This is a genomic window from Streptomyces sp. NPDC052236, from assembly GCF_044548015.1.
Lineage (GTDB): Bacteria > Actinomycetota > Actinomycetes > Streptomycetales > Streptomycetaceae > Streptomyces.
In genome coordinates this window covers 1-182,169 of the sequence record NZ_JBIUBL010000021.1, presented here as the reverse complement: position 1 = coordinate 182,169, position 182,169 = coordinate 1, and the positions used below count along the sequence as shown (strand labels likewise).

At 68.7% G+C, this 182,169-nt stretch carries 178 protein-coding genes and 21 pseudogenes; 104 read left to right on the top strand and 95 right to left on the bottom strand.

Annotated elements, in window-relative coordinates; translation table 11 throughout:
- The coding region (locus ACIHCQ_RS30305) for an IS200/IS605 family accessory protein TnpB-related protein (protein ID WP_399669218.1) at positions 1-1,074 on the top strand (1,074 nt) is incomplete at its 5' end.
- Positions 1,075-1,815: 741 nt separating this feature from the next.
- Here the strand turns inward: ACIHCQ_RS30305 and ACIHCQ_RS30300 are convergent.
- From ACIHCQ_RS30300 to ACIHCQ_RS30285, 4 genes and pseudogenes are all read right to left on the bottom strand, one after another.
- Positions 1,816-2,004, bottom strand: a complete 189-nt coding sequence (locus ACIHCQ_RS30300) for a hypothetical protein (RefSeq protein ID WP_399669215.1) — start codon at positions 2,002-2,004, stop codon at positions 1,816-1,818.
- A gap of 43 nt (positions 2,005-2,047) precedes the next feature.
- Positions 2,048-2,164: pseudogene (locus tag ACIHCQ_RS30295) on the bottom strand (SpoIIE family protein phosphatase); the annotation flags it as partial.
- 157 nt (positions 2,165-2,321) lie between these two features.
- Entirely contained in the window at positions 2,322-3,635 is a 1,314-nt protein-coding gene (locus ACIHCQ_RS30290) for an MFS transporter (RefSeq protein ID WP_399669212.1), read from the bottom strand.
- Positions 3,632-4,237 (bottom strand): helix-turn-helix domain-containing protein, encoded by a 606-nt coding sequence (locus ACIHCQ_RS30285; protein ID WP_280678954.1) that lies wholly within the window; start codon positions 4,235-4,237, stop codon positions 3,632-3,634. Before ACIHCQ_RS30285 ends, ACIHCQ_RS30290 begins: the two co-directional genes overlap by 4 nt.
- Positions 4,238-4,504: 267 nt before the next feature.
- Between ACIHCQ_RS30285 and ACIHCQ_RS30280 the strand changes: the two genes are divergently transcribed.
- The 5 genes from ACIHCQ_RS30280 (at position 4,505) to ACIHCQ_RS30260 (ending at position 7,182) form a co-directional block, all read left to right on the top strand.
- Positions 4,505-5,512 carry a recombinase family protein gene (locus tag ACIHCQ_RS30280; protein ID WP_399669208.1) on the top strand — a complete coding sequence of 336 codons (1,008 nt, stop codon included), beginning with the start codon at positions 4,505-4,507 and terminating at the stop codon, positions 5,510-5,512.
- A 373-nt stretch (positions 5,513-5,885) separates the two neighbouring features.
- Positions 5,886-6,053, top strand: coding sequence for a hypothetical protein (locus tag ACIHCQ_RS30275; RefSeq protein ID WP_399669205.1), 168 nt, complete (start codon positions 5,886-5,888; stop codon positions 6,051-6,053).
- Between the two features lie 5 nt (positions 6,054-6,058).
- Positions 6,059-6,346 (top strand): hypothetical protein, encoded by a 288-nt coding sequence (locus ACIHCQ_RS30270; protein WP_399669202.1) that lies wholly within the window; start codon positions 6,059-6,061, stop codon positions 6,344-6,346.
- Between the two features lie 210 nt (positions 6,347-6,556).
- Positions 6,557-6,820, top strand: coding sequence for a hypothetical protein (locus ACIHCQ_RS30265; RefSeq protein ID WP_399669199.1), 264 nt, complete (start codon positions 6,557-6,559; stop codon positions 6,818-6,820).
- Positions 6,817-7,182, top strand: coding sequence for a hypothetical protein (locus tag ACIHCQ_RS30260; protein WP_214353924.1), 366 nt, complete (start codon positions 6,817-6,819; stop codon positions 7,180-7,182). The genes ACIHCQ_RS30265 and ACIHCQ_RS30260 overlap by 4 nt, the downstream gene beginning before the upstream one ends.
- 1,958 nt (positions 7,183-9,140) lie before the next feature.
- Here ACIHCQ_RS30260 and ACIHCQ_RS30255 read toward each other — a convergent pair.
- Positions 9,141-9,434: a hypothetical protein gene (locus tag ACIHCQ_RS30255; RefSeq protein WP_399669195.1), complete on the bottom strand. Its 294-nt coding sequence runs from the start codon at positions 9,432-9,434 to the stop codon at positions 9,141-9,143.
- A gap of 73 nt (positions 9,435-9,507) precedes the next feature.
- On the opposite strand from ACIHCQ_RS30255, the gene ACIHCQ_RS30250 reads away from it, so the two are divergent.
- Together ACIHCQ_RS30250 and ACIHCQ_RS30245 are read left to right on the top strand one after the other, a co-directional pair.
- Complete coding sequence (locus ACIHCQ_RS30250) at positions 9,508-9,954, top strand: hypothetical protein (protein WP_399669192.1); 447 nt, start codon at positions 9,508-9,510, stop codon at positions 9,952-9,954.
- A 66-nt stretch (positions 9,955-10,020) separates the two neighbouring features.
- A complete protein-coding gene (locus tag ACIHCQ_RS30245; protein WP_399669189.1) occupies positions 10,021-10,233 on the top strand; it encodes a hypothetical protein in 213 nt (70 codons plus the stop codon).
- 13 nt (positions 10,234-10,246) lie between these two features.
- On the opposite strand, the gene ACIHCQ_RS30240 is transcribed toward ACIHCQ_RS30245, so the two are convergent.
- Positions 10,247-11,182: a DMT family transporter gene (locus ACIHCQ_RS30240; RefSeq protein WP_399669187.1), complete on the bottom strand. Its 936-nt coding sequence runs from the start codon at positions 11,180-11,182 to the stop codon at positions 10,247-10,249.
- 70 nt (positions 11,183-11,252) lie between these two features.
- On the opposite strand from ACIHCQ_RS30240, the gene ACIHCQ_RS30235 reads away from it, so the two are divergent.
- Together ACIHCQ_RS30235 and ACIHCQ_RS30230 are read left to right on the top strand one after the other, a co-directional pair.
- The gene (locus ACIHCQ_RS30235) at positions 11,253-11,861 is read left to right on the top strand and encodes a TetR/AcrR family transcriptional regulator (RefSeq protein ID WP_399669184.1); all 609 of its coding nucleotides are present in this window, start codon (positions 11,253-11,255) and stop codon (positions 11,859-11,861) included.
- Positions 11,862-11,865: 4 nt separating this feature from the next.
- Complete coding sequence (locus ACIHCQ_RS30230) at positions 11,866-12,753, top strand: hypothetical protein (RefSeq protein ID WP_399669181.1); 888 nt, start codon at positions 11,866-11,868, stop codon at positions 12,751-12,753.
- 118 nt (positions 12,754-12,871) lie between these two features.
- Here the strand turns inward: ACIHCQ_RS30230 and ACIHCQ_RS30225 are convergent, their stop codons facing one another.
- The 3 genes and pseudogenes from ACIHCQ_RS30225 to ACIHCQ_RS30215 form a co-directional block, all read right to left on the bottom strand.
- Positions 12,872-13,735: a hypothetical protein gene (locus tag ACIHCQ_RS30225; RefSeq protein ID WP_399669179.1), complete on the bottom strand. Its 864-nt coding sequence runs from the start codon at positions 13,733-13,735 to the stop codon at positions 12,872-12,874.
- Between the two features lie 570 nt (positions 13,736-14,305).
- Positions 14,306-14,862 (bottom strand): annotated as a pseudogene (tpg, locus tag ACIHCQ_RS30220) (telomere-protecting terminal protein Tpg).
- A pseudogene (locus ACIHCQ_RS30215) lies at positions 14,859-15,961 on the bottom strand (IS630 family transposase). Before ACIHCQ_RS30215 ends, tpg begins: the two co-directional pseudogenes overlap by 4 nt.
- Positions 15,962-16,028: 67 nt before the next feature.
- On the opposite strand from ACIHCQ_RS30215, the gene ACIHCQ_RS30210 reads away from it, so the two are divergent.
- Positions 16,029-16,337, top strand: a complete 309-nt coding sequence (locus tag ACIHCQ_RS30210; protein ID WP_399669176.1) for an immunity 53 family protein — start codon at positions 16,029-16,031, stop codon at positions 16,335-16,337.
- Positions 16,338-16,382: 45 nt separating this feature from the next.
- Positions 16,383-16,691: pseudogene (locus ACIHCQ_RS30205) on the top strand (ATP-binding protein); the annotation flags it as partial.
- 28 nt (positions 16,692-16,719) lie between these two features.
- On the opposite strand, the gene ACIHCQ_RS30200 reads toward ACIHCQ_RS30205, so the two are convergent.
- The 5 genes and pseudogenes from ACIHCQ_RS30200 to ACIHCQ_RS30180 all read right to left on the bottom strand — a co-directional run bounded on the left by ACIHCQ_RS30200 (position 16,720) and on the right by ACIHCQ_RS30180 (position 22,319).
- Positions 16,720-17,589, bottom strand: a complete 870-nt coding sequence (locus ACIHCQ_RS30200) for a phosphotransferase enzyme family protein (protein WP_399669174.1) — start codon at positions 17,587-17,589, stop codon at positions 16,720-16,722.
- 779 nt (positions 17,590-18,368) lie between these two features.
- The gene (locus tag ACIHCQ_RS30195; protein ID WP_399669171.1) at positions 18,369-21,017 is read right to left on the bottom strand and encodes a tyrosinase family protein; all 2,649 of its coding nucleotides are present in this window, start codon (positions 21,015-21,017) and stop codon (positions 18,369-18,371) included.
- Positions 21,014-21,361, bottom strand: coding sequence for a hypothetical protein (locus ACIHCQ_RS30190; RefSeq protein WP_399669169.1), 348 nt, complete (start codon positions 21,359-21,361; stop codon positions 21,014-21,016). The genes ACIHCQ_RS30195 and ACIHCQ_RS30190 overlap by 4 nt, the downstream gene beginning before the upstream one ends.
- Before the next feature lie 387 nt (positions 21,362-21,748).
- Positions 21,749-21,853, bottom strand: a pseudogene (locus ACIHCQ_RS30185) (ATP/GTP-binding protein); the annotation flags it as partial.
- Positions 21,854-21,914: 61 nt separating this feature from the next.
- Positions 21,915-22,319, bottom strand: coding sequence for a tyrosine-type recombinase/integrase (locus tag ACIHCQ_RS30180; protein WP_399669167.1), 405 nt, complete (start codon positions 22,317-22,319; stop codon positions 21,915-21,917).
- Positions 22,320-23,111: 792 nt separating this feature from the next.
- Between ACIHCQ_RS30180 and ACIHCQ_RS30175 the strand changes: the two genes are divergently transcribed.
- From ACIHCQ_RS30175 to ACIHCQ_RS30165, 3 genes are all read left to right on the top strand, one after another.
- On the top strand, positions 23,112-24,368 hold the full coding sequence (locus ACIHCQ_RS30175) for an LAETG motif-containing sortase-dependent surface protein (protein WP_399669165.1): 1,257 nt from the start codon (positions 23,112-23,114) through the stop codon (positions 24,366-24,368).
- Positions 24,369-25,482: 1,114 nt separating this feature from the next.
- On the top strand, positions 25,483-25,686 hold the full coding sequence (locus ACIHCQ_RS30170) for a hypothetical protein (protein ID WP_399669163.1): 204 nt from the start codon (positions 25,483-25,485) through the stop codon (positions 25,684-25,686).
- A 638-nt stretch (positions 25,687-26,324) separates the two neighbouring features.
- Entirely contained in the window at positions 26,325-27,242 is a 918-nt protein-coding gene (locus tag ACIHCQ_RS30165; protein WP_399669160.1) for an IS5 family transposase, read from the top strand.
- Here ACIHCQ_RS30165 and ACIHCQ_RS30160 read toward each other — a convergent pair.
- Complete coding sequence (locus ACIHCQ_RS30160; RefSeq protein ID WP_399669158.1) at positions 27,199-27,753, bottom strand: hypothetical protein; 555 nt, start codon at positions 27,751-27,753, stop codon at positions 27,199-27,201. The genes ACIHCQ_RS30165 and ACIHCQ_RS30160 overlap by 44 nt on opposite strands.
- Before the next feature lie 799 nt (positions 27,754-28,552).
- Between ACIHCQ_RS30160 and ACIHCQ_RS30155 the strand changes: the two genes are divergently transcribed.
- A complete protein-coding gene (locus tag ACIHCQ_RS30155; RefSeq protein ID WP_243627090.1) occupies positions 28,553-28,768 on the top strand; it encodes a DUF6243 family protein in 216 nt (71 codons plus the stop codon).
- A gap of 528 nt (positions 28,769-29,296) precedes the next feature.
- Here the strand turns inward: ACIHCQ_RS30155 and ACIHCQ_RS30150 are convergent.
- The 4 genes and pseudogenes from ACIHCQ_RS30150 to ACIHCQ_RS30135 form a co-directional block, all read right to left on the bottom strand.
- Positions 29,297-29,602: pseudogene (locus tag ACIHCQ_RS30150) on the bottom strand (GFA family protein); the annotation flags it as partial.
- Between the two features lie 593 nt (positions 29,603-30,195).
- Positions 30,196-30,633, bottom strand: coding sequence for a GFA family protein (locus tag ACIHCQ_RS30145; protein ID WP_399669154.1), 438 nt, complete (start codon positions 30,631-30,633; stop codon positions 30,196-30,198).
- Between the two features lie 64 nt (positions 30,634-30,697).
- Positions 30,698-31,462 carry a cation transporter gene (locus tag ACIHCQ_RS30140; protein ID WP_399669150.1) on the bottom strand — a complete coding sequence of 255 codons (765 nt, stop codon included), beginning with the start codon at positions 31,460-31,462 and terminating at the stop codon, positions 30,698-30,700.
- Positions 31,462-31,797 carry an ArsR/SmtB family transcription factor gene (locus ACIHCQ_RS30135; RefSeq protein ID WP_399669148.1) on the bottom strand — a complete coding sequence of 112 codons (336 nt, stop codon included), beginning with the start codon at positions 31,795-31,797 and terminating at the stop codon, positions 31,462-31,464. Before ACIHCQ_RS30135 ends, ACIHCQ_RS30140 begins: the two co-directional genes overlap by 1 nt.
- Positions 31,798-31,903: 106 nt before the next feature.
- On the opposite strand from ACIHCQ_RS30135, the gene ACIHCQ_RS30130 reads away from it, so the two are divergent.
- Positions 31,904-32,566: a methyltransferase domain-containing protein gene (locus ACIHCQ_RS30130; RefSeq protein WP_399669145.1), complete on the top strand. Its 663-nt coding sequence runs from the start codon at positions 31,904-31,906 to the stop codon at positions 32,564-32,566.
- A 114-nt stretch (positions 32,567-32,680) separates the two neighbouring features.
- On the opposite strand, the gene ACIHCQ_RS30125 is transcribed toward ACIHCQ_RS30130, so the two are convergent.
- Complete coding sequence (locus ACIHCQ_RS30125) at positions 32,681-33,280, bottom strand: TetR/AcrR family transcriptional regulator (protein ID WP_399669142.1); 600 nt, start codon at positions 33,278-33,280, stop codon at positions 32,681-32,683.
- Between the two features lie 87 nt (positions 33,281-33,367).
- Between ACIHCQ_RS30125 and ACIHCQ_RS30120 the strand changes: the two genes are divergently transcribed.
- Complete coding sequence (locus ACIHCQ_RS30120) at positions 33,368-34,537, top strand: cytochrome P450 (protein WP_399669139.1); 1,170 nt, start codon at positions 33,368-33,370, stop codon at positions 34,535-34,537.
- Between the two features lie 93 nt (positions 34,538-34,630).
- Here the strand turns inward: ACIHCQ_RS30120 and ACIHCQ_RS30115 are convergent, their stop codons facing one another.
- Both ACIHCQ_RS30115 and ACIHCQ_RS30110 read right to left on the bottom strand, forming a co-directional pair.
- On the bottom strand, positions 34,631-35,929 hold the full coding sequence (locus ACIHCQ_RS30115) for an MFS transporter (RefSeq protein ID WP_399669136.1): 1,299 nt from the start codon (positions 35,927-35,929) through the stop codon (positions 34,631-34,633).
- A complete protein-coding gene (locus ACIHCQ_RS30110) occupies positions 35,926-37,305 on the bottom strand; it encodes a rhodanese-like domain-containing protein (RefSeq protein ID WP_399669133.1) in 1,380 nt (459 codons plus the stop codon). The genes ACIHCQ_RS30115 and ACIHCQ_RS30110 overlap by 4 nt, the downstream gene beginning before the upstream one ends.
- Positions 37,306-37,392: 87 nt before the next feature.
- On the opposite strand from ACIHCQ_RS30110, the gene ACIHCQ_RS30105 reads away from it, so the two are divergent.
- The 6 genes from ACIHCQ_RS30105 (at position 37,393) to ACIHCQ_RS30080 (ending at position 42,739) form a co-directional block, all read left to right on the top strand.
- Positions 37,393-38,070, top strand: a complete 678-nt coding sequence (locus ACIHCQ_RS30105; RefSeq protein ID WP_399669130.1) for an ArsR/SmtB family transcription factor — start codon at positions 37,393-37,395, stop codon at positions 38,068-38,070.
- Positions 38,067-39,248 (top strand): cysteine desulfurase family protein, encoded by a 1,182-nt coding sequence (locus ACIHCQ_RS30100; protein WP_399669127.1) that lies wholly within the window; start codon positions 38,067-38,069, stop codon positions 39,246-39,248. Before ACIHCQ_RS30105 ends, ACIHCQ_RS30100 begins: the two co-directional genes overlap by 4 nt.
- 52 nt (positions 39,249-39,300) lie before the next feature.
- On the top strand, positions 39,301-40,485 hold the full coding sequence (locus ACIHCQ_RS30095) for a trans-sulfuration enzyme family protein (RefSeq protein WP_399669124.1): 1,185 nt from the start codon (positions 39,301-39,303) through the stop codon (positions 40,483-40,485).
- A gap of 83 nt (positions 40,486-40,568) precedes the next feature.
- The gene (locus tag ACIHCQ_RS30090) at positions 40,569-41,135 is read left to right on the top strand and encodes a carboxymuconolactone decarboxylase family protein (protein WP_399669121.1); all 567 of its coding nucleotides are present in this window, start codon (positions 40,569-40,571) and stop codon (positions 41,133-41,135) included.
- 36 nt (positions 41,136-41,171) lie between these two features.
- Positions 41,172-42,434 (top strand): MFS transporter, encoded by a 1,263-nt coding sequence (locus tag ACIHCQ_RS30085; RefSeq protein WP_399669118.1) that lies wholly within the window; start codon positions 41,172-41,174, stop codon positions 42,432-42,434.
- Complete coding sequence (locus ACIHCQ_RS30080) at positions 42,431-42,739, top strand: sulfurtransferase TusA family protein (protein ID WP_399669115.1); 309 nt, start codon at positions 42,431-42,433, stop codon at positions 42,737-42,739. The genes ACIHCQ_RS30085 and ACIHCQ_RS30080 overlap by 4 nt, the downstream gene beginning before the upstream one ends.
- Positions 42,740-42,748: 9 nt before the next feature.
- Here the strand turns inward: ACIHCQ_RS30080 and ACIHCQ_RS30075 are convergent, their stop codons facing one another.
- Genes ACIHCQ_RS30075 through ACIHCQ_RS30055 form a run of 5 tightly spaced genes read right to left on the bottom strand, consistent with a single transcriptional unit; the run spans position 42,749 to position 48,807 of the window.
- Positions 42,749-42,934 (bottom strand): hypothetical protein, encoded by a 186-nt coding sequence (locus ACIHCQ_RS30075; protein ID WP_399669112.1) that lies wholly within the window; start codon positions 42,932-42,934, stop codon positions 42,749-42,751.
- A 50-nt stretch (positions 42,935-42,984) separates the two neighbouring features.
- Positions 42,985-43,392, bottom strand: coding sequence for a hypothetical protein (locus ACIHCQ_RS30070; RefSeq protein WP_399669109.1), 408 nt, complete (start codon positions 43,390-43,392; stop codon positions 42,985-42,987).
- Positions 43,389-45,530, bottom strand: coding sequence for an integrase (locus ACIHCQ_RS30065; protein WP_399669106.1), 2,142 nt, complete (start codon positions 45,528-45,530; stop codon positions 43,389-43,391). Before ACIHCQ_RS30065 ends, ACIHCQ_RS30070 begins: the two co-directional genes overlap by 4 nt.
- The gene (locus tag ACIHCQ_RS30060; protein ID WP_399669103.1) at positions 45,527-47,260 is read right to left on the bottom strand and encodes a hypothetical protein; all 1,734 of its coding nucleotides are present in this window, start codon (positions 47,258-47,260) and stop codon (positions 45,527-45,529) included. Before ACIHCQ_RS30060 ends, ACIHCQ_RS30065 begins: the two co-directional genes overlap by 4 nt.
- Positions 47,257-48,807 (bottom strand): integrase, encoded by a 1,551-nt coding sequence (locus ACIHCQ_RS30055; protein WP_399669100.1) that lies wholly within the window; start codon positions 48,805-48,807, stop codon positions 47,257-47,259. Before ACIHCQ_RS30055 ends, ACIHCQ_RS30060 begins: the two co-directional genes overlap by 4 nt.
- 495 nt (positions 48,808-49,302) lie before the next feature.
- Here ACIHCQ_RS30055 and ACIHCQ_RS30050 point away from each other — a divergent pair, with 495 nt between their 5' ends.
- Genes ACIHCQ_RS30050 through ACIHCQ_RS30035 form a run of 4 tightly spaced genes read left to right on the top strand, consistent with a single transcriptional unit; the run spans position 49,303 to position 51,956 of the window.
- Entirely contained in the window at positions 49,303-49,800 is a 498-nt protein-coding gene (locus tag ACIHCQ_RS30050) for a hypothetical protein (protein WP_399669097.1), read from the top strand.
- A gap of 21 nt (positions 49,801-49,821) precedes the next feature.
- Entirely contained in the window at positions 49,822-50,166 is a 345-nt protein-coding gene (locus ACIHCQ_RS30045; protein WP_399669095.1) for a hypothetical protein, read from the top strand.
- Entirely contained in the window at positions 50,163-50,972 is an 810-nt protein-coding gene (locus ACIHCQ_RS30040) for a replication-relaxation family protein (protein WP_399669092.1), read from the top strand. Before ACIHCQ_RS30045 ends, ACIHCQ_RS30040 begins: the two co-directional genes overlap by 4 nt.
- Positions 50,973-51,005: 33 nt before the next feature.
- On the top strand, positions 51,006-51,956 hold the full coding sequence (locus tag ACIHCQ_RS30035) for a hypothetical protein (RefSeq protein ID WP_399669089.1): 951 nt from the start codon (positions 51,006-51,008) through the stop codon (positions 51,954-51,956).
- Positions 51,957-52,092: 136 nt separating this feature from the next.
- On the opposite strand, the gene ACIHCQ_RS30030 is transcribed toward ACIHCQ_RS30035, so the two are convergent.
- A complete protein-coding gene (locus ACIHCQ_RS30030; protein ID WP_399669248.1) occupies positions 52,093-52,431 on the bottom strand; it encodes a rodlin in 339 nt (112 codons plus the stop codon).
- Between the two features lie 201 nt (positions 52,432-52,632).
- Positions 52,633-53,535, bottom strand: coding sequence for a dual specificity protein phosphatase family protein (locus ACIHCQ_RS30025; RefSeq protein ID WP_399669086.1), 903 nt, complete (start codon positions 53,533-53,535; stop codon positions 52,633-52,635).
- A gap of 189 nt (positions 53,536-53,724) precedes the next feature.
- Between ACIHCQ_RS30025 and ACIHCQ_RS30020 the strand changes: the two genes are divergently transcribed.
- The 7 genes from ACIHCQ_RS30020 to ACIHCQ_RS29990 all read left to right on the top strand — a co-directional run bounded on the left by ACIHCQ_RS30020 (position 53,725) and on the right by ACIHCQ_RS29990 (position 61,927).
- Positions 53,725-53,949, top strand: a complete 225-nt coding sequence (locus ACIHCQ_RS30020) for a hypothetical protein (protein WP_399669084.1) — start codon at positions 53,725-53,727, stop codon at positions 53,947-53,949.
- An 875-nt stretch (positions 53,950-54,824) separates the two neighbouring features.
- Complete coding sequence (locus ACIHCQ_RS30015; RefSeq protein ID WP_399669081.1) at positions 54,825-56,630, top strand: prolyl oligopeptidase family serine peptidase; 1,806 nt, start codon at positions 54,825-54,827, stop codon at positions 56,628-56,630.
- Positions 56,627-56,773 carry a hypothetical protein gene (locus ACIHCQ_RS30010; protein ID WP_399669078.1) on the top strand — a complete coding sequence of 49 codons (147 nt, stop codon included), beginning with the start codon at positions 56,627-56,629 and terminating at the stop codon, positions 56,771-56,773. The genes ACIHCQ_RS30015 and ACIHCQ_RS30010 overlap by 4 nt, the downstream gene beginning before the upstream one ends.
- 109 nt (positions 56,774-56,882) lie before the next feature.
- Positions 56,883-58,826: a RiPP maturation radical SAM C-methyltransferase gene (locus ACIHCQ_RS30005; RefSeq protein WP_399669075.1), complete on the top strand. Its 1,944-nt coding sequence runs from the start codon at positions 56,883-56,885 to the stop codon at positions 58,824-58,826.
- Between the two features lie 28 nt (positions 58,827-58,854).
- Complete coding sequence (locus tag ACIHCQ_RS30000; protein ID WP_399669072.1) at positions 58,855-59,475, top strand: DUF5825 family protein; 621 nt, start codon at positions 58,855-58,857, stop codon at positions 59,473-59,475.
- A gap of 9 nt (positions 59,476-59,484) precedes the next feature.
- Entirely contained in the window at positions 59,485-60,684 is a 1,200-nt protein-coding gene (locus ACIHCQ_RS29995) for a cytochrome P450 (protein ID WP_399669069.1), read from the top strand.
- Positions 60,677-61,927: an MFS transporter gene (locus ACIHCQ_RS29990; RefSeq protein ID WP_399669066.1), complete on the top strand. Its 1,251-nt coding sequence runs from the start codon at positions 60,677-60,679 to the stop codon at positions 61,925-61,927. The genes ACIHCQ_RS29995 and ACIHCQ_RS29990 overlap by 8 nt, the downstream gene beginning before the upstream one ends.
- Before the next feature lie 490 nt (positions 61,928-62,417).
- On the opposite strand, the gene ACIHCQ_RS29985 is transcribed toward ACIHCQ_RS29990, so the two are convergent.
- Both ACIHCQ_RS29985 and ACIHCQ_RS29980 read right to left on the bottom strand, forming a co-directional pair.
- A complete protein-coding gene (locus ACIHCQ_RS29985) occupies positions 62,418-62,639 on the bottom strand; it encodes a hypothetical protein (RefSeq protein WP_399669245.1) in 222 nt (73 codons plus the stop codon).
- Positions 62,640-62,658: 19 nt separating this feature from the next.
- Positions 62,659-63,780: an amidohydrolase family protein gene (locus ACIHCQ_RS29980; RefSeq protein ID WP_399669063.1), complete on the bottom strand. Its 1,122-nt coding sequence runs from the start codon at positions 63,778-63,780 to the stop codon at positions 62,659-62,661.
- Positions 63,781-64,139: 359 nt separating this feature from the next.
- On the opposite strand from ACIHCQ_RS29980, the pseudogene ACIHCQ_RS29975 reads away from it, so the two are divergent.
- Together ACIHCQ_RS29975 and ACIHCQ_RS29970 are read left to right on the top strand one after the other, a co-directional pair.
- Positions 64,140-65,782, top strand: a pseudogene (locus ACIHCQ_RS29975) (IS200/IS605 family accessory protein TnpB-related protein).
- A complete protein-coding gene (locus tag ACIHCQ_RS29970; protein WP_399669060.1) occupies positions 65,775-66,017 on the top strand; it encodes a hypothetical protein in 243 nt (80 codons plus the stop codon). Before ACIHCQ_RS29975 ends, ACIHCQ_RS29970 begins: the two are co-directional and overlap by 8 nt.
- Here the strand turns inward: ACIHCQ_RS29970 and ACIHCQ_RS29965 are convergent.
- Positions 65,989-66,192: an Lrp/AsnC ligand binding domain-containing protein gene (locus tag ACIHCQ_RS29965; protein WP_399669056.1), complete on the bottom strand. Its 204-nt coding sequence runs from the start codon at positions 66,190-66,192 to the stop codon at positions 65,989-65,991. The two genes, ACIHCQ_RS29970 and ACIHCQ_RS29965, sit on opposite strands and share 29 nt — an antisense overlap.
- Here ACIHCQ_RS29965 and ACIHCQ_RS29960 point away from each other — a divergent pair.
- The 3 genes from ACIHCQ_RS29960 (at position 66,184) to ACIHCQ_RS29950 (ending at position 70,261) form a co-directional block, all read left to right on the top strand.
- On the top strand, positions 66,184-66,567 hold the full coding sequence (locus ACIHCQ_RS29960; RefSeq protein WP_399669053.1) for a hypothetical protein: 384 nt from the start codon (positions 66,184-66,186) through the stop codon (positions 66,565-66,567). The two genes, ACIHCQ_RS29965 and ACIHCQ_RS29960, sit on opposite strands and share 9 nt — an antisense overlap.
- A 75-nt stretch (positions 66,568-66,642) precedes the next feature.
- A complete protein-coding gene (locus tag ACIHCQ_RS29955; RefSeq protein WP_399669050.1) occupies positions 66,643-68,019 on the top strand; it encodes a hypothetical protein in 1,377 nt (458 codons plus the stop codon).
- A 1,036-nt stretch (positions 68,020-69,055) separates the two neighbouring features.
- Complete coding sequence (locus tag ACIHCQ_RS29950; RefSeq protein ID WP_399669046.1) at positions 69,056-70,261, top strand: methyltransferase domain-containing protein; 1,206 nt, start codon at positions 69,056-69,058, stop codon at positions 70,259-70,261.
- Positions 70,262-70,824: 563 nt separating this feature from the next.
- Here ACIHCQ_RS29950 and ACIHCQ_RS29945 read toward each other — a convergent pair.
- Both ACIHCQ_RS29945 and ACIHCQ_RS29940 read right to left on the bottom strand, forming a co-directional pair.
- A complete protein-coding gene (locus tag ACIHCQ_RS29945) occupies positions 70,825-71,652 on the bottom strand; it encodes a hypothetical protein (protein WP_399669043.1) in 828 nt (275 codons plus the stop codon).
- A 179-nt stretch (positions 71,653-71,831) separates the two neighbouring features.
- Positions 71,832-72,170, bottom strand: a complete 339-nt coding sequence (locus ACIHCQ_RS29940; protein ID WP_399669040.1) for a hypothetical protein — start codon at positions 72,168-72,170, stop codon at positions 71,832-71,834.
- Between the two features lie 14 nt (positions 72,171-72,184).
- Here ACIHCQ_RS29940 and ACIHCQ_RS29935 point away from each other — a divergent pair, with 14 nt between their 5' ends.
- From ACIHCQ_RS29935 to ACIHCQ_RS29875, 13 genes are all read left to right on the top strand, one after another.
- Entirely contained in the window at positions 72,185-72,787 is a 603-nt protein-coding gene (locus ACIHCQ_RS29935; protein ID WP_399669037.1) for an amino acid--tRNA ligase-related protein, read from the top strand.
- A 32-nt stretch (positions 72,788-72,819) separates the two neighbouring features.
- A complete protein-coding gene (locus ACIHCQ_RS29930) occupies positions 72,820-73,689 on the top strand; it encodes a TauD/TfdA dioxygenase family protein (RefSeq protein WP_399669034.1) in 870 nt (289 codons plus the stop codon).
- Positions 73,690-73,819: 130 nt separating this feature from the next.
- On the top strand, positions 73,820-74,878 hold the full coding sequence (locus ACIHCQ_RS29925) for a hypothetical protein (RefSeq protein ID WP_399669031.1): 1,059 nt from the start codon (positions 73,820-73,822) through the stop codon (positions 74,876-74,878).
- A 542-nt stretch (positions 74,879-75,420) separates the two neighbouring features.
- Complete coding sequence (locus tag ACIHCQ_RS29920) at positions 75,421-77,286, top strand: ABC transporter ATP-binding protein (RefSeq protein ID WP_399669243.1); 1,866 nt, start codon at positions 75,421-75,423, stop codon at positions 77,284-77,286.
- Between the two features lie 101 nt (positions 77,287-77,387).
- Positions 77,388-78,458: an NUDIX hydrolase gene (locus ACIHCQ_RS29915; RefSeq protein WP_399669028.1), complete on the top strand. Its 1,071-nt coding sequence runs from the start codon at positions 77,388-77,390 to the stop codon at positions 78,456-78,458.
- Positions 78,389-78,838, top strand: a complete 450-nt coding sequence (locus ACIHCQ_RS29910) for a hypothetical protein (RefSeq protein ID WP_399669025.1) — start codon at positions 78,389-78,391, stop codon at positions 78,836-78,838. Before ACIHCQ_RS29915 ends, ACIHCQ_RS29910 begins: the two co-directional genes overlap by 70 nt.
- Positions 78,822-80,213 carry an MFS transporter gene (locus ACIHCQ_RS29905; protein ID WP_399669022.1) on the top strand — a complete coding sequence of 464 codons (1,392 nt, stop codon included), beginning with the start codon at positions 78,822-78,824 and terminating at the stop codon, positions 80,211-80,213. The genes ACIHCQ_RS29910 and ACIHCQ_RS29905 overlap by 17 nt, the downstream gene beginning before the upstream one ends.
- Positions 80,210-81,556: a protein-L-isoaspartate O-methyltransferase gene (locus ACIHCQ_RS29900; protein ID WP_399669019.1), complete on the top strand. Its 1,347-nt coding sequence runs from the start codon at positions 80,210-80,212 to the stop codon at positions 81,554-81,556. Before ACIHCQ_RS29905 ends, ACIHCQ_RS29900 begins: the two co-directional genes overlap by 4 nt.
- A complete protein-coding gene (locus tag ACIHCQ_RS29895) occupies positions 81,553-82,407 on the top strand; it encodes a class I SAM-dependent methyltransferase (RefSeq protein WP_399669016.1) in 855 nt (284 codons plus the stop codon). Before ACIHCQ_RS29900 ends, ACIHCQ_RS29895 begins: the two co-directional genes overlap by 4 nt.
- Complete coding sequence (locus tag ACIHCQ_RS29890) at positions 82,404-82,550, top strand: hypothetical protein (protein WP_399669013.1); 147 nt, start codon at positions 82,404-82,406, stop codon at positions 82,548-82,550. The genes ACIHCQ_RS29895 and ACIHCQ_RS29890 overlap by 4 nt, the downstream gene beginning before the upstream one ends.
- A gap of 1,600 nt (positions 82,551-84,150) precedes the next feature.
- Positions 84,151-84,807 (top strand): TVP38/TMEM64 family protein, encoded by a 657-nt coding sequence (locus ACIHCQ_RS29885; protein WP_399669010.1) that lies wholly within the window; start codon positions 84,151-84,153, stop codon positions 84,805-84,807.
- A gap of 676 nt (positions 84,808-85,483) precedes the next feature.
- Entirely contained in the window at positions 85,484-86,005 is a 522-nt protein-coding gene (locus ACIHCQ_RS29880; protein ID WP_399669007.1) for a DUF4396 domain-containing protein, read from the top strand.
- A gap of 540 nt (positions 86,006-86,545) precedes the next feature.
- Positions 86,546-87,430 (top strand): DUF5134 domain-containing protein, encoded by an 885-nt coding sequence (locus tag ACIHCQ_RS29875; RefSeq protein WP_399669004.1) that lies wholly within the window; start codon positions 86,546-86,548, stop codon positions 87,428-87,430.
- Between the two features lie 2,381 nt (positions 87,431-89,811).
- Here the strand turns inward: ACIHCQ_RS29875 and ACIHCQ_RS29870 are convergent.
- Positions 89,812-91,074: an Ig-like domain-containing protein gene (locus ACIHCQ_RS29870; protein ID WP_399669000.1), complete on the bottom strand. Its 1,263-nt coding sequence runs from the start codon at positions 91,072-91,074 to the stop codon at positions 89,812-89,814.
- A 217-nt stretch (positions 91,075-91,291) separates the two neighbouring features.
- On the opposite strand from ACIHCQ_RS29870, the gene ACIHCQ_RS29865 reads away from it, so the two are divergent.
- Positions 91,292-91,594 carry a metal-sensitive transcriptional regulator gene (locus tag ACIHCQ_RS29865; protein WP_399668997.1) on the top strand — a complete coding sequence of 101 codons (303 nt, stop codon included), beginning with the start codon at positions 91,292-91,294 and terminating at the stop codon, positions 91,592-91,594.
- A gap of 369 nt (positions 91,595-91,963) precedes the next feature.
- On the opposite strand, the pseudogene ACIHCQ_RS29860 reads toward ACIHCQ_RS29865, so the two are convergent.
- The 7 genes and pseudogenes from ACIHCQ_RS29860 to ACIHCQ_RS29830 form a co-directional block, all read right to left on the bottom strand.
- Positions 91,964-92,331, bottom strand: a pseudogene (locus tag ACIHCQ_RS29860) (PP2C family protein-serine/threonine phosphatase); the annotation flags it as partial.
- A 213-nt stretch (positions 92,332-92,544) separates the two neighbouring features.
- Positions 92,545-93,768, bottom strand: coding sequence for a DUF1015 domain-containing protein (locus ACIHCQ_RS29855; RefSeq protein ID WP_399668994.1), 1,224 nt, complete (start codon positions 93,766-93,768; stop codon positions 92,545-92,547).
- A gap of 89 nt (positions 93,769-93,857) precedes the next feature.
- Positions 93,858-95,156, bottom strand: coding sequence for an MDR family MFS transporter (locus tag ACIHCQ_RS29850; RefSeq protein WP_399668991.1), 1,299 nt, complete (start codon positions 95,154-95,156; stop codon positions 93,858-93,860).
- Positions 95,153-96,301, bottom strand: coding sequence for a PLP-dependent cysteine synthase family protein (locus ACIHCQ_RS29845; RefSeq protein WP_399668988.1), 1,149 nt, complete (start codon positions 96,299-96,301; stop codon positions 95,153-95,155). The genes ACIHCQ_RS29850 and ACIHCQ_RS29845 overlap by 4 nt, the downstream gene beginning before the upstream one ends.
- Before the next feature lie 130 nt (positions 96,302-96,431).
- Positions 96,432-96,872, bottom strand: coding sequence for a hypothetical protein (locus ACIHCQ_RS29840; RefSeq protein WP_399668985.1), 441 nt, complete (start codon positions 96,870-96,872; stop codon positions 96,432-96,434).
- Positions 96,873-97,097: 225 nt separating this feature from the next.
- Positions 97,098-97,550 (bottom strand): hypothetical protein, encoded by a 453-nt coding sequence (locus ACIHCQ_RS29835; protein WP_399668982.1) that lies wholly within the window; start codon positions 97,548-97,550, stop codon positions 97,098-97,100.
- A 242-nt stretch (positions 97,551-97,792) separates the two neighbouring features.
- The gene (locus ACIHCQ_RS29830) at positions 97,793-99,247 is read right to left on the bottom strand and encodes an MFS transporter (RefSeq protein WP_399668978.1); all 1,455 of its coding nucleotides are present in this window, start codon (positions 99,245-99,247) and stop codon (positions 97,793-97,795) included.
- A 158-nt stretch (positions 99,248-99,405) separates the two neighbouring features.
- Between ACIHCQ_RS29830 and ACIHCQ_RS29825 the strand changes: the two genes are divergently transcribed.
- The gene (locus ACIHCQ_RS29825) at positions 99,406-100,200 is read left to right on the top strand and encodes an AraC family transcriptional regulator (protein ID WP_399668975.1); all 795 of its coding nucleotides are present in this window, start codon (positions 99,406-99,408) and stop codon (positions 100,198-100,200) included.
- Positions 100,201-100,286: 86 nt separating this feature from the next.
- Here ACIHCQ_RS29825 and ACIHCQ_RS29820 read toward each other — a convergent pair whose 3' ends face one another.
- A complete protein-coding gene (locus ACIHCQ_RS29820) occupies positions 100,287-100,703 on the bottom strand; it encodes a hypothetical protein (RefSeq protein ID WP_399668972.1) in 417 nt (138 codons plus the stop codon).
- Positions 100,651-101,106, bottom strand: coding sequence for a hypothetical protein (locus ACIHCQ_RS29815; RefSeq protein WP_399668969.1), 456 nt, complete (start codon positions 101,104-101,106; stop codon positions 100,651-100,653). Before ACIHCQ_RS29815 ends, ACIHCQ_RS29820 begins: the two co-directional genes overlap by 53 nt.
- Before the next feature lie 325 nt (positions 101,107-101,431).
- Between ACIHCQ_RS29815 and ACIHCQ_RS29810 the strand changes: the two genes are divergently transcribed.
- The 6 genes from ACIHCQ_RS29810 to ACIHCQ_RS29785 all read left to right on the top strand — a co-directional run bounded on the left by ACIHCQ_RS29810 (position 101,432) and on the right by ACIHCQ_RS29785 (position 106,686).
- Entirely contained in the window at positions 101,432-101,869 is a 438-nt protein-coding gene (locus ACIHCQ_RS29810; protein WP_399668966.1) for a copper-binding protein, read from the top strand.
- A 562-nt stretch (positions 101,870-102,431) separates the two neighbouring features.
- Positions 102,432-102,878: a hypothetical protein gene (locus tag ACIHCQ_RS29805; protein WP_399668963.1), complete on the top strand. Its 447-nt coding sequence runs from the start codon at positions 102,432-102,434 to the stop codon at positions 102,876-102,878.
- Positions 102,879-102,958: 80 nt separating this feature from the next.
- Positions 102,959-104,578 (top strand): multicopper oxidase family protein, encoded by a 1,620-nt coding sequence (locus tag ACIHCQ_RS29800; protein WP_399669240.1) that lies wholly within the window; start codon positions 102,959-102,961, stop codon positions 104,576-104,578.
- 239 nt (positions 104,579-104,817) lie between these two features.
- A complete protein-coding gene (locus ACIHCQ_RS29795; RefSeq protein ID WP_399668960.1) occupies positions 104,818-105,507 on the top strand; it encodes a DUF305 domain-containing protein in 690 nt (229 codons plus the stop codon).
- Between the two features lie 250 nt (positions 105,508-105,757).
- Positions 105,758-106,144: a class F sortase gene (locus ACIHCQ_RS29790; RefSeq protein ID WP_399668957.1), complete on the top strand. Its 387-nt coding sequence runs from the start codon at positions 105,758-105,760 to the stop codon at positions 106,142-106,144.
- 134 nt (positions 106,145-106,278) lie between these two features.
- A complete protein-coding gene (locus ACIHCQ_RS29785; RefSeq protein ID WP_399668954.1) occupies positions 106,279-106,686 on the top strand; it encodes a four-helix bundle copper-binding protein in 408 nt (135 codons plus the stop codon).
- A gap of 215 nt (positions 106,687-106,901) precedes the next feature.
- Here the strand turns inward: ACIHCQ_RS29785 and ACIHCQ_RS29780 are convergent, their stop codons facing one another.
- Together ACIHCQ_RS29780 and ACIHCQ_RS29775 are read right to left on the bottom strand one after the other, a co-directional pair.
- Positions 106,902-107,669, bottom strand: a complete 768-nt coding sequence (locus tag ACIHCQ_RS29780) for a hypothetical protein (RefSeq protein ID WP_399668951.1) — start codon at positions 107,667-107,669, stop codon at positions 106,902-106,904.
- A 288-nt stretch (positions 107,670-107,957) separates the two neighbouring features.
- Entirely contained in the window at positions 107,958-108,383 is a 426-nt protein-coding gene (locus ACIHCQ_RS29775) for a hypothetical protein (protein WP_399668948.1), read from the bottom strand.
- A gap of 529 nt (positions 108,384-108,912) precedes the next feature.
- Between ACIHCQ_RS29775 and ACIHCQ_RS29770 the strand changes: the two genes are divergently transcribed.
- On the top strand, positions 108,913-109,551 hold the full coding sequence (locus ACIHCQ_RS29770) for a VOC family protein (RefSeq protein WP_399668945.1): 639 nt from the start codon (positions 108,913-108,915) through the stop codon (positions 109,549-109,551).
- Between the two features lie 215 nt (positions 109,552-109,766).
- Here the strand turns inward: ACIHCQ_RS29770 and ACIHCQ_RS29765 are convergent, their stop codons facing one another.
- The 4 genes from ACIHCQ_RS29765 to ACIHCQ_RS29750 all read right to left on the bottom strand — a co-directional run bounded on the left by ACIHCQ_RS29765 (position 109,767) and on the right by ACIHCQ_RS29750 (position 113,122).
- A complete protein-coding gene (locus ACIHCQ_RS29765) occupies positions 109,767-110,636 on the bottom strand; it encodes a F510_1955 family glycosylhydrolase (protein ID WP_399668942.1) in 870 nt (289 codons plus the stop codon).
- Between the two features lie 34 nt (positions 110,637-110,670).
- Positions 110,671-111,696: an NlpC/P60 family protein gene (locus ACIHCQ_RS29760; RefSeq protein WP_399668939.1), complete on the bottom strand. Its 1,026-nt coding sequence runs from the start codon at positions 111,694-111,696 to the stop codon at positions 110,671-110,673.
- A 149-nt stretch (positions 111,697-111,845) separates the two neighbouring features.
- Positions 111,846-112,757, bottom strand: coding sequence for a M56 family metallopeptidase (locus tag ACIHCQ_RS29755; protein ID WP_399668935.1), 912 nt, complete (start codon positions 112,755-112,757; stop codon positions 111,846-111,848).
- A complete protein-coding gene (locus ACIHCQ_RS29750; RefSeq protein WP_399668932.1) occupies positions 112,754-113,122 on the bottom strand; it encodes a BlaI/MecI/CopY family transcriptional regulator in 369 nt (122 codons plus the stop codon). Before ACIHCQ_RS29750 ends, ACIHCQ_RS29755 begins: the two co-directional genes overlap by 4 nt.
- 179 nt (positions 113,123-113,301) lie before the next feature.
- Between ACIHCQ_RS29750 and ACIHCQ_RS29745 the strand changes: the two genes are divergently transcribed.
- Entirely contained in the window at positions 113,302-113,712 is a 411-nt protein-coding gene (locus ACIHCQ_RS29745; protein WP_399668929.1) for a DUF6153 family protein, read from the top strand.
- A 93-nt stretch (positions 113,713-113,805) separates the two neighbouring features.
- Positions 113,806-114,435 carry a DUF305 domain-containing protein gene (locus ACIHCQ_RS29740; protein WP_399668926.1) on the top strand — a complete coding sequence of 210 codons (630 nt, stop codon included), beginning with the start codon at positions 113,806-113,808 and terminating at the stop codon, positions 114,433-114,435.
- Between the two features lie 137 nt (positions 114,436-114,572).
- On the opposite strand, the gene ACIHCQ_RS29735 is transcribed toward ACIHCQ_RS29740, so the two are convergent.
- Entirely contained in the window at positions 114,573-115,151 is a 579-nt protein-coding gene (locus ACIHCQ_RS29735; RefSeq protein WP_399668923.1) for a TetR/AcrR family transcriptional regulator, read from the bottom strand.
- A 114-nt stretch (positions 115,152-115,265) separates the two neighbouring features.
- Between ACIHCQ_RS29735 and ACIHCQ_RS29730 the strand changes: the two genes are divergently transcribed.
- Entirely contained in the window at positions 115,266-115,556 is a 291-nt protein-coding gene (locus tag ACIHCQ_RS29730) for a hypothetical protein (RefSeq protein ID WP_399668920.1), read from the top strand.
- Positions 115,556-116,089, top strand: a complete 534-nt coding sequence (locus ACIHCQ_RS29725; RefSeq protein WP_399668917.1) for a hypothetical protein — start codon at positions 115,556-115,558, stop codon at positions 116,087-116,089. Before ACIHCQ_RS29730 ends, ACIHCQ_RS29725 begins: the two co-directional genes overlap by 1 nt.
- A gap of 264 nt (positions 116,090-116,353) precedes the next feature.
- Here ACIHCQ_RS29725 and ACIHCQ_RS29720 read toward each other — a convergent pair whose 3' ends face one another.
- Together ACIHCQ_RS29720 and ACIHCQ_RS29715 are read right to left on the bottom strand one after the other, a co-directional pair.
- Positions 116,354-116,647, bottom strand: coding sequence for a hypothetical protein (locus tag ACIHCQ_RS29720; protein ID WP_399668914.1), 294 nt, complete (start codon positions 116,645-116,647; stop codon positions 116,354-116,356).
- Between the two features lie 144 nt (positions 116,648-116,791).
- Positions 116,792-118,078: an aminotransferase class V-fold PLP-dependent enzyme gene (locus tag ACIHCQ_RS29715; RefSeq protein WP_399668911.1), complete on the bottom strand. Its 1,287-nt coding sequence runs from the start codon at positions 118,076-118,078 to the stop codon at positions 116,792-116,794.
- A 554-nt stretch (positions 118,079-118,632) separates the two neighbouring features.
- On the opposite strand from ACIHCQ_RS29715, the gene ACIHCQ_RS29710 reads away from it, so the two are divergent.
- A complete protein-coding gene (locus ACIHCQ_RS29710; RefSeq protein ID WP_399668908.1) occupies positions 118,633-118,947 on the top strand; it encodes a hypothetical protein in 315 nt (104 codons plus the stop codon).
- A gap of 227 nt (positions 118,948-119,174) precedes the next feature.
- Positions 119,175-119,603 (top strand): hypothetical protein, encoded by a 429-nt coding sequence (locus ACIHCQ_RS29705; RefSeq protein ID WP_399668905.1) that lies wholly within the window; start codon positions 119,175-119,177, stop codon positions 119,601-119,603.
- Between the two features lie 80 nt (positions 119,604-119,683).
- Here ACIHCQ_RS29705 and ACIHCQ_RS29700 read toward each other — a convergent pair whose 3' ends face one another.
- From ACIHCQ_RS29700 to ACIHCQ_RS29685, 4 genes are read right to left on the bottom strand one after another with little or no spacing between them, the layout of a single operon-like run.
- The gene (locus tag ACIHCQ_RS29700; RefSeq protein ID WP_399668902.1) at positions 119,684-120,097 is read right to left on the bottom strand and encodes a hypothetical protein; all 414 of its coding nucleotides are present in this window, start codon (positions 120,095-120,097) and stop codon (positions 119,684-119,686) included.
- Positions 120,097-122,250, bottom strand: a complete 2,154-nt coding sequence (locus tag ACIHCQ_RS29695) for an integrase (RefSeq protein WP_399668899.1) — start codon at positions 122,248-122,250, stop codon at positions 120,097-120,099. Before ACIHCQ_RS29695 ends, ACIHCQ_RS29700 begins: the two co-directional genes overlap by 1 nt.
- Positions 122,247-124,103, bottom strand: a complete 1,857-nt coding sequence (locus ACIHCQ_RS29690; protein WP_399668896.1) for a hypothetical protein — start codon at positions 124,101-124,103, stop codon at positions 122,247-122,249. The genes ACIHCQ_RS29695 and ACIHCQ_RS29690 overlap by 4 nt, the downstream gene beginning before the upstream one ends.
- A complete protein-coding gene (locus tag ACIHCQ_RS29685) occupies positions 124,100-125,710 on the bottom strand; it encodes a site-specific integrase (RefSeq protein ID WP_399668893.1) in 1,611 nt (536 codons plus the stop codon). The genes ACIHCQ_RS29690 and ACIHCQ_RS29685 overlap by 4 nt, the downstream gene beginning before the upstream one ends.
- 63 nt (positions 125,711-125,773) lie before the next feature.
- Here ACIHCQ_RS29685 and ACIHCQ_RS29680 point away from each other — a divergent pair, with 63 nt between their 5' ends.
- On the top strand, positions 125,774-126,724 hold the full coding sequence (locus ACIHCQ_RS29680; protein WP_399668890.1) for an NUDIX domain-containing protein: 951 nt from the start codon (positions 125,774-125,776) through the stop codon (positions 126,722-126,724).
- A 71-nt stretch (positions 126,725-126,795) separates the two neighbouring features.
- Here the strand turns inward: ACIHCQ_RS29680 and ACIHCQ_RS29675 are convergent, their stop codons facing one another.
- Positions 126,796-127,020 carry a hypothetical protein gene (locus ACIHCQ_RS29675; RefSeq protein WP_399668887.1) on the bottom strand — a complete coding sequence of 75 codons (225 nt, stop codon included), beginning with the start codon at positions 127,018-127,020 and terminating at the stop codon, positions 126,796-126,798.
- Positions 127,021-127,301: 281 nt separating this feature from the next.
- Positions 127,302-127,913: a TetR/AcrR family transcriptional regulator gene (locus tag ACIHCQ_RS29670; protein WP_399668884.1), complete on the bottom strand. Its 612-nt coding sequence runs from the start codon at positions 127,911-127,913 to the stop codon at positions 127,302-127,304.
- Between the two features lie 144 nt (positions 127,914-128,057).
- On the opposite strand from ACIHCQ_RS29670, the gene ACIHCQ_RS29665 reads away from it, so the two are divergent.
- Positions 128,058-128,792 carry an SDR family NAD(P)-dependent oxidoreductase gene (locus ACIHCQ_RS29665; RefSeq protein ID WP_399668881.1) on the top strand — a complete coding sequence of 245 codons (735 nt, stop codon included), beginning with the start codon at positions 128,058-128,060 and terminating at the stop codon, positions 128,790-128,792.
- A gap of 33 nt (positions 128,793-128,825) precedes the next feature.
- On the top strand, positions 128,826-129,449 hold the full coding sequence (locus tag ACIHCQ_RS29660) for an NADPH-dependent F420 reductase (protein WP_399668878.1): 624 nt from the start codon (positions 128,826-128,828) through the stop codon (positions 129,447-129,449).
- Between the two features lie 220 nt (positions 129,450-129,669).
- Here the strand turns inward: ACIHCQ_RS29660 and ACIHCQ_RS29655 are convergent.
- From ACIHCQ_RS29655 to ACIHCQ_RS29635, 5 genes and pseudogenes are all read right to left on the bottom strand, one after another.
- Positions 129,670-130,062, bottom strand: a pseudogene (locus ACIHCQ_RS29655) (transposase); the annotation flags it as partial.
- A 33-nt stretch (positions 130,063-130,095) separates the two neighbouring features.
- Positions 130,096-131,226: pseudogene (locus tag ACIHCQ_RS29650) on the bottom strand (IS30 family transposase).
- A 207-nt stretch (positions 131,227-131,433) separates the two neighbouring features.
- The gene (locus tag ACIHCQ_RS29645; RefSeq protein ID WP_399669237.1) at positions 131,434-132,093 is read right to left on the bottom strand and encodes an NADPH-dependent F420 reductase; all 660 of its coding nucleotides are present in this window, start codon (positions 132,091-132,093) and stop codon (positions 131,434-131,436) included.
- 81 nt (positions 132,094-132,174) lie between these two features.
- Positions 132,175-133,113 (bottom strand): SDR family oxidoreductase, encoded by a 939-nt coding sequence (locus ACIHCQ_RS29640; protein ID WP_399668875.1) that lies wholly within the window; start codon positions 133,111-133,113, stop codon positions 132,175-132,177.
- 56 nt (positions 133,114-133,169) lie between these two features.
- Complete coding sequence (locus ACIHCQ_RS29635; protein ID WP_399668872.1) at positions 133,170-133,790, bottom strand: NADPH-dependent F420 reductase; 621 nt, start codon at positions 133,788-133,790, stop codon at positions 133,170-133,172.
- Positions 133,791-134,074: 284 nt separating this feature from the next.
- Between ACIHCQ_RS29635 and ACIHCQ_RS29630 the strand changes: the two genes are divergently transcribed.
- Positions 134,075-134,986 (top strand): LysR family transcriptional regulator, encoded by a 912-nt coding sequence (locus ACIHCQ_RS29630; RefSeq protein WP_399668869.1) that lies wholly within the window; start codon positions 134,075-134,077, stop codon positions 134,984-134,986.
- Here the strand turns inward: ACIHCQ_RS29630 and ACIHCQ_RS29625 are convergent.
- A complete protein-coding gene (locus ACIHCQ_RS29625) occupies positions 134,919-135,602 on the bottom strand; it encodes a hypothetical protein (protein WP_399668865.1) in 684 nt (227 codons plus the stop codon). The two genes, ACIHCQ_RS29630 and ACIHCQ_RS29625, sit on opposite strands and share 68 nt — an antisense overlap.
- Before the next feature lie 285 nt (positions 135,603-135,887).
- Between ACIHCQ_RS29625 and ACIHCQ_RS29620 the strand changes: the two genes are divergently transcribed.
- The 5 genes and pseudogenes from ACIHCQ_RS29620 to ACIHCQ_RS29600 all read left to right on the top strand — a co-directional run bounded on the left by ACIHCQ_RS29620 (position 135,888) and on the right by ACIHCQ_RS29600 (position 139,028).
- The gene (locus ACIHCQ_RS29620) at positions 135,888-136,292 is read left to right on the top strand and encodes a hypothetical protein (RefSeq protein ID WP_399668862.1); all 405 of its coding nucleotides are present in this window, start codon (positions 135,888-135,890) and stop codon (positions 136,290-136,292) included.
- A 90-nt stretch (positions 136,293-136,382) separates the two neighbouring features.
- The gene (locus ACIHCQ_RS29615) at positions 136,383-137,735 is read left to right on the top strand and encodes a transposase (RefSeq protein WP_399668859.1); all 1,353 of its coding nucleotides are present in this window, start codon (positions 136,383-136,385) and stop codon (positions 137,733-137,735) included.
- Between the two features lie 102 nt (positions 137,736-137,837).
- Positions 137,838-137,927 (top strand): annotated as a pseudogene (locus tag ACIHCQ_RS29610) (IS5/IS1182 family transposase); the annotation flags it as partial.
- Positions 137,928-137,980: 53 nt separating this feature from the next.
- Entirely contained in the window at positions 137,981-138,454 is a 474-nt protein-coding gene (locus tag ACIHCQ_RS29605) for a nuclear transport factor 2 family protein (protein WP_399668856.1), read from the top strand.
- A 25-nt stretch (positions 138,455-138,479) separates the two neighbouring features.
- Complete coding sequence (locus tag ACIHCQ_RS29600) at positions 138,480-139,028, top strand: TetR/AcrR family transcriptional regulator (RefSeq protein WP_399668853.1); 549 nt, start codon at positions 138,480-138,482, stop codon at positions 139,026-139,028.
- Positions 139,029-139,211: 183 nt separating this feature from the next.
- On the opposite strand, the gene ACIHCQ_RS29595 is transcribed toward ACIHCQ_RS29600, so the two are convergent.
- From ACIHCQ_RS29595 to ACIHCQ_RS29580, 4 genes and pseudogenes are all read right to left on the bottom strand, one after another.
- Positions 139,212-139,451, bottom strand: a complete 240-nt coding sequence (locus tag ACIHCQ_RS29595) for a hypothetical protein (RefSeq protein WP_399668850.1) — start codon at positions 139,449-139,451, stop codon at positions 139,212-139,214.
- A 319-nt stretch (positions 139,452-139,770) separates the two neighbouring features.
- Positions 139,771-140,031: a hypothetical protein gene (locus ACIHCQ_RS29590; protein WP_399668847.1), complete on the bottom strand. Its 261-nt coding sequence runs from the start codon at positions 140,029-140,031 to the stop codon at positions 139,771-139,773.
- Positions 140,028-140,405, bottom strand: a complete 378-nt coding sequence (locus ACIHCQ_RS29585) for a DUF6247 family protein (RefSeq protein ID WP_399668844.1) — start codon at positions 140,403-140,405, stop codon at positions 140,028-140,030. The genes ACIHCQ_RS29590 and ACIHCQ_RS29585 overlap by 4 nt, the downstream gene beginning before the upstream one ends.
- Before the next feature lie 995 nt (positions 140,406-141,400).
- Positions 141,401-141,751, bottom strand: a pseudogene (locus ACIHCQ_RS29580) (nucleotide disphospho-sugar-binding domain-containing protein); the annotation flags it as partial.
- Between the two features lie 248 nt (positions 141,752-141,999).
- Here ACIHCQ_RS29580 and ACIHCQ_RS29575 point away from each other — a divergent pair.
- The 4 genes from ACIHCQ_RS29575 (at position 142,000) to ACIHCQ_RS29560 (ending at position 144,728) form a co-directional block, all read left to right on the top strand.
- On the top strand, positions 142,000-143,073 hold the full coding sequence (locus ACIHCQ_RS29575; RefSeq protein ID WP_399668840.1) for a mechanosensitive ion channel family protein: 1,074 nt from the start codon (positions 142,000-142,002) through the stop codon (positions 143,071-143,073).
- A gap of 63 nt (positions 143,074-143,136) precedes the next feature.
- On the top strand, positions 143,137-143,286 hold the full coding sequence (locus tag ACIHCQ_RS29570) for a hypothetical protein (RefSeq protein ID WP_399668837.1): 150 nt from the start codon (positions 143,137-143,139) through the stop codon (positions 143,284-143,286).
- Positions 143,287-143,410: 124 nt separating this feature from the next.
- The gene (locus ACIHCQ_RS29565; protein WP_399669234.1) at positions 143,411-143,902 is read left to right on the top strand and encodes a DUF6233 domain-containing protein; all 492 of its coding nucleotides are present in this window, start codon (positions 143,411-143,413) and stop codon (positions 143,900-143,902) included.
- Positions 143,903-144,026: 124 nt separating this feature from the next.
- On the top strand, positions 144,027-144,728 hold the full coding sequence (locus ACIHCQ_RS29560; RefSeq protein WP_399668834.1) for a twin-arginine translocation signal domain-containing protein: 702 nt from the start codon (positions 144,027-144,029) through the stop codon (positions 144,726-144,728).
- Between the two features lie 125 nt (positions 144,729-144,853).
- Here ACIHCQ_RS29560 and ACIHCQ_RS29555 read toward each other — a convergent pair whose 3' ends face one another.
- Together ACIHCQ_RS29555 and ACIHCQ_RS29550 are read right to left on the bottom strand one after the other, a co-directional pair.
- A complete protein-coding gene (locus tag ACIHCQ_RS29555) occupies positions 144,854-145,213 on the bottom strand; it encodes a DUF6233 domain-containing protein (RefSeq protein ID WP_399668831.1) in 360 nt (119 codons plus the stop codon).
- 87 nt (positions 145,214-145,300) lie between these two features.
- Positions 145,301-145,555, bottom strand: coding sequence for a hypothetical protein (locus ACIHCQ_RS29550; RefSeq protein WP_399668828.1), 255 nt, complete (start codon positions 145,553-145,555; stop codon positions 145,301-145,303).
- Between the two features lie 1,212 nt (positions 145,556-146,767).
- On the opposite strand from ACIHCQ_RS29550, the gene ACIHCQ_RS29545 reads away from it, so the two are divergent.
- From ACIHCQ_RS29545 to ACIHCQ_RS29535, 3 genes are all read left to right on the top strand, one after another.
- Entirely contained in the window at positions 146,768-148,522 is a 1,755-nt protein-coding gene (locus ACIHCQ_RS29545) for an ankyrin repeat domain-containing protein (RefSeq protein WP_399668825.1), read from the top strand.
- A gap of 174 nt (positions 148,523-148,696) precedes the next feature.
- Entirely contained in the window at positions 148,697-148,828 is a 132-nt protein-coding gene (locus ACIHCQ_RS29540) for a hypothetical protein (protein ID WP_399668822.1), read from the top strand.
- A gap of 111 nt (positions 148,829-148,939) precedes the next feature.
- Positions 148,940-149,227, top strand: coding sequence for a transposase (locus ACIHCQ_RS29535; RefSeq protein WP_399669231.1), 288 nt, complete (start codon positions 148,940-148,942; stop codon positions 149,225-149,227).
- Positions 149,228-149,342: 115 nt separating this feature from the next.
- Here the strand turns inward: ACIHCQ_RS29535 and ACIHCQ_RS29530 are convergent, their stop codons facing one another.
- The gene (locus tag ACIHCQ_RS29530; RefSeq protein ID WP_399669227.1) at positions 149,343-149,657 is read right to left on the bottom strand and encodes an AbfB domain-containing protein; all 315 of its coding nucleotides are present in this window, start codon (positions 149,655-149,657) and stop codon (positions 149,343-149,345) included.
- Positions 149,658-150,354: 697 nt separating this feature from the next.
- On the opposite strand from ACIHCQ_RS29530, the gene ACIHCQ_RS29525 reads away from it, so the two are divergent.
- Both ACIHCQ_RS29525 and ACIHCQ_RS29520 read left to right on the top strand, forming a co-directional pair.
- Positions 150,355-150,903 (top strand): SMI1/KNR4 family protein, encoded by a 549-nt coding sequence (locus tag ACIHCQ_RS29525; protein WP_399668819.1) that lies wholly within the window; start codon positions 150,355-150,357, stop codon positions 150,901-150,903.
- A 287-nt stretch (positions 150,904-151,190) separates the two neighbouring features.
- Positions 151,191-151,637 carry a hypothetical protein gene (locus ACIHCQ_RS29520; RefSeq protein ID WP_399668817.1) on the top strand — a complete coding sequence of 149 codons (447 nt, stop codon included), beginning with the start codon at positions 151,191-151,193 and terminating at the stop codon, positions 151,635-151,637.
- Between the two features lie 334 nt (positions 151,638-151,971).
- Here the strand turns inward: ACIHCQ_RS29520 and ACIHCQ_RS29515 are convergent, their stop codons facing one another.
- The 4 genes from ACIHCQ_RS29515 to ACIHCQ_RS29500 form a co-directional block, all read right to left on the bottom strand.
- Positions 151,972-152,340, bottom strand: a complete 369-nt coding sequence (locus ACIHCQ_RS29515; RefSeq protein ID WP_399668814.1) for a hypothetical protein — start codon at positions 152,338-152,340, stop codon at positions 151,972-151,974.
- A 283-nt stretch (positions 152,341-152,623) separates the two neighbouring features.
- Positions 152,624-153,181, bottom strand: a complete 558-nt coding sequence (locus ACIHCQ_RS29510; RefSeq protein ID WP_399668811.1) for a dihydrofolate reductase family protein — start codon at positions 153,179-153,181, stop codon at positions 152,624-152,626.
- Positions 153,182-153,254: 73 nt separating this feature from the next.
- Positions 153,255-153,677, bottom strand: a complete 423-nt coding sequence (locus ACIHCQ_RS29505; protein ID WP_399668808.1) for a DciA family protein — start codon at positions 153,675-153,677, stop codon at positions 153,255-153,257.
- A gap of 51 nt (positions 153,678-153,728) precedes the next feature.
- Positions 153,729-154,043 carry a DnaJ C-terminal domain-containing protein gene (locus ACIHCQ_RS29500; protein WP_399668804.1) on the bottom strand — a complete coding sequence of 105 codons (315 nt, stop codon included), beginning with the start codon at positions 154,041-154,043 and terminating at the stop codon, positions 153,729-153,731.
- Positions 154,044-154,231: 188 nt separating this feature from the next.
- Between ACIHCQ_RS29500 and ACIHCQ_RS29495 the strand changes: the two are divergent.
- The 3 genes and pseudogenes from ACIHCQ_RS29495 to ACIHCQ_RS29485 form a co-directional block, all read left to right on the top strand.
- Positions 154,232-155,072 (top strand): annotated as a pseudogene (locus ACIHCQ_RS29495) (IS5 family transposase).
- A gap of 44 nt (positions 155,073-155,116) precedes the next feature.
- Entirely contained in the window at positions 155,117-155,941 is an 825-nt protein-coding gene (locus tag ACIHCQ_RS29490; RefSeq protein WP_399668801.1) for a glutamate racemase, read from the top strand.
- A 149-nt stretch (positions 155,942-156,090) separates the two neighbouring features.
- A pseudogene (locus ACIHCQ_RS29485) lies at positions 156,091-156,501 on the top strand (transposase); the annotation flags it as partial.
- A gap of 247 nt (positions 156,502-156,748) precedes the next feature.
- On the opposite strand, the pseudogene ACIHCQ_RS29480 reads toward ACIHCQ_RS29485, so the two are convergent.
- A pseudogene (locus tag ACIHCQ_RS29480) lies at positions 156,749-157,572 on the bottom strand (aminoglycoside adenylyltransferase family protein).
- 36 nt (positions 157,573-157,608) lie between these two features.
- Positions 157,609-158,094: a transposase gene (locus tag ACIHCQ_RS29475; protein WP_399668798.1), complete on the bottom strand. Its 486-nt coding sequence runs from the start codon at positions 158,092-158,094 to the stop codon at positions 157,609-157,611.
- Positions 158,095-158,522: 428 nt separating this feature from the next.
- Here ACIHCQ_RS29475 and ACIHCQ_RS29470 point away from each other — a divergent pair, with 428 nt between their 5' ends.
- On the top strand, positions 158,523-159,896 hold the full coding sequence (locus ACIHCQ_RS29470) for a cellulase family glycosylhydrolase (RefSeq protein ID WP_399668795.1): 1,374 nt from the start codon (positions 158,523-158,525) through the stop codon (positions 159,894-159,896).
- Positions 159,897-160,043: 147 nt separating this feature from the next.
- On the opposite strand, the gene ACIHCQ_RS29465 is transcribed toward ACIHCQ_RS29470, so the two are convergent.
- Entirely contained in the window at positions 160,044-160,517 is a 474-nt protein-coding gene (locus ACIHCQ_RS29465; protein WP_399668792.1) for a hypothetical protein, read from the bottom strand.
- An 11-nt stretch (positions 160,518-160,528) separates the two neighbouring features.
- Positions 160,529-160,906: a hypothetical protein gene (locus ACIHCQ_RS29460; protein ID WP_399668789.1), complete on the bottom strand. Its 378-nt coding sequence runs from the start codon at positions 160,904-160,906 to the stop codon at positions 160,529-160,531.
- Between the two features lie 134 nt (positions 160,907-161,040).
- Between ACIHCQ_RS29460 and ACIHCQ_RS29455 the strand changes: the two genes are divergently transcribed.
- Positions 161,041-161,169, top strand: coding sequence for a hypothetical protein (locus ACIHCQ_RS29455; RefSeq protein ID WP_399668787.1), 129 nt, complete (start codon positions 161,041-161,043; stop codon positions 161,167-161,169).
- A gap of 38 nt (positions 161,170-161,207) precedes the next feature.
- Here the strand turns inward: ACIHCQ_RS29455 and ACIHCQ_RS29450 are convergent, their stop codons facing one another.
- Positions 161,208-162,047 carry a transposase family protein gene (locus ACIHCQ_RS29450; protein ID WP_399668784.1) on the bottom strand — a complete coding sequence of 280 codons (840 nt, stop codon included), beginning with the start codon at positions 162,045-162,047 and terminating at the stop codon, positions 161,208-161,210.
- Between the two features lie 170 nt (positions 162,048-162,217).
- A complete protein-coding gene (locus tag ACIHCQ_RS29445) occupies positions 162,218-162,781 on the bottom strand; it encodes a dihydrofolate reductase family protein (RefSeq protein ID WP_399668780.1) in 564 nt (187 codons plus the stop codon).
- A gap of 223 nt (positions 162,782-163,004) precedes the next feature.
- Between ACIHCQ_RS29445 and ACIHCQ_RS29440 the strand changes: the two genes are divergently transcribed.
- A complete protein-coding gene (locus ACIHCQ_RS29440; protein WP_399668778.1) occupies positions 163,005-163,856 on the top strand; it encodes an NAD(P)H-binding protein in 852 nt (283 codons plus the stop codon).
- 282 nt (positions 163,857-164,138) lie between these two features.
- Here the strand turns inward: ACIHCQ_RS29440 and ACIHCQ_RS29435 are convergent, their stop codons facing one another.
- Positions 164,139-164,426 (bottom strand): hypothetical protein, encoded by a 288-nt coding sequence (locus tag ACIHCQ_RS29435; protein WP_399668775.1) that lies wholly within the window; start codon positions 164,424-164,426, stop codon positions 164,139-164,141.
- Here ACIHCQ_RS29435 and ACIHCQ_RS29430 point away from each other — a divergent pair.
- Positions 164,425-164,499, top strand: a pseudogene (locus ACIHCQ_RS29430) (serine/threonine protein kinase); the annotation flags it as partial. The gene ACIHCQ_RS29435 and the pseudogene ACIHCQ_RS29430 overlap by 2 nt on opposite strands.
- Before the next feature lie 67 nt (positions 164,500-164,566).
- On the opposite strand, the gene ACIHCQ_RS29425 reads toward ACIHCQ_RS29430, so the two are convergent.
- From ACIHCQ_RS29425 to ACIHCQ_RS29415, 3 genes are all read right to left on the bottom strand, one after another.
- Positions 164,567-165,478, bottom strand: a complete 912-nt coding sequence (locus ACIHCQ_RS29425; RefSeq protein WP_399668772.1) for an ADP-ribosylglycohydrolase family protein — start codon at positions 165,476-165,478, stop codon at positions 164,567-164,569.
- Positions 165,479-165,665: 187 nt separating this feature from the next.
- Positions 165,666-165,923 carry a DUF6192 family protein gene (locus ACIHCQ_RS29420; RefSeq protein ID WP_399668770.1) on the bottom strand — a complete coding sequence of 86 codons (258 nt, stop codon included), beginning with the start codon at positions 165,921-165,923 and terminating at the stop codon, positions 165,666-165,668.
- A 243-nt stretch (positions 165,924-166,166) separates the two neighbouring features.
- On the bottom strand, positions 166,167-166,301 hold the full coding sequence (locus ACIHCQ_RS29415; protein WP_399668768.1) for a hypothetical protein: 135 nt from the start codon (positions 166,299-166,301) through the stop codon (positions 166,167-166,169).
- A 738-nt stretch (positions 166,302-167,039) separates the two neighbouring features.
- On the opposite strand from ACIHCQ_RS29415, the gene ACIHCQ_RS29410 reads away from it, so the two are divergent.
- Positions 167,040-167,291, top strand: coding sequence for a hypothetical protein (locus tag ACIHCQ_RS29410; RefSeq protein WP_399668765.1), 252 nt, complete (start codon positions 167,040-167,042; stop codon positions 167,289-167,291).
- Positions 167,292-167,461: 170 nt separating this feature from the next.
- Positions 167,462-168,656 (top strand): annotated as a pseudogene (locus tag ACIHCQ_RS29405) (winged helix DNA-binding domain-containing protein).
- Positions 168,657-169,027: 371 nt separating this feature from the next.
- On the opposite strand, the gene ACIHCQ_RS29400 reads toward ACIHCQ_RS29405, so the two are convergent.
- Complete coding sequence (locus ACIHCQ_RS29400) at positions 169,028-169,960, bottom strand: LysR family transcriptional regulator (RefSeq protein WP_399668762.1); 933 nt, start codon at positions 169,958-169,960, stop codon at positions 169,028-169,030.
- 138 nt (positions 169,961-170,098) lie between these two features.
- Here ACIHCQ_RS29400 and ACIHCQ_RS29395 point away from each other — a divergent pair, with 138 nt between their 5' ends.
- Together ACIHCQ_RS29395 and ACIHCQ_RS29390 are read left to right on the top strand one after the other, a co-directional pair.
- Entirely contained in the window at positions 170,099-171,349 is a 1,251-nt protein-coding gene (locus ACIHCQ_RS29395; RefSeq protein ID WP_399668759.1) for an MFS transporter, read from the top strand.
- A 278-nt stretch (positions 171,350-171,627) separates the two neighbouring features.
- Positions 171,628-172,068: pseudogene (locus ACIHCQ_RS29390) on the top strand (cysteine hydrolase family protein); the annotation flags it as partial.
- Between the two features lie 105 nt (positions 172,069-172,173).
- On the opposite strand, the gene ACIHCQ_RS29385 reads toward ACIHCQ_RS29390, so the two are convergent.
- The 3 genes from ACIHCQ_RS29385 to ACIHCQ_RS29375 all read right to left on the bottom strand — a co-directional run bounded on the left by ACIHCQ_RS29385 (position 172,174) and on the right by ACIHCQ_RS29375 (position 175,142).
- Entirely contained in the window at positions 172,174-173,445 is a 1,272-nt protein-coding gene (locus ACIHCQ_RS29385; RefSeq protein WP_399668756.1) for an MFS transporter, read from the bottom strand.
- A gap of 386 nt (positions 173,446-173,831) precedes the next feature.
- Entirely contained in the window at positions 173,832-174,119 is a 288-nt protein-coding gene (locus ACIHCQ_RS29380) for a hypothetical protein (RefSeq protein WP_383974678.1), read from the bottom strand.
- Between the two features lie 201 nt (positions 174,120-174,320).
- The gene (locus tag ACIHCQ_RS29375) at positions 174,321-175,142 is read right to left on the bottom strand and encodes a hypothetical protein (RefSeq protein ID WP_399668752.1); all 822 of its coding nucleotides are present in this window, start codon (positions 175,140-175,142) and stop codon (positions 174,321-174,323) included.
- 136 nt (positions 175,143-175,278) lie between these two features.
- Here ACIHCQ_RS29375 and ACIHCQ_RS29370 point away from each other — a divergent pair, with 136 nt between their 5' ends.
- Positions 175,279-175,560 (top strand): hypothetical protein, encoded by a 282-nt coding sequence (locus ACIHCQ_RS29370; protein ID WP_399668749.1) that lies wholly within the window; start codon positions 175,279-175,281, stop codon positions 175,558-175,560.
- Positions 175,561-175,948: 388 nt separating this feature from the next.
- On the opposite strand, the gene ACIHCQ_RS29365 is transcribed toward ACIHCQ_RS29370, so the two are convergent.
- A complete protein-coding gene (locus tag ACIHCQ_RS29365) occupies positions 175,949-176,083 on the bottom strand; it encodes a hypothetical protein (protein WP_399668746.1) in 135 nt (44 codons plus the stop codon).
- A 195-nt stretch (positions 176,084-176,278) separates the two neighbouring features.
- On the opposite strand from ACIHCQ_RS29365, the gene ACIHCQ_RS29360 reads away from it, so the two are divergent.
- The 3 genes and pseudogenes from ACIHCQ_RS29360 (at position 176,279) to ACIHCQ_RS29350 (ending at position 177,696) form a co-directional block, all read left to right on the top strand.
- Positions 176,279-176,842 carry a hypothetical protein gene (locus ACIHCQ_RS29360; protein ID WP_399668743.1) on the top strand — a complete coding sequence of 188 codons (564 nt, stop codon included), beginning with the start codon at positions 176,279-176,281 and terminating at the stop codon, positions 176,840-176,842.
- Between the two features lie 401 nt (positions 176,843-177,243).
- A pseudogene (locus ACIHCQ_RS29355) lies at positions 177,244-177,348 on the top strand (NUDIX hydrolase); the annotation flags it as partial.
- Positions 177,346-177,696, top strand: coding sequence for a GIY-YIG nuclease family protein (locus ACIHCQ_RS29350; protein ID WP_399669224.1), 351 nt, complete (start codon positions 177,346-177,348; stop codon positions 177,694-177,696). The pseudogene ACIHCQ_RS29355 and the gene ACIHCQ_RS29350, both read left to right, overlap by 3 nt.
- On the opposite strand, the gene ACIHCQ_RS29345 is transcribed toward ACIHCQ_RS29350, so the two are convergent.
- Complete coding sequence (locus tag ACIHCQ_RS29345) at positions 177,684-177,890, bottom strand: hypothetical protein (RefSeq protein ID WP_399668740.1); 207 nt, start codon at positions 177,888-177,890, stop codon at positions 177,684-177,686. The two genes, ACIHCQ_RS29350 and ACIHCQ_RS29345, sit on opposite strands and share 13 nt — an antisense overlap.
- Positions 177,891-177,979: 89 nt before the next feature.
- Positions 177,980-178,264, bottom strand: a complete 285-nt coding sequence (locus tag ACIHCQ_RS29340) for a hypothetical protein (protein WP_399668737.1) — start codon at positions 178,262-178,264, stop codon at positions 177,980-177,982.
- Between the two features lie 391 nt (positions 178,265-178,655).
- Between ACIHCQ_RS29340 and ACIHCQ_RS29335 the strand changes: the two genes are divergently transcribed.
- Together ACIHCQ_RS29335 and ACIHCQ_RS29330 are read left to right on the top strand one after the other, a co-directional pair.
- Positions 178,656-179,447, top strand: a complete 792-nt coding sequence (locus ACIHCQ_RS29335) for a nucleotidyltransferase domain-containing protein (RefSeq protein WP_399669221.1) — start codon at positions 178,656-178,658, stop codon at positions 179,445-179,447.
- 269 nt (positions 179,448-179,716) lie between these two features.
- Positions 179,717-180,490 (top strand): alpha/beta fold hydrolase, encoded by a 774-nt coding sequence (locus ACIHCQ_RS29330; protein WP_399668734.1) that lies wholly within the window; start codon positions 179,717-179,719, stop codon positions 180,488-180,490.
- A gap of 46 nt (positions 180,491-180,536) precedes the next feature.
- Here the strand turns inward: ACIHCQ_RS29330 and ACIHCQ_RS29325 are convergent, their stop codons facing one another.
- Complete coding sequence (locus tag ACIHCQ_RS29325) at positions 180,537-181,100, bottom strand: transposase (RefSeq protein WP_399668731.1); 564 nt, start codon at positions 181,098-181,100, stop codon at positions 180,537-180,539.
- Between the two features lie 66 nt (positions 181,101-181,166).
- Between ACIHCQ_RS29325 and ACIHCQ_RS29320 the strand changes: the two are divergent.
- A pseudogene (locus tag ACIHCQ_RS29320) lies at positions 181,167-181,997 on the top strand (transposase); the annotation flags it as partial.
- A 20-nt stretch (positions 181,998-182,017) separates the two neighbouring features.
- Here ACIHCQ_RS29320 and ACIHCQ_RS29315 read toward each other — a convergent pair.
- A pseudogene (locus tag ACIHCQ_RS29315) lies at positions 182,018-182,169 on the bottom strand (IS110 family transposase); the annotation flags it as partial.

The following is a 182,169-nucleotide window of genomic DNA, read 5'->3' as shown; positions in this document are numbered from 1 at the left end:
CTGAGCGAGCAGGAATGGCGCAAGCGGTGGCAAGCAGAGCGGATGTTCCTGGCGGCCGATGGGGAGTCCGGCAAACGGTTCGGCAACGAGACCATTCGTGTCACCGACACCGGACAGGTTTCGATCAAGCTTCCGGCCCCGCTGGCCCATCTGGCCAACGCCCCGCACGGCCGGTACGTCCTGGAGGTGACCGTGCGCTTCCGGCACCGGGGTGCGGAGTGGGCCGACCGGATCACCGCCAACCGGGCGGTGGCCTACCGCCTCCACCACGACACGGCACCCGGCCGTTGGTATGTGACCGCGTCCTGGCAACGCGCGACCGCCCCCGTCCTCCCGCTTCAGGCGGCGCTGGTGCGGGGTGTGGTGGGGGTGGACATGAACGACGATCACCTCGCCGCGTGGCGTCTGGACGTGCACGGCAACCCGGTCGGCGAGCCGCAGCGCTTCTTCTACGACCTGACCGGCAGCACGCAGCACCGCGACGCACAGATCCGCCACGCGCTCAGCAGGCTGCTGCACTACACCCAACGTTGCGGGGCCGGCGCGATCGCCATCGAGGACCTCGACTTCACCGACGGCAAAAGCCGGGAGAAGCACGGCCGCAACAAACGCTTCCGCCGCTTGCTCTCCCGCTTCCCGACCGCGAAGCTCAGGGCCCGGCTGGTCTCGATGGCCGCCGAGCAGGACATCGCGGTCGTCGCGGTCGACCCGGCCTACACCAGCCGCTGGGGTGCCCAGCACTGGCAGAAACCCCTGACCACCCCACGACGTGAGATGTCCCGGCACGATGCGGCGAGCATCGCGGTCGGGCGACGCGCCCTCGGACACCCGATCCGGCGACGGACGACACCGCCCCACCCCGACCAGAGCGATCGTGGTGGGCATCGGACCGTCCAGGCCCGACCGGGCACCCGAAGGCGTGAGGAAACCCGCCCCCATCTGCCCGGACCGCGCACCAGATGCGCCCCGCCGGCCGTGGAGCGAAAGCGGGAGACCAGCCTGCCCAACACCGTTCGGGGCAGCGCCACCGAGCAGCAGTCCTGGCACCAGGACTCACTCCCGCTCAGTGTCTAGGAACGGTTGATCGAGTGAGGCGAGGAGTAGCCCCGGTCGTTCTCAAGAATCTCGTCAGCCCCTCCTCCGCGGCCAGGGCTGCGATGGCGCGGCGGGCGGGCGGCCTCTGGGGCCCCTCCGGGTTCGCGGCGGGGCGCGCCGCCCCAGGTCCACCAGCACGTCGTGCTGGCGGCCTTCGACTCCGCGGAACAGACGCGCCAGTGGCCCCCCATACCGGGCCCATGGATGAGGCATGCGCCGGGTCGTACAGGCCAGGCAGCACCAGCCGGTCCTTGCTGCGGGCGTCGGTGACGTCGACCAGCTGCCGCCAAAAGGCCGACTCCGACGGCCGAATAAACCACCCTCAACGAGGGGAGCAGTGACCCGCACTCGTTGGTTAGTCGCTAGTTCAGAGAATCCGAGTCGCTGATCACCTGGGCCGCGATCACCCTTATGACCAGGCGAATCACCCGCCGAAGTTCCCGCAGAAGCGGACAGTCGGCCTCCCGCGAGGCACAACGCGACTGATCATTCTGGCGGTGGCGGTCAGCAACCCCACCAAGAGATCCTTGGGCCCTCAAGCCGACCCAATTGTCGCACCACCACGACGGCTCCATCAGCGCAACGGGCAAACCGAGGCCCGCCCGTCAGCCGTCGACCTCGCTCTCGGATGACACGAAAGGGGGGCAGTCGTTCTGCCATGAGACTCGTCACTTCAAGCCAGGAGGGCGAGGTGGTCCGCCGCGCCGCCGCACCACTCGATCATGAAGAGGGTCGCATCGTCGCTGGTGCGGCCGGCCACCCTGAAGCGGGAGCGGGCCGGCGCACCTCGGCCCGTAGTCCTTCTTCGGTGTTCTCGATGCGGTTGATGCAGCGGATGAGCCGTTCCTCGCCGAACGGTTCTCCTTCCTCGTCGCGTTCCTCGATCACGCCCTCGGTGTAGCACAGCACTCGGTCGCCGCGTTGGAGCGTGTATGCGCTGATCTGGGGGCGCTCACCGCCGAAGCCGCACCGGGAGAGTGGTCGGGCTGTCCAGGCGCCGCAGGACCCGGCGGTTGCGGATCAGCAGCGGTGGGGGATGGCCCGCGTTGACCCATTGCAGCTGTCCGGTTGTGACGTCGAGGTAAGGCGCCGATCAGCTTGTGGGCCGCGGCCTTGGTCAGGCGCTTCGCGGCGGTGACGGTCCGCTCCCTGGGAGCCCGCGACTTGATGGCCGACGGAAATTCTGGCGCTCGGTTCCGAGAGGGAATTGCCCGGTGCGATCGTGATCAATGACGAGGTAGGGCCGGCTCGCCATCAGAATCCAGCGAAAGTTTGGAATTACTCGTTACCTGGCGGGACGTCGGCAGGTCCCGGCATCGCCGGATCGGGGAGAAGAGCAGGATCAGCGCGGCGAGCGGGACCCCCGCTGTCGTGATGGCCATGGCAGTGCGGAGGCCGAGTGCGGTTCCGAGCACGCCGCCGAGCAGTGCTCCGATGGGGATCGTTCCGTAGCTGAGAAATGCTGTGCTTGCGGTGAGGCGACCGAGGAGATCCGGCGGGCAGTAGCGTTGCTGGAAGCTCGCCTTGATGATGTTGCCAGCGACGACGCCCGCGGAGACGCTGAAGCCACCTGTCACAAAGAGCAGGATCCCGGCTCCGCCGACGGTCAGCGGGATCAGCAGACCGAGCACGGGAAGGCCCAGCTCGAACAGCAGTGTCGCGCGGGCCGTGCCGATCCGGTGAGCAACCCTGCGTGCGGCGAATGCCCCAGCTACGCCTCCGGCACTGGTCGCCGCGATGAGTACGCCGACCGTCCCCGGGGTCAGGCCGACGCTCTGGACCAGAAAGACCACCTGAATTGACTGGTATCCCATAAGAGCCAGGTTGGAGGCGGCCCCGAAGAGTGTGAACGTGCGAAACCAGGGGTCGACGGCGATCAGCCGCAGGCCTTCGCGGACTTCACTGATCAGTGAAGTGGGGCGATGTTCGGTTCTGGTGATGCGTGGCTCGCGATGCCGAATGCCTGCAAGGCACAGGAGGGAGACGAGGAATGTCGCGGCGTTGGCGAACATCCCGTTCACCGCACCTGCCAACTGTGCGATCAGGCCGCCGGAGCCGAGCCCGGCAATCTGCGCGGCGGATGCGCTGCCGTGCAGTTTGGCGTTGCCTTCGGGCTGGTCATCGGGTTCCAGAATGCTGGGGAGATAGGCGCTGTAGGCGGTCTGGAAGAACACCGCTGCCGTGCCTGTCAGCAGGGCGACGGCCAGCAGTAGTCCGATACTCAGCCGGCCGGACCATGCGGTGACCGGGACGCTGGCGAAGAGTACGAGGGAGACCGCGGCGGCGGCCAGCATGATCGGTCTGCGCCGCAGCCGGTCCACCCAGACACCGACCGGGAGACCGATGATCAGCCAAGGGGCCCATGCGGCGGCGCTCAGCAGGCCGACCTCGAACGTGCTGGCGTGCAGGGTGGAGACAGCGACCAGCGGCATCGCTACCCCGGTGACGGACGCGCCGAACTTGCCGGCGGTCTCGCCGCACCACAGCATGCGGAAATCGCGGTGGCGACGCAGGAGGCCACCGCGTATGCCGTAGCTCATGCGGAGCCACGTTCCTTGCGGGGGAAGGACTGGAGCTGCACGACGACGGGGAGCGCGTCCGGGGCGGGCTCGGCATCCGGAGCAGGGGTATGGCGGGCGATGACAGCCATCAGCTCCGCGTTGAGCGCCTCCAGCTGCTTCGGGGTCATCCGCAGGTCACTCCAGTCCGAGACGGTGCCGGCGCTCCGCCACCTGTCGTCCCAGTCCTCGCTGATGTAGTTCACGACCCGGCTGAAGTACTGCTGCAGCAGTTCGTGCAAATAGACCGACAGCGCGCCCCGGGTGTCGGGATCGTCGCGGAAATCGGCAGTGTTCAGCTCATTCGAGACGTCGACCCTTCTCCACCAGCGCTCGCGTTTCGTGCCCCGTCCGGTTTCCTCCACGATGAAGCCGTGCTCGGCGAGGTGGCGCAAGTGCCAACTGATGGTGCCGGTGTTCTCGCCGAGGCGTTCGGCGAGCCTGGTGGCGGTAGCAGGGCCGTCCAGACTGAGCAGTTCAAAGATGTTCATCCGCAGCGGATGGGCCAGCCCCCGCAGGCTGCGCGCATCGAGGCGCCGGGTGGGCTTGGCGGGCTGTGATGTGCGTTCGGGCTCGTCGGACATGCCAACAGCGTTGGTTGCAGAGTCTTCTCTGCATAGGAGTCTCTGCAGAGAAGACTCTGCCAGTGCGTGGCCTCGCTGTCGGCTCGGTGGGTGAGACGGGGCAACCGAGCAGCCCTGTGGCCACACGGGTGACGGACGGTGTTTCTCATAAATGTTCATCTGTGAGAGTTCTGCGAGAGCCCCCGGCAGGATCACGTTTCCGCAGGTCGCCGTACGCAAAAGTCCTTCCCCGCATGTTGTGCGAGGCACTTCTGAGAGAATCCCGGGATGGATCTCACGCCCGATCAGGCCGCATTGGCGGTAGAACGTCACGACTGCCCGAACTGTGACGCGCCCGCTGGCAGCGCCTGTCGCACCCGGGGTGGGAAGACCGCCGCGAAGTACCACATCCCCCGCTTCGTCCTCGTCCCCGCGCTCCGCGAAGAACTCGAAGTGCTCGTCCCCGCCGACCGGCACCCGGGCCGCGTATGGAAGCAGGGCCCGGCGCTCGCCGTGGTGCCTGCGCCCCGCACCGAGCGCCCGGTGCGGATCGGGTACGCCAGGACGTCGACCGCCCGGCAGGAGCTGGCGAGCCAGCTCGAAGCCCTCCATCGGGCGGAGTGCCACAAGGTCTTCAAGGAGCAGATCAGCACCCGGGTGAAGGTGCGGCCCGAGCTGGAGAAGGCGCTCGCGCTAGCCCACCAGTTCAAGGAGGCCGCCCCGGAGACGCCCGTCATCCTCACAGTGCACGAACTCAAGCGCCTCGCGCGCAACGCGGCCGAGCTGATGACGCTGTCCGCCGAGCTCCAGGCCGGGGACATCCAGCTCGAACTCCTCACCGGACCGCTCACCGGGATCTACGACCCCAACGGCATGGGCACCATGTTCTTCGCCGTCCTCGCCGTCGCCGGGCAGATCGAGCGCAACTACATCCGGGAGAAGACCCTCGAAGGCCAGGTCATCGCCGCCTCCAAGGGCAACCACGGCGGCCGCCCGAAGGTCATCGACGACGACATGCTCACCTTCGCCGTCGCGCTGAAGGACAAGGGCATCCCCGTCCCCGACATCGCGAAGAAGCTCACCATCAAGGTCGGGAAAAACGCGGGCAAGTCGCCCTCGGTTGCCTCGCTCTACCGGGCGCTCGCGGAAGCCGAGGCCACCGCGGTGGACGACGGCCTGCCGATGCGGCCCAAGCCCGTCCGCATCCGCCAACCAGGGGAACCGCTCACCGCCGAGGAGATCGAGCTGCGCGAACGGCTCCAGGCCCAGCCCCACCCGAACACCGAGCTGCCGTAGGCCCACCCGCGACCTGCATCAAGACCGTGATCACCGGCTAAGCGTTAACCGCTGTACCGATGTTCCCCGAGGCCGAATCCGGGGGTTCGCGGCGGCTCGAATCCAATCAGATCCGATGGTGATTGCTGACAGGGTTTGACGACAGATGGGTTCCGATCCTCCGTACGGAAGGAGCCCTCGGTGGCGAACGTGGTCTACAAGCGAGTCTCAACCGACCAGCAGTCGACCGCCCGGCAGAACCTCGTCCTGGACGAGGCCGAAGTCGAGGACCCCGTCGTCTTCGAGGAAGACCCGGGCACCTCCAGCCGCCTCCACCCCCCTCCAGCGCCCGAAGTTCCGCGAACTCCTCACGTACGCGCGGCCAGGCGACACCGTGCACATCTCCGAGATGTTCCGCCTCGTACGCGGCACCGGACACATCCTCGACGTGCTCGACGTCCTCCACCGCGACCAGGTGGCGCTGCGCATCCACGACGGCGCGTTCTCCGCGATGGACCTCACCGCCGCCACCCGCGCACCGGCGAACTGCTGTCCACCGTGAAGTTCATGGTGCAGACCCTCGCCGCCGTCGGCGAACTCCAGCGCGACCTCCAGCGCGAACTGACCTACGACGGACTGCGCGCCGCCGAGGCCAAGGGCAGCAAGGGCGGACGCCGCCCCGCCGTGGCGGCCGCGAAGACCGACGCCGTACGCACCGCGTACCTGGAAGGCCGCTCCATCGCCGCCCTCGCACGCGACCACGGCCTCGATGACGAGGTGTCGGAGTTCCGGAAGTTCCGGATCTCGATCCGCGAAATGTGCAGGCCCATTCGTTCCCTTGCCGATCGGGGGTGATGTTCCGATTCATCATCCCAGGACCCTCCATGCACGACGGGCCTTTTCGTCGGACTGTCCGCGCCCCGGTGATCATCTCGATGACGATGGTCCTGCTCCAGGGCTGGAGCGCGATGCCATGCTGCGGGGCGTCCGGGTCGGCGGCGCGGCAAAGTAACCGACCCATCGTTTGCTAGGTGCTGGTACCAGCACCTAGCTATGGTGGTGGATATGGGAAAGCAGACGAATATCCGACTGGACGACGCTGTCAAGGCGGCCGCCGAGGACCGGGCCAAGCGCCGCGGTCTGAGCTTGCAGGGGTACGTGGCCGATTTGATCGAGGCCGATGTGAACCAGTCACGCGCCGCTTTCATGGCCGGCGCCGCGGCGTTCCTGGCCGCGTACACGGACGGGTTCGAGGCGGAGGTCGGCGAGGACCGCTACCCCGGTCTCCCGGAGGGGCTGGCGGAGACCGCGCCGAGGGACGCCGCGTGAATCTCCGAATCGACCTCGCCTGGATCTTGGCAGTGGCGCAGCAGATCCCGGGAGACCCCCAGGTCGTTGACTACGGCGTGCCGGTTGCAGCAGAAGCACGACATCGGGCGGAGGTCCTCGACCATGAGGTCTACCCCGAGCCCCATCACAAGGCCGCGGCGCTGCTGTGCGAGCTGGCGCGGAACCCCAGCCTGGAGGTGAGGAACCTGCTGTTCGCAGCCACGGTGACCGCGGCCTACCTGTCCGCGTGCGGCCTCCCGGTCAGCCCCGGTCTGGACACCGTTCTCCCCTTGGCCCGCGCGGCCCGGGACGGACTCCCCGTACGTGAAGTCGCCGCTCAGATCAAGACCTGGACAAGCTGATCCACTGGCCAGGGACACCTGCTGGCTGCGGTGCGGCGTAGGCCTGCCGGTCAAGAACGATCACCGGGCTTGCCGCAGAGGGGCGGACGCCGGTGTCTGTGGGCCTCATCTTCCTCGGCCCGTCCTCGGGCCGTGGAGGGGAGGATGTGCCTCTCGCCCGGCAATCCAGTCCAGCATGCCCTCTTCCCGTGGTGCCGGATCAGGATTCCGGATCATCGGCGGGCGTCGGCCGGCTCTCCGAAGGGGTGAGGCGTTCCAGCAGCCCCAACGGAGCGAGCAGCGCGATGCGAAGCCATCCCGTGACTGAGCTTGTCGCAGCCAGATCGTCGGCATGACCCGCAAGCATCGGTTATCTCGGGTGACTCCGAGGCGTCAGGCATGTAAGGCAAGTACCCGTCCGACAACGTGCCTGACGGATATCTGCTGGTTCTTCAGGCAAGTTGGGCACGTGCGTGATGTCCCGATTCCCGGCCTTGTTTCGGCCGAAACAAGGCCGGGAGGCGCACCGCGTGCCCGGCGGCCGGGGACGTGCCGCAGTGACCACTTCGTTAGCCGCTACGCGCTGGGTTGGTGGTTCTGCCTGCCGCCCACGATCGTGGCCCAGGTCTGTACCGGTGGGCTCTGCATGAACGCCTGATCACGCGGTCTCCGGTCGCTACACGGCAGGTTGTCGGGTATCGCGGCGAGCTGGTGACCGTGCCCGTCGCTCGTGCCAAGAACAGCCGGCCGAGCAATGTGCACTGGCTGACGCCGCGCACTTGGCGACTGTGGTCGGATGTCGGTCTGCGTGGGTTCGGCCGGGACGGAGCCCCGGCTCCCGGGTGGGCGGGGCGTCTGGAGGACCGGAACACCTCGTTCGTCGACCTCCTCACCTCTTCCGGACTGCGGCGCCAGGAGGCGGCAGCGTTGCTGACGATCGAGATGCCCGCGCGGCGTCTGCCCGGGAGCAGGTACTGCCACGGCACGGTGGCCTCGGAGAGTTCTCGGGGGAAGCGCTCTCGGTCCTTCTACACCTCGGTTCGGGTGGCCGAGCAGGTACAGGACTACGTGGTCTCTTCCCGGGCGTGGGCGGTGCGCCAGGCCCAGAAGCGCGGGCTGTACGACCGGTTCCCCATGAAGCTGGTCACGGAGGTGACGCAGGGGCTGAAGCCCCGGGTCCGTTGGCGAGGCCCTCACGGTCGTGGGGAGCGGGCGCTGGACCTGCTGACCTGGCAGGAGCGTCTCACGTTGTTCACGGAGGGGCCGGAGGGTCCGGAGCCGTTGTGGCTGTGGCTGAACGAGCGGGGGCTGCCCTTCTGCCCGCACTCGTGGAACGGGGTTTTCCGTCCGGCGAATCAGCGCTGCCGACAGGCGTTGACGACGACGGGGCACTCTGTCACCTCTGCTACAACCGCCATCGCCGGCCACGGCGGCTCTGCGGTCGGTGCGGGCAGCTCAAGCGCATCGCTCGCAACGCGCGTGACGGGCAGCCGGACCTCTGCGACGGCTGCTACCAGAGCCCCGAGGCGACCTGCTCAATCTGCAGCCGGGTCCGCCCCTGCACCAGCCGCGATCAACAGGGCCAGCCGATCTGCGCCACCTGCTACCAACGACACCGCACCGGCGAGCCGTGCGCCCGCTGCGGCCGGACCAAGCCGGTCAACACCCGATGGCCGATCGGGCCGGTTTGCATGACCTGCTACACCGCCGTGCTCCGCTCACCGGCCGACTGCCCTCGCTGCGGCATGGTCCAGCCGCTGATCGCGCGGGGCGACGATGGCGACGAGGTCTGCGGACCCTGCGTCGGTTTCGCCGCCGACTACACCTGCAAGCAGTGCGGTCGAGCCGGCAACCCCCACAGCCGCGGCCGATGCGCTCACTGCGTCCTCGCCGAACGGGTCAACGCCCTGATGGCCGGGCCCGACGGCACGGTCACCCCACAGCTGAAACCGCTCGCGACCGCGCTGACGGATGCTCCCTCACCGTTCCCCGCCATCCAGTGGATCAAGGAAAGCCCGAACACCAAGCTCCTCGCCCGGCTCGTGGCCGAAGGCCACGAGCTCACCCACGACCTGCTGGATGAGCTCCCGCCCAGCCGGAACCAGCGCTACATCCGCCAACTCATGGTCCACACCGGCATCTTGGACGAGCGCAACGAAGACCTCGAACGCATCCCCGGCAGGCTGGAACACGAACTCGCGGACAAGCCGGCCGCGCACGCCAACCTCGCCCGCCCGTTCCTGCACTGGTTCCTGCTCCGACGCGCCCGCCACCCGCCACCATCCCGCCTCGGCCGACCGCGACCTGCGGCGCCGCGTCAGCGTCGCCCTGGACTTTCTGGCCTGGATGGACCAACGCGGCCTGACTCTCGCCGACCTCGCCCAGGAACACATCGACGACTGGATCGTCGGAGCCACCAGCCAACGGCGCTACCTGATCCGCTACTTCCTGAAATGGACCACGAGCCGTCGGCTCACCCACGAACTCACCGTCCCCTCCATCCCGAGCCAGGAGCCCCAGAACCCGCTCGACGAGGACGATCGATGGCCGCTCCTACAGCGCTGTCTGACCGACGATGCCCTGCCTACGGATGTCCGGGCTGCCAGCGAGATCACCCTGCTGTTCGGCCCGTCCACCGAACGCCTCTGCCATCTGACGCCTGAACAGCCTACGTTGGGCGACGAACACGCCCACCTGATGCTGGGCCGCCACCCCGTCCTGCTGCCGCCACGGCTCGCCGGACTCCTTCGACATCTCGCCGAACAGCCCCAGCTGCGGCCGCAGCTCTCGTGAGTCCACCCAGGGCCTCGGTGGCTCTTCCCGGGCATGGTCCCGGGCAAGCCGATCTCGACGCACGGCATGACCCAGAAGCTGGGCCGCCATGGCATCCCGGTCCGCACCGCCCGCAACGCGGCGCTGGCCGCCCTCGCTGCTGATCTCCCCAGCCCGATCCTCGCCGACGTGACCGGGATGCACCGCCATACCGCGCTCCGCTGGGTCGCCTACGCCCGACGCGACTGGGCCGAGTACCTGGCGGCCCGAGCCGCAGACGAGGACACTCCTCCTCTCTGATGAGGCAGGGGCATCAGGCGCCGTACTTGGCTGGTTTCGCCGTCTCGGCCGTGTCTGCATTCCGGGCACACAGCGTGGTGGATGAGGTGTCTCCGCGATAGACGATGACGACTGCTGCGAGGCCGATGGCCAGGCCGAGGGCGGTCTGCGGACCGAACGGTTCACCGAACATGAGGGCTCCCCAGACTGCCGTGACCGGCGCCATGAGGAACATGAGCGTATTGACCTTGGTGATTCCAGAGCGCCTCAGGATGAGCCAGTACAGCCCGTACCCGCCGAAGGTGGACAAGGCCACCAGCCAGCTGATCGCGGCCCAGAACGAGAGCTCAGCTGGCGGCTTCGCGGCTCCGACGCTTACGGCAAGTGCCGTGAAGATGACCGCGCTGGTGGTGCAGTGGACGGTCATCGACACCGCGGGCGCGACCCGCGCGCGGGAGCGGCTTTCGAGGAACGTGGCCGCTACCAGCGAAAACATGCCGAGGAAGGGTACGAGATAGGCCCACCAGGCCACGCCGGTGCGGGCTGCGGCATCGGCCGTGGTGACGATTGCGACTCCGCTTACCCCCAGGCACAGGCCGAGCCACTGCCTGCGCGAGACGTACTGACGCAACAACGGTCCGGCAAGTGCTCCGGCGACGAGAGGTTGGACGCCGTCGATCAGGGCTGTGGTGCCGCTGGAAACCCCGAGTTGGATCGCGTAGTAGACGGTGAGCAGATAGCCGCTCTGCGACAGCACGCCGATCATGGCCTGCCTGGCCACATCCCGCACCGCGAGGCCCCGCCACGACGTTCTGGCGGCGGTCACAGCAACGACGATCAGGATGACGGTCAGCGGCAGGAACCGCCACATCAGTATCGTGACCGCGGACGCGCTGCCCGCACCGAGCTTGGCCCCGATGAACCCGGAACTCCAGCACAGCACAAAGGCGATCGAGAGCAGGAAGTTCACGCCTCACCCTCCACTAAACAGATCGGTATACCCATTGGGATTCACTATACAGATCGGTATACTTTTGAGCATGGGTGCTACGGAGAAGCTGCGACGGATCTCGATGACGCCTGCCGCACTGCGCGTCCTGGAGGCCGCCGCGAGGCTGTTCTACGAACGCGGCATCCATGCTGTCGGCGTGGACCTGATCGCCGCCGAGGCCGGGGTGACCAAGAAGACCCTCTACGACCGGTTCGGCTCCAAGGAGCAGATCGTTGTGGAGTACCTCGCGGACCGTGACGAGCGCTGGCGGACCTTCCTCGCCCAGCACCTCGGCGCCACACATCCAGCGCCGCTGGCACGCGTCCTGGCCGTCTTCGACGCCTCACGCGCATGGTCGGCGGAGAACAGTTCCAAGGGGTGCAGCATGGTCAACGCCCATGCCGAGATCAGCGATCCGTCCCACCCGGCCTACCCGATCATCACCGGGCAAAAGGAGTGGATGCTCGACCTGTTCACCCACCTCGCAGGGGACATCTCCCCAGACGGGGCCGGACACCTGGGCCGGACACTCATGCTGCTGCACGAAGGAGCGCTCGTCGCCCACGGCCTGAACGTCTTCCCAGACCCCATCGCCCATGCCCGCGAACAGGCGCAAGCTCTCCTTGCGACCACCGGGGACACCGCAGTGAAGCGGTGAGGCGATGCCCAATGGTTTGCTTCTGAGAGCCGGAAAGAGGGGAAATAGTGCATGGTCGGAATATGCCCCCTCCGCCAGTACTCTCGCCCTGCGCTCGGGCTGCTGCCCCGACCCGGTCGTCGGCGACAGTGGGGGAGCGTGGCATCTGATCCGCACGCGCCAGTTCAAGACCGCCGTCGACGAAGACGGCAACCACCTCTCCGTCGGCGTCGAGCGGGATGTTCCCTGGGTCGCCGTCGCCCCCGTCGTCGCAGCCATCCGCGTCCTGGAGCGCATCGTCCCCGAAGGCGAGCTGCTCTTCGCCAGCGACTACCACCGGGGCGCCGTCCGCCATCGCGGCAAGGCCATGGGCAGCGACGGGATCTGCGAACGCATCACCGACTTCATCACCTGGGCCAACCAGGAAGCCGCCCGCCACGGCCTCACCCACGAGCTCATCCCCCCAGACCCGGGCGGGCCGGTCACCGCGATGCGCTTCCGCCGGTCGTTGGCCTGGTACATCGCCCGGCAGCCCGGCGGCCTCGTCGCCCTCGCCATCCAGTACGGCCACCTGCGGTTGGACAGCGAGCTCTACCAACGATGGCGCGATCGGGCGGCGGTGCGCTCCGACGGCAAGGGCGCACGCGACTTCGATCCGATCCTGAGAGCCGTCCGGGCGTTCTACGCCGATCTGCAAGCCTGGGCCGCCGCAGAGCCCGAGCAGTGGGCGGTCTGGGTCGCTCCTTGTCCCGTCTCCGACGTGGACGTCCGGGGCTACGGAATCCGGAAAGGGCGAGTCAAGGAGCGTATGGATGATCGCACCAGGCGGCGTCAGCCCCTGCTGGCCACCCTCACCCACCAGCCGCCCCGCCAGGCCAGGACGTCCGGATCTCAATCGCTCCCAAGGTCGTAAGCATGGGAGCGTTGCGCCCATGCTCCTGCACCGCGGTGGGCGGCAACTCGCCCACCCTCCCAGCTACGCAGCTGGGCCGGCGGTTGCAGACGCAGCCGCCGGCCCGTAACACCGCTCGTTAGTACTGAGGGCAGATGCCCGTTTTGGCCCCAGGCTCGGGCTGCTCAGGGAAGTTCTTCGCCTTGTAGGACCAGTAGAGGCCGCCGTATTCCCCGTCGCACAGCTTTGAGGCTTCGTCCGTCTTCAGGGACACCGTCTGCGACGCACCGGCTGCCAGGTCCCCCAGCGTGCACTCCAAGTCACCCCAGTTCCCAACGGCCTTGCACCGCTTGTCGTCGGTCACCTTCGCGGTATCGCGGCCCACGGAGCTGAGCTGGATGCTCACAGCGTTCGCGGTTGCGTCGCCCTTGTTCGTCACCGTCAGCGCGGACGGACCACCGTAGTAGCCGACCCTGCTGACGGTGCCATGCAGACGCGGTCCTGCGGCGAGAGGTGTGCTGAGCGTGATGGTCCGCCTCATCTCACCGGACGCATGGATCTCGTGCCAGCCACCGGGGCTCCCAGCCTGCGACCCGTCCGCGCTGACGTACGCGACCAGAGTGTAGGTACCGGGCCCCGGATAGAACTCCTGGCTCCCCCCGATGCTGCCGTTGGCTACCGCCTTCCCGTCCTTGCGCAATTCCCAGCTTCCGGAGGCGCGACACTGGTTGTACTGCCATAGGCCCCACCCCCAGAAGCAGTCCGCAGCGCCAGTAACGTTCATGAACGTCCCGTCCGTATGAGCACAGAGGCTGACGTTGGCCTTCTTGCCCGGATGTCCCTCCATCCAGAACGTGTCGGTGCTGGTGCACGTCTTCTCCGGTTCGGCCGCCGCACGCCCCGCCGCAGCGGCCGAACCGCCCGTCCCTCCCACCACGCCCATCGCGAGGATTAAGCCCGCCACCGCTGCCATAGCCGCCTTTACCCGTGTCATCTTCTTCACTGGTCTTCCGCCCTCTCCCTAGGTGGTCCACCAGGCCAACAGCCTGATCTCGTTGTGCCATCAACCGGGTTCGGACACGTCAGGCTGTTTGGGCATCGGAAGGAAACCCGCCGCCACCCACCCCGCCGACCACAACCAGAACGGCGCACATGCCCACTCGCACGTGAATCGCTCTCATTCATGGAACATGCGCCGCGTACCCGGACGGCCACACTCTTTCGCAGTTCTGGGGACTGGTTCGCGATGCACACCTCAAACCACCCGAAGAGGTGCAGTGACCCATGCCTTCCCGCCACCAACCGCCACCTTGAATACCGGGCGCCACAACCAGCAGTGAGACGCCGCTGGTCGGCGGCATCACGGCGACTCTCTCTGACCAGCGGGGCGGAACCCGGGCCCGCCGCTGACATCCGCCTGGCCTGATAGCGGCTCACACTCACAGGTGATGGCGCCACGCCCGTGGCTCCTTCCCGCCAACTCAGACGCTCAGCCTCGCCAACTCACGCGCTAACCCGCCATATGAATCGCTCAGTCACAGCGGGACATCGTCACCTGTTCGGGGCGCATCTGCTACAGGTCGAACTCGATGTGCTCGACGTTCGTGAAGCGCACCTTCTCCAGGTCGGCGGCGCGGTGTCCGCCGTCCTGGAAGTACACGTCCTTCAGCGCTTCGGCGGCGATCTCCTGGAGCCGCTGGTCGCTGGCGCCCTGATCCCGGGCGTCGAAGAGACGGGCGGCGTACCGCGGGGGCAGCGCCACGGTGAGGTGGCGGATCCGGTCCTGGTCGGTGGTGCCGATCGGGGCGGTGTAGCCGAGCCGGGCGCGGGTGTCGATGACGATGCCGCCGGTGGTGGCCGCCGTCTTCATGGCCTTCTCCTTGATCTGCGGCTGCCAGCGGGCCTTCACCTCGCGCTCTATGCGGGCGGCGAGGTCCGGGCGGGGCTTTTTAATCTGGTTCTTCACGTACCGCTCCACGGTGCGCTGCGAGACTCGCAGCATCTGGGCGACGGCTTGGTTCCCTTGAGTTGCTTGACCAGGTATCGCATCTGCGCCCCGGCCGACTTGGGGATCGGGCGGGTGAACGTCTTCTGAACCGCCTTGTCCAGGCCGTCCCCGAACATGCTCATCGCGGTCTACTCCAGCGCATACCCTTCTCGCTACGGATTCGGGCGCGTTCTCGTCGCTGGACTGTGAGGACGTCGGGGTGCCGGGTATTGGCGTTGCGCCAGCGTAGGTATGCGTGCAGTGCACGGGTCTGGGCGGTGTGGTTGGGGTGGTGGGAGTTCGCCAGGGTGAACTGCCACAGATGCCCGAAGTGGGCCTCGATCGGGTTCGCCCAAGAGGCGTTGGTCGGCGTGAAGCACAGCTCCACCCGGTGCTTCTTCGCCCAGGCCCGGATCTTGGTGCCCTTGTAAGTAGACAGGTCCATGATCACGTAGATGGGGGCACCGTCGGGACGGGCGGCGCGGATCGACTTCAGCGCGGCCAGGGATTGCGCTGCGCCCTTGTGGCGGCGGTTGACGCCCCACAGGGTGTCGTCACCGATCGAGTAGCAGCCGTGGAAGTAGGTGACGCCGTGGGTGCGGTGGTAAGTGGCCGGGATCCGCTGAGGTCGGTTCTGCGGCGCCCAGCAGGATCCTGCGGTGGGGCGGATGCCGAGCGGCCCGAACTCGTCGAACCCGAAAACGCGGTCGGGTAAATGCTCCAGGACATGGTCGATGCGGTCCAGCTTGGCATCTCGCTGCGGGTCGGTGGACTCCTTCCAGGTCTTGGTGCGCTGGAAGGTGACGCCGCGTCGTGACAGGAGGCAGCGCAGGGCCTCGCGGCTGATGTGGATCACCCGGCCGTGAACTTTGCGCAGAGAGGCGGAGAGTTTGCGGATCGACCAGCGGGTGAAGGGCTGGCCGAGTTTGATTGGACGGGTGGTGGCCGTCGCGACGACGAAGCCTTCGTCGTCAGCGCTGAGCAGGCGGGGACGGCCTCCCGCCCACTTGGGGTCCAAGCAGGCCAGGCCTATCTCGTTGAAGCGGTGGATGAGATCGCGCACGGTGTCCTCGCCGGTCGCCACGAGCTGGGCGATGACCGGAACACGGTTTCCGCCGGCCGACGCCAGCAGCATCATCGCGCGGCGGTAGCGCACCGAGTTGGTGCTGCCCCGGCGCACGATCTGCTGCAGCCGTTGCCCTCCTGGTCGGTCAGTCTGCGTACTCGTACCGGTTCCGCCATCGCTGTCCCCTGCTGGTTGGACCAGCCACGCCCGACCTGGCGCGCGACTCGCTTAGCATCTCCTGCCATGAGCGATTCGAAGCCCCTTCTTGACTGGCTGCAGAACTGGTACGCGCAGCAGTGCGACGGCGACTGGGAACACGAGTGGGGCGTAAAGATTGCCACGCTCGATAATCCTGGTTGGACCGTCGAGATCGATCTGGAGGAGACGGACCTGGAAGAACGCGATTACCCCCGCCAGGACGTCAACCGCAGCACGCAGGACTGGGTCTGGGCCTGGACTGCTGAGAAGACCTTCCACGCCGCGTGCGGCCCCGGAAACCTCGCCGAGGCCCTCACGCTGTTTCGTACCTGGGCGACCACGACCGCTCCCTGAGCCGGTGCAGAGCCGGAGACACAAACCCGGTGAACCTATGCGGTCAGAGCACTAGGCAAGACCATCGCCCGCTATGGACGCGTCGACCTTTTGGAAATCGACGAACTCGGCTACCTCGAGCTGGACCGCCACGGCGCCGAGGTGCTCTTCCAAGTTCTCACGGAGCGTGAGGAAAAGAACAGCATTGCCATCGCCTCCAACGAGGCGTTCACCGGCTGGAGCCGCACCTTCACCGACCCGCGGCTCTGCGCGGCCATCGTGGACCGCCTCACGTTCAACGCCACGCTTATCGAGACCGGGACCGAGTCCTACCGCCGGGCGCGGACCCGGGCCAGGGCAGAAGCCACGACCTGAGAGGCCTGCTCGGCTGGTCGGCCGTGGCTCAGAGGGCGAGTGTGGCCCGGAGCTGGTTGAGCCCCTCCACGGCCCAGTGGCGTCCATTGGGCAGTTGGTCGCCCCGGCGCCAGCGCCAGGTCGTAATCATTGCCAAGATGAGGAGCCGAGACTGCTCGACCAGGTCCTGGTTCGCCCCTGGATAATGCTCACAGGCTTCATTGGCCGACCGCAGCAAGTGCCCCTCAGCGCTCGGGACGAGGCTATGGGCGAGATCAAACTCGACTGGGCCCCGGCAGCAGGTCCCGAGGTCGACGAAGAGCAGCCCACTCCGCGTGCTCAGCACGTTCCCCAGATGCGGCTCGCCATGCAGCAGCTGTTCACGGGAACCGCCTTCGCTAACCGCCGTGCTCAAGCGGTCGAGTGCATCGGCGAGGAGCTCGCGGTCGTCGCTGCCGAGATCTGGGGTCTGCTCCCTGTCGGCGACACACGTCTGCGCTCCCGCGACGCGGTCCATGAAGTGCGGAGCGGCCACATCAATGCGGCGAAGTCCGCCATGGAGCCGGAAGAGTGCCTGCGCATACCCGGCCGCCGCAGGGTCCGAGGGGGCAGTCGGCTCGTAGCAGGTCCACAGCGTGATGACGAAACCATCCTGCTCGTAGACGCGTGGCTCCACCCGAGGCTCAAGCGCACCCACCGGAGCATCGGCCTCGGAGAGGCGGCGGCCGATCTCCAGCTCGAACTGAGCGCCGTCGCGATGCGCCGGCGGTGAGACTCGAGCGATGACATCGCATGGGATCAGCCGCACCACGATGCGGTCGGAGTTGTTAATGACCACCGCATCGTCGACCTGAAGGCCCAGCGCAGTAGCAGCCGCCCTCCCGGCCTCAACTGCGCGACGGACTTCCGATGCCTCCAAACCGTCCTCCCTCAATCTTGAGTACACGTCTAGCGACGACAACGACGTGCCCAATGTCTACGCGAAGATCACTTGATACACCGCCAACCCACCAAGAAACCAATGGGTCATCCGGCAGCCTCCCGATGAGCTGGAGCTGCGTCGCGTCCAAACTCGTGAGGCGTCCGGGCTGCGAGTAGTTGAGCACGTCATCGGCCATAGCCGGGCATGCTACGCGGCCGGGCTGACGCTCAGCCCGCGGCCGGATCGGATGGTCCCGGTGCAAGCCAATTCCCGGGGCCACTTCAAGACGTCCGCGCCGCAAAGGATCTCCACCAACTGGGGCCGCTGGAAGCCAACATGCCGGGGCCGCTGAACGACGTCACAGCCACCTCGGGCACGCCCGAGACCGAAGACACAAACGGCGGCGGCTGAGCAGTCATACCTGCCAGCACACTGTGCCGCTCACCCGTGTGCACAGGAATAGGCATTCACACGTCAGCCAACCACCGGGTGTACGCCGAACTCGCAGAATATTACAGCCACTTGGTCGCTCGATGACAGCCACGAATCCCTGCCACCGGCCCCGCAAAGAGCAGTACAGCGCCCCTCACGAGGGTTCATACCTTGCTGCCACCCAACCCGCCGACACCACACCACACACTCACACGCGAGAGGCGTACGGGGCAGAAAAATGGGGGGCGAGACGCGCGGCCCGCCGGAACCCTGCGGCGGAGCTACGGCCCCGGGCTGAACGGCCGCGCGGTGCACCGCGGTCCAGCCGGTACTTCGGTGTTCGCTCAGCGGTCCACGAGATCGTCGCTGCCGACCACAGGCGCTGGCGGGTTGTCCCCGCCCACCAGAGTGGCCAGGCTGAGGTGCTGCTCCCTGGTGAACTGTGTTCGGCCGAAGGTATGGCCACGGGCCTTGACCCGGGCCCGCCAGACACCCGCCATGGCCGTGGTGAGTTCGCCCGTGAAGGCGCCCGGCAGCTCCTCGTCGAGCGGCAAGGTCACCAGGACACCGTCGGGTCGCCGCACTTCGGCCACCACTTCGGCCCGGCCTTCGACGGGACGCCCGAACTCCGTCAGCACCGCATCGAGCCGGACCGTACTTCCCGGCTCCATGCTCGACTGGGTGATCCGGGTATGGAAGCGCAGATTGCTCTGGCAGTTGACGGTGATGCTGTAGCGCGGACCGTGGGCCATCAGCCCCTCAAGGTCCGTACGGCGTGCCGGATCCTCCTCCGCCATCGTCCTGAGCTTGGCGGTCTCCTCACGGAGGATGTCCTCGTCGACCCTCAGTCGCACATGCCAGTTCCCGCCGTGGGCGCCCGCCCCGGCGGCGAGCGGCAGCCCGAAGCGACAGTAGGTCATGTCGGTGCCGTGTGTGACGGTCGCGCCGAGTGCAACCAGTTCGGACTCGGTAAGCAGCTGTCCCGTCGGCGTCTCCAGCGTCAGGTTCACCGTGGCCACGTCCTCCAGCAGGATGACCGTCGCCTCGATGTCCGCCTCGGTGAGCTGGAAGGGGAGTCGGACCTCCTCCGAGGGGGCGATGCCCCCCGACGCCTCAGTCACGACGTCGTCGTCGGCCACCAGGGCGAGGGCCTGCTGGACGTACGTGGACAGCCGGAAGCGGCTGTCGGTGTCGGTGCCGAGCGCGTCGGTGAGCAGCAGCTGGCCCTCGGTGCCGCTGGTCAGCCGGGTCAGCGGGGGGGTGCTGACCGGGTGCGCGGCGCCAAGGCAGATGGCGAACATCCGCCAGGGCCTGGTCAGCCCGGCCTCGTGCATGAACTTCGGCTGGTTCTCCAGGCCGTCGGTGAGCAGGACCATCGCCCAGTTGGTGAAGGTGCGGCCATCCGGCTGCCAGGCCGCCATGAGTGTCAGATCGGCGGTTTCCACTCCGTCACCGAGGGAGGTGTTGCCACCCGGCTCCAGGGCCCCGATCGCCGCGAGTACGTCCTCACGCTGGCTCAGGCCGTGTCCGAAGGGAGCCAGTTTCACCACGGAGTGCCCGTCCTGGTCGAAAGTCACCAGCCCGGCCCCGCTGTTGTCGCGGATGAGCTCGACGCCCCGCGCGGCGGCCTCGCGCAGGAGCTGTGCGGCGGGGAGACCGCCGACCACGAGCCGGCTCATACTGGCGGACGTATCCAAGGCGAGCACGACGCCGTTGGTCTGCCGCCGGGCTGTGTTGCCGGAGAGGACGAAGTCGAAGACCTCCCCGGTCTCCACACAGCGGATCTGTACGGTGCCGCCGGCCGCCGTGCCCGGCGTCGCCTCTCCGGTGAAGGCGAGCCAGAACAGCACCAGATCGAAGGGCGCGCTGTCCACGGTCGGCGTGTGGGTCACCGCCCCGCCCAGGGAGGTAAGCCCGTACGGCGCTGCCAGTCCGCTACCCGGCACGACCTCCAGGTGCACGGTCGCACCGGCCCGGATCCGGAAGCCGGCCGCCCGCCAGACGGTCTGCCCCACCTCGACATTGCGGAAATGCACCATGGGGGACACCTGCTCGACCATCGGCGGATCGGTGTCGTAGATGAAACCGAGGGTGCGCCGGTAGTCGAGGGACCGTGCGGGTGTCGCGTCCGTCGTCACAAGATGCTGCATGGTGTCGCCGAGGTTGTGCCCGACGGGCCCGCCGCTCGCCGGAGCGTACGCAACCGTCGGGTGCTGGTGCTGCCAGCGGGCCCACAGGCGGTCGATATTGCAGTGGTGCAGGAAGAAGACGGGGTCGTTGGGCGAGGTGCCGGGCCCCATGTCCCCGCCGACCCAGATGTGCACGCGGTTGTGGAGCTGGGAGCCGCGTTCGGGGGCGATCGCCCTCCATCCTTCCAGTCGGTTGCGGAAGCTGTCCTCGCTGCCCAGTGACCAGGGGGGCTCGTCGTATGTGTCCCAGTTGAAGATCATGTCCTCCACCTGGGCCGCCGTCGGAAACGCGGGGTTGTCCTCGGGACGGGTTCCCCTGCCCAGCTCGCGGACGATGCCCGGCCGGGGTACGAGCCCACCTGTCTCCAGATCCTCGATCAGAGCGGTCCACCAGGCGAACGGTCCCGTGGTCACCTCGCCGTTGGGGCCGTCGCCGTCGCCGCCCACGTACACCGGACCGGCGGCCGGGTCGGTATTCCACAGGTCGGCCGACATGGGATCCGCCGCGTCGACCATCCAGTCCCAGTAGGGCAGGGTGACATTCTTCTTCTTCGTCTGGAGCAGCAGCTCGAGCTCCCGGCAGAAGTAGCGGTGCCAGGGCAGGAACGCCGGTCCGCGGTGCGCCGCATTGCGGTGATTGGGGTTAGCGGTCTCCCCCGACCTCGGGGTCGCCGTCATCATCGCGTGGTGGTGGTGCTGGATGAAGTCGTCGTAGCTGCCGTCGGCCTTGATTGCGTTGAGCGCGTCCTGGAAGTCGGCGAGCTCCTGCGGAGTCAGGCGGTAGATGCTCTTGCGGATGTTCACCGGACGCCTCCCCCGCGGTGCGGCTGGTGGCCGCCAGTGTGGCCTCTCCCACCGGGCGGGTGGTGACCGCCGCCGTGGCCCCCGCCGCCGGGCCGTCCCCCGCGCAGGGTCCACGTCCGCCCCTCCCGCTCCAGCAGCGAGTCCACCAGCTCTTCGATCGTGCGGAATCCGGTGAACATGTTTGCCAGCTGGCTGTGGTATTCGCCGTCGATGAAGGCGACGTCGACGGGCATGTCGTCCAGCCGGAGCTCGACGTCGCCGTTCTCCTCCGTGATCCGGATGTCCACCCCCCGGCTCACGTACTGGCGGCTCTCCGCCCGCCCTTCAGCACTATTCGAGGACACTGAGGGACCCTCCTTTGTCGGCCGCACGGCCGTTAACGGGGAGATGCTCGACGCTTGTCACCTTGTGTGACCATAGGTTACTCTGCGCCAGGATGCACGGTCGCGCCGTCCGGATTCGCCCGCACGCACGAGGAAGGCGGAGGGACGCGGGTACTCAAGTACTCGACCCGGCTGAGTGGGTCGGTAGGACTCGTGGCGGTGCGTCGGCCGGGACATCCCGCCGCAGCCTGCGGTTCGTCGTCCTCGTGCTCGCCCTGCGCGCAACCCACCCCCGAAGTGGTTCGAGGGGTGGGACGATGCGCCCACCTCTCCTCAGCCCAACACGCTGAACTTGACAGAGAAGTCGTCGCTGACCGCACCGCGCAGGGCGCCCAGAGAGAGGACCTACGAGGCGGGCCAGGTGCCGGCCAGCGTGGACTTTCCGGCGCCGGACGCGCCGATGAGGACGACCAGGCAGCTTTCCGGCAGCTCCCGGTAGGTCAGCGAGGTCATGCGGAGACGGCCGTGGTGTCGGGCACGTCATCGCCCAGGGCCGGCACCAGCAGCGACAGACTCATGAGTGCTCCCGCAGGGCCTGGACCCGTTCGACAGCCTGGCGGGTCTCGGGGTCATCGACGTGCCGGTAGCGCTCCATCGACAGCGGCGAGGCATGCCCCAGCAGGCGCTGGACGACATCGCGGTCCACGCCGCTGCGCAGCCAAGTGGTCGCGGCGGAATGGCGCAGCATGTGAGAGCGGAAGGGCCGGCTGGCGGCGCGGGCCAGGCGGTCGAAGAGGTCCTTGCTATTGGGGTAGGACATCGCGCGTCCGACCGGCGGGCGGAAGAGGTTGACGAACACCATGTCGCTGTCGGCTGCCCGGCCCGCGACGCCGAGTTCGTACTGGTAGTCGGTGTAGAGGGCGACAAGGTCGGCGGTGGACGTGGAGGTGGGGTCCGTCAGTGCCGCAGCCCAGCGCACGGGAGGAGGCGAGCAGGTGCACATCGTGGCGGCGCAGCCCGAGCGCTTCGCCGATCCACAGCCCGGTACACGCCAGCAGAGCGATCAGGAATCGGTCCCGGGCCCGCAGGGCGTAAGCGATCATGATAGTGATCTGCTCCGGGCTGAGGTCCTGGTAGCCCGGATCGGTGAACGCGAACCGGAAGGCGGCTGTGTCCACGGTCCGGAACTGGCCCGCCTCCCCTGGGTCATAGCCCGGCGGTAGATGGAATACCTGCTTGGGCTGCGACAACATCGCCACCGTCTGGGGCGTAACCCAGCCGTGGGCGGCGCCGAATCGCAGGAAGCCGCTCACCACGGTCATCACCGCGTTCGCCGTGCCCCGCGAGCGGTACCGCGCCTCCAGCGGCACCCGCAGGCCCCGCGCCGGGAGGGGCTCGATGCGCCCACGCCTGGTGAACGCGGACATCAACTGTTCTCGCCCTGCCGACGCTGGATTTCGCGGTCCCACGCCACTTCCCGGTCATGACCGAACTGGACGGAACGGCGAATTCCGAATAGCTCGCGAAATCACGCCACGGCAGGCCGAAAGGTACCCATGATATAGATCACAGGGAAAGATAAACCGCGCGGTGCAACTATGCCGGAATGACCTTTTGATCCACCGCCCGACATATGTACCGCACCTTCATACGGGCAAAACCGACTTTCCCCGGCTCTTATTCCAGCCTTACTCTTCGGGCGAAGTCGCGCACCGCAAGGTCCGCCTGCGGCGACTCGATTCCGTTCTTCCGAATCCGGAAAAGGTCATCTGTGAACTTACGCCGCATTCTTGCCACGGCTGCCGCAGCCGCCGTAACAACCCCTCTCGTACTGCTCTCCGCCACTCCGGCATTCGCCGACGCCAAGCCGACAGCCCAGGCACAGCAGAGCAAGCCCACCATCCCCCAGCTCGAGAAGGCCGCCGCCGAGGCGCAGAAGGCGTACGACGACGCCGTCCTGGCCGAGAAGGCCGCCAAGAAGATCCTGGACGAGGCCCTCTCCGATACCGCGCCGACCGCCATCGCAGCGGCGGCAGCCAACAAGGAGGCGGCCGCGGCCGCCGCGGCCAAGACCGCCGCCGACCAGGCCGTCACCGCAGCCAAGGCCGCACTCGCCGCGCTCCCGGCGACCGCCGCCGAGGAGGAAAAGGCGGCCGCGCAGAAGGCCGTCACCGAAACCGAGGCCGCCGCCAAAACCGCGGGCGAGACGAAGATCGCCGCCGACGCCAAGGCCACAGCGGCCAACAAGGCAGCCGACGACGCGCGGGCCGCCGCCTCCAAGCAATACGGCTTGGCGCAGCAGGCCACGAAGGACGCACTCGCGGCGAAGACCGCCGCAGACAAGGCGCTCGCCGACGCGAAGGAGGAGCCGGGCGGAGGAGACTGCGTCCCCGAAGCGAAGCTCACCACCGTCGTCACCGGGCTTCCGGCCAAGGTCGTCGCCGGCGCCTGGGTCAAGTTCCAGCTGCGGGTGACCAACGGCACCGACACGACCATGGACGAAGTCGCGCCGTATGCCAGCCTCCACGCGACCGACAAGAGCGGCCTCAAGGTCATCGACGACCTCCTGAAGCTGCAGTGGTCCTCCGCCACCTCCACCACGTGGAAGGACGCCGGCAAGGATAACTACCTCGGGGATATCACCCCTTTGAAGGCCGGTGCCCACAGCGACATCAAGCTGCGCCTCAAGGTCGACGCCTCGGCCCCGGCCGGCGACGGTGTCGCCTTCGTCGCCGCTGACTACTTCAACGACGACGACACCTGTGGCGGGTCTCCGGACCTCGCCATGTACGAGTTCCAGATCCAGGCCGCCGGCAGCGACCCGGGCAAGACCCCGGAGCCCGAGCCGACCACCGCGGCGCCGACGCCGCAGGGCGGCACCTCGGAGCTGCCGGTGAACGGCACCCTCGCCAACACCGGTTCGTCCTCCGCCATGCCGCAGCTCGCCCTCGCGGCCGGTGCGGCTGTGGTGCTCGGTGCGGGTGCGGTGTTTGTCGTACGCCGCCGCAAGGCCGAATCCGCGGCCTGACGCACAGTCGGCCCGGCCAACGGCCGACCTCGTTGACCCGTTGAGTTGACCCGTTGAAGGGCCCGCATCCAAGAGCACTGGATGCGGGCCCCCTCGACGAGCGTGATGAGCCGCTGGTCGTCCGGCAAGTTGCCACGTCACCGTCCTCCAGGCCACCTCGTCCGCCGGGAGTCCGTCGCGCAGGTGCAGGCTGTAGAGCGCCATGGCGATGAGGTCGCGGATCGCGACGCTGTCCCAGCAGTGCTGCGGGGTAGAAAGCGAAGTCACCCAATGATGTGCGGGCACTGTCGGCGAGTTCGAAGGTTGCTGCCGCCTCGTTGGGTGCCTACCGGCGACGGGCACGGTCGCCCCGTGGACGCGTCGCGACGGGCGCCTGCTTGTCTACAGTGGACTCCCCGCGGCACCGGGCGGGCAGCAGCGAGTCCGCGTCCTTATGGCCGGGATGTGAACCCTCATGCGGGTCCAGTCAGCATGGCTGCCGTTGAGGCTAAGGGATCCCGTACGCCGCCGGGCGGGGTGTGCGGGGCATTTGCACGCCTTTGGCCTGCTCAGGCGCGTGTCGGTGTACGTGGCGCGGGCGGGACAACGTCTGGTGCTGGCCGGTGGGTCTTCACCAGTGACTTTACCCATGCTGGGGTTTTCTCGGAGGACTCGCCCCATGTGCCCAGGCTGCGCTCGTGGCGGGGCTCCAGTACATCGCCGGTCTCGTCCGCGTGGACCGTCTCGGCCGTGATGGTTCCGTCGCCGTGTCGCCGCACACGGCGCAGATGAGAGGGCCCCGCCGGGTGATGGACGCTGGCTGCCCTGCGGGCTTTGCGGGGGCACCGTCTCAGTGGTGCCATCCGCGCGGGTCACGGTGGTCGCCGAGGCGGGCCCACAGCCCGCCCAGCTCCCGAACGACTTAGGAGGCGGGCGAGCTCGCCAGGGACGACTTACGCTTCGCTCGGCGGCGGCGCGGCGCTCAGGAGGGAAACCGCTACGCCCAGGACGACACAACTGCGCACCTACACAGTCCGAGAAGGCTTGCTCGACGAGTGGGTGGAGCGGTGGCGATCGGACATCGTGCCGCTGCGGCTGGAGTCGGGCTTCACAATCGACGGTGCCTGGGTCGATCGTGAACGGGAACCAGTTCATCTGGCTCATCTCCTACGACGGTCCCGAGACGTTTGCCGAGCGCAACGCGCTGTACTGGGCTTCACCACAGCGCGCGGCGATGGGCCTCGATCCGGACGATTACCTGGTGCGCACCGAGGACCGTACGGTCGAAGGACGTCGCAGCTACGAACTCCGCCCCGGTACGAAGTCGCCGCCGTTGTGAACGCCCGGGCCGGCCCAGCCCCCCATCAAGGGTGGACGCTAGCAGCGCACCGTCCGCCCGCTCAGACCAACGCCTGGCCCGCGGCGCCGCCATAGGTATGGCGCACTCCGCAGGCAGACGCACCATGGACTCGTTCCTTACCCGGATGCCGGGTTGGATGCCCGATTGGGCCATGGACCTGCTGCCCGACTGGTTCCGGGACTGGTTCGGCTCGTAGAACCAGCCGGCGGGTCCCGGGCGGGCAGGCCTTCGGGTCGGCTTGCCCCGGGCTCAGGGCACGAGTGGAAGCACGTTCGAGCTTGGAGACCAGCCGTGACTGGCGCCCATCCAGGGAGAAGACCTCGGGCGGTGGATCCAGCGCAGCCTCGGGGACGGGACAAGCTCGCTACGGGTCAACAGTGAGCTGGAGCAGGCCCTCGGGATCGAGCCCGCCGGTGTGAGGACGAGAACCCCCAGCCGCGCCGTACGTAGGCGACGAATGGACGCTCAGCCTTAGTAGCTGTTGTCGTACCGATCTTGGGGTTTGTCGATCGAACGGGAGTCCCGATTGGGTGGTCGTGGGGTGCTCGGCGCATACGAGTAGGGCCTCCTGAACAGCTCGTTGGTGTCGAATCACCGAGCAACATCAGGAGGCCCTGGTGCCGCAGTGTTCCGTGTCGATGGGCGGGCAGTCCAGTTCAGTCACGCTGGAGTGTGACTGTCTGGCTCACCGGTTCGGAAACGCCGCCGACAACGGGGTGCGGCTGCCGCGTTATCCGACGGACATGACGGACGCGGAGTGGGCGGCCGTCCGGCCGCTGCTGCCGGTGCCAGGCTGGTTGCGCGGCCGGGGCGGGCAGCCGGAGGCGTACTGCCACCGGGCGATACTCGATGCGATCCGCTACCTGGTCGACAATGGCATCAAGTGGCGGGCGATGCCCGGGGACTTCCCGCCGTGGGACCGGGTTTACGCGGTCTTCCGCCGATGGTGTGACCACGGCCTGGCCAAGGAGTTCCACGACCGGCTGCGCGCCAAGGTCCGCGAGGGGCTGGGGCGGGATGCGGAGCCGTCGGCCGGGGTGATCGACTCGCAGTCGGTCAAGGCGGACGCCGTCGTCGGTTCCGACAGCCGCGGCTTCGACGGCGGCAAGCTGGTCAACGGGCGCAAGCGGCACGTCGTGGTCGACACCCTCGGTCTGCTGCTGGGCGTGATGGTCACCGCCGCGGATGTCGGCGACCGCACCGCCGCCCACGTGCTGCTGCGGCAAGTCGCCGACGCGCACCACCAGTTGGAGCTGGTCTGGGCCGACGGCGGCTACACCGGCAGCCTCGTCGAGTACTGCCTCACCGTGCTCGCCCTGGTCCTGGCGATCGTCAGACGCAGTGACGACATGCGCGGCTTCGTGGTCCTGCCCAAGCGGTGGATCGTCGAGCGCCTCTTCGCCCACCTGATGCGCACCCGCCGCCTGGCACGCGACTTCGAACGCCGCACCACCAGCGCCGAAGCGATGATCTACTGGTCGATGACCCTGCTCATGACCCGCCGCCTGGCCCGGTCACGCCCGCAGCGAGCGTGAACCGGCCCGGCGCGGGCTCGGCCAGCCAGCCCCGCGCTACCAGGCGTTTCGCCTTCGACCGCAGTGCCTCCACTCGCGCCGGCACCGCGTCCAGGCCAAACAAGACGGCCATCTCCTGGCAGGTCAGCGGCCCTTGATGGAGCCGGGCCCGGTCCGCGAGCGCGTGCACAACGCGCTGGTAATCCACCGACAGCACCGACCAGGCCAGCTCCTCACGCCACACCGGCACCTGCGACTTCGACTTCGACTTCGCCGCGGTCGGCGCTGACGATGTCTCCTCGGCCTGTCCCATGGCCGGCGCTGTCCCATCGGCCTGGGCGTGGCCTTGCCCGGGCTCGTCCGCGGGGGCCAGCACCTCGCCGACCCGCGAGCGGGCGATGGTCCACTCCCGCCATTCCCGCTCGGCCACGGCCAACTCGGCCTGGATGCGGTCGGCCTCCTCCCGCAACTCGTCCACGCGACGGCGGGCGGCGACCTCGCGCTGTTCCAGCAGCCCCACGACCGACGGCATCCACGACCTCCACCGGAGCGACGACACGACACGCCACCACTCCCACGGGAATGCCCGCCCCATGCCCGACCAGCGGAAACGCAGTCCTCAAGTCCGGAAAGACAACAGCTTCTAACCAGTGCTTGAAGCTGGTGCGCTGGTAGCCGTCGCGGCTCTCAGCGGCCAGAGGCAAGCTGGTCACCGCCTCGGAGAGGGGCACGGTCTCGGCGGCGTGTGCTGGTGCCGTCATGGTCAGGGGCAGGACGGTGAGCGCGGCGGCTGTCGCGGCGCGCAGAAGAGTCTTGATCACGAGGCGAGTTGTAGCGGTCCGGGATCGCCCAGCCCGGACGACGACCGGGCCGCTCACCCAGGCGGGTGGGCAAGTTCACCGCAGAAACGATCAAGCGTTGCAGCTTGGCAGCAGCCTGCTAAAGGTTGTCCCGTAACGGCGGGGCGCAAGTGAGATGATCTCTCATGCCGTCAGTGTGCTCGCGACCACTGACAACGCCCGCGGCGGCCCAGTAACGCCCATCTGGACCTGCCCCGGGGCGGGCGGCGACCACCGGCGGGTGCTGGCAGTGCTGAGATTCCCGGAAGGAAACGCTGACCCCGGGCGCTCGCCGAAGGCCCGGCCGACGCCGGGGCGGCGAAAAGGTTGGTGTGCGGGGCCGACGGAACCGGGTAACGTCTTGGTCATGTTCTTCCAGACGCCGATTTACGAGTGAGAGCGTGATGGGCCTCTGCTGACGTCCTTCGACGTCGCCGCCCGTCCCCCACCGATAAATCCGTAGATCACTTCACATCATTACCGGGAGAACCCGTGACCGTGAGCAAGAACATCAACAACCCCGTGGGCATGGGCGGCGGCCAGCGCAAGAAGCTGTCCCGCGCCGAACGGCAGAACAACGGTCCGCACCGCAACCTCGACCGCCAGGGTGCAGCCGACCAGAAGGCAGAACTGGTGCGCAAGATGCGCGAGAAGGCAGGCGCAGCTGAGGGCGCCGGGCAGGCGGGCGACGACACCGCACAGAGCTGACGCACCGCCGCCGCAGGGCGGCACCTCACGGGGCAGGGCCCGGACCGCGACGCGCGGTCCGGGCCCTGCTGCCGTATCGGGGCTCTGCTGCCGTACCGGGCGCGGCCGGTCCCGCTCAGCTCTCGGCCCACCACCCGCGGCTCAGCCGACCACCCGGGGCAGCCGCAGATTCAGCAGCCCCGTCACCCCCACCACCCAGCGGTCCACCAGGCAATCCCCCGGGCGGCCATCGTCTTGGGTCGCAGGCCGAGAGCATCGGGTCCGAAGTGATCCTCCAGCTCATGCCGTAGAAACTCACCGATCTCCGTCTGGTCGGCGCCGACACGGAGCTGCTGGAGCAAGGGGGCGAGCATGCAGTCGTACTCGTCCTGCACGTCGTCGGCGACGCCTATCGGATCCCACTCATTGAGCAGATGCCTCAGGTCGTTCTCGACGGATGGGGTCCATGGCTGGACGCCTCAGAGTGCCACCAGGAAACAGGCGTCGGACACTCGCCCCGATCTTGATCCAAACGAAACGGCCTAGGTCCTACGGGAGGCCCGGGTCGGGGGCGAGCGTGATGGCCATCCACGGCACGGCCTGCTCGCGATAGGAGTGCCCGACGGGCTCGATGCCACGCTGGTCGTCGAGGCTGAAGCCGGTCAGCATGATCATCTCCGAGTCGTCTGCGACAGAGATGAGGTGCGTTCCGCAGCGCGCGCAAAATCCGCGGCGAAGGGTGGGCCACGACGAGTACCACCTCGGCTCCCCACCCCGTCCGGTCCAGGAGAAGCCATCCCTGCGGAAGCCGACCCAGAGCACGGCCGACCCGCCAGAGATGCGCGTTTCGTGGGGGCACGAGCAGAGTTCCCTGTCAAGTCCATGTGTTCACCTCTTATGCCTCCTCTGCATGGTGGCGTGCGTGGCGTCTGCCGAAGGAGCACGACGGCCACCCAACGGTTCGGACGAGCAGTGCTGTCAGGTCGACTGTGCCGGTTCACCGGCGCGATGTAGGCCGCTTCGATGAAATTGACGAACCTGTGCGTGTTCTCCCGTCGGGGAGCATGCTCGCGATGCAGAGGAGTACGTGGCGGGCGGCTCTCAGGTCTTCGCTGAGGTCCCGCTGCTCCACTCACCCAGACTCTTCGGAGCGGGCCGCAATTCTCAAAGTCCTGCGGGGTGGTTGCTCGCATTCTTCTCGGCAGGTGTCGACGGCCCATTTCCCTCTTGGAAGTAGCCCAGCGCATTTCTGAAGTCGCTCTGATTGAGCATCGCTCGCACCGGCTTGGGATGCGGCATGGCTTTCGCAGGGTTCTCCGTCACCCTGGTCGAGCAGGCCCTGCTGTGGGCTCCACCCCGGGAGTTCGCGCCCTGCTGGCGGGTGAGGACGGGATGCTGGCCGGGAGCATCGAGGGTGCGGGAGAAGTCGCCGCTCAGCGGACAGGCAGTCAACCGGCCGCACTCTGCTCGGTCGCCGGCACCGAGGGCAGCCAGCGCACCGCGTTGTCCTTGAAGGACGCGTGGATGGGCACAAGGTCTGCGCCGCTCGTGTCGTCGAGGGCGGTGACGTTGATGCCGATCTCCGGGATGTCGCTGTCGATCGCCGCGACACGACTGCCACAGGTCGAGCAGAAGCCGCGCTTCGCCGCGCCTTCAAAGGTCTCGTACCAGGTCGGCTCGCTCTCGCCGGTCCAGGTAACCGTCTCGAATCCCACCCACCACATCACGGGAGTACCACCGAGTTTCTGGCAGTGCCCACAGGCACAGGTGTGAGGGAAGACGGCTGGCCCCCGGGCGGTGAAGCGGATGCGGCCGCAGAGGCAGCCGCCGGTACGTCCCCCGGCTTCTTCGGCTCCCTGGGCATGGGCGGCGGAAGTGGCGTTCATCAGGTGATCTCCTGGGATCGGTAGGTTAGTTGAGCCCACCAATGTGCCATCCCCTGCGTGATCGTCAGGACACCGTCGGCGGCCTGCGGAGGCGTCGCGGGCCGGGCGAGCTCCGGCTCAGGGCGGCCGAGGGCACGGATGGCGTGCAGCCACACGCGTCCGTCTCGGTGTCGGCGGCAGGTACCGCTGCGGCGGTGGGCGCGCAGCAGCCCTTGCCCTGCCAGGCGTTGCGGCCTTCCTTGACGGCGATGGCGGCGATGACGAGGGCGGCGATGGGGTCCGCCCAGGACCAGCCGAGGGTGGCGTTGAGGACCAGGCCGACGAGGAGGACCGCGGAGAGGTAGGTGCACAGGAGGGTCTGCTTGGAGTCCGCCACCGCGGAGGCAGAGCCGAGTTCGCGCCCGGCGCGGCGCTGGGCGGCGGAGAGGAACGGCATGATCGACAGCGACAGAGCGGCGATGACGATGCCGGGGATGGAGCGGTCGGCCTCGCCGCTGCCGGCCAGGGCCCGGACGGCGTCGAAGGTGACGTAAGCGGCAAGGGCGAAGAAGGAGCTGGCGATGATCCGCAGGGTGGTCTTCTCCCGGCGCTCGCGCACGGCGTGGTCGCGGGCGGAGAACTGCCAGGCGACTGCCGCGGCGGAGGACACCTCGATCACGGAGTCCAGGCCGAAGCCGATCAGTGCGGTGGAGGAAGCGATGGTGCCGGCGGTGATCGCGACGATTGCTTCGATGACGTTGTAGGTGATGGTGGCGGCGACCAGCAGCCGTATACGCCGGGCGAGGACGTCGCGGCGGGCCGGAGAGGGCCCGAGAGATATCGCGGTCATCAGCAGCAACCCTCCGTGGCGGCGTCCGAGCAGGTCTTGTCCTCCTCGACCGCGACCACTGCGGCGAGCAGGTGGTCCAGCGCGTGGCCGAGGCGTTCGTCGGCGAGTTCGTAGCGGGTGCGGCGTCCGTCGGGAACGGTGACGACCAGACCGCAGTCGCGCAGACAGGCCAGGTGATTCGACAGGCGGGTCCGGGAGACGCCGAGCGCGTCGGCGAGGTCTGCGGGATAGGCCGGCGCCTTGCGCAGGGCGAGCAGGATCCGGCAGCGAATCGGGTCGGCGAGCGCGCGGCCGAAGCGGGCCAGCACGTCGATGTCGGAGGCAACGGTCAGCACCCCTCGACAGTACAGATAATCCTGAATTCAGGAAAGTGTGGATTGTTTCGAGGCGGGCAACAGACCGTGCGCTCGTCGCGGACGGGACCGAGAGGGGACACAGAACGTGACCGATGGGCAGGCCCTGGCCGAAGCGCAGCAGATGCACTGGCAGCGCACCTACACCGCCCACCCCGACATGTACGGCGGGGAGCCGTCCGCGCCGGCGGTTCACGCCGCCGAGGTTTTCCGTGCTGCCTGGGCGCGGGACGTTCTGGAGTTGGGCGCCGGCCATGGTCGGGACGCGCTGTACTTCGCGGCCGAGGGCTTCACCGTGCAGGCTGCAGACTTCTCAGCGACTGGCCTGGAGCAGCTGCGCCGGGCCGCACTCGCCCGGGGGCTCGAGGACCGGGTGACCACGGTCGCACACGATGCCCGTGAGCCGCTGCCCCTGGCGGATGCGTCGGTCGATGCGGTGTTCGCGCACATGCTGCTGTGCATGGCCCTGTCCACGAAAGAGACCCGCGCGGTCGTCGAGGAGATCCGCCGGGTCCTGCGGCCTGGCGGTGTCTTGGTCTACACCGTCCGGCACACCGGCGACGCCCACTACGGCACCGGTGTCGCTCATGGGGACGGCATCTTCGAGCACGGTGGCTTCGCCGTGCACTTCTTCGACCGCGGCCTCGTCGACGCCCTCGCCGACGGCTGGGACTTTCAGGAGGTCCACGCCTTCGAGGAGGGTGAGTTGCCTCGGTGCTTGTGGCGGGTCACCCAGAGCCTGCCCCGGTAGCGGCGGCCGGGACAGGGCGCTCGTTCAACGGGCGGCGATGACGGTGATGAGTGCACACGTGCGAGGAGGACGAGCTGTCTTCACATCCGCCGTGTCGGGCTATTCCCGCGGGGGTTACTTCTCGGCCTGCTGAGCGGCTTCGATGATGCCCTGTACGGCCCGATCGATCCGAGCGGCAGCCAGGTGCGGGTCGGGCTGTCCAGCGTCCAGCCAACCGATGACGGCGTCGGTCGTGAATGCAGGGATCACTTGCGCTGCCCAGTTCAGCCAGGGCCCTGCCGGGATGCGCTGGGCGAGGTTGCGCTGGGCGATCTCGGCTGAGGCGGTGGTGATGGTGTCAATGAGGTCGCGGAACTCCGGTTCCCGGGCTGCGTGGTGGAACAGCAGCCGGAAGCCTTCGGGGTCGGCCGAGGCGGCTCGCAGGAGGGCGGGGATCGACTCGTCATCGAAGTTGTCGCTGCCCACCGCCCCGGCGAGCCGTGTGCAGGCGCGATCCAGGGTGGCGCGGTAGAGGTCCGCTTTGGATGCGAAGTGCCGGTAGAGCATCACACGGGTGAGGCCGGCCTCGCCGGCGACGTCGTCGAGGCTAGTGGCAGTGAATCCGGCCCGGGCGAATGCCCGGGTCGCTGCGTCAAGGATCTGCTCCCGCCGCTCGTCCCGGCGCATTCGCCTGACCGGACCGGAGCCACCGGGAGCCGTCTGCTCTGCCGCCATCAGCCACCCTCCATCTTGTTTACGCCTCAGTGTACAAGTAGCTTTGTATAAAGTCGCGTATACAAGTGGCTCAATGTGGGAGGCGCCATGACCGTACAGCTGCCCTTCGACCAGACCGGCCCGTTGCAAGTACCACCGACGCTCCGCGCTTTGCAGGATGAAGGCACCGTTCACCGGATTCGCACCCGGGTCGGCGACGACGCCTGGCTGGTGACCGGGTACGAGGAGGTACGGCGCCTGCTCGCCGACGACAGGCTCGGCCGGTCCCACCCCGACCCGGACAACGCAGCGCGCTCCGGGGAATCAGCCCTCTTCGGAGGCCCGCTGGGCAACTACGACACGGAGAAGACCGACCATGCGCGGATGCGGTCACTGCTTCAGCCGCACTTCACTCCGGGCCGCATGCGAGCGTTCCGCGGGCGAGTGGAGGCGCTGACCGCCCGCCTCCTGGACGATCTGAAGCAGCAGGGACCCCCGGCCGACCTCAACGCCACGCTCGCTCTCCCCCTGCCGATCCTGGTGATCTGCGAGCTGCTGGGCGTGCCCTACGAAGAGCGCACTCAGTTCCGCGCGTGGACGCAGGCCGCCGCCGACGTACTCGACAGGGCCCGATCGGAGCAAGGGCTCGGGAACCTCTTCGCCTACGGACAGAAACTGGTGGCCCGCAAGCGTCGCGAGCCCGGCGACGATGTGATCTCCCGGCTCTGCGCGAACGACGGAGTCGGAGACGACGAGATCGCCATGCTGTCGATGGCGCTGCTGTTCGCGGGACACGAGACCACGGTCGTTCAGATCGGCATGGGTGCGCTGCTTCTGCTGACCAGTGCGGACCAATGGCGGCTGCTGCTGGGCGACCCCGGCCTGATCCCCGGAGCGGTCGAGGAGATCATGCGCGTCCCGGGCAAGGGCGGGGGAGGCATCCCACGCTACGCCCATACCGACATCGAGATCGGCGGCGTCACCATCCGGGCCGGGGATCTGGTCATGCTGGACAACGGTGCCGCCAACCACGACGAGGCCGTCTTCGCCGACCCCAACCGCTTCGATGTCACCCGGCGGGCTACCGCACACCTCACCTTCGGGCACGGCGTGCGCTACTGCATCGGCGCACCCCTGGCCCGCATGGAACTCCAGGTGGCCTTTGGCCAGCTGGTTTCCCGTTTTCCCGACATGCGGCTTGCCGTGCCGGTCGAGGACCTGCGGGTCCGTAGTGACGTGCTGACCGGCGGCCTCATCGAGTTGCCGGTTACCTGGTGACTGGACAGCAGCGGCTCACCGCCTTGAAGCCCCGGGCGGATGTGAAAGCCCGCACACTCTGCGCCGGAGTGAGGTGTGGGCACCGCTCCCTGCTCACGTGTCCGGACTGGTGGCTGGGGATTTGCTGGGGTGTTCGGTGATCCAGCGGGCGGCGAGCAGGCCGGAGGCGGCGGTGAGAACGGCTGCGGCGATGACGGTGGCGTTGAGGCCGAGGGCGTCGGCGAGGATGCCGGCGACGAGGGCGCCGACGGCGTAGCCGATGTCGCGCCAGAAGCGGTAGGTGCCGAGGGCGTTGGCGCGCCAGGCGGGGTGGGCGTGGTCGGAGATGGACGCGATGAGGGCCGGGTAGACCATGGCCGTGCCGAGACCGAGGAAGACCGCGGAGATGATGCCCGCGAGCAGGGGCCGGTCGAGTAGCACGAGAGCGAGGACGAAGCCGACGGACTGGACGAGCATGCCGTAGACGATGAGGGGTTTGCGGCCGATGCGGTCGGCGAGGTGACCGGTGGGGATCTGCCCGAGCCCCCACAGGATCGGGTACAGGCCCTTGATGAGGCCGACGGCGGCAAGTCCCAGGCCGTGGTGAGTGAACAGCAGAGGGAAGACGCCCCAGGTAAGACCGTCGTTGAGGTTGTTGATCAGTCCGGCCTGACTGGCACCGCGCAGGGAGCGATTGCGCCACGAGGTGCGGGTGAACGTGGCCTTCAGGCCGGTGTCCTCGCCGGTGGGCAGCGGCTTGGTGTGGTTGGCCAGTTCGAGGGCGACGTGGGCGGCGGTGTCGCGGACGACCAGGGCCAGGGCAAGGCCCGCGACGACGAAGACGACGCCGATGAGTTCGGGGACCGGGCGCAGGCCGTAGGAGGTGGCGAGGTAGCCGGTGACCAGGGCGGTGACGCCGACCGCGGTGTAGCCGGCCGCCTCGTTCAGCCCGGTGGCCAGGCCGCGGCGGGCGGGGCCGACGAGGTCGATCTTCATGTTGACGGTCATCGACCACGTCAGGCCCTGGTTCAGGCCCAGCAGCACGTTGGCAGCGACGATCCAGCCCCAGGACGGCGCATAGGCCAGGGCGAAGGGGACAGGAATGCCGAGGACCCAGCCCGCCACGAGCAGTTGCTTGCGGCGGAACCGGGCCGTCAGGGCGCCGGCGGCGAGGTTGGTGAACGCCTTGGTGAGGCCGAAGGCGATGATGAAGGAGAAGACGGCCAGGTCGCTGGTCAGGCCGAAGGTCTCGGAGCCGATGAGCGGGACGGTGGTGCGTTCCAGGCCGACCAGGCCGCCGACGCAGATGTTGACGATGACCAGCAGGGTGAACTGAAGGCGGTTCTCGCGCAGGCCGAGCCGTACGGGCCGACCGTGGGCATCGGTCGTCGGGGTGGGGTGTGTGGTGCTCACGAGGTGGTGTCCCCGGTTCCCTGGATGAGCTGCTGGCCGTGGGCCTGGGCGTACTCGGCGGCTCCGCCGTCGAGCACGGCGATGTCGGTGTGGCCGACGCGTTCCAGGACGCTGGCCGCGGTCATGCCGCGCTCGCCGTGGGCGCAGGCCACGACCGCGCCCTCGGGGGCGTCGATGGCGGCTGCGGCGAGGGAGCCGAGTTCGATGTTCAGGGCGCCGGGGACGTGCCCGGCGGTGAACTCCGCGTCCTGGCGCACATCGACGTAGGGGCGGCCCTCGGCGTGGTCGGGGGTGAGGAAGGCGGTGGTGGTCTGCGGGTTGCCGTCGGCGAGCCAGGCCGCCATGCCGCCCGCGAGCCGTCCGGCCAGACGCTCGTAGCCGATCTTGTACGACTGCCACACGATCTCGGCGAGGTCCTGTCCGTCGCCGGTGACGAAGACGACCGGGTCGGTGTCCGGCAGGAGCCAGCCGAGCCAGGTGGCGAACTGGCCGCGCAGCGGGATGGAGAGGGAGCCGGGGATGTGGCCTGCCGCGTAGTCGGCCGCCGGGCGGACGTCGACGACCTGGGCGCCGTCGGCGAGCAGCGCCTTGACCTGTCCGGCGTCGAGCGCGGGCAGCAGCGGGGCGGCACTCAGGACGGCGGGGCCGCGCCGGTTGGCTTCGCCGAGGCGGTCGAAGTAGTCGGGGTAGCTGCCCAGGCCGGCCACCAGCTGCTTGACGAAGGCGTCCTCGTCCGCGGCGGCGAGCAGGGGGTTGGTCTGCTTCTGGCCGCCGATGGTGGAGGTGCGCTCGTTTCCGCGTACGGCGGAGCAGAAGGAGCCGGCGCCGTGGGTGGGCCAGATGGCGGTGACGTCAGGCAGGGTGATCAGGCGCTGGAGCGAGCGGTACTGGGCGCGGGCGAGTTCCTCGGTGCGGTCCGGGCCGAGCAGATCGGTACGGGCGGCGGAGTTCACGATCATCGAGCCGCCGGTGAACACCCCGAGTTCCCGGCCGCCGTCGTGCAGGAGGAAGGAGAGGTGCTCGTCGGTGTGGCCGGGGGTGGCCAGTGCCCGCAGCGTCAGGCCGCCGAGATCGACCTCGTCGCCGTCTGCGAGGCCCCGGTGGCCGAAGGCCCGCCGCCCGGCGACGGAGGCGAGGATTTCCGCGCCGTCGTCGTGGACGAGCTGGACAGCGCCGGAGAGGAAGTCGGCGTGCAGGTGGGTGTCGGCGGCGAACGCGACGGTGAGACCGCGCCGGGCGCCCGCTGCCTTCAGGGCCCGCAGATCGCGGCTGGCGTCCACCGCGAGCGCGCGGCCGTCGCCGAGATCGACGAGGTAGGCGCTGTTGCCCAGCCCCTGGTCGACCAGGGGTATGAGGTGGTCGTCGGCGAAGCCCATCCTGTGTCCTTCCAACGGAACAACCTGGCGGCAGCCATTGCTGCCGAGCCTTCGGTTACAATAATCCATAGATTATTGGAGGAAGCAATGCGGGATGCCACCACAAGCGGCGCCAAGGCCGCCCTCTACGACGCCTTCGCGACCAGCGGCAAGGCGCTGGCCAGCGGAAAGCGCCTGGAACTGCTGGACCTGCTCGCCCAGGGCGAGCGCACCGTCGACGCGCTCGCCAAGGCAGCCGGGCTGAACCTGACCACTGCGTCCGCGCACCTGCAGACCCTCAAGCAGGCCGGATTCGTCGCGACCCGCCGCGAGGGGGTGCGCATCCATTACCGGCTCGCCGGCGACGACGTGGCCCAGCTGTTCGCGCTGCTGCGCAAGGTCGCCGAAGCCCACCAGGCCGCCGTCCCCGCCGCCCGCGACGCCTACCTCGGCGAGGACACCACCGGCGAGATGAGCCACGAGGAACTGCGCGCCCGTGCCGCGGCCGGTGACGTCGTGATCCTGGACGTGCGGCCGGTGGAGGAGTACCAGGCCGGACACATCCCCGGCTCCCTCTCCATCCCCGTTCAGGAGCTGGCCGACCGGATCAACGAACTGCCCCAGGACACCGAGATCGTCGTCTACTGCCGCGGCGAGTACTGCGTCCTGGCCTACGACGCCGTACGGCTGCTGACCGACCGCGGACGCCGCGCGATCCGCCTCAACGACGGCATGCTCGAGTGGCGCCTGTCGGAGCTGCCCGTCGACGCCTCGGACCTGACGTGACCGCTCCGGGCGGCAACCTCCCCCTGCATCCGGGACTGGCCGGCGGGCCGGTCTACCTGGACTACAACGCCACCACTCCGGTCGACCCACGCGTCACCGAGGCCATGTTGCCGTACCTGACGGACTTCTTCGGCAACCCCTCCAGCAGCCACCCCTTCTCCCAGGAGCCGCGGCGGGCGCTCGCCGCGGCCCGCGCCCAGGTCGCCGGTTTGATCACCGCCGGGCCCGGCGAGATCGTGTTCACCGGCTCCGGATCCGAGGCTGACCTGCTCGCTCTGCGCGGCGCGGTCCTGGCCTCCGATCGCCCGCACCCGCATGTGATCACCCAGGCCACCGAGCATCCGGCCGTCCTGGAGACGTGCCGTGCCCTCGAGCGGCTGCACGGCGCCCGGGTGACCGTGCTGCCGGTCGACGGCGACGGACACGTCGAGCCCGCCGCCCTGGCCGCTGCCTTCACCGAGGACACGGTGCTGGTGTCGGTGATGGCGGCGAACAACGAGACCGGCGCCCTCCAGCCGATCACGGAACTCGCCGCCCTCACCCACGAACGCGGCGCGCTGTTCCACTGCGACGCCGCCCAGGCCGTAGGCAAGATTCCCCTCGATATCGGCGAGCTGGGCGTGGACCTGCTCACGGTCGTGGGGCACAAGATGTACGCGCCGAAGGGCGCAGCCGCCCTGTACGTGCGCGATGGGGTACGGCTGGAGCCGGTCGTCTACGGCGGCGGGCAAGAGCACGGCCTGCGCGCGGGCACGGAGAACGTCGCCCTGGCCGTCGCGCTCGGCACCGCCGCACAGATCGCGGCCGGCGAGCTCGCCGACGACGGCCCGGCCCGCATCGCGGCCCTGCGCGACGACCTCCACCAGCGGCTCACCGGCAGCCTTGCCGGCCGTGTGCACCTCAACGGCCCGGAGAAGAACCGCCTGCCGAACACCCTGAACGTCAGCATCGACGGTGTCCTCGGGCATCAGCTCCTCGCCGCCGCCGGTCAGATCGCGGCCTCGACCGGCTCGGCCTGCCACAGCGGCACCCACACCCCTTCCCCCGTGCTCACCGCCATGGGCCTCAAGCGGGACCGCGCGCTCAGCGCGCTGCGACTGTCCCTGGGCCGCTGGACCACGGCCGAGGACATCGAGACGGCGGCAGCGGCCCTCACCCAGGCGGCAGCCGCGCAGTGACCAGGCCGACCGGCCCGACGCAAGAGATATCCGACGAGCAGCCAGGAGAGGCATGACCGAGAACACCGCGCACGGACTGTCCACCCGCAGTGTCCACGCCGGCGAACGCCGCGACGCCGAAGGCGCCATCCACACCCCGCTCTACAACCACTCCACCTTCGCGTTCGACACCACCGCCGACCTCCTCGACGTCGTCGAGGGCCGCAAGAGCGGCAACCTGTACACCCGCTACGGCCTCAACCCCACCATCCGCTCCACCGAGGCCAAGCTCGCCGACCTCGAAGGCGGCGAGCAGGCCCTGGCGTTCTCCTCCGGCATGGCCGCCGAGGCCGCCACGTTCCTCGCGCACTGCCGGACCGGCGACCACATCGTCTGCATCGGCGAGGTCTACGGCGGCACCTTCGAGCTCCTCGGCGACAACCTGCCGCAGGTCGGCATCACCACCACGTTCCTGCGCGCCGACGAGGTCGACCGGCTGCCCGAGGTGCTGACCGGCCGGACCCGGATCGTGTTCTTCGAGACCCCGGCCAACCCCACCCTGACCGTCTTCGACATCTCCGCCATCGCCGCCCAGGCCCGCACGGTCGACGCGCTGACGGTGGTCGACAACACCTTCGCCACCCCCGTCAACCAAAACCCCCTCGCCCACGGCGCGGACCTGGTCGTGCACTCCGCGACCAAGTACCTCGGCGGGCACTCCGACCTCACCGCCGGCGTCCTGACCGGCCCCGCCGAACACCTCGCCCCGGTGGCAGGGTGGCGCAAGAACCTCGGCCAGGTCATCGCCCCCGAGACTGCCTTCCTCCTCGCCCGCTCCCTGCGCTCCCTGCCCGTCCGGGTTCGCGCGCAGAACGACACCGCGCAGGCCGTCGCCGCCTTCCTCGCCACGCACTCGCGCGTGGCCCGCGTCCACTACCCGGGGCTTGCAACCGGCGAGCAGAAGCGCATCGTGGACGCGCAGATGCGCGGCGGGGGCGGCATGCTCAGCGCCGTCCTGGACGCGGACGCCGAGCAGACCGCCGCGGTGGTGGACCGGCTGCGCCTGTTCGCCATCGCGCCCAGCCTCGGCGGCGTCGAGTCCCTGGTCACCCAGCCCATCACCACCACCCACCACGGCCTGGACCCGGCCGAGCGTGCCCAGCGCGGCATCGCCGACAGCATGGTCCGCCTGTCCGTCGGCCTCGAAGACGCCGACGACCTGATCGCCGACCTCACCCAGGCCCTCGACAGCGATTGACAGCCCTCTTCCTTCCGCCCACCGGCCCTGTACGAGGGCCCGGTGGGCGTCCCGTACGACCTCTGCACGAAAGGCGTCCATCCGTGACCGGCTTCCCCCTCCACGACGAGGCCACCGCACCCGCCGAGGCCCTCCCGCACCTCGCCGCGGCCCGCGAACGCATGGGTTTCCTCACCACCCTCAACGCCGTCATGGCCGAATCCCCGCAACTCCTGGCCGGCTACACCGCCCTGGCCCAGCAGTTCGCCGCTTCCTCCCTGCCGAAGCCCGCGCAGCAGGTCGTCCTGCTCACCGCGAGCGTTGCCAACGCCTGCCCGCACTGCGTTGCCGCGCACTCCACCCTCGCCCTGCACGCCGGTCTTACCCCGGACGACGTCAACGCCCTACGCGACGCCACCACGTTGAAGGACCCTTCACTGGAAGCCGTACGCCGCCTCACGCAGGGCATCGTCGACAAGCGCGGCTGGGCCGACGAGCAGAACATCGCCGGCTTCCTCGCCGCCGGACACACCCACCGCCAGATCCTGGACGTTGTCCTGGGCGTCGGCATGAAGACCCTGTCCAACTACACCAACCACCTCACCCACACACCCGTCGACCCGGCGTGGCACGACCAGCAGTGGACGCCGCCAGCAGCCACAACCCCCTGACGCACCCACTGCCAACCGCCGCACGCAGGAAGAGACATGACCAGCACCGCACCCGCCGTCCCCGCCTCCATACCCGACGCCGCTCAGGCGCAGACCCGGATCCTGCGTGTCCTGGTCGCCTCCCAGATCCTCAGCGGTGCAGGTCTCGCCGCCGGCGTCACCGTCGGCGCGCTCCTCGCCCAGGACATGCTCGGCTCCACGAGTCTGGCCGGACTACCCAGTGCCCTGTTCACCGGCGGCTCCGCCCTCGCCGCCATCACCGTCGGCCGCATCTCCCAGGCCCGCAGCCGACGCCCCGGGCTCGCCACCGGCTACCTCACCGGCGCGATCGGCTCGGCCGGCGTCATCACCGCCGCCGTCCTGGACAACCCCGTCCTGCTGTTCATCGCCCTGTTCGTCTACGGCGCCGGCACCGCCACCAACCTCCAGGCCCGTTACGCCGGAGCCGACCTCGCCGCACCCGGCCACCGGGCCCGCGCGGTCTCCACCGTCCTGGTCGCCACCACCCTCGGCGGCGTCGCCGGACCCAACCTCGCCGCCCCCGCCGGCACCCTCGCCGAACACCTCGGCATCCCCCACCTCGCCGGACTCTTCGTCATCTCCGGCGCCGCCTACGCGCTGGCCGCACTCGTCCTCGCCCTCTGGCTGCGCCCCGACCCGCTGCTCCTGGCCCGTGACATCGCCCAGGTCAAGGAAGCCGACGCCGCAGCCAACCCGGCCGCCGCCGATGACGCCGACACCAGCGAGGGCCGCGGAGGCGTGGTCCTGGGCGCGCTGGTCATGATCCTCACCCAGCTCGTCATGGTCGCGATCATGACGATGACGCCGGTCCACATGCACGACCACGGCCACTCCACCGCCGCCTCCGGCCTCGTCATCGGCATCCACATCGGCGCCATGTACCTGCCCTCCCCGCTCACCGGCTGGCTCGTCGACCGCTACGGCCGCATGAAGATCGCCGCCGCCTCCGGCATCACCCTCCTGGCCGCCGGCATCCTCGCCGCCGCAGCCCCCGGCGACTCCGTCGCCCTCCTCGCGCTCGCCCTGGCGCTGCTGGGCCTGGGCTGGAACTTCGGCCTCGTCTCCGGCACCGCGATCATCACCGACACCGTCCCGCTCGCCACCCGCGCCAAGACCCAAGGGCTGGTCGACGTCTCTATCGCCATCGCCGGCGCCACCGGCGGCATGGCCTCCGGCATCATGGTCGCTGCCACCAGCTACCCCGCCCTCGCCCTCACCGGCGGAGCCCTCTCCCTCGCCCTCCTGCCCGCCGTCGCCGCCACCGCCTACCGCCGATGAACCCCACGAACCACGAAACCCCCGCGCCCGACATCACCGTCGACGGCACCGGCCTGCTCTGCGTCACCCTCCTGCTGCGCCTGCGTAAAGAGATCGACGGCGCCAAGCCGGGCACCGTCGTCCACGTCATCGCCACCGACCCAGCCGCACCACTCGACCTGCCCGCCTGGTGCCACATGACCGGCCACCACTACCTCGGCCCCGTCCCCGGCGACGAACGGCCTGTGTACGCCCTGCGGATCGCCTCCGATGCCCGTCCCACCCGAGCCAGCGCTCCCTGGCATACGGACGACCGCGAAGGTTGACCGCCGGCCTCACCTCTGCAGCTTGGCCGTGCGCTCGGGATGGGCGCTGCCCACAGAATGCATGGCGGTCTTCTCCGTGATTCCGAACAGGGGCATCAACTTCAGCGGATCGCCGGTCTCGAACGCCTCGTTCAGGATTCGGTCCTGCCGCAGGCCGTCCCCCTGGCGGCGCGGGCCAGCCGTTCGCGAGTTCATCCACCAAACCCGCAAGGAACTCGGCGTCGCCGCGTGACGGCCTGCTCTCCTTAATCGCCAGATGGGCGGAGCGGGATGACGTTGTCGGGAACAGGCTGGTCTTGGCTATCGGGTTGCCGGAGGATGAGGACGGCTGCCGCGAGGGCCATCTGCTCCGCTCGGTGCCGGGACTTGGCCTCGGCAGCCTGGGCGTCCTTGAGAGCTCCCTTCAGGCGGACCACCTCCTTGCGAAGCCGCTTTTCGACTTCCGGCGTCTGGTGCGTTTCCGTACGCACCCGCGCGTAGAACTCCTCCTTCAGGTCGGCGTGGCGCTTTTGCAGGGCCATGCGGTGAACACCGGCCTCTGCGGCGAGCTCGACCACGGTGAGGCTGCCGTTGGAGCAGGTGGGCTGGCCGGCCAGAAGGCGGTCCATGGCCGCGCGGATGCGGGAACGTTCGTCCTCGTGCTGCTGGTTCATGCGATGGCCTCCTCGGCGGTCTGGGCGGTGGCGTCGTGGGCGTCGGCGAGAGCGCGGAAGCGGTCGGCGGTCAGGCGAAGCCGGTCGCCCAAGGGCTGGGGCATCAGGGCTGCCCTCGCATCGAGCCGATCAGCGTGCTCTCGCGCGGCCTGCGCGTGACTGTCGGTGCGGACCGCGTTGCCGCAGCCGAGCTGGCAGGCGAACTGGTTGGGTGCCGTCGCCCCGGGATCCGGGTCGCACAGGGCGGTGTCGCGCTTGAAGGCGCAGAGGAGGAACGCGTCCGGGTTGTCGAAGAGCACGAGGCCATCGCGCCCGAGAAACTTGGCGGCGGCCTTCGGGGTGGTCAGGGCGCCTTCGAAACCGGGGACCGAGGCTGCTCCGATGAGAGCCCGCCGCGTGGCGGGACCGGAGATCTTCTCGCCGGCCGCCGCGGCGTCGCGCAGCCGCGCTGCGGTCTGCGCGGCGGCGAGAGCGGTCTCGACGTCGAGCTCCCCGTGGAACCCCCGACGACCGCGGTCGCCGTAGCCGGTGGAGGTGCGGGCGTCCAGAGCGGTGCGCATGTGTCCGTACTGGATGGCGAGGGCGACCAGACCGCCGGGACGGCGGGCGATGTGCCAAGCGAGGGTTCTGCGCAGACGACTCAGTCCCAGGTTGCCGTGCGGGTCCTCCGGCACCATCTGGGCAGGCAGACCCTGGGCGGTGGCCTCCTGGTTGATCCATGACACGAGATTCTCGACGCGGCGGTCCAGGGTGCCCCGCTTCAGCGCACCGTGGTGCTTGCGCTGGGATACGACATCGTGGTGGGTGGAGCTGAACAGGAGCTCGACCTCGGGGACGATGCGTTCCAGGACACGGATGGCGTTGACGACCGGGGTGATCGCGACCCAGGGGACGGCGCGCTCCTCACCGGCGGAGATGTGGTGGCCGTCGGAGTCGCGGACGTTCTTGTACTGGTGGGCTCGGATCAGATGCCGCGGCATGGAGCCGTCGGGGTTCGGTTCCGGGTCCGGGCAGCAGCCCGACCTCAACGACCGGGCCTCCTGGGGGCGCATCCCTGTCAAATACAAGATCACGATGGCGGCGGCCGTGGCCAGGTGCCGCATCAGGATCGGTGTTTCCTCATAGTCCATGAACTCGCGCCAGGGACGCCCCTCGATCCGGCCCGTCACCGGCACCTGCATGGGGCTGGGGCCGGGCCGCCGGGCGACGAGCTCACGGAGCCCGCGCCGAGTGGCGAAGTCGTGGACCTGGTTCCAGCTGGCTCCCGTGGCCGCGGCGACGTAGTGGTGGGCCAGGGTGATGCCGTGCTTTCGGCTCACGGTGGCGGGCAGAAGGGCCCCGGAATCGACCAGCGGCTGCAGATAGTTCTTGACGGCCGCCAGACCCCCTCGGGTGCTCGGGGTGGCCTTCACGCGGGCGTGCATGCGGCGGCGCTCGGCCCAGGCGGCCAGGATGTCGTCGGAGAAGTCCTCGACCAGGCGGATCGACCAGGTCAGCAAGGGGCCGATCACGGTCGGGTCCAGTGGTTCGGTCTTGTTCTCCCCGCCCGCCTCTCCCGTCTCGGCCGGCAGGTAGTCGTCGATGCCCTCGCTCTCCCAGGGCGGCTGCGTAACACCGCAGGGGCTGGCCGACAGCTGATCGAAGGCCCACAGGTCCGAGAGCCAGCGCAGAACCGTCTGGGCATGAACGCGCGTGCAGCCGCTGGTGCACTTGGCGGCGTACGCCTTCCAGTGCTCCACGGTGCAGTCACTGACTTGGGATACGCCATGCCGGTCGAGCCAGCGCGCGAACTTCATCCACTGCAGGATGTTGTCGCGCATGCTTGTTGCGCCGTCGCGTGACCGGTTCTGAAAGCCCCGCTCCTGTACGTAGGTGGGGCGCAACTCGCCGTTGATCAGGACCCAGATGAGGCGCCGGAACTCACTCCGTAGCGCGGCCGGGCACCTCCTCAGGTTGATCTTGTGGATACTCTCCCCGGGGTTATCGATCAGCGGTCCCATCGACCAGACGTCGTCGCTGTACTGGGAGTTGGGGTGGGTGTTGCCGGCGCTGATCCACCGGTCCAGGACCACCGGGCTCTCCGGCGTCGGCAGGGGGAGGATGTAGGGATCGGCCTCAAGGGTCGGAGCTGTCGTCATGAGGCGAGGTCCCCCTTGAGTAGATGGTCGACGATCATTCGGTCGCGGTCGGTGATGCGAGTGAGAGCGGCGTCCCAGGTCCTCTCGTTGACCTTTGTCCGCAGGTCATCGAGACGCTGGAGATGTTCGTCCCATCGCTTACGCCAGAGCTTCTCGGGCCAGCTGGAGCGGAGCGACATCAACTGGCGGCGCAGGAGGGCGAGGCGCGGGTGATGTCCGGTGTGGACCCGGGAATTCTCACAGGACAGGCAGAGCAGGAAGTCGGCCCCGCAGCCGCCGCTTGGGTCCGGCCAGGGGCTGGTCTCCTCGTCCGCGCAGTCCGCGGTCGCGGTCTCCTGATGGTCCGCGTCGGCCGCGTCCGAGAGCCGCCCCTTGAAGGTGTAGTCGCGGGCCTGTTCGAGGGCTTCCTCGGCGCCGGCCGCGATCACGTCCACGGCGGCTTGCTGGACGTTCTCGTCGGGCAGGACGTAGACGCTCTCGTTGGTGCCGCGTTTGTGCTGCAGCGGCTTGCCCGTCGTGATGACGGTGGTCCTGCGGGCGCGCTGGAAGGGCGAGCCGATCTTGTGGGATCGCGCCCATACTCGTGCGTCGGCCTTGGACACCCCGAAGCACAGCGGGCCGACGTTCCGGGGCCGGTCCAGATTGGAGTCCACGTCCGTACGGCGCCGGTTGCGGGCGACCATCAGTAGGTCGTGGCCCGGTGACAGAGCGGCGGCCAGGGTTCGCCCCGGCTGTGTGGCCTCCAGCGCCTGGGTGATGAGCCTGCCCGGCGAGTCCGCGCCGGAGTCGGTGTAGTTCTCCGTATCGAACCAGCGCCCTTCGCCCGAGCGGCGCTTCTCCACCAAGACCTCGTAGGTGACCGTGGCCGTCTCTCCCGCAGATGGAGTCGTGACGGGCACGTGCAGGCGGTCGTAGACCGAAAGGTTCCAGCCGTAGCGGTCCGTCATCATCACGGCCAGCGCGGTCAGTTCCGCCCGAGTCAGGAACAGCCGGCTCGTTGTCTTCCCGCGGTTCTTTCCGCGCAGCAGCCTTTCAGCCTGGGCATAGACCTTCCCGTCCTTGTCCGGGTACCCGGACAGTTCCCCCGTGGCGGCGATGTGCTCGAGGGCCGCCCCGATCCGCCAGTCCCGGCTGTCCGGGTCCAGTGCACCTGCCCGGTAGCGGGCGAGCAGCGCGGTGTTCTCCCGGATCCGCAGCAGCGCGGCCCGGAACTGCCGTTCGGCGACCAGCAGCACCTGGTCGCGCTCCGACGGCCGGTAGGACTGCTTGGACGGCTTGCCCTTCTTCGGAACGGGGCGGGCCAGTTCCTCGGCGACCAGGCCCTGTGCCAGCCGCGGCTCGCGCTTCAGCAGCGTACGCATCTTCCCCAGGGCCTCACGCCCGCCGGGGGTGCCCTTGTGGTTGTTGCGCCAGAGCCGGAGCGTGGCAGAGGTGAGGCCCCCCAGGTCCTCGGCCGGCTGGCCCTGGTCCTCTAGGAAGCGGGCGAAAACCTCGATGGATCGCCAATATGACTCACCGCTCGCGTGGCTGTTCCACCCCATGGACTGCTCGGCGAACGCTCGCGCAAGAGAGCAGCGCATCGGCTGCGGCACGGAGATCGCGGCGAAGTCGAAGACGCGCTCGAAGCCTTCCTTGTTCACCACGGTGACCTGCAGTCCGTCGGCGGCTAGACGCTCCGTCGCCTGGAAGTCCGGCGGCGGCAGGACGGCCTTGCGCCCCCGCCCGCTCACGATGCCGCCGCGACGGGCAGGGCGTCGACCAGGACCTCGATGTCCTGGATCCCGGAGGTTTCCCGGGCCAGCTGGGCGAACAGGCCGTTCAGATCCTTCGTCTGGTCCGTCTCACCGTTCTCGTCCTCGGTGTCGAAGGCGAGGATCGACTCCAGCTGCAGATGCATGACCGGGCTGAGGTAGTGCTCCTTCGTCGTCTCGACGTCCTTGTGCCCCAACAGGGTCTTCACCAGCCACCACGGGTCGCCGTAGAGCTGGGCAAAGTCGCGCCGGTCCGCTGCGGTCAGCCCGTACTTCTTGTCCATCAACTCGTTGAGCAGGATCAACATGTAGAGCGCCATCGAGTGCCGCATGGAATGGGGTGTCGCGTACGGGACCTTCCCGCGGATCTCCGAGACCCGCAGCAGCCGGGGCGTCTCGCGTTCTTCCGGGGTCAACAGAGCGTGTTCGCACCGTTGGTTGGCCTGCCGGAACACGGTGTTCCAGCGGTCCGGCAGCATGGGCAGGCCCTGCTCGGTCAGCCACAGCCACGCCGGCTCCGGGCCCTGTGGTCCCTCGACGAACAGCCACTGCCGCTCGCGCCAGTCGAGCAGGCTCAGATCATGTCGGCCTTGGACGCCGTCGCGGTCGACCCAGTGGACCATCGTGGTCCGGCCCGTCGTGACCTTCGTGATCAGCCGCATCAGCGGCAACTTTCCGTAGCGACCCTGGGCTTGGGCCCGCTCGACCGCCCAGGCCCGCTCCGACTCCGCGTAGGCGCTGACCTGGCGCAAGGAATCGACCGACGCATAGAAGGTCCGGTCTCGCTTCGAACGGGACAGCGCCCGGGCCATCTGCCCGTGGCAGTAGCGGCCCGAGCGCAGCGGGCGGGACGGCACTTCGAACGTCAGCATGGCGCCGGATTCCTGCCGCCGCAGTCCCGAACTGAGCGTGAACCCGACGAACGAGGTGTTCCGAAGCTCGGTCCTCCCGTCCCAGCCCGGCACCGGTGTCCCGTCGGGACCGAGTCCGCGAAGGCCCACGTCCTGCCACAGACCCCAGGTTCGCGGTGTCAGCCACGACACCCGCGAGCTGCGGGCGTGCGCGGCCCGGTCCGTCCGGCGCTGGCTGTCCACCGGCAACGGCGTGACCTTCGCCCACCGGTAGAGGCGTGTGAAAGCCGGCGCCTCCCGATCCCACTTCGCCCCACTGATTCGCCTCGGGTTGAGTGGTGAGTCACACCGAAATTCTCTGTACGCGCGCAAGTCGGCCTGCGTCGCCTGCCGCCACGGAATCCCGCGTCGCCACAACCAAGTCAGCAACAGCCGGATGTCCAGCGCGTAATTCCGCCGGGTTTCCCGCTCCAGATAACGGAATTCCGAGGAGAGAGCGAATTCCAGGAGCTCGGGATCCACCACGAAATCCGGCCGTACGAAAACCGGATCGCCCGGCCGAAGCCCCACCGCGTCCAACGCGGCCGGCAGGTCCCGGACCCCCAGCACCCCCTCCTCCGGCAGCGGCCCCCACCGCTCCGGATCCGGCACGAACACCAGCCACCACTCGTCCATCTGCCACCCCTGTGAGCCCCTTGAACTCACTCAATCATCAGGGAAGCACAGGTGCGGATCATCAGGAGCTCCGGTCACCTCGTACGCGATGTCGCCGCACTGGCAGCGGCCCGTCCGCTTGTCGAGCGCGGTCATCGGATCGGTCACAGCGATTCTCCCCTTTCCAGAACACGGCTGAGGCCTCAGTGTGCGGTCGGCCACGGCATCCGTGCGGGTGTTCGGGGCTCCCTTAACCGTGGGCGGCAGCATGTTCACTCCCCACGGTGAATGGCCCAGCAGAGGGACCGGCTGTACGGTGCATCCGCTCCGCAGCCGCATGTCTTCTCGATCTTGCGAAGAAACTTCCGGCCGAGTGTCACACCGATCGGCATCCCGACACCTGTAGCAGACGAAGGACCCGTTCGCTCTTGGAGGTGCCACCGTGCTCCCGCCGTCCCACCCGTTCGACCCCTCTGGCGACCGGACGCCGCCCAGCTCGCCCTCAGGTGGTGAGCGATGACCACGACCGACCTCATCGACGACGCACTCGACCTCGTGGAGAACCTCCCCGCGCACGCCGGACGACTGGCGGACTCGGCCCTGAGCAACGCCTGGTGGGCCGCCCTGGTCATCTTCGGCGGCGGCGCCACAGTTGCCGTCGGCCGCTGGCTGCTGTCGCGAGGCCCGATGGCAGACCGGACAGCGCTGGAAGCGCTGCCGACCACCGGCTTCGACCCCAAGCCGGAGGAGGTCGTGCGTTTCGGCCACCAGATCGCCCGCGCGCACAAAAGCGTCTCGCGCCGGCTGGTCTCCTCCTTCCGAGGCAGCGCCGTCCGCGTCCGCTTCACCTGCACCGGCGGCGCGCTGTCCATGAGGGGCGAGGGCCCCGCGCGGGCGATGTCGGTACTGCGCCACCAGAGCTACGCCCAGGTCGAGATGCGCCCCGTTGAAGCCGGCGGCCGTGCTGCTCGCGAGCGCCCCCAGATCCGCCTCGGCTCCCATCCCACGTCCTGACACCCCCAGAACAGGAAGATCATGACTACCGCACCCGAACGGACCACCGAGGCACCGGTCGACCTCGTCAACCCCGAAGCCGACGTTCAGAACAAGGCTGCCCGCCAGATCCACTACGCCCGTGCCGGGCTGGCGCTGGCCCTCCCCGACCACCTCGCCCTCTGCGAAGTGCCGCTCACCCCTGACCCGCTCGAGGCACTCGCCAACGCGGTCGCCGTGCCCTCGGTGTCATGGACGCGGGGCTTGGCAGTACTCGCGGCCTTTGCCCCGGGGCCGGCGGATCCGTCCGGACCGTTGCCAAGCGGGCGGCCCGCCCCCACTACCTGCTCAAGCAGCTTGCCGAACTCCACAAGGCCGGCCTGGTGAGCCGGGTCCGAGCGCTGGGCGGCTCCGCCGGGCCGAACCGGGTTCGCACCCAGCCGTTCCTGTGGTTCCTGACCCAGGCTGGAGCCGAGTCCGTCGAGGAGGCCGGCGAACTTCCCATCCGCCCTTACCGGGTGACGCCCGAGTCGGTGGCCGGCGCCCGGCAGGCGCACACGCTCGCAGTCAACGACGTCGGTGTCGCTTTCGTCGAGCACGCTCGCCGACTCGGTCACGAGTGCGGCCCGCTCGACTGGACCCCCGAGGTCGCCAACCGTATCCGCGACGGCCAGCGCCGCTTCGAAGACGACCACGTCATCAGCGACTCCGTTCTCAACTACGTCCACGTCGAGAACGGCCGGCGCACCATGCTGAGCTTCTTCATCGAGCTCGACAGGGCCACGATGACCTCCGCCCGGCTGGCCGCGAAGCTCGACGCGTACGGCCGACTGTACGAGTACGTTCCGCAGAGCTCGGACCGGGCGCGCCGGCTGCCGAACGCGACCAGGCCGGCCTGGATGAATCACTACCCGATCTTCCCCCGGGTCCTGGTTGTCCTGGACGCGGCGGCCCCGAGAGAAGGGGAGCCCGACCGGCGGCCGCACCGGCTCGCGGCGCGGACCGAGGACCTCTACACGCGCACCGCGGCGGACGTCCGCCTCAGCCGGCTCAGGGAGGACATCGCGATCGGCGTCACCACCCTGCGGCAGCTCCAGCAACACGGGCCCTGCGCACCGATCTTCACCCCGCTGCTCCGCGGCACACCGTCCGCCCGGCCAGCACTCACCGACTTCTACCTCTCCACGAAGTGACCGGCCGCCCGCGGCCCTGCAGGAAGCAGCGACATGACCAGTACCTCGATCGAGGCTCCGCCCGACGGCGGCAGCATGATCCGGCACACCGAGATCCTGCACCGCAGCGTCAAGCTGCGGCAGCGCCGAATCGAGATGCTGCCGCTCCGCGGGCCGGGCGCGCCGTTCACCGAGGCCCACGCCCGCAACCCCTCCGACTTCCTGCCACCTTCAGAGCTCGCAGACCTCATCTCCTCCATGTCCGTGATCGGCCTCCTGGAACCGGTCCTGGCCGAGGAGATCCTCATCGACGGCAAGGCCCCGACCATCCGCCTGGTCACCGGGGAGCGGCGACTGCGCGCCATGCGCCGGGGTGCCACGCACCGCCCGGACAACCCGCACTTCCAGGCCCTGCCCGCCGTGGTCTGCCCGGGCCCGCTGTCCGACGAGGAGCGCCACATGTGGCGCTTCGTCGAGAACTTCGCCCGCGAACCCCTGCGTCCGGGCGAGCAGGCCGCCGCCCTGCTGTACCAGCGGTGCGCCATCCTCGTCGGCAAGCTGCTGAAGTCCGGGAAGCCGGTGCCCCAAGAGGTCTACGCCATCCCCGACCCGGCGGAGCGCTTCCAGGCCCTGGAGAAGATCCGCGGCACCGACACCTCGTGCGCCGCTCCCTGGAGCGAGGTGCTGGAACGGCTCGGTCTCCAGCTCAACGAACGCAAGGCCGGCGAGCTGGTGCGCGCCTTCCGGGCACTGCCGCGTGAGCTCACCGAGGAGATGGACGAGGCAGCCGTACGGCTCCACACCCGGATCCGCTTCGCCGAGCTCCGCAACGGACGGGCGGAGGCGGCGCAGGGAATCTGGGCCGCGCTGAAGACCTCCAAGCGGCTTCACCTCCTGCCGACCGCCGTGAGTGTGGGCCTGGAGGAGGAAGAACTCGGGCCGGACGACGTCATCACGAGCCGACGCGGGCCGGGGCACTTCGAGCCCAGGACGCCTCGGACATGAGTATGAGTCGGGCCCGGCACCCCGAGGGGGGATGCTGTTGGCGAAAGCGCGGCGGCGACGCCAACGTCCGACACGTCAGCGCGAAGCCCCGCCCTCCAGCGCGATCGGGGAGCGGGGCTTCGAGGTGTGTTCGAGGTCAGTGGTGGTCCACACCGTTGCCGGACAGGACGGGAATCTGGTCCACGATTTGCTGGAGCGGCTCTTCGTCCTTGGACTGGGAGGAGTTTTCGGTGCACAGCAGGTTCTGCGGAGCCGACAGGATCGGGATGTCCTGGACGGCGATGTTCAAGAGGCCGACGAGGGAACCGACGTTGGCCTTGATAGGAAGACCGGTACAGGGCTTGCTCTGCGCGTCGTGCTCGGCACGGGTGTCGTTGAGACTCGTTGTGCCGCCGTGCTCGCCGACGGCCATCGCCTGAGGAGCCATGCCCAGGAAGCAGACTGCGAGCACGGTTACGACGATCATTTTCTTCACCATGATCTGTTTAACGCCCTTCCGGGGCCTCCGTCACGGTGGTGGCGCGCTGTCCTTGACCATGGTGACCTTCGGTTCCAGGGCCACAACCAGGTCTTGGAACCGAAGGTCACGCGACGTAGCGAATTAACCAACAGCATCCCCGAGGGGGTGCCGGGCCCGACTCATACCGTAGGCGGCAGCTCGCCTGAACTCGGCGGTTCAGCCCAGGACGGGCCGGGGCTGGGGCCGGTGCGGCGTGACTCCGGCCAGCTCGTACACCGCGTCGTGCATCTGCCAGTGCGCGAGGAGCGTCCAGTGCGCGCCCAGGGCCCGATAGATCCCGACGAGGGCATCGTGCGGGTGCGTGCCGAGGAACGCGCTGTAGGCGGCGGCCACGACGGGGGTGCGCGAGCGGCCCGCGACGCAGTGCAGAAAGACGCGCTTGCCCGCCTGTCGCAGCCGGAAAATCTCTCGGGCAGCCTGGTGGAGCACGTAGTGGAGGTTGGCGTTCGCGCCCTCCTTGTCGACCAGCCAGACCCGGACGTGCTCGACGTCGGTGCCGGAGAAGATCGGGGCCTGTCCGACCCGGCACAGGGACACCACCGCGTCGATGGGGATTTCCCCCTCGCACTCGGTCACGGGCAGATTCCCGAGGTAGAGCCCGTCGTCTTCCGGGTGCTGCACCGTGTAGCTCTTCCCGGCGTACCCGGGGATCTTCACGCGGGCGGCCGAGGGCCAACCGTCGGCGTCGTCAAGGCCCTTGCGGGCCGTCAGGACGGCCAGGCGTACGAGGTCGGGCCCGGTCAGGTGGGGCCAGCCGTTCACAGCCTGCTGCCAGGCGAGCGGGATGGCAGAGACGCCCCAGCGCGCGCCGAGAAGAGCGCCTGCGATCGCGGCGACAACGACGGGCGGCTGCGTGGAGCGAACGAATAGCGCACAGTCAGAACACTGCCTCTTCACCAGTACCACATGGTCCGCGTGCCGCCGGCCCGCGGGCGTCGCCTCTCTCCGGCCGGGCACGGGCACCGGCGGTGGAGCGGGCGCTGGGACCGTGGCGGGGGTCGACCTCGATCCGTACGCCGCCGCGCTGACCGCGTACCGGCTCCTGGCGAGCTCCGCCACCGTCCTTCGTATTCCTCTGGATTGCGTCCCGGCGTCGTGGCCGGTCAACGTGGCCGCGGCCGATTCCTTGCTGGACGGGGACGAGCCCCTGCTGCGGGCCTGCAGCTAACACGTCTGCGTGGCCAACCCTCCGTACATCACCCCGAAGGACCCCGTCGCCCGCGACCGCGTCCGTGCCGCGTACCGCAGGTGGCTGCCGGCAAGTACTCCTTGGCGCTGCCGTTCACCGCCCTGATGCTCGACCGCTTGGCCGCCCCGGGCGGGTTCGTGGCGCAGCTGACCGCCAACTCATTCATGAAGAGGGAGTTCGGCCGACGGTACGTCGTCGACTTCCTGCCTCGCGTAGGCGCGCATTGCGCGTTTCCCTTTCTCATTGACGATGACCTCTGTCCGGCCCAAGGGGCAGCACAGTGAGGTGAACGTCTTGCCCCGTCGCTTTGAAGCTGTCGGATTCTCATCGCGGCGTTTGCTTCGTTCGTAGGGTTTGATCTCACTTCGCTGGTCTCGTTCTCATTGCAACTGTCACGGTCGCTTTCGGCATGCAGGTGAGTGTGCGGGGAGCGGCGATAGACCTGGATCTGGTCGAGGTCGAGCGGGCTGACGGTGCGCGCTCGACGGCGGCGACCCTCAACCTTTCGGCGCCCTCGGCGCGGGCGGCGAGTTCGTCGGCGGCCACGAGGACGGCGGTGATCGCGCGCGGGGTCAGGCCGCGTGGCAGGTGTGGAAGCACTGGGGTTGAAGGTGCATTGCTCGACAGCAGCGGAGGATCCGGCCATGCGGTGGCAAACTCAGCCGCGTATCCGTTTTCGCATCCGGAATCGCGCCTGGGCCTACCGCAGGCCGCAAGCCCGGTCACAGGGAGGGTTGGCGCCACCACCTGATGCCCGGAGCGGAATGAGGGCAGTGTGGCGCGGCGGCCCCTTAAGGAGCGCCATCTCGGCCATTTGTCCGTGGGCTACTTGATTACTTAACGAGGCCACCCTAATTTGATGTGGCGCTCAGCCGTTTCTGCTTCCTTTCTCATGTAAGCGCATCGATTGCATGACATGGGGTGGCATGGTATTGTATGCGCCCTTTCGACAAGCACGTCTTGAAGAGCACGACCCGAGATCCGTAAGAGCAGTATTCCGCCCTGTTCTGTCAACAGCGCACGCTCTCCCGGCTGATCGGTCGCCGTCACGCTCCCTTTCCAGTGTCTGCGCCATAGCGGAATCCGTCTTTCCGCCGGTCTGCGGCCATCGCCGCACCCTGCGAATTCTGAATCCTGTGTCCCGACCGGAGGAAAGCTTGTGTCGAACGCCGTTCAGGCCCCTGGGTTTGCCACGTTGCACCCTGGCCGCGCGGTCGAGACACAGCTCGTCGATGGTCGGCTGCAGGCGGTCGCCTGGGACATCGCCGCGGACCGGCGGCGGGTCCTGACAACCCGTCCGGGCGGCGTGGACATGAGCGAGATCGAACCGGACGGCGGCCACATCTGGTGGTTCGACTCCGACGGCACGGGTGAGGGCATCTGGCGCCGCCAGCCGTTCGCAGGCGGCCCCGCGTTCCCGGCGCTCAGGGGCGTGCCGCGCGGCCGGGCCTACGGCATTGCCTTCGATCGCACGGGCTCGCTGGCCGCGGTCGGCGTGGGCGTCGACGGCACCTCGCGCTGCTACGTGGGAGCACCCGCCGGCCCGGCCCGCCTGGTGGGCGCCGTCCCCGGCTACCTGAGCCTGGTTGACATGACCCCGGACGGTCGGTTGCTAGCGCTGGCCGGGGAGCCCGGCGGTGCCGATGCGGTCGTCGTGTGGCCGTCCGACGGCGCCGCCGCCGTCCGGCTGCCTGGCAGGCCGGAGGCGCGGCTTTGGCCCATGGAGTTCCGCCCGGACCTCGACGGCGAGGCTGACCTCCTCCTGGTCGTTGAACTCGCCAACGAATACATCGTGGCGACTTGGCGGCCGTCCGAGGGCTCTCATCCCCGCCTCGTCCCCGGGCTGTCGTTCGCATCGGAGATCTCCGCCCGGTGGCATGGAGCCGACCGGGGCGTCCTCGTCCAGCACGAGCACGCTGGACGCAGCCGCCTCGTCGTGGCGGACCTGGACCGCTCCCGGGTTACGGACGTACCCATGCCCGGCGGCTCCCTCCACGACCTGTCGCTGGCGCCGGACGGCACCCTGCACTGTGTGTGGAGCCAAGAGTCGATGCCGCCCCGCACCCTGGTCCTCAGGCCGGGCGCGCCCGGCACCGGGGCGGGCTCGGAGCTCGATCCTCTGGACGGCGCGCACCGCACCGAGCGGTGGACGCCGCGGTCGTACGGGCGCATCCACAGCTTTGTCACCACACCCCCCGGTACCGGCCCCTGGCCCACGCTGTTCCTGGTGCACGGCGGCCCTGCGGCCCACGACCGTGACAGCTATGACCCGCGGATCGATCTCCTCATCCGTGCTGGCTACGCGGTGGTCCGTACCAACTACCGGGGCTCCACCGGTTATGGGACGCGGTGGCAGCACGACTGGGGCCACCGGGTTGGCCTGGCGCAGATTGAGGACCTGGCCGCGGTGCGCGCCGCGCTCGTCGCCGAGGGCGTGGCGGTCGCGGACCGCACTGGTCTGTGCGGCTTCTCCTGGGGCGGCTATCTGGCCCTGCTCGCCCTCGGCGCGCAGCCGGAGCTGTGGTCGCTGGGAATGGCGGCGTATCCGATTGCCGACTATGTGGCGGCTCACCACGCCACGACCCCCGCCCTGCGTGCCGTCGACCGGGAGCTCTTCGGTGGCGGCCCGGCCGAGGCCCCCGAGCGGTACCGCGCCGCCTGCCCCATGACGTACGTGGCGCGGGTACGGGCCCCGGTGCTGCTCATCGCATCGCCCACCGACGACCGCTGTCCTCCCGCCCAGGTGGACCGGTACGCGAAGGAACTCCGGAGCCTCGCAGTGCCACACGATGTGGTCTGGGTCGACGGCGGCCACCGGAGCCGCCGGAGCGCTGACCACGCCCTGGTGCTCGCCACCATGCTGCGATTCACCGAGAGCGCATGGCAGGTGCCCACCCCCGACCATCCGGCTGCGTCCCGCAGTTGGATGACCGACGAGTCCCGGGAAGGAGGTGAAGAACGATGAAGCGACGCAGCGTTCAGAACGACCCGATCAGCACCCCGGAGCGCGACCGTGGCGCGGTGGTGACCGCGTTCACGATCGACGTCACGAAGGCCGCCCCGGTCAAGCCGTCCCAGGCTCAGCCGAAGGCCACCGAGAAGAAGTGAGCACCGCTGCTCCGGGGCGTACCGCCCCCGGAGCAGCACCGGGCACCGGAAGGCGAGCCGCCCCGGTGCCCGCTGCTGTCCGGCAGCTCCACGACGGAAGTGACCACTCATGCGTATCGTTCTGGTGCAAATGCCGTGGGGCGCGCTCGACGTGCCGTCGCTGGCGCTCGGCATCCTGCACACCGCTGCCGCCGAGCGCGGCCATGACGTCGAGGTGCGCTACGCCAACCTGGACTTCGCAGACTGGGCGGCGGAGCGGGCCGGATTCGACCTCGACGCCTACAGCTACTTCTCCGAGAAGTCGTATTTCCAGGGCACGGGCGACTGGGCGTTCGCCGGGGCCCTGTACGGCGACGACCCGGCGGACGACGGGACGGGCCCCGAAGCGGCGGAGTTCGCCGACTACTTCCGGTTCCTCGCGGCCAACGGCGCCAGCGAAGAGCGGCGGGCGCTGGCCAGGGCCGCCCGTGCGATCGCCCCAGAGTTCATCACCCGCCTGGTCGGTGAACTCGCCACCGACCCGCCCGACCTCATCGGCTTCACCACCACCTTCCAGCAGAACACCGCGAGCCTCGCCGCCGCGCGGCTCCTCAAGGAGACCTGTCCCGGCGTCCGGGTCGTCTTCGGCGGGGCCAACTGCGACGGCCCTCAGGGCGCCGCCCTGCACCGCAACTTCCCGTTCCTCGACTTCGTCGTACGCGGCGAGGGTGAGGCAGCGTTTCCCGCGCTGCTCGACGCCCTTGACGCTGCTGCCTCCAAAAGCGCGCCGCCGGACCTGTCCGGCATCCCCGGGCTGTGCGTGCGCGACGCGTCAGGCGCCTCGGTGGCCAACGCCATGGCGACCCGTCCGCTGCCGCCCGCTGCCATCCGCACCCCACGCTTCGACGGTTTCTTCGACCGGCTCGACGCCTCAACGGCGGCCCACTGGATCGACCCCAAGCTGGTACTCGAAGGCTCCCGGGGTTGCTGGTGGGGCGAGAAGCACCACTGCACCTTCTGCGGGCTCAACGGCTCCTCCATGGAGTTCCGCAGCAAGCGCCCCGATGACTTCCTCGCCGAAGTGCTCACCCTCACCGAGCGCCACCAGCTCCTGGACATCTACGTCGTCGACAACATCCTCGACATGAGCTACTTCAACACCGTACTGAAGACGCTCGCCGGCCTCCCTGTCGACCTACGGCTGCACTTCGAGGTCAAGGCCAACCTCCGCCGTGAGCAGTTCCAGCTCCTCGCCGACTCCGGCGCGGTGCAGGTCCAGCCCGGCATCGAGAGCCTGAGCACCCGGGTACTGCGCATCATGGACAAAGGCGTGACCGGCTGCCAGAACGTCCGCGCGCTGCGCGACGCACAGAGCGCCGGGGTCTCGGTGTCCTGGAACTACCTCTACGGCTTTCCCGGCGAGGAGCCCGAGGACTACGAGTCGGTCATCCGGCAGATGCCCCTGCTGCACCACCTCGACCCGCCCGCCGCGGCCGGCCGGATCGTCATCGAGCGGTTCAGCCCCTACTTCGACCGGCCGGAGATGGGCTTCGACATCACCCGGCCCGCGTTCCAGTACCGCGAGACCTACCGGCTGCCCGAGGGCGAACTCGCGGACCTCGCCTATGTCTTCACCGCCCCGCTGCGCGGCATCGGCACCGATCTCGGCGACGCCCTCACGGAGGCGGTCGGCACCTGGCGCGAACGGTACCCGGACAGCCGGCTCACCTACCAGGACACCGGTGACCGCATCGTGCTCGTCAACACCAGGCCGGCCTACGACTGGCGGGTGATCGAGCTGACCGACCCGGTGGAGCTGGCGCTTTTCCGGCTCCTGGACAGGCCCCGCTCGGCCGCCGCGCTCGCCGCGCGGATCCCCGGCGGCGCGGCGGCCGTCACCCCCCTGATCCGGCGCTGGTCGGACCTGGGCCTGCTCTTTCACGACCACGGCAGCTGCCTCCATGCCGCCGTCGAGTCCGACAACCAGCTGCTGATGCGGGTGGAGCACCGGCACGGACCCGCCGAGGAGGACTTCGACACACCGGAGGCTCACGATGCCGTCACAGCCGTCTGACAGAACCGCCCCGGCTACGGCCCCCGGCGTGGCCGCCGAGATGTGGCTCGACTACGACCCGGTCGCCCGACGGCTGCCCGGCATGCACCTGGGCACCCGGACCCTGGGCGCCCCGGCGGTCGCTGCCGTCACCGAACTCCACACCGCGGGCGTACGGTGCATCCGGCTGCCGGAGGCCGTCCGTCTCTGCGCCGACGCGCCCGCTCACTCGGCTCACGCCCTGATGCTGATCAGGGAGGCCACCGGTCGGGGACTCGCCGTGCTGTGGGACGCAGTCTGCGACGACGGCTGCGTCACGCGACGTCTCTACCACCACCTGTATCCGCCCGAGCACGTCATCGGCGCACCAGAGGGCATCGTGGCCGACTGGCGCGCCACGTACTTCCCGAGCAAGTGCATCTTCCGGCGCGGCCCCGGATTCGTGGAGGTGCGGGACCGCCGGTTGGGGACTCTGGAGCTGATCACCGTCGACGAAGCGGACCATCTCGATCGGCTGGAGGCGCTCACCGAGGACATCGACGCCGGGGAGCTGCCCGACGCCGTACGGCGGGACTTCGCCGGGGCCGGCCTGATCGCCGAGCACGCCGGGCGTGCGTGGTGGTTGCCGATGCGGGTGCGCCGCTGGCCCTTCCCGGCCTTCACTGTTTAGGAGATGCTCATGACGACCGCGGTCGACGACGCCGGCGCGCGCATATCAGCGTTCATCCGGGACCCCTACCCCACCCTCGCCAGGGTCCGCGCCGCCTCCGCGGTCTCCGCACTGGAGTACGAGAATGGCCTCCCAGTGTGGATCTTGACGCGATACCACGATGTCACCGCCGCTCTGAAGGATCCGCGATTCGGACAGGATGTACGCCGTACCCAGGCGATCGCCGACCGGCGGGCGCAAGGCGTCACCCTCGGCTCCGACGTGGTGCACATGCTCAACAGCGACCCGCCCGACCACACCCGGCTGCGCCGGCTCGTCCAGGGCGTCTTCACCCGCCGACGGGTCGAGACGATGCGCCCGATGGTACGACGTATCGCGGGCGGCCTCCTGGACGGATTGCGCGAGAGGGAGCGGTTCGATGCCGTGATGGACTTCGCGTTTCCGCTGCCCATCATGATCATCTGTGAGCTGCTCGGCTTCCCTCCAGAGGACCTGCACTCCTACCGCACCTGGTCAACGGGGATCCTCACCCACGGCGGCGACACCTCCTTCGAGGAGGCCAAGACGGAGATGAACGACTACCTCCGGGACCTGATGGCGGCCCGCAGAGCCGCGCCGAAGGACGACATCCTCACCGACCTGGTGCGCGCCTGCAACGGAGGTGAGCTCACCGAGCAGGAGGTCTTCTCCATGGTCTTCCTGCTGCTGATCGGCGGGCACGAGACCACCGTCAACCTACTCGGCACCGCGACCCTCGCCCTGCTGCACCACCCTGACCAGCTCGCCTGGTTGCGCGCCCACCCGGAGGCGATGCCCATGGCCGTGGACGAGTTCCTGCGCTACGAGTCGCCGGTGAGCATGGCCACCCTGCGGTTCACCAAGGAACCGGTGACCGTCGACGACGTGGAGATCCCTGCGGACGAGTTGGTTCTGGTGTCCCTCGGCGCGGCCAACCGCGACCCGGACCGCTTCATCGACCCCGACCGGCTGATCCTGGAGCGGAACGACCCCGGCCATCTGGCCTTCGGCCAGGGGCTGCACCGATGCCTGGGCTCGTTCCTCGGCAAGCTGGAGAGCGAGGTCGCCCTCACCGGACTGCTCGACCGTTTCCCGCACATCGAGCTCGCTGCGGACGAGGCGACCCTGCCCTGGCGGAACACCATCATGCTGCGGGGCCTGGAGTCGCTGCCAGTGTCGGTGCATGGTTGACCCCGCCAGGACCCTTCGGCCGCCTGCCCGCTTCCGCCCCCGGATCAGCCTGCTCCCCCTGCGCTTCCGCGGCTACCGGCTGCTGATCATTGGACAGGGCACCTCGGAGTTCGGCAACGCCTTCCAGCTCGTCGCGCTCCCGCTGCTCGTCTACTCCTTCGCGGGCGGTGCCCGTGCGCTCAGCCTGGTGGTCGCCGCGTACGGGGCGTGCCGGCTGGCCGCCACCCCGCTCGGCGGGATACTCGCCGACCGCTTCGGCGCCTGGCGGGTGATGATGGCCGCCGACATCGGCCGACTGCTCGCCACCGGGGCGCTGGCCGCAGTCGCCGCCTGCCGGGTCGAGAGCTTCTTCCTGATCGGTGTCCTCACCGGCCTGGTCGGCCTGGGCGCAGGGCTGTTCCTGCCGGCTGCCTGGGCCATCACACCGAGCCTGCTGCCCCAGGAGGAGCTGCACGCGGGCAACTCCCTCAACCACACGGTCAACTTCGCCGCCGGCCTGATCGGCCCGGGCATCGCCGGCGCCGTGGTCGCCTGGCTGAATCCGGCCATGGCGCTCACCGCCGACGCACTGACCTTCGCCGCCTCGGCGGTGACCCTGCTGATGATCGGCCAGGGCCCACTGGCAGCCCCGGCGAAGGACATCGCCGAACGCGCCTCCGTGCCCAGGAACTTCACCGGTCTGCTCCGCGAGTCCCGGCTGCTGCGCATCGTGCTCACCGTCACCGTGGCCGCGAACCTCACCATGGGCGGCATGACACGAGTGGCCCTGCCGTCCCTGGCCACCCACGACCTCGGCACCGGCGCGATCGGCCTCGGCGGCCTGCTCGCCGCGTTCACCGGCGGCGCGCTGCTGGGCGGGCTGATCTCCATGAGTCTCGGCGACCTGCGCTCCCGCGGCCGCCCCGCCGTGTTCTGCGGCCTTCTGACGGGTGCGGCGGTCGGCCTGGTGCCGTTCACCGGGCTGTGGGGCGCGGTGCTGATGCTGTGTGTCGCAGGCGGCGCCAGCACAGTGCTCAATGTCCTGATCATCACCGGGATCCAGAAGAACACCCCGCCCGCGCTGCTCGCCCGGGTCATGGCGGCGGTCACCTTCTGCGGCCTCGCCGTCTTCCCACTGTCGGTGATCGGGGTGGGCGCCGCGGTTAACGCCTTCGGCAGCCGGATGGTCTTCGTCGCCACCGGCCTCTCCCTGCTCGGAGCCTTCGGATACGCGCTGACTCGGCGGGAACTGCGGGCGATGTAGTGCGGTGCTGGACGGCGGAGAGGCTGGCTGCGGGGCGCAGGTACGGCTCATCGCCCCATAACCGCGGCCTGTGCGCAGCCGGAAGCCGTTGCCCCACTCGATGGTCAGCAGGCCCGTCTTCCGCCGGGCCGCGAGGTGCCTACGGTCAAGATCATGAGATGGAGGGCAGCGCCCCCGCACACCCACCAGATCGGACTGCAGAAAGGGCAACCGCGCCCGTGGACCGGGCTCGGTTACGCGGTCTGTTCGAAGACTTCCCCAGTCTTGCGATGTTCCTGGCCGAGCTGGAGGCGGGCGCCGAAACGGCCTCACGGGACAAGATCGTGAGACAGAATGCCGTGGCCTCTGAATGAGACAACCGAGAGAAGCGCAGGTCGCCGCAGCGGAATGGGACATTCTGAGTGCGAACCTACACCTCGGTTCGACGCCCGCTGGATCATCGACACTTCCGGGGTCTGCATCCCTGGGCACGGAACGCCTACCTGCATCCTCATTCACCGCGCCCGGCCGCCGGTGGGTGACACGGTGACGGTGATCCGGGGCAATCGGGGCGAGCCCAAGGTTCCTGATGACCCTGCGCGTGGGCTGGTGCGGAGCGCGATCGGGTTGGTTCGGGCGCCGCCGTCGCCTCGGCGAGCGCGGGTCGACCACCAGTCAGTTCGGGTACGTACTTGTAGATCGTGTTCCTGCTGACGCCGAGGAGCTTCGCGATCGAGGAGACGGTTGTCCCGTCACGTCTTGCAGATCTGGGGGGCCGTCTCCTTCAGGTCCAGCAGGTTGAAATAGTTCTGCCCGAGGGCGATATCGCGGAACGCCTGGTCGCTGAGGACCTTGTTGATCCGGCTGGTGACCTCGAGCTCCTCCTTGTAGACCTTGAAGTCCTTGTTGCGGGAGGCGACGAAGTCGGTGCCGGGGATCGCCCTTGTCGGGTAGGCGTCGAGGAAGGCGGCGTATTGCATGCGCACGCCGGGCTGTGCGAAGTACGCATCCTCCAGGACACGCCAACTGAGGTCGAGCGTGAGCTTGGGGTACCGGTCCAGGAACCCCTTCATGATCTGAATGTGCCGATCGGGCCGCAGCGTCGTGAGTTCCTTCGACAGGCCCATGTGTGCCCAGACGACCTTGTTATCCGGGTAGCGCCTGAGGACTTCCTCCATCAGGTTCAGGTACTGGGTGGGGCGTTGGTTGTTGCCGAGGTCTGCGTGGATGGTGAGCGGGATGCCGCGCGTCCGCAACTCCCGCATGAAGGGCGACCACTGCTGGATGTCGTCGATCTCTGCGGGCTCGTGGTGGTTGGGCAAAATGGCTTGCTTGATGAGATTGACCTCGCCCATCCACCGGAACATGCCGGGGAATTCCGTATCCAGCAAACGGATGCCCTCGGGGATGGTTTCCGGATGGGCCAGGTCCGGGAACGTCATCGACAGAGCTAGGCCGACGTCCTTCGGCTGGGACTCCACCACGTTCTCAGCGTTGACGAAGTCGTTCTTCATGCTCGGTAGGACCGGAGTGCCCGGGCAGTCCAGGTAGTAGGTGCAGGAGGAGTCCACCGGAAGCATCTGTCCGATGCCGAAGACGCTCGCGTGACGGACGCCGCTCTCTTTCAGATAGCCGACCATTTCCTTGAACGGGATGGCCTCACCGCCAAAGGGGCGGAAGTGCAGATGGCCGTCAACCACCGAGGTGTACGGCTCTTTCCTGCGGTCAAAGCACTGTTCTTCCGCGGCAGCCGAACCGGCCGACGGCCACAGCATGACGGCCACCGCTGTCCACGCCGTGCCGGCAACGACCAGCTTTCTTCCCACCTGATGCACGTGTGGAACTCCCTCGCCCGTGGCCCGCGTGCGGACCATGACCCAAAACGATCAAGATGAAGGGATTATGTGACAACTCCGTGATCAAGCCAATCAACGTGCCCAGCCGGTCGTCACACATAGCTCCGATGGCCTATAGTCCGCCGCCGATCGGGAAGGCCGACCGGAGGGTTGTGGACTGCTGCCGAAGTAATGAGCGGTAGTGACTTCTGGTGGGCGTGAGTGAGTGCTGGGTCGGGTTTGGGTCGGCTGTACGGGCCGGTCTTCTTCTGTGTGCGGTGTGCTCCGGGCCCCGTCACGGGAGGGGAACGAGGGTTCTTGGGTCGAATGGGTGACCTTTGCGGGTGGTGCTCGTTGACTGCGGTGACGGGGTTCTTTGGCCGGACGGGGGTGAACGGGTGGGCGTGCTGCGCGAGTTGGCGGTGTCGTTCGTTGTCCCCGGCCCTGGTGGGGTGTCGGTCCGGGACCGGCTGCGGGTGTCGCGGGTGGATGCGGCGGTGCTGGTGGAGGTCGGCGTCTTCCTCGGCTCGCTGGCCTGTGGTGATCTCGCGGAACGGTCCCGGCAGGGCCTGGCGCATGACGCCTCCGGGTGGGCGGTGCGTAAGCGGGAGCTGACGGGCACGTCCTCGGCGCGCTGGGCGGGCAGTATCACCAAGGCCACCCGTGATCAGTGGGCGCTGGCGAGGCGCGGGCAGGGCGCCCACAGGGTGTGGCTGCGGGGGCAGATCGCGTCGATCGAGGCCAGGCTGGTCCGGCCGCTGGGGGCCAGGGCCAATAAGCGCGAAGGGCTCGTGCGCGGGTACGGCAGCCGGGCGGAGTGGCATGCCAAGTCCCGTCGCCTGCACGCTTTGAAGGACCGGTTGGCGGTGGTGGAGGCGGACTGGGCGGCGGGCCGGGTGCGGGTGGTGCGCGGCGGTAAACGCCTGGTCCACGCCCGTCACCACCTTCAGGCGGCCGGGCTGAGTGAGCAGGAGTGGCGCAAGCAGTGGGTAGCAGAGCGGATGTTTCTGGCGGCCGATGGGGAGTCCGGTAGACGGTTCGGCAACGAGACCATCCGCGTCACCGATACCGGACAGGTTTCGATCAAGCTTCCGGCTGCGCTGGCTCATCTGGCCAACGCCCCGCACGGCCGGTACGTGCTGGAGGCGACCGTGCGCTTCCGGCACCGGGGTGCGGAGTGGGCCGACCGGATCACCGCCAACCGGGCGGTGGCCTACCGCATCCACCACGACACAGCACGCGGCCGCTGGTATGTCACCGCCTCCTGGCAGCGCGCGACCGCCCCCGTCCTCCCGCTGGACGCGGCGCTGGTGCGGGGTGTGGTGGGGGTGGACATGAACGACGACCACCTGGCCGCCTGGCCGCCTGGCGCCTGGACGTGCACGGCAACCCGGTCGGCGAGCCGCAGCGCTTCTTCTACGACCTGACCGGCAGCACGCAGCACCGCGACGCACAGATCCGCCACGCACTGAGCAGGCTGCTGCACCACACCCAACGTTGCGGGGCCGCGGCGATCGCCATCGAGGACCTCGACTTCACCGACGGCACCAGCCGGGAGAAGCACGGACGCAACAAACGCTTCCGCCGCCTGCTCTCCCGCTTCCCCACCGCGAAACTCAGGGCCCGGCTGGTGTCGATGGCCGCCGAACAGGACATCGCCATCGTCGCGGTCGACCCCGCCTACACCAGCAAGTGGGGTGCCCAGCACTGGCAGAAACCGCTGACCACCCCACGACGTGAGATGTCCCGGCACGATGCGGCGAGCATCGCGGTCGGGCGACGCGCCCTTGGACACCCGATCCGGCGACGGACGACACCGCCCCACCCCGACCGGAGCGATCGTGGTGGGCATCGGACCGTCCAGGCCCGACCGGAGGCCCCAGGGCGTGAGGAAACCCGCCCCCACCTGCCCGGACCGCGCACCAGATGCGCCCCGCCGGCCGTGGAGCGAAAGCGGGGGACCAGCCTGCCCAACACCGTTCGGGGCAGCGCCACCGAGCAGCAGTCCTGGCACCAGGACTCACTCCCGCTCAGTGTCTAGGAACGGTGGATGCTGCGATGCCGTCGCGCATCTCCCCGCCCCACAGCCCGACGCCGAGATCCAGCTGGAGTTCCTCACCGGCCCGCTCCAGGGCAAGCACGACCCGGTCATCGCCAAGGCCCACGACCGCGTCGACGCAGGTGGCTGGGGGCGGGTGCTGGTCACATCCCCCACTGATCGGCCCGCCGTCGCGGGACGGCGGGTCGTCAGGCTGTCCTCACCACCTTCATCGTGAAGTGCGAGGTGACGTTCTTGATCCGCGGGATGGTCATGACACGCCGACTGAGGAAGGTCTCGTAGGCGGCCAGGTCGGCGACGGCGACGCGTACGAAGTAGTCCGGGCTGCCGAACAGCCTTCTCAGCTCGATGACTTCCTCGGCCTCGGCCAAGGTCTGTTCGAAGTGCTCCACCGTATCCGCGTCCTGAGCGAGGTGCCGCCCGAGTCGTTGAAGTCGTCCGTCCGCCATCTGCGCAACGAGTTCGTGCGCCACTGCGAGTTGCTTCGTTCCACGCCGGAGACCGAGCGGCACAAGGATCTGTGGACCCTCGCCGTCTTCGGATACGCCGGCAATCTTCGGTTCACCGACATCCGCCAGCCGTGGCTGCGGGAGGCGGCCAAGTCGTGGGCGTTCGATGCACTGCCACAACGCCGGGGCAGGGGTGTCGCCGGCGGCATGCAGTCGTCGATCGAGGGCATCGTTCAACTCTCCGAGAGCCTGCACCTGCCCCTAGAAGTTGTCGTCATGTCACGCCCGTATCAGGAGCGAGGCGAGGGTGGCTGCTGACCCCGCCCTCAAGTCGAGCCGCCGGTCGGACGCTCCCTCGGCGGCATGTCAGTGGCTACTTCTACGCTTCCAGCCATGAACGTGGACGATCTTTCGTGGCAGGCGAGCAACAATCGCGGTCTTTCTCCGAAAAGGGTGACTCTCCTGCTGGAGCACGGTCACCTGGACCTGGTGATCCAGGCGGCGGCGGAACGCGGCGAGTGGTTCTGTGCGAAGGGCGCGGTGGAGGAGTTGTGCCGGGCGGGGGAGTTCGGACGGGCGCTGGAGGTGATAGGCCCGTTCGTCACGATCGGGTGGCGGACCGCTCTGTGGGCGAAGGCCGACATCCTGCTTTGGGCGGGCCGGACGGAGGAGGCCCTGGATCTGGTCCGTCCGGATCAAGCAGGCCGCGCGTCGACGGCCGAATGCCGCGACTTCGCCGAGTTGCTCGCCAGGGCAGAGCGCGTCGACGAGGCCATCGACCTGCTCGTCCCGCACATCGACGGATCGTGGATCCTGTCGGTGCTGGTGGAGATCTCCGAAGGCCAGGACCGTGACGAGCGGGTGCTGGGGCTGATCGCCCCGCACGCCGACAGCGCGCGCCAGGCCCGCGGCGAGGGCCACTGGGACTACTCCCTCTCCGATGCGCAGGAATTGCAGGCCCGGGTGCTGGAGCGCGCGGGCCGCGCCGATGAGGCGATACGGGTCCTCGGCCAGGACATAGCCGGGCGCTGCTACCTCACACAGAACACCCTCACCGCCTACGCCGAGCTGCTGGCACGTCACGGCCGGCTCGACGAGCTGCGTGAACTGGCTACCGGCCAGGACGCACACACCGTCCTGGACCTCTACGCCGGAGCCCTGCGCCGCCACGGCCGGACCGAAGAGGCCGAGGTCGTGATGCGGACTGCCATCGCCGCCGACGACTGGGTCGGGTACCGCGCCTGGCTCTCCTCGGCCTTGCTGCGGGACGGCCGACTGGACGACGCGATCGCCGTTGCCGAACCCGGCTTCGGCTGGTACGACTGCTCCAACCTCCTGGCACCACTCGTCTACCCGCTTCTCGACCGCCCCGAGGAACTGCTCCACCTGGTCGAGCACCCCAGCGTCGTGCCCCACCACGGACACGAGGAGTTCCGGCACTGGTGGCGGGCCTGCGCCCTCGCCGGCCTCGGCCGCGTCGACGAGGCGATCACCGTGGCCGAAGCCGATCCGCGCCCCTGGACCCACCCCCGTATCGTCAAGGCCGACCTCCTCAGCACCGCCGGCCACCTCGACGCTGCCGCCGCTGAACTGCGAGCCCTGGGGACGATCAAGGCACGTGAGGAGCTGTGCGAGATCCTGGTCCGGCAAGGGCAGGCGGCCGAGGCAATCGCCGTCCACCCCACGGTGGCCGAGCAGCGGGCTGCCGAACCGAAGCCCGAGCCTGTCCCCATGGGCGAAAACGGGTACTCCTTGGAGCCACCCTTTTAGGGAGGCCCGGTGGGTCCGCCTGCACCACACCTGTTGTAGACGCTACATTCCATATCCAAGCCACTGAGCTGCATGAACTCTGTCGAGGACCGCCTCACGCGCAGGGACCCCCAGAGAACGCGTGAACCAGCGCGCGCAGATCGCGACCGCGCCGCGCACCGCCGTGACCACCCGCTACGGAGCACTCGGCCGCCAGGCCGCCCCGGCCACGGACAAGGCGGACTCCCCGAAGAAGGAGCCGGTCCGGGTCCGGCCCAACGCTGCCGCCGACCAGGATGTGCGGTTGGTCTTCCCCGATCAGGCACAGGGCAACAGCCCCTGCGGTCCCGCATCGATGACAAGCGGTCCAACTACCCCGTCGCTGGGGACAGAGGACGCCGGCTCGGCTGAACCCGGCGACAAAGTATGGGCGGAGTGTCACACCGGAGCCTGTCTCAACACCTGTAGGCGACCGAGCGGGAGGAGTTGCCGAACAATGCCTGTTCCCACCGTTCGGCTGGCAGATCCGCGCCCCGGCGCTGGACAGCATCGTCAGCTGACCGGCCAACGGTGCTGGTGGAGCGTGGGGTGCTGGCGTGGGGGCTGCGGGTGGCGGGCTGGAAGTAGTTGCTGGGGTCACCACGCACATCTCAGTAGACCTGAGGGTGGCCGCTGCGGTGAGATGGACGGCGAAGCGGGAGGGAGTTGTGATCACCGGCGCGGTGCCGGTTGCCGGCCGCGGGGTGCCTGGGGTGAGACGCGCCAGGGCTGGCTGAGAACAGACAGCGGGATCCCGCAAGTGCCGCCCCTGCCTGCAGTACAGTCAGTCACTGATGCAGTCTGTTGAGTCAACTCCCCTATGAGTACCGTGAGTCCGGACGTCACAGGCTCACGGTGAAGGGCACGGAGGCGAAATGCGCGTGGACTGGATCGTGGCGAGCGACGGGGGCCAGGGCAGCGGGGATGGTGACAAGCTTCCCGGACAGCCGTGGCAGCCCCCACAGGAACCGCCCTCCCCCGACGGTGGCACGCCCCCCGGGGACGGAACACACAAGAAATGACCCTGACCGGCCGCCAGGCCCGGTCCGGCTGGAAGGATCTCGTCCGCTCCCTCCTGGACTCCGGCGCTATGGCGCCGGAGTGGGCGGAGAGTTTTGAGGCGGTCGACCGGGCCCGGTTCCTGCCCCGGATGATGTGGCCGTACGACATGACGACGAGGACAAGCACCCGCAGCGACCGTGAGGTCGAGCCCGCCGCGTGGTACTGGTACGCCGACACGAACGTGCCGATCACCACGCAGTGGGATGATGGCCGGCATACCGGCACGGCCCCCGGCAGCGTGCCGACGTCGTCGGCCTCCGCGCCGTCGGTGGTCTCAGCCATGCTGCGTGACCTCGACGTGCGCGACGGCAAGGCACTGGAGATCGGGACAGGCACCGGGTGGAACGCCGGGCTTCTCGCCCGCCGCCTCGGCGGGCAGCAGGTCACCACCGTGGAAGTGGACGCGATGGTGGCGCGCTCCGCGAAAGCTGCTCTCCACGACGCCGGCCTGGATCCGGCCGTGGTGGTGGCCGACGGGCTGCTGGGCCATCCGCAGGGTGCGCCCTACGACAGGATCATCGCCACCATGGGCCTGCGTGCCGTCCCCTACGCGTGGGTGCGCCAGACGGTCCCCGGAGGGGTCATCGTGGCGCCCTGGGGCACTCACTACTCCCACACCGACGCTGTGGCCCGTCTGGTCGTTGGCGAGGACGGGAGCAGCGCGTCGGGCCGCTTCACCCGGCCCGTGGAGTTCATGAAGGCCCGCGCTCATCCCCACCGGCTGGCCAGGGCGCCGCACAGCGAGTACGTCCCCGGCGGCGACGTCGCCGCAGCGGCCGAGTCCACATCGAGCACCACGCTCAGCGCCCGCGGTCTCGGGATCGAGGACCGCTTGCCCCATCCGTTCCCGTTCGCGGCCGGCCTACTCCTCGGCCAGGACTGTGTCAGCGCGAGTGACCGCCGGGGCGACAGCTGCAGCGTCTGGCTCTACGGGATCACGGATCGCTCCTGGGCCGCCACCGTCCTGCGCGACGGCCAGCCGGCCTCCACCGTCTACCAGGGCGGCCCGCGCCGCCTGTGGGACCAGACCGAGACAGCCCACCGCTGGTGGACCGATACTGGCGAACCTCAAGTCCACCGATTCGGCCTGACTGTAACCTCCGAAGGTGAGCAGGCGTGGCTCGACACACCGCGACAACCGGTCACCACCGACAGCATGTGACTCCTGATTGATACGACACGTATCCGTCGGCAACGTCCACCTGAGCAGGGCGCTCCTACGGGCGCAACGGGCCTGTTGCGGCGGCAGGAGCGGACCAGCGGAGTGCGCCGGCAGGCTGGGACTTGCGAGTGAGCCGCGGCCGCCGGGCACGGCACCGACGCCCCGCTTCGGCCCGGCCGCCATCGAGGCCGCCGCCCGGCAGAGTGCCAATACCGCCGCCGCACACCGCAAGATCCTGGACTTCACCGCCATCGAGTGGTCGCCGAAAAGGAGTTCCAGGCCGTGGCCCTGTCCCGTCTCGCCGCCCAGCACGACGAGATCACCGCCCTCCTGAGGGACCTGGAAGCTGCCACGTGCAGCAACATCCGCGCACTTCCGACCCGATAACCCCGACTGGCCAGGTTCCGGTGTTCCGCATTCCGGAGGGGGCCGTCGGCGGGCCCGTGACCGTCGAGGCCGTCGGCGTGGACGGCTCCCGTGTCGCCGTCGAAGGCCGGCTCGGCTGAATCCGGCGACAAAGTGCGGGTGGAGTGTCACACGGGCGCCTGTCTCGACACCTGTAGTCACCCGCCGGGAATGCGGACCTCGCCGACGTCGACCGGCTCCGTCGGGAAGCGGCGGATGGCGCTCAGATTGGGATGGGCGTAGCGGAGCGGCTCCTCGACGGCGGCGGGCAGCAGTTCCGGCTTCTCCTGCAGCTCGGACAGCTGGTCAGGATGGTCAAGGAGCGTCACCACGGCGTTGCTGATCTGGTGCTGGACGTTCTCGCTGCCAGCCCCCAGGATCAGGAACGCCAAGGAGACAAGCTCGTCCGCCGTGAGTCGATCCTCTTCGTCACGGGCCGCGATGAGACCCGACAGGATGTCGTCTCCGGGGTTTGCTCGACGACTGGCTACGAGGTCGACGAGGTGCCGGTGGATGTTGCCGATCGATTGGATCAACTCCTCCCCACTGGCGGGCGCGAGCAGGCCGGAGATCCACTCCGAGAACTGCCCCTGCTCCTCGGCCGGTACGACGAACAGGTCTCCGATGACCTTCAAAGGGAGAGGCTTGGCGAACTCGGCAACCAGGTCGGCCTGCCCGTCGGCGTCCAGGCGTTCGAGGAGCTGGCGCACGAAGGTGTCCACCGCGCTCTGGATGTGATTCCGCATGCCGTTGACATGCCGCGGGGTGAACCCCTGTGCGACCAAGCGGCGCAGCCGCAGATGGTCGCCCGCGTCCATGTTGAGGAGGTTGGCATCCAGGGCCGGAGGAAGCGAGAAGCCCTTGAACCCGGAGCCAGAGTGCTGCTTGTCGACCGAGAAGCGGGGATCCGCCAGGCCGCGCCGCACGTCGCGTTCGTGTGTGACGAGCCACACGGGCGACCCGTCGGGGAGGGCGATCCGGTGCACGGACCCCTTCTTCCTCCAACTGCGCGTACACGGAGTGCGGGGCCGCCTGGAAGTCGGGCCCGAAGGGCTGGGGAAGGGGCGTGTTGGACTCGTGGGTCATGCGTTTCCTCGCGAACTGGGTCTGCGCCGTCGTTTCTGGCAGGTCGAGCGGTTGCCTCGTCGGAGGCCGCCGCCGTCGGTCAGGCCCGGGAGAGGCGGCGCCGCACCTTGCGGAAGGCAAGCCCGAACACCGGCAGGGTGAGACCGATGAAGAAGAAGATGGCAATGCCGGACAGCGCGGGAGAAAGCCTCTCCTCCAACCTGAGTGACGACGGGCTGCCTGCGGCGTAGGCGAGGAGGTCACCCCGACGATGCGCAAGGCCGACCTCGGCACGGGACGCCGTCTCCCGGTCGACCTCAACGGGGGGCGGTTCCTGCGGGCGATGATCGGCCCGGCCCTGCGGGTGAACATGGAGCACCACCGGCGGGTCTTCAAGATCGGTCCGTGCTTCCGGCCCGAGAAGCCGGACGAGTTGCACGCGCCCGAGTCCAGATGCTCGACCTCTACGCAGCCGACGAGGACTTCGAGTTCCTGTCCGCGCTCGCCGAGAAGCTGATCGTTCCACACATCCGCTACACCCCCCAGCGAGTCTCCGTCGCCGGCCACATCCGCGACCAGTTCGGCATCGACCTGCGCCGCGAGCCCCTCGGTGATCTACCCGTGCGGATGGCCGCCCACCTGAACCTGGGTGCCGATCTGCCGTTCAAGACGGTGCTCGGGCGTTTCGTGGAGCGCGAGCTGGAGACGCGGAGTACGGATGCCGCGCTGTTCCTGACCGAGTACCCAGTCGGCGGGGACGAGCCGTGCGCCCGCCTCGCTCCGGGAACGGTCGCCGTCCTCAACCGCTTCGAGCTCCCGGTCGACGGCATCGAGGTCGTTCACGGCTACGAGGACGAGCCCGACCGAGCCGCGTTCGTCGAACGGGCCCGCGCGGTGGACCTGTACGACGACGAGCCGGCCCTGGCGTGGAAGGCGATCGACGCCGGGCGTGTGCCTGCCGGCAGCGTCGGGCTCGGCATCGGCATCGAGCGGCTGTGCATGGCCGCCTCCGGCATCAAGGACATCACCGTCTTCCAGCAGTCGCCCCAGTTCTGACCGCCGACACCACCGTCCGGAATGGAGTCGCGATGTCCTTGTCGCTGCGCCCGCTCGACGACAGCGGCTTCGGCCGTCGTCGACTGCAATCTCGCGACCGACGCCGAGGACCTCAAGCCGCAGCTGGCGCGAGCCCTGCACCATCACCGGCTGCTGATCGTGCCCCGGCAGCACCTGACCCACGCCGAACTCCTCACCGTCGCCTCCTGCTTCGGAACGGTGGACACGAGCGTCGACCGCCGCTACGCCGTCGGCGGCTTTCCCGGCCTGACCGCATCAGCAACATCGTCGAGGGCGGCGAGCACGTCGGCATCTACGACGGGGACAACGAGGAGGAGTGGCACGCCGACAACAGCTTCAAGCCGGAGCTGACCGCCACGACGCTGCTGTACTCGGTCATCACCCCCGAGGAGGGAGGAGAGACCCGCTTCGCCGACGCGAACCGCGCCTACGCCGACCTTCACCCGGCGGTGCGGCAGCGGATCGACGGGATGCGGGCAGTGCACTCCATCGAGCAGCTGGGCGCACTGCGGAGCCAGGCCAGCGGCGGGCAGTCGTCGGCCGCGGCCGGAAGCCTCGCCGGCCACCCGGAGGTCGAGCACCCGCTCGTCCTGACCCACCCGGTCACCGGCGCCCGCTCGCTGCTGCTCGGCTCCATGGTGATCCGCTGCATCACCGGACTCTCCGAGACGGTCAGCCGCGCCCTGCTCGACGATCTGCTGGAGCACACGACCAGCGCGCCGTACATCTACAGCCACCGCTGGAGTCAGGGTGATCTCGTCGTGTGGGACAACCTCGCCACCCTTCACACTGCCTCCCCGTGCGACAGCTCCCGCCACTCCCGCCTGCTGTACCGCGCCGCTGTTCGACAACCCGCAACGTCGAGTGGCTCCGCCGGATGACCGGCGGCGAGAACACGAGGTCTGCGCCCTTAGCCAGCCCTAGGGTTTGCCCATGACCGTGAAGGCCGTGAAGGTGCCCCAGAAGGAATCCGCCCTCAGCCTCGAGCGCATCATCTAGATCGGAGGCCAAGTGCACGGAGTATGCCCGGAGTTCGACGCTGGCGCCTTTGTGCGGGACGTGATGTCCGACCTGCCCAGGCTGGAGCTGAAAGATCGTATTACTCGCACCAGCGAGGCACTGCACACCCACCTTCCGGTCACTGGCGCCGAAGCCCTCGACGTACTGCTGCGCTCGCTGCCGCCGACTCCCGAAGCCGCCGGCGTGACAAACGATTTCGGGTGGCATACCTACTGGCCGCACTCCGACTTTGTCGCCCGCTACCTGCGCACCGGCGAGTACCTGGACCAAGCCCTCGAAGCCCTCGCGCGCTTCACTCGGTACTTCTCGGCAGAGGTCGCCGTGCGGGACTTCCTGGGCGACTTCCCCGACGAGACGATGAAGGCCGTCGACGCCTGGTCTCGCGACGAGGACCACCGGACCCGAAGGCTCGCGAGTGAAGCCACCCGCCCCCTCCTGCCCTGCGCGCCCCGCATCTCCCTGCCCTCCGATGTAGCGCTGCCTGTTCTCGAACGACTCTACGCCGACTCCAGCACCTACGTCCGGACCTCTGTCGCCAACCACCTCCACGACCTCGCCGACACGCAGCCCGACCTCGTCCTGGCCACCCTCCAACGGTGGAAGAACACCCACAGCGTCACCGACAAGCACTTCGCGTTCATCGCCCGGACGGCCCTGCGGAGCAAACTCAAAAAGGGCTGGCCGGACGCCTATGCCTTCCTCGGCTACCCGCATGACGCACCGGTCGAGCTGACACGCCTCGTCCTGGAGCGCACCGAGCTTGTCGACGGCGACGTGCTCAGCTTCTCCGCAGCTCTCACCACCACCGTGGCCGTCCCGGTGCATGTGATGTTCGTGATTTCTTCCACGACGCGCACCGGCAAGCCGCGCGAGAAGTTCTACTTCCTCAACCGCAACACCGTGGAGCCCGGCCGGCCGCTCCTTCTGGCCAAGCCGCACAAGCTGCGGTCGACGGCCACCACGAAGATCACTCCCGGCCCGTACACCCTCGCGATCCAGGTCAACGGCCGCCGCTTTCCCGCCGTGCCATTCACGGTCTTCGGGGCATGATCCGCGACCGGCCTGCTACCTGATCTGACCGCTCTCCACCAGGGCCGTGCCTCATCCTCGCCACGGCCCGGTCAGCTACGCCCCACACCGAGACCCCAGCCAGCACGGCAATCCCCCGAAGGAGTGACCCGACCGCGTCGAACTAATTTCAATGCCCGCCGCCGCACACTGCCCGCCCAATCGGCCCGATCAGAACGTGTGTTCACCAAATGAGCCGTGACGAAGCCCGATCCGACGCGTTATTAGAGCACTAGTGCCACTTCACCGCCCAGATGGAGGAACGTCATGAATCCCGCACCCACTCCCGTGCATCAGCCCTCTGGAATCGAACGACGGCCTACCGCCGCGACGGTGCGCCGTGTTGACGACACCCGCTGCTCATCACGTCTGGATACGGGGTGGGCGGCATGAGTGAGTCGACTGATGAAACCGCCGAGACTGTCCCGGGGCCGCGCCCCACCCCCCTTCCGCCCACCCCGCCCGCTGAGTCACCGGAAGCTGTGACAGCCGCCGGTGCGGAGCAGACCACCCCCGCCCCGGAGATGCGGTACGTGGACCTGACCGGCAGCCGTGAAGCGGCCGGCCGCTCCATTCGGATGCGTGACATGGCGCGGCGCCTGCCCCAGCTGGTCCGGCGGTCGCTGGCACTCGCCTGGCGCGTCGACCGTCGGGCCACCACCGGCCTCCTGCTGTGCCAGACGGTCGCCGGCGTGATGCAGGCCCTGGGCCTCATCGCGATCAGCGGCACTCTCACCGCACTGCTGACCAGCGGCGACGTCTACCACCGGCTCCTGCAGGCATGGCCGTCCGTAGCTCTGCTGGCCACCGCGACCGGGGTGCGGGCACTGTTGGGGATCACCGTCAGCTGGCTCTCCTCCCGGCTGAGCCCGCTCATGTCGCGCGAGGCCGAGCAGATGCTGCTCACCGGCTGCGCCGAGGTGGAGCTCTCCGCCTACGACGACCCCGACTTCAACCGCGACCGCGAGGCCGCCGACCGCGGAGCACAGGTCACCGGCGACCTCATCGACGAGGGCCAGGACCTGATCGCCTCGGCTGCCTCCTTCCTCGCCGGGGCCATCGTGCTCGCCAGTGTGAGCTGGGTGCTCCTTCCCCTCCTGGTCGCGGCCAGCCTGCCGCAGGCCCTCGCCCAGGTCAGCGCCGCCCGGGTCCGTTACCTGGCGAACCTCCGCAGCAACGGTGACAACCGCATGCTGTCGGTGCTGCGTTGGCACATCTACACCCGCGAGGCAGCCGACCAGATCCGCGCCGGCACCATGGCCGGCTTCCTGTCCGGCCGGTACCGGCAGACGGTCGCCAGGATCAACCGCGAGGACCGGACCGCGGCCGACACGGGCGCCCGCATGTCGCTGGTCGGCTCGCTGTGCGGCGGCCTCGGATCGGCTGTCGTGTGGGCGGCGGTGGTGTGGCTGCTGGCCACCGGCCGCATCAGCGTCGGGCACGCCGGGACGGCCGTCTTCGCTCTGCAGACAGTGGGCCAGTCGGTGCGCGGGCTGGTCGCCGTCGGGGCCCGTGCCGTGCGTACGGGCCTCTACATGGACGACTGGACAAGGTTCCTCGACTTGGCCGGCGGATACACCATGCGCCGCGGCGAGCACCGGCCGGCGCCGCCGGACGAGATCAAGATCATGTCGGTCTCGCACCGCTACGCCGGGAAGGACCAGGACGCGCTGTCGGACGTCTCGCTCACTCTGCGCCGGGGCGAGGTCACCGCACTGGTCGGCTTCAACGGCTCGGGGAAGTCAACGCTGTCGAAGTTGGTCAGCGGTCTGTACTTGCCCACGGGCGGGCAGGTGCTGTGGGACGGCGTCCCCACCGTCGATGCCGATCCGCAGGCGCTGTGGCGGCAGGTGGCCCTGGTACCGCAGGACTACGCGCATTGGCCGCTGACGGTGCGCGAGAACGTGACCCAGGGACAGCCCACGGCCCGCGGTGACGTGGCGGTGCGTGAAGCGTGCGAGGCCGCCGACGCCGACGAGGTCGTCGACAAACTCGGCGCCGGCCTGGACACCCTCCTGGCCCGCGAGTGGCTGAACGGGGAGGAGCTGAGCGGCGGCCAGTGGCAGCGCATCGCGCTCGCCAGGGCGTTCTTCCGCGAGGCCGGGCTCCTGGTCCTCGATGAACCGACGGCGAACCTTGATCCTCGCGCCGAGTACAGGATTTTCCAGCGGCTGCGGGACCTGGCCCAGGACCGGGTGGTGTTGCTGGTGACACACCGCATCACCAACGTCGCCGTCGCCGACCGGATCGTGGTCCTCGACGAGGGCAGAGTCGTGCAAGAGGGCACCTACAAGGACCTCGCCGAACAAGAGGGCGGCCTGTTCCAGCAGTTGCTGTCCTACCAGGTCACCTCGGAGCCGGACGACGAAAGGCACGGGACCCGCGCATGAGGGGCCCCGACACGACTTCAGAAGCTCCGCTCGTGCCCGCGGCCACCACGTACTCCGTCGACCCATCCACCAGTCCTTCCATGCTTCCCCGAGGTGTTGACGTGCCGGTCACTCGCTCCCACATCCGCGCGACCGCCGAAAGCTATCTGGCTCGGCATCCGCATGAGCGAGAGTCCCTGACCGGGCTGTTGGCCGTCCTGGACGGCCCTGACGACCCGTCCAGCCGCACGACTCTTCCCGGCCACGTCACCTGCAGCGCGGTCGTCATCGACCGAGGCCGACGGGTCCTGCACATCGGCCACAAGGCCACGGGGCTGCTGCTCACGCCCGGCGGCCACGTCGAGGCGGACCGGAGCCTCCTGGCCGCGACCCTGCGGGAAGTGTCCGACGAAACGGGCATCCGGCCCGGGGACCTGTGTCTGACCCCGCAGTTCCTGGGCGCGCCGGTCGACATCGACGTTCACGGTATCGACGCCAATCCGGCCAAGGGCGAGCCGAGCCATCAGCACTTCGATTTCCGCTTCGCCTTCTACGTCAGCGCCGAGCAGCTTCCGCCGCTGCGGCTGCAGGACGAAGAGGTCTCGGGTGCCCAATGGCTTGCATTCACCGACGTCAGGTCACCGACGCTGCGGGCCAAGCTGCTGGACGCCGAGGCTTCTGGGCTCGATGGGCGGCCGGAACCCGTGAACGCGTCGGCTCTGGTCCACGACGGCAGTGGCCGCTACCTGCTTCATCTGAGGGATCTGCGTGAGGGCATTTGGGAGCCCGGGGTGTTCGCCCTCCCTGGTGGCGGCCGCGAGAGGGGTGACCAGTGTCTGGAGGGGACCTTGCGGCGGGAGCTCGCCGAGGAGGCCCCCGGCCTTGAACCTGTCGGCCTGACGCCGTACGCGGTGGAGGAGGCGACGAGCGTCGACGGCCTCGCGGTGCCGATCCAGGTCTACACGGGCCGCTGGAACGGGCACCCCGACACGGTGGACTGCAAGAAGGTGTCCTCCTGCAATGGTTCATCCCCGACGCGAAGCAGCCCCCGAGCTCCCCTTTCGGAGCGTGGGCGAGGGACACCGCCCGGGCACGGCTGGACGAACTCCCCGCCACGGCATCCATGCTCAAAGCACTCCCCACGACCCTCGCCACGGAGATCGTCCACGGCGACCTGTCCTCCCTCAACGTGATGCTGAAAGGCGAGAAGGTCGCCGCGGTCATCGGCTTCCGGCCGCCGGCGCACCGCAGCCCGATGTGGGAGCTGGGGCGCATCGTGCTCGATCCGCGCACGGTCCTGACCGCCCCGGACTGGCCCACGGGCCTGGCCACGGCCGTCGCCGCCTACCGGGAGGCCAACCCGGCCATGCCGGTCAAGGACCTCCTGACGGTGCCACGGGTGGCGGCCGGCTACCGGGCCTGCTCGGTGTATCCGCTCTCCGAACCGCTCGACGACCCGCCTGCGGTCACCCCTCAGCTGGAGGCGTACGGGCGGGCCCGCCACGAGGCCCTGGGTGTGCTGTGCGCTCGCCTGGACGAGGCGGAGGAGGTGCTCCGTGACCTCTTGCGCTGACTCCCCCGGACAGCCCGAGACGTCTCTGTGGCGGCACCGCAACTTCCGGACGTTCCTGATCGGCCAGAGCGCCAGCGTGACCGGCAGTTCGATCAGCTCGATGGTGATCCCGGTGATCGCCGTCCTGGAGCTGCATGCCACCACTGCGCAGGTGGCCTGGCTGTCGTTCCTGGGGCTGCTGCCACCCGCGTTGCTCGCCCTGCATGCCGGGGCGCTCGCCGACCGCCACTCCAAGCAACGCCAGATGATCACCGGGGATCTGGTCAGTGCGGCAGCGCTGGCCACGGTGCCGGTGGCGGCTGCCCTCGACGCACTGACTCTGTCTCAGCTCATGGCCGTCGCCGTGGTGCAGGGCGCTGCGGGCGTGGTGCATGACGCGGCGGCCATCAGTATTCTGCCCAGCCTGGTCGACCGGTCCCTGATCCAGCGGAGCAACAGCCGGGTCGGCGCGCTGTTTGCTCTCTCCGCGACCGGCGGCAGCAATCTCGGCGCCGCGCTGACCGCCTTGGTCGGACCGGCCAGGGCCCTTCTCGGAGACGTCTTCTCCTACCTGATCAGTGCCTGGTGCACTACGCGCATCCACACGCCCAAGACCGACCGGGCACGGGCCGAGGACCGCCGGTTGTGGGAGGAGATCGGCGATGGCCTGCGGTACGTACGTGGCGACGACCGGCTGCGCACACTGACGCTGGTCAACGCGACGACGTCCTTCGCCCTTGCGCTGCTCAATACGTTGTGGGCGTTGTACTTGTTGCGAACCCTCGCGATGAGCACCACGGCCTTCGGCGTCGTGCTGGGGCTCGGCGCCCTGGGCGCGGCCGCCGGGGCACTCCTCGCCCCAGTCCTTGCGCGACGGTTCGGGCCCGGGCCGATGATGCTTGCCGCGCTCGCGATCACGCCGGTGACCCAGATTCCCTTGCTGCTCGCCTCTTCCGGCCTTGGCTGGGAGATCGTGATCGGTGGTGCACTGATCGTGCAGCTGGCGTGTGCCGGTGCGGCCGGCACCACCCAGCGGTCGATCCGTCAGATCATCACCGCGTCGCGCATGCAGGCGCGGATGCAGGCGGTGAGCACCTGGCTGACCGCGGGTGCCCGTCCGGTCGGCGCGCTGCTCGCCGGCGCACTGGGGACGTGGGCCGGCGTCCGGGCCGCCCTGATCATCGGTGCCTGTCTGCTCATCGTGCCGCTCCTGGTCCTGGCCCTCTCTCCGCTGCGCGGCCTGCGGCAGATGCCCGACGCTCCGCCCGATCTGGAAGAACCCGCGCCTGCCGAAGAACCCCCGCGAGCCGGTCCCCCGCCACAGGTACGTGCTCCTGGAGCGGCACCCGCCACAGACATCCACCGTGAGGGCTCGTTGGACGGAGGCGCAACATGACCGAGCTGAACACCGGGGACACAACACGAAGGCCCGTTGCCCCGGCCTCCCCCGCTCCAGCGAAGGCCACCACCACAGCGCCGTCCCACACCAGGACCGCAAAGGTCACCCGGTCCGGGGACGGGGCCGGCGCCCGGGGTGATCGCGGTGCTGCCGCGGTCCGGGCAGCGATGGTCGCCCGCCTGGAGGAGGCCGGCGATCTGGGGGCCGGCCCGGTACGCGAGGCCCTGCTTGCCCTGCCGCGCGAGGTCCTGATGCCGCAGGCGTATGTCCGGCGCAGCGCGCCGGATGAGAAGCCGCCGCGGTGGGACCTGCTGGACTGGCTCCGGCTGGATGACCGGGAGGAGTTGCTGCGCGTCCTGCACAGCGGGGACAGCGTGTCGGTCCAGCATGCGGGTGAGCCGCTCCTTGGCCGGGGCCCCGGCCCTCGGTGCGGGGGTTCCATGACTGCGATGTCGAGCACGATGGGCATGACCGCGGGCTTGTTGGACTTGCTGGAACTGCGGCGGGGTCAGCGGGTTCTGGATGTCGGGACCGGCGCGGCGGTCACCGCCGGCGTGATGTGTTTCGTCTGCGGGGACGGCGGGGTCGTCACGCTCGATGTCGACCGGCATGTCGGCGCGGCCGCGCGAGTACGGCTGGGCGAACTCGGGTATTGGCCCGCGGTGGTGACCGGGGACGGGGTGGGCGGCTGGCCGGACGGGGCGCCGTTCGACCGGATCTTCGTGTCCTTCGCCGTGCCCCGCGTCCCGCCGGCCCTGGTGGCCCAGCTCGCGCCGGGCGGTCGCGCCCTGATGACGTTGGGCACCTCTTCGCCGTCCTGGCCGGGCCTCGCTGTGATCACCAAGACCGCCACGGGAGAAGTGGTTGCGGAGCTACACGCGGTGGAGTTCGGGCATCGCGGCGGTGTGGGATTCGACAGGCTGTTCCTGCCCGCCGACTTCCGCGAACGGGTCGCCACCGACGGAGGGCGCCTGACCCAGCGCAGCCACCTTGTGCCCCCGGCGGACACCGAGCGCGGCATGTGGCTGGCCTTGGACCACCTCTACCCGGGCCTCGTACGCCACTTCGGCGCGGACGACCTGACGATCGGCGCACCGGGGTGCGGGTCCTGGATGCGGGCACGTCCGGTCGGGCACCGCCGCTGGGAAGTCACCGTCGACGGGCCGCGCGACATCTGGGCGGAGATCCACGACGTCGCAGAGCGATGGCGTGCGGCTGGCTCCCCTCGTACCTACCGCCTGCAGATCGACGCCGGCGGCGCCCAGCGGGTGACCACCAGCTGCACGACCCTCACCTGGCCTCTTCCCGACCTCCCTCGCACCTCTGGAGACGCACAGTGACCACCTGTCCCGGCGGACCAGCCGCCGACTACGCCGCCTCCGGGGAGGCGCTCTTCGGTACGACGGCTGCCGAGTACGCCCGCTACCGACCGGGAGTGCCGTACGCTGCCGTTCGCCTGCTTGCCGCGACCCTGCACGGCGTGCCGGCCCCGGTGCTGCTGGACCTGGGGACCGGGACGGCTCAGGTACCTTGCGCACTGCTTTCCGTCGTGCCGCGGCTGGCGCACGTCGATCTGGTGGACGTCAATCAGGGGATGCTCGCCCGGGCGATGGCAGAGTTGAAGGCCCTCGGATCGTGCACAGCTTCCGCGTACGCCGGTGAAGCCCACACCTTCACCCAGCGGGCGCCCGGCCGGTGCCCTGATCTGATCACCTGCTGCCGGGCATTCCACTGGATGGACCGCGCCGCCGTTTTGGAGATGGCGGACCGGGTGGCCGCGCCGCACGCCACCGTGGCGATCATGGGCGACGGAAGCCTCTGGACCCACGACGCCGAGTGGACCGGCGCGCTGCGCGAGCTGATCCAGACCTGCCTCGGGCCGGGCCGCCGTGCCGGCACACGCGGAACCTACGCCACGCCCGGCCGTTCCTACGAAGACGACCTGGCCACCTCGCCGTTCAGCGAGTTGCGCGAGCACCGCTTCCCCGTGGCCCGCGCGTGGACACCCGAGACGGTCGTCGGCTACCTCCGCAGCACCTCCTTCGCCCAGCCCGATCTCTTCGCGGACCAGCACGAGGCGTTCGAGGCCGAAGCCCGCCAGCTGCTCGACGTGCACGCCAAGGACGGGGTGCTGCGGGAGGAATCGGTTTTCACCGTGCTGCTGGCCCGCCGGCCCGGGAGCTCATCGTGAGCGGGCAGCAGCGCCACCGGGAGCCAATCGACGTCCACCTGATCCTGCGCCGCGACGGAGAGGCGGGCGCGGAGGTCCTGCTGTCCCGCCGGGCCGGTGACGTCTACGTCTCGGGCCTGTGGCACCTTCCCAGTGTTCACTAGGCAAGCCGCGTGTCGCGTTTGAGCTTGTCGAGTTTCGCCTCGCGAGCGTACCCCGTCCCTACGTCTGACGGCGGGAGGTCGATGTTCCGCCATGGATACCTCTGACGATGTGCTCATGTTGGGCGACGTCCTGCTCGGGATGTGGTCAGCGCGTGACCGCCTCCAGAAGGCCGGACTGACGGCGGATAGGGGCGACCCAATCGGCGGCTTGGCACAGTCGCTCACCGCCGCGGCCCTCTGGCCGCATGGCTCAGTGCCTGCGGCGTACGGACGAGCCAGAGCCGTTCGCACTGGATTCGACGAATCGTGTCGGTTCGGTCCGGCCATAGGCGGGTGGGACGGGTCTACAAGCGCTCTGGGGGTTGATCCGGCAATTCCGTGGACCTCCGTCGTTCAACGCGTGCCGACTCTGTTGTCGTTCGCTCAACAGCGCCGCAGCGAGAGGTGGGCATGGGACACCACGGCGGGGACTCCGCTGTTCACCGGCTCGGAAGAGCCGCTGGAGGACCGGTACTGCGGGTTGGCCCGGGTACGAGTCAAAGCGCGATTCGCGCCTCAAGCCCCGGACGAAGGAGCCTTGGAGGCGATCCGCTATACGGACGTCCGCGACCAGCCGACTCCCCTGAACGATCTTTACGTCCTGGTTCTGTTCGCCCGTGTGGACGGGGAGTTCGGCGATCTCCGGGATGCAAATTTCGTGTGGTCGACAGCCGTCTTCACTGACGAGTGCTTGGCCCGCATGGGGCGTGAGGCTGATTCAGACATGCTTCGGTGGCGTCAGATCCACTCCCAGTGGGATCGCTTGCCTCGCGGTGCACACGACGTCACTGGGCTGCTCCGTGCTGTCCGGGTTCCAGGATGGTGAGCTGTCTGCAGCGCCCCGATTGTCAGTGACGGCTGCGACGATGCCGAACGAACGCAGCTGAGGATGAGAGAGGGCACCTCTGGCCGGGAAAGCAGCACAATGCCGACGAGCCAACCGGGGCGAAGGCACCGACGGCCAGTCGTCCAGGACAAACTGGACGCCCTGGCCACAGTGACCGCGAACCTCTACCACGAGAACATCGAGCTGAAGAAGAAAGCAAACCGGCGACAGCAGAATCGCCTCGCCGTCCTGACCGGCGGCGCCGATCCGGATAACTGATCCAGGTCACCTCAGCCAATCGCCCTGAGCCCCACTTGCTCCCGGCGTGCGGAGGGCGATGCCTCAGCTATCGCTCACGGAGTCGTTCGCGTATCGGTCCTGCTGAGTCGTCGGCGTCGCTTCGGGGCTCTGCGCTCCGCCAGGTGCCCCAGTCGGCATTCCAGGCGCCATAGCCGCCCTCGGAATACATACCGCTATGGGGGCTGTGCGCAGCGTCAGTGTGGCCTATGCTCCGCGCAGGTGGGTCGCGTTCCGTCGCCGGGTAGGCCCCGGGGGCTTGTGAGCCGCCATCGTCTCGCGGGCGGGAGTACGCCGCAGTCGGCTTCCCGCCTTTGCTGATCACGGAAGTGCTGGGCACCCCGATCGATGGTGATGGGGCGGTGCGACGCGGCTGTGGTCCCGCCGCGCGAGCCGCTTTCGATCGAGTCTGGAATTCCCTGCCGGTACACTCCCCAAGTGCGCATACCACCGCTTGCCCGGCTCGCCCTTCTCCTCGCGCTGCTGGCGGCTGCGGCAGGTTCCCTGCTCTTGTGGAGTCCGCAGCGACTCCTCTCTCAGGAATTCACCTCTGGGTCCCGGGAGCTCTGGGCCGCGCCTGTATTCGTCGCTGTTTTCGCGTTCGGCACCCTCGCCTTCTTCCCGAAGCCGGTGCTCAACGCGGCAGCTGGAGCACTTTTCGGGATCATCCAGGGTCTGTCGCTGGCGGTCGCTGGGACCACCCTGGGCGCGGTGTTGGCGTTCAGTCTCGGCCGCGGCCTCGGTCGGGACGCGCTGCAGCCGCTGCTGAAGAAGATTCTCGCCGCTCTCGACCGTCGGCTTACCGATCAGGGCTTTCGGAGCGTGCTGCTGCTCCGCCTCGTGCCCGGCATTCCTTTCCAGGCGGTCAACTTTGCCGCGGCCTTCTCCGGAGTGCGCCTGGGGCCGTTCACGGCCGCAACGACCCTCGGCGTGCTGCCCGGCACCGCCGCGTACGTGATCGCCGGAGCCTCGGCCTCCTCCCCCACCTCTCCCGCTTTCCTGATCTCGACCACTGTCATGGCCGCCATCACGGTGCTCACCTTCGTCTCCCTACGACGAAGCCGGCGCGCGTTCGTAACAGCAAGTCCTGGCTGATCCGACTGACCGTCGCCGGTCCGCCTTGCTACGAGACGGCTGACCTCAGCCTGGCACGGGCGGGTTCGTAGGCGCGGGGCCAGGGCCATGTCCGTGCTCTCGGTCCGTCCGGGACGATCCCAGGATGTCGTCTGCAGACCGCAGGAGGCGGCCGAGGTTGCGGTACCTCTCGGCCACGTGTGCGGCGACGGCTCTGACTGTGTCGCCCACATCCCCGACCGGGGCGGGGCCGGCGCAGCAGGAGCAGCGCACCGTGCCGGAAGCGAACGGCGCAGCAACTCCTGCCCGGACCGTCGGCAACGTATCTATGCGCCAACTTGCGGATGCCGTCTTCACGGTCAGTGACCCCCCATTCCGCAGCCGAGGGTTGCGAGGGACTCTTCGGCAGCCAGCACAGCCCAAGCAGTGAGCTGAACGACCTCGTCACCCCCGACTCGTCGTGCGCCATAGCGCATGGCCGTCATGGAGAGATCCGCCTCCGGACTGGACCGCGTCCTGAATCCGCACGGCATCGAGGTAGGGACAAGCTGAAGACGTCCGGCAAGGCATTCGGCGCCGCCTTCCGCCACACCCCTCTGATTCTCTGCGCCACCCTTGATGTATACCCCCACGGGGTATACCGTTCCTGTTGAGCAAAGAGAACGGGCCACACCGGATGGGAATGGGGATGATGGTCATGGACCACACCGCACACCACACCAGCACCGCTCATGACCACGCAGCGCACCAGGCGGTCGGCGGTCACGGTGGGCACATGCGCGGCGGCGCGTCCTGGGGGACGGCGGCGAAGGCGACGCTGCACTGCCTGACCGGATGCGCGATCGGTGAGATCCTCGGCATGGTCATCGGCACGGCCCTGCTGTGGGGCAACGTCGAGACGATGGTCCTGGCGATCACGCTGGCTTTCGTCTTCGGCTACTCCTTCACGCTGTTCGCGGTCCGCCGGGCGGGCCTGGACTTCAAGTCCGCAGTGAAGGTGGCGCTGGCCGCGGACACCGTTTCCATCGCCGTGATGGAACTCGTCGACAACGGCATCATCGCGCTCACCCCTGGGGCGATGGACGCTCACCTGTCCGACGCGCTGTTCTGGACCGCGCTGCTGGGCGGCTTCGGCGTCGCCTTCCTGATCACGACCCCGGTCAATAAGTGGATGATCGGCCGCGGCAAGGGCCACGCCGTCGTCCACGCCTACCACTGACCTCTCAACGCCCGAAGTGCGCCCGGATGCACCGTGAAGGTGCGCCCGGGCGCGTTTGCGCTGGACATGCTCGCCAGGAGTGTGCGCCGGCATCTGTACCGCCATCTCGGCGGTGCTCTCCGGCTGCACCGGCTGGAAGGTACCTCTGAGAGACAGAGGCGGGCCGCGCGTGGTCAGAGGCTTCGCGTCGTCCTACGGCCGGGCCCGGGCGCACAGGCCGGGTTCGATCTCGGCCAGGATGTCTCGCTTGACAAGTCGCTTGAGTTTCGAGGGCACGCCCTCGATGTTCTTCGGCGGGAGCCGAGGTCCAGGGTCTCGCACAGGTCGCCGTCCGAAGGGGTCGCCCGGCGTCGGCGAAGAGGGTAACGAGCCCGGCCCGGCCTTTTGTCGGCTCCTCCGCTGTCCCGTGAACAGTCGCCAGTTCCGCAACGTACTAAGTACGTCAGTAGCTGACGGCCCGCAAGACACCGGAGGTTGCTGTGTTACGAGTCGGCGTTCGGCCGTGTCGGCTCGCCAGTTGGCCGATGCGGAAGGGTGACGATGGGTAGTTTGTCTTTGAGCTGGTCCGTGGCGTTGATCGCCGCTTTGGTGGCCGCCGTCAGCGCGGTTCGGGTGGTCACCACCAGCGGCGAGTCCAGGTTCGCGGCAGGGGGCGATCTGCTGATGGGCGTGTGCATGGCGGCCATGGCGCTGCCTGCGACAGCGGCCTGGTATGCCGGGTACGGCATGTGGTGGGCGGTGGCGTTCGCCCTCCTTGGCCTGGGAGGCGTGGTGATGGCCGTACGCCGCACGCTCGGCTCCGGCTGGCGCCATGGCCGTCACTGGACGCACCTCATCATCGGCAGCGCCGGCATGGTGATCATGACGCTGGCCATGACGAGCACGTCCTCGGGACCGGTACTCGCCCTGGGGAGTCACTCCATGGCAGGCATGCCGGGGATGGAGCACACGGCAGGCATGGAGCACACCGGGATGGGGTCGATGCCTGGGATGGAAGGGATGGAGGGAATGGACATGCCGGGCATGGCTACCGCCGCTGGCACGTCGGCCGCTTCCGCCGCCGATTCCGTGTGGCGCCTCGTTTTCGCGGTGCTCGCCGGGTACTTCCTGCTCTCGATCGGCGCATCCATGTGGACGCGCGTCCGTGGCACCGACCGGACTGCATCCGCGGGCCGCGAAGGCGGCCGACGCCGCTCCTGGGCCCGCTGGCTGCTCGCCATGCCGGACACGGTGGTCGTCTTCCTCGCATCCCTGACCATCTCCGTGTGGGACAAGACCCGGACCGCCCGCGGGCGTGGCACGGTCGGGGGCGTCGGCGGCCACGGCCGGCGTCGTCGGCTGGGTGCTGCGCCGGACGCGGCTCTTGCGGCGCACATCGGCATGGGCGGAACCATGTCCGCGATGCTGCTGATGATGGTCGCTTGACGCGGAACGGGCCGTGCAGTCGACGTCTGTCGGGGAAACGCCCGCCCCGGCGGACGTTGTCGCGCAGGAGAGACGGTGGGCACTGCCCACCGCACCGACGCGCGGAAGCTGACGACCCCGTCGTTGAAGGCGCGACCGATTCCTGAGGTCCTGAGGTGTGCCACCGCCGGGCGGCGGTGCCGACGAAGCAGCCTGTGGAGTAGCCGCCTTGCTGTCACTGCGACGGGGTGGCCGGCTCTTCTGCGCGACCGTGATCTCCTTGACCACGGCATTCGCTTCCGTCGGAGGGGAGGATTCGGAAGTCGGGGAAGAGGGGGAAGACGCGGATGGCGAGGCGGACTTTCCGGCGGGGGCCGGCGTCGCTCGCCTCCGACTGGGTGGTAGCCGGCGGCCAGGAGCCCCGCCACAGCGAGCAGTGCCGCCCCGAGGCGGGCAGGCCTGCCCGGGTGCGAGGTTCTCGGGGTAGACCGGGCGCTGCCCCACGGATGGGGATGTGGGCGACGAAACTCCTGGCAGCGTGTGGTGTCCGGCCTTCGGGTGGTCAAGCAGGACTTCTGGGGAGGGGCTGGGAGCGGCGGGATGCGCAAGTGCTCCGGCGGGCAGCATGGGTAGGTATATGTGCTGTATTTAGTGGGACTCCGGCGCGTGACGGCCGCGCGGGGTGAAGTCGTAGGTGGCCAGCCGCCGCCCGTCCGGTGTGCCGGTCTCTCCTTGGGACGGCCAGCTGAGCCGCACGTAGTACGGCCCGGCCCCGCCGTCACCGGCGACGGTGACGAGGCGGACGCGCGCGCATCCGGCGGCGTAGGCTTCTTCGACGAATCGCGATCAGGGCCGTGCCGATTCCGGCGCAACGGGCCTGCTCGACCACCGCGACATGCGCCAGGACCGCAGTGGTGCCCGAAGGGCCGGGGACCGGCCGGTTCCAGCCGCGTACGTATGAAGTGCGGGGCCAGCCGGGGGCGCAGGGCCAGGCTTCCCAGACCGCGCAGCAGGAGTTTACGGCCGTGGACGCGCGGGATATGCCGGCGGTGGCCCGCCGGGTCGGTCACTCCGACGAGGAAGCCGACCGGCTCTCCGTGGCCTTTCGGCTATGTAGCCACGTGCGTGGGCGCCGGTCAGGTAGGTCCAGGAGTACGCGGTAAGGAACCCCGGGGCCGAGACGGGCGAAGAAGCTGTCAGGGAAGTGCTGCGGTGCTGCTCGACGAGGAAGGGGATGTGCGCGGGATCCATGAACCTGATCCAGGTGTCGCCATCCGCCAGGGGGCGGTCGGTCCTGCGGGCAGGGGCAAGTGGAAACGGCAGCACAAGGGCCGGAAGAAAACTGTGCAGGGCTCGGTTGCGCGCCGGTGCGGAGTTCGGCACCCACGATCAGCAAGCTACTACACTACTTAGTAATATAGTGATGTGCGCGCCTTCGGCTCGGGCAAGGACTCTGACCGGCAGGGTCGCGGGAAGGTCCCGCCGGCAATCTGGATCCGGGTGGCGAGCGCACCGGTGCACCGCGCCTTCCCGGCCGGTGCACCATCGTGGAGGCGACGACTCCACGCCTGGCGCGGAGCGGCGTCGGCGGGCGCTGTCGCGCCGGCTGTCGGCTCCCGCCGTGACCGAAGTCCTTGGCGCAGCGTGGCGTCGCCGTGGAATCTAACCTAAGGTACTTAGTAGTTATGAGCTCTGGAGGTTATGATGCCTGGGTTTCTGTACCCGCTGTTTCTCCTGGCGTGCCCCCTGAGCATGGGCTTGATGATGTGGTTCATGATGAGCCGTCGGCCGAAGAGCAACGCATCCTCCAGGGTGCCCGCCTCCCCGGCCGACGTGGAGGCATTGCGTGAGGAGATCAGGCTCCTGTGGGCCCGGCAGGAAGATCGCACCGTCGGGATCTCCAAAGACTGAAACCTGACTGCTTCACCGCGCCGGACACCTGGCGCACCCCGAGGGCTGCGCGGCGACGGAGTCGACGATGCCACGGCCCTGGCGCAGCACTGCTGAGCCTGAGGAGATGCCGGGCACGCACTCCATGTCTTCGGACGAGCCGGATTCCGCCCGCGGACATCGCGGCCTTTTCACCGGAGTGCGTGACCGCGTACCACTCGTTCTCCTTGGCCGTCTCCCCGGCCTTCACGTCGCCCTTGTACCGGCGCAGCGGCCGGCCGACGAGGGTGGGCTGCTTCATCCATCCGAACGGTGCCTGGACGGAGTCCTGCGCCATGACAGCATCCATGTCTTTGCTCAGTCGCCGGAACACATCGACATGGACAGGGACGCCTGGTCCCTCTCATAGCGGTATCGCATGACACAGCCTTGCCTGCCGGCACGCGACCGGTGGGCAAGGCTGTGTTGGTTCTCCCTCGATCCCGGACTACCGACTGACGGGCGCGAGGGCGTCAGGCCAGCGCGCTGCCCTTCTTCCAGGTCGCCCAGTCGACGTTCCAGTTGCCGTAGCCGTTGTTCACGGCCACGGTGTCCGTGGACTTGACGACGGTGATGGGATCGCCGTAGTTCACCCGGTCGTAGAACCACTTGGCGTCGTCCGTGCTCATGCCGATGCAGCCGTGGCTGGAGTTGACCTTGCCGAACTTGCCCTCGTTCCACGGGGCGGCGTGGGCGTAGGTGCCCGAGGGGGTGAGCTGGACGTCCCACTTGACGGCCCCGAGGTCGTACGCCTCGGGGCCGAAGATGCCGACCGAGGCGGAGTTCATTCGAATCGTCGGGACTTTGCTCAGCACCACCATGGTGCCGTTCCAGGTCTCGAAGGTCTTCTTCCCGGTGGAGACCGGAAGTGTCTTGAGGACCTTGCCGTTCTCGGCCACGGTGACCGTCTTCTTGACCACGTCCACCGTGCTGACGACCGACTTGCCGATGGTGAAGTCGACCTCGCGGTTCTGTGTGCCGACCAGGTCGCCGTTCTTCACGCCGGCCAGGTCCATTGCCAGCTTCACCTTGGTGCCGGGCTTCCAGTACTCCTTGGGCCGGTAGTCGATCCGGTCCTTGCCGTCCCGGTCCTTCATCCAGCTCCACGCGCCCTCGACAGCCGGGGAGGAGGTCACCTTCAGCTTGAGCTCCACCGCCGCCTTGTCGTGGATGGCCTTGTTGAAGACGATCGACACCGGAAGGGCGACGCCGACGGTGGTGCCCTTGTTGACGTTGTAGGTGCCGACGAAGATCTCGTCCTTGCTCAGCGTCGTGAAGCTGCTTGTGCTGGTCGCCGCCTCGGCGCCGTCGGAGGCGGCGAGTTCGGCCTTGAGCGTGTAGGTGGTGCCATACCCGGTGGGCTGGGACGAGGTCCAGGAAGCACCGTCGGCGGACAGTGTGCCGTCGAGCACCTTGCCGTCCCCGGCGGTGACCGTGACCGACGCCAGTTTCCCCTCGTCCGGCTTCACCGTAATCGGCTCACCGGGTATGACGTCCTTGCCGTCCGTGGCGGGAGAGACCGTGACGGCAGCCGACCCGTTCTCCCCGGGAGCCGCTCCGGCGTCCGCCCCCGACCCTGAATCCTGGGCGGGTGGTTTCTCCGAGGCCCCGGATGCGGTCTGGCTACAGGCGGTCAGAGTGACGATTCCGGCCACGGCAAGCGCGGCGACCCCCAGCCGCCTGCGCCGGTGCCGTCGCTCTGCGGGCTTCAGGTGCCCGCGTCGGCTGTCTTGCACAGTCGTCCTCCATCCACGGTGTAACTAAGTATTTTAGTAGACGTGTGCCGGATGTGTTTGGTTCCCGCGGCCCCGCCTCGCGATCGGATCGGTTTCTAGTGGCCTCATGCGGCCGTACGGCCGTGATTGCCAGTGCCGAGGAGATGTTCACTACGAAGTGAATACGTAGACGCACGATGTCCTGGTACCCCCGTACGCCGCCCAGGCCTGCCCCCTCATGTTCTGCCCTCCCCTTCTCGCCGCCCCTTCATACCGCCGCAACGCCGATGTGCTCACGCGGCTGCGCCGCATCGAGGACCAGGTGCGCGGTCTTCAGCGCATGGTCGAGGAAGACACCTACTGCATCGACGTCCTCACCCAGGTCTCGGCCACCACCCGTGCCCTGCAGTCTTTTGCCCTGCAGTTGCTCGACGAGCACATGGCGACCTGCGTGAGTGACGCCGTCGAAATGGGTGGCGAGGAGAAGGAGCTGAAGCTCAAGGAGGCGTCCGACGCCATCGGTCGGCTGGTGCGCTCCTGACAGCGGTCAGCCCGCGCCCCTGGCCGGCAGGCCGGTGACCTCCTGGCGAACGAGCCGTGCGCGGCGGTGGAGCGGGCGCGCCGGGCACCGCTGACGGAGCTGCTGATTATTCACCGGTTCTGGCACTGGTCTTGTGGACTCGTGACGCCCCGTAAATCAGAGGGCGTGGAGGACGCGAATGCGGAGCAGGTCAAAGTTGGCTCGGCCGAACATCTGCCGTTTCAGCATCTTGATCTTGTTGACTCCGGTAAGAGCGTCCATCGCGTAGGCGCGCGAGGCACGGCGGTCTCGATGCCAGCGCGAGGCACCGGTGGGATTCCGTCACCGTTGCTTCGAGTGCTGCGCAGCCTACGGAGCCGTCGGTATTGCTCACTCCAGGACGGCGAGGTGGTCCGCGGCGCCGCCGCACCACTCGATGATGAAGAGGGTCGCATCGTCGCTGGCCGCTTCAGGGTGTAGGAGAGCCGGCGCACCTCGGCCCGTACTCCTTCTTCGGTGTTCTCGATGCGGTTGATGCAGCGGATGAGCCGTTCCTCGCCGAACGGTTCTCCTTCCTCGTCGCGTTCCTCGATCACGCCGTCGGTGTAGCACAGCACTCGGTCGCCGCGTTGGAGCGTGTATGCGCTGATCTGAGGGCGCTCACCGCCGAAGCCCACCGGGAGAGTGGTCGGGCTGTCCAGGCGCCGCAGGACCCGGCGGTTGCGGATCAGCAGCGGCGGGGGATGGCCCGCATTGACACCTGGCGGCAGTGGGCCGCCGGTGCTTGCGGACGCCGTCCTGATGCTGGTCGTTTTGTTTTTCCTCGGCTCCGTCTGTACTGCGCTGCTGTCCGGTTCGCAGTCGCCTCGTACGGTGGAGCCGTCTTCGTCACCACCACCGCCGCGCTCGCCGTGCGGGAGGCGAACGTGGATGGGGACATCGGGCTGACGTCCCCATCCACTCGCCCGGATTTAAGGGTTCTCCAGGACCCGCAGCGCCAGTCCGGCGGCCGGTTTCGGGCCGAACGAGGTCGACTTGCGGGGCAGCAGTACTCCTGCGGCGGCAAGCCTTCGTACGGTGTATTCGGTGACGGCGGGCAGCAGGACCGCCGTGCCGGCACCGGGCGTGGACGCCGCAGTCAGCGCTCGGTCGACCCCGTGGACATGGCGTACAGCGCCGGGCAGGTCAGGCACCGACCAGGCTCGTGCGAGGAGCAGGTGGTCGGCGATGGCCGCGGGTTGCTCCTGCCACTCTGGCGGTCGTCCTGCCAGCGCTTGGGACAGCGCTCCCGGGTCGGGATCGGTGACGCTCCACGCCCGCCCGGACCCGGCGAGTACCAATTCGTCGGGTCCGGGCGGTCGTGGCCCTCCGGGCAGCGGCCGCACGCGGGCCACGTCGGAGGCTGCGGCGGCGGCCTTGTTCGCTTCAAGGCCGGGTATGACGCGGTGGATCGCGCTCAGTTGCAGTGGATGCGCGGTCGAGTCGATGAGCAGAGCCAGGCTGCGGTCCCAGGGGCCGGGTCCGCATTGTTCCGCCCTGAGCCAGTGGCAGGCCGCGTGACGGTGGTGGCCGTCGGCGATGAGCGCCTGAGTGCCGGTCAGCGCTGTGGTTAGTTCCGCCTGTTCGGTTGGGTTGGTGCAGGCCCAGAGGGTGTGGGTGATCCCGTCGAGACGCGTGAGTGCCACCGGGGGGCGGCCGGTGATGTGCTCGACGAGCTGGGTTGCCGCACCGTCTCCGCTGCGGTGAGTAAGGAGCAGCGGTTCGAGCTGGGCGCGCAGTCCCGCCATATGGGCGGCGCGTTGGGCGACCACGTGAGTCCGTACGGCTTCGTGGGGGTGCACCACAGCGATGGTGTGATGGAGTAGCGGCAATTCGCCGATCAGGCCGCGCTGTAGGACCTCGGGGCCGCGGCGCTGCTCGTATACGTAGAGAGCGGGATCGGCGTCCCGGCGCAGTATCCCGCGCCGCAACCACCGTTCCAGTTGTCCTGCGGCGGCGTATGGGTCGTGCGCGTACAGCAGTTGGGAGATGTGGTGGGGCAGGCCGTGCTGGGCCTGTGCGTGGGCGGGGTCCATGTCGTCGTGCGGTGGGCCGATCACGGTGGACAGGTCGCCGATCCGGGCGGGGTCGTAGCGCACAGCGCGAAAGGGATGCAGCCGCAGGGAAGTCGTGGCCTTGTGGGCAGGGGTGGGCATCGTCGCTCCTGGAGTGTGGGCGCGGCGGGGCGGAGGGGCGGGCGGTGCGTCGTCGTACCGCCCGCCCCTCTGTTACGGGGCCGTTTGTGTCAGGCCGTTGCGAGTTCGGCGTGTGTGTCGTGCGCCGGTGGTGCGAGTCGGCCGGTGCGGTGCAGCCCGTGCAGGGCGGCGGCGCAGGCGAGGCCGAGCGCGAGCAGTGCGATCCATGGCAGCGCGGACATTCCGGCGTCCCGGGCCGCGTCGAGTGCGGCCCCGGTGAGCAGGTTGCCGAGGGTGATGCCGATGCCGCAGATGGTGTTGTAGAGCCCGTAGTGCGTGGCGACGAGGCGGTTGCCGGAGAGGCGGACGATGGTGTCCATCTCGAAGGGGTACGCGATCATCGTCCCGACAGCGAGCAGCAGCGCGGAGAGCGCCGGAGGCACGGCGGCCAGCAGCCACAGCCCCATGCCGTCGTCCGGCACTGGGATCGCGGTGGCTACCAGCAGCGGCACGAACGCCACGCCCATGGTCAGCAACCCCCACATCAGCGCGCGGCCCGGTTCCATCCGGGACTTGCACCAGGCGGTCACCCGGGTCTGGCCGAGGATCGTGCTCAGCCCGGAGACGGCGAACAGCATGGCCACCGCCGCCGTGCCGAACGTTCCTTCCCCGCCCAGCCGCCGTACTTCCAGCGGCAGCGCGAGATAGACCTGGAACGACATGACGTACGAGCCGATCATGGCCACGGAGAAGAGCAGGAACGGCCGGTTGGCCAGGATTCCGCGCCACTGGGACAGCACGCCCTCCTGGTCCTGCTTGGGCGTCGCGTCGTCGCCCCGGCGGGCGGGCAGGGCCCGGATCTGGACGATGCTCAGCACGGCGAAGATCCCGGCCGCGACGAGGCAGGTGACGCGGAAGCTGACACCGGTCAGCAGCATGCCCACCAGCGGGCCGAGCAGAATCCCGGCCTGGTAGAAGACGTTGAACAGCGCGAACGCCTCGACCCGGCGCTCACCCGCGTCCGCCGCCAGATAGGCCCGTACGGCAGGGTTGAACAGCGCCCCGGCCAGGCCTGTCGCCGCCGAGGCGGCCAGCAGGGCCGGTACGGACTCCACAAGACCGAGCGTTGCGAAGCCGGCGATGCGCAGCACAAGACCGGCGATGATCAGCGGCTTGTAGCCGAACCGGTCGGCCAGGGTGCCGCCGAGCAGGAACATGCCCTGCTGGCTGAAATTGCGTACGCCGAGAATCAGTCCGACCAGCCAGCCGGCCAGGCCGAGCGGGCCGGCCAGATGCGTCGCCAGGTAGGGCATCAGCATGTAGAAGCCGAGGTTGATGGTGAACTGATTCACCATCAACAACTGGACGCTGCGCTCGTATGTACGTACCTGGGTGTAGATCCCCTTCATCGGGCCTCCTCCTCGGAGTCGGCCCCGGACCCGGCGGCGAGGTCCGCCACATCGGCGTCCTGGTCCCGGTTGTTCACGGCGAGTGGGTCGGCCACGGTGGTGCACCGGGTCCAGCGGGTGACCTCCTTTTCGTTCAGGCGGCCGATCACCTCCGGTTCAGGTGCGGGCGGGGCGTCGAGCAGGCCGTGGGCGGCGCAGTAGTCGTCGTCGTAGACCGTGCCGAGGTAGCGCTGTGGCCCGTCGGGGAAGATCGCCGCGATCCGGGTGTCCGCGGGCAGGGTGCGGGCGAGCCACCCGGCGACCAGCGCGACGGCTCCGACGCTCCAGCCGCCGGTGGCGTAGTGGGACGAGGCGAGCTCGCGGCAGGTCCATACGGCCTCGGCGGGGGCGACCCAGTGCACCTCGCTGAAGTTGTCGTAGGCGACATTGCGCGGGTAGATGCTGGAGCCGAGCCCGCGCATCAGGCGGGGGCGGGCGGGCTGGCCGAAGATCGTGGAGCCGATGGTGTCGACGCCGACCAGTTTCAGGTCGGGGTAGAGCTGCTGGAGTACCCGGGAGACCCCGGCGGAGTGCCCGCCGGTGCCGACGCTGCACACCAGGACGTCGATGTGGCCGAGCTCCGTGGCCAGTTCGAGGGCGAGTGGGGTGTACGCGGTGGTGTTGTCCGGGTTGTTGTACTGGTCCGGGCACCAGGAGCCGGGGTGCTGTTCCATCAGCTGGGTGACCCGGTCGCGGCGGGCTTGCTGCCAGCCGCCGGTGGGGTGCGGTTCGGAGACGAGGTTGACCTGGGCTCCGTACGCGGTGAGCAGCCGGGTCATGGACATTTCCAGGCCCGGGTCGGTGACCAGGGTGACGGGGTGGCCGTAGACCATTCCGGCCAGGGCGAGGCCGAGGCCGAGGGTGCCGCTGGTGGACTCGATGATCCGCGCTCCGGGCTTCAAGTCGCCGCGGGCGCGGGCGCGTTCGACCATGTGCAGGCCGGGACGGTCCTTGATGCCGCCGGGGTTGAAGCCCTCCAGCTTTGCCCAGAAGCCTCGCCCCGCCGAGGCGAGGGGTTCGGAGACGTGCAACAGAGGGGTGTTGCCGACCAGCCCGGAGAGGGCAGATCGGGTGGGGGGTGTCAGATCAGTGGTGGGGGAGTTCATGGTCCGCTCTCGTTCGATGATGCGCGTCAGGTGTTCGCCCATCTCGCACGCGGCCCGACCATGGGCAGGAGGTATCCCCGCCCTGTGGGCAGCATGCGGCAGCCGTTGTGTACGGCTGCGTGCGAGAGGTCTAGATGCGCCACCGACAGACGATCGTGAGCGTGGTGCGGCCGGGTCTGGCTATCCGGCGTTCAGGAGACCGGTCCGGAGTCGGCATGAGTTGTGCGGCGGCGGTCGTCACGACTGCGGCGGGAGGAAGCAGTACGGCCACGCGCGCGGGTGAGTTCGCCCTGCCCTGAGCCTGGGGGACCACGCCCAGGGATGTGCAGGAAGCGCCGGAATGCGAATGCTGGGGCGCATCCCTGTCGGCCGGCTCGTCCTTCGACTCGGCCTTCGGTGACGTGTCACCGGCCAGTACCAGCGAGGGGTGGTGACCGTGGTCCGCGTCATGGGGCGGAGTGGGGCAGTGGAGGAGTCCGGTCAGCAGGAGGGCGCCCAGCAACCAGGCCAGTAACAGCCGCGGCGACGGTGAGCCCCGGCGGGCGAGACGTACGAGGGATGGGATCGGCACAGAGCCTCCGTGCGGCAGCCGTCTCCCCGGAGTAGCCGGGCAGAGAGCAACGGCGAGGAATAGTCGGCGAGCGGTGAGTGAGCGCCGTCGTCCGGCCCGTTCACGGCCTGCGAGAGGCGATGCGGGAGGACGGACGCCAGGAACTGACCAAAGCCGCAAACAATGGACATCAATGGGCCGTATGTCCGAGGGCGGTTTTGACCAGTGGGCAGCGCGCCGAGAAACCTAGACCTGCATCACGGCCGACGTTCTGGACTCCGCGAGCCCGGACCCGGCCGGCTTCGTTTCGCTCGGGGCGGGCTGATGGAGAGTCGCTTCGAAGGCGGAGAACTCCCTGCTCAGCGGGGAGGCGCAGGGTGCGGCGAGAGTGACGCCGTGCTGGGGCTGGCCGGGGACGCATTCCTGTGCGGGGTGGGAGGAGTCATGGCCGTCGTCTTGCGGGCCCGACGGCGTCTCCAGGGATGCCTGCTCCGCGTGCACGGTGGCGGTTCCGGTCTGGCCGCTGCCGCCTTGGGTGGTCGTTGCCGAGCTGGAGGCGAGGTGACCTGCGATACCCTCCGTGCTCACACTGTGGGCGTATACAAGGCCGAACAGCATGGTGGCCAGCCCAAGCAGATGCAGCAGACCCGCCCATGGGCGGGTCCGCTGCACGCTGGAGGGAGACCAGTACGTAACCACGCCGTGATCGTAGCGCGTCTCTTGCCGCATGGCGGACCCGGTCCTGGAACGGCGGGTTAACAAAGGGTGTGCGGGCTGCGTGAGTTGCTCATGGCGAAGAGGGGGACACAGAGTGTATGCCTTGATCTCGATGCGACCCCGAGCGCTGGTCTGCTCATGCCGGTCCACGATGCGCAGCCAGTGCGCCGCGTCGTATCCGGCCGCGATGGCGAGTGGGCGGTCGAAGAAGCAGTTGTGTGCGGCTACCCGTGCTTTGCTGGAGCTTCGCGGGCGTCGGCTGCGGATCCTGAGCGGCGGCTGGTGAGCAGTGTGGCGATGAGGGCGGCGCCGAGTGCGAGGAGGGCGGCAGCGAGGGTGAGCGCGAGCGAGAAGCCTTCCGTCGCGGCGTGCAGCGGGCCGGTCGAGTCGGCCAGGGCGTCGCTGCGGCGTGCGGCCAGGGTGACCAGTACCGCCACACCGACAGCACCGGCGACCTGTTGGACAGAGCTGAAAACGGCCGAGCCAAGGCCGGCGTTCTCCTCGGTGGTGCCCGTGAGCGCGGCGACTGTCAGGGCGGGCAGGCTCAGGCCACATCCGAGGCTGGTGACGAGCATGCCGGGCAGCACGCCGGATGCGTAGCTGTCGCTCGGCGCCGCGCCGGACAGCAGAAGGAGCCCGGCTGAGCTGATCAGGAAGGATGTGACGAGGGTCCGGCGCATCCCGAGCCTGATCACCGCGTGGGAGGAGAGCCACATGCCTGAGAGGATTCCGGCGCCGAAGGGCAGGTAGGCGACGCCTGCCTCGAGGGGGCCGTAGCGGAGCACGGTCTGCAGGTGGATCATCAGCAGGAAGGCCATCGCGTACATAGCGGCGGAGAACAGCAGGGTCGCACCGTTGGCGACGGCTCGGGTCCGCAAGGCCAGGAACGACAACGGCACCAGTGGCTCGGCCGTGCGTGACTCGACCGCGAGGAACGAGACGGCCAGGACGACGGCAACGAGCAGGGGCCCAGCGACGGCCATGTCACCCCAGCCCGACTCCCCGGCCTGGAGCAGACCGTAGACCAGGGACAGGACGGCGCCGGTGCCCAATGCCGCACCAGGTATGTCCAGGCGTGCTCTGCGGGTGGCCCGGCTCTCGGCGACCAGGCTCGGGAGAAGCATCAGGGCCAGTACGGCGACGGGCAGGTTGATCAGGAAGATCCAGCGCCAGGAGGTGAGGCCGGTCAGCGCGCCGGAGATCACCAGGCCCATCGTGCCGCCCAGACCGGCGATGCCGCCCCAGATGCTGAGCGACTTGGCGCGCTCCTCGGTACCTGGGTAGAGGAGTGTGATCAGTGAGAGCGCGGCCGGGCTGGCCATGGCCGCGCCCGCACCCTGGACGAACCGCCCGGCCACGAGTTGCCAGGGCTCCTGGGCGAGCCCGCAGGCGAGACTCGCGGCGCCGAACAGTGCCACGCCGCCGAGGAAGACGCGTCGGCGGCCCAGCAGGTCGGCGGCGCGTCCGGACAGCAACAGCAGCCCGCCGAAGGCGAGGAAGTACGCGTTGACGACCCAGGCCAGGCCCGCGGCACTGAAGCCGAGATCGTCCCGGATGCTGGGGAGAGCGACGCTCACAACGGTGTCGTCCAGGACGAGCATGAACTGCACGAAGCAGAGCACGATCAGCGCCGGTCGGCGGCGGCCAGCGCCTGTGGCCAGGGTTGTTGCTGATGTCATGACGGGCGTCCCGTGGGCGTGGCCGACGCGTCCGTCCTGCGGTAATACCGGTGGCACTGATGAATGATCGGCATGCGATGACGCTATGCACCGGTCGTGTTGGCCACAATCCGCTACGAGGCCATGCCGTATCGCCTTGAGGACATACGCTGGGGCGCATGACCGAGGCTGTCGCAGGCGCTGTCCCACCTGGGGTGGGGGCGATCGTCGTGGGCGACTTTCCGTTGTCGGCCGGGCAGTGGATACCTCCGCACAGCCACCCGCAGCATCAGTTGGCCTGGACGCGACGTGGTGTGCTCGGCGTCGCCGTTGACGACACCTACTGGGTCCTGCCTCCCACGCGGGCGCTGTGGTTGCCCGCGGGGGTCGTCCACCGGACCGGTGCCACCCGCGACGCGGTGCTGCGCAGCCTCTACCTCGAACCGGGCCGGTGCCCTCTGGACTGGACCGATCCCACGCCGGTCGGCGTCGACGGGCTGCTGGCTCACCTGATCGACTACCTCAGCCGGCAGGACCTCGCCGATGACGTGCGACTGCGGGCCGAGGCGGTCGTGCTGGATCTGCTGCACCCTTTGCCCACCGTGCCCATCGATGTGCCGTATCCCGTCGACGAACGCGTATGCGCCGTGGCCGATGCGCTGCTTGCCGATCCGGCGGACCCTCGGAGCCTTGAAGCCCATGCACGGGCCGTCGGAGTGAGCCGACGCACCCTGACACGGCTGTTCGTCCACGACACGGGCATGAGCTTCGATCGCTGGCGCACGCATGTGCGGCTGCGCGCCGCCCTGCCTCTCCTCGCCGAAGGCCGACCCGTGTCCCGGGTCGCACACGCCGTGGGATACGCGACAGCGAGCGCGTTTCTCGCGGCGTTCCGCCGAACCGTCGGCACCTCCCCGAAGCGCTACCTCAACGGCGACGCCGCATTCGAGGCGTCTGATACGAGCGCGCACTAGCGCCGGCCAAGAGCGAGGGCCGGCGGGGAGAGTTTCGGTCGTCGCGCGCACCGCAATGAGTCAGCCGCCACGGCCTCCATCGCCACTCACCACGCGGCGGCGAACAGCGGCCAGGCGGGCAGCGTGAGCAGCCGGGGCAGCAGTATCGCCGCGAGGGCGACGATCGCTGCCTGCGCGACGGTCAGCGCGATCCACGGCACCAGGCCTAGGTTGGCAAGCCAGGCGATCAGCGGGGCGAAGAAGGCGATGCCGAAGATGCCACCCGCTGCGCAGGCTGACCGCTTGGTGCGGCCCCGGACCGCAACGATGAGGAGTGCCGGGCCGAGCGGGAAAAGGAACCACAGCCCGGCGGGCGGGAAGGACGTGTAGAGAAGCAGTCCGCCGGCCGCCGCCGGTGCCCAACTTCGCAGGGAGTCCGCGCTCGCCGCCGAGCCCGGAGCACCCGCCCGGTCACGCGGGGATCCGGCAGGCGGCCGTGGTGCGCAGGCGCCGCACGAGAGCATGAACGAGAAGAGCGACCGAGGCGAGAGCGAGCACCGGCTGCAAGGGTGCAAAGTACGACAGCGCGCCGCTGACGCCCATGGCCAACACCACGAGCTTGTTGCAGACGGGGCAGCCGACCGCGAAGGCCGACAGCAGTCCGGCGCCGAGCGCCCGCGCGGTGCGGGGACGCTCCTGTCCTTCGGTTTCGGCGGACCGCGCCGGGCCGACACGGACGTATGTGGCAACGAGGAGCCCCTCCAGGACGGAACTCCCCAGCCATGCCGGGTAGTTCCACCACAGCGTCGGCGTCATCCGGGTGTAGAAGGGCGTGGGCACCACGCCGGTGGGAACGCCGATGACGATCGCGGCGATCACGGTGACCACCGCTGCGACGGCCCATCTGCGGGCCAGCCAGGTGCGCATGGGGCTGCTCCTCGATTGCTGGGCCGCCGGCGACCGGTCAGGACGGGGAGCCAGAGGGGTTCGCCCGACCGGCGGCTGGCCGTCATCGTAAGTTACGAAATTGATTAGTAGCAATGACGGCTGGGTCCTGGACGGCGCGACCAGGCGAGCCGTGTCGTGGAAGGCAGCTGCGAGGAGCAGTGCCCCGAAGTCGCGCGAGGCTGAACGGGAGGATTTCGGGCACGCGTTCCTATGCAGGGGACCGTGGCCGCGATGATCGGGGCCGCCTGCCCCGGTCCGCGCGCCCGCTGGCCCCCGTGAGGGGATGAGGCACATGAGGGCGCTGATGACCCAACCCCTCGCCATGCGGGCAGCTGCCCCGGCAGCCGGTGTGCTGCTCTTCCTGGCTGCGTGTTCGGGCGGCGGGGACGGCGGCCGTACGGCCCCAGAGGCGGGCACGGGGGTGACGGTCACCGAGACCGAGTACAACCTGAGGCTGTCCCGCGACTTCTTCCCCCCTGGCGAGTACACCTTTACGGCCGACAACGTGGGCCGGGCCCCGCATGCCTTGGCCATCTCGGGGCCGGGCGTGGACTCCGCCGAGACCGATGTCGTCCCCGGTGGGGAGCAGGCCAGGCTGACGGTCACGCTGAGCGAGGGAACGTATCGGCTGTGGTGTCCGGTGAGCGGCCACGAGCAACTCGGCATGGAGGCCCACATTGAGGTCGGCGGCCAGGCGAACCAGGCACCGAGCGAAGGCGGGGGCTCCCCCGGCGGCTACTGAGCGAAGGACAGGGGGAAGGCTACGGCCTGGCGGCGGCCCCCGCCGCCTTTCCTGGTCGTGGATCGCCGAATACGACTGACGTATACCGGTAGGGGAAATGGGGTGGGCGTGCTCAGGGTCCTGCCCTCTTTCCCGTTGATGCTTTCTGTGTCATCGGCCGCCGTGCCGATCGATCTCGGTTCCCGTCCGGCCCTGATCGCCCTTTGGGTGAATGAGAGCGCCTCGGCATTGCCTGTGTCTACTAATATGTTTCGTACCCATGCCGGTGGCGGGTGTCATCGGAGGCCTTGGCGCCTCTCTGGCCTCGCCGGTGCGGTGACGGGTGACGCCGGCCGCGTGTTTGTGCGGCCGGACACGGGTCGCGGTCGCGGGCGGTGCAACAGGAAGCGGCGCGCAAGCACCGGTGCCGTCCGCGGCCGCGGCCTTCCGGAACCACCGGCGCGGCTCGGGAGCGGGGTTCGGAGCCGGAGCGCGCTCAAGACCCCCCGGGGGTATAGTGGCGGAACCTTGGCGCCGGTCACAGGCTGTGCGCTGCCTGGGGCACGGAAACACGGTGGAGACGATGGCGATAGGGACGGCGGGCAGTGGCGGCAGCGCCGTCCGCTGGGCGTACGGGGCGTTGCTCGCCCTGTGTGTCGCGCTGGCCGTGTTCGTCCACCACGGGACGGCCGCAGCCGGCCTCCCGTCCAGGGTCTCCGCCGCGCACGCCTCCGCCATGCCTGCCATGCCTGCCATGCCTGCCGGGCACAGCGGACACGCCATGCCCCTGGAGCAGCCACTGTCTATCGCGGGCTCGTCCGCGCATGGCCTTGGAGCGGGCGCGTGCTCCGCTCCTGGTATGCAGCACTGTGCCCCCACGAGCGCCGAGACGGTGCAGCTTCCCCTTCCTCTCCTGGGGTGGGTTGAGCAGTTCCCGAGCCTGTACGAGGCCTCCACCGGGCTGGTGCCTGCCCGCGCGATCGGCCGTGCGCCGCCCGATCTTTCGGTCCTTTCTCAGCTGCGCATATAGGCCGCGCCGACGGCACCTCTGTGTCGTCTCTCCGCCGCGCGACCACTTGCTCAGCCGAGAAAGAGGCTCATATCGTGAACGTGAACAGCGTCAACCGTCGCTCTGTCCTGCTCGCCGGACTCGGCGTCGCCGGGGCGGGAACACTCGCCGCCTGTAGCGGCAGTTCCAGCAACGCTCCCGCCCTCATCGGCCCTTCCAGCTCCGAAGTCGCCCGCACCGAGAAGAGGCGCGCGAGCACCGGACGGCAGCAGAAGCTCACCCTCACCGCCGCAGCCGCCAGGATCGACCTCGGTGGTGGCGTCAGGGCCAACACCTGGGCCTTCGGCGGCCGTACCCCGGGCAAGGAGGTACGGCTCTCCGTCGGTGACACCCTGGTTGCCGAGCTGTCCAACCAGCTCCCGAACAAGACCGCCACGTCGATCCACTGGCACGGCGTCGCCCTGCGCAACGACATGGACGGGGTGCCGCCCGCCACCCAGGCGGCCGTCCGGGCCGGGTCCGCCTTCAGCTACCGCTTCGTCGCGGACGCCCCGGGCACGTACTTCTTCCACCCGCACGTCGGCGTCCAACTCGACCGCGGCCTGTACGCGCCGCTGATCGTCGAGGACCCGAAGGAACCGCTGTCGTACGACGACGAGTGGGTCGTCGTCCTGGACGACTGGGTCGACGGTGTCACCGGCACCCCCGACGAGGTCTTCGCCGAACTCCGCCAAGGTATGGGCGGAATGGACATGGGTCACAGCAGCAGCCCCAGCTCAAGCCCCGACAGCATGGAAGGCCACGACATGGGGGACATGAGCGGGATGGACATGGGAGATTCCCCGTCCCCTTCGCCCTCCGCCACCTCCGACGGCATGTCGGGGAAGTTCATGCTCATGGGCGCCGAGAGCGACCTGCTGGGCGGCGACGCCGGCGATGTGAAGTATCCGCATCACCTCATCAACGGCCGCGTCCCCGCCGACCCGGACGTCTACAAGGCCAAGCCCGGCCGCAAGGTCCGACTGCGGATCATCAACGCGGGCGGCGACACCGCGTACCGGCTCGCGCTCGGCGGCCACAGGCTCACCATCACCCACACCGACGGCTTCCCGGTCGAGCACCAGGAGGTGGACGCGCTCCTCATCGGGATGGGCGAGCGGTACGACGTACTGGTCACCCTTAGCGACGGGGTCTTCCCGCTGGTCGCCGTAGCCGAGGGCAAGGACGCCAACGGCCTGGCCCTGGTGCGTACGGGATCGGGGAGCACGCCCTCGGCGACCGTACGGCCGAAGGAACTCGACGGACGGATCGTGACCGCCTCCGAGCTGCGCGCCGCCGACGACGTACGGCTGAAGTCCGCCAAGACGGACATCACGCATCAGATCAAGCTCACCGGCGGCATGGACAAGTACAACTGGGCCGTCAACGGCAAGCCGTTCGACATGGATGCTCCGGATGCCAACCCGATGCTCATCGAGGAGGGACAGCGGGTCCGGCTCGACTTCGTCAACGACACGACCATGTGGCACCCGATGCATCTGCACGGCCACACCTACCAGTTGGGCGGCTCCGGCCCGCGCAAGGACACCGCCATCGTCCTGCCGAAGAAGAAGCTGTCCGTCTTCTTCGACGCCGACAACCCGGGCAAGTGGATGCTGCACTGCCACAACGCCTACCACGGCGAGGCCGGGATGATGGCGAACGTCGCCTACCAGGCCTGACCGCCCCGCCCCCATGGCGTCCGGACGAGAGCACCGGTGGTGCCCGTGCGGACGCCAAGGGGTCTGCCCTCCCGTCGTGGCTGCAGCGCAAGTCCAGGCTGACCGGTGCCGCAAGGCCACAGGGTTGCGCGAGTGAGACACGCGGGGCATGCGAGTGAACCTGAGCGGTCGGCGGAGGCCATTGGAGGGTGGGGAGGTACCTGGTTCATGACTTCCGTTGCTCGAAGATCGGAGCATTCATGAACCCCCGAATACCCCTTGGCCGCGTAGGCGCGGCAGCGCTCACGGCCGCCGGTCTGGCCCTCGCCGGAGCGCCCACCGCTGCCGCGGACAGCGACACAGCGTTCAACGAAAAAGAGTTCCTCGCCTCCACCGTCGACCATCACTTCGCCGCGGTCCACATGGCCAAGATGTGTGTGGACAAGACGACGCGGGCGGATCTGCGGGGTCTGTGCGGGCGGATCAAGGACGCGCAGTCCCAGGAAATCACGCAGCTGCGGTCCTGGCTGAAGGCCTGGTACGGCACGGACGAGACACCGAGCATGCCGCCGATGCCCGAGCCGATGATGACCATGATGAACAAGCTGCCCGGCCTGGCGGGCCGCACCTTCGACGTGGAAATCTCCCGTCACTTCGTCCACCACCACGGCATGCTCCTGCCCGAGGCGGACAAGTGCCGCAAGCAGGCCGAGCACGGCGAGCTGCGCGCGATGTGCGAAGAGATGCACAAGACCCAGTCGCGGGAGAACAGTCAGTTCGAGGCGGTCATCGCGGGACAGCCGATCACGGTCGACACCGGCCACGGCGGTCTCGCCACAGCGGACACGGACAACGGCGCCGACGGCAACAACGCCGGATGGCTCGTCGCGGGCGGGGCGGCTGCGGCACTGGTCGCCACCCGGCTCACCTGGCGACTGCGCCGCCGCTGAAGACATGGGCCTGAGCGTTGAGCAGGCGCGGCGAACGCACAGTCTGGGCGTTGGCAGCCCTGTGGCTGTGGGTGGCGGTTCTCCCGGCGGCCAGCTTTCCGGCGCGTCCAACTGCCCTGAGGCCTGCGCCGGTTCCGCAGGCCCAGGCTCCCTCATCTCCTCCCGGCGCGACGCGAGCGGTCGGGGCGGTGCCGGTCCGCGTCACTCTTGCCGCGGTGTCGCTCTCGAGGCCGCTGTGGTGCCGGTCGGGGTGGGGGCCGATGGGCGGCTGGGAGTGCCCGGCGACGGGCGCTCGGCAGGCTGGTGGGAGGACTCGGCACTGCCGGGCAGCAGGCGGGGCACCACCGTCATCGCCGGGCATGTGGACACCCTGCGCGGGGCCGCGGTCTTCGCGCCCCTGACCCGGGCCCGGGCCGGTGATCCGGTGCGGGTCACCACTGGTGCCGGCACGCTCGGCTACCGGGTGCGGGCGGTCACGGCGCGCCGTGGCAGCGCGCTGCCCCCGGAGCTGGTCGCCACCGGAGGCCCTCCCCGCCTGGTACTGATCACGTGTACGGGGCCCTACCGGCCGGGCAGCGGCTACCGTGACCGGCTCTACATCGACGCGGTCCCCGTGCCGCGGCCGGTCGCGCGGTGACCGGTGAAGGCGACCACGCGGCCTCCGGGTGACAGGACGGCCGGGGCGGGCCCGGTCAGTTTGAGCGCCTCCGCCCGGTGTTACACGTATGAGGCGAAGGAGAGCCGTACCGACGCGAACCGCCGGAGGCAGAGATGACCACTGTGGTCAAGGACATGCTGAGCACCTACCCCGCCGACCTGGGCAACGTGGACCGCGAGAAGATGGCGCGCTGTATCGAAGAGTGCCTGGCCTGCGCTCAGGCATGTACCGCCTGCGCGGACGCCTGCCTGTCCGAGGGCATGGTGGGCGACCTGACCAAGTGCATCCGCACCGACATGGACTGCGCCGACATCTGTACCGCCACCGCCGCCGTGCTGTCCCGCCACACCGGCTACGACGCCAACATCACCCGTGCGATCCTCACCGCGTGCGCGACCGCGTGCAAGGCATGCGCCGAGGAGTGCGAACGCCACGCCGGCATGGACCACTGCCGCGTCTGCGCCGAAGCCTGCCGCCGCTGCGAGCAGGCCTGCAACGACCTGCTGGGCTCCCTGGGCTGACAGGCTGGTGTACGACGCCGGGGGCGCCGCTTTGGTGTGGGTGGGAGCCGATGAGCTCAGGCAGCAGGGCGGCGCCGGTGCCGGCCAGGAGCCGGATCGACTCGCCCCTGGCCGGGCGGCGCCCCGGCGCCTGACGTCCGTTCGCCGCTGACGGGACGAACGACCACATCCCGGCAAGCAGGAGCGATCACCATGACACCGGAGCACGCCGTGTCTCAGTGACTGTGACCGTCCTCCGCCTCACCGGACTCGGCTTCGGCACTCTCGCTCGGCTCCGTTCCGGTCTGTGGCGCCGTCGACTCGGAGGCCGGCGCGGGGGATTCCTCCTCGGCACCGTGCTCGTCAGACTCCTCCGTGGTTTCGGTTCCGTGGCTGTGCCCGCCCCCTTCGGGGGCTTCGCCCATGCTGTCGGCGATGGACCGCAGGCCGAAGAAGCTGACGATCACGGCGAGCAGGACGCCCAGCCCAACGGGGCTGAAGATACGTCGCCACGACGTCTCCGCGTCCTTGATCACGAAGGCGACGAACGAGACGGCGATGCCCAGCGGTACGAGGACGGCTCCCCGTGCCGGGAAGTCGTCGAAGTGCTGCAGACCGCCGCCGAGCATGCCGATACCGAAGGAGAGCAGCAGCGACGCGCCGATCACCACGGCCATGCGCGGCAGCGCCGGACGGTTGCGGACGAGGATGAACTCATTGATCACGGTCGCGGCGAGGAAGACCATCACGCCGATCACGCCGATCATCGTGTACCGGTCAGGGTCCAGCGGATGATGCACGACGGCACCGGAGATGAGCCCGGCCCCGACGAAGTACAGCACATAGCCCACGTAACGCCCCGTGAGCGAGGCGGGCCGGCGAGCGCGGCGGGAGCGGGCGCGCCGAGCGGCCGCCCGGCCGCCCGTGGGCGGGATCTGCGAGCCATGGGGGCCATGCACGCTCTGCGGGGCGGGCGGTGCGGGGCGGTCGGTGATGAGGGACAAGGAAGGAAACCTTTCGTCATCGGAAGGAGGCGGTGGGCGTCCGGCCGGTGGCGTCCGCGCGGGAGACATGGCGGAGGGGGCGGCCCGGGCATGGACCACAGGCCCGAGCCGCCGCGTACGGCTGAGCGGTCAAGCACACACCGGGCACGGCGATACGTCGAGTGCCTCGAATGGCCGGGCGGCTCGCACCCGCGAGGGGCGGAACACCGAACTGTCTGGACTGGCGGAGCCCAGGGAAAGGGCGCTCGGACCGTGAGCGGTCCGGCACCCGGTGGGCCCGGCGGTTCCCTAGATGCGCAACACCATGGAAGAGCTCCGTGGATGGGCGGGGGAAACGCCAGTCGCACGACTCATGCCGACGACCGCGCGCGCTGCGCTGAAGCCCGCCGATTCCAGCACCCCGGCGCAGGGCGGCCAGACGTCGACCCCATGGTCGGGCTGGCCCACTGCACAGGCCTGGTCCGGATGCGCGGGGGAGTCGTGGTCTTCATGACGGTCGGCGCTCGCTGACGCCGGTCCGTGGACGGCTTCCGCATCGTGGACGGTCACCACCGCGGCGACCCCGGAGTCGAGGTGCCCGCCGGCGCTCTCGCCGTTCAGACCATGCGCGTAGAGCAGCCCGAAGAGCAGCGCGGCGAGCCACAGCAGCCGGGGCGCAGTCAGCGCTCGGGAGCAGGCTCGCGGCGCGCCGACCGTCGCTCGATCCGTGACCACGCCGTGATCATAGCCGGGGCCATCCGCAGTGGCGACGGGGGCCTCGTTACAACCCAGCTTGCTTCGGCCCGGGTTCAGGAGTGGCTCGCGGTGGCCGCAGGAGATGAGGGCGAAGTGTACGACAGTTCGGGCACAGCTCAGGCTGCACCGGATCACTGCCCTGCCTGGGCGTGCCCAGGCAGCGGTCGGTCTGCCGATCCACGTACGCGTGGTCCGAGGCGACCTTGGCCGCGGACATCAGGTTGGCTGCCGGCAGACCTCCTTCAGTCGGCCTGCTGCACGCAATCGATCCCGAGCGCGCTGCGGGCGCGCTGGTCCACACGCACAACCGAGCCATCGACGGCAGCCTTCTCCTGGACGTCCCCCTACCTGCTGCCCCTCGGGCGGATCCGCCCGCCGAGGTCGACGGCCGGCACGATCGCCGCTCCCGGGTCCGGTTCCCGCTCAGAATTATTGAAAACGAACTTCATTACGGATAGCGTGGCGTTGGTTGCGGTGCAGCCGGAGATCTGGCGGAAGGTGAGATCGGATGGAGCTCGATCACGTGGTGCTGGCCGCCCGGACCAAGGTCGACGCCGAGCAGGCGCTCAGCCGGGCCGGTCTGGGTATCGCCCGCGGCCGGACCATTCCGGGTCTGGGACTGTCCAACCTCGTCGTACCGCTGCGGCATGGCCAGCTGCTGGAGATTCACTATCCCAACGGTGAGGCTCCCGCGCCCGGCGCCCCGCCGCTGCTGGAGTTCGACAAGGAAGCACTCGCCGCGCACCCCTCGCAGCCTCTGGTCCCGATGGCGTGGCTGGTGGCGGTCGAGGACGAGCGGCGGCTGCGCAAACTGGCCACCACGCACGAGATGTCCGTGATCGAGGCACCCGCGGAGGGCCCGGGCTTTCCGCCGTACACGCTGGCCGGCTTCGGCCAGAACTTCGACCGGCGCTTCTTGCCCTGCCTCATCCACTGGCCCGAAGGCCCTCCTGTCCTCAGCGCCGCGCACCGCCGCCAACCCGTTGGCATCACCGGCATCGATGTGGCCGGCCCGGCCGGCGTCATCGAAGGCTGGTGCGGAGGAAAGCCCAACGGCCTGCACACCGTGCCCGGCACCGCGGGTCCCCTGCGAGTCGAGATCGGCTTCGTGGACGGGGCGCCCCTCAAGTTGGGCCTCGCCGAGTAGGCCGGAGTTCACGCCGGCGGACGAGCAGAACCGTGGGGGAGCCGGGCCATGCGCAGGGGCCCCGCCACAGTCCTTCGCCGACCGGTGAAAATGTCACTTCCACTGTTTTGCCGCGCGCTGCGCCGGTGATGTCGGCAATGTCGGCTCGGCTCCGGGGTCGGCGGGTCCGGTGTCGAGGGCGACGGTCGGCTGTCAGGGGCGGTCCCGGGGCTGCGTCAGGAGGCAGCAGCTGTGAGCTGGGTGAAGGTCCTGCCGCCGTCGCGCGACTCGTAGACGCCGGACTCCGAGCCGTCGCCGGATGCCGTGGCGACGAGAATCCGTTCGGCGTCAACGGCAGTGAGCGCCCGCGGGGTGCCAGGAACGGTCGAGAGGTCCTCCCACGTCGTGCCGCCGTTCGCGCTGTGGCGCAGCTTGCCGGACGGGTCGATGCCGAACAGCGCGCCCTGTGCCGGCCAGGACAGGTACGCCTGCACGGGGCCGGTGGCCTTGCCGAAGGTGACGCCGCCGTCGGCGCTGGCCACCACGCCCGTCGCCGTCGTCGCCAGCAACCGGCCGTCCTTCGCCGGGTCGGCTGCCAGGTCGAGGGCATCGAGGACGGCCCGGTCCTCCCACGTTGCGAGGTCACGGGTGGCGCGGACGCGTCCGCCCTCGTAGCCGTAGACCGTGCCGCGCGCTGATTCCAGGGAGTGGAAGTCGGCCTGGCCGGACAGCGACCTGGAGGTCCAGCTGCCGCCCGCGTCCTTGCTCTCGATGAGCCCCAGGTTTCCGGGGCGGTCGCTGCCCGGGGCGCCGTGGCCGCTGGCGAGGAAGGCGCCTTCGTCGGTCACGGTGAAGCCCATGAAGTCGTCTTTGCGGTCGCCGACGCGCTGCGGCTGCTTGTCCTTGCCAAGGGTGTACAGGCCGTCGTGGGTGGCGACGTACACCCGGCCGTCAGCCGGACCGACACCCAGGCCGTGCACATGTGTGAGGGCCTCGGAAGCGGCCGGCTCGTCGGACGAACCGCCTGCGCACGCACCGAGAAGGAGAACCGCGATCGCCGTGCTGGTGGCGGCGAAAAGGGGTCGGCGTAGGGGGCGCGCGTTCACGTGGGAGGCCTCAGATGCTGCGGATGGGGAGCTCTCAGGGGCGGCTGGCGGCGAAGAACGGCATGCTGTCGAGGGGGACGATCTCAATGTTCTTGCCGGTGCGCGGGGCGTGGATGGCCTTGCCGTTGCCGACGTACATGCCGTTGTGCTGGGTGCTGTTGTACCAGTAGATGATATCGCCGGGCTGCAGGTCCGACTTGGCGACCTTGCGACCCACGTCGTACTGCTGCTGGACGGTGCGCGGCAGCGAGACTCCGGCGGCGCGCCACGAGGCGCCGGTCAGACCCGAGCAGTCGAAGGAGTTGGGGCCGGTGGAGCCCCATTCGTAGGGCTTGCCAAGCTGGGCGTACGCGAAGTCCAGCGCGGCCTTGGCGCGCCCGCTGGCCGGTCCGTTGTACGACGCCGCGCCGTCGCTGGCGCCCGACGCAGCGTCCTCGCGCTCCTCGGCGGCGGCAAGACGGGTCCGCTCCTCGGCGGTCAGGCTGGCGAGGAGCTTGCGCGCCTCGGCCAGCTTCTTCGTGACTTGGCTCTTCTTGGCGGCGGCCTTGGTGCGGGCCTCCTCGACCTCGCGGAGCTGCGCCGTCGCCTCCTCACGGTCTTGAGTGAGTCGGCGCTGCTTGCCCTGGAGTGCGCGCATTGCCGTCGCCTGCCGGTCGCCGACGCGGTTGAGCAGTGAGGCCTGCTCCAGGTAGTCGTCGGGATCGGCGGACAGAACCAGCTGCAGGCTGGCGTCGATGCCTCCGCTGCGGTACTGCGCGGCAGCGAATGGCCCGATCTGGTCGCGCAGTTCGTTGATCTCGTCCTGCTGGCGGGCGATGCGGTCCCGGGCCTCGCCGGCTGCCTTCTCCAGCTTCTGCTGCCGCTCACGGATGCCGAGGTACTCCTCGGTGGGCGCCTCGGCCTCCTCGTACAACTGCTCCACCTGCTTGCGCACTTCATCCACGGTGGGCTTGGGCTCGGCCTGGCTCTGCGACGGTATGAGACCGAAAGCTCCCGCCGCGACGCCGAGGGTGGTGAGCCGGGCCCGGCTGGGCGGCTTCGGGCGGCGGTGCGTTCCCATGCCGTGGGTACTCCTCTGCTCGTCTGCACGCGGGCCGGGCGTGCGGATCGCGTCGCCCAAACGAGTGAGAACTTAGTAGCTTCGTAAGACAACTGGCAAGCTGCCCCGTAAACACCCCCGCGGGCAGGGGCGCTGCCGGTCGCTGTCGGCTATCCGAGACCGGGCGGGCAGGCGAGGAGTAGGGGAAGAACCGGCACGGTCAGCGCGGCGGCAGCGACGGAACCCCACAGCGCGGGGTGGGCCTCATGGCGCGGGCCGAGAATCCGCTGGAGGCGGACCACCACCGTGTGGCCGCTCGCGGCGAACGCCCCCTTCGGGGCGCGGCCGGCCGCCATCTCGTACATCGCCGTGGCCAGCACGTCGTGCGACTGCCGGCGCAGTGCACGGTCGTCCGCGACCATCTCCAGCAGCAGCGCCGTCTGTTCCCTGGCGTGCCGGGCAAGCGGCACCCACCGGAACACCGTCGCGAAGGCCTCCACGGCCGCAAGCACCAGGTGATGGCGGCCGACGATGTGGGCACGCTCGTGCTCCAGTACCGCGTCGAGCTGCTCGGCCGACAGCAGCCGCAGCGCGCCCTCGCTGACCACGATCCGGGGACAGCGGCCCGGCAGGCAGTACGCGGCCGGGGTGGAGTGGACGAGAACGGTGGCACGCAGCTCGGCGGATCGGCGGCCGACCACGTCGAGGATGGCGCGGTGCCGGGCGCGCTCCCGCCGGGCGCGCAGGGTGTGGAAGGCGAAGCTCACGGCCAGCGCCAGCCCCACCACGGCGGGCAAGGCGACGGCCAGTCGGTCCGCGATGTTGGGGTTGGGTCTGCCCGGGCCCACGTCCACCCCGCACGAGTGCAGGATTCCCACGAACCCCGCATGGAGGTGCTCGGTCGGCGCCGCGAGGTGAAAGGCCGCAAGCGCCACGGAGACCGCGAACGAGACCGACAGCGCGTGCCATACGGCGGCGGCCAGCGCGGGGGCACGGTGCGGCCAGGCGCTGCGCAGCATGCCGCGCGGAGCGACGACGCCGATCACCGCGGCATAACCGATCAGGGCGGGGGCCGCGTTCATGCCTTGGCCTGACGACCCGCGTTCCGCAGGGCCTTGCGTAGGGCGGCCGTCTCTTCCTCGGACATGTTCTCCACGAAGTGCGCCAATGCCATCGAGCGGTCCTCGCTCGCGCCCAGCCCGTCTTCCATGAGCGCCGCGGAGTACGCCTCGCGGCTGCGCACCGGCGCGTACAGCCAGGCGCGGCCCTGCTTGGTGCGCAGCAGCCAGCCCTTGTTGTAGAGGATGTTCGCCACGGTCATGACCGTGGTGTACGCGACGTCCCGGTGTTTGTTGATGTCGTCGACGACTTCACGGACTGTGGCGGGACGGTTCCACCTCCACAGGCGGTCCATGATCTCCGCCTCTAGCTCCCCCAGCCTCCGCATGACCGTTTCCTCTCCGCCGCCCCTGTACGCAGATCCATAGTAGACGGGGCGGGGGAGCGTTCGTTGCGTCAGTAAGGCGGCTCGTTATCAAGGCGGCGTCGGACGGCATCAGGGCAGACCGTTGTCGACGCCCGCGCGGTTAGCCGCAAGGGCGTCCGGTTCCTGTCCACGATGGCCGTGTGACCCGAGTCGAACAGGCCCTGCGACCGCAGCCCGCGCTGCGGCTGTGCGCCCTGCTCGTCTTCGGTCTGTTCATCGGTCTGATCGGCATGCACGGCCTCGGCGCGATGCCGACCGGTGCCCAGATGTCCGTGAGCGCCATGTCGGCCGACGGCAGCCACGCCGCCGTGGAAGTGACCGAGCCCGACGCCTGCACTCATGATGCGGGCGGCTGCGAAGGTCACACCGAGCATGCGGACGCGACCTGCTCGGCGAGCGCGGTCCCCGGACCGCCCGCCCCGCCTGCCCTGTTGCCCGGCCTGCAGTGCTCCGCCGACGCGTCCGACGTACGACGTCTCGGCGCCCCAGGCGAGCCCGGTGGCGGCCGGGCCCCGCCCTCCCTCGCCGAACTCCAACTCCTGCGGATCTAGAGCGGCCCACGTGACGCCGAGCGTTCCTGACGAACGCCGCGCCGCGTTATCGGCCATGCCCTTCCATCCCTGATGCACAGGAGTTCAGCAGCAATGACCACGCACCGTTCACTGATCCGTCGTACCGCCCTCGTCGCCGCCACCGCGGCGGCAGCCCTCGTGCTGGCCGCGTGTGGTGGTGGCGGCCACGACATGGGGTCCATGGGGGACTCCTCCTCGCCGTCCACGTCGGCTACGGCCCAGGCAGGGGACCACAACGACGCGGATGTCTCCTTCGCCAAGGAGATGATCCAGCACCACCGGCAGGCCGTGGACATGGCCGAGATGGCCGACACCCGGGCGTCCTCAAGTGAGGTCAAGGAGCTGGCCACGAAGATCAAGGGCGCTCAGGACCCGGAGATCAAGACCATGTCGGGCTGGCTCACCTCCTGGGGCGAGGACGTCCCCGCCGACATGGACGGCATGGAGGGCCACGACATGTCCTCCGCTATGCCCGGCATGATGAGCAGCGAGGACATGGACAGGATGGAGAAGGCCTCCGGCGCCGCCTTCGACAAGATGTTCCTGGAGATGATGATCAAGCACCACGAGGGCGCCGTGGAGATGGCCAAGTCCGAGAAGACGGACGGTAAGTACGCTGCCGCCAAGAAGCTCGCGGACGACGTCATCGCGGCCCAGACCGCCGAGATCGACCAGATGAAGAAGCTGCTCAACAAGAGCTGACCCGATTCGGGTGAGAGACGGAGCCGCGCGTCCCAGCAACGCCGCGGCTCCGTTCTCGTCGTGTTCACGCCTTCGTCGTGGCGGCGACGAACAGCTGCACGGTCAGGAACGACCGCCCGTCCCGGACGCGAGCCGCTTCAGCTCGGGGGGCGCAGCCCGGCCAGCGTGACCGTGACCAGTCCGCGGACCGCGGTTTCAGAGGGCAGGGTGCCTGCCGCGCCGAGGGCGTGGAGGCAGTAGCTCGCGAGCTCCGCCGGCGGGACATCATCCCGAAGGTGGCCAGCTGCCGCGACCTGGGTCAGGACGTCTTGGAACAGGTTGACGAGCTGCTGCTCCGCGCGGACGACATGCTCACCCCGATGCAGAAGCGCGCCCAGCTCCTCGCTGCCGTGCCGCCCGCGGTAGTAGCAGATGAACGCGTACCGCTCCAGCACCGCTGCGAGCCGCTCATTGGGGTCACCGGGCTGGTCCCGCAGTTCTGCAAGTTGTGCCAGGTGGGTGGCGACGTGACGTTCGTGGTAGGCCGCCAGGATCGTTTCGACGTCCGGGAAGTACTTGTACAGCGTCGCACGCCCGATTCCGGCCTTCTCGGCGATCTGCGTCATCGTCACCGACATCAGCCCGTGCTCGGTCACCAGCGCCCAGGTGGTCTCCAGGATCGCCTCGCGCACCGCGTGACGGTGCGCCTCGATCGTCTCGTTCCACAGCTTCGGCACCTCCGCAGTATACGTGACGATGTTGCCGTGACGCTTTGATTTGAGATAGACATAGTGTCTCGTAAACTGCTGTCGCTCGGAGAACTCGCCGACCACGCACACCGGAGGAATCTCATGGCTGACCCGCCCCGCTACCCCGGCACCGGCGACGACACCGGCGTGGGGACCGACCGCGGATCGCCTCCCACCGCACCGCCCAGGGCGCCACGCTGGGTGAAGGTGTCCGCAATCGTCGTCGGCGTCCTGATCCTGCTGGTCCTGATCACGAAGCTCACCGGCCTCGGTGGCGATCACGGCCCTGGTCGGCACATGGGAGCCGGCGGCACAGGATCGGCCGGCGTCACAGAAATCCAGCCCTCCGTTGGCAGTCCGGGCGGCCACGCGCCACCCGAGGGCAGCAACTGATGATCATGCCGCCCCGCCTCCGTAAAACCGTGCTGACCGCTCACGTCGCCACCTCGGTCGGCTGGCTCGGCGCGGTCTGCGCGTATCTCGCTCTCGATGTCACCGCTGTGACCAGCCCGAACGTGTTGACGGTGCGCGGCGCGTACGCCGCGATGGAGGTGATGGTCCTGTACGCCGTCGTCCCGCTGGCCCTCGCGTCGGTGCTGATTGGGATCATCAACGCGCTGGGCACCCCGTGGGGCCTGTTCCGGCACTACTGGGTGCTGGTGAAGCTCGGCCTCACCGCCTTCGCCGCCACAGTCTTGTTGATAGAGACACAGACCGTGAGCCACCTGGCAGCGACAGCAGCGTCCAGCCCCGATCCCCGCGAGCTGCCAGGCACACTGCCCCACTCCGTCGGCGGCCTGGTGGTGCTGCTCATCATCCTGGCCCTCTCCATGTTCAAGCCGCGGGGCGTAACCCGGTACGGGTGGCGCAAGCAGGACGAACACCGGCGTAACAAGCCCGCCCGGCCTACGGTGCCCGTCGGGTAGACGCACCGGCTCCTGTCGCCTTCGGCCGGCCCAACCGACTGGATCCCGCAAGACGTCGGCCGATCCCTGGCCCTTCCCCGTGGGGCAGGGCCGGGGATCGACTGCTGCAGGTGTCCCGAGACGGGACGCGACGGGCCACTGGCCATGCCCGCAAGTGCCGGGAACAAGCCGCAGAAGGCGGGCTGCCCCGCTGACTGCGGGTCAGGCCCCCTCCTTCACCTCGTTCTCCAGCTCCCATGCCTGCTTCTGGAGCACCTCGGCAATCTATGGGAGCTTCTTCTCCCGCTTCGCGCCGGCCGCTGCGGTCCCCGTCCACGACGATGTCCGCGATGAACTTGCCCAGGCGCTCCAGACCCACGACACCCAGGGCAGCTGGCTGATGGGGGCCAGGTCCTTGTCCATGACGTTGCCGTGGCGGTGCTGCTCCTGCCGCAGGGCCGCGGCCACCAGCCGGGCCATCAGAACGTGCTGTGCCGACAGCGCCCGCGAGCCGTCCTCGGCTGGGGAGGGCGGGGTGTCGCCGGGAAAGCCCAGGACCCCCGGGCCGAGCAGGTCCACGTGCGCCTGACGTGCTAAACCGCCGGGTCTGGGCAGCGGATGGTGCCGACCGCCGCCGCCACTCGGGCCTGTGGTGGCCGGTGACTGGGGTCGACTTCCCTGAAGGCGGCAAGGCGGCAAGGCGACGGTGTCCGAGCACGGTTTTCAGCGGGTGAGGTCAGCCAGGCTGTTCAGTGCGGTGTCGATCTCGGCTGGAGTGTTGATAACGGCGGTACCGATCCGGGTGTAGGTCGAGGTGGACAGCCGCACGCGGTGGGTGGCGGCGTGGTCGACGACCTGCTGATGGGTGTGTCCGGCCACGCTGAAACAGGTGATGCCCGCTGACAGCTCCGCGTCGGCAGGGGTGTACACGGTGACCCCGGGGATGCGGCTCAGTCCTTGCTTCACCCGCGTCGACAGCTGTGTGATGCGGGCGGCAACGCGTGCTCGACCCAGCTGCTCATGCAGCGCCACCGCCACCGGCAGGGCGAAGGCATGCTCGAACGCCAGAAACCCGCCGGGCGACAAGGGCGCTGCTCCCCCGCCACCGATGAAGCTCACGAACGTGGGCCGCAGCTGGTCGAGGACGTCCGGCGCCACCCAGACCAGCCCCGTTCCCCTTGGACCGAACAACCATTTGTGCGTTCCGGCGATCACCACGTCCGCGCCCAGGCCGGCGGCATCCTCGTCGACTGCCGCCAGCCCGTGCACGCCGTCGACGACCAGCAGGCACCGGTCGGCAGGACTGCGCCCTTCATTGGCCCGGCGCACCACCTCGGCCACCGCACGCACCGGCATCCGAAGCCCCGTGCTCGACTGCACCCAGGTAATCCCCACGACTCTGGTGTTCGGGCGTATCGCCTCGCCGACTGACGCTGCGATGCCGTCCGCCGTCGCGGTGGCCGGATCGGCGAACCAGGAGCCCAGCCGTAGCGTGTTGCCATGCTTTTCGGCGGCCAACCGGGCGGCGGTGCGATGGGAGATGTGGTCGTACTCCGTCAACAGGAACTCTTGTCCCGGACGGGTCACGACGCCGTTGTAGACGACGCCCAGCCCGATACTCGTGCTCGCCGTCATCGCGATGTCCTCGGCCCGGCCTCCCAGGTAGGCCGCGAGCGCCTGGCGTACCCGGGGCCATCCGGTAGGACCATCGGGCAGCGCCAGCCCCGTGGGCACCGACAGAGGATTGGCGTCGACCTGTGCCCTCAAATGATCCACCGCATCCCCCACCACCTTCGGATGCGAGGCCAGATAGAACAACGCAAGGTTCACCCATCCCGGCTCCAGACGAAACTGCGCCCGCAAGGCGTCCCAGTCCACGCGCCCATCGACCGTAGTGACCGGCCGCTCCTGCGGTGTGTTCACCCTTGCCGCGCCGGAGCTGGGCACGAGAGTGACCGCCACCGCTCCCGCAGATCTCGCCAGCAGACCGCGCCGACTTGTCATCGACATCCAGCACCCCTTTGCACCGCGACCGGCGGAGCGGTGGCGGAATAGCTGTCGGTGCCCTTCTGGTAACGAGGTTACGCAAAGTGGCCGCGGGCGCCGACAGCACCATTACCCAAACGGCCTCTATCGAGATGCCGCACAGCACAGACCAACCGAAGAGACCAGCCATCTTGCCTGGAGAAACACTCCGTCCTTCCCCTTCGCTGGTAGGGCGTCGTGCCATGTCCCGTTGACATCTGCAGCAGTGCCGAGGCCAGAGGAATTCGACTGAATAGGCCCCGGCGACCACACACGGTCACCAACCCGGGTGGACCCTCGAAAAACGGGCGACCGTTGAATAGGACCTCACCAGTGCAAGCCCGTCTCCCAGGAATCTGAGGACTTGCAGCCGTTCGCGGGGCCCCTCACCTGGATCCACCGGTTGAGTACCACGGTGATCCCAGGCCCGGCATCGTCCTCGAAGAGAAGGTCGTCGTCTGTCAAGGGCGGCATGAGGTCCGGGATGACTGGCTGACTCGACGGCTCCCGACTCCCAACCGATCGATGAGAAGTAGGTCATGAGCACGTCGGCGACCGTACGTATTGGACGCGATCGTCTGCAGAGCCCAAACTGCGAGCTCACGGCCCTGCGCATCCTCAGTGAGACGCGACAGTTCTGCCTACAGAAGTCGGCTGAAACGGTGACTGTTCGCACGGTGTCGCGTACCGCCCGGGCCCGCCAGAACGACAGGCACATGCCATGGACCTTCACGATGCCGGGTACCGCTGCGAACTCGACCGGCTGGCTTCGTTCACGTTCAGCAGCAGCGTTTGTCTGGCAGTTTGAGCAGCGATGGTCGGGCGATGGTCCGGTGAATGTTCACGAGAAATGACGTCAGAGCACTCGTGAACATCACTCGACCGTGGATCTGGGTGCCTCCCAAACCCGTGAACAATCGACGGCACTACTGGGGTTTTGGCTCAACTGCTGTGGTGCGGCGCAGCCGCTCGGTGTATCGCAGCCGACGAGCGAGGGAAGCACCAGGTCAGCGGCCTACCCCGAGTCAGTTGCAGACCCGCAGGGCCAGACACCACAGAAGGTGAGCCAGAACCACTACTGGTGAATAAAGCCAACCGGCGACTATTCAAGCTGTACGCAGATCCCGCGGCAGACGAAGACAGCTGGACCGAGATTCCGCGGGACGCGACGGCAGCACGGGCCCTTCTGGGCACGATCGGCAGCTTCATGGGGTACGAGGACTTCAGCCGGGTCACCCGCAGCGCACTCGCAGCACACCACCGCTACATGAGTGACGCTGCCGGCGGCCTGACGTACGCCCTGTGCCGCGACACGGCCCTCCGCGAGAAGTTCGAGAACCCCGACGACGTCCCGTACATGGACTGGGCAGCTCTCCTCCTGGAGACCGTCCGAATTCAGATGGGAGACGCCGCATTCAGCGCCTTCCTCCAGTGCGTAGTCGCCACCAACGACACCGATGCCCGATGGGAGGGCCCCGAAGACTCCTCAGCCGCCGCATCCGCCGCCTGAGGAGTCTTCCTCGACCGGTAGCAGGGCGAGGGGCGGCACGGGTTCGTTCGCCCAGAACCCGGTCGAGAGCGCTGCTCGGGTCAGCGCCGGTCCGGCAGCCGGGCGACGCCCGAGGCGCCCTCGAGTTCGGCCTTGGCTTGTTCCAGTTCGAGGGAGAGCTCCGCAATAATCATTCGCATGGTCTTGCCGCTCGCCTGCTCCTGGCGGAGTTCGCCCCTCAAGTCGTCGGCCTCGGACTTGAGTTGCCGGTTCTCGTCAGCGAGTTCCTGCATCGCGCTCGGGATGGAGTTCTGGGCCTTGGCGCGGGCTTGAAAGTCCTGGATGAGATCGGTGTGCCGGTACACGACGTCCCGCCGCAGCCTGCTCTCGGTGATCAGCTCCGAGGCGGTCAGCTTTCCGGACTGCGAGTGCAGCGGAGTGCCGGCCAGGAGCCGGTCGGCCGCGGCCCGGATCGCGGCCCGGTCGGCTTCCTCGTCACGCGGTCGGCGGCCCATCACCGCTCCTCCGTCGTTGATGTTGTCGGAACCGGCTGCGCTTGGTGGTCTGCGATGATCGCTCGGCTGTTCTCAGCCAGCGCGGCTGCTCGGTCGCGCAAGGGACGTGGGCTGAGCGGGTCGGCTGCCGCCTCGTCCCACTGCTGCTGCAGACGCCTCTGCTCGACGATGTTCCGATCCGTGTAGACGAGATTGATGCAACTCGACCAGCACTCCCCCTCGTTGGGGCCGTCTTCAGCGGGCAGTCCGGCTTCGAGACGGGCCTTGCGGCAGGCGGCCGTCTCGAGCCGCCACACACAGGTCATGGCCTCGCCATGGTGGATGTTCGGATCCGTCTGACCGAGCAGTCGCTCGACGCTCCTGCCGGCGGTGACGACGCGTCCGGCGAACCGGGCGTGTGTGCGTACGCGGTGTCGGTACTCATCGGCAGCGGGGCCGGATACCTGTTCGCCCGACTCCAGCAGCCGGGCGTCCTGCTCATTCTGTTCCAGCACCATCTCCAGGATCTCCAGCTGGATGTCGTCCATCCAGGAGGAATCGTCCCGGCCTGCATAGCTCAGGGTGACTTTGGTGTGGACATGGGCGTACTGCAGCGCGGCGGCCACCAGACCGCGGGGCCGGCGGACGATGAAGTACGCCAGCGTCCTCCTGAAGCGCGAGGCGTGCAGGTGCTTGGTCGGGTCCGGCGGGACGGGTACGTCGCTGCCGGGGCGGCCGAACGTGCTGTTCACCCAAGCGACGAAGTCCTCCAGGTCCCTGGTGACCGACTCAACCTGCCGGGCGTTGAAGTCGTTCGGCCGCTTGGTCTGGGCGTTGGTGAAGCTGGCGGGGAACAAGAAGGCGTAGTCGCCGAAGCTCTCCAGCAGCGCGATGGCGTCGTGCACCGGAGTGACGACGACCCACGGCCGTTGTTCCGGCGACGCCTCCGCGACCACCTCTGCCTCCACCACCGGAAGAGAGGCGCGGTCGTACCCCTTGCCCCGGCGGCCGACGATCAGCAGTTCCCCGGTCTCCTCGTCGGTTGCCCGGCAGCCGGGCCGCAGGTTGAGCACCTCTCCGGGACGGGCCCCACTGAGATAGCAGATCACCACGAAAGCTGCCGCAGCCACCATGCGGATGAGATTGCGCAGTTCGGGCACGGCGATGGGCGAGTCGCGCCACGGCCGGCCGTCGATCACACCCCTGATCTGCCCGATGTAGGTGTCTTCGGCGATGGGCAGCCCCGACTCCCGCAGGGTCCGCTTCTGCTTGAGGGTGAAGGAGAAGACCGTGGTCGTCTGGAGCATCCGCTGGATGGCCGAGAAGTTGATGGTCCGCTGCCCGTCCTCCGTGCGGTGTCCGGGCAATGGGGTCCCGTCCCGTCGGCAGCGGGCGATGTACCGCTGAATACGTTCCCCCGTCGGAAGGCCGTCGAACTCGGCCTGGGACGGGTGCGTCCCGGCTCTGAACTGCTGATGCTCAACCCATGCGTCCCGTACGTCGGGGCCGACCGCCTCGATGACATGCAACGCCCAGGCGAGCAGGGCCGTCATGGTCACGGGGGCGATCCGCGGCGTCTTGTTGTCGCGGCCTCCGGCAGGGCTCTTGAGCTCATCGTCGGATGCCCCGGGCCAGGGGTAGCCCGTGGCCAGCCGTCCCTCGTCGGGCAAGTGCGGGCCGTACAGCCACAGCGTGCGCACCGCGGCCAGCATGTCCACCTTCCGCCCCGGCTTGCGTTGTAGAGCCAGGACGTAGGTGCGGTAGGTGTCCAGATGGTGTTCGGTGACGTCGCACAGGCGCGAAATCCCCGCCCCGACGAGCCATTCCGCGAAGACCTGAAGATCCATGAACCAGTAGCGGAACGTCGCGACGCCTGCGCGCTCGCCGCCGCGCTGGACGGTGACTGGGCTGCCCGGATAGGGGTGGTCGAGCGCGGCGAGGAAGAAGGTCTTGAAGGTGAGGTGGAATATCGAAGGGTAGTGGCTCCAGATCAGCGGCGTGATGTGGAGGTGGGCATCAGGGTGCGCCGGCATGATGTGCCAGACCATGTCGCCGAAGCGGGACAGGGTTGCCCTCTCTGTTCCGGCGCGCAGAGGCCGGTTGCGCAGGATGACGATGTCGGCGGCCGGCCGTGTGCCGTCCGGCACGGCGAAGGTGGCGACGGCGCTGGTCATCGCAGATCCAAGCGGCCGTCAAGAAGGTCATCGACCAGCCGCTGCTGGTCGGCGGTCAGGTCATCTTGCGCCTGCCGGTGCTCGGCTTCGGTGAAGTGGTCGATGATCCCCTCCAGTTGCTGAAGCGGAGCGCGGAAGCGGGCATGCCACACGGGCGGGTCGAGATGGGGGCGTCGCTGCAGAATGCCGTCTCGGGCGGCCATCTGCACGGGAAGGTGGTGCGGCAGCGCCCGAGCGTTCTCACAGGTGAGGCACTGCAGAAAAGAGGCCGTGCACGGTTGGCCAGGTTCGGCGACGGGGCTGGCGAGGTGGTCCACGCAGGCGACAGCGGCGGTGTCCCGCTGGGCGTCGAGAAGGTCCTTCAGCGTCCGAGGTTCCAGGCCCGCCTGGGCCGCGGCCTCGCCCAGGTTCTCGCGGGCCCAGGCGACGAACTCGGCGGTGAAGACTGGAACCGACTGCACCACACGGGCCTTGGCGACCTCCTGGCGCAGCGCCGCACCGACGACCTTCCGGCTGTCGGCCCGTACGGTGCTGCTGCCCTTGAGGTAAATGTCGTTGTGGGTGTGGCGCGAGTGCGCCACGGGATGCCGACGGCGCTCCAGGGCCGTTTGCCGGATGCGGTCGGTGTCCACACCCGGCCGGCCCGGGGTGGCATGCCGGGCGGCGGGAAAGCCGTGTGACCGGGCCCAATTGCGGGCATCGCCGGCCCGGACCCCAACGCCCCAGCGTTCCCCCCGTTGGTTGAGTACAGCGAAGGCTGCGGACGTCCCGCCGTGGCGACGCGGCAACTCCGTGAAGGACAGCAGGAGCAGGTACAGGCGCAGCGGTGACCGCATAAGGCGGGACTCGTCGGCAGCGGCGCCGAGGAGCTCTGCGACCGCGTCGGGCAGGTGTTCCAGCGCTGCGATCATGTGCTCCCGCTCGGGGCCGCGCCGGGGCTTGGACTCCTCCACCAAGACGACGCGCTCGTCTTCCTGGGCGCCCTCCGGGTGGAAGTGCGCCGCGGGCCACGCGGCGATGGTGCCGAAGTTCTCCTGGGTCAGCGCGGTCAGCAGAAGACAGAACGCGGTCGCTTCCGGCCTGGTCAGGCACAAGCTCGCGGCCAGGTGGTGAAAGCCGCCGGCGCGCAACACCGCGTTCGTGTGGTTGCCCTTGCCCCCGGCCTGACGCGGCAGGTCGCCGGTGCAGTCGAAGATGTCCAAGAGGGCCCCGCGCTCTGCCTCCTGCCGGCTGAGCACGGGATCGCCGCCGCGCCACCGTGCCAGGAGGCGCTGTCCGACCTCGATCCGCTCCCGCGCCAGGCGGATATCTCGCCGCGCCGCCGTCATGATCGCCTGCCAGTCGTCGTCCGCGTAGGCCCCGGGGCGGATCACCTCGGGCTCCTTCACCCGGACGTCGAAGAGAGCCTGGCGGGCGGCCTCCGGGAGCTCCGGATCGTTCCGCAGCACGGAACGCAGCTGCTTGAAGGCAGAATGCTGACGCTTCGGCTGATCGTCGTAATGCTCCACAAACGCGCGGATGTGCATGCCCGCCAACTCCTGCGGGCAAGTTGGCACTGGCTGCTGCCTGCTCAGGACACGCGCAAATCCGCGCAGCGCCCCAAAGTGGTCGTCGGCGGCCGTGAGCCGCTTGACCGGCGTGCGCGCTGTGCCGATCCGGCGGCTGAGACACCTGGCCAGCCACTGCTGCAACTCGGGTGCCACCTCGCAGATGGAAAAGTCGTACGTCTTGGACTGCTCTCCCGATTCCGCCAGGAACCGCACCAGCGTGCCGCCTGCCTCCGGGACGACACCGAGCTGCGGCGGCTGCCACGACGCCGAAGGCAGATTCGCCCGCCGTCCGCCCCGGCTCACCGGGCGCCCTCCGCCGCCAGGACCACCCCGGTGGCGGCCACGGCTGTGCGAACAAGCGACTCCATCGCGGTCTGCTCGTCCTCGTCGAGCAGCGCCATCAGGTAGTCGACATGGAGACCGGTGAAGGGCGCCAGGTAGTGATCGCGGGTCGTATCCGGGTGACTGTGGCCCAACAGAATCGACAGGGCATACCAGACGTCGCCGAACTGATCGCGAAGGTCCTTGAGTTGCTCGTCGGAGAAGCCATCCAGGTGTGGCTGCCACACCAGGGACAGCACCAGGTACCAGCGCAAGGCGAAGGAATGCCGGAGCATGTGGGCGCGAGCCCACACGGGGCACTGGGCCCGGCGCCGTTCACGCTCCTCCGGTGTCAGCTCCTCCGCTGAGAGGTCGGCCCACAGATCGGCAATGCGCTCGTTGGCGTCCCGGAAGGTGTCCTCCCAGCCTCCGACCTTCTTCGGCAGGCCGTCGTGAGAGAGCCACACCGCAAGCGGCTCCAAGCCGTTGGGTGTCATACGGAACAGCCGAAGACGCTCGTCGGGGCCGAGCACATCCAAGGAGAGCGGCACCGAAGCCCCGGACGCCGTCTGGATGTGCAGCTCCCGCGTGCGGGCACTGTAGCCCGTCACGATCCGCACCCCAGACAAGCGGTCGTAGCGGCCGGCCCGCTGGGCGCGGCGGATCACCTCCGTCCGTGACCCCTCCACCTCGTCCATGTACGAGGCCACCGAGTCCGTCAACATGCGGCGCGGAATCCGGTAGTAGCGGCCCTCGTCCGGCGCACCCTTGATGCACGCGGCGGCTAGCCAGGCCCGCAGGTACCGCCCATTTGCGCCGAACGGCAGCTCGACGTCGAGGATGCTGGCCCACTCCTGAAGGCGGAGCCCTGTGCCGTACAAGCCCTCGACGAAGGCGACGTCGCGGTCCTCGTTGTACCCGCGCCAGCCCGGTCGCCGCAGGCCATCGAACCCGTAGCCGCGCAGACCGATGTTGCGCCACTGCTCGAATCCGCTGCGCAGCAGCCACTTCACCTGACGCCGACGGCTGGCCGCCGGCCTCAAGGGATCACGCCCGTTCCTGGCCCGGAGTTGCCCGGAACCGCCGACCACTGCGGAGGGCTTCGCGGACGAGGGGACTTGGCGGGGCACGGAGGGTACCGGGTTGACCGACCGATAGCGGGGGCCGGCCCAGGTGTAGAAGCAGTTGAGGGCCGCACGGTCGGTGTCGAAGCTCGTGCCCTTGACCCGCTCGTCGTTGCGGACGTCGGTGAGCCGCCAGTCCTTGTACGCCTCAACGTCACCGGGCGTCGCTTCGTCCCAGTTTCGGCCGAAGACGTGAAGGAAGGTCAGCCACACCGCCAGGGAGTAGGCGTACCGCCGCATCGTCTTCCTCGACGCACCCGCCATCGAGCCGGTACGGAAGAAGAGGTTGATCCGCGGATCCGCATGGCCTGTAGGGGAGTTCAGAATCGGCGTGCCGTGGCGGGCCCCGTTGCGAGCTGCCCGCTCGTGCAGGTCACCGAACCACAGGAACTCCTCCAGTGCGTCATGCGGAACAACTTCAACCATGTCGTAGAAGTCGACGGTCCAGCGATCGCTCGCCCCCATAATGCCTCCATGCCGTGCAGGTTATTTCTACAACATGCGAGTGCCTGGAGAACCAGTGGCCATTTGGACGGCGCGTGGGAGGACGTCGTCGACGCCCTGGTGCGCGAGGCGCAGGAGGAGACCGGTGTGGTCATCGACCGGGCCGATGTGCGTGCCGCCGTCACGGTGCACCACCGCGGCCCCGGGGGGAATGCCCGCGTCGGGATCTTCTTCGAGGTCCACCGGTGGGCAGGAGACCCGCAGGTGATGGAGCCGGAGGTGTGCGATGCGATGAAGTGGGTCCCTCTCGACAACCTGCCCGCGCCGATGGTGGCGTACTGCCGGGCCGGGCTGGACGCCTACCAGGCCGGTGGCCGGCTCGCGGTCCGCTTCCAGCAGCCCTCGGACCCGATCGCCCACGACCCTGCCGCCGACCGGCTCCAGCTCATCCCCGGCGTCAGCACCTCAACGGCGCCCGGCCAACCGGCGCTGCCCGTCGTGGAGTTCGCCGAGCGAGCAGTCGGACGCATCACCAGGTGGGACGACACCTCCTGGCCGGGTGAGCGCAGCCGCGTATGGCGAGTGACCGGCGCGATCGGCGGCACCTGGTTCGTCAAAACTCACCAGAACGACCGGTTCCACGACCGGGAGGTGAGGGCCTACCGCACGTGGGTGCCCCAGCTGGAGCCCGCCGCTCCCCGGCTGGTGGCCGCCGATCACGCCCTGCGGGCCATGGTGGTCACAGCAGTCCAGGGACAGCCACTGCACGGCGCGGTCCACCCGGCTGACCAGGAGCGCAGGATCTTCCACCGGATCGGCAGCCTTGCCCGCCGAATCCACCGCAGCGCTCCCCCGCGCCCGGCACCTGCCGGGAGCACTCCGGCCGTGAAGAAGGCCGAGCGGCACCTGAGGTCCGCACGTCCCCATCTCATGCCGGGTGACGTGGACTTGGTGCGTGCCCTGGTACGGCGTGGGGAGAAGCTGCCGCCGCTGGAGTGGGTGGAAACCCATGGAGATTTCCAGCTCCTTCATTAGGCAAGTGCGTTGGCGGGCAACAAGGTGTCGGCTGCTTTAGAACACGTGCCCGTCCCTCCCAGAGAGGACCCTCATCCGGCCTCGAACTCCTGAAGCCACGGCCAGGGGCAAAGTAGCTGTCCGTAATCAGAAGCTCCCAGTACCTTCTCATCGTGGTCGCGGAGCATCCGCATGACGGTGGCCGCTGACGGGTGCTGGCCTTTCTTCTTCCCGGTGGAGATGACGAGCCGCTCGGCGATCTCCCGCAGGCTCGCCGCAGCGTAATATCCCTGGCTTACCCGGTACCGGGCCGCCATGTAGCAGCGTCTGCTGCCGCCCCGATCTTCTCGTCTGAGTTGTCCGGCAGAGCGCTGAGGCTGTTCAGCACTACGGCAGCGTGCGACGCCAGCAGCTGCCAGGCCGACCACGTCGGCGGGTTCTCGGGGGTCGCCGGTCTCCCCGGCGGCTTCTGCTGCGGCCTTCAGCAGGCGGGCGGCCAGTTCCGTAAAAGCCAGCAGGTCCGGGCCAGGTGCCGGGCGGCTGGTGTCGCGTACCAGCGGGTGCAGCCGCGCGTCCAGCCCGGCCGCGGAGTGCCAAGTTAACTCGACACTTCCTCCCGTCGCCGGTCATCGCTGGCTGTGGCGGGGATGGCGTTGTCGATGAGGACGGCGGCGATGGCGGCGGCGGTGGGGAAGGCGTCGGCGTTGAGAACCCGGGTGCGGGCCGCGGCGCCGTCAATGAGCAGCGCGAGCTGCTCGCCGAGCCGTTCAGGGTCGGCGGCGCCGGCTTCGCGGGCGGTGTCGGCGAGCCGCGCGGCGACGGCTTTCTTGTAGTCGCGCGCGTACTGGGATGCGGGGTGCTGGGGGTCGTGGAGTTCGACGGCGGCGGCGATGTAGGGGCACAGGGGGGTGGTGGAGGGGATGTCGAAGGCGGCGAGGAGCCGTTCGCGGGGCGTGAGGTCGGTGCGGTCGAACACGCCGGACAGAACGGAGGGGTCGAACCGGCGCAGGTACTCGGCGACGAGTTCGTCCTTGCCGGTGAAGTGCTGGTAGGCCGTGCGCTTGGACACCTGGGCCGCCGCGCAAAGCTGGTCCATGCCGGTGCGGTTGATGCCCTGCTCGCGGAACAGTTGCTGGGACGCGCTGAGGATGCGCTCGCGGGCGCCCCGGCCGCGGCGGCGGCCCGTGGGGCCCTTCTCCAACTCCGTCATGGGTCCATCGTACCGCAGCTAGGTAACGACCGGTGTACATAGTTTGCGTCCTGGCCACTTGCCCAGTACCGTAAGCACACAGGGCGGTGTACATAACACCGTCGCCCCAGGTACACACGGCATTACCGATCCAAGGGAACGACTATGGGAAAGCTCGACGGCAAGGTCGCGGTCATCACCGGCGGCACCACCGGCATGGCGCTGGCCGGCGCGAAGCTGTTCGTCGATGAGGGAGCGCACGTCTTCATCACCGGCCGCCGCCAGGACGCCCTGGACGAGGCCGTGAAGCAGATCGGCCGCAATGTCACCGGCGTCCAGGGCGACGCCGCCAATCTGGACGACCTGGACCGCCTGTACGACACCGTCAAGCGGGAGAAGGGAAGCCTCGACGTGCTGTGGGCCAGCGCCGGAGGGGGCGAGCCCGCCCCGCTCGGCGAGATCACCGAGGCCCAGTTCGACACCTGGTTCGGGCTCAACGCCCGCGGCACCCTGTTCACCGTCCAAAAGGCCCTTCCGCTCTTCAACGACGGCGGCTCCATCCTCATGACCGGCTCCAACGCCTCCCTCGGCGCCTTCCCCGGCTGGAGCGTCTACGCCGGCAGCAAGGCAGTCCAGCAGGCATGGGCCCGCGTCTGGCTCAACGAGCTCAAGGACCGCCGCATCCGCGTCAACGTCCTGACCCCCGGCCAGGTCGCCACCGCCAAGCAGGCAGAGCTCTTCGACGAGGCCACCATGCGCCAGTTCGAGTCCCTCATCCCCCGCGGCCAGATGGGCCGCCCCGATGAAATCGCCACCGCCGCCCTCTTCCTCGCCTCCGACGACTCCAGCTACGTCAACGGCATGGAACTCGTCGCCGACGGCGGCACCACCGCCATCTAAACCGAACAACACACAACCAGGGCAGGACATCTCATGAGCAACATCAGCATCATCGGCACCGGGAACATGGCCCGCACCATCGGCGCGCGGGCGGTAGCGGGCGGCAACACCGTCGAGATCATGGGCCGCGATCAGTCCAAGGCCGCTGACCTGGCCAAGGCTCTCGGCGGCGGCGCCACGACGGGAGAATGGGGCACCGCCCCGGCCGGGGACATCGTCATCGTCGCCCTGTTGCACGACGGCGTCGTGCCGGTCATCGCCCAGTACGGAAACGCTCTCGCGGGCAAGGTCATCGTCGACATCAGCAACCCCTTCAACGCCACGTTCGACGGGCTGGCCCACCGCGAGGAGACCTCGATCGCACAGGAAGCCGCCAAGGCGGCCCCGGCCAGCGCCAGCGTGGTGAAGGCGTTCAACACCATCTTCCGTAATGTCCTGGAGAAGGGACGGCCCAACGTCTTCATCGCTGGCGATAATGCGCAGGCCAAGGCAAGTGTGGAGGCGTTCATCGAGAGCCTCGGGCTGCGCCCGCTGGACGTCGGCAGCCTGAAAATGGCGCACTGGCTGGAAGGAGCGGGCGTGGTCACGGTGGGCCTCGCCAACCACGGGGTGGGGAACTTGGACTTCGCCCTCAGCATCACCGAACTTCCCGTCTGAGCAAACGGTTGACGGATCACCGAAAGGACTCGCCAATGCAGTCACCGCGGCGAAGCGTCATCAAACTGCCGGCAGCCTGAGGCCACGATCCGGTCTACCTGACCGGCGGCCGGCGGCTCGACTTTCTCACTCCTGCAGCAGCTGCGCAGGGCGCCGGCCAGCCGTTCCCGGTTCGTTTCTGTCGGGCATATGGGCCTTGACCCCGAAACCTGGACACTGGTTATGCGGCTGGTGCCAGCGTAGTTGGTGTGACGTGGAAAGCGTTCTCGAAGGCGATCGGCGATCGTTGTCCGAGGCGGGAGTGTCGGCGTCGGGGGTTGTAGCGGTGGAGCCATCGGAAGGCGTCGAGGCGGGCCTCGCGCTCGGTTGGCCAGCTCTTTCGTCCTTGCAGCGTTTCGCGTTTGAAGGTCGCGTTGAAGGACTCGGCGAGTGCGTTGTCCGCGCTGGACCCGACCGCGCTCATGCTTCGCCTGACCCCTGCTGACCTACAGGCTTGGGCGAAGACTCCACTTGTGTACTGGGCTCCGTGATCGGTGTGCGTGATCGATCCGGCGAGGCTGCCAGGTGTGCGGATCGCCGCCGCCAGGGCCTCGGTGACAAGGTCCGCGCGCAGGCGAATTCCAGGAGTCGTTGCAACACAAGTTGATCAACTGGCTGTGGCCAGGAGCTTAGCGAGGCGCTCGGCTGGGTTTCCCAGCCGAGCGTCTTTCGTGGTCGGCTGTTCAACTCGGCGGCCACGGCGTCCAGCTCCTCGCGGCTGTAGCGGGCCAGGTCGGTGCCCTTGGGAAAGTACTGCCGCAGCAGGCCGTTGGTGTTCTCGTTCGACCCGCGCTGCCACGGGCTGCCGGGATCGCAGAAGAAGACCGGCATGTCGGTGGCGACGCTGAAGTCCTTGTGCAGGTGCATCTCGGAGCCCTGGTCCCAGGTGAGGGAGCGTCTGAGCTGGGCGGGCAGGGTTGAGACGGTCTGGATGAGCGCGTCCCTCATCTGGGAGGGCCGACGGCCTTCGGGCAGGTGGACCAGGGTGACGAAGCGGCTGGAGCGTTCCACCAGCGTGCCGATCGCGGACTTGTGGGCTTGCCGATCATGAGGTCCCCCTCCCAGTGCCCGGGGACAGCCCGGTCCGCCGGCTCAGCGGGCCGGTCGCTGATCATCACCATGTCCTTGGCCATGCGGGGCTGGCGCCGGTAGGACTGGCGGTGCGGCCGACGATGGTGCGTCCCGTCCGCAGTGCCTTGGCCAACTCCCGACGCAGTTCGCCGCGGCCTTGGACGTAGAGGGCCTGGTAGACGGTCTCGTGGGTCACGTGCATCTCCGGCCGGTCGGGGAAGCGTGCCCGCAGAGCCTGGCAGATCTGCTCGGGGCTCCAGCGGCGGGCGAGGTGGTGCTGGATGAAGTCGCGCAGCTCCGGGTTCTGGCTGATCTTTCCCGGCTTCGGGCGAGGCGGTCGGGCGTCAGCGCGGGACTGGGCGGCATGCGGCCGATAGGCCCAGCGGGAGGCGTCCTCACGCAGAGGGGTGCCGTTGCGGCGTATCTCCCGGCTGATGGTGGAAGGACTCCTGCCCAGCTCGGAGGCTATCTGCCGGATCGATGCCTTCTCCCGCAGCCGGTCGGCGATGTGGATGCGGTCGGCCTCGCGTAGATATCGCGACGAGCCGGCGGAGCTGAGCGGGCGGCGAATCGGCGGCGCACCACGAGTGCTTCCCGTGGCCTGGCGACCGTTGCGCCACCGTTCCCCGGTGCGCCGTTTGATGCCGACGATCCGGCAGACCTCCATGCTGCTGACGCCCTGGTCCATAAGCCGGAAGTATTCCTCCCGCTCACGGACCAGGGCCATACGGCCTGGCGCCTGCCCCCGGCCCTCCCGGATCTTGAAGTCCATCGCATCCCCTGAGCTGGGGTGTTGCGACGACCACTAGAACGGAAGCCTGCCGGACGGGCCATAACACGGCCGGACTTTACCGAGGCCCGCGCCAACTTACGGTTACCGCGTTGCGGTGGCCAGTGCCGCGCGGATGGCGTCCTCGCCGACCGGCTGGCCCTTCTCGTTCGAGGTCGGCCCGTACGGGGTCCCCCACACCGGCGTGTCCGTCGCCTGCCGCCAGCTATCGGCCAGCGGTCCCGCGTCCACCACGCTGTACCCGATGGATTCGATGAATTCGGTCACCGCCGCCTTCGCCGGCGCGGAGTCCCCGGCGATCGGCAGGTAGGAACGGTCGGCCGCCCCCGCCGGGCGGGCGAGTGACAGCAGGTGCTTGAAGAAGATGTTGTTGAACGCTTTCACGAGCATGGCGTCCGGGATGTACCGCAGAAGCAGCTCGCTCGAGGTGAGCGACTTGCTGTCGAGCTCGGGGATGTGCCCGTCACGCTCGGGGCCGTAGTTGCACGTGTCGATGACCGTCTTCCCGGCCAGTGGCGCGGCGGGCAAGTTGGGGAAGGCTCTGACCGGCACCGTGACCACGACGATGTCACCGGCCGCCGCGGCCTCCCCGCTCGTCGCCGCGGACGCCTGCGGCCCCAGTTCCGCGGCCGTGTCCGCGAGCGTTTCGGGACCGCGCGAGTTGCTGAGCACGACCTGGTGCCCGGCCTCGATGGCGAGCCGCGCGAGGGTACTGCCGATGTATCCGCTTCCGATGAATCCCACAGTCGTCATATTCTCAGCGTCCCTCCAGAAGAGCCGAACCCTTGTCATTTGCCGGGCTCGTTGCGATTCGGGCCCCTGCCGTCAGCTGGCGGAGAAGTAATGGCCGTTGTCCAAATCGGCGAGCAGGCTGGGCTGAGCGGGTTCCCAGCCGAGGGTCCGGCGGGTGATGAGGTTGGACGCCGGGTAGTTCTGCGTGACTATGTTCGCGAGGAACCCAAAGTATCCCGGCACCATCAGTACGTCCGCGGGAATGCTCACGGCGGGCAGGCCCAGACGGCTGCCAATGGCCTCGGCGATCTCGCGGAACGGGATGGCCCCGTCCCCAACCGCGTGCCAGTATTTGCCAGCCGGCCCCTTCTCCAGCGCCAAGCGGAACAAGGAGGCGACATCGCGGGTGTGCACGGCGTTCCACAGGTTCGCGCCGTCTCCGGGGTAGCCGACGACGCCCTTCTCCTTCGCGAGCGCGATCAGCGTGGGGAGGAAGCCGGTACGGTCGGTCGTGCTGTGCGCGATGTTGGCAATCCGCACGACCGAAGACCGCACTCCCCGCTCAGCGAGGCCGACTACGGCGGTTTCCACGACGTTTCGAACCCGCAGGGTGCCCTTGTACTCATCGCCGCCGGGAAGGGCTGGGTCCTCCTCGGTGGCCGGCCGGCCCAGGTGCTGCCCGGGCGAGCCAATGCTCCCCGCTGCGACCAGCGGCTTTCCGGTCCCCGCCAGTGCCTCGCCGTACGCGAGCATGACCGAGAGCTCCGCGGCGGCCACGGCGTCGATCCCGCCGGACGGAAGCAGGTCTTGCCTGTGGGCGACGTGGATGACGCCGTCGGAGTCCGCGGCCGCCTCCTTGAGCCCGTCGAGATCCTGGAGGTCGCCGCGGCGCACCTTCGCGCCGAGCGCGGACAGCGCCGCCGCGGCCGTGTCCGATCGGGCCAGGCCGGTGACCTCGTGCCCGGCGGCGATGAGCTCGGGGACGATGTTCGAACCGGAATGGCCGGTCCCGCCAGTGACGAAAACGCGCATGCTACTGGTCCTTATGATTGATGTGGCGCGAGAAGTGGTGGTGCGTGCGGGCGCGCTCAGGCAGAAGTGTTGACGCCGAGGGTGAAGTTGAAGCTCCCCGCGCCATAGCGGCCCAGGCCGATCATCACCAGGCCCGTTCCCTCCAGCCAGCGCGCCATTCCCAGGGGGCCGGTGTCCATCGGCCGCAGCCCGAGGCTCTTGATGAATGCCGACACAGTCGCCTTGGCCTCGGCGTCGTCGCCGGCGATGAGCACGTCCAGCGGGTTGCCCTGCGCCAGCATGTGACCGAAGACGGTGTTGAACGCCTTCACGACGTGCGCGCCGGCGGGGGCGACCTTGGCGATCTCCTGCGCGCCGGAACTGCCGTCGGGGGTGACAAGGCCCTGGGAATCGGGGGAGACGGGGTTGGTGACGTCGATGATGACCTTGCCGTGTAGTGCGTCCCCGTACTCGCTCACCACCGCCGCCGCGCTGGCGTACGGCACGGCGAGGATAACGATGTCCCCGGCCGGGGCGGCGCCGGCCGTCCCGACAGTGGCGCCGCCGAGCGCGGCGGCCAATTCCTTGGCCTTGGCCGGGTCGCGGCCGATAATCTCGACGGCGTTGCCGCCGGCGAGCGCCCGGTCGGCCAGGGCGCTGGCCATGTTCCCCAGGCCGATAATGCTGATGCTGCTCATTGGTGTGCCTGCTTTCTGGAGCTGGATAGGACGCCATGCCTACCCCGTCGTTGTTAACGGTCGTGTCGTCGACGCCGTCGAATGACGCGACGGACGGCGCTCAATTCCTGATGTGCTCATTCTGGGCCTGAGCCCTGCCATCAAGTTCCGATGTCGAATTCTTATGCCGAATTCACATCGGCCCCGTTAGGTACCTGTTCAGGTTGTCATTGGCCTGAGTGGGTGTCCAAGACTTCTTTAAGCCGTGGTGATACCCTGAAGGCATCACCTGACCGGGAGGCGCCATGGATCTGGACCTGCGCAAACTGCGTTACTTCGTCGCCGTGGCCGACCAGTTGCACTTCAGCCGCGCCGCCGATGAGCTACATATCGCACAGCCGGTGCTCAGCCGGCAGATCCGCGCGCTCGAGCAGGATCTCGGCGCCTCGCTGTTCACCAGGGATCGCCACGGCGTAGCGCTGACCGACGCGGGCCGACAACTGCTGGCCGACGCCGGTCCGCTGCTCGCCTCCGCGCACGCGGTCCGCCGCCGGGTGACCGCGGCCGCGCGCGGCAGCCAGCGGCTAACGGTCGGCTTCCGGGCAGGCATTGCGGTCATCCCGGCGGCGCGGGCGTTTGAGGCCCGGCACCCGGACGTGGTCGTAGACGTGCAGCGGATCGAATGGGACGACCAGGCCACGATGCTGCTCGACGGCCGCATCGACGTCGGCTATGTGCGGCTGCCCATCGACGAGGCCGGCCTGCGCGTCGCCCCGCTGTACACCGAGCCGCGGGTGGCGGTGCTGCCCGCCGGCCACCGGTTGGCCGGCAAGGAAGAGGTCACCGAGGCCGACCTGGCCGGCGAACCGCTGGTCTGGCATGCCGACCCGAGCACGCAGCCCACCATGCGCCCGCACCCTAACGCCGGGTACCTGGTGCGCGGGGTGGACGAGACGCTCGAGCATGTCGCGGCCGGCCGGGGCATCTCGTTCCTGGCCCGTTCGGCGACCGTGTTCTACTCACATCCGGACGTCAGCTATGTGCCCATCCCGGATCTGGCGCCCGACCAGGTGTGCCTCGCGGTGGCGGCATCGCGCACCTCGCCGGTGGTCGATGACTTCTTCACCGCGGCTCAGGCGATGGCCGAGATCACAGCAGAATGTGGGAACTATGAAATGTGGCAGCTTGGAAGCGATGCCGTTTCAAAGCACGGTTGAGCAGTCCGACTGACAACAGCAGCGCCAACAGGGGGCACACGGCCACAGCAATGGCGAAGGCATTGAGCTCGAGGGCGGCGTCGTACGCCGGGACGTCAGAAACCTCCGTCACCTCGGGCATCCGCTCCCTGTACAGCGCATCTCTCACCTCCTTCGGCAGCTGGTCGTCATCACGCCACAGTTGCCGGAGCTGATGGAGGTGGCTGCATTGCGAGGCGGCGTTTCGCCCTTCCGTGTGTGTCCACAGTGCCCGCACGTGCGCCGCGGTGACATCGCCCGGTCCCCGGACAGTCGGGCTCTGGGCGGCGAAATAGCGGGCCAGCCAGGACAGCACCGAGTAGAGACTCTCTGCGCCCCCCATCCGCTTCACCCCCGAACGTGTCGAGGTGCGTTCCGCGAAGGCGGAGGCGAACCAGCGTTGCAGGCCCTCATCAATCACGACCCGTTTCCCCTTGGGGTCGTGGATGTCGGCGAAGTCGAACACCCGTGACCTGGCGCCTGACTCCTCGATGACGCGCACCGCGGTGCCCCCCGATGCCTCCAGCAGCCGCTCCGGAGGCTGCCAGTCGCTCGAGGGCATGGCGGCCTGGCGCCCGCCGCGCCCTCCCGCGCTCACGCACTGCCCCCTGTCTGGACATGGGCGCCCGGGCGAGCGACGCTGGTCAGCGTCCGTCCACCCGGCTCGGCCACGGTGCGGATCAGCGCCTCAACCGCTTGGGTCTCCTCGCTGTCCAGCAACTCCATCAGGTAGTCGACCTGCAGTGCGGTGAACGGTTCCAGATACGTGCCCCGCGTTGTGGACGGATCCGGCTGATCCCCCGCCGGTGAACGGTGTGTCGGTGAGGAAGACCTGGTGCCGCAGGCCATCGTCCTGGTCGAACAGTGACAGCTGGGCCCCGGGATGGGGACGTTCGCGGCGGACGATGATGCGGGTGCCGTACGGATAGCCGACGAGGTCGACCATGCCGGTCAGTTCGGCGACAGCGGCGCGCCGGCACGTAAGGTTCCGTCCTGGTCCAGGGCGGGGTGCCAGACCTGCTCGGGCAGGGCCCGGATCGCGCGGCGGGCCGGCTCGGTGACTGCGTATCCGACCGAGAAGAAGGTATGGATTCCTGGTCCGCTACGCAAGACGGAGCCTTCACACTCACCGTGTGCCCCGGTTCTCGTCAACAAAGGCGGGGTCGACGCCATGGCGTTCACCGCCGACGGCCGCACTCTGCTCACCACTGGGAGCGACGGCAAGCTGCGGCGCTGGAACGTCGCAACCATCGCCGACATCCGCAACTCAAGCTCGCGTGCACCCTGACCGGTGGCGGGCTCGGCAAGGAAGTGTGGGCGTCGTTCGCCCCCTCCCTGCGCCCTGCTCGGCGCGGTCGTCGGCCCGTATCGCGGTGAGGTGGAGGCTGCCCTGCAACTGGTCGGCCATCTGCGGCAGGACATGGTGGCGCTCGCCGACCGCGGCTTCGACGCGAACGCCTTCATCCGCGCCGTGCACGCCTCACGGGCTGCGCTGCTGCTGCGGATCTGCTCCTCGCGCAGGCCCGCCGTGCTGCAGGCCCTGGCCGACGGTTCCTTCCTGTCGGTCATCGCCGGAGTCCCGGTCCGTGTCATCGCCGCGACCGTCACCGTCACCTGCGCGGACGGCAGCACCCATCGGGGCGAGTACCGGCTGGTGACCACGCTGACCGATGCGCGCCGCCACCCGGCCGAAGACCTGCTGGCCCTCTACCACCAGCGGTGGGAGATCGAGGTGACGTTCCTGGCGATCCGTCACACCATGCTCAGGGGCCGCGTACTGCGCTCGGGTGACCCTCAGGGCCTGCGCCAGGAGATGTGGGCACTGCTGACGGTCCACCAGCTTTTGCGGATGGCGATACTGGACGCCACCGATGCCGTGCCCGGATGCGATCCGGACCGGGCCTGCTTCACCGCGGCCTTGGTCGCCGCCCGCGACAGCGTCACCCGTGGCGCCGCCATCGTGCCCGACGCCGGCAGCGAGCTGACCGGCCCGATCACCGCAGCGGTCACCGGCGCCCTGCTGCCACCGCGCCGACCACGGATCAGCGCGCGCACCGTCAAGAGCGTCTCCGCTCGTTACGGACACCGCCGGTCCGACGAGGACCGCCCCTGCGTCAGCACCCCGGTCACCGCCCTCGACATCATCGTCCACTTCCCTCAGCAGGACACTCCCGTCCCCGCACCGACAGCAGCTCCGCCCGGCCGGAACCCGGCCCCGCAGCAGGACCCGCCCGTGACGGCCCAGACGCTGCTGCCGCCCGCGGTTCCGATGCACACCAGCAGGCTCGAGGATGTGCTCGCCGCGATGGGCACCGCTCCGGAGCGTGAGTGGCGGGCCATCGAACTGGCCACCCTGCTACGACTGGACCGCGGCGACCTGACCGGCGAGCTGATCCGGTGGTCCAGGCGCCAGATCCTCATCAAGACCGGACCGGCCACCTTCAAGATCCCGGACGGACCGCCGCAGCCGTCCAAGCTCGCCGTCCACCCTGAAGACGTCCTCGCGGTCATGGCCACCGATCCTCACCGCCCCTGGCACGCCCGTGAGATCACCGCTGCGCTGAACACCGTCAAACACAGCACCCTCGCACAACACCTCAGCGCCTGGGCACGCAAGAACCTGCTGGTCAAGACCGCGCCCGCAACCTACCGACTCCCCGAACAGCCAGTGCCGGCCGCCCCCACGAGGCCGCTCGCCGCCACGAACACGCCGACCCGCAGAGCTGCTTGACAAACCATAATGAATCATAACTTTCCGGCATTGAACCGCGAAGTCTCCCGGTGACCGACGATCTTCACCGAAGCGTGACGGGCGCCGATAGTACCGGGCCGCCGCCCGCCGCCGAGGGGGCGTTTTCTGGACGCCATCCTCTACGTGAACCGGACCGGGATCCCCTGGCGTCACCTCCTGCTCGACTACCCGCAGCGGCTGGCGATGTAGTAGGTTATCGGTCGACCACTAACCGAGGAGTGAAAATGACAGCCACGGAAGACGACGCCACCCGCCGCGCCGCTGCCCAGCACACCCTGGCCGAGCACCTGCGCCTCACCGCTGCCGGACGCGTCGACGAATGGGTGACGCTGTTCACCCCGGACGCGGTGCTCGAGTTCCCGTACGCGCCGGCCGGCGTGCCCCAGCGGGTAACGGGGCGAGACGCACTGCGCGCGCACATGAGCAACTTCCCCGAGACCTTTGACGTCGAGTTCGTCGACCTGGTGTTCCACGAGACGGTCGACCCGAGTCTGGTGATCGCCGAATTCCGCTCGAAGGGCACGGCACTGCCGACCGGCAAGCCGTACGAGCAGACGTGCATCTCCGTCGTCCGGACCGATGACGACGCGCGCATCACCCACTACCTGGACTACTGGAACCCGCTGGTCGCGATCGAGGCGCTCACACCCCACGACGTGCCGTCCGACCCTGACCGCAGCGTGACTTTTGGAGGCTGAGGGGAGCCATGTTTGACTGACGCCCATGCCTGCCGCCGGTACCAGCACGAAGAGCGACGAACGACGTCGGACCATCATGGCCGCCGCGGTCGACTGCTTCGCACAAAAGGGCTTCTACGGTACGACGACGCACGAGATCGCAGAGTGGGTCGGCATCTCTCAGCCGTATCTCTACCGCCTGTACCCGAACAAGGAAGCACTGTTCGCGGCGGTGGTCGACCACGTGTCCGTCGTCATGAACGAAGCCTTGGTCGCTCACTCGCCGGCGCCGGGTGGGGCCGGGCCGGCGCCCGAGGCGGCGTTGGATGCCGCACGCGGCGCCTACGCCGCGCTCGTCGCGGACCGGAGCATCCTGCGTTTCCTCATGCACGCGAACTGTGCCGCCGGCGAGCCGCTCGTGGGGCAGGCCGTGCGCCGGTGCTACGCCAAGCAGGTTGACACCGTTCGGCAGCTGCTGGGCGACGACGACGCCGTGCGGCGCTGGTTCGCCGCCGGAATGCTCGACAACGTGGTCGCCGTGCTGGGTCTGGCCGACATCGATGAGCCGTGGGCGCACGTCCTCAGCGCTCGATGACCCGACACCGGCAGTTCGGCGACGACGGCCCCGAGTCTTCCTCGTAGGCCAGCTCGGCCGATGGGACTCGGCTTCTTCACCCAGCCGCGGGCAAGCTTCGTCCGGGTCAGCCTCCTCCCGGGCGGGCGTCGGGCGACGGCCGCGGCGGCCTCCGCGCGGCCCGGTCCTGCTCGGCCAGCCGGTTCAGGACCCGGCGATCACGAGCTCCTCCCTCTCGGCCTGGGCCTCCTGCAGCCGCTTGGCCAACTGCGCAACGAGCGTGTCCAGTTCACTCCGGCGAGCCGTGGTCCGCTCCAGCTCCCGCATCCCCACCCTCCCACGCTCTCCCGGCGTACCGGCCCGGCCCGGCCCGGCCCGGCCACGGATCGTAAGAACGGCACAGCGGTCGGCGCAGCAGAAACCGAGGACGGCTCCGAACGACATGTCAGACGATCTCCGCCGTGGACACCGGCCGACGACCAGCGCGAGTAGCTCTCCCGACCCTCACACCAGACCCGTGACCAGCAACTTCACGATGCACACCACTCATTGCGCCCCCTCCCCAGCACCAGCCCCCCAACCCGCCTCAGGAGGCGCAGCCGCAGGGCGTCGAGACCCCCTCAGCCGTGGCGGGTGCGCGGCTGGTGCGGTCAGGTGATCGTGCAGGGCCTGGGGGTCCATCCGCTCGTATTGATTACCTGTGTTGCAACGACCCCTTGAATTCACCGCTGCCGGGGACGGGGCGCTGTTCGTACGGGGTGGTTCAGCCGAGCCAGACGATGTCGATGACGTACAGGCGACCGGCGGGCCGGTTGATCCAGTAGACGGTGGTGAGCTGTCCGACCGAGGCCGCGCGCACGTCCTCGCCCTCGGGGTCCCGGCTGTTGAAGGCTGGGAAGCTCCATGGGTCGCGTGAGGCGATGTCCAGGACGTCGCGGAGCATCTCGCGGGCGTGCTCGGGCAGAGAGCTGAGCGCGGTCAGGGCCTGCGGGGACAGCCGCGCCTGCCAGGCGGCGTCGCTCACGGGCGGGTCCCGAGAACGTCCTCCAGGGCGATGCCGTCGGAGTCGTCCATGCCGGAGGCGACGAACGCGTCCACGGCCGGGGCGGCGGAAAGGCGTGCCTGCCACGTGCGCACGACATCGTGCAGCGGAGTGAGGCTGTAGCTGTGGCGGGAGTCCTCCAACGCCTTGGCCCAGTCCCGCTCGAAGGCCGGCACCCACTGTTCGGCCCGCCGGTCGGCGCGGAGCTGGCCGAGCAGCTGGGCCGCCGCGGTGGGAGTGGGGGCGGGCGGCGGTACGGGCGTGTATTCGGGCTGGGCGCTCATGGGCTCCTCCAGGCGGGTCTCCCCGTCACGGTAGCCGCCGCCACGGCGGCCGATGAGGGCTTCGACAGTCATTCCTTAGCATTCCTTCACAACGCCTGTAGGGGCACGGCCCAGGGCTCGGTGGACCACATACGCCTGATGAGCGGCGGGACCAGATGCCATCATCGGCCGTGGAGTACTTCACTCTCGCCGCGAAGCCAACCGGCCATGACTCGGCGACTATCGAAGCCGCCCTCCGCCGAGCCTGGAAAGCGTGCGCCGGGGAGGCCTGCTCCAAGTGCGGCGTCCCACCTTGGCAGTACTGCCGCAACAGGACCAGCGGCGCCTGGTACGTGACCCGCTTCCACCGGCCCCGCCAGGGTGCGGCAGGTGCCCCCGGAATTCTGGCCCCAGTAGGGAGTTACGGGCTCAACTGGGCGAAGGGTACAGGCTCGTTCGCGTGGGATGATCGGCGCGTTCCGACGGTATGACCGGGGCCTGATGTCGTACGGTGCCGTGCATGGCGCGGCGGTCCCCAGTGAGGGCGTAGAGGTAGGCCGGGGCGGCTTCGAGCATCGGCTCGCGAGACATCTCCCTGGTCCTCGTCGTGCTCGCTCACCTCTCCGTCGTGCGCCGCGTCAGCGGGCCGGACCAGAGGTCCATGCTCGCCCTCCACCTGCTCCAGTCCGCTCTGGTCCACGTCAATACGCTGCTGATGCAGCAGGTCCTCGCCGATCCGAAGTGGGCCGGCATCCTCACCGACGCGGACCGGCGGGGCCTTGTCCCCGCTGTTCTGGACGCACGTGAACCCCTACGGCCGGTTCGAGCTGGACATGAACAGCCGCCTGGAGCTGGACCTGGCCGCCCGGGCCGCGGCGGTCCCCGGCCCGCGCACCCTCGACGGCGAGAGCGCGGGGGCCCCGCGTAAGGGGTCAAAGCGTACGGTGGAGGCGTGGCCGGGCGGGTGCACCCATGTGCCTCGGGAGGTGCGAGCGGTGCTGATCTTCAGATCCGTGACGCCCTACCCCGACCGGTTACCTCGTGTGCAGATGAGGACGGCGCCAGCCGGGCGAGGGAAGCGGCAGTGCTCAGAGCGCGGGGCCCTCGGCGGCGGCCAGCATGTTCTCGATGAGGTCGGGGGCGCGCGGGGTGCCGCTTTCGGTCCGGGCGGCGGCCTGCAACTGCTTGGACCGGTCGACGCGTTCCGAATCCGTCACCAGGTCGTTCAGCGCCGCGCGAAGGGTCTCGGCGGTGGCGTCAGCGGTGTCCACACGGTGGGCGACGCCGAGTTCCACGAGCCGGTCGGCGTTCATGAACTGCTCGGCTCCCTGCGGCACGGCGATCATGGGAACGCCTGCCAGGAGCCCTTCGCCGCAGCCGCCCATCCCGGCTTGGGTGACGAAGGCGTCGGCCTGTTCCAGGATCGCCCGCCCCAGTACGTACGCCAGTAGTGCACTGGCCAGCGGGTGCACGTGCGTGGCGGTGCCCGTGGGGAGATGGCCTGACGCGAGCGGCCCTGACGCGAAGCACCCCTGTGCATGTAGCAAGATGAGCGAGCCCGCCGGTCAACGACTCGTCGTTACGGCGGGCCCCGCACATCCCGGACTCGAGCAGCAGGTGACAGCAAGGTGACGACACATCACATATCGGGCGTACGCCCCCTTCCCGGCACGACGGCAGGCAGCCGGTGAACCGGGACCTCACGCTGCACGACTGGATCGTCGCGGGCGTCTGGGTGGCCGTCGGGCTCGCGGCGGGCGTCCTGCTGCGCATCCTCCTGCGCTGGCTGGGCAAGCACGCGACCCGTACCCGGTGGAGCGGGGACGACGTCCTCGTCGACGCGCTGCGCGCGCTGGTGCCGATCGCGGCGCTCTCGGGCGGAGTGGCGGCCGCCGCGGCGGCGCTGCCGCTGACCGGCCGGGTCAACAACACCGTCAACCAGATCCTGACGGTCCTGCTCATCCTCGCCGCGACCATCACCGCGGCACGCGTGATCACCGGCCTGGTGCGGGCGGTCACGCAGTCCCGTTCCGGTGTCGCCGGATCGGCCACGATCTTCGTCAACATCACCCGCGTCGTCGTCCTGGCCATAGGCTGCCTGGTCGTTCTGCAGACCCTGGGCATCTCCATAGCTCCGCTGCTCACCGCCCTCGGTGTCGGCGGTCTCGCGGTTGCCCTGGCTCTCCAGGACACGCTCGCCAATCTCTTCGCGGGCATCCACATCCTCGCCTCGAAGACGATCCAGCCCGGCGACTACATCCGTCTCACCAGCGGGGAGGAGGGTTACGTCGTCGACATCAACTGGCGAAACACCGTCGTACGCAACCTCTCCAACAACCTCGTCATCATCCCGAACGCCCAGCTCTCCAGCACCAACATGACCAACTTCAGCCGCCCGGAACATGAGATGACCCTCACCGTGCAGGTCGGCGTCGGCTATGACAGCGACCTGGAGCACGTGGAGCGCGTCACCGCCGAGATCGTGACCGAGGTCATGACGGAGGTCGAAGGCGCGATGCCCGAGCACGAACCCGCCATCCGCTTCCACACGTTCGGGGACTCACGGATCAGCTTCACCGTCATCCTGGGCGTGGGTGAGTTCAGCGACCAATACCGGATCAAGCACGAGTTCATCAAGCGGCTGCACAAGCGCTACCGCGTGGAGGGCATCCGCATTCCCTCCCCGGCGCGTACCGTCGCCCTCCAGCAGAACGGCGTGGCGATTCCCCCGCAACGCGACGGATCCTTGTCGATCCCGTAGAACATCGTGGCGGGGCGGTCCTACCAAGGCCGCCCTCTGCCCTCTGCGAGCGAGCGGAGAGACGTGAGCGAGACGGACGCGCGGGTGTGGTGGGACGAGTTCTCCTCGATCGCCCGGGAGTTGCCGAAGGCAGCCGCCCCGCCGGACACCCCCACACCGCCGGGCGGCGGCCGGATCTTGCCGCGGCTCGGGGCCGGCTCCTACTGCTCGTGATCGCTCATGCCTCCAGAGACCACGGATCGCTCAACGGATCTCCGCAGGTGGGGCCGGGTGCTGTCGGTGTCCGTCCGTACGGTGGGAGGCATGACGAACGTCCTCGAACCCCGAGCCGGTGCCGGTGCCCATCCGGGTGCTGCTGCCCGGGGACCAGGAAGTCGTCGCGCACCTGTGGTCCCGGCGCCAGCTGCGCGACGGCTGGCTGTACCAGGTCGGCCTCCCCGCGTACCGAAACGGCCCCGGCGACAGTGTGAAGCCTGCCGAGTACCGGGTCTGGGTACGCGCCCCGCAGCACGTACGCCCCGTGGACGGTGTCTCGTACGACGACGTGCCCACCGAGTACCTGGAGCCGCCCTCGCCCGTCCAGCAGGCGCTGGGGCCGCGTCGCGCGTCCGGCTGGGTGCTGGCGAAGGCCCCCGGCCGCGGGCCCGGCCGGGGTGTCGTGCACGCCGTCGACTGCGCGGAGGCTCCGGCCGGGGCGCCGGTGCTGAGCCTGGAGAAGGCTCTGAACGCAGCCGAGCACCCCGGCACCCGGCTCTGCTCTCCATGCGGCGCCGCTCTTGAGCTGGACCCCGTGCTCAAGGGCTTCGACCAGGGCTTCGGCGAGACGTAACCGCCGGCACCCGGCGGCGTTGAGCAGGCGGAACTATTACACGATCTTGGGTGCATCTGGAGCTGGGGTTCGCCTCTTCGCGGCAGGGTGCCCAACTCGCCGTAGAGAAACGGAGAACGACCAGATGACCGAGCAGCGCATGACCAGTGGTGAACGTGACCGCCGGGGGTTCTTGAGGGAAGCGGCGGCCGTGGCCGCCGCGGTTGGTGCTGGGGCGCTTCTCTCCGGCAGTGCCCATGCGGCACAGGCGCCACACCGGGTCGGCCAGGGCCTGGCGGACCCGCTGCCGCCGGTTGGTGTGGATATCCCCTGCAGCATGTACTCCGCCAACGTGCCGCTGAAGCTGAACATCTTGGGAGCCCTCACGCTCGACTTCAAGGGCGGCATCAACCTCGGGGTGAGGACGGCCGGGGAAGACGGACTCGTCCTGGAGGTCCAGGGGTTTCGGATGGAGGCGGATACGTCCCCCAGCACCCCCAACTCCGGCATCCTCATCGCCCTGACGATGTCGAATGCCACGATCACGCCGCTCAGCGTCCTGCGCAAGAAAACGGGCGGCGGACTGGAGATGCTCCTCTACCTGTCGCTCACCACCGAGGTCATCGACAAGGCCACCGGTGAGACGCTCCTCATGCTGGCCACGGACCCGACGAAGTACGCCACGCTGTGGGCGAGCGACGTCAAGGCATTCCCCCCGGTCAACCAGCCCTACACGCTGCGGGAGCCGGTCCAGCTCTTCGAGATGCAGGGCGACACGGTACAGACCGACAAGCCCGCCGGCGTGCTGGAGGGCTTCGACGGCATCATCAACGGGAGCGGAGCCTGAGCCCCTGCGCCGACCATCCGGCTGCCCATCATCCTCTGAGTCAGAGCGGGGTGATGGGCAGCCGCCCCACCTGCCGGCAAGATCCTCGCCGCGGGAGAGGCGAAGGCGGCCCGGAAGTAGAGGGCCTATTCCAAGATCCCGAGCACGGTGTCGGGCCGGCAGAACTGGCACGCCCCGACGTCGGCGATCCCTTGCCGCGCGTCCTGCTCGCTGATCTTGTGGACGCGTTGGCCGTGCATGGTGCAGTCGCCGGTGTGGATCCGGGGGCGGTCGCTGATGTTGTACTCGGCCGGCCACGGATGGGGTACAGGCGGGGCGGCGGGGGCAACGACCGCGTCGGCCGTCTGTGGCACGGCTCCGCAGACGTCACTGGCGGCATCAACAGCACGAGGAACGAGGCGCGCGCCGCCTCCCGCGCCCTCGGCGTGCTGGTCACCCCGCTCGTCGCCATCGAGGGTGCCCGTCTCCTCGGCCCACACGGACACGCCGCGACCGAGCTGACGCTGAACGGCGTACGGATTGTTCCGGCCCAGCGCCTCCCGGACGTCCCGGGGAGTCCTTCTATCTGGAGGCTAGAGCACGATGATCACAACACCTCCGTCGACGAAGCGGTGATCGAAGTGGTGATCGAAGCGGTGGTCGAAGCGGTGGTCGAAGCAGCGTTCGCCCCAGTCACCGCGGTCGCCGCACCCGTCGTTGGTCACATTGGTATGCACGGCAGGGGCTGCTGCTGCGGCCGTGCCTGCTGCGCCGATCGCAGAGCCGCCGGCCATCAGAATGCCGACCGCGGACACCGCGACGAGACGCCTCACACGTTGTGCTCGCATGGTGAATACACCTTCTTTCCATCGTCTCGCGCAACTCTCAACGACACGAGATGGATGGCCGCAGCGCAGGGAGGAGCGGCACGGTCGTGGGCGTCGCCCCATGCAAGGAGCACGTCTTGCATCCAAGATCCCCGCTGCACGGGAATCAGCGGACCGGGGGCGTATCCCCGGGTTGCGGCCCTACTTTCACTACGTTAACAGCGCCCCTTTGGATTGGCGCTTTGGCGGAAAGACTCCCAGCCGTAGGTGCCGTACGCAGGCGCTTGTCGGCGACGCCCTGGCAGGCCAGGGCCGTGATGACGGCGATGTTGCGGTCCCGTGCGGTGAGCGCGGGGTGCCACCATCCGCGCACGGGTGCTGTCACCGTCACCCGGGACGGCGACGACCTTGGATGGCCGCTTGCTGTTCGACATGTGCGATCTCCTGCTGGACCCGCTTGAGCTGCACCGTGAGGTAGGTCTCCAGGGTGCAGAGGCGGGGTAGGTCTGGCGGCAGACCGGGAATGTGCTCGATTCTACGGCGGTCGGATCAGGTCGGCAGCCGTCGAGCGACGTCGGCCCGTAGCTCCTGCGCGATCTCGTGTTCCCCTGGCGTGTCCCCTCCGGAACGAGGTCCAGGAGCGCGAGGATGGCGCGCGCCTCGCCGACGGTCACGAGCGGCCACCGCTCACCGGGCTGTTCCATCAGCGCGACCAGGTCCTCCACGGTGCTCATGATCAGCGCAACGCCACTCGGGCGATTGCGGTTACGGGGCCCGGCGTCGTCGGGTAGCACCGCGGCGCAAAGTGAGGCGCCGTAGTCCGCCCCACTACATTCAGCTCGTGGTTGAGCATGCAACTAACCAGGGGTGCCAATGAGTGATGGCCCCGGACCGGAGTCCGGGGCCATCAACCCGTTCGATGACCATGTCATCTCGGTGGATGCGCCGTTGCGATCCTCACCCCGGCCGCCGGGCCGGGCTATTCGACCGCACCGATGCTGTGCGGTGTGCCATCCCCATTGCTGCGGGTTCGATTCGATTTCACCGTAGCAGCCGCCACCGACAACCAACGTGGGGCGCATTAACCCGATTGGGTGCCAGGTGCGACTTTTCGAGATAGGTGACACTTGGCCGAGCTGGTTGCCACTGGCGGCTGGATGTCGGCCGACGTCGACCCAGCCCGTGCACCGGAAACTCTCGGGCGCTGTCAGTGTGGTGTGCGACGCTCGGCGCATGGGATTCTTTGATGATCTTGTGCTTTCGGAGGAACCGGCTGCCGAGCAGGCCGTGTTGGCCCGGTTGCGACCGCAGGGAGAGGACGAAGGGCAGTACGCGCCGCCCGTTGACCGCTTCGCGCCCGCACTGTTGCCGCAGCTTGAAGTGGTCGGCGTAGGTCCGGCAACCCAGATACTGCTGACGGGATGGTCCGTGTGGCCGCGGTCGGTCACTTTGCATCTGGCGATCTTCCGTAAAACCCGCCGGCAGGGCGCGGATGCAAAAAGGCAGTCTGGGCTTCGGGTGGGTCTGCTGTTCTCCGACGGCCGGCGGGTGACCTCGCTGGACGGCACGGTAGTACGGGAGATCCCGTTCACGGGGCCGCAGGGACGGGCAAGCGTGGCGGCGACGGAGCAAGCGGTTGGACTGATCCCGTTGGATCCGGGCTTGCAGCACTCCCGCAGGTCCCTGTTCAAGACAGACGTCGACCTGTATCTGGCGGAACTCCCGCCCCCGGGGGACGCGCAGCTGGTGGTCGAGTGGCCGGACGAGGAGATAGCCGAGGTCCGCACCCCGATCGATGTGGCGGCACTGCGTGCTGCGTCAAGTCGGGCGCTTGAGGTGTGGCCGGGACTTGAGCCGCCGGATCCAGAGGTGCAGCCGGGTCTGTTCGGGACTGTGGAGATGAGCGGACCGCCGACGTTCCTGGCGCCGCCGCTGACTCGGGACCAGCGCGAGACGCTACGCCGCGAGGAGGAGGCCCGTCAGCGCTATGTGCCGCGGGCCGACTGGCAGCAGATGGGCTACCGGGACTGGGGGGACACAGCCCTGATCCGGGCCCGGCTGGAGGGAGGCGCGCCGCCCGGTGCCGCCGTCGGATGGCGCGGCGCCACCCCGCTGCACCTGGTGGCGGAGCATGGCGCGGCGGAAGCGGTGACGGCGCTCCTGTCGTGCAACGTGGACGTCGACGTACGCGACGATGACGAGCGCACGCCACTGTGGTACGCCGTCCACAACATGGACGAGGCCACTGTCCATACGCTGATCGATGCCGGGGCAGATGTGTGGACACCGCAATCAGGGCCGTGGTCGCCGGGCCGGCTGTTGTTGACCACGTCGCTGGCACCGCTTGCTCAAGGCCTGCCGGAGGCGGTGGAGTTGCCCCCTGACGAGGTCGCCGCGCAGCAGTCGGCGGACGCGCTCATCGCGGCGTTCGGTGAGGAGCCGTTTTGGACCGAAGGGCTCGGTGTCTGCTTCGTGCAGGGCCTGAGCGAGGACGAGCTGATCCGGCGGATCGGTGCCGATCCCACGCAGTGCCCGAAGGCGGATCTCGAACACGCGCCCTTCGATCAGGCCGACTACGAGGAGTCCCTGCGCTACGTGGGCGTGAGAAGCGTGGATGGCGCCCCCGGCGGCTGCGTGATCACACAGTGCGGGTACATGCCGAGCGACAACGCCGTGCTGCAAGCGATATCGGCGGGCACCACCGCCTACGGGGTGTATTTCAACCCCAAGGGCGGGACATTCGGCACCCTGGCCCGCGACGGTGAAGTCGTCGCGTCCGACGAGATCGGCCTCTCGCCTCACGAGTCGGACCCCACCGCCTACTGGAACTTCCGTTTCTGGCAGCGCAAGCACACCTTCCCCCATGGCGCCGACATCCTTGCCTACTCCTGCGCCGCGGCCGGCCTGAGGATCAACGAGGGCCAGTACGTGGTCGATCCCCGCACCCCACGCCGCTGGGTGGCACTACCTCCGCGACTTCAGCGCTGAGAACCTTTGGCGCGCAGGCCGGGCAGCCTGATGCCTTGACGCGCAAGGGCTGCCACTACGGCACCGGGGCCGACCGCACTATACGTACTTGGGGCCTTTTGAAGGGCTTCACAGTCCTCTGACGGGAGCGCCGTAGAGGTCATCTCATTTGGATGGCTGGGTAGGCTGTCGGCCGTGGTGGGGATTGTTGAGCGGCTGGTGCCAGATGAGCTGTGGGAGGTGTTCCAGCGGGTGGTGCCGGAGGCTCCGTCGCGGCGTCAGGGCGGTGGCCGGCGTCGGCACGGCGACCGCGAGTACTTGCTGTGATCGTGTTCGTGGCCACGTCGGGCTGCACATGGCAGCAGCTACCCGCAGCATCGTTCGGTGGCAAGTTCGGATCGAAGATCCACTTGATCACCGAGCGGACCGGTCTGCCCCCTGTCCGTCGGAATCTCAGGAGCGAACCTGCACGACAGCCAGGCGCTCGAACCCCTCGTGCGCGCATCCCGCCCATCCGCTCACGCCGCGGCCGCCGACGGCGCCCCGCGCAAGCCCGCCAAGCTCCACGCCGACAAAGGCTACGACTACCCCCACCTGTGGAAATGGTTACGTCAGCACGGCATTCGCCATCGCATCGCCCGTAAGGGAATCCAGTACGTGCTGCCGCAGCCGAAGGCCGTTCCCTCCATGGCGATCGCCCCGACAGGTGAACTGGTGATCAGGTGAACTGGTGATCGCCTCGGGATCGGAAGTGGTCTCACTTGCCCCGGCCGTGGAAGCACCTTCGGTGGTGGAGTGGTCGCGGCTTTCGCCGCGCGCACCCGATACCTCACCGGCATGTTTAAAAATCGGCGGGGTGGAGTGGCGGGGCAATCCTGAAGCATGCGGACTGAAGCTCGGCAGGGGTTACCACCGGCTCGGCAAAGAGTTCGAAGTTCCTGTGCCGGATGAATCGATTTGGGAACTTCACGGAACGGAACGAGGCCTGGTTCGGGTCGATTTCTGCCTGTTCGAGGACGTAAGTCGATTCCTCGATAACTTGGGCTTTGACCTGGGGGTCCGTGATCCCGGTGAAGAACTTGCTGTGTATGCGGAAGTTGTCGAACGTCGCGATGCGCAGACAGAAGCCCGGCGGAGCAACTGCTCGTACCAGCATTCCTTTTTCGCCGAAATTCAGGCTAGGGCCGGTCCACTGGAACGTGGCGTTACGACGGTCATCTTCGGTTTCGATCTTGGCGATGTCGACAAGGCCGGTGTGATCGATGATGAAGAAATCAGGAAAGTTATTCGAAAAAAGTGAAAGCTTGAGCACAGCCACGGTGTCCCTCGTTCCATGATGCGTCCACTTGAGTGTACGAGTAATGGACTCGGCATCAACCACGCCAGCTGTGTGGGACGGGCGTGAGAGCCGAGAAGGCTGTCACTCTCCTGCGTCCATGCGGGTGAGAGCACTATCTCCATCATGCGCCGCCAAGGACGTGAACGCCAGCGCTTCACAACGGTTACCAGTTCAACCACACGACTACGTCGAAGCCCTGCAGTTGATGACGCAGATGCCTGCGATCCACCCGACCTGGTAACGGGTCTCGCCGTCGGCTTCGCTTCCTGAGCGCACGTTGAGTGGGGTTCCGGCCGTGCGGTGGCTGCGCGGCCGCGGGGCGCGCCACGCGGTCCTCGGCACCGGTCCGCGGAGGACCGATGCCCAGGACGCGGTCCTACTTCTTGTCGACCGTCAGCGGCTTTAAACCGTAGTTGTCGGCGTACATCTGTATGTGGCTCTGACCGCGGTTGCGTGACGACTGCCTGTTCCGCCCGCTTGATGCGCTGTCGGACCTGTCGGCGAGGATGCTGCCATGAACAGCCTTGAGCAGTTGCTTGAACGGGTCTCTTCCGAGGCGGCCAGCGGTGAGCGGCGCCAGCCTCCGGTCTCTGCCGAGGCTATGCAAGAGGCCGAACAGAGGCTCGGGTTTCGCCTGCATCCGCTGCTCGCCGCACTGTATCTGAAGGTAGGCAATGGCGGGTTCGGGCCGATGGACTCGCTACTCCCCTTGGTGGGCGTGAATGCGGAGGGCGAGAAAGGGATAGTCGAGAGCTACCTGGCACGGATCCCGCCCGAGGACTCAGATACCTGGTGGTCGTGGCCCAAGGGGGTCCTGCCGATCTTGGACTGGGGCTGTGCCATGTTTGCGTGCGTCGACTGCCGGAGCGAGGGAGGCACCGTCCTCCTCTTCGAGCCGAATGCGATCAGTGGTCAGGATCTCTCGCGTGCATGGTTCATAGATGCGGGCAGTCTCGCTGAGTGGCTGGAAACCTGGCTGGCGGGGCGAGGTTGGTACGAGCAGGACGCCGTGGACGATGGCTTCGATATGGTGCTGTGGGCCGAGGCCACCTCGCGGTTGTAGTCGGCGGTCCATGGCGCTCCACGCGTTCGACCATGGCTCTTCGATGGGGATCCAGCCGGATACGTCCGGATCTCCGTTCATCTGGCTCGCGGGCGACTACCGGAGCCTGACCCCCCGGTACGGCCCCCAACAGCCACACGATCTGCCGCATCAAGTACCAGGACGGGGGGCTGATCGACTACCACACCAGCCCCGGCGTCGCGAAATTCAAGATCGGTCTCTCCGATTTCCTGGACTGTCCGAGACCGTCGATCGATCCCTACACGAACCGGTTGCTCGTCCGGTACATGGGGACGACGAGTCCGTGGCGCCTCGCGCTCTTCAACCTCTCCGACGTCATTGCCCGGGGCATCAACGACGACACTCGCCCCCTCGCCAAGCGCGCCTTGCCGACCAACGCCCAACTCGGTCTCAGCGACTCCGACCTCTTCCAGGGCGTGACCTCGTACGGCCAGTACGCATACCTCTCCTACGGTGGTGCGCCCGCGAAGCCCTCGGATCCGGCCAAGCCGTCCTACCTGGTTCGTCTCGATATGAACCAGACCGGGGGGCAGTACAACGAGAAGTACCCGACGACCGCGGGTAACTCGCTGCCCGGTCGCGAACCTCAGGGAATGGCGATCTGGCGGTCGTCCAGCGGCCCGCGGCTCGCGTTCGGCTTCTCCAGCAAGATCGCCGTCAGTCCTGACGAGTTCCAGTCGACCGTCTTCTACAAGAGCGACCTCGCCGGGTAAGTAACGCTGCGGCCCGGCCCTCTCTGCGTAATCGCGCGGGGAGGGCCGGGCTTCTTCGTGTTCATTCCGCTCCATACGAGCGCTTCGGCGGAACTGGGGGGACGGACGCGCAACATCGGTGAGCGCGCACCGATCCCCGGCTGCGTCCGCGCCGCCCATCCCGCCCTCCCTCATGCGAAGGGGTCGCAACGGGGATGCCAGCGGCCCGACCACGCCGTACGCCCGTGGTGACCTGGGCGGACTCCAGGGCGCTGTGAAGGCCAGCGCAACATCTACCGCAACACTTCGCGCAACACGGGGCCTTATGAGGTGAAGCGGCTGCCGGGCGGGCTGGTCACCGTGCCGCCCTGCAATCGGTGCCCACGGTCTGGAGCTGGTCGCCGGTCACGCGCACGACCAGGTCCAAGTCCAAGTCCAGGACATCGTCCAGGGCGAGCCGCAGTTCGCGTCCGTCCTCCGACGCGGCGCGGGTCGGGGAGTCCAGGATCGCGGCGCACCGCGCTGCGACCGGTGCGAGCCGCCCGTGGGAGACCTCGGGGCCGGCCGCGCGCAGCCCGACGCGTGCGGCGTGGGCGCTGGCCCCGCCTTCCGCGCGCATCGCTGTCGCCAGGTCGTGCTCGTACTCATCGGGCTGCCAGGCGCGGGTTTCCAAGTCACTACGCAGATCGCTGAGCGCCGCCAGCACCTCATTGATGGTCGCCATGCGCCGGACCCTACTCGGTCGGGTGGAGGCGCCATGAGGGAGAACCCCATACCGCGCTGACCAGCCGTGGTCGCGGTGCGCGCAGTGCGGGCGGGAGTCGTGGTCGGGTCCGTGGCCGCCCCGACCATGGCGGCTCGGTGGGCGCCCGCAGTGGCTCCGGGTGGGTGATTTTTCCCTCGCGTACGCGGGCGCAGTCCAACGCGCTGGCGCCCCGCTCCTCGCCTGCGGCTCGGTCTCACCTGCCCCGGCTCGGCCGCCGGCAGGTGAGACCAACCGGTGCGGCTCAGCGGGTCCGGTAGCGCGCGTAGATCAGTCCGCTGTCGAAGGCACGCTCCTCGACCAGCTCGAGATCGAGGCGCACGCCGTCGGGGAAGAACCGCTTGCCGCCGCCGACCACGCTCGTGGTGATGAACAGGTGGTACTCGTCCACCAGGCCGGCCGCGATCGCCTGGGCCGCGAGGTTCGGGCCGTCGACGGTGAGGTCGTGATCAGCCTCGGCCTTGAGCTTGCGCACCGCGTCCGGGTCGAAGGTCCGCTCGATCCTGGTCTTCGCGCTGGACACCGACTCAAGCGTCGTGGAGTACACGATCTTCTCCGCGGACTGCCAGTCGCGGGCGTACTGCAGGATGTGCGGCGGCTGGTCGGGCTCGGTGTGCGCGGTCTCCCAGTAGACCATCGTCTCGTACATCCGTCGGCCGTAGAGGTACGTGCCGACGGGGCGGAAGAGGTCGTTGATGAAGGTATGCACCTCCTGGTCCTCGGCCCCGGTGCCGAGGTCGCCCTCCGCCGCCTCGGCGTAGCCGTCGAGCGAGGTGATCATCGAGTAGATGAGCTTTGCCATGCGTCTCCTTCGGGTACGAGCGCGTCAGTCTGCCAGCGGTCCTGCAGGCTGTGACCTCCGCACGACCCGGAACTCATCGATCGGCCGGCCGGCCGGTTCCGTCAACCGTCAGATCCCGGACGAAGCGCACCTCGTCGGCGGGTATGACGCGGGTCTGCTCCAGGCGCGCCTTCGTCGCCCAGGCCGTCAACTCCGGGCACACGGTGAGCCGGCCGGAACCCGGGTCGTAGCCGACGGCGGCGACGTGCCCGGCCAGGTCGGGGGCGATGGCTGCCCACCGGTCGCGCAGCGCGCCGCCGGCGGCCGGGAGCTCCCAGGCCTGGTCGGCCATCAGGCCCTGAAGCACGGCGGTGAACCCGTGGGCTCGCGCCCGTCCCGTCGCGCGGTCGTAGTGCGGGTGCGCCGCGTGCAGCGCCACCCGGGCCAGGTCGACGCCTGATAGCTGCGGCTCCATCAGCTCGCCGGTCTGCTCGTTGGGGGTGTTCGTATCGGGCACCAGGCCGCGCCGGGTCCTCGCAGGACGGGCGCCGACCGCCATGGCGCGGCCTCAGCGGTCGATGTGCACGGTAACGTAGAGGTCCCCCAGTACACCCCCGTGCTTTCCAGGCCCTCCGTGCTCCCTGATCCGGATCTGCTGTACCTCCCGGATGCCAGCGGGAATGCGGACCCTTTTGGTGCGTTGCCCATGAACCGCCTGGCCGGACCCTTCGCACGTCGTGCAGCCCGCCGATCCCTGCGCGGCCACCCGGGTGGCCGCGCAGGTTGGGCAGGGCTTGTGTTGCCTTCCCTGGGAGGCCTCAGGCAAGAGGTTATGGAACACGGGCGAGACGAACGTTCGGCGGGGTGGTGTAGCGCGGATCATTCGGCACCCGCGGTGAACCGGACGACTCCGCCAACGCAGTCCAGGAGCATGACGCCACTGCCACCGGCCCGCGGAACTCGCACTCAGAGGCCGCGCAGATAGGCGCGGTGGCGCCATCTCGGTAGCAGAGCAGGCACAAGTCTTGGCGATCACGGAGTTGCGACGCTCTGTGATCACCGGGGAGACCTGTGCCTGTACTGCCATCATGGCTGACCGAACCACTCTGGAACCAATTCATCGCCCTCCTGCCTGAGCGACCGGCCTACGCGCCGACGCATCCGCTGGGCTGCCACCGCCCACGCATCAGCGACCGGGTCGTCTTCGACAAGATGCTGCAGCTCCTGCGGTTCGGCTGCTCCTGCCAGGCGATCACCGACACGACCTGCTCGGCCACCACGATCCGCAACCGCCGGGACGAGTGGATCCGGCTCGGCGTCTTCGCCGAACTCAAGCAGATCACGTTGGAGTCCTACGACCGGATCGTCGGGCTCGTCCTCCATCAGATCGCCGTCGACGGTTCCATCACCAAAGCCCCGGCGGTGGTGAGGTCGCAGGACGCTCACCGGTAGATCGCGGCAAACAGGGATTGAAACGCTCAGGTATGACGGATGGTTATGGAATCCCACTTGGCCGTGTGCTGGCTGGAGCGATTCGTCACGACTCCCCGCTGCTCCCCCCGACCCTGGACCGCCTGGAGGACCTGGGACCGCTGCCCAAAGACGTCACCGTGCATCTGGACGCCGGCTATGACTCGGACAAGACCCGCACCTGCTCCACGAACGCGGCCTGCACGGCCGCATCGTGCACAAGGGCGAGAAGGCACCGATCCAGGCAAGCCAGAGGTGGCACGTCGAACGCACCCGCGCCTGGCAGAATGCCTTCCATCGCCTCGCCCGCTGCTACGAGCGCCGGGCCACCGTCATCGACGCCTTCTTCGACCTCGCCGACACCATCATCACCGTGCGTAGCCTGATCCGCCGAGCGTGGACCACTCACCGCTGGGAGGGCCGCCCCCGCCGCCGCCCGTGACGGACCGCCATCTGCGCCAGTGGTCGGCTGGTAACTTAACTCCTATGATGGTGGCATTGATCGACTCAGGGCTTGGCCTCCTTTCCACCACAGGATGGCTTCGGCACCTCGCCCCGGAACTCGATCTGCTTCTGTTTCTGGACCCCGACGGCGCACCCTGGGGATCGAGAACCGCCTCCTTCGTCACGGACCGTCTGTTCAGTGCCGCCCAATTGGCCGTCCAGCGGGGCGCGGTGGCCATCGTGGTCCCCTGCAACACCGCCACCGTCACCGCGATCGACGCCCTGCGCGAGAGTTTTGAACCCCGTGTGCCTGTGATCGGAACCGTGCCCGCCGTGAAGTCGGCCGCAGCGGCCGGCCGAGGCATCGCCGTGTGGGCAACCGTCCGGACCACGGCGAGTGACTACCAGGATCGCCTGATCGCGGACTTCGCGAACGGCCGGCCTGTCGCGCGTGTCGCATGCCCTGGTCTGGCCGAGGCGATCGACCACGGAGACATGGCCACAGCAGCGGAAGCGATCGCCGACGCGGCAAAGCGGACCCCCCAGAATTGCGACTCCGTGGTGCTGGGATGCACGCACTACCCCCTGGTGGCGCCAGAGATTCTGCAGAGCCTGCCCACCGGAACCACCCTGTACGACAGCGCGGAGGCAGTCGCCCGCCAAACACTGCGGCGATTGGACAGAACCACGGAATCGCACAGCAGCACGGGCTCCATCGACGTGGTACTCAGCGGGCGCCGCGGAAATCTCCCAGCAGGCGCCCACGCCTACCCGGTGGGTCGCGCCCTTGCCGCCGCAGCGCGGGTGCCCCGCGAAATTCTCATCACTGCCGCAACTCGCGCCTCGATGGCTGCTCCAGCGATCTGAGCAAGCCCCGGAACCCCTTCATCTTGTCGGCCAGGCGTACAGCCACTCCGTTCGCGGCAGAACCCGGGAAATCACAGAGCGTGACAACTACGTGATCGCCCAGGACCTGTGCCTGTTTCGCCCAGGGCTCCCCAGCGCGCCTATCTGCGCGACCTGGCGAACGCAGCCGGCTGATCTACCGCCCCCGGATCCAGGGCCATCACCGAGGTGCTCACCGGGGGTTCACCTGGCAGGACTACCGCGACCTTCTCGTGCGGGCCCACCTCCAGCTCGGCGGCCCCATTATGGTCATCTGGGACAATCTGAACGTCCACCGCAGCAGCGGATTACGCCAGTATGCCGCCGAGCACGACTGGCTTACCATCGTTCAACTGCCCACCTGTGCACCCGACCTCAACCCGGTCGAGGGCGTCTGGTCGATACTCCGGCGTGCCGTCACCGCCAACGTCGTCTTCACCGACCGCGACCACCTTGTCCAAGCCGTCCGCAGCGGCACGCGACACATCCAACGAAGACCCCACCTCATCAACGGATGCCTCGCCGGAACCGGCTTCTCCATACTGAGTTCGGCACTTCAGGGTGACGATGGTGGGCCGAGGGAGACGCCCCTGGCGCGGCGTTCAGTCCGCCTCGGCCTGTCCGAGGGCCTGGCCGAGGTGCGCCTTGCGATGGTTACTGGACCATCCTGGGGCGCGTGCGGTGTGCAACCTCCGCCGCCGAGCTGCTCACTCCCTGCTGGAGGGGCGCGGCAGGACGCAGGTGGACCACCGCGTCAGGTTTGACACCCGGGGCTTCAGGCAGCGGCCCTCACGCCCGCGGGGTTCGGGCGCGCAGCCGGTCGATCTCAGCGAGCACGCGGTCCACATGCGGACGCACCTGCGCCTGCAATGCGTCACTCCAGCTCTCCTCGGAGTAGGGGCAGTTGAGATAGAGCTGCCTGGCGTGCTCGAGGGCGGGGCGGTGCTCGGGCGGGAGCTGGGCGAGGGCCCAGTCGGTGGCGGCGTCCTTCGACTTGATCTGGCCAGTGGCGAGCGTGGTCCAGATGCGGGCGAAGGTCAGCAGGACGTTGCGGGTGTCGCTGTCCAGGTCGTCGAGCAGGCCGGGGATACCCGCCACGCTTGCCCGGACCAGGTCGGTCTGCGGGACCGGGTCGAGGACCTGCGCCGGGCGCGGGCCGGTGAGGGGGTGGTCGCCGGTCAGCGTCATGGTGATCAGCAGGGCCAGATCGGGCATCGGCCCCGGCTGGGGGACCTCCCCGGCCTCGTACTCCGCACGCAGCCACTCGCCGTAGAGGAAGTCGCCGGTCGGCGGGTACCGCCACGGCCGGACCTCGGACTGGACGACCACGGTGAGCTCGACCGGGCGGACCTTGTTTCAGGAGCCGGAGATCCGGAGATCCGGAGATCCGGAGATCCGGAGATCCGGAGCAGTCCACCGAGGAGTGTCCGTCGATCCTGCTCGTCCATTCGCCGCCGGGAGAGGACCAGCACGTCCAGGTCGCTGGCCGGCCTGAGTCCGCCGAGCACGGAGGAGCCGTGGAGGTAGGTGCCGATGACATCTTGGCCCAGCACACCGCCGACCAGCCCCACGATCTCCTGAACCTGATTCACTGCATCAGCGTCTCCTGTCATCCGGCGGACTGCACAGCATTATGCGACTTCGGCTGGTCAGGGAGTTGCAGGGATGCCGAGGGCGAGGCCGGTTCCTGTGATGAAGCCGTTGAGGGTATCTGGCCGGTACGGGAGGCGTTTGAGCCGATTACGGGCAAGCGTTTCCAGGCGGTCAAGGGCTACGACGGCGAGGTTGGCCAGGCTGCGTTTGACGTGCGCCCCTACCCCCTCGGCGGGGTTGAGGCCGGGCGAGTAGGCGGGTAGCAGGAACACTGTCAGCCATTCACGCTCGGCGATCAGCTCACGCATGGCGTGGGAGACGTGGGTGTTCAGGCGGTCCCACACCAGCACGATCGGCGCCTTGACGAGCTGGTGGGTGCCGTCGATCAGCGCGATGAAGTCGCGCTCTTTCATGCTGCGGCGCTTTCCCTTGCCTGAGGGGTGAGTGCGCAGGCGGTGGCACAGCCGGGTCCGGGAGCCGGGCCGCATGGCGATCAGCCCGGCCACGGACAGACGTCCTGAACGTCGTCCGCTCACCATCACCTGCGGAGTCACTCCGCGTCGGCCCGCGCGTCGGAGAGCTACCTCGCCGGCCTCGAACTCCGCGCCTCGATGATCTGGCTCGAAGACCTCTTACGAATAGCCGATTGATCACGACATCACACAGGCCCTAGTGGAGCCGTACTGCGAGGCCGCCGCCGTGAAGGCCCTCGCCCGGCAGTACGACATGGCGCCCAAGACCATCCGTTGCGTGCCAGGCGACGGTGCTTGAGGCCGCCGGTCCGGCTCGCCGCCCAGGCCCTCTTTCGGCATGCCCCGGCCGCGTCCGTCTGAGCAGCGGTCACCCGCACCGCCGCATCATTCGATGGTCGAATGCCTATACGTACACCGACGCGCCGTGTACGTTCTCGGGCCGATGGGGTGGGAGCGCTCCCATCATGCCGTATCCGCTTCGCATGAGGAGGAACGCCATGAAACGTTTCTTGGCCTTACTGGCGACCTGCGCGACGGTCCTGGGCCTTACCGCACTGGTCAGCCCCCAGGCCGTGGCCGCCACCGGCTGCAAGGTCGACTACACAATCACCAGCCAGTGGCAGGGCGGCTTCCAGGCCGGAGTGAAGCTCACGAACCTGGGTGCCCCCGTCACCGGATGGACGCTCAAGTTCACCATGCCGGACGCCGGACAGAAGGTCGTCCAGGGCTGGAACGCCACCTGGTCGCAGTCCGGCTCCACGGTCACCGCCGCCGGCGTCGACTGGAACCGCACGCTGGCCACCGGCGCGGCCACCGACCTGGGATTCACAGGCTCCTTCACGGGCGCCAACCCCAAGCCCACGGCGTTCACGCTCAACGGCGTCACCTGTACAGGCTCCGTCGAAGAGGAGCCCCCGCCCGTGCCGGACGACGGCACCCCCGTCGACATCAACGGACAGCTCCATGTCTGCGGCGTGAACCTGTGCAACCAGTACAACCGCCCCATCCAGCTGCGGGGCATGAGCACGCACGGCATCCAGTGGTTCAGCAAGTGCTACAACGCCGCGTCCCTGGACGCGCTGGCGACGAACTGGAAGTCGGACCTGCTGCGCATCGCTATGTATGTGCAGGAGAGCGGTTATGAGACCGACCCGGCGGGCTTCACCAGCCGCGTGAACAACCTCGTCGACATGGCCGAGGCGCGTGGCATGTACGCCATGATCGACTTCCACACCCTGACGCCGGGCGACCCGAACTACAACCTCGACCGCGCGAAGACGTTCTTCGCGTCCGTCGCCGCACGCAACGCCGCCAAGAAGAACGTGATCTACGAGATCGCCAATGAGCCCAACGGCGTGAGCTGGACGGCCATCAAGAGCTACGCCGAGCAGGTCATCCCGGTGATCCGGGCCGCCGACCCGGACGCCGTCGTCATCGTCGGCACCCGCGGCTGGTCCTCGCTGGGAGTCTCGGACGGCTCCAACGAGAGCGAGGTCGTCAGCAATCCCGTCAACGCCACCAACATCATGTACGCGTTCCACTTCTACGCGGCGAGCCACAAGGACAACTACCGCGCCACGGTGAGCCGGGCGGCCTCGCAGCTGCCGCTGTTCGTGACTGAGTTCGGCACGGTGAGCGCCACCGGCGGTGGAGCGATGGACCGGGCGAGCACCACGGCCTGGCTGGACCTGCTCGATCAGCGGAAGATCGGCTACGCGAACTGGACCTACTCCGACGCCAATGAGAGCAGCGCGGCGTTCAAGCCCGGCACCTGCAACGGCAGCGACTACAGCAGCAGTGGTGTGCTGACCGAGTCCGGGGCGCTGCTCAAGAGCCGGATCAGCACCCCCGACACCTTCCCCACCAGCTGACCTTCGCCGGGGCTCCGGCCGGGCCGGAGCCCCGTCTCGCTGATCGGAAGCGCTCCCATTGTGGGCGTGACCGAGCGTCACCACACCGCACGAAGTGGACCAGAGCCCGAAGATCAATTACAAAGCCACGAAGCATGAGTCGGCGCGTCACTGCTCATCGAGGGATGCCTGCCGGGCAAGGAACTCCTCGAACGCCGCCTTCTGCTTCGGATCCATGAAGCCTTGGCGGACATTGCGGGCCTTCTCCTGGAGCCAGTGCGCCTCGTCGGGGTCCAGTAGCTCGGCGACCACCACGCCTTTGCGAGCAACCGCCGTGCGCCCTCCTACGCGACGACGAAAGAGCGTGAACGCGCCGAATTCCGCGGGGTGGGCCAGTTCCGGCTCCTCCGCCACAGCCCGGTTCTCGTCCCCAGCGCCACTCGTCGGGTAGGCGGTGGGGGCCCAATGCTCCCAGAGTGCCAGCGTGGCCGCGGGCACTAGCACCGCGCGTTCCGCCTCTTCACGCCCCTCCCACATGAACGTGACAGTGACGGGCTCGCCAACCGCCTCGGCCAACCCGAGCACCCTCTCCATCTCATCGTTGATCGGGTAACCCGCCACTACATCGATCTGAATGCCCATGCTGCCTGAGGCTACTGGCCGCTTCCGACATGCCAGCCCAAAGCTCCTACGCCTCGTCGACCACGGCGCATAGGTGGACCGTCCGAAACCGGTGATTTCACCGACTGAGAACCTGTCCGAGGCAATGCTGCGACGGAGAGCAACCGCTCCACACAATTCAACACGCCGGTCCACGGATGGTCGGGGCCGGCCTCGGTGAGGTGGTCGGCGAGCTGACGGGCCGCTGTCGGCTTCAGCGGCGTGGTGCGGCCGACCGCGCGCAGCTGGCCCTCTGCGTCGTAGCGGCCCAGGACAAGCAGCTGTGGGCGCGCCAGTGTGCCGGTGATGGCGCCGATGACGGCTTCGGTGGTCTGGCGGCGGACCTTGAACCAACCGCGGGCGCCGCTCACGTACCGCTGTCCGGACCCTTGATGACGATGCCCTCCACGCCCTGCACCTCCGTCCAGGAGCTCAGCCACTCCTGGGCGATGGCCGGGTCCCTCGTCATCGGGCACAGGGTCCATGCGGCGTCAGGGTGTGCTCGGTGAACAGGTTCTCCCGGATCGCGCGGCGCCGCTCGGTACGGCTCGGTGAGCAGCTCCTGGCCCTCGATCTGCAGGACGTCGAAGGCGAGGAAGTGCGCGGGCATCGCCGCTGTGACGTTGCCTCGTAGTTGGCCTCTTTGATCGCCAGTTGGCCAGTGACGTCTTCTCAGCGACGATCATTGAGCCTTCGCCATCTTCGAACGTGCTGGTCGGAGGGGCTGGCGATGTCGCCGATTCGGCTCGGGCTGAGGGTGGTGTGTTGCAGGGTGCGCCAGCGCTGCTTGAGCTCGGCGGCAGCGCGTTCTCCGAGGGCGTGGAGCCTCTGATCAGGTTGTTCGTGGTGTGTGTGTTGGCATGCAGGGCCTGTTCGGAGCGGCCCTTCGGCCGCCGGACCGGGACGAGGATGCCGATTCCGGCGCCGATGTAACCCCCTTGTCGGCCAGGGTGGGCAGGCCGTTGGCCGCTGCGCGGTACAGCGCGGGGAGTGTGTGGAGCCGGGCTCGACGTCGCAGACCCACAGCGGGGTGCCGTCGGGTGCGGCCAGGAACTGCACGTTGCCGCCGAATGCTTTGTGCTTCTGACTGAACCATAGGTCGTTGCCGTTGCCGTTGCCGTTGTCGCGGACGCCGGCGAGGCGGTCGGACTCGATCAGGGTGTCGTCCAGGATCACGTGGGTCATGGCCTCGCGTCGGCACCGGTCCAGGACCTTGTGCGGGTCCGGGGCTTGGTCGGCGAGGATGTCGATGCCCTCGTGGAGGTAGCGGTAGCCGGTGGCCTGGGCGATGCCGGCGTCGCGCGCCAGGCAGTGCACACAGCCGCGTTCGCGAAACCAGCGCAGGACCAGGACGGCCTGGCGGAACGGGCCGAGTGCCCGGCTGCCGCGCGGGGTGCCGATCCGCCGCCGGTGTGCGGCCGGCAGGCGTGAGAGGTGGTCCACGACGTGGCGCGGGACGTCGAGCTTGGCGACATGGGTGACCCACGTGAAGCCTCTGGCGGCTGCGGACATGATCTTGTGGTGAGACCTGTCCTACCATGGGCTTTACGTGCGTCTGCGGTCGGGTGTGGTCCGCCCGACCCGCCTTCGCCAGGCAGTGGTTCACACCGCTCCGCGCAAATCATTTCGCTGAGAAAAGTCACTGGCCGGCCCGTTCTTCCCAGGGCTGGCGGACGAGCCGGCTAACGCGCCACGCGGTAGCGGAGGTAGACAACTCTCGAGCTGAAGGTGCGGGTCTCGACGAGTTCGACATCCACCCGGCGCTCACGCTGGGGAAAGAACGGAATGCCACCGCCGACCAGCACCGGGTAGACCCTGGCCCGGTACTCGTCGATCAGACCCAACGCGGCCGCCTCGGCGGCGAGAGTCGCGCCGCCGATCGCGATGTCGCCCTCCCCCGGCTCGGCTCGCAACCGCTCGATCTCCTCCGCCAGGCCGCCGGAGGCCAGGCGGGCATTGCCCCGCACCGCCGACAGCGTGGTGGAGAACACCACCTTTGGAAGCGGCTTCCAGATCGCGGCAAACTCGAGCAATGAGTCGTCGAGCGAGGGATCCTGGTCGGCGGTCTCCCAGTACAGCATCGTCTCGTACAGCCGTCGTCCCAACAGGTGGACGCCGACCTCTCGGATCTCGTCGATCCAGGAGCGAAAGACCTCCTCGTCGGGCGCCGTCCAGTCAAAGCCGCCGTCCGGCCCGACGATGTAGCCGTCAAGTGAGACGCCCATCGAATAGGTCACGCTGCGCATCAGAAGCCCTCCTCGGTAACGGGTTCGACAGTACGACCGCCGGACGCCGCAGAACTCATCGCGGCTCACGGGATCCACTGGACAAAGTCACCTCACGAAATCATTTCGTTGAGAAAACCTCAGTGACAGCCGGTGACGGCCGCTCCGGCTGGCCGGTGCTTGACCTGAACCTTGGTTGATGTACGAGAGTCGTGTCATCGAACGGCGAGACGAGGAGGTTCCGATGACACAGTCCAGGATCCTGGTGACCGGCGCGACTGGAAAGGTCGGCGGCGCGGTGGTGACCCAACTGCACGCGGCGGGCGTGCCCGTGCGGGCGCTGGTGAGAAGGGAGGCGGACTTCCCAGAGGGTGTGCAGGCGGTACGCGGCGATCTCGGTGATCCCGCGTCGCTGGACACGGCTCTGGAGGGCGTCGATTCGGTCTTCCTGGTGTGGCCGTTCCTGAGCGCCGAGGGCGCGTCGGACGTGATCGACGCGATCGGGAAGCGCGCCCGACGGGTGGTGTACCTGTCATCCGCCGGGGCCGGGAGCGAGAAGGAGAATCCGGGCGAGGCGATCACCATGTTCCACACGGAGCTGGAGCGGCTGATCGAGGCATCGGGCCTGGAGTGGACGGCGCTGCGGCCCACCGGGTTCGCGAGCAACACGCTGGGCTGGGCGGAGGAGGTCCGCACTACCGGTGCGGTACGGGCGCCGCTGGCAAGGCTGGCCCGCCCGCTGATCCACGAGGCGGACATGGCTGCGGTCGCCGTTCAGGCACTGACGACCGACGCCCTGCTCGGCGCCCGCCCCCTGATCACCGGCCTCGAACTGATCACCCAGGAACGGCAGGTGGCGCTGATCAGCGAGGTGATCGGGCGGCCGGTGCGGTTCGAGGAGATCACACTGGACGAGGCCATCGAGCAGATGAAGGCCGCAGGCTACCCGGCAGAGCTGGTGGAAGCCGTGGTGCCGGCCCAGGCGGAGATGCTCGACAATCCGGAGCCGGTCAACGATGAGGTGGAGCGCATCACGGGCACCCCGGCCCGATCCTTCCGGGAGTGGGCGGTGGACCACGCGGCGGACTTCCGCTGAGAGGGACGTCAATACACGTTGACATAGAGACCGAAGCACCGGATCTCGGCTCCGTCGCCCACACGCTTGACGCCGAGGTCGGGCCCCTTGCTCAGGGAAGCCCCGAGCGGTTGAACCGTGCAGGTCGGGAGGCCATCTCGCGGCTATGGCGTGCCGTCACTCAGAAGGATCCGCACCCAACCCCGAAAGCACCCTGAGTGACCACACCGTCTACGCGCCGGCAAACTACCCGTCAACGAAATGGCCAACTACGAAGCAACGCCATCCCGTGAGCTGCTCTGTTCACCGGCCCCCTGGCCAACAACAAAGCAAAGTCACAGCCGCCGCCAGCTGCGCCGCGCTACGACCGCCGGATACGGCGCGGCGCTGCAGCGCCTCGAACGACAGCCGCTCCCCGTCCCACACCACCAGCTCGCCATCCAGGACCAGGCCGTGCGTGTCGGAAGCCACCGACGGTGTGATCATCCCTCTGCGCACAACCGCCCACAGGGCTTGCCCCGCCTGCGCCACCAGAGAAGACGAGAAGGCGTCGCGAGCCTGCACCACGTGCAAGGGGTCAGGCCAGGTCATCCACGAGCAGCACACCCACAAGGTCCGCCTCCCCGCAGGCATCAGGGACGGGCAGCAGGTCCGAATCAGGGAGCTCGGTGGGCCCGTGAAACATGGCGGCGCGCCCGGGAACCTTTACGTCACCGTGCACATAGACCGCTTCACTCCGACACGAGCGGGGGCAGCGGTTCGCGGGCGGCGTGCCAGGCGGGGGGAAGGGTGGCGACGCCCGTGCGGGCGGCGATCACTCCGCCCGCGATGGCGCAGGTGGTGTCGATGTCGCCGCGCCCGGCGACCGTGCACCACAGGCCCTCGTGCAGGTCGTCGAGGTGACCCGCCGCGCACCAAAGGGCGTACGGGACGGTGTCGGGCCCGGACATCCGATAGCCGGAGCCCAGGACCTCCGCGGCGTGCCGGATCGAGGCGCGCTCCGACATCCGGGCCGCGACCCGCACTCCTGACCGGACATCGCTGTCGGGGAGGCGTTCGGCGACGGCGTGGAGGAAGTCCGGGCGGGCCGGAGCAGGCTCGTCCCGGCCGCGGGTTGCCAGGGCGGCGGCGAGGGCGACTGCCACCGCCCCGGCCACCGCCTCCGGGTGGTGGTGCGAGACCACGCCTTGGCGGGCGGCCTGCTCGGCAGCCGCGTCGAGGTCTGCGGCGTGCCAGGCGCCGAGCGGGGCGGCGCGCATGGCGGCGCCGTTACCCCAGGAGCCCTGACCGCCGAACTGCCCGGCGACCACCTCCCGCCAGGGCTCGCCCGCGCCGATCCGGCGGAGCACGTCATGCATCGAGGCTCCATAGCCGCGGTGCGTGTCGCTGGCGTATGCGGCCGCGAAGCGCTGGGCGAGGCGGTCCTGGTCGATGGTGCCGCCGCTCTCGGCGAGTTCCTGGACGAGGACGAGCGCCTGGGCGGTGTCGTCACTCCATTGCCACAGCGGTTCTGGGGGCAGAGTCCGCGTCGCCAGGCTCGCCGAGCCGTCCCGGCGCAGGATGCCGAACCAACGGTCGCCGAAGGCGTCCCCGAAGGCGAGTCCGTGCAACGAGTCCAGCACGGCGGCAGGCATGGTGATCATCGGGGCAGTATCGCAGCCCGGTGGCGCCCCCGCACCCCGGTTTCGGTGCGGGCATGCGCCCGCGACTCGGCCTTGCCGTAGGCATGCCGGGACCTGTCCGGCTCTGCCCTGGCCGCTGCCGCGGCCGCCCGCGAGATGGCGATCGTGCTGCGCCACCACGGCCAGGACGCCGCCGCTCAAAAGCTCGTCACCGACGCCGCGGTGAAGATCGACGCCGCCGGGCTGCGGCGAACCGCTCTTCCTCGTCAGGAATGCTGCCCAGAACCCGGTGGACGGTGAAGGACACCCCCGCCTCGCGGTGTTCCTTCGGCCAGCGTGAGGCCGTCCACCTCGCGTTCTCCGCCGTAGTGCGTCGCAGCCCGATGTCCTCGGCGAGCCTGGTCAGCGCCTGCCGGACAGTGAACTCCGGCAGGCCATCGGCCCCGACCTCGGCCCGGCGGCTCAAGATCTTTACCGACCGCAGGAGCTCGTGAACCGGCTCTGAACTGCGACGATTCATAGACTACATGTCCGTGACGGCGGGTTGGGGCCATTGCTGTAGCTCCTCCGGGTGGTCTCATAAGACGGCCCGTCCACCGGGTGGGTGAACAGGCCGTGTCCGAGGCAGAAAGGGGGACTGCCTCGGACGAGTTGGAGTGAGGAAAACGAGGTTCAGCACAAAACGCTGATCACGAGGGAACAACCAGCGTCATTCCTCGAAGTGCTGGCCGAGCAGTTTCTCGATCAACGCCCAGAGAGCACGTGCTCCCAACGCGATCGTGAGCCGACCAGCAATCTCGCGGATCTTCCCCTTGAATTCTGGGGAAGGGTGCGATTTTCCCATCACTCCACCTCACCTCTGGGGCTGCGTCTCGTCGCCGTGTGCGACGGGACGCCCCCTTTCAGAGATGAGGCCTTATCAGGCCGGCCCACTTCGACTGGCCACTCTCCAAGGTCCCAGAACACCCTCATGTCGTTGATCCCGGTTCGGTGAGACGCGCTTCGAGGTCGGCGATGCGCCGGTCCTGGAAGCGGAGGTTGGAGCGGGCGGCCTTGAGCCGTTCGTCGAGGGTGCGGTTGTCGGCGGTGAGCTGGCGGATCCGCTGCTTGAGGGTGTCGTCTGATCGAGCTGTCCGTCACCGAGCTCCGCCACCTGCTCGACGGCGCCGAGCATGACCTGACCAACTTCCTTGCAATAGCCGCTGACTGGGTGTCTCAGTACCTGCCCGACCACTTCACCCCCGTCACCGCCGCCCTCGCGCGCGTACTCGCCCTGCCCGCACCGGCCGTACCGGCAAGGCCGTAGGTGGACGGACCTGCTCCGCCGATCAACTGATGGCCGGGTGACCCCGGTACAGCCGTCGTGTACGACGCAGTGAGCCTGTTCGCGTGTACCTGGCCGGGCACTTCGACGAGTACTCCGACAGGGAGGCGGCGTGGTCGCCGCGAAGGCGGGGTGAACCGTGGTACGCGGAATCGCCCGCGCCCAACATCCCGACCCGACCGCAGAATCGATCTGGGGTAAGCGCAAAACGTGTGCTAAGAGCCCTATAGATGTCAGGACGCAACGTACAGTCGCGGCATGAGCGTTGACGTGACATTGCTGCCTGCCACCATCCCCCACCGTTTCAGGGACGAGGATCTCTCCCGGATTCGCAGGTTCGAGGACCGTACTGATGCAGGGCAGATTCGGTTCGAGTACTCCATCCCCGAAAGTGGGTCTCTGATCGTCTGGCGCGTGACCGACCCGCATGTCACTGCCGCGGTGGAGACCGTGTTCGGGCCCGCTGCGTGGGAAGAGGTGCAGGGCGACCTTCACCGCTCGCTGCACTGACCCGTGCTCCCCGCGAACGCGGGGACCACTCACCGCATACGTACGGCACTTACCACTTCGGCCGTACGGCAGTACTGCCGTACGGCAGTACTGCACGATACGGGGGTAAAGGGCCGTCGCCCCGTCAACGAGGACGGGAACTGACCTATATGGATCCTAGGGTCCTCCTCATGACGACGCACACCGTGACGTGGGCCCAGGCCGGCGCCCGACGGCTCGCCCGGCAGGGTCTTGCCGCCGCCCCCGCCGAGAGCTCCGCCTCCCAGATCACCGCCTCCCAGATCACCGCCGCCGAGATCACCGCCGCCATGCTCGGCGCGCACGCACAGGTGCTGTCCGCCGCTGAGCTGTCCGTCGCGCTGCGCCTCGCGGGCGGCGCGACGCGGGCCGATGTGCGCGAGGCGCTGTGGACGGACGCCGGCCTGGTGAAGACGTACGGACCGCGCGGCACCGTCCATCTGCTGGCGGCGGCCGATCTGCCGATGTGGACCGGGGCGCTGTCCGCGATCCCGGCCGGCCCGGGCCAGCAGCCCGCCGGCATACGGATGACAGCGGCCGAGACCGAACAGGTCCTGGCGGCCATCGGCGACGCTCTCGCCGACGCCGAGCTCACGACCGACGAGCTGACCGAGGCGATCGTCGAGCGCACCGGCCCCTGGGCCGGGGACCTGGTGATGGAGGCCTTCCAGGGCAAGTGGGCGCGCTGGCGGCAGGTGACGCACACGGCCGCGCACCGAGGGGTGCTCCGCTTCGCGCCCAACCGTGGCCGCAAGGTCACCTATACCAGCCCCGGCGTCACCCCCATGGCCGGACCGGCCGCGCTCGCCGAGCTCGTACGCCGCTATCTGTACGCGTACGGGCCGGCCACCCCGCAGCAATTCGCCAGGTGGATCGGAGGGCCCAAGGGGTGGGCCGCCGAACTGTTCGCCGCGTCGGCGGGCGAGGGGCGAATCGAGGAGGTGACGTTCGTGGGCGGCCCGGCGTGGGTGGCGGCGGGCGACACCGCGTTCCCGTCGCCGGATCAGCCGCCGCGCGGGGTGCGGCTGCTGCCGTACTTCGACGCGTACGCCAGCGCCCGCGTCCCCGCGCGAGCTGCTCTTCCCGGGCCCGGCGTACACGCGGGCGCTGGCGGGCGGGCAGGCCGGGAACTATCCGGTGGTGCTCGTGGACGGGACCGTTGCCGGGGTGTGGCACCAGCGGCGGTCCGGGCGGCGGATCGCGGTCACGGTGGAGCCGATCGGCGACGCGCTGGACGCTGCCGCCCACCGCCGCGAGCTGGAGCTTCAGGTGGAGCGGGTGGGTGAAGTGCTGGAAGGCCAGGCCGAGTTGACGGTGGGCAAGGTCACGGTCGGGCCGCATGCCTGAGGCGCAGCAGGGTGATGCCGTCGCGCAGCGCGACGCGCGCTCGTAGCGGTACTTCTGTTGCGCGGTGGCGAGTCCGGCTTCCTGCTGCTCGGCCGGGTAGGGCCAGTGGCCCGTACGGTACGCGGCCATGGGGACCATCCGTACAGCCATTAACGCCAAGCACTTGATCTTGGTCGTTCAGCACAGATGATCGGTCCCGCGCGGGGGTTCGGAGGAAGGTCCTCGATCACTTTCGGGGTGGCTACCGTCCGCCGCATGCCGGTGGAATTTCTGACTGATGAGCAGGCCGAGGCGTATGGGACGTTCGCCGAAGAACCTACGAGGCCCGAGCTGGAGCGCTTCTTCTTCCTCGATGGTTGACGCGGTGCTGCTTACCGCTGTGTCCATGTGGGTGTCCAAGTCTCGCTGTCGGGGCGGTCGGGCTGTGTGGGGCCGAGGTAGTTGCGGAGTGTGGTGAGTGCGGGGTGTGGGTTGTCGCGGCGCCAGATCAGTGAGTGCGGGTAGACGGGCGTCGGGTCGGTCACCGGGATGCGGCGCAAGTCGTGGCCGGCGGGCCAGACGAGGCGGGTCTGCTCGCCCATGAAGGTGGCCAGGGCCGGGGTGTCGGCGACGGTGTCCAGGAGCGTGTCGGATCCGAAGTTGGGGCCGGTCGCCTCGATGGTGAGGCCGAACTCGGCGACGAGGTCGTCGTAGTAGGCGGCCCACTCGGTACCGGGGACGATGCCGGGCATCCAGATTCGGTGCCCGGTGAGCTGAGCGACGGTCACCGACCGGGCGCATGCCAGCGCGTGGGCGGGGCCGGTGAGGAGCTGGAGCGGCTCGTCGAGCACCCGGACGGACTCGATGTCCTCGGGAAGGGGCCGGCCGGGCGCGGCGACGGCGCGGAAGGACGCGTCGATCTCACCGGACCGGATGGCGGCGACGGCCGTCTCGATGTCGAACAGCCACACCACGTCGAGCTCGATCTCGGGGTGCGCGCGGTGGAAGCCGCGCATCAGTCCCGACGCCGCGCTGCGCGAGGCGAGCACGTCGACGCGCAGCGGACGGCTGCCGGTGCGTACAGACGCGACCGCGCGCTCGGCGACGCGCAGCAGCTCGCGCGCGTGGGGCAGGAACGCCTGCCCGTCGATGGTGAGTTCGGCGCCGCGCGCGGTGCGGGTGAACAGCCGCACGCCGAGGGTGCGCTCCAGCGTGGCGATGCGCTTGGAGACAGCCTGCTGGGTGACCGCCAGTTCGGCGGCGGCTTCCTGGAACTGCCCCGCGTCGGCTGCGGCGACGAAGGTCCGGGCGGTGTCGAGGTCCATGCCGATGCACCCTAGTGCACAACGTTCAGTTGTGGCTCCCCGGCAGATTGGTTGTTTGACCTGCTGTTGTGCTGCCAGCTTTGCTCTTACCGGTCAACGTCGGTTTGTTCGGGTGGGACATCAAGGGGTGCGCTGAGCGTGGTGGGCAGGAGACGGTTGGGCCGGCAGTTCGGGTGGCTGTGGGCGGCGTACGCGGTCAGCATGTTCGGCACGCGGCTCGCGTTCGACGCGTTCGCTCTGATCGCGATCCTTGTGCTGCACGCCGGGCCGACCGAGGTGTCGGTGCTGGCGGCAACAGGGCTGGCGGTGGGGGCCGCGGTGGCGGTGCCCCTCGGGCCGTGGGTGGAGTATCGCCGCAAGCGGCCGGTGATGGTCACGATGGACCTCACCCGGTTCGTGGCACTGATGAGTGTTCCCGCCGCGTACGCACTCGGCCTGCTCAGTTTCGTCCAACTCCTGGTTGTGTCCGTCGCCGTCGGTGCGGCCGACATCGCCTTCAACGCGGCCAGTGGCGCGTATCTGAAGGCGCTCGTGCGGCCGGAGGACCTGCTCGTCGCGAGCGGGCGATTCGAGTCCACGACCTGGACCGCCACCGTGCTCGGACCGCCGGTCGGCACAGCCGCGATCGGGTTGTTCGGCCCGGTGATGACCGTTGTGGCCGATGCGGTCAGCTATCTGCTCTCGGCCGCGGGGATTCGTGCGATCGGCGGCAGCGAGCCGCGCCCCGTGCGCACCGGTACACAGGGGGCGCGGCTCCGGTTCGGCGACCTGCTCGAAGGGTGGCGGTACATCCTGGCCCACCCGGCCCTGCGCCCCCTCTTCTTCAACACGGTTCTGGTCAGCGGCCTGATCATGGCGACCTCGCCGCTGCTCGCCGTCCTCATGCTCGGCGACCTCGGGTTCGCCCCCTGGCAGTACGGCCTCGCGTTCGGCCTGCCCTGCGTCGGCGGCATCATCGGCTCACGGCTGGCCCTCCGACTCGTCGCACGGTTCGGACGGCACAAGGTCATGCTCACCGCCGGGACACTGCGCGCGTGCTGGTCGCTCGGGCTGGCCTTCATCCGGCCCGGCGTGGCCGGGCTCGTGCTCGTCATCGCGGTCGAGTTCGGACTGATCACCTGCATGGGCGTGTTCAACCCGGTGTTCGCCACCTACCGGCTCGACCAGACAGCGACGGACCGGATCGCCCGCACCCTGTCAGCGTGGTCGGTCACAAGCAAGGCAACTGTCGCGGCCATGACCGGGCTGTGGGGCCTGCTGGCCGGCATCACCGGCCCCCGCACCGCAATCGCCGTCGCCGGTCTTCTCATGCTGATCACCCCCTTCCTGCTCCCCCGGCACGACCACACGCCGCACCACGAGCGAGATCTGGCCCGGAGCCCAACGTGACACACCGCAACTCGCCACCCACCCGAAAGCAGGCTGCGGCCGGTCCACCGATGCGCGTCCCGTCCAATCACTGGCTGCCCACGAGCAACTCGGTGGCGCGCCAACTGCACTGCCGGACGTTCTGATCACAGCCGCAGCCGCCCTTCCTGCAATGCCCCTGCTCGACCTCCGTCTGAAGCCACCAGTCGGCATGAGCGCCGACCAGCACCACCAGCAAGGAGAACACTCGCGTGAGCACTGCCCCCGCGCTCGACCCCGCGCGCACCGCCCTTCTCGTCATGGACTACCAACCCGCGGCCCTGGCCCTTCTGCCCGAGGGCTGGGACTGCGAAGCCCTGCTGGCCCGCGTGGAAGGTGCCATCGCCGACATCCGCGCCAATGGCGGCACCATCGCCTACGTCCGCGTCGGCTTCACCGAGGCCGACTGGGACGCGATCCCGGCCACCAACAAGTCCTTTGCCCCGCTGGCCCAGCACCGCCTCATGCACCACGAGGACCCTGCCACCGCCATCCACGAGCGCCTGGCACCCCAGGACGGCGACATCATCGTGCGCAAGATTCGCTACGGCGGCATGTCCACCACCGACCTCGACGAGCGGCTACGCGAGCGCGAGATCACCACTCTGGTCGTCTCCGGCTTCAGTACCAGCGGCGTCGTCCTGTCTACCGTCATCGACGCGGCCGACCGCGACTACCAGATCTACGTCCTGTCCGACGGCGTCGCCGACCCCGACACCGAAGTCCACAACATCCTGCTGCATCGCATCTTCCCCCACGGGCCCACATCATCGACACCGCCGAATTGTTGCTCGAGATGGCCTGTTTCAGGATGCCTTTTGGTCGGCGGGCTTCTCGATCTCGGTGGTCACCCATGCCCCTCGGAAGAGCACCGGGAGCCACAGGAGACATGCCAGCAGGGGGACCGCGGCGTAGGTGGCCATGCCCACACTGGAGCCCAACCCGTCCATGAGCGCGCCGAGGACGAGATAGCCGATGCCGATGAGCGCCGACTCCACGAATGCGATCATCGACAGCAGGCTCGCCCGGTGGCGCGACGGCACTGCCTCGTTGAACACGTTGTCCACGATCACGGCGGTGATCTCGGGAATTCCGACCAGGACCAGGAACGCGGCGATGGTGACCCAGACAAGGCCGAGGCCGCTCAGGCCGAGCGCCACGGCGAGCGTCAGGAGAGACACCGGGACGATGACCCGGTACCCGATGCGCCGGTCCGCGCGGTCCGACAGCAATGGAGTGAGCCCGCCGGCGAAAAATCCCGCCGATATGACCACGCTGACCAATGCGGTGCCCGCTCCCTGATCGGACAGGGTCTTCTGCGTAAAAATGATGTACGGCGTCAAAGTCGCATGCATCAATCCGGACACCACGACAAGCGTCACGAGCGCCGGCGTGGCGACCCGAAGCATCGCCCGCCATGCTGTGGCGTCGCCGTGCTCCTCCTCGGCTCCGTCCTGCTCGTCCACCGCGTCCGCGCCGCGGATCTCGGGCACCCGTGACATCAGCACCACCACGGCCAGGACGAGGCACGCCGCCGAACCGACGTAGACGACTCCCCAGGAAATCTGCTGCAGTTGGCCGCCGAAGACGATGGCGGCTCCCGAGGTGACAGTCCCGAGCATGGTGAACCGGGACTTGATCTTGACGTAGCTGGCCGTTGCACCACGACGCACGAGCAGGTCGTACAGCAGGGCGGTGTCCGAACCGGACACACATGCCATGCCCACGCCCTGCCCGATGAACAGCGCCAGGAACACCCAGTAGTTGGAGAACGCCACCTGACCGAGCAGACATCCAGCTATCAGCACCTGGCCGATCACGATGCTGGCACGCCTGCCGATTCGGTCGGCGATGACTCCCGTCGGCAATTCCGCAAGTCCGCTGACCAGGTAGAGCAGTGTCTGCAGTAGGGCCACTTGCCCGGCGGAGAAGCCTCGCTGATAAAGGAAGAGGACGAATACGCCGCGCTGGAACAGCGTGTTGGCGAGCACGGCGTATACGTAGAACGGGCGCGTGACGCTTCGTGCTGCATCGTCGACTGCAGCCGACCCGCCAAGGGCCTCCGTGGTGCCGGTCATGCTGCGGGCTCCCCCTGGTGACTCCGATGATCATTAGTGTTGGGCCTCCGCCGACCAACTCATCGGGCACACCCGTCGCCGCGAACACCGTCCGCGGGACCACCTCGTCGGACCGCACCCCGAACAAGGGAGGCCGCACATCCGCAGAAGCCCCCCGCAGGCCAAGCCCCATCATGGTCGCGACCTCGGCTGGCGGACACCGGTTCACGCGTGCCATCCGGTCCACCCAGGACTCGAACGCCTCGCCCGCCCGCGGAGCCGTGACCAGCGCTAATCGCCGTGGCGACACGCGCGCACCCCCCGAAGGCGCCCCCATCACTTAGGGGTTCACGCTATCGAGTGCACTACCAGGTTGGGGTTCACACTTTCATTCTGAGCTTCGGCTCTCAGTGGGCTGTGAGGCGGCAGGCTTCAGCCGTGACCTCGGCATCAACCTGGTCCACTGTTCTGTCGCCGTATTCGAGGACGTCGTACTCGTCATCGAGTTCGGCGAGCCGCTCTGTCAGGGCCAGCTCATGTCCGTAGCGCTGGTGAATTCGGAAAGTGAACTCCCGAGGTGTCAGCTCGCCAGCGAGCATGCGGCGTGAGAGCGCTCGGGCGGCGGCTTCTTGGCCAGCATCGCTGGCGACCGGATAGAAGGTGAGGCCGAGTTCGTTGAGTGCTTCGGGGAGCAACTCGTGGACGTCGTAGTCCGCCTCAGCGCGTGTGCAGGCAGCGAGGCTCGAAGGCCGGGGGTGTCGAGTCCGGCGACGAGCGCATCACAGGCGGCATTGACGATGTCGCTCGCACGGATTTCTCCCATGCTCCAGAGGGCGGCATGGTCGTGGAGAGCGATTGATGCTGCTTCGGTCGACGTCACTCACTCATGATTACCTTCACGGCACGTCCCGGTCGAGCAGATTTCGCCGAAGTTGCTGTTCAGCGGCCTGCTCCAGCAGCGCCCGTGCGGAGTCCGCGTAGCGCATGGCCGTCTTCTCGTGAAGTCCGAACACCTCGGCGAGATGGAGGGGGTCAGGGCCCCGGACCATGGCCTCTTCGAGTTGTCGATCGACGCGGAGTCTTTCCAAAGTCGCTTCCTGACCGCGCAGGGGCCCGCGGACCCAACGATTGCTGGCGCGACCGGTGCCTGTGGCAGTCTGGTTGTTGATCAGCAGGTGGAGGTTGGCCGTGTTCGGCCAATGCTGGCGCCGGTATTCCAGCCAGTCCAGCAGTAGTTTCAGGGTGAGGTCGTCAAGCGGCCGGACTCGCCCGGCGATGGTCAGGCGGCGGTTCCCGACGTCGACGTCGTCGAGCATCACGGTGGCGATCTGAGCGACCCGGGCTGCGTGAACCGCCGCAAGAGCGAGGACGAGGCGGGGGGCCGGGGTGGTGGCCGCGGCGACAGAGCGGTCCATCTGGTCGGGTGCGAGCGGTTGGAGCACGCTGTACTCAATCTGGCCGACCTTGATGCAGCTGGCCGGGTTGCGAAAGATCAGGCCCGACCGCTTGGCCCAAGCGAACAGTGAGCGTAGGGCGACGAGCTCGTCCATGCGGTGGTGGCCGTGCAGTGTCTTGGCATGGGCTAGTACGTCTTCGCGGGTCACCTCCCGCAGGTGGTCGTAGCGGTTCGACCACGCCAACAACGCTGGGCGGGCCCGGTTGAGGTAGAGCCGGTACTGTGGCCTGCTGCCGAGGCAGGCTGCGGGGGCCGCCGTCACGGAGAACTCGGGTCCAGCGTTCAGCTTCCGCAGCGATGCCGGGGGCGATGCCGTCCAGACGCTCGGTGAGCCACCGCTCGAAGAAGGGTTCCTCGTCGTCCCGGAAGATTCCCATTTCCTCAAGGACCGTGATGACGTGGCCAACCCGCAGGTCGAGGGCACGGAGCGGAGTGAATATCTCGCTGTGGCGGATGACATCGCCCTCGGTGTATCCCGTGAGAACGATGGCCAGGCCGCGGTTGACCGCGAAGCGGATACCGCGTCCCCAGCCCCGGGCTTCGGCGAGTTGGTGGGCGAGGTGCTTCGCCCAGGCCAGCCAGAGGCTGGCCAGGTCTGCGGCGGCCGGGTCGAGCCGGCCGAAGTCACGCGGAACCTGCTCGAACAGTGGCAGTTGCCTCCAAGCGGTTCTCGGCCGTGAGCGCGACATGGGTGGCGGCTTGCGGGATGCTTCTCGTGCCTTGACGTGGTGCAGGGCGGTGAGAGCTGATCCTCTGCGGTAGTGCAGTCCCACGAAGAAGAGCTGGTGATGGCGCACGGCCTGGAGCCACGCGGTCATCACCTCGCCGCTGACCGTCGGCATGCCAGTGGCGGTCCTGGCGTTGAGTCGGGCCTGGCACCAGCACAGACGGCAATACTCCCACTTCAGCGGCTCGACTCGCCGGCATCCGATGCAGACGGCCGTCTCGTGGCTGCGGCCGAACATGTAGCAGGTGTGACAGAGTCGGCCGCGGAAGTCGCCCCAGGCCAGGCAGCCTGGGCAGGAGCTGGTGGGCTTGACGTAGCCCTTCGGGAAGCGTGCCATCAGTTCACTCCGGCGGCAGCGACCGGCCGTCCCGACGCTTGGGGCTCACCGCCGGTGCGGCGGCCCCCGCGCCGACCGCCGCTCGTTCCGTCTCCGCCTGCCCTGGGCGGCTGACCTTCTCTGGCTCGGGGATCAGCACGCCGGGTCCGTCATGACGGGGCAATTACCGTGGAAGGGCCTCCCCCCGGCACCCCGTAGGCGCGTCCATTGGGAAGGAGACCCTTTCCTCGAAACGGCCGCGGTGCAGCAGGCAGTGTCGACTCACCACCGCCTTCGCGGGGAGCGCAAGCAGCCTCGTGGTCCGCGGATCTCGGCCGTCTGAGAGGCTGTGACCATGACGAATATCCCCCTCTGGCGTCTGCCCACCCGCGGCGGTTGGCGCATCGAGGCCGACGAGGCGCGCGCCCGCGTCGACGTGATCGACCCCGTCGGCCGAGTGCGGGCGTCCGTCGCCACGGAACCCGTGCAGCACTTCACGGGCCGGTTCGCCAAGCGGATAAACGCGGACAAGAGCCGCGCCTTCGAGACGAACGGGCCGTCTCTGCCTGCCCCTGCCCGTGAACCCACCCCGATCACGCTGCATCCGCACGACGAGCAGGCCTTCGTCAGCGACGGCATAGCCAACGGTCGCCGTCGGGAGAAAACCGGTCGTGCCCTCGTCCACGGCCGGCACTACGCGTTCCTTCACACCAGGGGAAAGCGCGCCGAGGCGATGCGGGACGGCACCCGGATCGCGTCATTCGTCAAACACGGCTCTCGCCCCCGCAACGGCCACGTCAGCCGCGAGGACCACTGTGTCCTGGACGAGACCGACGAACTGGTCCTGACCGTCTTCGAGAAGCTCCTGAGGCCCGGACGCCCCGGCGCCATCTCTGACGCCCTCGCCAGTCTCAGCTGAACCGACTCGGCGACGGTCCGGGTTCCAGCAGCCGGTCGCGGGGCATGGCGGGGCCCGGAGGCCTCGGCCGGATCGCCGGTACTGCACAGTACCTCTCCCCCGTGATGGCGGTGCGGCAGCGAGTCGGACCAGAGCACGCGCAGCCGATCTTCAGGCAGTGCCTCCAGCAGAGGCACAGCGCCAGGAGGAGGAAGGGTGGAACCGCGAATGTGGGACGCACCGGTCGACGTGATGAAGAGCGCGTAACGGCGGGCCAGGGCACGGGCGCGGTTCCCCGGCCGGTCAGCAGGCCGCTGGTGCGCGGCGAGTTGGTCGGGCTGATCTGGTGCGCCCGATCAAGGTCGGCGAGGACGCGCTCACCGGATCGCGGAGCTGGCGATCGCGGCGGCCGGCGCGGACGAGATCGGCTCGCCGAGGTCGCCTGGGTTGGACACAGCGAGATCCGGGAGTACGTGCCCTACGGCCTGTTCGAACCAGTGCAGGAGTACTTGGACGGGGCGTTGATGTCATGGCGCACCGGCCTGTACCGCCTCTACGACGAGTCCGGCAGGCTGATCTACATCGGCATCGCCACCGACCCTGAGAAGCGCTTCAACGCCCACCGATGGGGGATCGGCAAGACTTGGCGACACGACATCGCCAGTCATCGCGTCGAGTGGTTCGCCACGCACCTCGAAGCCGAAGCCGCCGAGAAGTCGTCGATCAGGTCGGAACTGTCCCCTGCACAATCGATGGCACCACCCCGCCTACGACGACGCCCCATGGAGCAGTCGCACCAGGGCTGCCTGACCCCGAACGCACGTCAGCGCCCCGGCCGAAGTGGGCTGGGACGCTGTGTTGTTCAGCCGAGGTAGTCGATTTGGAAGATGTGCAGGGTTTTCGTCTGGTGCCCCAGGTAGATCACAACGAGGAGGTCGCCGGTGACGAGGGTGCGCATGATCCCGTCGTCTTCGCCGTAGGGATCGGTCACGGCGAAGGGGTCTGCGCAGACATCGGCGAGGGCAAGGGCGAGGCGTTCTCTGGCCTCGTCGGGGAGGCCATCCCACACTGCCTGATTTCCGGCGTCGCATCGTAGGGCGTACACCAGGCCAGCCTTGCAGTTCAGGCAGTTCAGGCAGTTCAGGCAGTTCAGGCAGTTCAGGCAGCTCCGCGTGACCGGATTCGCTCAGCTTCCCGAAGAACACTCTCGGTGACGTCGTGCCATTCGCCGGGGACGTTGCCGCCAGCCGCTTCGACGACAGCGGCTTCGCGACCGCGTTCGACAGCCGACAGGGTTCGCTGGGCGATCCCCTGCCACTTCGCAAACACGCCCAAGAGCTGGGGCGCCGTCGCCCGGTTGATCTCGGCAAGGAAGCGTTGAGCGAGGATGGGGTTGCCGAGCGCCTCACAGATGCGCTCGATCGTCCACGGCGCATCGCCCATCGCTGCCTCCGAGTGAAAATGGCTTTTCCACTTTCAGGTTAGCGCGATAGTGGATATCGCCGTGGTACTCACGGCGAAATCCAAGCCTGAAAAGCTCACGCCGCTGCCCACACCGCCATGGGCAACGTGGTCCCCGCGAAGGCGGGGGGTGAACCGGCGCCTGGTCTGCCGGAGCCCGGAGGACCGGAGTGGCCCGCGCGAAGGCGGGGTGAACCGAGACGGAACCCGCTGCAGCCGGGGCGGGGCGTGCTCCCCGCGAAAGGCGCGTGGTCCTCTATCGCTTGGACAACCGCCCTCGAAGCCTCCGCATTCGTTGACCACCGGCGGAAACGGCTGGCCCCATCACGTTGGCGACTGTCAGACTCGCTCAGTGCGGGTGATCATCGAAGACATGGCCGGCCGCCTGGCCGAGGTGCCGGGCGTAGTCGGAGTGCTGCTCGGCGGCAGCCGGGCACGCGGAGAGCACCGGCCGGAATCAGACTGGGATCTCGGCGTCTACTACCGTGGCGGGCTGGATCTCGCTGGATTGCGCGCGCTGGCCGGACCCGATGTAGAGGTAGCCGGCCCAGGTGGCTGGGGACCCTGGGTAAACGGTGGTGCTTGGCTACAGGTCGACGGCGTGGCGGTGGACTGGATTCTGCGGGACCTGGATCGGGTTGAGCAGGTGTGGGCGGACTGCCGCGAGGGCCGGTATGAGGTGGGTGTGCAGGCAGGGCATCCGCTCGGGTTCTGGTCGCCGTGTTACGCAGGCGAGGTAGCGCTCGGTCAAGTACTGGCCGATCCGCGCGGGGAGCTGACGGCCCTTCGGCGGCGGACCGAAACCTACCCTGAGCCGCTGCGAGAGGCGTTGACCGCGGGAGCTTGGGAGGCGGAGTTCCTGGTTGACGCAGCAGCAAAGGGTGCGACCGGGGCGGACACGCTCTACGTCTCGCTCTGCCTGTCCCGGGCCGTCGGCGTGCTGGTACAGGCGATGTTCGCCAGGGACCAGCGTTGGTGCCTCAATGAGAAGGGCGCGCTGGCTGTCGCCGAGACACTGCCGTGCGCGCCAACTGGCTTCGGCCCGCGAGTGCGCAGCTTGCTGGGGACGCCCGGCGAGACTGCCCAGTTGCTGGCGGTAACGGTGGCCGAGGCACGGGTGCTCGTCGAGGAGACCCTCACCGCGCTGAGAAGCCACGCCGAGTAGGGCAGCACATGCCCTGTGGCCAGAGCTCCCCACGCCGCGGAGATAGCCCGGGATACTCGAAGACCTACTGGTGGACGTCCTTTGTGCTCCCCGCGAAGGCGGGGGTGAACCGACGTCCATGGGGCGATCGCAGAGCCTGTATGACAGCCGCCGACGTGATTTCCCCGTGTACGGCCACTTAGCTCGGTGACTGCGGGTGACGAGTAGGGGCCGACTCGGAGCTACGGGGAGTGAGTGGTCACGTAGACTCGCCGGCCATGGACGACCGTGTGCGGGGCAGCTTCGAGGTGAACGGGCGCAGACTCTCCTATCTCGATTTCGGCGGGCCCGGCCCGGTTCTGATTGCTCTACACGGGCATTTCAGCGAGGGCGCGGATTTTGCTCCGCTGGCCGAGCGGCTGGACTCCCAATGGCGTGTGATCGCGCTCGACCAGCGAGGGCATGGCGAGTCCGATCAGGCCGCCGACTACGAGCGCAGCAGCTACGTCGGCGACGTCACGGCCTTCCTCGACCACCTCGGGCTGGCGGAGGTCGCACTGCTCGGTCATTCCCTTGGCGGCGTGAACGCCTACCAGTTCGCCGCCCGGCATCCCGACCGCGTCACCGCGCTCATCGTCGAGGACATCGGAGCGGTCTGCGACATCGACCTGACCTTCGCGAAGAACCTGCCCGACCGCGTCGCGACCCGAGACGGGCTCGTCGGGGCCCTGGGCCCCGCCGCGCCGTACTTGGAGATGACCTTCAGGGAGCGAGCGGAAGGCTGGGGCTTCTCCTTCGACGCGGCCGACACGGTCCGGTCCCAGCAAGCACTGTCCGGTGACCATTGGCACGATTGGCTGAGCGTGCGATGCCCGACCCTGCTGATCCGGGGCACGCGCAGCGACGAACTGTCGGCCCCCCACGCCCGCGACATGGCAGCGAAGCGATCGGTCCGTCTCATCGAGCTGCCCGCCGGACACGTCGTTCACCACGACCAGCCCGACGCCTTCGCCGAATGCGTCGGGCGGTTCCTGGCCCCCGTCGACAGCATCACCACCCCATAGCTCGCCGGCTCTGTCGCGCGGATCGCCATCGCCATGCCTGCGCGGATCAGCCGGGCCGATTGTGCCATGACAACCAGTGACAATCGCGGTTCAGTTGACTCCCCATCAACTGGCCGCTATCAGGGTTACGCCAGCTCCAGTACCGCAGCGAGAAGGTTTTCGAGGTGGGGCAGAAGCGGACGGCGATCTGGGCGGAGAGGTAGCAGACGCGCAGGAGCCGGCGGTGATAGCGGTGCGGCCTGCGCATATTGCCGCTGACGCGCCCGGAGTCCCGCGGGACCGGTGCGAGGCCGGCAACGCCGGCGAGACGGCCGGCGCTGCCGAAGGTGCCCATGTCCCCGCCGGTGCAAGCGATGAACTCCGCCCCCAGCAAGGGACCCATGCCCGGCATGCTGAGGATCACCTCCGCATCGCGATGCTCACGGAACCGGGCTGCGATCTGCGCGTCGATGCCGGCGATCTCTTCGTTCAGGGCCAACACCGCCCGGGCCGGCGTGTTGACCACGGCCGCCGCTGTGTTCTCCCCGGTCACGGCCGTGTGCTGGGCCTGCGCCGCAGTAATCGCCGCATCGGCTATGGCCTCGGCGCCCCGCACTCTGCGGTTCTTCAACCAGGTCGCCAGCCGACTCGAACCAATCCAGCGCAGGCCGGCGGGGGTCCGGTAGCCGGTCAGCCCGACGTCACCCGCCTGGCCTGGGTGCTGCGGGATCTTCCCGTCGAGTTGGTCGGCCGGATCCGCGGCAACTGGGTGATGCGCCTGCCGAAGCCGCCCCGCGTCTACGACCCCAAGGGCGGGCGCCCACCCAAACACGGGCCGGAGTTCCGCTTCGCCAAGCCCGAGACGTGGCCCGAACCCTCCGTGACCACGGCCACCGACACCACCAACTACGGCAAGGCCGAAGCCCAGGCGTGGGACCGGGTCCACCCGAGGTTGACCCACCGTTCGGCCTGGCTGGAGCACGACGGAGAACTCCCCGTCGTCGAGGGCACCCTGGTCCGGTTGAAGGTCGAGCACCTCTCCAAGGAGCGGAAGGCGCCACCGGTGTGGCTGTGGTCCTCGAAGACCGGAGCCGTCACCGCGGATGTGGACCGCTGGTGGCAGGGGATCCTCCGGAGATTCGACCTGGAGCACACATTCAGGTTCGGAAAGCAGACGCTCGGCTGGACCACCCCGAAACTCCGTACTCCCGAGGCGGCGGACCGGTGGACCTGGCTCCTGGTCGTCGCGCACACCCAGCTCAGGCTCGCCCGCCCGCTGGCCGTCGACCTCCGCCGGCCCTGGGAGAAACCGGCCGAACCTGCACGGCACACCCCGGCCCGGGTCCGCCGGGGGTTCAGGAACATCCGCGCTCACCTGCTCTGCCCGGCCCATGTTCCCCAACCCCGCGGCGCCGGTCCCGGACGGCCACCCGGTGCCAAGAACCGACGCCCGGCACCCCGTTACGACGTGGGCAAGACCGTCAAGCGTCCAGAAACCCTCAAGGCCATCGGACGACCAGAACCTTAAAGAACTTCCCAATGAGGATGTCAAGCCGCTGTGGTGGCTGGTGGTGCTGGCTCGTAGCACGCTCCGTCGCGCATCACGGCCCACAGAACATTGGCTCTGCGACGGGCGAGTGACAGCACGGCCTGCTTGTGGCCCTTGCCTTCGGCGCGTTTACGTTCGTAGTAGGCCCGTG

Bases quoted from the DNA above. Each gene is read 5' to 3' on its own strand.
- ACIHCQ_RS29930 (WP_399669034.1), top strand. From the start codon at position 72,820: ATGTCCTTGTCGCTGCGCCCGCTCGACGACAGCGGCTTCGGCCGTCGT.
- ACIHCQ_RS29725 (WP_399668917.1), top strand. From the start codon at position 115,556: ATGATCATGCCGCCCCGCCTCCGTAAAACCGTGCTGACCGCTCACGTC.
- ACIHCQ_RS29400 (WP_399668762.1), bottom strand. From the start codon at position 169,960: ATGGACCTCGACACCGCCCGGACCTTCGTCGCCGCAGCCGACGCGGGG.
- ACIHCQ_RS29865 (WP_399668997.1), top strand. From the start codon at position 91,292: ATGTTCTGCCCTCCCCTTCTCGCCGCCCCTTCATACCGCCGCAACGCC.
- ACIHCQ_RS29910 (WP_399669025.1), top strand. From the start codon at position 78,389: ATGCTCAAAGCACTCCCCACGACCCTCGCCACGGAGATCGTCCACGGC.
- ACIHCQ_RS29660 (WP_399668878.1), top strand. From the start codon at position 128,826: ATGAGCAACATCAGCATCATCGGCACCGGGAACATGGCCCGCACCATC.
- ACIHCQ_RS30095 (WP_399669124.1), top strand. From the start codon at position 39,301: ATGACCGAGAACACCGCGCACGGACTGTCCACCCGCAGTGTCCACGCC.
- ACIHCQ_RS29500 (WP_399668804.1), bottom strand. From the start codon at position 154,043: ATGATCCGCGCTACACCACCCCGCCGAACGTTCGTCTCGCCCGTGTTC.
- ACIHCQ_RS30140 (WP_399669150.1), bottom strand. From the start codon at position 31,462: ATGACCGCGATATCTCTCGGGCCCTCTCCGGCCCGCCGCGACGTCCTC.
- ACIHCQ_RS29750 (WP_399668932.1), bottom strand. From the start codon at position 113,122: ATGCGGAGGCTGGGGGAGCTAGAGGCGGAGATCATGGACCGCCTGTGG.
- ACIHCQ_RS30045 (WP_399669095.1), top strand. From the start codon at position 49,822: ATGACTACCGCACCCGAACGGACCACCGAGGCACCGGTCGACCTCGTC.
- ACIHCQ_RS30080 (WP_399669115.1), top strand. From the start codon at position 42,431: ATGAACCCCACGAACCACGAAACCCCCGCGCCCGACATCACCGTCGAC.
- ACIHCQ_RS29525 (WP_399668819.1), top strand. From the start codon at position 150,355: ATGAACAGCCTTGAGCAGTTGCTTGAACGGGTCTCTTCCGAGGCGGCC.
- ACIHCQ_RS29815 (WP_399668969.1), bottom strand. From the start codon at position 101,106: ATGCGCACCTGGCTGGCCCGCAGATGGGCCGTCGCAGCGGTGGTCACC.
- ACIHCQ_RS29340 (WP_399668737.1), bottom strand. From the start codon at position 178,264: ATGGGCGATGCGCCGTGGACGATCGAGCGCATCTGTGAGGCGCTCGGC.
- ACIHCQ_RS29900 (WP_399669019.1), top strand. From the start codon at position 80,210: ATGACCGAGCTGAACACCGGGGACACAACACGAAGGCCCGTTGCCCCG.
- ACIHCQ_RS29755 (WP_399668935.1), bottom strand. From the start codon at position 112,757: ATGAACGCGGCCCCCGCCCTGATCGGTTATGCCGCGGTGATCGGCGTC.
- ACIHCQ_RS30035 (WP_399669089.1), top strand. From the start codon at position 51,006: ATGACCAGTACCTCGATCGAGGCTCCGCCCGACGGCGGCAGCATGATC.
- ACIHCQ_RS29675 (WP_399668887.1), bottom strand. From the start codon at position 127,020: ATGGCGGCCCGGTACCGGGTAAGCCAGGGATATTACGCTGCGGCGAGC.
- ACIHCQ_RS29825 (WP_399668975.1), top strand. From the start codon at position 99,406: ATGACCGAGGCTGTCGCAGGCGCTGTCCCACCTGGGGTGGGGGCGATC.
- ACIHCQ_RS29510 (WP_399668811.1), bottom strand. From the start codon at position 153,181: ATGGCAAAGCTCATCTACTCGATGATCACCTCGCTCGACGGCTACGCC.
- ACIHCQ_RS30285 (WP_280678954.1), bottom strand. From the start codon at position 4,237: ATGTCCGACGAGCCCGAACGCACATCACAGCCCGCCAAGCCCACCCGG.
- ACIHCQ_RS29385 (WP_399668756.1), bottom strand. From the start codon at position 173,445: ATGACCGGCACCACGGAGGCCCTTGGCGGGTCGGCTGCAGTCGACGAT.
- ACIHCQ_RS30145 (WP_399669154.1), bottom strand. From the start codon at position 30,633: ATGAACGCCACTTCCGCCGCCCATGCCCAGGGAGCCGAAGAAGCCGGG.
- ACIHCQ_RS29595 (WP_399668850.1), bottom strand. From the start codon at position 139,451: ATGTCGTTCGGAGCCGTCCTCGGTTTCTGCTGCGCCGACCGCTGTGCC.
- ACIHCQ_RS29715 (WP_399668911.1), bottom strand. From the start codon at position 118,078: ATGTCGATGACAAGTCGGCGCGGTCTGCTGGCGAGATCTGCGGGAGCG.
- ACIHCQ_RS29950 (WP_399669046.1), top strand. From the start codon at position 69,056: ATGACCCTGACCGGCCGCCAGGCCCGGTCCGGCTGGAAGGATCTCGTC.
- ACIHCQ_RS29830 (WP_399668978.1), bottom strand. From the start codon at position 99,247: ATGACATCAGCAACAACCCTGGCCACAGGCGCTGGCCGCCGCCGACCG.
- ACIHCQ_RS29850 (WP_399668991.1), bottom strand. From the start codon at position 95,156: ATGAAGGGGATCTACACCCAGGTACGTACATACGAGCGCAGCGTCCAG.
- ACIHCQ_RS29520 (WP_399668817.1), top strand. From the start codon at position 151,191: ATGGGGACGACGAGTCCGTGGCGCCTCGCGCTCTTCAACCTCTCCGAC.
- ACIHCQ_RS29585 (WP_399668844.1), bottom strand. From the start codon at position 140,405: ATGACTGTCGAAGCCCTCATCGGCCGCCGTGGCGGCGGCTACCGTGAC.
- ACIHCQ_RS30125 (WP_399669142.1), bottom strand. From the start codon at position 33,280: ATGGCGGCAGAGCAGACGGCTCCCGGTGGCTCCGGTCCGGTCAGGCGA.
- ACIHCQ_RS30105 (WP_399669130.1), top strand. From the start codon at position 37,393: ATGCGGGATGCCACCACAAGCGGCGCCAAGGCCGCCCTCTACGACGCC.
- ACIHCQ_RS29805 (WP_399668963.1), top strand. From the start codon at position 102,432: ATGGCGATAGGGACGGCGGGCAGTGGCGGCAGCGCCGTCCGCTGGGCG.
- ACIHCQ_RS30230 (WP_399669181.1), top strand. From the start codon at position 11,866: ATGCCCAATGGTTTGCTTCTGAGAGCCGGAAAGAGGGGAAATAGTGCA.
- ACIHCQ_RS29560 (WP_399668834.1), top strand. From the start codon at position 144,027: ATGACCGAGCAGCGCATGACCAGTGGTGAACGTGACCGCCGGGGGTTC.
- ACIHCQ_RS30250 (WP_399669192.1), top strand. From the start codon at position 9,508: ATGGACCAACGCGGCCTGACTCTCGCCGACCTCGCCCAGGAACACATC.
- ACIHCQ_RS30235 (WP_399669184.1), top strand. From the start codon at position 11,253: ATGGGTGCTACGGAGAAGCTGCGACGGATCTCGATGACGCCTGCCGCA.
- ACIHCQ_RS30005 (WP_399669075.1), top strand. From the start codon at position 56,883: ATGCGTATCGTTCTGGTGCAAATGCCGTGGGGCGCGCTCGACGTGCCG.
- ACIHCQ_RS29995 (WP_399669069.1), top strand. From the start codon at position 59,485: ATGACGACCGCGGTCGACGACGCCGGCGCGCGCATATCAGCGTTCATC.
- ACIHCQ_RS29810 (WP_399668966.1), top strand. From the start codon at position 101,432: ATGACCCAACCCCTCGCCATGCGGGCAGCTGCCCCGGCAGCCGGTGTG.
- ACIHCQ_RS30160 (WP_399669158.1), bottom strand. From the start codon at position 27,753: ATGCCGTCGGTCGTGGGGCTGCTGGAACAGCGCGAGGTCGCCGCCCGC.
- ACIHCQ_RS29785 (WP_399668954.1), top strand. From the start codon at position 106,279: ATGACCACTGTGGTCAAGGACATGCTGAGCACCTACCCCGCCGACCTG.
- ACIHCQ_RS29640 (WP_399668875.1), bottom strand. From the start codon at position 133,113: ATGCGCGTTTTCGTCACTGGCGGGACCGGCCATTCCGGTTCGAACATC.
- ACIHCQ_RS29465 (WP_399668792.1), bottom strand. From the start codon at position 160,517: ATGGGCATTCAGATCGATGTAGTGGCGGGTTACCCGATCAACGATGAG.
- ACIHCQ_RS29445 (WP_399668780.1), bottom strand. From the start codon at position 162,781: ATGCGCAGCGTGACCTATTCGATGGGCGTCTCACTTGACGGCTACATC.
- ACIHCQ_RS29955 (WP_399669050.1), top strand. From the start codon at position 66,643: ATGAACGTGGACGATCTTTCGTGGCAGGCGAGCAACAATCGCGGTCTT.
- ACIHCQ_RS29450 (WP_399668784.1), bottom strand. From the start codon at position 162,047: ATGTCCGCAGCCGCCAGAGGCTTCACGTGGGTCACCCATGTCGCCAAG.
- ACIHCQ_RS30270 (WP_399669202.1), top strand. From the start codon at position 6,059: ATGGTGCAGACCCTCGCCGCCGTCGGCGAACTCCAGCGCGACCTCCAG.
- ACIHCQ_RS29410 (WP_399668765.1), top strand. From the start codon at position 167,040: ATGAGCGTTGACGTGACATTGCTGCCTGCCACCATCCCCCACCGTTTC.
- ACIHCQ_RS29695 (WP_399668899.1), bottom strand. From the start codon at position 122,250: ATGACCAGCGCCGTCGCCACCTTCGCCGTGCCGGACGGCACACGGCCG.
- ACIHCQ_RS29435 (WP_399668775.1), bottom strand. From the start codon at position 164,426: ATGACCTGGCCTGACCCCTTGCACGTGGTGCAGGCTCGCGACGCCTTC.
- ACIHCQ_RS29935 (WP_399669037.1), top strand. From the start codon at position 72,185: ATGCTCGACCTCTACGCAGCCGACGAGGACTTCGAGTTCCTGTCCGCG.
- ACIHCQ_RS29550 (WP_399668828.1), bottom strand. From the start codon at position 145,555: ATGCGAGCACAACGTGTGAGGCGTCTCGTCGCGGTGTCCGCGGTCGGC.
- ACIHCQ_RS29620 (WP_399668862.1), top strand. From the start codon at position 135,888: ATGGGGACGTTCGCGGCGGACGATGATGCGGGTGCCGTACGGATAGCC.
- ACIHCQ_RS29710 (WP_399668908.1), top strand. From the start codon at position 118,633: ATGAGCACGTCGGCGACCGTACGTATTGGACGCGATCGTCTGCAGAGC.
- ACIHCQ_RS30245 (WP_399669189.1), top strand. From the start codon at position 10,021: ATGACCCAGAAGCTGGGCCGCCATGGCATCCCGGTCCGCACCGCCCGC.
- ACIHCQ_RS29670 (WP_399668884.1), bottom strand. From the start codon at position 127,913: ATGACGGAGTTGGAGAAGGGCCCCACGGGCCGCCGCCGCGGCCGGGGC.
- ACIHCQ_RS30120 (WP_399669139.1), top strand. From the start codon at position 33,368: ATGACCGTACAGCTGCCCTTCGACCAGACCGGCCCGTTGCAAGTACCA.
- ACIHCQ_RS29990 (WP_399669066.1), top strand. From the start codon at position 60,677: ATGGTTGACCCCGCCAGGACCCTTCGGCCGCCTGCCCGCTTCCGCCCC.
- ACIHCQ_RS29980 (WP_399669063.1), bottom strand. From the start codon at position 63,780: ATGGTCCGCACGCGGGCCACGGGCGAGGGAGTTCCACACGTGCATCAG.
- ACIHCQ_RS29920 (WP_399669243.1), top strand. From the start codon at position 75,421: ATGCGGTACGTGGACCTGACCGGCAGCCGTGAAGCGGCCGGCCGCTCC.
- ACIHCQ_RS30075 (WP_399669112.1), bottom strand. From the start codon at position 42,934: ATGAACTCGCGAACGGCTGGCCCGCGCCGCCAGGGGGACGGCCTGCGG.
- ACIHCQ_RS29880 (WP_399669007.1), top strand. From the start codon at position 85,484: ATGGACCACACCGCACACCACACCAGCACCGCTCATGACCACGCAGCG.
- ACIHCQ_RS29360 (WP_399668743.1), top strand. From the start codon at position 176,279: ATGACGAATATCCCCCTCTGGCGTCTGCCCACCCGCGGCGGTTGGCGC.
- ACIHCQ_RS29605 (WP_399668856.1), top strand. From the start codon at position 137,981: ATGACAGCCACGGAAGACGACGCCACCCGCCGCGCCGCTGCCCAGCAC.
- ACIHCQ_RS29760 (WP_399668939.1), bottom strand. From the start codon at position 111,696: ATGGGAACGCACCGCCGCCCGAAGCCGCCCAGCCGGGCCCGGCTCACC.
- ACIHCQ_RS29415 (WP_399668768.1), bottom strand. From the start codon at position 166,301: ATGGGAAAATCGCACCCTTCCCCAGAATTCAAGGGGAAGATCCGCGAG.
- ACIHCQ_RS30050 (WP_399669097.1), top strand. From the start codon at position 49,303: ATGACCACGACCGACCTCATCGACGACGCACTCGACCTCGTGGAGAAC.
- ACIHCQ_RS29350 (WP_399669224.1), top strand. From the start codon at position 177,346: ATGTCATGGCGCACCGGCCTGTACCGCCTCTACGACGAGTCCGGCAGG.
- ACIHCQ_RS29820 (WP_399668972.1), bottom strand. From the start codon at position 100,703: ATGCTCTCGTGCGGCGCCTGCGCACCACGGCCGCCTGCCGGATCCCCG.
- ACIHCQ_RS30070 (WP_399669109.1), bottom strand. From the start codon at position 43,392: ATGAACCAGCAGCACGAGGACGAACGTTCCCGCATCCGCGCGGCCATG.
- ACIHCQ_RS30110 (WP_399669133.1), bottom strand. From the start codon at position 37,305: ATGGGCTTCGCCGACGACCACCTCATACCCCTGGTCGACCAGGGGCTG.
- ACIHCQ_RS29545 (WP_399668825.1), top strand. From the start codon at position 146,768: ATGGGATTCTTTGATGATCTTGTGCTTTCGGAGGAACCGGCTGCCGAG.
- ACIHCQ_RS29855 (WP_399668994.1), bottom strand. From the start codon at position 93,768: ATGCCCACCCCTGCCCACAAGGCCACGACTTCCCTGCGGCTGCATCCC.
- ACIHCQ_RS30210 (WP_399669176.1), top strand. From the start codon at position 16,029: ATGAGCGATTCGAAGCCCCTTCTTGACTGGCTGCAGAACTGGTACGCG.
- ACIHCQ_RS30265 (WP_399669199.1), top strand. From the start codon at position 6,557: ATGGGAAAGCAGACGAATATCCGACTGGACGACGCTGTCAAGGCGGCC.
- ACIHCQ_RS29740 (WP_399668926.1), top strand. From the start codon at position 113,806: ATGACCACGCACCGTTCACTGATCCGTCGTACCGCCCTCGTCGCCGCC.
- ACIHCQ_RS29425 (WP_399668772.1), bottom strand. From the start codon at position 165,478: ATGATCACCATGCCTGCCGCCGTGCTGGACTCGTTGCACGGACTCGCC.
- ACIHCQ_RS30280 (WP_399669208.1), top strand. From the start codon at position 4,505: ATGGATCTCACGCCCGATCAGGCCGCATTGGCGGTAGAACGTCACGAC.
- ACIHCQ_RS29665 (WP_399668881.1), top strand. From the start codon at position 128,058: ATGGGAAAGCTCGACGGCAAGGTCGCGGTCATCACCGGCGGCACCACC.
- ACIHCQ_RS29845 (WP_399668988.1), bottom strand. From the start codon at position 96,301: ATGAACTCCCCCACCACTGATCTGACACCCCCCACCCGATCTGCCCTC.
- ACIHCQ_RS29490 (WP_399668801.1), top strand. From the start codon at position 155,117: ATGATGGTGGCATTGATCGACTCAGGGCTTGGCCTCCTTTCCACCACA.
- ACIHCQ_RS29700 (WP_399668902.1), bottom strand. From the start codon at position 120,097: ATGGGCCGCCGACCGCGTGACGAGGAAGCCGACCGGGCCGCGATCCGG.
- ACIHCQ_RS29635 (WP_399668872.1), bottom strand. From the start codon at position 133,790: ATGAGCAGCATCAGCATTATCGGCCTGGGGAACATGGCCAGCGCCCTG.
- ACIHCQ_RS29630 (WP_399668869.1), top strand. From the start codon at position 134,075: ATGGATCTGGACCTGCGCAAACTGCGTTACTTCGTCGCCGTGGCCGAC.
- ACIHCQ_RS30290 (WP_399669212.1), bottom strand. From the start codon at position 3,635: ATGAGCTACGGCATACGCGGTGGCCTCCTGCGTCGCCACCGCGATTTC.
- ACIHCQ_RS29530 (WP_399669227.1), bottom strand. From the start codon at position 149,657: ATGCTGGTACGAGCAGTTGCTCCGCCGGGCTTCTGTCTGCGCATCGCG.
- ACIHCQ_RS29515 (WP_399668814.1), bottom strand. From the start codon at position 152,340: ATGGCGACCATCAATGAGGTGCTGGCGGCGCTCAGCGATCTGCGTAGT.
- ACIHCQ_RS29795 (WP_399668960.1), top strand. From the start codon at position 104,818: ATGAACCCCCGAATACCCCTTGGCCGCGTAGGCGCGGCAGCGCTCACG.
- ACIHCQ_RS29440 (WP_399668778.1), top strand. From the start codon at position 163,005: ATGACACAGTCCAGGATCCTGGTGACCGGCGCGACTGGAAAGGTCGGC.
- ACIHCQ_RS29685 (WP_399668893.1), bottom strand. From the start codon at position 125,710: ATGGGGGCGAGCGATCGCTGGACCGTCGACTTCTACGACATGGTTGAA.
- ACIHCQ_RS30085 (WP_399669118.1), top strand. From the start codon at position 41,172: ATGACCAGCACCGCACCCGCCGTCCCCGCCTCCATACCCGACGCCGCT.
- ACIHCQ_RS30055 (WP_399669100.1), bottom strand. From the start codon at position 48,807: ATGGACGAGTGGTGGCTGGTGTTCGTGCCGGATCCGGAGCGGTGGGGG.
- ACIHCQ_RS30010 (WP_399669078.1), top strand. From the start codon at position 56,627: ATGAAGCGACGCAGCGTTCAGAACGACCCGATCAGCACCCCGGAGCGC.
- ACIHCQ_RS29730 (WP_399668920.1), top strand. From the start codon at position 115,266: ATGGCTGACCCGCCCCGCTACCCCGGCACCGGCGACGACACCGGCGTG.
- ACIHCQ_RS30065 (WP_399669106.1), bottom strand. From the start codon at position 45,530: ATGACGACAGCTCCGACCCTTGAGGCCGATCCCTACATCCTCCCCCTG.
- ACIHCQ_RS29335 (WP_399669221.1), top strand. From the start codon at position 178,656: ATGGCCGGCCGCCTGGCCGAGGTGCCGGGCGTAGTCGGAGTGCTGCTC.
- ACIHCQ_RS29770 (WP_399668945.1), top strand. From the start codon at position 108,913: ATGGAGCTCGATCACGTGGTGCTGGCCGCCCGGACCAAGGTCGACGCC.
- ACIHCQ_RS29600 (WP_399668853.1), top strand. From the start codon at position 138,480: ATGCCTGCCGCCGGTACCAGCACGAAGAGCGACGAACGACGTCGGACC.
- ACIHCQ_RS29875 (WP_399669004.1), top strand. From the start codon at position 86,546: ATGGGTAGTTTGTCTTTGAGCTGGTCCGTGGCGTTGATCGCCGCTTTG.
- ACIHCQ_RS29470 (WP_399668795.1), top strand. From the start codon at position 158,523: ATGAAACGTTTCTTGGCCTTACTGGCGACCTGCGCGACGGTCCTGGGC.